General features: G+C 73.5%; 174 protein-coding genes, 2 pseudogenes and 1 riboswitch (1 of these 177 cut by a window edge). Of the genes and pseudogenes, 77 read left to right on the top strand and 99 right to left on the bottom strand.

What is annotated here, in order from left to right; translation table 11 throughout:
* Window positions 1–271, top strand: a pseudogene (locus tag RY076_RS04385) (hypothetical protein); the annotation flags it as partial.
* Window positions 272–291: 20 nt separating this feature from the next.
* On the opposite strand, the gene RY076_RS04380 reads toward RY076_RS04385, so the two are convergent.
* Genes RY076_RS04380 through purD form a run of 4 tightly spaced genes read right to left on the bottom strand, consistent with a single transcriptional unit; the run spans window position 292 to window position 3695 of the window.
* On the bottom strand, window positions 292–768 hold the full coding sequence (locus RY076_RS04380; RefSeq protein ID WP_323096374.1) for a GNAT family N-acetyltransferase: 477 nt from the start codon (window positions 766–768) through the stop codon (window positions 292–294).
* Window positions 769–783: 15 nt separating this feature from the next.
* Window positions 784–1689: a phosphoribosylaminoimidazolesuccinocarboxamide synthase gene (locus tag RY076_RS04375; protein ID WP_323096393.1), complete on the bottom strand. Its 906-nt coding sequence runs from the start codon at window positions 1687–1689 to the stop codon at window positions 784–786.
* A 56-nt stretch (window positions 1690–1745) separates the two neighbouring features.
* Entirely contained in the window at window positions 1746–2381 is a 636-nt protein-coding gene (locus RY076_RS04370; RefSeq protein WP_323096373.1) for an RNA polymerase sigma factor, read from the bottom strand.
* A 36-nt stretch (window positions 2382–2417) separates the two neighbouring features.
* On the bottom strand, window positions 2418–3695 hold the full coding sequence (gene purD, locus RY076_RS04365; RefSeq protein WP_323096372.1) for a phosphoribosylamine--glycine ligase: 1278 nt from the start codon (window positions 3693–3695) through the stop codon (window positions 2418–2420).
* A gap of 47 nt (window positions 3696–3742) precedes the next feature.
* Between purD and RY076_RS04360 the strand changes: the two genes are divergently transcribed.
* A complete protein-coding gene (locus tag RY076_RS04360; protein ID WP_323096371.1) occupies window positions 3743–4342 on the top strand; it encodes a DinB family protein in 600 nt (199 codons plus the stop codon).
* A gap of 19 nt (window positions 4343–4361) precedes the next feature.
* Here RY076_RS04360 and RY076_RS04355 read toward each other — a convergent pair whose 3' ends face one another.
* Window positions 4362–4994 (bottom strand): GNAT family N-acetyltransferase, encoded by a 633-nt coding sequence (locus RY076_RS04355; protein WP_323096370.1) that lies wholly within the window; start codon window positions 4992–4994, stop codon window positions 4362–4364.
* Between the two features lie 58 nt (window positions 4995–5052).
* Between RY076_RS04355 and RY076_RS04350 the strand changes: the two genes are divergently transcribed.
* Both RY076_RS04350 and RY076_RS04345 read left to right on the top strand, forming a co-directional pair.
* On the top strand, window positions 5053–7377 hold the full coding sequence (locus RY076_RS04350) for a HelD family protein (RefSeq protein ID WP_323096369.1): 2325 nt from the start codon (window positions 5053–5055) through the stop codon (window positions 7375–7377).
* 439 nt (window positions 7378–7816) lie between these two features.
* Entirely contained in the window at window positions 7817–9376 is a 1560-nt protein-coding gene (locus RY076_RS04345; protein WP_323096368.1) for a M4 family metallopeptidase, read from the top strand.
* 82 nt (window positions 9377–9458) lie between these two features.
* On the opposite strand, the gene lysS is transcribed toward RY076_RS04345, so the two are convergent.
* The 7 genes from lysS to RY076_RS04310 form a co-directional block, all read right to left on the bottom strand.
* Window positions 9459–11246, bottom strand: a complete 1788-nt coding sequence (gene lysS, locus RY076_RS04340) for a lysine--tRNA ligase (protein ID WP_323096367.1) — start codon at window positions 11244–11246, stop codon at window positions 9459–9461.
* Window positions 11247–11284: 38 nt separating this feature from the next.
* Entirely contained in the window at window positions 11285–12595 is a 1311-nt protein-coding gene (locus tag RY076_RS04335) for an adenylosuccinate synthase (protein ID WP_323096366.1), read from the bottom strand.
* 209 nt (window positions 12596–12804) lie between these two features.
* Entirely contained in the window at window positions 12805–13635 is an 831-nt protein-coding gene (locus RY076_RS04330; RefSeq protein WP_323096365.1) for a MerR family transcriptional regulator, read from the bottom strand.
* A gap of 73 nt (window positions 13636–13708) precedes the next feature.
* Window positions 13709–14512 (bottom strand): Cof-type HAD-IIB family hydrolase, encoded by an 804-nt coding sequence (locus RY076_RS04325; protein WP_323096364.1) that lies wholly within the window; start codon window positions 14510–14512, stop codon window positions 13709–13711.
* A gap of 20 nt (window positions 14513–14532) precedes the next feature.
* Window positions 14533–14940, bottom strand: a complete 408-nt coding sequence (locus RY076_RS04320; protein WP_323096363.1) for a DUF3151 domain-containing protein — start codon at window positions 14938–14940, stop codon at window positions 14533–14535.
* On the bottom strand, window positions 14937–15965 hold the full coding sequence (fbaA, locus tag RY076_RS04315) for a class II fructose-bisphosphate aldolase (RefSeq protein WP_323096362.1): 1029 nt from the start codon (window positions 15963–15965) through the stop codon (window positions 14937–14939). Before fbaA ends, RY076_RS04320 begins: the two co-directional genes overlap by 4 nt.
* A gap of 134 nt (window positions 15966–16099) precedes the next feature.
* Window positions 16100–16939 (bottom strand): GNAT family N-acetyltransferase, encoded by an 840-nt coding sequence (locus RY076_RS04310; protein WP_323096361.1) that lies wholly within the window; start codon window positions 16937–16939, stop codon window positions 16100–16102.
* Between the two features lie 33 nt (window positions 16940–16972).
* Here RY076_RS04310 and RY076_RS04305 point away from each other — a divergent pair, with 33 nt between their 5' ends.
* Window positions 16973–18424 carry an NAD(P)/FAD-dependent oxidoreductase gene (locus tag RY076_RS04305; protein WP_323096360.1) on the top strand — a complete coding sequence of 484 codons (1452 nt, stop codon included), beginning with the start codon at window positions 16973–16975 and terminating at the stop codon, window positions 18422–18424.
* Window positions 18425–18443: 19 nt separating this feature from the next.
* On the opposite strand, the gene RY076_RS04300 is transcribed toward RY076_RS04305, so the two are convergent.
* Window positions 18444–19571 (bottom strand): M24 family metallopeptidase, encoded by a 1128-nt coding sequence (locus RY076_RS04300; protein WP_323096359.1) that lies wholly within the window; start codon window positions 19569–19571, stop codon window positions 18444–18446.
* 91 nt (window positions 19572–19662) lie between these two features.
* Between RY076_RS04300 and RY076_RS04295 the strand changes: the two genes are divergently transcribed.
* From RY076_RS04295 to RY076_RS04280, 4 genes are read left to right on the top strand one after another with little or no spacing between them, the layout of a single operon-like run.
* Window positions 19663–21042, top strand: coding sequence for a sensor histidine kinase (locus RY076_RS04295; RefSeq protein ID WP_323096358.1), 1380 nt, complete (start codon window positions 19663–19665; stop codon window positions 21040–21042).
* Window positions 21039–21752, top strand: coding sequence for a response regulator transcription factor (locus RY076_RS04290; RefSeq protein WP_323096357.1), 714 nt, complete (start codon window positions 21039–21041; stop codon window positions 21750–21752). The genes RY076_RS04295 and RY076_RS04290 overlap by 4 nt, the downstream gene beginning before the upstream one ends.
* A 34-nt stretch (window positions 21753–21786) precedes the next feature.
* On the top strand, window positions 21787–22749 hold the full coding sequence (locus RY076_RS04285) for an ABC transporter ATP-binding protein (protein WP_323096356.1): 963 nt from the start codon (window positions 21787–21789) through the stop codon (window positions 22747–22749).
* Entirely contained in the window at window positions 22746–24014 is a 1269-nt protein-coding gene (locus RY076_RS04280; RefSeq protein ID WP_323096355.1) for an ABC transporter permease, read from the top strand. The genes RY076_RS04285 and RY076_RS04280 overlap by 4 nt, the downstream gene beginning before the upstream one ends.
* A gap of 351 nt (window positions 24015–24365) precedes the next feature.
* Here RY076_RS04280 and RY076_RS04275 read toward each other — a convergent pair whose 3' ends face one another.
* Window positions 24366–25655 carry an MFS transporter gene (locus RY076_RS04275; protein WP_323096354.1) on the bottom strand — a complete coding sequence of 430 codons (1290 nt, stop codon included), beginning with the start codon at window positions 25653–25655 and terminating at the stop codon, window positions 24366–24368.
* A gap of 85 nt (window positions 25656–25740) precedes the next feature.
* Window positions 25741–26946 (bottom strand): citrate/2-methylcitrate synthase, encoded by a 1206-nt coding sequence (locus tag RY076_RS04270; protein WP_323096353.1) that lies wholly within the window; start codon window positions 26944–26946, stop codon window positions 25741–25743.
* Window positions 26947–27067: 121 nt separating this feature from the next.
* Here RY076_RS04270 and RY076_RS04265 point away from each other — a divergent pair, with 121 nt between their 5' ends.
* Window positions 27068–28303 (top strand): citrate/2-methylcitrate synthase, encoded by a 1236-nt coding sequence (locus RY076_RS04265; protein WP_323096352.1) that lies wholly within the window; start codon window positions 27068–27070, stop codon window positions 28301–28303.
* Between the two features lie 4 nt (window positions 28304–28307).
* Here the strand turns inward: RY076_RS04265 and RY076_RS04260 are convergent, their stop codons facing one another.
* Window positions 28308–29003 (bottom strand): TrmH family RNA methyltransferase, encoded by a 696-nt coding sequence (locus RY076_RS04260; protein ID WP_323096351.1) that lies wholly within the window; start codon window positions 29001–29003, stop codon window positions 28308–28310.
* Window positions 29004–29155: 152 nt separating this feature from the next.
* Between RY076_RS04260 and RY076_RS04255 the strand changes: the two genes are divergently transcribed.
* Together RY076_RS04255 and RY076_RS04250 are read left to right on the top strand one after the other, a co-directional pair.
* Complete coding sequence (locus tag RY076_RS04255) at window positions 29156–29872, top strand: DedA family protein (protein ID WP_323096349.1); 717 nt, start codon at window positions 29156–29158, stop codon at window positions 29870–29872.
* Between the two features lie 146 nt (window positions 29873–30018).
* The gene (locus RY076_RS04250; protein ID WP_323096348.1) at window positions 30019–31041 is read left to right on the top strand and encodes a TIGR03086 family metal-binding protein; all 1023 of its coding nucleotides are present in this window, start codon (window positions 30019–30021) and stop codon (window positions 31039–31041) included.
* 51 nt (window positions 31042–31092) lie between these two features.
* Here the strand turns inward: RY076_RS04250 and RY076_RS04245 are convergent, their stop codons facing one another.
* Complete coding sequence (locus tag RY076_RS04245) at window positions 31093–31833, bottom strand: LemA family protein (RefSeq protein ID WP_323096347.1); 741 nt, start codon at window positions 31831–31833, stop codon at window positions 31093–31095.
* 209 nt (window positions 31834–32042) lie between these two features.
* On the opposite strand from RY076_RS04245, the gene RY076_RS04240 reads away from it, so the two are divergent.
* Together RY076_RS04240 and RY076_RS04235 are read left to right on the top strand one after the other, a co-directional pair.
* Window positions 32043–32348 carry a DUF1905 domain-containing protein gene (locus RY076_RS04240; RefSeq protein ID WP_323096346.1) on the top strand — a complete coding sequence of 102 codons (306 nt, stop codon included), beginning with the start codon at window positions 32043–32045 and terminating at the stop codon, window positions 32346–32348.
* A complete protein-coding gene (locus RY076_RS04235; RefSeq protein ID WP_323096345.1) occupies window positions 32345–33034 on the top strand; it encodes a hypothetical protein in 690 nt (229 codons plus the stop codon). Before RY076_RS04240 ends, RY076_RS04235 begins: the two co-directional genes overlap by 4 nt.
* A gap of 36 nt (window positions 33035–33070) precedes the next feature.
* Here RY076_RS04235 and RY076_RS04230 read toward each other — a convergent pair whose 3' ends face one another.
* From RY076_RS04230 to RY076_RS04220, 3 genes are read right to left on the bottom strand one after another with little or no spacing between them, the layout of a single operon-like run.
* Window positions 33071–33394, bottom strand: a complete 324-nt coding sequence (locus tag RY076_RS04230) for a putative quinol monooxygenase (RefSeq protein ID WP_323096344.1) — start codon at window positions 33392–33394, stop codon at window positions 33071–33073.
* 50 nt (window positions 33395–33444) lie between these two features.
* Window positions 33445–34011 (bottom strand): orotate phosphoribosyltransferase, encoded by a 567-nt coding sequence (gene pyrE / locus RY076_RS04225; protein WP_323096343.1) that lies wholly within the window; start codon window positions 34009–34011, stop codon window positions 33445–33447.
* Between the two features lie 43 nt (window positions 34012–34054).
* Window positions 34055–34918 (bottom strand): SDR family NAD(P)-dependent oxidoreductase, encoded by an 864-nt coding sequence (locus RY076_RS04220; protein WP_323096342.1) that lies wholly within the window; start codon window positions 34916–34918, stop codon window positions 34055–34057.
* 53 nt (window positions 34919–34971) lie between these two features.
* Here RY076_RS04220 and RY076_RS04215 point away from each other — a divergent pair, with 53 nt between their 5' ends.
* Window positions 34972–35772: an exodeoxyribonuclease III gene (locus tag RY076_RS04215; protein WP_323096341.1), complete on the top strand. Its 801-nt coding sequence runs from the start codon at window positions 34972–34974 to the stop codon at window positions 35770–35772.
* Complete coding sequence (locus RY076_RS04210) at window positions 35769–36659, top strand: alpha/beta fold hydrolase (protein ID WP_323096340.1); 891 nt, start codon at window positions 35769–35771, stop codon at window positions 36657–36659. Before RY076_RS04215 ends, RY076_RS04210 begins: the two co-directional genes overlap by 4 nt.
* A gap of 70 nt (window positions 36660–36729) precedes the next feature.
* Here RY076_RS04210 and RY076_RS04205 read toward each other — a convergent pair whose 3' ends face one another.
* A complete protein-coding gene (locus tag RY076_RS04205) occupies window positions 36730–37086 on the bottom strand; it encodes an HIT domain-containing protein (RefSeq protein ID WP_323096339.1) in 357 nt (118 codons plus the stop codon).
* Between the two features lie 62 nt (window positions 37087–37148).
* Between RY076_RS04205 and RY076_RS04200 the strand changes: the two genes are divergently transcribed.
* From RY076_RS04200 to RY076_RS04185, 4 genes are all read left to right on the top strand, one after another.
* Window positions 37149–37502, top strand: a complete 354-nt coding sequence (locus tag RY076_RS04200) for a VOC family protein (RefSeq protein WP_323096338.1) — start codon at window positions 37149–37151, stop codon at window positions 37500–37502.
* Window positions 37503–37590: 88 nt separating this feature from the next.
* A complete protein-coding gene (locus RY076_RS04195; protein ID WP_323096337.1) occupies window positions 37591–37908 on the top strand; it encodes an ArsR/SmtB family transcription factor in 318 nt (105 codons plus the stop codon).
* The gene (locus RY076_RS04190; protein ID WP_323096336.1) at window positions 37905–38396 is read left to right on the top strand and encodes an SRPBCC family protein; all 492 of its coding nucleotides are present in this window, start codon (window positions 37905–37907) and stop codon (window positions 38394–38396) included. The genes RY076_RS04195 and RY076_RS04190 overlap by 4 nt, the downstream gene beginning before the upstream one ends.
* 198 nt (window positions 38397–38594) lie before the next feature.
* Entirely contained in the window at window positions 38595–38987 is a 393-nt protein-coding gene (locus RY076_RS04185) for a hypothetical protein (RefSeq protein WP_323096335.1), read from the top strand.
* Between the two features lie 13 nt (window positions 38988–39000).
* On the opposite strand, the gene RY076_RS04180 is transcribed toward RY076_RS04185, so the two are convergent.
* Together RY076_RS04180 and RY076_RS04175 are read right to left on the bottom strand one after the other, a co-directional pair.
* Complete coding sequence (locus tag RY076_RS04180; protein ID WP_323096334.1) at window positions 39001–39978, bottom strand: GNAT family N-acetyltransferase; 978 nt, start codon at window positions 39976–39978, stop codon at window positions 39001–39003.
* Window positions 39979–40015: 37 nt separating this feature from the next.
* Window positions 40016–40669 carry a hypothetical protein gene (locus tag RY076_RS04175; RefSeq protein WP_323096333.1) on the bottom strand — a complete coding sequence of 218 codons (654 nt, stop codon included), beginning with the start codon at window positions 40667–40669 and terminating at the stop codon, window positions 40016–40018.
* 356 nt (window positions 40670–41025) lie between these two features.
* Here RY076_RS04175 and RY076_RS04170 point away from each other — a divergent pair, with 356 nt between their 5' ends.
* On the top strand, window positions 41026–43878 hold the full coding sequence (locus RY076_RS04170) for an AAA family ATPase (RefSeq protein WP_323096332.1): 2853 nt from the start codon (window positions 41026–41028) through the stop codon (window positions 43876–43878).
* Between the two features lie 28 nt (window positions 43879–43906).
* On the opposite strand, the gene RY076_RS04165 is transcribed toward RY076_RS04170, so the two are convergent.
* Both RY076_RS04165 and RY076_RS04160 read right to left on the bottom strand, forming a co-directional pair.
* On the bottom strand, window positions 43907–45631 hold the full coding sequence (locus RY076_RS04165; protein ID WP_323096331.1) for an MFS transporter: 1725 nt from the start codon (window positions 45629–45631) through the stop codon (window positions 43907–43909).
* 29 nt (window positions 45632–45660) lie between these two features.
* Complete coding sequence (locus RY076_RS04160; protein WP_323096330.1) at window positions 45661–46368, bottom strand: LppX_LprAFG lipoprotein; 708 nt, start codon at window positions 46366–46368, stop codon at window positions 45661–45663.
* Between the two features lie 151 nt (window positions 46369–46519).
* On the opposite strand from RY076_RS04160, the gene RY076_RS04155 reads away from it, so the two are divergent.
* Window positions 46520–47269, top strand: coding sequence for a hypothetical protein (locus tag RY076_RS04155; protein WP_323096329.1), 750 nt, complete (start codon window positions 46520–46522; stop codon window positions 47267–47269).
* Complete coding sequence (locus RY076_RS04150) at window positions 47266–47868, top strand: HAD family hydrolase (protein ID WP_323096328.1); 603 nt, start codon at window positions 47266–47268, stop codon at window positions 47866–47868. The genes RY076_RS04155 and RY076_RS04150 overlap by 4 nt, the downstream gene beginning before the upstream one ends.
* On the opposite strand, the gene RY076_RS04145 is transcribed toward RY076_RS04150, so the two are convergent.
* Window positions 47852–49309, bottom strand: a complete 1458-nt coding sequence (locus RY076_RS04145; RefSeq protein ID WP_323096327.1) for a sensor histidine kinase — start codon at window positions 49307–49309, stop codon at window positions 47852–47854. The two genes, RY076_RS04150 and RY076_RS04145, sit on opposite strands and share 17 nt — an antisense overlap.
* Window positions 49306–49956 carry a response regulator transcription factor gene (locus RY076_RS04140; RefSeq protein WP_323096326.1) on the bottom strand — a complete coding sequence of 217 codons (651 nt, stop codon included), beginning with the start codon at window positions 49954–49956 and terminating at the stop codon, window positions 49306–49308. Before RY076_RS04140 ends, RY076_RS04145 begins: the two co-directional genes overlap by 4 nt.
* A gap of 105 nt (window positions 49957–50061) precedes the next feature.
* Between RY076_RS04140 and RY076_RS04135 the strand changes: the two genes are divergently transcribed.
* The 3 genes from RY076_RS04135 to RY076_RS04125 are packed head-to-tail and all read left to right on the top strand — an operon-like array spanning window position 50062 to window position 53106.
* Window positions 50062–51261 (top strand): LolA family protein, encoded by a 1200-nt coding sequence (locus RY076_RS04135; protein WP_323096325.1) that lies wholly within the window; start codon window positions 50062–50064, stop codon window positions 51259–51261.
* Window positions 51258–52226: an ABC transporter ATP-binding protein gene (locus tag RY076_RS04130; protein WP_323096324.1), complete on the top strand. Its 969-nt coding sequence runs from the start codon at window positions 51258–51260 to the stop codon at window positions 52224–52226. The genes RY076_RS04135 and RY076_RS04130 overlap by 4 nt, the downstream gene beginning before the upstream one ends.
* Entirely contained in the window at window positions 52219–53106 is an 888-nt protein-coding gene (locus tag RY076_RS04125; RefSeq protein WP_323096323.1) for an ABC transporter permease, read from the top strand. Before RY076_RS04130 ends, RY076_RS04125 begins: the two co-directional genes overlap by 8 nt.
* A 195-nt stretch (window positions 53107–53301) precedes the next feature.
* Here the strand turns inward: RY076_RS04125 and RY076_RS04120 are convergent, their stop codons facing one another.
* Window positions 53302–53754, bottom strand: coding sequence for a hypothetical protein (locus RY076_RS04120; RefSeq protein ID WP_323096322.1), 453 nt, complete (start codon window positions 53752–53754; stop codon window positions 53302–53304).
* 168 nt (window positions 53755–53922) lie between these two features.
* Complete coding sequence (clpB, locus tag RY076_RS04115) at window positions 53923–56484, bottom strand: ATP-dependent chaperone ClpB (protein ID WP_323096321.1); 2562 nt, start codon at window positions 56482–56484, stop codon at window positions 53923–53925.
* Window positions 56485–56636: 152 nt separating this feature from the next.
* Here clpB and RY076_RS04110 point away from each other — a divergent pair, with 152 nt between their 5' ends.
* On the top strand, window positions 56637–57053 hold the full coding sequence (locus tag RY076_RS04110; RefSeq protein WP_323096320.1) for a DivIVA domain-containing protein: 417 nt from the start codon (window positions 56637–56639) through the stop codon (window positions 57051–57053).
* A 60-nt stretch (window positions 57054–57113) separates the two neighbouring features.
* On the opposite strand, the gene RY076_RS04105 is transcribed toward RY076_RS04110, so the two are convergent.
* From RY076_RS04105 to dnaK, 6 genes are all read right to left on the bottom strand, one after another.
* On the bottom strand, window positions 57114–57413 hold the full coding sequence (locus RY076_RS04105) for a ribonuclease E inhibitor RraB (RefSeq protein ID WP_323096319.1): 300 nt from the start codon (window positions 57411–57413) through the stop codon (window positions 57114–57116).
* A gap of 47 nt (window positions 57414–57460) precedes the next feature.
* Window positions 57461–60616, bottom strand: a complete 3156-nt coding sequence (locus RY076_RS04100; protein ID WP_323096318.1) for an ATP-binding protein — start codon at window positions 60614–60616, stop codon at window positions 57461–57463.
* Window positions 60617–60719: 103 nt separating this feature from the next.
* Window positions 60720–61172 carry a heat shock protein transcriptional repressor HspR gene (locus RY076_RS04095; RefSeq protein WP_323096317.1) on the bottom strand — a complete coding sequence of 151 codons (453 nt, stop codon included), beginning with the start codon at window positions 61170–61172 and terminating at the stop codon, window positions 60720–60722.
* 47 nt (window positions 61173–61219) lie between these two features.
* Window positions 61220–62251, bottom strand: coding sequence for a DnaJ C-terminal domain-containing protein (locus tag RY076_RS04090; RefSeq protein ID WP_323096316.1), 1032 nt, complete (start codon window positions 62249–62251; stop codon window positions 61220–61222).
* 101 nt (window positions 62252–62352) lie between these two features.
* Entirely contained in the window at window positions 62353–63015 is a 663-nt protein-coding gene (locus tag RY076_RS04085; RefSeq protein ID WP_323096315.1) for a nucleotide exchange factor GrpE, read from the bottom strand.
* The gene (dnaK, locus tag RY076_RS04080; RefSeq protein WP_323096314.1) at window positions 63012–64928 is read right to left on the bottom strand and encodes a molecular chaperone DnaK; all 1917 of its coding nucleotides are present in this window, start codon (window positions 64926–64928) and stop codon (window positions 63012–63014) included. Before dnaK ends, RY076_RS04085 begins: the two co-directional genes overlap by 4 nt.
* Window positions 64929–65149: 221 nt before the next feature.
* Here dnaK and RY076_RS04075 point away from each other — a divergent pair, with 221 nt between their 5' ends.
* Complete coding sequence (locus RY076_RS04075; RefSeq protein WP_323096313.1) at window positions 65150–66442, top strand: PQQ-dependent sugar dehydrogenase; 1293 nt, start codon at window positions 65150–65152, stop codon at window positions 66440–66442.
* On the opposite strand, the gene RY076_RS04070 is transcribed toward RY076_RS04075, so the two are convergent.
* From RY076_RS04070 to RY076_RS04040, 7 genes are all read right to left on the bottom strand, one after another.
* Window positions 66435–67562: a glycerate kinase gene (locus RY076_RS04070; RefSeq protein WP_323096312.1), complete on the bottom strand. Its 1128-nt coding sequence runs from the start codon at window positions 67560–67562 to the stop codon at window positions 66435–66437. The genes RY076_RS04075 and RY076_RS04070 overlap by 8 nt on opposite strands.
* 4 nt (window positions 67563–67566) lie before the next feature.
* Window positions 67567–68373, bottom strand: a complete 807-nt coding sequence (locus tag RY076_RS04065) for a sugar phosphate isomerase/epimerase family protein (RefSeq protein WP_323096392.1) — start codon at window positions 68371–68373, stop codon at window positions 67567–67569.
* Between the two features lie 71 nt (window positions 68374–68444).
* On the bottom strand, window positions 68445–69626 hold the full coding sequence (locus tag RY076_RS04060; RefSeq protein ID WP_323096311.1) for a dihydrodipicolinate synthase family protein: 1182 nt from the start codon (window positions 69624–69626) through the stop codon (window positions 68445–68447).
* Window positions 69623–70780: a Gfo/Idh/MocA family protein gene (locus tag RY076_RS04055; RefSeq protein WP_323096310.1), complete on the bottom strand. Its 1158-nt coding sequence runs from the start codon at window positions 70778–70780 to the stop codon at window positions 69623–69625. The genes RY076_RS04060 and RY076_RS04055 overlap by 4 nt, the downstream gene beginning before the upstream one ends.
* A 72-nt stretch (window positions 70781–70852) precedes the next feature.
* Window positions 70853–71671, bottom strand: coding sequence for an ABC transporter ATP-binding protein (locus RY076_RS04050; RefSeq protein WP_323096309.1), 819 nt, complete (start codon window positions 71669–71671; stop codon window positions 70853–70855).
* Between the two features lie 5 nt (window positions 71672–71676).
* Window positions 71677–72705 carry an ABC transporter substrate-binding protein gene (locus tag RY076_RS04045; RefSeq protein WP_323096308.1) on the bottom strand — a complete coding sequence of 343 codons (1029 nt, stop codon included), beginning with the start codon at window positions 72703–72705 and terminating at the stop codon, window positions 71677–71679.
* Window positions 72706–72782: 77 nt separating this feature from the next.
* Complete coding sequence (locus RY076_RS04040; RefSeq protein WP_323096307.1) at window positions 72783–73655, bottom strand: ABC transporter permease; 873 nt, start codon at window positions 73653–73655, stop codon at window positions 72783–72785.
* 153 nt (window positions 73656–73808) lie between these two features.
* On the opposite strand from RY076_RS04040, the gene RY076_RS04035 reads away from it, so the two are divergent.
* Window positions 73809–74876, top strand: a complete 1068-nt coding sequence (locus tag RY076_RS04035; RefSeq protein WP_323096306.1) for a LacI family DNA-binding transcriptional regulator — start codon at window positions 73809–73811, stop codon at window positions 74874–74876.
* A 12-nt stretch (window positions 74877–74888) separates the two neighbouring features.
* Here the strand turns inward: RY076_RS04035 and RY076_RS04030 are convergent, their stop codons facing one another.
* From RY076_RS04030 to RY076_RS04015, 4 genes are all read right to left on the bottom strand, one after another.
* Window positions 74889–75725 (bottom strand): DUF4037 domain-containing protein, encoded by an 837-nt coding sequence (locus RY076_RS04030; protein ID WP_323096305.1) that lies wholly within the window; start codon window positions 75723–75725, stop codon window positions 74889–74891.
* A gap of 10 nt (window positions 75726–75735) precedes the next feature.
* Window positions 75736–77478 carry an alkaline phosphatase D family protein gene (locus tag RY076_RS04025; protein WP_323096304.1) on the bottom strand — a complete coding sequence of 581 codons (1743 nt, stop codon included), beginning with the start codon at window positions 77476–77478 and terminating at the stop codon, window positions 75736–75738.
* Window positions 77479–77560: 82 nt separating this feature from the next.
* Window positions 77561–78301 (bottom strand): dienelactone hydrolase family protein, encoded by a 741-nt coding sequence (locus tag RY076_RS04020; protein ID WP_323096303.1) that lies wholly within the window; start codon window positions 78299–78301, stop codon window positions 77561–77563.
* 78 nt (window positions 78302–78379) lie between these two features.
* A complete protein-coding gene (locus tag RY076_RS04015) occupies window positions 78380–79684 on the bottom strand; it encodes a cation:proton antiporter (protein WP_413785735.1) in 1305 nt (434 codons plus the stop codon).
* A 34-nt stretch (window positions 79685–79718) separates the two neighbouring features.
* On the opposite strand from RY076_RS04015, the pseudogene RY076_RS04005 reads away from it, so the two are divergent.
* Window positions 79719–80635, top strand: a pseudogene (locus RY076_RS04005) (DUF3626 domain-containing protein).
* A gap of 52 nt (window positions 80636–80687) precedes the next feature.
* Here the strand turns inward: RY076_RS04005 and RY076_RS04000 are convergent.
* On the bottom strand, window positions 80688–82382 hold the full coding sequence (locus RY076_RS04000; protein WP_323096300.1) for an alpha/beta hydrolase: 1695 nt from the start codon (window positions 82380–82382) through the stop codon (window positions 80688–80690).
* 118 nt (window positions 82383–82500) lie between these two features.
* Here RY076_RS04000 and RY076_RS03995 point away from each other — a divergent pair, with 118 nt between their 5' ends.
* The 6 genes from RY076_RS03995 to RY076_RS03970 all read left to right on the top strand — a co-directional run bounded on the left by RY076_RS03995 (window position 82501) and on the right by RY076_RS03970 (window position 86259).
* Window positions 82501–83346: an alpha/beta fold hydrolase gene (locus RY076_RS03995; RefSeq protein WP_323096299.1), complete on the top strand. Its 846-nt coding sequence runs from the start codon at window positions 82501–82503 to the stop codon at window positions 83344–83346.
* A 66-nt stretch (window positions 83347–83412) separates the two neighbouring features.
* Complete coding sequence (locus tag RY076_RS03990; protein WP_323096298.1) at window positions 83413–84132, top strand: DsbA family oxidoreductase; 720 nt, start codon at window positions 83413–83415, stop codon at window positions 84130–84132.
* A 20-nt stretch (window positions 84133–84152) separates the two neighbouring features.
* Complete coding sequence (locus tag RY076_RS03985) at window positions 84153–84560, top strand: MmcQ/YjbR family DNA-binding protein (protein ID WP_323096297.1); 408 nt, start codon at window positions 84153–84155, stop codon at window positions 84558–84560.
* A gap of 100 nt (window positions 84561–84660) precedes the next feature.
* The gene (locus RY076_RS03980; RefSeq protein ID WP_323096296.1) at window positions 84661–85146 is read left to right on the top strand and encodes a CAP domain-containing protein; all 486 of its coding nucleotides are present in this window, start codon (window positions 84661–84663) and stop codon (window positions 85144–85146) included.
* A gap of 92 nt (window positions 85147–85238) precedes the next feature.
* Window positions 85239–85427 (top strand): hypothetical protein, encoded by a 189-nt coding sequence (locus tag RY076_RS03975; protein WP_323096295.1) that lies wholly within the window; start codon window positions 85239–85241, stop codon window positions 85425–85427.
* A gap of 10 nt (window positions 85428–85437) precedes the next feature.
* Complete coding sequence (locus tag RY076_RS03970) at window positions 85438–86259, top strand: 2-phosphosulfolactate phosphatase (RefSeq protein ID WP_323096294.1); 822 nt, start codon at window positions 85438–85440, stop codon at window positions 86257–86259.
* 43 nt (window positions 86260–86302) lie between these two features.
* On the opposite strand, the gene RY076_RS03965 is transcribed toward RY076_RS03970, so the two are convergent.
* Together RY076_RS03965 and RY076_RS03960 are read right to left on the bottom strand one after the other, a co-directional pair.
* Complete coding sequence (locus RY076_RS03965) at window positions 86303–86998, bottom strand: Type 1 glutamine amidotransferase-like domain-containing protein (protein ID WP_323096293.1); 696 nt, start codon at window positions 86996–86998, stop codon at window positions 86303–86305.
* A gap of 170 nt (window positions 86999–87168) precedes the next feature.
* The gene (locus RY076_RS03960; RefSeq protein ID WP_323096292.1) at window positions 87169–88554 is read right to left on the bottom strand and encodes an NAD(P)/FAD-dependent oxidoreductase; all 1386 of its coding nucleotides are present in this window, start codon (window positions 88552–88554) and stop codon (window positions 87169–87171) included.
* A 149-nt stretch (window positions 88555–88703) separates the two neighbouring features.
* Between RY076_RS03960 and RY076_RS03955 the strand changes: the two genes are divergently transcribed.
* The gene (locus RY076_RS03955) at window positions 88704–90059 is read left to right on the top strand and encodes a transaminase (protein ID WP_323096291.1); all 1356 of its coding nucleotides are present in this window, start codon (window positions 88704–88706) and stop codon (window positions 90057–90059) included.
* A 34-nt stretch (window positions 90060–90093) separates the two neighbouring features.
* Here the strand turns inward: RY076_RS03955 and RY076_RS03950 are convergent, their stop codons facing one another.
* Window positions 90094–90855, bottom strand: a complete 762-nt coding sequence (locus RY076_RS03950; protein WP_323096290.1) for an NAD-dependent deacylase — start codon at window positions 90853–90855, stop codon at window positions 90094–90096.
* 227 nt (window positions 90856–91082) lie between these two features.
* Here RY076_RS03950 and RY076_RS03945 point away from each other — a divergent pair, with 227 nt between their 5' ends.
* The 6 genes from RY076_RS03945 to RY076_RS03920 all read left to right on the top strand — a co-directional run bounded on the left by RY076_RS03945 (window position 91083) and on the right by RY076_RS03920 (window position 97461).
* Window positions 91083–92015, top strand: coding sequence for an L-lactate dehydrogenase (locus RY076_RS03945; protein WP_323096391.1), 933 nt, complete (start codon window positions 91083–91085; stop codon window positions 92013–92015).
* A gap of 134 nt (window positions 92016–92149) precedes the next feature.
* On the top strand, window positions 92150–93256 hold the full coding sequence (locus tag RY076_RS03940; RefSeq protein ID WP_323096289.1) for a glycerophosphodiester phosphodiesterase family protein: 1107 nt from the start codon (window positions 92150–92152) through the stop codon (window positions 93254–93256).
* A 156-nt stretch (window positions 93257–93412) separates the two neighbouring features.
* A complete protein-coding gene (locus RY076_RS03935; RefSeq protein WP_323096288.1) occupies window positions 93413–94084 on the top strand; it encodes a TetR/AcrR family transcriptional regulator in 672 nt (223 codons plus the stop codon).
* Window positions 94085–94093: 9 nt separating this feature from the next.
* Window positions 94094–94936: a thioesterase family protein gene (locus RY076_RS03930; RefSeq protein WP_323096287.1), complete on the top strand. Its 843-nt coding sequence runs from the start codon at window positions 94094–94096 to the stop codon at window positions 94934–94936.
* A gap of 167 nt (window positions 94937–95103) precedes the next feature.
* Window positions 95104–96486 (top strand): L,D-transpeptidase family protein, encoded by a 1383-nt coding sequence (locus RY076_RS03925; protein WP_323096286.1) that lies wholly within the window; start codon window positions 95104–95106, stop codon window positions 96484–96486.
* A 48-nt stretch (window positions 96487–96534) separates the two neighbouring features.
* Window positions 96535–97461: a helix-turn-helix transcriptional regulator gene (locus tag RY076_RS03920; RefSeq protein ID WP_323096285.1), complete on the top strand. Its 927-nt coding sequence runs from the start codon at window positions 96535–96537 to the stop codon at window positions 97459–97461.
* A 27-nt stretch (window positions 97462–97488) separates the two neighbouring features.
* Here RY076_RS03920 and RY076_RS03915 read toward each other — a convergent pair whose 3' ends face one another.
* The 4 genes from RY076_RS03915 to RY076_RS03900 all read right to left on the bottom strand — a co-directional run bounded on the left by RY076_RS03915 (window position 97489) and on the right by RY076_RS03900 (window position 100036).
* Entirely contained in the window at window positions 97489–97929 is a 441-nt protein-coding gene (locus RY076_RS03915) for an OsmC family protein (protein WP_323096284.1), read from the bottom strand.
* Between the two features lie 83 nt (window positions 97930–98012).
* Window positions 98013–99035, bottom strand: a complete 1023-nt coding sequence (locus tag RY076_RS03910) for an LLM class flavin-dependent oxidoreductase (RefSeq protein ID WP_323096283.1) — start codon at window positions 99033–99035, stop codon at window positions 98013–98015.
* A gap of 101 nt (window positions 99036–99136) precedes the next feature.
* A complete protein-coding gene (locus tag RY076_RS03905; protein WP_323096282.1) occupies window positions 99137–99511 on the bottom strand; it encodes a YciI family protein in 375 nt (124 codons plus the stop codon).
* A gap of 90 nt (window positions 99512–99601) precedes the next feature.
* The gene (locus tag RY076_RS03900; protein ID WP_323096281.1) at window positions 99602–100036 is read right to left on the bottom strand and encodes a hypothetical protein; all 435 of its coding nucleotides are present in this window, start codon (window positions 100034–100036) and stop codon (window positions 99602–99604) included.
* 15 nt (window positions 100037–100051) lie between these two features.
* Here RY076_RS03900 and RY076_RS03895 point away from each other — a divergent pair, with 15 nt between their 5' ends.
* On the top strand, window positions 100052–100357 hold the full coding sequence (locus RY076_RS03895; RefSeq protein WP_323096280.1) for a hypothetical protein: 306 nt from the start codon (window positions 100052–100054) through the stop codon (window positions 100355–100357).
* Window positions 100358–100385: 28 nt separating this feature from the next.
* Here the strand turns inward: RY076_RS03895 and RY076_RS03890 are convergent, their stop codons facing one another.
* The 7 genes from RY076_RS03890 to RY076_RS03860 form a co-directional block, all read right to left on the bottom strand.
* On the bottom strand, window positions 100386–101600 hold the full coding sequence (locus RY076_RS03890) for a pyridoxal phosphate-dependent aminotransferase (RefSeq protein ID WP_323096279.1): 1215 nt from the start codon (window positions 101598–101600) through the stop codon (window positions 100386–100388).
* 133 nt (window positions 101601–101733) lie between these two features.
* On the bottom strand, window positions 101734–102306 hold the full coding sequence (locus RY076_RS03885) for a hypothetical protein (protein WP_323096278.1): 573 nt from the start codon (window positions 102304–102306) through the stop codon (window positions 101734–101736).
* Window positions 102307–102379: 73 nt separating this feature from the next.
* Window positions 102380–104095, bottom strand: coding sequence for a polyprenol phosphomannose-dependent alpha 1,6 mannosyltransferase MptB (gene mptB / locus RY076_RS03880; protein ID WP_323096277.1), 1716 nt, complete (start codon window positions 104093–104095; stop codon window positions 102380–102382).
* Window positions 104088–104684 carry a histidine phosphatase family protein gene (locus tag RY076_RS03875; protein ID WP_323096276.1) on the bottom strand — a complete coding sequence of 199 codons (597 nt, stop codon included), beginning with the start codon at window positions 104682–104684 and terminating at the stop codon, window positions 104088–104090. Before RY076_RS03875 ends, mptB begins: the two co-directional genes overlap by 8 nt.
* 1 nt (window position 104685) lies before the next feature.
* Complete coding sequence (locus RY076_RS03870; protein ID WP_323096275.1) at window positions 104686–105147, bottom strand: hypothetical protein; 462 nt, start codon at window positions 105145–105147, stop codon at window positions 104686–104688.
* 136 nt (window positions 105148–105283) lie between these two features.
* The gene (locus RY076_RS03865; protein ID WP_323096274.1) at window positions 105284–107533 is read right to left on the bottom strand and encodes an ATP-binding cassette domain-containing protein; all 2250 of its coding nucleotides are present in this window, start codon (window positions 107531–107533) and stop codon (window positions 105284–105286) included.
* A 107-nt stretch (window positions 107534–107640) separates the two neighbouring features.
* Complete coding sequence (locus RY076_RS03860; protein ID WP_323096273.1) at window positions 107641–108255, bottom strand: ECF transporter S component; 615 nt, start codon at window positions 108253–108255, stop codon at window positions 107641–107643.
* A gap of 69 nt (window positions 108256–108324) precedes the next feature.
* Window positions 108325–108440: riboswitch (TPP riboswitch) on the bottom strand.
* Between the two features lie 64 nt (window positions 108441–108504).
* Here RY076_RS03860 and RY076_RS03855 point away from each other — a divergent pair.
* Complete coding sequence (locus RY076_RS03855; RefSeq protein ID WP_323096272.1) at window positions 108505–108981, top strand: DUF4235 domain-containing protein; 477 nt, start codon at window positions 108505–108507, stop codon at window positions 108979–108981.
* A gap of 29 nt (window positions 108982–109010) precedes the next feature.
* Here RY076_RS03855 and RY076_RS03850 read toward each other — a convergent pair whose 3' ends face one another.
* Window positions 109011–109733, bottom strand: coding sequence for a response regulator transcription factor (locus RY076_RS03850; RefSeq protein WP_323096271.1), 723 nt, complete (start codon window positions 109731–109733; stop codon window positions 109011–109013).
* A complete protein-coding gene (locus tag RY076_RS03845) occupies window positions 109730–111028 on the bottom strand; it encodes a sensor histidine kinase (protein WP_323096270.1) in 1299 nt (432 codons plus the stop codon). Before RY076_RS03845 ends, RY076_RS03850 begins: the two co-directional genes overlap by 4 nt.
* A gap of 204 nt (window positions 111029–111232) precedes the next feature.
* Here RY076_RS03845 and RY076_RS03840 point away from each other — a divergent pair, with 204 nt between their 5' ends.
* Together RY076_RS03840 and RY076_RS03835 are read left to right on the top strand one after the other, a co-directional pair.
* Complete coding sequence (locus RY076_RS03840) at window positions 111233–112663, top strand: MBL fold metallo-hydrolase (protein ID WP_323096269.1); 1431 nt, start codon at window positions 111233–111235, stop codon at window positions 112661–112663.
* A 230-nt stretch (window positions 112664–112893) separates the two neighbouring features.
* On the top strand, window positions 112894–113097 hold the full coding sequence (locus RY076_RS03835) for a DUF1918 domain-containing protein (RefSeq protein WP_323096268.1): 204 nt from the start codon (window positions 112894–112896) through the stop codon (window positions 113095–113097).
* Between the two features lie 15 nt (window positions 113098–113112).
* On the opposite strand, the gene hutI is transcribed toward RY076_RS03835, so the two are convergent.
* From hutI to RY076_RS03820, 3 genes are read right to left on the bottom strand one after another with little or no spacing between them, the layout of a single operon-like run.
* On the bottom strand, window positions 113113–114318 hold the full coding sequence (gene hutI / locus RY076_RS03830; RefSeq protein WP_323096267.1) for an imidazolonepropionase: 1206 nt from the start codon (window positions 114316–114318) through the stop codon (window positions 113113–113115).
* A complete protein-coding gene (locus RY076_RS03825; RefSeq protein WP_323096266.1) occupies window positions 114315–115673 on the bottom strand; it encodes a formimidoylglutamate deiminase in 1359 nt (452 codons plus the stop codon). The genes hutI and RY076_RS03825 overlap by 4 nt, the downstream gene beginning before the upstream one ends.
* The gene (locus RY076_RS03820; RefSeq protein WP_278247779.1) at window positions 115670–116911 is read right to left on the bottom strand and encodes an allantoate amidohydrolase; all 1242 of its coding nucleotides are present in this window, start codon (window positions 116909–116911) and stop codon (window positions 115670–115672) included. Before RY076_RS03820 ends, RY076_RS03825 begins: the two co-directional genes overlap by 4 nt.
* A 77-nt stretch (window positions 116912–116988) precedes the next feature.
* Here RY076_RS03820 and RY076_RS03815 point away from each other — a divergent pair, with 77 nt between their 5' ends.
* Both RY076_RS03815 and RY076_RS03810 read left to right on the top strand, forming a co-directional pair.
* Window positions 116989–117534 (top strand): aminoacyl-tRNA deacylase, encoded by a 546-nt coding sequence (locus RY076_RS03815; RefSeq protein WP_323096265.1) that lies wholly within the window; start codon window positions 116989–116991, stop codon window positions 117532–117534.
* Window positions 117535–117568: 34 nt separating this feature from the next.
* Window positions 117569–117742, top strand: coding sequence for a hypothetical protein (locus RY076_RS03810; RefSeq protein ID WP_323096264.1), 174 nt, complete (start codon window positions 117569–117571; stop codon window positions 117740–117742).
* On the opposite strand, the gene hutU is transcribed toward RY076_RS03810, so the two are convergent.
* Both hutU and hutH read right to left on the bottom strand, forming a co-directional pair.
* The gene (gene hutU, locus RY076_RS03805) at window positions 117679–119334 is read right to left on the bottom strand and encodes a urocanate hydratase (RefSeq protein WP_323096263.1); all 1656 of its coding nucleotides are present in this window, start codon (window positions 119332–119334) and stop codon (window positions 117679–117681) included. The two genes, RY076_RS03810 and hutU, sit on opposite strands and share 64 nt — an antisense overlap.
* Before the next feature lie 157 nt (window positions 119335–119491).
* Window positions 119492–121087, bottom strand: coding sequence for a histidine ammonia-lyase (gene hutH / locus RY076_RS03800; RefSeq protein ID WP_323096262.1), 1596 nt, complete (start codon window positions 121085–121087; stop codon window positions 119492–119494).
* Window positions 121088–121199: 112 nt separating this feature from the next.
* Between hutH and RY076_RS03795 the strand changes: the two genes are divergently transcribed.
* The 7 genes from RY076_RS03795 to RY076_RS03765 all read left to right on the top strand — a co-directional run bounded on the left by RY076_RS03795 (window position 121200) and on the right by RY076_RS03765 (window position 128794).
* The gene (locus tag RY076_RS03795; RefSeq protein ID WP_323096261.1) at window positions 121200–121961 is read left to right on the top strand and encodes an IclR family transcriptional regulator; all 762 of its coding nucleotides are present in this window, start codon (window positions 121200–121202) and stop codon (window positions 121959–121961) included.
* Window positions 121962–121991: 30 nt separating this feature from the next.
* Window positions 121992–122969: an NAD(P)H-quinone oxidoreductase gene (locus tag RY076_RS03790; RefSeq protein ID WP_323096260.1), complete on the top strand. Its 978-nt coding sequence runs from the start codon at window positions 121992–121994 to the stop codon at window positions 122967–122969.
* A 148-nt stretch (window positions 122970–123117) separates the two neighbouring features.
* Window positions 123118–123729 carry a hypothetical protein gene (locus tag RY076_RS03785; protein WP_323096259.1) on the top strand — a complete coding sequence of 204 codons (612 nt, stop codon included), beginning with the start codon at window positions 123118–123120 and terminating at the stop codon, window positions 123727–123729.
* Between the two features lie 91 nt (window positions 123730–123820).
* Window positions 123821–124441, top strand: a complete 621-nt coding sequence (locus tag RY076_RS03780; RefSeq protein WP_323096258.1) for a PadR family transcriptional regulator — start codon at window positions 123821–123823, stop codon at window positions 124439–124441.
* Complete coding sequence (locus RY076_RS03775) at window positions 124438–125166, top strand: ABC transporter ATP-binding protein (protein ID WP_413785726.1); 729 nt, start codon at window positions 124438–124440, stop codon at window positions 125164–125166. The genes RY076_RS03780 and RY076_RS03775 overlap by 4 nt, the downstream gene beginning before the upstream one ends.
* Before the next feature lies 1 nt (window position 125167).
* The gene (locus RY076_RS03770) at window positions 125168–128056 is read left to right on the top strand and encodes an FtsX-like permease family protein (protein ID WP_323096257.1); all 2889 of its coding nucleotides are present in this window, start codon (window positions 125168–125170) and stop codon (window positions 128054–128056) included.
* A gap of 87 nt (window positions 128057–128143) precedes the next feature.
* Window positions 128144–128794: a bacterial proteasome activator family protein gene (locus RY076_RS03765; protein ID WP_323096256.1), complete on the top strand. Its 651-nt coding sequence runs from the start codon at window positions 128144–128146 to the stop codon at window positions 128792–128794.
* 18 nt (window positions 128795–128812) lie between these two features.
* Here the strand turns inward: RY076_RS03765 and RY076_RS03760 are convergent, their stop codons facing one another.
* From RY076_RS03760 to RY076_RS03750, 3 genes are read right to left on the bottom strand one after another with little or no spacing between them, the layout of a single operon-like run.
* Complete coding sequence (locus tag RY076_RS03760; protein WP_323096254.1) at window positions 128813–129292, bottom strand: GNAT family N-acetyltransferase; 480 nt, start codon at window positions 129290–129292, stop codon at window positions 128813–128815.
* A 26-nt stretch (window positions 129293–129318) separates the two neighbouring features.
* On the bottom strand, window positions 129319–130002 hold the full coding sequence (locus RY076_RS03755) for a histidine phosphatase family protein (protein ID WP_323096252.1): 684 nt from the start codon (window positions 130000–130002) through the stop codon (window positions 129319–129321).
* A 32-nt stretch (window positions 130003–130034) separates the two neighbouring features.
* The gene (locus tag RY076_RS03750) at window positions 130035–130259 is read right to left on the bottom strand and encodes a hypothetical protein (RefSeq protein ID WP_323096250.1); all 225 of its coding nucleotides are present in this window, start codon (window positions 130257–130259) and stop codon (window positions 130035–130037) included.
* 164 nt (window positions 130260–130423) lie between these two features.
* On the opposite strand from RY076_RS03750, the gene RY076_RS03745 reads away from it, so the two are divergent.
* A complete protein-coding gene (locus tag RY076_RS03745) occupies window positions 130424–132139 on the top strand; it encodes a metallophosphoesterase family protein (RefSeq protein WP_323096249.1) in 1716 nt (571 codons plus the stop codon).
* A gap of 17 nt (window positions 132140–132156) precedes the next feature.
* Here the strand turns inward: RY076_RS03745 and RY076_RS03740 are convergent, their stop codons facing one another.
* Entirely contained in the window at window positions 132157–133899 is a 1743-nt protein-coding gene (locus tag RY076_RS03740) for an AMP-binding protein (protein ID WP_323096247.1), read from the bottom strand.
* A 60-nt stretch (window positions 133900–133959) separates the two neighbouring features.
* Window positions 133960–134652: a PH domain-containing protein gene (locus RY076_RS03735; RefSeq protein WP_323096245.1), complete on the bottom strand. Its 693-nt coding sequence runs from the start codon at window positions 134650–134652 to the stop codon at window positions 133960–133962.
* A 232-nt stretch (window positions 134653–134884) separates the two neighbouring features.
* Here RY076_RS03735 and RY076_RS03730 point away from each other — a divergent pair, with 232 nt between their 5' ends.
* Both RY076_RS03730 and RY076_RS03725 read left to right on the top strand, forming a co-directional pair.
* Window positions 134885–135979 carry an SGNH/GDSL hydrolase family protein gene (locus RY076_RS03730; RefSeq protein WP_323096243.1) on the top strand — a complete coding sequence of 365 codons (1095 nt, stop codon included), beginning with the start codon at window positions 134885–134887 and terminating at the stop codon, window positions 135977–135979.
* A gap of 150 nt (window positions 135980–136129) precedes the next feature.
* On the top strand, window positions 136130–137704 hold the full coding sequence (locus tag RY076_RS03725; protein ID WP_323096242.1) for a phytoene desaturase family protein: 1575 nt from the start codon (window positions 136130–136132) through the stop codon (window positions 137702–137704).
* Window positions 137705–137713: 9 nt separating this feature from the next.
* Here the strand turns inward: RY076_RS03725 and RY076_RS03720 are convergent, their stop codons facing one another.
* Both RY076_RS03720 and RY076_RS03715 read right to left on the bottom strand, forming a co-directional pair.
* Window positions 137714–138301: a DNA-3-methyladenine glycosylase I gene (locus tag RY076_RS03720; RefSeq protein WP_323096240.1), complete on the bottom strand. Its 588-nt coding sequence runs from the start codon at window positions 138299–138301 to the stop codon at window positions 137714–137716.
* 66 nt (window positions 138302–138367) lie between these two features.
* Window positions 138368–138946, bottom strand: coding sequence for a GNAT family N-acetyltransferase (locus RY076_RS03715; RefSeq protein WP_323096238.1), 579 nt, complete (start codon window positions 138944–138946; stop codon window positions 138368–138370).
* 58 nt (window positions 138947–139004) lie between these two features.
* Here RY076_RS03715 and RY076_RS03710 point away from each other — a divergent pair, with 58 nt between their 5' ends.
* A complete protein-coding gene (locus RY076_RS03710; RefSeq protein WP_323096236.1) occupies window positions 139005–139274 on the top strand; it encodes a hypothetical protein in 270 nt (89 codons plus the stop codon).
* On the opposite strand, the gene RY076_RS03705 is transcribed toward RY076_RS03710, so the two are convergent.
* From RY076_RS03705 to RY076_RS03685, 5 genes are all read right to left on the bottom strand, one after another.
* Window positions 139252–139632: a VOC family protein gene (locus RY076_RS03705; protein WP_323096234.1), complete on the bottom strand. Its 381-nt coding sequence runs from the start codon at window positions 139630–139632 to the stop codon at window positions 139252–139254. The two genes, RY076_RS03710 and RY076_RS03705, sit on opposite strands and share 23 nt — an antisense overlap.
* A gap of 27 nt (window positions 139633–139659) precedes the next feature.
* Window positions 139660–140568, bottom strand: coding sequence for a carbohydrate ABC transporter permease (locus tag RY076_RS03700; protein WP_323096232.1), 909 nt, complete (start codon window positions 140566–140568; stop codon window positions 139660–139662).
* Window positions 140565–141683, bottom strand: a complete 1119-nt coding sequence (locus tag RY076_RS03695; protein ID WP_323096230.1) for a carbohydrate ABC transporter permease — start codon at window positions 141681–141683, stop codon at window positions 140565–140567. The genes RY076_RS03700 and RY076_RS03695 overlap by 4 nt, the downstream gene beginning before the upstream one ends.
* Window positions 141684–141920: 237 nt before the next feature.
* Complete coding sequence (locus RY076_RS03690) at window positions 141921–143180, bottom strand: sugar ABC transporter substrate-binding protein (RefSeq protein ID WP_323096228.1); 1260 nt, start codon at window positions 143178–143180, stop codon at window positions 141921–141923.
* A 136-nt stretch (window positions 143181–143316) separates the two neighbouring features.
* A complete protein-coding gene (locus tag RY076_RS03685; protein WP_323096227.1) occupies window positions 143317–144342 on the bottom strand; it encodes a LacI family DNA-binding transcriptional regulator in 1026 nt (341 codons plus the stop codon).
* Window positions 144343–144559: 217 nt separating this feature from the next.
* Here RY076_RS03685 and RY076_RS03680 point away from each other — a divergent pair, with 217 nt between their 5' ends.
* From RY076_RS03680 to RY076_RS03670, 3 genes are read left to right on the top strand one after another with little or no spacing between them, the layout of a single operon-like run.
* On the top strand, window positions 144560–146671 hold the full coding sequence (locus RY076_RS03680; protein WP_323096226.1) for an amylo-alpha-1,6-glucosidase: 2112 nt from the start codon (window positions 144560–144562) through the stop codon (window positions 146669–146671).
* Between the two features lie 9 nt (window positions 146672–146680).
* Window positions 146681–147550, top strand: coding sequence for a phosphatase PAP2 family protein (locus RY076_RS03675; RefSeq protein WP_323096225.1), 870 nt, complete (start codon window positions 146681–146683; stop codon window positions 147548–147550).
* A gap of 10 nt (window positions 147551–147560) precedes the next feature.
* Entirely contained in the window at window positions 147561–149279 is a 1719-nt protein-coding gene (locus RY076_RS03670) for an NAD(P)/FAD-dependent oxidoreductase (RefSeq protein WP_323096223.1), read from the top strand.
* Here RY076_RS03670 and RY076_RS03665 read toward each other — a convergent pair.
* From RY076_RS03665 to RY076_RS03645, 5 genes are all read right to left on the bottom strand, one after another.
* The gene (locus RY076_RS03665) at window positions 149266–149592 is read right to left on the bottom strand and encodes a hypothetical protein (RefSeq protein WP_323096221.1); all 327 of its coding nucleotides are present in this window, start codon (window positions 149590–149592) and stop codon (window positions 149266–149268) included. The genes RY076_RS03670 and RY076_RS03665 overlap by 14 nt on opposite strands.
* A 118-nt stretch (window positions 149593–149710) precedes the next feature.
* Window positions 149711–150355 (bottom strand): FMN-binding negative transcriptional regulator, encoded by a 645-nt coding sequence (locus tag RY076_RS03660; RefSeq protein WP_323096220.1) that lies wholly within the window; start codon window positions 150353–150355, stop codon window positions 149711–149713.
* A gap of 107 nt (window positions 150356–150462) precedes the next feature.
* The gene (locus RY076_RS03655) at window positions 150463–150729 is read right to left on the bottom strand and encodes a hypothetical protein (protein ID WP_323096218.1); all 267 of its coding nucleotides are present in this window, start codon (window positions 150727–150729) and stop codon (window positions 150463–150465) included.
* The gene (locus tag RY076_RS03650; protein WP_323096217.1) at window positions 150726–151592 is read right to left on the bottom strand and encodes a DUF4097 family beta strand repeat-containing protein; all 867 of its coding nucleotides are present in this window, start codon (window positions 151590–151592) and stop codon (window positions 150726–150728) included. Before RY076_RS03650 ends, RY076_RS03655 begins: the two co-directional genes overlap by 4 nt.
* Before the next feature lie 56 nt (window positions 151593–151648).
* Entirely contained in the window at window positions 151649–152200 is a 552-nt protein-coding gene (locus RY076_RS03645) for a toxin-antitoxin system HicB family antitoxin (protein WP_323096215.1), read from the bottom strand.
* A 196-nt stretch (window positions 152201–152396) separates the two neighbouring features.
* Between RY076_RS03645 and RY076_RS03640 the strand changes: the two genes are divergently transcribed.
* Together RY076_RS03640 and RY076_RS03635 are read left to right on the top strand one after the other, a co-directional pair.
* A complete protein-coding gene (locus RY076_RS03640) occupies window positions 152397–153713 on the top strand; it encodes an MBL fold metallo-hydrolase (RefSeq protein ID WP_323096213.1) in 1317 nt (438 codons plus the stop codon).
* A 49-nt stretch (window positions 153714–153762) separates the two neighbouring features.
* Complete coding sequence (locus RY076_RS03635; protein WP_323096211.1) at window positions 153763–154860, top strand: MBL fold metallo-hydrolase; 1098 nt, start codon at window positions 153763–153765, stop codon at window positions 154858–154860.
* Between the two features lie 155 nt (window positions 154861–155015).
* Here RY076_RS03635 and RY076_RS03630 read toward each other — a convergent pair whose 3' ends face one another.
* The 4 genes from RY076_RS03630 to RY076_RS03615 form a co-directional block, all read right to left on the bottom strand.
* Window positions 155016–155528 (bottom strand): GtrA family protein, encoded by a 513-nt coding sequence (locus tag RY076_RS03630; protein ID WP_323096209.1) that lies wholly within the window; start codon window positions 155526–155528, stop codon window positions 155016–155018.
* A gap of 43 nt (window positions 155529–155571) precedes the next feature.
* Complete coding sequence (locus tag RY076_RS03625; protein ID WP_323096207.1) at window positions 155572–157707, bottom strand: glycosyltransferase family 39 protein; 2136 nt, start codon at window positions 157705–157707, stop codon at window positions 155572–155574.
* Window positions 157708–157930: 223 nt separating this feature from the next.
* On the bottom strand, window positions 157931–159757 hold the full coding sequence (locus RY076_RS03620; RefSeq protein ID WP_323096205.1) for a sensor histidine kinase: 1827 nt from the start codon (window positions 159755–159757) through the stop codon (window positions 157931–157933).
* The gene (locus RY076_RS03615) at window positions 159735–160472 is read right to left on the bottom strand and encodes a response regulator transcription factor (RefSeq protein ID WP_076262811.1); all 738 of its coding nucleotides are present in this window, start codon (window positions 160470–160472) and stop codon (window positions 159735–159737) included. Before RY076_RS03615 ends, RY076_RS03620 begins: the two co-directional genes overlap by 23 nt.
* Window positions 160473–160632: 160 nt before the next feature.
* Here RY076_RS03615 and RY076_RS03610 point away from each other — a divergent pair, with 160 nt between their 5' ends.
* Window positions 160633–161370 carry a hypothetical protein gene (locus RY076_RS03610; RefSeq protein WP_323096204.1) on the top strand — a complete coding sequence of 246 codons (738 nt, stop codon included), beginning with the start codon at window positions 160633–160635 and terminating at the stop codon, window positions 161368–161370.
* Window positions 161371–161431: 61 nt separating this feature from the next.
* Here RY076_RS03610 and RY076_RS03605 read toward each other — a convergent pair whose 3' ends face one another.
* Window positions 161432–164671 carry a response regulator gene (locus RY076_RS03605; protein ID WP_323096202.1) on the bottom strand — a complete coding sequence of 1080 codons (3240 nt, stop codon included), beginning with the start codon at window positions 164669–164671 and terminating at the stop codon, window positions 161432–161434.
* A 150-nt stretch (window positions 164672–164821) separates the two neighbouring features.
* On the opposite strand from RY076_RS03605, the gene RY076_RS03600 reads away from it, so the two are divergent.
* Together RY076_RS03600 and RY076_RS03595 are read left to right on the top strand one after the other, a co-directional pair.
* Entirely contained in the window at window positions 164822–165556 is a 735-nt protein-coding gene (locus tag RY076_RS03600) for a VIT1/CCC1 transporter family protein (protein ID WP_323096201.1), read from the top strand.
* A gap of 286 nt (window positions 165557–165842) precedes the next feature.
* Window positions 165843–168062: a DEAD/DEAH box helicase gene (locus RY076_RS03595; RefSeq protein WP_323096200.1), complete on the top strand. Its 2220-nt coding sequence runs from the start codon at window positions 165843–165845 to the stop codon at window positions 168060–168062.
* Here RY076_RS03595 and RY076_RS03590 read toward each other — a convergent pair.
* The 5 genes from RY076_RS03590 to acsA form a co-directional block, all read right to left on the bottom strand.
* On the bottom strand, window positions 168043–168312 hold the full coding sequence (locus RY076_RS03590) for an acyl carrier protein (protein ID WP_323096199.1): 270 nt from the start codon (window positions 168310–168312) through the stop codon (window positions 168043–168045). The two genes, RY076_RS03595 and RY076_RS03590, sit on opposite strands and share 20 nt — an antisense overlap.
* 5 nt (window positions 168313–168317) lie before the next feature.
* Window positions 168318–169634, bottom strand: coding sequence for a dihydrolipoamide acetyltransferase family protein (locus RY076_RS03585; protein WP_461782304.1), 1317 nt, complete (start codon window positions 169632–169634; stop codon window positions 168318–168320).
* A 7-nt stretch (window positions 169635–169641) separates the two neighbouring features.
* Entirely contained in the window at window positions 169642–170622 is a 981-nt protein-coding gene (locus tag RY076_RS03580) for an alpha-ketoacid dehydrogenase subunit beta (protein WP_413785734.1), read from the bottom strand.
* An 80-nt stretch (window positions 170623–170702) separates the two neighbouring features.
* Window positions 170703–171710 (bottom strand): pyruvate dehydrogenase (acetyl-transferring) E1 component subunit alpha, encoded by a 1008-nt coding sequence (pdhA, locus tag RY076_RS03575; RefSeq protein WP_323096195.1) that lies wholly within the window; start codon window positions 171708–171710, stop codon window positions 170703–170705.
* The gene (gene acsA, locus RY076_RS03570) at window positions 171707–173542 is read right to left on the bottom strand and encodes an acetate--CoA ligase (RefSeq protein WP_323096193.1); all 1836 of its coding nucleotides are present in this window, start codon (window positions 173540–173542) and stop codon (window positions 171707–171709) included. Before acsA ends, pdhA begins: the two co-directional genes overlap by 4 nt.
* 123 nt (window positions 173543–173665) lie before the next feature.
* On the opposite strand from acsA, the gene RY076_RS03565 reads away from it, so the two are divergent.
* On the top strand, window positions 173666–174133 hold the full coding sequence (locus tag RY076_RS03565; protein ID WP_323096192.1) for an Hsp20/alpha crystallin family protein: 468 nt from the start codon (window positions 173666–173668) through the stop codon (window positions 174131–174133).
* Between the two features lie 5 nt (window positions 174134–174138).
* Complete coding sequence (locus RY076_RS03560; protein ID WP_413785725.1) at window positions 174139–175200, top strand: zinc-binding dehydrogenase; 1062 nt, start codon at window positions 174139–174141, stop codon at window positions 175198–175200.
* Window positions 175201–175240: 40 nt separating this feature from the next.
* On the opposite strand, the gene RY076_RS03555 is transcribed toward RY076_RS03560, so the two are convergent.
* Both RY076_RS03555 and RY076_RS03550 read right to left on the bottom strand, forming a co-directional pair.
* Window positions 175241–175753: a GNAT family N-acetyltransferase gene (locus tag RY076_RS03555; protein ID WP_323096191.1), complete on the bottom strand. Its 513-nt coding sequence runs from the start codon at window positions 175751–175753 to the stop codon at window positions 175241–175243.
* A 10-nt stretch (window positions 175754–175763) separates the two neighbouring features.
* On the bottom strand, window positions 175764–177818 hold the full coding sequence (locus RY076_RS03550; RefSeq protein WP_323096190.1) for an NAD(+) synthase: 2055 nt from the start codon (window positions 177816–177818) through the stop codon (window positions 175764–175766).
* Window positions 177819–177955: 137 nt separating this feature from the next.
* Between RY076_RS03550 and RY076_RS03545 the strand changes: the two genes are divergently transcribed.
* The 3 genes from RY076_RS03545 (at window position 177956) to RY076_RS03535 (ending at window position 180649) form a co-directional block, all read left to right on the top strand.
* Window positions 177956–178387, top strand: coding sequence for a pyridoxamine 5'-phosphate oxidase family protein (locus RY076_RS03545; protein ID WP_323096189.1), 432 nt, complete (start codon window positions 177956–177958; stop codon window positions 178385–178387).
* Between the two features lie 42 nt (window positions 178388–178429).
* Complete coding sequence (locus tag RY076_RS03540; RefSeq protein WP_323096187.1) at window positions 178430–179104, top strand: hypothetical protein; 675 nt, start codon at window positions 178430–178432, stop codon at window positions 179102–179104.
* A 63-nt stretch (window positions 179105–179167) separates the two neighbouring features.
* On the top strand, window positions 179168–180649 hold the full coding sequence (locus RY076_RS03535) for a PepSY-associated TM helix domain-containing protein (RefSeq protein ID WP_323096186.1): 1482 nt from the start codon (window positions 179168–179170) through the stop codon (window positions 180647–180649).
* A 198-nt stretch (window positions 180650–180847) separates the two neighbouring features.
* On the opposite strand, the gene RY076_RS03530 is transcribed toward RY076_RS03535, so the two are convergent.
* Window positions 180848–182041 (bottom strand): glycine C-acetyltransferase, encoded by a 1194-nt coding sequence (locus tag RY076_RS03530; protein WP_323096184.1) that lies wholly within the window; start codon window positions 182039–182041, stop codon window positions 180848–180850.
* 75 nt (window positions 182042–182116) lie between these two features.
* Between RY076_RS03530 and RY076_RS03525 the strand changes: the two genes are divergently transcribed.
* Window positions 182117–182557, top strand: a complete 441-nt coding sequence (locus RY076_RS03525) for a TIGR03668 family PPOX class F420-dependent oxidoreductase (protein ID WP_323096183.1) — start codon at window positions 182117–182119, stop codon at window positions 182555–182557.
* A 10-nt stretch (window positions 182558–182567) separates the two neighbouring features.
* Here the strand turns inward: RY076_RS03525 and RY076_RS03520 are convergent, their stop codons facing one another.
* On the bottom strand, window positions 182568–183125 hold the full coding sequence (locus RY076_RS03520; RefSeq protein ID WP_323096182.1) for a dihydrofolate reductase family protein: 558 nt from the start codon (window positions 183123–183125) through the stop codon (window positions 182568–182570).
* A gap of 163 nt (window positions 183126–183288) precedes the next feature.
* On the opposite strand from RY076_RS03520, the gene RY076_RS03515 reads away from it, so the two are divergent.
* The 3 genes from RY076_RS03515 to RY076_RS03505 all read left to right on the top strand — a co-directional run.
* A complete protein-coding gene (locus RY076_RS03515; protein WP_323096181.1) occupies window positions 183289–183672 on the top strand; it encodes a hypothetical protein in 384 nt (127 codons plus the stop codon).
* Between the two features lie 119 nt (window positions 183673–183791).
* A complete protein-coding gene (locus tag RY076_RS03510) occupies window positions 183792–184616 on the top strand; it encodes a caspase family protein (protein ID WP_323096180.1) in 825 nt (274 codons plus the stop codon).
* A gap of 139 nt (window positions 184617–184755) precedes the next feature.
* On the top strand, window positions 184756–185822 hold the 5' end (the start) of the coding sequence (locus tag RY076_RS03505; RefSeq protein ID WP_323096178.1) for a CHAT domain-containing protein. It continues 1822 nt past the right edge of the window; 1067 of the gene's 2889 nt are visible here — the first part of the coding sequence; it begins with the start codon at window positions 184756–184758; the stop codon falls past the right edge of the window.

The following is a 185822-nucleotide window of genomic DNA, read 5'->3' as shown; positions in this document are numbered from 1 at the left end:
CCAAGGCCTGTGCGTGCGCTGCAACCTCACCAAGGAACAACCCGGCTGGCACACCCACCTCACCGAACCCGGCCCAATTCACGCCGACGACCCTCCCCACACGGTCGAGATCACCACCCCGACCGGACACCGCTACACCTCGACCTCACCACCCGTCCTACCGGGAACCGACGAGTCCCCGCGTGGTGCGCCCGCGATCGACAGTCCGGGCCGGCCCGTGGCCCTGGAGCTCTACCGAACCGGGCCGATCGAGCTCGAGCTGGCGAGCTGACCGAGAGCATCGCTCGGCCCTCAGAGCACGAGCTTCATCCGCGGCGCGGTCGTCAGCTCGAAACCGAGCCGCTCGTAGAGGCGCCGCCCGTCGGGCGTGGCACTGAGGTCGACGCGGTCGGCGTCGATCGACCGCGCCCACGCCACGACGTCGCGCACGAGGAGCGTGCCGTGTCCTCGGCCCCGCTGGTCTGGCACCGTCACGACGTTGGCGAGCCGAACCGTTCGCCCACGCGGGCAGTACGGGTTCGGCACGCCGAGCTCGAGCGTCCCGATCGCGGTGGCGACGATCTCACCGCTCGCCTCCACCACCGGAAGACGGGCCGTCGCCGGATCGTCGACGACGTGCGCGAACCACTCCCGGGCCCGGGGCCGCCAGGGCGCCTCGACGTCGTCGACGCCCTCGTCGAAGACCATCGCCCAGAGCCGGAGGAGCCGGTCGACGTCCGACGGTCTGGCCCGGCGGAGCACACCCGCGCCCGGAGCGCCCGTCACCACCGCGCCACCGTCACGTCAGAAGGTCTCGCCCGTGAGCCGCTCGTAGGCCTCGACGTACTTGGCGCGGGTCTGCTCCACGACGCGGGCGGGCAGCTCGGGCGGAGGGCCGCCGGCCTTGCGGTCCCAGCCCGACTCGGAGGAGGTGAGCCAGTCGCGGACGAACTGCTTGTCGTAGGAGGGCTGCGGGTGGCCGGGCTCCCACAGCTCGGCCGGCCAGAACCGCGACGAGTCGGGGGTCAGCACCTCGTCGGCGAGCACGAGCCCGCCGGAGCCGTCGGGAGCGACGCCGAACTCGACCTTGGTGTCGGCGATGAGGATGCCGCGCTCGGCGGCGATCTCGTTGCCTCGCGCCAGGATCGCGCGGGTCAGGCGCGACACCTCGGCGGCGACGTCGGCACCGAGCTCGGCCTCGACCTCGGCCGGCGTCATCGGCAGGTCGTGCTCGCCGACGGGCGCCTTGGTCGTCGGCGTGAACACCGGTTCGGGCAGCTTCGAGCCGTCGACGAGCCCCTCGGGCAGTGCCACCCCCGACACCGACCCCTTCTCGCGGTACTCCTCGAGACCGCCGCCCGTGAGGTAGGCGCGCGCGATCGCCTCGACCTTGAGCATGTCGAGCCGGCGCACGACCACGCCGCGACCGGCCACGGCGTCGGGCACGTCGGTGGACACGACGTGGTTGGGCACGAGGTCGGCCAGCTGGTCGAACCACCACAGCGACAGACGCGTCAGGACCGCGCCCTTGTCGGGGATCTCGGGCGACATCATCCAGTCGTAGGCCGAGAGCCGGTTCGAGGCGACGAGGAGCAGCCGGTCGGGCACGACCTCGCCCGCGGCGTCGAGCGGCGCGTAGAGGTCGCGCACCTTGCCGGAGTAGACGTGCTCGTAGCCGGGGAGGTCCAGGGGTAGGTCGGTCACGCGCACAGCCTGCCACCTGCTGAGGCGGTCGGGCACGGCGCGTTCGGGGGGAAGGGGCAGGTTCACGACAGGGCCTCCTTGAGGGCGTCGACGTCGAGGACGGTGGACAGGCTGCGACGCGCGCGGTGCAGGCGGGACTTCACGGTGCCCTCGGCGACGTCGAGGGCGGCGGCGGCCTCGGCGACCGAGCAGTGCGACCAGACGACGAGCTCGACCACCTCGCGCTGCACGGACGGGATGCGTGCCAGGGCCCGACGCACCTCGCTCATCCGCTGCTCGTCGTCGACGCGGGCCGCAGTCGATGCCGCGTGGTCCGCCGCGACCACGCCGCCGGCGTCGGCCTCGAGGCGCCCGTGCAGGAGTCGCTGCCGCCTCGCCGTACGCACGACGTTGGCGCACTCCTGACCGGCCATGACGAGCAGCACGGCCCGGGCGGTCGGCGCACGGAGCGGGTCCACGGCACCGTCGAGGGCCCGGCGCCACACGGCGGTGAAGGTCGCCTGCACGACGTCCTCCGCGGCAACCCAGGACGCCGTCCGCCGGAAGGCGAAGTTGTACACCGCGTCGCAGTGCCGGCGGTACAGCTCCGTCAGGGCGCTGCCGTCGGCGCCGGCCAGCCGGCACCACAGCGCCCGGTCATCGGGCGGTGCGCCGGCCCCGGGCGACGGCCCGCCCCTGGTCGAGGTGAAGACGCTCATGTCGGGAAGAGTCCGGCTCGAGCCGTCGGGTTCGCCTCAGCCGACGGTGATCAGGCCTCGTTCGGCACCGAGGGCAATGTCGGTGCGGTGGTGCGAGCCGGGCAGGTCGATGACGGCGACGGCGTCGTAGGCCGCCTTCCGGGCCTTCGCGAGCGTCGACCCGACGGCCACGACGTCGAGCACGCGCCCACCGGCGGACACCAGCTGCCCCGACGCGTCGAGCGCCGTGCCGGCGTGGAGGACGACGACTCCGGGCACCTCGGCCGCCGCGTCGAGGCCGGTGATCGGGTCGCCGGTGCGTGGCGACGCCGGGTAGCCCTCCGAGGCGATGACGACGACGACCGCGCGGTCGTCGGACCAGCGCAGCCGGCCGAACTCGCCGAGCGAACCGGTGGCCGCGGCGAAGAGCAGCTGCGCGAACGGCGTCTCGAGGCGGGCGAGCGAGGCCTGGCCGTCGGGGTCGCCGAGGCGCGCGTTGAACTCGACGACCCTGGGCCCGCGCGAGGTCAGCGCGAGACCGACGTAGAGGATGCCGACGAAGGGCGTGCCGCGTCGTCGCATCTCGTCGATCGTCGGCTGGGCGACGCGAGCCACGATGTCGTCGGCGAGGCCCTCGGGAGCCCACTCGAGCGGCGAGTACGCCCCCATGCCACCGGTGTTCGGGCCGGCGTCGTCGTCGGCGACGCGCTTGAAGTCCTGAGCCGGCGAGAGGGCGACGACGCTCCTGCCGTCGCTGATGCAGAACACCGACACCTCGGGACCGTCGAGGAACTCCTCGACGACGACGCGTCCGCCGTCCTTGGCCAGGCACGCGCGGGCGTGCTCGACGGCCGCGTCGCGCGACTCGGTGACGACGACCCCCTTGCCGGCAGCGAGCCCGTCGTCCTTGACGACGTACGGCGCGCCGAGGGCGTCGAGGGCGGCCTCGACCTCCTCGACGGTCTCGCACACGTGCGCCAGCGCGGTCGGCACGTCGGCGGCGGCCATGACCTCCTTGGCGAAGGACTTGCTGCCCTCGAGCCGCGCGGCCTCGGCGGACGGGCCGAACACGGCCAGCCCGGCGGCGCGGCACGCGTCGGCCACCCCGGCGACGAGCGGCGCCTCGGGCCCGACGACGACGAGGTCGGCCTCGTGCTCGCGGGCGAGTGCCGCGACGGCGTCACCGTCGAGCACGTCGACCGGGACGCAGAGGGCCGTGGCGTCGATGCCCGGGTTGCCCGGGGCCGCGATGACGGCCTCGACCTCCGGGTCGGCGGCGACGGCCTTGACGAGGGCGTGCTCACGGGCACCGGAACCGAGGACGAGGACCTTCACGGCGTCAGCCTATTGGCACCGTCGGTCTCCGCTGCGAGTCTGTCCCGATGCCGAGCACCGACGTCTCCGACGCTCCCGACCACCTCGCATGGCTGGTCTCGACGCTCCAGTCCCACCGCGACGCCGTGCTCTGGAAGCTCGAGGGCGTGCCTGAACACGACGCGCGTCGCCCGCTGACCCCGACCGGCACCAACCTGCTCGGCCTCGTCAAGCACCTCGCGTACGTCGAGTTCGGGTACTGGGGCCCGACGTTCGGCCGCGAGGTGACGGCGTCGCTGCCCGCCTGGGACGACGATGCATCGCCCAACGACGACATGTACGCCTTCGCCGACGAGTCCCGCGAGGACGTCGTCGCGCTCTACCGCGCGGCATGGACCTTCGGCGACGAGACGGTCGCACGCGGCCTCGGCCACCTCGGCCGGGTGCCGTGGTGGCCCGAGGAGCGGGCCCGCGTCGACGTGCGTCTCGTCCTCGGCCACCTCATCGCCGAGACGGCCCGGCACGCGGGGCACGCGGACATCCTGCGCGAGCAGCTCGACGGGAGCGTCGGGCGCTTCCTCGGCCGGGAGAACCTGCCGAAGGAGGACGCGACGTGGTGGCGCGACTACCTCGGACGTGTCGAGGCCGCCGCCGACGCGCACCGCTGAGGGACGCGTCACGTGCGGCTCAGGAGACGGTGGCCAGGCGCTCGAGCAGGCGGTGCCGGACGTCCGGCCACTCGTCGACGAGGATCGAGTGGACCGCGGTGTCGCGCCACGAGCCGTCGGCGCGGCGCACGTCGCGACGCGTCACGCCCTCGAAGACCGCCCCCAGCTTGAGGATCGCCGCCCGCGAGCGGTTGTTGAGCACGTCGGTCTGGATGCGGACCCGGCCGAAGCCGCACGTCTCGAAGGCGTGGGCGAGCAGGAGGAGCTTGCACTCGGGGTTGACGGCCGTGCCCCACCACGACGAGCCGTACATCGTCCAACCGAGGTGCACGTGCTGGCGGGTGAGGTCGACGTCGCCGAGCGAGCTCGACCCGACGATCGTGCCCGCCGCACCGAGCGGAGAGTCCTCGACGAGGCGCACCGTGTAGGCCGTCCGACCGTGCTCTCGGGCCGCCACCGACGCCGCCACGACCGCCTCGGTCTCGGCCAGGCTCTCGTGCGGCCGCGACATGAGGAAGCCCTGCTCGTAGCAGCGCGGGTCGGCGTACACGGCGAACAGTCCCTCGACGTCCTCCGGGTCGGTGACGTCGAGGCGGACGACGCGCCCGACGAGCGGCGCGCCGGTCGGTGGGATGCAGTCCGATTCGCGCATGCCCTGACAGTAGACTTGATGGTTCCCGCGCCGCCCAGGGCGCCCCTTACGTCCATGGATGTCAGTGAGCACTTCGAACGCATCTCCCCAGCGCGCCTCGGCCGCGGTCCCCGACGAGGTGGCCCGCGAGATCGCCGTCGAGCAGGCGCACGTCGACCGGGTCCACGAGGAGCTGGTCAAGGCCGGCGTCCGCGCCGAGTCGGTGCAGGCCGAGGGCCTCTCACGCGGCCAGATCACGAAGTCGGCCGAGGTCGCCTACGAGGAGGCGGCCGGCCTCTTCGAGCGCGACGCCCTGATGTTCCACGCGGCCCGCCGGCGCACCGCCCTCGACACCCAGTACGAGGGCCTCGTCTTCGGCCGTCTCGACATCGACCACGCGATGCTCCGCGCCGAGACCACCCGGGCCAACGGCGCCGGTGCCGGCGCAGCGTCGAACGGCCATGGATCGGCGACCTCGGCGTCCTCGGCGGCCACGGCGTCCGACCCCACCGACCGGGAGGTTCGCTACATCGGCCGGCTCGGCGTCCGCGACGACGACTACGAGCCGCTCGTCATCGACTGGCGCGCGCCCGCCGCGTCCGCCTTCTACCGGGCGACGCCGACCCAGCCGATGGGCGTCCTACGACGCCGGGTGCTGCGCAGCCGCGGCACCACCGTCATCGGCGTCGAGGACGACCTCATGGTGCCCGAGGCGCCGGACGACCTCGTCATCGTCGGCGACGGCGCCCTCATGGCCGCCCTGACCCGCACCCGCGGCGCCCGGATGCGCGACATCGTCGCCACGATCCAGGCCCACCAGGACGAGGCGATCCGCGCGAGCGCCCGCGGCGTCACCGAGATCACCGGCGGCCCCGGCACCGGCAAGACCGTCGTCGCCCTGCACCGCGCGGCCTTCCTCCTCTACTCCGACCGGCGTCGCTTCGAGTCCGGCGGCATCCTCGTCGTCGGCCCGTCGGGCGCCTACACCGCCTACATCGAGCGCGTGCTGCCCTCGCTCGGCGAGGAGAGCGTCACGCTGCGGGCGCTCGGCGACGTCCTCGACGTCGTCAGCACCGAGCGCCTCGACGCTCCCCCGGTCGCCCGGATCAAGGGCTCGGTCCGCATCCGCACCCTCCTCGGCGCAGCCGCGCGCGGGCGCGTCCCCGAGGCGCCCACCGAGTTCCGGGCCATCGTCGCCGGCCGCGCCGTGCGGCTCGAGGCCCGCGACCTCGACCGCGTCCGCTCGCAGGTGCTGCGCCAGCACCAGCGCAACGCGGCCACGGGCGCGGCCCAGGCGGCGCTCGGCGAGGCGGCGTGGACCTCCCTCGGCATCACCGGCGACCGCGACGCCAAGGCCGAGTTCATCGACAAGTGGGAGGACCACCTCGACGTCGAGTCGTTCATGCAGGCCTGGTGGCCGCAGGTCGACCCGCGCCAGGTGCTGCTCTGGCTCGCCGACGAGTCGCTCGTGCGGCGGCACGCCCGCGGCACCCTGCGCGACGACGAGGCGGGCCTGCTCGCCGCGTCGTTCCGCACCGCCCTCGAGACCGGCACGTGGTCGGTGGCCGACGTCGCCCTCGTCGACGACGTCGCCGCCCGGCTCGGCCCGGTTCAGGAGGCCCCGCAGGAGGAGCGCGGCTTCTACGAGATCGAGGAGCTCGACGACCTCAGCCAGTACGGCGTCACCGAGGTGCAGCCGGTGTCGGTGCGCGACGAGAGGCGCGCCGAGGTCGTCGGCGGCGACCCCACCGACCGCCTCCTCGCCGGCCGCATCGGCAAGCCCGACGAGTATGCCCACGTGCTCGTCGACGAGGCCCAGGACCTCTCCCCCATGCAGTGGCGGATGATCGGGCGCCGCGGGCGGCACGCGTCGTGGACCGTCGTCGGCGACGCCGCCCAGGCGTCGTGGCCGGAGGCGGCCGAGGCCGCGGCCGCGCGCGAGGAGGCCTTCGGCAGCCAGCAACGCCAGCACTTCCACATGGACACCAACTACCGCAACGCGCGCGAGATCTTCGACTACGCCGCCGAGATCGTGCGCCGCGAGGTGCCGGACGCCGACATCCCGCAGGCGGTCCGCGAGACCGGCGTCGAGCCGCTCGAGCAGCCGCTCGGCCCCGACGCGTCCGCCTCTGTCGCCTCGGCCGTCGAGGCGCTGCTCGTCGAGGTCGACGGCGCCATCGCCGTCGTGACACCCTCCCGGCACGCGGACGCCCTCGCGTCGGTGCACGGCGCCGGTGACGGACGCGTCCAGGTCGTCGACCCGATGTCGACCAAGGGCCTCGAGTACGACGCCACGGTCGTCGTCGACCCCGACGAGATCGTCCGGGAGTCACCGGGCGGTGTCCGGGTGCTCTACGTGGCCCTGACCCGCGCCGCGCACCGCATGACCGTCCTGTCCCGATAGCTGCGGGAATGCCCGGTCGCGCGGAGCCTGACGCCTTCAGGTAAAGGTTTGTTCAAGTAATCGTCGAACCATCGACTCCTCCTGCGCGGCGCGGGATGATGGTCAGGACGTCGAGGGCGCGCGAACACCCTCCCCGCCGGTCTCCTCCCCCCATCGAGACCCCCTTGACGTCCGGCGCAGTCCCGCCCCCCAATGAGGACTCGCACCGGGCGAGGAGCGAGATGCATCCCCCCTGCATCCCGCCCCTCGCCCGGACCCATGTCCGGGCCTCTTCCGCGTGCGTTCTCCGCGACGGCCGCCCGCCCGCCGACGGTCAAAATTCCGTCAAGCGCTGGCAAACCTTGCGTCGGATCTCTGGCGTCGACCGATCCCGGCCGCCAGATTTGCCGGGCGGTCACCCGGCCGCGCCTCGGGGCCCAACTCACGCAGGAGAGAACTCTTGAAGAAGAGCCTCATCACCACGGCGACCGCCACGGTCGCCATCGCCGCCACGGCACTCGCCATGACCACGACGGGCACCGCCCAGGCCGGCACCAGCGGTGTCGACCGCGCGATCAGCGCGGCCCGCGCGCACGGCGCCGCCTTCGGACTCGACGCGGACCAGGGCCTGACGACCAGGAACGTCAGCACCGACGCCGACGGTGCCACGCACGTCCGGTTCGACCGCACGTTCAAGGGCCTGCCGGTCGTCGGCGGCGACCTCGTCGTCCACACCGACAAGGCCGGCGGCTGGAAGGGCGTCAACGCCGCGGCGTCCGCCGTCCGTGTCGGATCGACGACGCCGACGGTGTCGGCCCAGCGCGCCGCCGACACCGCGGCACGCGACGCCGGCTTCACGGTCCGCACGGCGACGCCGAGCCTCGCCGTCTACGCGCTCCAGGGCCCGGCCCGCCTCGTCTGGAAGACCCAGGTCGACGGCATCGGGGCCCACCAGGAGCCCGCCGGCAAGGTCGTCTTCGTCGACGCCCGCACCGGCTCGGTCGTCGACCAGTGGGCCACCGAGATCAACGACGCCGGCACCGGCAACAGCCTCTACCTGGGCACGGTCACCGTCCAGACGACGCCGTCGGGCGGTCAGTGGCAGATGATCGACGGCACGCGCGGCGGCGCCCGCACCGAGGACGGCAACAACGGCTCGACGTCCTCCACGACCGGCACGCTGTTCACCGACGCCGACAACACGTGGGGTACCGGCTCGAACAGCAACCGCCAGAGCGCGGCCGTCGACGCCGACTTCGGCGTCGGCGCGACGTGGGACTTCTACAAGAACACCTTCGGGCGCAACGGCATCAAGAACGACGGCAAGGGCGCTCGCAGCCTCGTGCACGTCGGCACCAACTGGGTCAACGCGTCGTGGAGCGACACCTGCTTCTGCATGCGCTACGGCGACGGTGACGGCGTCAGCTACGGCCCGCTCGTCTCGCTCGACGTCGCCGGCCACGAGATGACGCACGGCGTGACCTCCGCGACCGCCGGCCTGACCTACGCCCGTGAGTCCGGTGGGCTCAACGAGTCGACCTCCGACGTCATGGGCACCATGGTCGAGTTCACCGCGAACACCGCCGGCGACCCCGGCGACTACCTCATCGGTGAGCGCTTCGCCCTCGGCTCGGCCAAGCCACTGCGCTACATGGACCAGCCGAGCAAGGACGGCGCCTCGGCCAATTGCTGGAGCAAGCGCGTCGGGACGCTCGACGTCCACTACTCCTCGGGCGTCGGCAACCACGCCTTCTACCTGCTCTCCGAGGGCAGCGGCGCCAAGACGATCAACGGTGTCGCCTACAACAGCCCGACGTGCAACGGCTCGACCGTGACCGGTATCGGCCGCGACGCCGCCGCACGCATCTGGTACCGCGCGCTGACGACGTACTGGACCTCGTCCACGAACTACGCGGGCGCCCGGGCCGGGATGCTCTCGGCCGCGGTCGACCTCTACGGCGCCGGCAGCGCGCAGTACGCCGCGACCGCCGCCTCGTGGAGCGCCGTCAGCGTCGGCTGACCGCACCCATCGACCGAAAGAGCAGTCCGTCCTCCGGGACGGACTGCTCTTTCGACTGCGGGGTTGCGGACGTCAGGCCGCGTCAGTGACCGAGGAGCGTGCGGACGCGGTCGGCCCCGACGGCCAGCAGCAACGTCGGCAGGCGCGGGCCGGTGTCCGTGGACACGAGCAGGCGGTAGACGAGGACGAAGAACGCGCGCTGCGCCGCGGACAGCTCGGGGTCCTTGACCTTGGCCTCGGGGTCGATGCCGCGCTGGATCTTCGGCACGGCGTAGACGAGGTGGGTCAGGCCGTCGACCGACCAGTGCTCGTCGAGGCCCTCGACGAGCAGGCGAAGCGACTCGCGCTGCTCGTCGTCGAGGCCGGCGAGCAGGTCGGCGTCGGGGGTCTCGCGCACGATCGTGCGGTCCTCGGCGGGCACGTAGCCGAGCATCCAGCGCTCGGCGCAGTCGAGCCGCGGGCGCAGGTCGTCGGTGGAGCCGACCGGGTTGTCGGGGTCGAGCTCGGACAGGATGCGCACGGCCTGCGCCTCGTCGCCCTGCGTAATGTCGATGACCGAGGCGATGGTGCGGAACGGCATCGGCCGGGGCGTTGCGGGCAGCGCGCCGGACGCGGTCGACGTGGCGCGCAGGTGCGCGGCGAGGTCGCCGGGCTGGGCGTCGCCGCCGGCGACCTTGCGGTTCAAGGCGTCCCACTCGTCGTAGAGGCGCTGCAGCTCGGGGCCGAAGGCGACGTCGAAGCTCTGGTTCGGGCGACGCCGGGCGTAGAGCCAGCGCAGCACCGGCGGCTCCATGACCTCGAGCGCGTCGTTCGGGATCGGCACGCCGCCCTTGGACGAGCTCATCTTGGCCATGCCGGCGATGCCGACGAAGGCGTACATCGGGCCGATCGGACGCTCCCAGCCGAAGACCGGCGCAAGGTCCTTGCCGACGACGAAGCTGCTGCCCGGGCTCTGGTGGTCGACGCCTGACGGCTCGAAGAGCACACCCTCGTAGCCCCAGCGCATCGGCCAGTCGACCTTCCAGACGAGCTTGCCGTCGGTGAACGTGTCGAGGTTGACCGTCTCCGTGTGGCCGCACTTCGTGCAGGTGTAGGCCAGCTCGTGCGAGTCGTCGTCGTAGGCAGTGACGGTGGTGAAGTCGGTGTGGCAGACGCTGCAGTACGGCTTGAACGGGAAGTAGCCCGCGGTGCCCTCGCTGCCGTCGTCCTCGCCCGCCGCACCGGAGCCGCGCTCGGCCTCGGTGGCGGCGGCCGCCTGCTCCTCGGTGAGCTTCGCGGCCTTGGGGTCCTGGCGCTTGCCCTTGCCCGACGCCTTCTGGCGCGCGTCGGCCTCGGCCTCGAGGGTGCGGTACTGGTCGAGCACCTTGTCGATGGCGGCACGCTCGCGCATCGCGAGGAGCACCTGGTCGCGGTAGGCGCCGGCCCGGTACTGCTCGGTCTGGCTGATCTCGCGTACCTCGATGCCCGTGGCGGCCATGGCCTCGAGCAGCGGTGCCTTGAAGTGGTCGGCCCACGTGGCGTGCGGCGAACCGGCCGGCGCGGGCACCGACGTCAGCGGCCTGCCGATGTACTGCTCCCACGACTCGTCGACGCCCTCGAGCCGCTTGGGCACGCGGCGGAACCGGTCGAAGTCGTCCCAGGACAGGATGTGCTCGCACGGGAGGCCGCGCCGCTTGATCTCGTCGGCGACGAGGTGCGGCGTGATCAGCTCGCGGAAGTTGCCGAGGTGGATCGGGCCCGACGGGCTGATGCCCGAGGCGCAGACGATCTTCTCGATGCCGCGGTGCTTCGCCTCGGCGATGACGTCGTCGGCCAGGCGCGTCACCCAGTCGAGCGGCTCGGGAACGGCGGTCGTAGCCGTGTCACTCATGGAAGTCCTTCGGGTTCAAGCAGGTTCGTGGGATGCCGTCAGCTCGCGACGCTGGGCTTGAGCGGGAAGCGCTCGATGATCTCGGAGCGGCCCGGGCCGACGCCGATCGCGGAGACCCGTGCACCGATGAGCTCCTCGACGCGCAGCACGTACTTCTGCGCGTTCTGCGGCAGCTCCTCGAAGGTGCGGCAGTGGGTGATGTCCTCCCACCAGCCGGGCATCTCCTCGTAGATCGGGGTCGCGTGGTGGAAGTCGCTCTGGCTGACCGGCATCTCGTCGTGACGGACGCCGTCGACGTCGTAGGCGACGCAGATCGGGACCGTGTCGAGGCCGGTGAGCACGTCGAGCTTGGTGACGACGAAGTCGGTGACGCCGTTGATCCGCTGGGCGTACCGGCCGATGACGACGTCGAGCCAGCCGCAGCGCCGCGGACGCCCGGTGGTGACGCCGAACTCTGCGCCGGTCTTGCGGAGGAACTCGCCCATGTCGTCGTTGAGCTCGGTGGGGAACGGGCCCTCCCCGACGCGCGTCGTGTAGGCCTTGAGGATCGCGATGACCGAGTCGATGCGCGTCGGGGGCACGCCCGAGCCGGTGCACGCGCCGCCGGAGGTGGCGTTGCTCGACGTCACGTACGGGTAGGTGCCGTGGTCGACGTCGAGGAGCGTGGCCTGGCCGGCCTCGAAGAGGACGGTCTCTCCCCGGTCGAGGGCCTGGACGAGCTCGAGAGCGGTGTCGGTGACCATCGGCGCCAGGCGCTCGGCGTAGGAACGCAGCTCGGTGACGACCTCGTCGACGTCGGCGGCGCGCGTGTTGTAGATCTTGGCGAGCACCTGGTTCTTGAAGGCGAGCGCCGCTTCGACCTTCTGGCGCAGGATGCCCTCGTCGTAGAGGTCTTGGACGCGGATGCCGATGCGGCTCATCTTGTCGGCGTACGTCGGGCCGATGCCGCGGCCGGTGGTGCCGATGCGTCGGCTGCCGAGGAAGCGCTCGGTGACCTTGTCGAGGGTCCGGTTGTACGGCGGGATGACGTGCGCGTTGGCACTGACCTTGAGCTTGCTCGTGTCGACGCCGCGCGCGTCGAGGCCGTCGAGCTCCTCGAAGAGGACGCCGAGGTCGACGACGACGCCGTTGCCGATGACCGGTGTGCAGTTCGGCGACAGGATGCCGGAGGGCAGCAGGTGCAGCGCGTACTTCTCGCGCTTGCCGTCCTTCTCGATGACGACGGTGTGGCCGGCGTTGTTACCGCCGTTGAACTTGACGACGTAGTCGACGCTGCTGCCGAGCAGGTCGGTCGCCTTGCCCTTGCCCTCGTCGCCCCACTGCGCTCCCACGAGCACGATCGCCGGCATCGGTCTGCCTTCCCTTGGTGGTCCGAACCAACGGCAAGGTTATCGGTTCGTGACGCCTGCCCCGGACGCCGTCCGCTCGGGAGCAGCCGACAGGGTCCCGCCGCGTGGTCCCCGGGACTCCGCGTGCGCTCTGCGTTGCTCCACGTGGTGAGCCATCCGCCTGGTGGCTCGTCCTGCGGAGCAACGCAGAGGGCAGACGCGGTGACCGCTCAGGCGACGGGTTGCTGCAGCTCGATCACCCAGTTCTCGGGGTCGTCCATCCCGGACACGTGGTAGATCTCGCGGCACGGCCCGGCGAAGGACAGCCCCCGGGCCTCGACCTCGCGCGAGAGCGTCTGCCACGCCTCGCCGATGCCGCTCAGCGGGCCGCGCAGCGTCGTGACGAGTGCCCGCGGCTCGGCCGGCAGGTCGGCCAGCTCGAGACCAGCGCCCTCGGCCTCGACGGGCCCGACGTCGGGCCCGACGGGGTAGGCAGCGGCGGCGACCATCGCGTCGCCGTCCATCGTGTAGTGGCCGATCGACGGGCCCGCGGGGGTCAGGTGCGCGGCGTGGACGGCGTGGTCGACCTGCCCGAACAGGGGGCCGACGACCTCGCCGACCTGCTGGCCGTCGGACACGCGTCCGGACAGCTGGACGACACGGACCGCGGGCAGCGCCTGCTCGGTGTAGGGGTCGAGCGCGACTGACGGTGACATGGTGTTCTCCTTCTCGATCATCCGGAGACGGTGCTCGACCTGCTCGAGGCGGCCGCGGTCGGCGTCGATCTGCGCGGCGAGCTCGGCCCGACGCAGCCGCAGCATGCCGCGCAGCTGTTCGACGGGCACCTCGTCGCCGAGCAGGCGCCCGCAGTCCTCGAGGGTGAACCCGAGGTCCTTGAGCGCGACGAGCCGGTTGGCCCGGTCCAGCTGCGCGGCCGAGTACGAGCGGTAGCCGGACGCCGGGTCGACGCGGGCGGGCCGGAGCAGGCCGAGGGCGTCGTAGTGGCGCAGCATGCGCACCGACACCCCGGCGAGCCGGGCGAAGTCTCCGATACTCAACATGGTCCCTCCAGCCCATCGCCTGACACCGTGTCAGGGTCAAGCGCCTTCGGGGTCAAGCATTCCGGACGGACCGTCAGACGCGTGCGAGCCAGCCCTCGAGGTACTCCGCGACGCCGTCCTCGCGGTGGTGCCCCGTGACGACCGACGCGGCGTCGAGCGCCGGGTCGACGGCGTTGGCGACCGCAACCGCGGTGCCCGCGACGGCGAACGCCGAGACGTCGTTGTGGTTGTCACCGAAGAAGACGGTGTCGGTGACGTCGACGCCGAGCTCGCCCGCCAGGGCCCGCAGCCCGTCGCCCTTGGAGCAGGCCGCGTTGGCGATCTCGAGGTAGGTGTCCTTGGAGCGGTAGGTCACGAGGCCGGCCCGATCGGCCAGGGCGTCCTCCAGCTGGTCGACGAGGGACGGGTCGCCCATCGCCATCACCTTGTGCGGCGGGCGGGTGTCGACGCGTCCGCTCGCGACGTAGTCGTGCGCCGACGCCTCGCTCGGGTCGACGGCGGTGATGGTCGCCTCGCGCTCGGTCCACTCGTCGGATCCCCAGGCGTACCAGTCGTCCCCGGCGAAGAAGCTGGCGTGGAGGCCTAGTCGCTCGCACACCGCGTAGGCGGCCCTGGCGTCGTCGGGTGCGATGGCGACGTCGGTGACGACGGACCGGTCGGCCCGCAGGACGAGGCCACCGTTGTAGGCGACGAGCGGAGTTGGCTCGACGCCGCAGAGCCGCTCGAGCCCCTCGAGCGAGGCGGGCATGCGCGAGCTGCACAGCACGAACGTGTGCCCCGCCGACCGCACCGCCCGGATGGCGGCGACGGTGCGGTCGGACAGGGTGCGTCGGTGGTCGAGCAGGGTGCCGTCGACGTCGGAGCAGAAGAGCGTCATGAGGTGGGCGGGCGAACCGCTCAGAGGCCGAGCTCGCGAGCACCCTCGGCCGAGGAGTCGCGGAGGAACTGCGCGCACCGCTGCTCCTCGTCGCTCTCGCCGATGGCGCGGGCGGCGCGCGACAGCGCCGCGAGCGCCCGGAGGAAGCCACGGTTCGGCTCGTGCGACCACGGCACCGGGCCCTGGCCGCGCCAGCCCGACTTGCGGAGCGCGTCGAGGGCGCGGTGGTAGCCGGTGCGGGCGTACGCGTACGCCTCGACGTCGCGGTCGCCGTCGGCGAGGGCGTCCTCGGCGAGGGTCGCCCAGGCGAGCGAGCTCGCGGGGAAGGCGGCCGCCACCTGGATGGGGTCGACCCCGGCGTCGAGCTTCTCGGCGGCCGGGTCGACGGCGAGGCGCGTCTCGGGGATGCCGAGCAGGTTGTCGCTCACTGGTGCGTGCCCGCCGAACGCAGCGCGGTGCAGGCCTCGACGATGCGCACCGCCATGGCCTCCTCGGCCGCCTTGCCCCAGGCGCGCGGGTCGTACTGCTTCTTGTTGCCGACCTCGCCGTCGACCTTGAGCACGCCGGCGTAGCCGGAGATCATCCAGTCGGCGATCTTGCGGGTGAAGGCGTACTGCGTGTCGGTGTCGACGTTCATCTTGACGACGCCGTTGTCGACGGCCGCCGAGATCTCCTCGGGCAGCGAGCCCGAGCCGCCGTGGAAGACGAGGTCGAAGGGGCGCGCGTCGTCGGACAGGCCGAGCTCCTTGGCGGCGGCCTGCTGGGCCTGCAGGAGGATCTCGGGACGCAGCTTGACGTTGCCCGGCTTGTAGACGCCGTGGACGTTGCCGAAGGTGAGGGCCGTCAGGTAACGGCCGTGCTCACCGGCGCCGAGTGCCTTGACGGTGGCGATGGCGTCCTCGGGGGTGGAGTAGAGCTTCTCGTCGATGGCTCCCTCGACGCCGTCCTCCTCGCCGCCGACCACGCCGACCTCGATCTCGAGGATGACGTTGGCGGCCTTGGCGAGGGCGAGCAGCTCCTGCGCGATCTGGAGGTTCTCGTCGAGCGGCACGGCCGAGCCGTCCCACATGTGCGACTGGAACCACGGGGTGCCGCCGGCCTTGACCCGCTCGGTAGACGCGGCGAGCAGGGGGCGCACGAAGCCGTCGAGCTTGTCCTTGGGGCAGTGGTCGGTGTGCAGCGCGATGTTGACGGGGTAGTTCTTGGCCACCTCGTGCGCGTAGGCCGCGAAGGCGAGCGAGCCGCTCACCATGTTCTTGATGCTCGGGCCGGAGAGGTAGTCGGCACCGCCGGTGGAGACCTGGATGATGCCGTCGGAGCCGGCGTCGGCGAAGCCCTTGAGCGCGGCGTTCAGCGTCTGCGAGCTCGAGACGTTGATGGCGGGGTACGCGAAGGAGCCGGCCTTCGCGCGGTCGAGCATGTCGGCGTACACCTCGGGGGTGGCGATGGGCATGGCGTCTCCTGCTGTCTCGTGCGGGTGGGGCGCTGTTTGAGGATGGTGGGCCCCACGGCGATCCGGTCCGCCGACGATCCTGCCACGCCGACCTGCCTCCGGTCAGCGGTGCCCACCCCTCGGTGAGCGCCCGCTCAGCCCGCCGCAGGGTCGAAGACGTACGGCGTCGTCGTCGCGACCCGGTGCAGCCCGAGGCGGCGCAGGATCGGCTCGGAGTCGGGCGAGGCGTCGACCCGGACGAAGTCGTTGCCGCGGGCGAGGCCGAGGCGCGCCCGGTGCAGCAGCGTGGCCCGGTAGAGGCCGCGGCCGCGCCACTCCGGCAGCGTCGAGCCGCCCCAGAGACCGGTGAAGCGGCTCGTGTCGTACTCCGAGCGGGCCGCGCAGAGCACCGGACCCTCGCGCGTCTCCTCGACGACGACGACGTCCATCGACCCCGGCTCGGTGGTCCAGCGCGGCAGCAGCGAGTCGACGACCCAGGGCTGTGGCTCGCCCCAGACCTCCTCGAGCATCGCGGCCATCCGCTCGAAGTCGGCGTCGGAGTCGGCGGCGCGCACGACGACGCCCTCGGGCAGCTCGATCTCCTGGGCGGCGAGCGGTGCGGCCTCGCCGAGGATGAGCGCCTCGTCGTCCTCCTTGACGAAGCCGGCGCGGACGAGGCGCTCGCCGAGGTCGGCGGGCTCGTCGTAGTCGTAGGTCTTCCACTCGACGCGCAGGCCGAGCCCGGCGAAGAACTCGCGCTGGCGCTCGATGACGGCGTCCCACGCGTCGGGGTCCGGGCCCAGGCCGTCGGGGCTCTCGATCATGTTCCAGCGGCCGCCGTCGACCTCGTACTCGCGCCGCACGAGGCCGTCGACCTCGAGGGGCCGCTGCGGGGTGCCGACGCGGATCGGCGCGCGGGTCTCGTCGTGGAAGACGCGGAGCAGCTCGGAGGTGTCGGCAGGAGGGGCATCGCTCTGGAACGAAGAGGGGTTCACACGCCCAGCCAAGCATGGTCGAATCCGTTCGTCATGCCTCTTTTCCACGCGCGCAGCGCAGCTCGCACCCACGGACCCGACGGATCGCTGAGCGACCGGGCCACGCGGGCGCTGGCCGACGCCCGGCCGCTCCCGTTCTGGACGGATCGCCTCGAGCGGCCCGATCCACGCCCGGCCCTCACCGGAGCCGCACCGCGCACCGACCTGCTCGTCGTCGGCGGCGGGTTCACCGGCCTGTGGGCTGCCTTGCAGGCCAAGGAGGCCGACCCGTCGCGCGACGTCGTCGTCGTGGAGGCCGGACGAATCGCCGACGGCGCGTCGGGGCGCAACGGCGGCTTCATGGCACCCTCGCTGACCCACGGGCTCGCGCAGGGCATGGCGTGCTGGCCCGACGAGATGGGCACTCTCGACCGCCTCGCCGCCGAGAACTTCGACGCCATCGTCGCAACCCTCGAGCGGCACGGCATCGACGCCGACCTGCACCGCCCGGGCGAACTGACCCTCGCGCTGACCGAGCACCAGGTGCCGTCGGTGCGTGAGTCCTACGAGCTGCACCGGGCACACGGCGTGCCCGCCCTGCTGCTCGACGTCGCGGAGGTCCGGGCCCGCGTCGACTCACCCCGCTACCTCGGGGGCATGTACGACCCCGAGGTGGCGCTCGTCGACCCGGCCCGCCTCGTGTGGGGACTGGCCCGCGCCGCGGAGGCGCTCGGGGTGCGGATCCACGAGCACACGCGCGCCACGGCTTTCGACGCCGAGGGCTCGGGCGTGCGGGTGCGTCTGGACGGCGGGTCGATCCACGCCGGACGCGTCGTTATCGGCACCAACGCCTCGCAGGGCGTGCTCAAGCGGTTCAGCGCGTGGGTGCTGCCGGTGTACGACCACGTGCTCATGACCGAGCCCCTGACGCCCGCGCAGCTGGCCGCCATCGGCTGGGAGGGCCGCGAGGGTCTCACCGATGCTGGCAACCAGTTCCACTACTACAGAAGGACGCTCGATGACCGGGTGCTCTTCGGCGGGTACGACGCGAACTACCACTTCCCCGGGCGCATCGACCCGGCGCTCGAGCAGAACGACGCCTCGCACGGGCTCCTCGCCGACCACTTCCTCGACCTCTTCCCGCAGCTCGAGGGCATCCGCTTCACGCACCGGTGGGCCGGCGTCATCGACACGACCTCGCGGTTCACGCCGGTGTTCGGCACGGCGCTCGGCGGCCGGATGGCCTACGCCGTCGGCTACACCGGCCTCGGCGTGGCCTCGACGCGTTTCGGTGCGGCCGTGGCCCTCGACCTCGTCGACGGCCGTGACACCGAGCTGACCCGGCTCGGGATGGTGCGCCGCAAGCCGGTGCCGTTCCCGCCCGAGCCGGTGCGCTATGCGGCGGTGGCCGCCACGCGTGCCTCGCTCGCCGCCGAGGACCGCACCGGCCGCAGAAACCTGTGGCTGCGCGCGCTCGACCGGATGGGCGTCGGCTTCGACTCGTGACCTCCGGCGGCCGGGGACGTCAGAGCACGGTGAGCTCGGTGGGGCGGGTGTTGAACCGCTCGACGCCGGTGTCGGTGACGGCGACGATGTCCTCGATGCGCGCGCCCCAGCGGCCGGTGAGGTAGACGCCCGGCTCGATGCTGAAGGTCATGCCGGCCTCGAGGGGCAGGTCGTTGCCCTCGACGACGTACGGCTCCTCGTGGACGTCCAGCCCGATGCCGTGGCCGGTGCGGTGGATGAAGTGCTCGGCGAGGCCGGCCTCGGCGAGCACGGCCCGGCCGGCACGGTCGACGTCCTGGCACGTGACGCCGGGTCGGACGACGTCGACCGACGCCTGCTGCGCGGCCTGCAGCGCCGCGTAGACCTCGGCGACGTCGGGCTCGGTGGGCGAGCCGACGGCGTAGGTGCGGGTGCTGTCGGAGTTGTAGCCCGAGGGCAGCGGACCGCCGATGTCGACGACGACGACGTCGCCCTGCTGCACGACGCGGTCGCTGACCTCGTGGTGCGGGCTGGCGCCGTTCGGGCCCGACCCGACAATGACGAAATCGGCCACGGCGTGGCCCTCCTCGACGATCGCGGCGGCGATGTCCGCAGCCACCTCCGCCTCGGTGCGACCTGCCCGCAGCCACTCCCCCACGCGCGCGTGCACCCGGTCGATGGCCGCGCCCGCGAGGCGCAGCTGCTCGAGCTCGGCGGCGTCCTTGCGCATCCGGAGCTCGCGCAGGACCGGCCCCGCCAGCTGCTGCTCGGAGGCACCGGCGTCGCGCAGCCGCAGGGCGTGCAGCGCCGGGGTCATGTCGGACACCGCCACCGGCCCACGGGGCACGCCGGCGAGAGCCAGCGCGTACGCGTCCTCGCCGTCGACCCACGTGCGCACCTCGACGCCGAGGTCGCCGAACGGCACGTGCCCGAGCCCGGCGAACTCCAGCCGAGGCGAGACGAACACCGGCGCCACGGACGCGTCGGTCGGCACGACGAGGGCGGTCAGCCGCTCGAACGACGACCCGGCCACGCCGACGAGGTAGCGCAGGTCCGAGCCCGGCGACACGACGACCGACGCGAGGCCGGCGTCGGCCGCGTGACCCCGCAACCGGTCGAGGCGTGAGCGCATCGTCGTGACGTCGAGGACCGAGGTGTGGGTGCCCATGCGCCGACCGTACTCCGGGCGCCCGGGGCGCCCGCACAGCCTCCGCCCTCAGAGGGAGGCCCCGACGGCGTGCGCTGCCTACGCTGGCGACATGGCGACCCGACACCGCGCGTCCGGCGCCCCGTGGCGCACCCGCCTGCTGGCGTGGTTCGGCGTCGACGAGGCCTGGGAGCGCGTCCCCGACGACCCGGCGCGGGCCCGCCGGACCGATGCAGTGCTCGCGGCGGCGTTCCTCGTGGCGGGCTCGCTCGGCGTCGAGCTGCTGCGGAGCATCGACGCCCTCGGCAGCTTCTCCGGCTCCTACGTCTGGCCCCACGTCGCAGTCGCGGCCGGGACCCTGCCCCTCGCCTGGCGCCGGCAGCGGCCGCTGCTCGTCGCGGTGTGGCTCTCGCTGCACTTCTTCGTCGTCGGCATCACGCTGCCGCCCGTCGTGAGCTCGATGCCGATGCAGGTCGTCTACTTCCTCGCGATCTTCACCGGGGTGGCGTGGGCCCGCGACCGTCGGGCCATGCTCGCCGTCGTCACCGGGATCGTCCTGCTCATGTTCGGCTGGCTCACCTGGCAGCTCGCGGTGGGCAGCGGCGTCGAGGAGGCCCTCGGGCATGCGGGGAAGCCGCTGCCTCGCCAGGGGCTCTTCTCCCCCTCCACCGCGTACGTCGTGTACACGCTGCTCGTCAACGTCCTCTACTTCGGCGGCGCGATCATCGGTGGGCAGGCGGCCTGGCGTGCGGCGCTGCACCGCGAACGGCTCGCCTCCCAGGCCCACACGATCGAGGAGCAGGCCGCCGAGCTGCAGCGCCGCGCCGTGGTCGAGGAGCGCCTTCGCATCGCGCGCGAGCTGCACGACGTCGTGGCCCACCACGTGTCGGTCATCGGCATCCAGGCGGCGGCCGCCCGCCGGACGCTCCGGCGGGACGTCGACGTCGCCGAGGCGTCGCTGCGCGCGGTCGAGGGCTCCTCCCGCGACGCCGTGACCCAGATGCGGGCGCTGCTCGGTACGCTGCGGTCGGCCGACGAGGACGCCGGGCCGACGCCGCGGGCGCCCGAGCCGCGCCTTGCCGACGTGCCCGCGCTCGTGCAGCAGACGCGTGAGTCCGGACTCGACGCGCACTGTCGCGTCGTGGAGGACACCCCGGGTGCGCTCGACGGCGTGCCCGGGCCGCTCGGGCTCTCGCTCTACCGGACCGCCCAGGAGGCGCTGTCGAACGTGCGCCGCCACTCGACCGCACGGGCGGCCCAGGTGTTCGTCCGGGTCGACCGACGCCCCGAGCCCGGGTTCGCCCACGGGTACGCCGAGGTCGAGGTGCTCGACGACGGCCGCCCGCGCACGGGCACGTCGGGAACCGGCTTGGGACTGTTGGGGATCCGCGAGCGCCTCGCGACACACGGTGGCGTCGGCGAGATCGGCCCGCGGGTCACCGGCGGCTACCGTGTGCGCGTCCGCATGCCGCTGCCCGAGGAGACCCCGTGACGACCGTCCTGCTCGTCGACGACCAGCAGCTCGTCCGCTCCGGCTTCTCCCTCATCCTGTCGGTGGAGGACGACCTCGAGGTGGTCGGCGAGGCCGCCGACGGCGCCGAGGCCGTACGGCGCACCGCCGAGCTGCGGCCCGATGTCGTCCTCATGGACGTGCAGATGCCGGTGCTCGACGGCATCGAGGCCACCCGACGCATCGTCGAGGCCGACCTGTCGAAGGTCGTCATCCTCACGACCTTCGACCGCGACGACTACGTCTTCGCGGGACTCGCGGCCGGGGCGAGCGGGTTCCTGCTCAAGAACGCCGAGCCCGAGCAGCTCGTCGACGCCGTCCGCGCCGTCGCGGGTGGGCACGCCCTGCTCGCACCCCAGGTGACGCGTCGGGTCATCGAACGCATGACGAGCGGCGAGGCGTCGGGCGGGAAACGCACGGGTGCAGGCGGATCCGCGCACCCTGGCGACACGCGCGACGCGCAGCTCGACCGGCTCACCCCGCGAGAGACGGAGGTGCTCGGCCTCGTCGGGCGGGGCCTGTCGAACGCCGAGATCGCCGCCCACCTGGTGCTCGGCGAGGCGACCGTCAAGACCCACGTGTCGAACGTCCTGTCGAAGCTGCACCTGCGCGACCGTGTCCAGGCCGTCGTCCTCGCCTACGAGGCCGGGCTCATCCGCGCGGGGGACACCGACGTTCCTCCTCCGGGCTGATCCGCCGGGCGCCGGCCCGGCCTAGCGTGGAGACATGACGACTTTCGGGGACACCGACCACCGGCCGGACCACCGGGACGCCGACGCGGCGCACCCGCCGGACGCGTCCGCAGGAGGCGTCGAGGTGCGCGGCCTGACCCGGACGTTCGGGCAGGTGCGGGCCGTCGACGGCGTGTCGTTCACCGTGCCGCCGGGGCTGCTCACCGGCTTCGTCGGGGGGAACGGCGCCGGCAAGACGACGACGATGCGCATGATCATGGGCGTGCTGGCGCCGACGAGCGGCGAGGTGCTCTGGGGCGGCCGGCCGATCAGCGCGGGCGACCGGCGCACGTTCGGCTACATGCCGGAGGAGCGCGGCCTCTACCCCAAGCAGCCGGTGCTTGACCAGCTCGTCTACCTCGGGCGGCTCCGTGGCCTGTCGACGGCCGCGGCGCGGGCCTCGGTCACCGAGCACCTCGAGCGGCTCGGGCTCACCGACCGGGCCAAGGACCACGTCGAGAAGCTGTCGCTCGGCAACCAGCAGCGGGTGCAGATCATCGCCGCGCTCATGGGCCAGCCGCAGGCCCTCGTCCTCGACGAGCCGTTCAGCGGCCTCGACCCGGTGGCCGTCGACAACATGGCCGACCTCCTGCGTGAGCACACGGCCCGCGGCGTGCCGGTGCTCTTCTCCAGCCACCAGCTCGACCTCGTCGAGCGGCTCTGCGAGCGGCTCGTCGTGCTCTCCCGCGGTCGCGTCGTCGCGAACGGTAGCCCCGACGAGCTGCGCTCGCGCTCGGTGGTGCGTCACCGCATCGTCCTGTCGGGCGACGCCGGCTGGGTGCGCGGCGTCCCCGGAGTCCACGCCGTCGACGTGGAGGGGTCGAGCGCGCTCGTCGAGGTCGTCGAGCCCGGCGCCGAGCGGGCCCTGCTCGCCGAGGCGGTCCGGCGCGGCGACGTCCACGAGTTCGCGCCCCAGCGTCCGTCGCTGGCCCAGATCTACCGCGAGGTGACGGCATGACGACGACCCGCAACCAGCCCGACGGGCTCGACCACCCGACGCACGAACGCGTCGGCGACTCCGAACCGGGCCACCTGTCCCACGAGGGCGTCGGCCGCGCCTGGACGGTCGTCGCGATGCGCGAGGTCGTCGTGCGGCTCACCAACCGCGCCTTCCTCGTCTCCACGGCGCTGACCCTGGTCTTCCTCGCCGGCTACGGCGCCTTCGCCGCCTGGCAGTCCGGCCGCACGACGACGTGGACCGTCGCCGTCAGCACGACCGACGCGTCGGCCGCGGGCCCGCTCGTGGCCGCCACGGGCCGGGCCGCGCACGCCACCGACGACACGGCCGTCGTCACGACGAAGCCGGTGACCAGCGCGTCGGCGGCCCGGGCGGCCGTGACCGACGGTGACGCCGACGTGTGGCTGCACCGCACCGACACCGGCTGGACCGTGACGTCCGCCGACGACGTCCCGACGGGGCTGCGCACCGCGCTCGAGCAGGCCGTGCGCACCGACGCCCTCGAGCGCAACGCCGCCGCGGCCGGCACGACCCTGACGGCGCTGCAGCAGGGTTCGACCCTCGCGCTCGACCGGTTCTCCGGCGGCGGCATCGACACGGGCTTCGTCAAGGCCGTCACGTTCGCCTTCGCGCTGCTCTTCTTCATGTCGGCGATGATGTTCGGCCAGCAGATCGCGGCCAGCGTCGTCGAGGAGAAGCAGTCGCGCCTCGTCGAGATCATCGCCACGGCGATCCCGGTGCGCCAGCTGCTCGCCGGCAAGGTCGTCGGCAACGCCGCCATCGCCCTCGGTCAGGTCGTGCTCATCGCCGGGGTGGGGCTCGTCATGGTGTCGTTCACCGACTTCTCGGCCCTGCTGCCGACGCTGTCGACGGCGGTCGTGTGGTTCGTCCTCTTCTTCGCCGTCGGGTTCTTCGCCCTGGCCTGCCTGTTCGCCGTGGCCGGGGCGCTGGCCTCGCGCACCGAGGACCTGCAGAGCACGACCGCCCCGATGACGACGATCCTCATGCTCGTCTACGTCGTCAGCTTCGGCCTGAGCGGCACGGCCCTCACCGTCGCCTCGTACGTGCCGGTGGCCTCGGTCGTGACGATGCCGGCGCGGATCCTGTCCGGCGACGCGTCATGGTGGGAGGCGGTCCTGTCGCTGCTCGTCATGGTCGTGTTCTCGGCCGTCACCGTCGTCGTCGGCGAGCGCATCTACCGTCGGTCGCTGCTGCAGACGCGAGGCCGCGTGTCGTGGCGGCAGGCGCTGCGCACGGCCGACTGACGCCACGGCCCGGACGCGTCCGGGTGGAGGTATCCGGTCGCGCTCGAGCGCGATGCGACACGTCGACTCCCGGGGATGGCGGACGGGCCGAGGTGCTTCGTCGCGGGTCGCCGCGACGCGATACCTCTACTCCCGGAGGAGCGGCCGACCGACGCGGCCGTGCGACGCGCGTCCTTACTTGCAGCCGACCTGCACCTGCGAAGTCCTTGCCGAGTGCAGACCGACTGCGGGTGCCGGCCGCGGCCGCCGGCGCCTACCGTGGAGGGGACGCCGGATGCGTGGTGCGTGGCTCGGATCGCTCCCCTGGGCCGCGCCGAACGGGCCTCGACCGCGATTGGTCGGGGCCCGTTGTCATGCCCGGACGCCTGCGGGCCGTTCCCCCTCGACCGTGACGTGCCGGTAGGGCGAGCACCAGAGCCACAGCGCCGACGCCGCGAGGCCCACGACGCCGACCCCGATCGCGACGCGGTTGCCGAACGACGCTGCGAGCCAGCCACCGAGCGGGGCCGCGACGGCGATGGTGCCCCAGTTGAACGAGCGGATCGTCGCGTTCATCCGGCCGCGGAGCCGGTCGGGCGTCACGAGGTTGCGGTAGCTCATCTCGAGCGGGCCCTTGACCCCCATGGCGAGCCCGAAGAGGGCGTTGGCCACGAGCGGCCAGACGATGGCGGCCGGGCCGGGCCGCGCCAGCAGGAGCAGGGCGTACGCGACGGGGTTGGCCCACTCCGTCGCCTGGACGACCCGGCCGGTGCCGAAGCGAACGCCGAGCCGGGGCGCGAGCCCCGCCCCGACGACGCCCGTGACGCCGGTCGCGGCGAGGACCAGCCCGATGCCGAGCGCGTCGAGGTGCAGCTCGGTCGTGGCGAAGTACACGAGGACCGTGGTGACGATGCCGTTGGCGAAGAACCAGAGGTGCAGCGACACGGCGTAGGGCCCGAGCGTCGCGTGCCGGTAGACCCAGGCCGCCCCCTCGCGCAGCTCGGTCCACAGGTGTCGCGGTCGCTCGTCCGCGGCCGGCTCCGGGCGTCGCTCCTCGACGCGCAGCGTGGCGAGGACGACCGCCGATACGGCGTAGGAGGCCGCGTCGACGAGCACGGCGACCGGCGCCGACAGCAGCCGCACCAGCGCCCCGCCGACGAGCGGGCCCAGGGACTGCGTCGCCGAGTAGGTCTGGGCGAGGCGGGCGTTCGCCGTGGGCAGCCACGCCGGCTCGACGATCGTCGGCAGCAGCGACAGGTGCGCCGCGCTGAAGAACATCGACGCGGAGCCGACGACGAAGACGAGCACCGCGAGGACCGGCACGGTCAGGTGCCCGGTGAGCGCGAGGAACCCGACGGCGCCGAGCACCGCCGCGCACAGCACGTCGGCACCGATGAGCAGCGGGCGGCGGCGCACCCGGTCCACGACGACACCGGCGAGGAGGCCGAAGAGCAGGTAGGGCAGCCACTGCGCCGACCGCACGACGCCGAGGGCCACCTGGTCGGCATGGAGCGTCTCGATGAGGAGCAGCTGCAGGGCGAGCGCCGAGACGAACGTGCCGAGGTTGGACACCGCGTCGGCGAACCAGTAGCGGGCGAACGTCGCGTGGCGCCGGGTCGCACCGGCAGCACTGCCGTGCCCGAGCGGTTCGCCGACCTCCACGACGGCCCCTTCCCCTGGTGCCCGGCCCGGCGTCGTCCGACACCGCGGCCGGGCACCAACCTAGGGGGCGCACCGTCGCGTCGCGTCAGGCGGTGGCCGGTGTGCGCGCCGGCACCGGCTGCGGCGCCGGCGGGCCGACGTAGCGGGCCGCGGGCCGGATGATCTTCGGGTCGCGGGCCTGCTCGAGGACGTTCGCGGTCCAGCCGACGGCGCGGGCCACGCAGAAGGTCGGCGTGAACATGCTCGGCTCGAGCCCGGCCAGGCGCATGACGACGCCGGCGTAGTACTCGACGTTGGCGTAGAGCGGGCGGTCCGGCTTGAGCTCGGCCAGGACCCGCTCGATCGTCGCCTCGACGCCGATCGCGAAGTCCACGAGCGGGTCGTCCCACCGGCGAGCGACGCCCTTGAGCATCTCCGACCGGGGGTCGTGCGTGCGGTAGACGGCGTGGCCGAAGCCCATGATGCGGGCGCCGCTGCCGACCTGCTCGCGCACCCACGGCTCGGCGCGGTCGGGCGTGCCGATCTCCTCGAGGGCCTCGAGCGCACGGCTCGGGGCGCCGCCGTGCCGGGGCCCCGCGAAGGAGCCGATGGCCCCGACGAGGCAGGCCGCGAGGTCCGAGCCGGTGCTCGCGATGACCCGGGCGGTGAAGGTCGAGGCGTTGAAGCCGTGGTCCATCGTCGCCACGAGGTACTGCTCGACGGCGCGGGCGTCGCGCTCGGTGGGCAGTGAGCCGGTCACCATCCGCAGGTAGTCGGTGGCATGGTCGAGGTCGGGGTCGGCAGGCACCGGGTCGAGCCCGTGCCGGAGGCGGTGCGACGCCGCGAGGATCGTCGGGGTGACCGCCACGGCGGCCATGGCCGAGGCGAGCCGCTCGTCCTCGCCGGCGTCGTAGAGCAGGCGCTGGCCGGTGATGCCGCCCCACGCCGACAGCGCGGTGCGCAGCACCTGGAGCGAGTCAGTGGTCGTGGCGCAGATCGCGGGCAGCAGGTCGGCGAGTGCCGGCGGCAGGACGCGCAGGCGGCCGGCCTCGGAGCGCAGGGCGTCGAGCTCGGCGGCGGAGGGCAGGTGGCCGTGGAAGAGCAGGTGCCAGGCCTCCTCGAAGCCGACGGCCTCGGCCAGCTCGACGGCCGAGTACTGCCGGTAGTGGAAGAAGCCTTCGTCGCCGCGGACGTCGCCGATCTCGGTGTCGGTGACGACGACCTTGGACAGGCCGGGCGGCACGATGACGAAACCGGCGGGGGTCGGCGCAGGCGACGCGGCGGGTATCGGGGCTGAGGCGTGGGTGGACATGGCGTGCTCCTCTCGGGTTCACTCGTCACCCTCAGCCATGTTGATCAACATCGTCAATGTTGATCTGGTCAACGTTGATCGGGTCAACACCGACCGAGCCAGCCACCCCCGAGGAGGAGCCGTGACGGCATCGCGCAGCCCGTGGATCACGACGACCGAGGCCGCCCAGCGCCTCGGCGTCAAGCGCGCGACGCTCTACGCCTACGTCAGCCGCGGGCTGCTGCGCAGCGAGCGGCGGCCCGGCCAGCAGGAGAGCCTCTTCGACCGCGCGCAGGTGGAGGCCATGGCCTCGGCCACGCGCGCCGTCGGCACGCCCCATTCGGTGCTGAGGTTCCGCACCGTGGCCACCGCCGTGAGCAGCCAGGTCGAGGGTGAGCTGCGCTACCGGGGCGTGCCGCTCGACGACGCCGTCGACGTCGGGTCGGTAGAGCGCGTCACCGGCCTGATCCTGGGTTCCCTTGCACCCCAGCACTTCTCGGACGCTGACGTAACGCTGCCGCGGATGCCACGACTCATCGAGGCGACGCGGCCGGCAGCGCGCGCGCTCGTCCACCTCCCGCTCGAGCGCCGCGTGCCGGTCGCCGTGCAGCTGCTCGCGGCGTCCGACCCGTTCGCCGGCGACACCGACCCCGAGCGGGTCCGCGCGGCTGCACCCGGGGTCGTTGCGGGTGCCGTCGCGCTCGCCGGCGGTACCCGTGTCCGGGCCGGCTCGACGCTCGACCCCCTAGCCGACCTCACGCTCGCCGCGCTCGGCGGCGGCCCGGCGCCCCACGCGTCCGAGGTCGTCGGCGTCCTGCTCGTCACGCTCCTCGACCACGGCCTCACCGCCTCTACCGTGGCGGCCCGGGTGGCCGCCTCGACCCGAGCCGGCCTGCACGACTGCCTCGTCGCCGCCTACGCAGCGATGGCGGGCCCGTTGCACGGGGCCGCTCCCGTCGCCGCACACGCCCTCCTCGCCGACGCGTCCGGCACGTCCGGCGCGTCGGGCACGCCCGACGCGTCCGATGCCGTGGCGCGGGCGCTGCGCACCCACGGCGTCGTGCCCGGGTTCGGGCACTTCCTCTACCCCGACGGTGACCCGAGGGCCGAGGTCGTGCTCGAGCGCGTCCGCCGGCTGCCGGGCGCGGAGCCCGTCGTCGAGCGGGTCGAGGCGCTGGCGGCGGTCGTCGTCGAGCGCACCGGTGCCCTGCCGAACATCGACCTCGCGAGTGCCGCGGCCCTGCACGCCCTCGGGCTGCCGGCCGCCGCGGGCGAGGTGCTCTTCCAGGTGGCCCGCTCGTTCGGCGTCGCGGCGCACGTCGTCGAGGAGTACGCGGAGGAGCCCCTGCGCTGGCGCGGCCGCGACCCCTCCGCCTGAGAGGTCAGGGTCGTTGGTCGAAGACGTGGCGGCGGACCCACGCGTGCATCGCCACGGCTGCGGCGGCCCCGGCGTTGATCGAGCGCGTCGAGCCGAACTGCTCGATGTGCAGCACCACCTCGCACGCCGCCCGCATCGGCTCGCTGAGGCCGGGCCCCTCCTGGCCGAAGACGAGGACGCAGCCTCGGGGCAGGTCGTAGGTCTCGAGCGGCAGCGAGCCGGGCAGGTTGTCGACCCCGACGAGCACGAGGCCGGCCTCGCGCGCCCACGTGGCGAGCGCCTCGGCGTCGGCGTGGTGGTGCTCGTGCTGGTAGCGGTCGGTGACCATCGCGCCGCGCCGGTTCCAGCGCCGGCGGCCGACGATGTGGAACGCCCGGGCGCCCATGGCGTTGGCGGTGCGGATGACGGAGCCGATGTTGAAGTCGTGGCCCCAGTTCTCGACGGCGACGTGGAAGTCGTGCCGACGGGTGTCGAGGTCGGCGACGATCGCGTCGTGGCGCCAGTACCGGTAGGCGTCGACGACGTTGCGGCGGTCACCGTGCGCGAGCAGCTCGGGGTCCCAGTGCGCCCCCTCGGGCCAGGCGCCCTCCCACGGGCCGACACCGACCTCGACACCGACCTCGACACCGCCCTCGGCACCGACCTCGGCACCGACGGCGGCAGCCGGCGAGGCGGTGGGTTCGCGGGGGTCGTGGGGCACCGGCCGAGTCTACGAGCGGGCGCATCGGAGCACCGACCCGCACCGACCCGCACCGACCCGCACCGAGCCGCATCGGCCCGCGCCTGCACGCGCACAGGACGGGCACAGCGCGGATTGAGGAGATCCGGATCGCACCGCCTACCCTTGGGCGCATGCACGCACTCGCCGCCGCCTCCGCCCTCGGCCCGAAGTGGATGGACCCGACGTACCTGCTCCAGCAGTACGGGAGCGCGTTCTTCGTCATCGCGCTCGTCATCGTCTTCGTCGAGTGCGGGCTGCTCTTCCCGATCCTGCCCGGCGACTCGCTCCTCTTCGCGGTCGGCCTCTTCATCGCCACCGGCCAGGTCGACATCAACCTGTTCGTCGCGATCGCGGCCCTCACCGGCGCGGCCTTCCTCGGCAACGTCGTCGGCTACGAGATCGGACGCGGCGTCGGCCGGCCGCTCTACAAACGACAGGGCCGCTTCATCAACACCGCGAACTTCGACAAGACCAACGTGTTCTTCGACAAGTACGGCAACCGCGCCCTCGTCCTGGGCCGGTTCGTGCCGATCGTGCGCACCTTCATCACCGTCGTCGCGGGCGTCGGCCGGATGCACCGCCGGCGCTTCTTCGGCTGGAGCGCCATCGGCGCCGTCGCCTGGGTCGTCAGCCTGACCCTCCTCGGCTACTTCCTCGGCCAGGTCTTCCCGGGCCTGACGAAGAACATCGAGTACGCGGTCCTGCTCATCGTGCTCGTGTCGGTCATCCCGATGGCCATCGAGATCGTCAAGCACCGCCGCGAGGCCCGTGAGGTCGTCACGGAGATCGGCGACGCCGCGAACGAGTCGGGCGCCTCCCCCAGCGAGTCCCGCGACCGCCTCCGCTGACCCGTCCGCGGACCCGTCCGGTGGCCGGGCCCGGCCGCCGCTGACTCGTCGACGCCCTCGGCCGTCGGCCGCGGTTGCGTCGAACCCGGCACACCACCGCGCCCTCCGGAGCAGACTGGTCGGTACAGGGGTGGACGGAGGCCGACATGGACACCGACGACACCGACGACGCCGACACGACGCGCGGGGCCGCTCCCGCAGGGGCCGATGGGGTGGACGCGGGGCTGGACGCCCTCGGCGGGACCGGCGAGACCGACCTGTCGAGCCTCTACCGGGCCAGCGTCCGCGGCTGGGTCGACCGAGTCGCCGTGCTCGGCCCCGACGACTGGGACCGCCCGACGCCGTGCTCGGCCTGGACGGTCCGGGACCTCGTCAACCACGTGACGGGCGAGGACCTCTGGACGGTCCCGCTCATGGAGGGCGCGACGATCGAGGAGGTCGGCAGCCGCTATGACGGTGACGTCCTCGGCGCCGACCCCGTCGCCGCCGCCACGCACGCCGCGTCGGAGGCCCAGGACGTCGTGGGCGCGACGCTGCCGAGCGCCGGGACGGTGCACCTGTCCTACGGCACCGAGTCGATGGACGAGTACGTGCGTCAGCTGCTCGCCGACCACGTCGTGCACGGCTGGGACCTCGCCGCGGCGACGGGTGGCGACACCACTCTCGACGTGTGGCTCGTGACCGCCGTCGCCACGTGGTTCGACGAGCGCGAGGAGCTCTACCGGTCGGTCGGCGCGGTGGGCGCGCGCCGGACGATGTCCGGCGTCCCGGGTGCCGACCTGCTCGCGCGCTTCGGGCGCGACGCCGCGTGGGGGCCGGTGCACGCCGCCTTCGCCGCGTTCGTCGCGGCGTTCGGTCGCGGCGACGTCGACGCGATCATGGCGCTCATGACGCCGGACTGCGTCTTCGAGGCCACCGGCCCGGCCCCCGACGGGACGCGCCACGAGGGGGCCGACGCCGTGCGGACCGTGTGGGAGGACCTGTTCAGCGGCACGCGCGACCCCCGTTTCACCGAGGAGGAGTCCTTCGTCGCCGGCGACCGCGGGGTGCTGCGCTGGCGCTTCGACTGGGTCGAGGAGGACGGCTCCCCCGGGCACGTGCGGGGGGTCGACGTCGTGCGGCTGCGCGACGGGAAGGTCAGCGAGAAGCTGTCCTACGTCAAGGGCTGACGCGCGCGGTCAGGACCCCGGAGCGTCGGTCGGGCGTCGCGACGCGTCCGCTCAGGCGTCGGGGCGCGTCCGGTCGACGCTCGGGTCGGGCGCCGTGACGTCGGCGGGGGCGTCGGCCTGCGGGAGGCCACCGGGCTGGGTCGAGGGCCCGGCGACGGCGCCGGGCTGCGTGGACCCGCCGACGGCCGGCGCGCCCGGGCCACCGGGGGCCGAGCCGAAGGTGCCGGGGGCCTGGTCGCCGAAGGAGACGTTCGGAACCGCGGCCTCGGCGGCCGGGGTCTCGAAGTACTCGGCACGCTTGACCCCGGCCAGGTTCGCGACGATGTTCGAGGGCACCGACTCGACCTTGGTGTTGAGGTCGCGGACCAGGGCGTTGTAGTAGCGGCGCGAGGAGGCGATGCGATCCTCGGTGCTCGACAGCTCCTGCTGGAGCGAGAGGAAGTTCTGGTTCGCCTTGAGGTCGGGGTAGGCCTCGGCGACGGCGATGAGGCGCCCGAGCGCCTGGCTCAGCGCACCCTCGGCCTGCGCGGCCTCGGCCGGCGACGGCGAGCCGGACATCGCGGCCGACCGGGCCCGCATGACCTCCTCGAGGGTGCCGCGCTCGTGGGCGGCGTAGCCCTTGACCGTCTCCACGAGGTTGGGGATGAGGTCGTGCCGACGCTTGAGCTCGACGTCGATCTGGCGCCAGCCCTCCTCGACGCGGTTGCGCAGGCGGATCAGGCCGTTGTAGCTGACGACGCCCCAGATGCCGAGGAGCACGACGAGCGCGAGCAGGATCCAGACGATGATCATGAGGTTCTCCACTGAGCGTGAGGCGTGAGGGCGTCAGGGCGTGACGGTCCGTGGCACCGATCCTAGACCGGTGGGTCCCGCCGGTCGGCGCGTCGGGAGAGGTCCGGCCGGGCGGCACCGGTGCTGCGACGCGGTGCGCGCCGGACGCGTTCCACCGGCCCGACGCGTCCCACCGCGCTGGTGTCGGCGGGCGTCCGTACGCTGCCGTCATGGACGACGCTCGCCTCGCCCTCGACTTCACCGCCGAGCTGTGGCGGTGGGAGGCGCAGACGGGCTGGTTCTTCGTCACGGTGCCGCCCGAGGCCTCCGAGCTCGTCCGCGAGCGGCCGCGGCCACCGCGCGGGTTCGGGTCGGTGCGGGTGCGCGTCACCGTCGGCGGGTCGAGCTGGTCGACGTCGATCTTCCCCGACGCGTCCCGCGGCGCCTACGTGCTGCCGATGAAGCAGGCGGTGCGCCGGGCCGAGGGCCTCGGTGAGGGCGACCCGGCCGACGTGCACCTCGAGGTGCTCGAGTGAGCCCGGACGCCGGTCGCGTCGGCGCCGCCGCCGGGCAGGCTCGGGCGCCCGCGGCCAACCGGGTGACGCCGCTCGGCGAGGTCGTCGCGGCGCCCGGGCGCGGGTCGTGGACGGGCAACCGGGGCCGGCTGCACGACGGCGCCGGCACGCGTCAGGTGCGCCGCCACCACGTCGGCCGCGCGTGGATCACGTGCGTGCTCGAGTTCCGCGACCGCCGCGTCGACCAGTGGCATCCCGGCCACTACACGCCGCTCTTCTTCCTCGACGAGGCCGTGGCGCTCGCCGCCGGGCACCGGCCGTGCGCCGAGTGCCGACGGGCCGACTACGTGCGGTTCCGCGACCTCGTCGCGGCCGGGCTCGGGGCCGAGCGTCTCGCGGCGCCCGAGCTCGACCGGCTCCTGCACGAGGAGCGTTGGGACTCCCGGCACCGCACCCGGCGGTTGCACGCCGCGGCCTGGGCGGACCTGCCCGACGGCGCGTTCGTCCTGCTCGACGCGGGCCCGGCGCGCGTCGCCGGTGACGCCCTCGTGCCGTGGCGCGCCGACAACTCCTACGCGTCGGCCGAGTCGTTCGTGACGCGCCCGTCGCGCGGTACGGCGACCGTCCTCACCCCGCCCTCGAGCCTCGATGCGCTGCGGCGCGGGTACCCCGTGCAGGTGGGGGCGCCCGCGCCGCCGGGTGCGTGACGCGTCAGTCGCGGCGGGTCGGGTCCGTCGGGACCGTCAGTCGACGGCCATCTCGCCGAGGGCCGACCACTCGGTGCCCGGCACCGAGACGTTGACGATGTCGGGCGTGCGGGCGAGGTAGCCCCGCAGCGTCGCGGTGGCCGTGCGGAAGTGCGCGCTCTGAACGTGGGCCGCGCCGGCGTCGTCGTCGCGGAAGGCCTCGACGAGCACGTAGACGGTCGGGTCGTCGAGGCTGCGCGACCAGTCGAACCACAGGCAGCCGTCCTCGGCCCGGGTGGCCTCGGTGAACTCCCGCGACAGGTCGGGCCAGGCGTCGGCGTGCTCGGGCTTCACGGGGAACTTCGCGGTGATGAAGATCAACGTCTCTCCTCGGTCGGTGGCGCGACGCCAGACGTGGGATGTGCTGCGGCTCAGGCGAGCCCGAGGTCCTCGAGGGTGTAGACGAACCGGTACTCGACGCCGGCCTCGTCGGTGATGCGCTCGCCGGCGCCGGTGGCGCGGTCGGCGATCGTCGCGACGGCCACGGGGTTGCCGCCGTCCTCACGCACCGCCTTGACGGCCTCGAGCGGCGAGGCGCCGGTGGTCGTGGTGTCCTCGACGACGAGCACGTCGCGGCCCTTCACCGAGGGGCCCTCGATGCGCTGCTGGAGGCCGTGGGCCTTGCCCGCCTTGCGCACGACGAACGCGTCGAGCCGCTCGCCCGCGGCGGACGCGGCGTGCAGCATCGAGGTGGCGACCGGGTCGGCGCCGAGCGTCAGGCCGCCGACCGCGTCGAAGGAGAGGTCCTTGACGAGGTCGCGCATGACGACGCCGACGAGCGGGGCGGCCTCGCCGTCGAGGGAGATGCGGCGCAGGTCGACGTAGTAGTCGGCCTCCTTGCCCGAGGACAGCGTGACGCGTCCGTGGACGATGGCCTTGTCCTTGATGATCTCGAGGAGTCGGGCGCGGGCGGTGGCGATGTCGGGCGTCTCGGTCACGCCCTCGATGGTAGGGCCCGCCGCAGGAGGCCGGCGCCGGGGCTCAGTCGCCGCGGCGGCTCGGCAGCTTGGTGCTGCGCAGCTGGCCACGCACCAGCGGTCGCGGCAGCACGCGCAGCAGCGTCGACACAGCCTTGTACTGCAGGCCGGGCACCGACACGACGCGGCCCCGGGCGACGTCGTCGAGGCAGTCGGCGACGAGCCGGTGCGCGTCGAGCCACATGAACTTCGGCCCGGGGCTGGAGATGCCGGCGCGCTGCTGGAACTCGGTCGAGGTGAAGCCGGGGCACAGCGCCGTGGCCGTCACTCCGGTGCCGGCGAGGTCGCCCGCAAGCCCCTCGGTGAAGACGGTGACCCACGACTTGGCCGCCGAGTACGTGCCCGAGGCGAGCCAGCCGGCCACCGACGACACGTTGACGACGGCGCCGTGGCGGCGCTCGACCATGGCCCGCGCGCCCGCGTGCGACAGCACGAGCACGGCCCGCGTCAGCACGTCGAACATCCGCTCCTCGTCGGCGAGGTCGTTGCGCAGGAACCGGCCGCGCAGGCCGTAGCCGGCGTTGTTGACGAGCAGGTCGACCGGCCGGTCCGGGTCGGACAGGCGGTCGGCGACGCGCTGGAGAGCCTCGCGGTCGGACAGGTCGGCGGTGAGCACCTCGACGTCCGCTCCCCCGCGCCGCAGCACGCCCGCGAGCTCCTCGAGCCGGGCCGTGTCCCGGGCCACGAGGACGAGGTCGTGACCGCGTCCGGCGAGCTGGACCGCGAACTCCCGCCCGATGCCGGCACTCGCACCTGTGACGAGGGCAGTGGGACGCGTCGGACGCGTCGAAGGCGTCGAAGGCGTCGAGGGCCTCGAGGGCCTCGAGGGCGTCGGGCTGGACGCGTCGGCGGCTGTGGGCTCCGTCATGCGGCACACCCTAGGCACCACGCGACTGCCTTGTCCCTCTAGGGTGTCCGACCATGCGAGTCGCCACGTGGAACGTCAACTCCATCCGCTCCCGCATCGACCGGGTGGAGGCGTGGCTGGAGCGCACCGGCGTCGACGTGCTCGCGATCCAGGAGACGAAGGCCCGCGAGGACCAGTTCCCGTTCGAGCGGTTCGCGGCCCTGGGGTACGAGGTAGCCCACCACGGCCTCAACCAGTGGAACGGCGTCGCCATCGTCTCCCGCGTCGGCCTCGACGACGTCACGGTCGGCTTCGACGGCATGCCCGGCTGGGGTGAACCGGTGGCTCCGGAGGCCCGCGCCATCGGCGCCACGTGCGGCGGCGTGCGCATCTGGTCGCTCTACATCCCCAACGGCCGCTCGCTCGACGACCCGCACCTGACGTACAAGCTCGACTGGCTCGGCGCGCTCGCGCAGGCCGGACGCGGGTGGCTCGCGACCGACCCCGAGGCGCAGATCGCCCTGCTCGGCGACTGGAACATCGCCCCGACGGACGCCGACGTGTGGAGCGTCGAGTACTACGCCGACAAGACCCACACCTCCCCCGGCGAGCGCGCTGCCTTCCAGGGGGTCGTCGACGCCGGGTTCGCCGACGTCGTGCGCCCGCACACGTCCGAGCCGGGGACCTTCACGTACTGGGACTACACGCAGCTGCGCTTCCCCAAGCGCCAGGGCATGCGGATCGACTTCGCGCTGTGCTCGCCGGCCCTGGCCCGACGCGTCGTCGGCGCCGCCATCGACCGCGAGGAGCGCAAGGGCAAGGGCGCCTCCGACCACGCCCCGGTCGTCTTCGAGGTCGAGGGGGTGGACGCGTGAGGCGCCACGACCGCCGGGGCATCGTCACGCCCGACGGCGCCGTGCTGTCGGTGCACACCCACGCCCACCCGGACCTGGCCCCCGACGCCCCGACGCTCGTGCTCGCCCACGGCTGGGCCGTCAACCACGAGAGCTGGCTGCCGGTCGTCGAGGAGCTCGCCGACGAGCCGGTCCGCGTCGTGCTGTGGGACCAGCGCGGGCACGGCCGCTCGACGATCGGGCTGCGCCGCGCGGAGATGGGCTCCCTGTCGGTCGAGCACACCGGCCGCGACCTCGACACCGTGCTGCGCACCGTCGTGCCGGCGGCCTCGCCCGTCGTGCTGGCCGGGCACTCGATGGGCGGCATGACGGTCATGGCCCTGGCCGAGCAGCGCCCCGACCTCTTCGGCACCCGGGTCCGTGCGGCCCTGCTCGTCGCGACGGCATCCTCCGGCGTCGCGCTCGGCGAGCGGACCGGCGAGGCAGCCGTCATGCGGATGGCGGCGCGGGGTCTTCCCCTCCCGCCCGGCGGCAACGGACGCATCCGCGCGCTCGTCGGTGGCCTCTTCGGCGAGAACCCTGACCCTGCTGCGGTCGAGACCGCCCGGGCCCAGGTCGCGGCGACGAAGCTCGCGACGTTCGGGGCCTTCTACGGCGCGCTGCTCACAGCCGACCAGAGCGCCGGTTTCCTCGGCCTCGAGCGCGTCCGCGTCGGCATCGTCGCCGGCCGCCTCGACCCGCTCATGCCCGTGGCGCGGGCGCACGCCCTGCGCGTCGCCCTGCCGCACGCCACCTTCACCGAGCTGCCGCACGCCGGCCACATGCTGCCCTGGGAGGCGACCGACGTCGTCGCCGACGAGGTCCGCGACCTGCTCGCGGAGATGCGCGCGCGTCGCGCGTCCGCCTGACCCACCCGCCGTCGCGTCGGCGCGGCCCGACGCGTCAGCGCGGCCCGTCGCGTCGGCGCGGCCCGACGCGTCAGGCGGAGGCGCGTCGGGGCCCGGAGTGGATGTGCACGTGCAGGTGCCTGGAGTCCTGGTAGTCGCCGACGTTGGTCAGCACCGCGGCCGCCCCGTGCGCGTCCGTGACGTCGCGGGCCGCCGACTGCACGGCCTGCAGCAGGGCACGCAGGTCGGCTTCGTCGGCGGCCGAGGCGGTGACGAGGGAGCCGATGTGACGCTTCGGCACCGCCACGAGGTGCACCTGCCAGAACGGACGCGTGTGGTGGAAGACGAGGACCCGGTCGTCCTCGTGGACGACGTCGAGGCGGCTCGGGTCGGCGATCGCGACGTCGCAGTAGAAGTCGGTTCCGGAGTACTCGATGGCGCTGCTCACGCCGCCGATCCTGCCGCCTTCCCGGGGTTAGTGGGACGCACCGGCGTGGGAGGCTGTCGGCCATGGAACGCGTCTCCGGCATCGGCGGGATCTTCCTGAGGGCGTCCGACCCGGAGGCCCTGACCGCCTGGTACCGCGACGGACTCGGGCTCGAGCTCGACGAGCACGGCGTCTGGTTGCAGGAGCCCGGCCCCACCGTCTTCGCGACGTTCGAGCGCGAGAGCGACTACTTCGGCTCCTCGCAGCAGCGGGTCATGCTCAACTTCCGGGTGGCCGACCTCGACGCGATGCTCGCCCAGCTGCGCTCGCAGGGAGCCGACGTCGCCGAGGAGACCGAGGAGATGGACGGCGTCGGCCGGTTCGGGTGGGTGACCGACCCCGAGGGCAACCGTGTCGAGCTCTGGCAGCCCTCCTGACCCTGCGTCCGCACCGCCCATGGCCGCCCGCGTCGCCGGCGCCCTGCATGGCCTTGTGGTTATTTAACTGACTGGCTAAATTGCTGGCATGGATGCGGTGCTGCACGCGCTGGCCGACGGTAACCGCCGCACGGTCCTCGGGATCCTGCGCGACCACCCGGCCACGGCCGGCGAGCTGGCCCAGGCCCTGCCCATCAGCCAACCGGGCGTCTCGCGTCACCTGCGGGTGCTGCGCGAGGCGGGCCTCGTCGACGTCCGCCAGGACGCACAGCGTCGGATCTACAGCCTCCGACCGCAGGCGCTCGTCGAGGTCGACGAGTGGCTCGAGGGCTATCGGGCGCTGTGGCAGAACCGCATCGACGCACTGCACACGGAGATCGCCAGGGGAAAGAGGGCACGACGTTGAGGATCATCGGGGCGCTGCAGCAGACGGGGGTCGACCAGGGCTCGGTGCGGGTCGAGGACGTCTTCGACACCGCGATCGAGGACCTGTGGGAGGCCTGCACCGACCCTGAGCGCCTCGCCCGGTGGATCGCCGACGTGTCGGGCGACCTCCGCGTCGGCGGCGCGTTCCGCGCGCGGTTCACGAGCGGGTGGGAGGGCACCGGACGCGTCGAGGTGTGCGAGCCCCCGCGGCGTCTCGTCGTGTGGACGACCGAGGAGGGAGAGTCGCAGGAGCACGCCATCGAGGCGACCCTGAGACCCGACGGCGACCGGACAAGGCTCGTCGTCGAGGAGCGTGGTCTGCCCGCCGGCGAGCTCGCCGCGTACGGGGCCGGCTGGCAGGTGCATCTCGAGGACCTCGCCGCCTCGTTGGCCGGGAACGACCGCTGCGACATGAGCGCACGCTGGCGCGAGCTCTTCCCGACCTACGAGCAGCTGGCGGCCGGCTGACGCCCACGCGCACGGACGGCGTACGGGCGGCGTTCGGGCGGCATGCGGACGACGTACGGATGACGCGCGGTCGACGCCCAGCAGGTTCACAGGATCCGCGGACACGACGGCTGACGGCGAGGAGACTGGAGAGGCCGCGACGAGGGGGTGGCGCGGCCGGCTCGGGGACCAACCAGTGAACCAGGAAGGTGGTTCCTCATGAAGCGAACACGGATCGCGATCACCCTCGGTGCGGCGCTCGCGCTGCTGACGCCGGCCGCGGCATCGGCGGCCAGCGGGCCGTTGGCCGGCACGTGGGCCTCGGTGGACACCGACGGCAGCAGCCAGACCCTCTCCATCACGGGCACGGGCAACCGCGTCTACGCGATGGTCTACGCCGACGACGTCGCCACCAGTGCGTGCGGCGGCGCACCCGCCAAGGTCACCGGGCCCGGCTTCACGACCGGCGACGGTGTCGTCCTGGTCGGCGCCCTGACCTGCATGCCGGGCGGCAACCACATCACCGGACGGATCGCCATCTCCTACGTGTACGACGGCGCGTCCGACACCCTCACCGACGACTTCGGGATCCTGTGGCACCGGACGAGCTGACGCCCGGCGGGCCCTAGGGCCGCAGACGCTTCTGCAGGACCACCTCCGACTCGACCGGGACGAAGCCGAGCTCGCGGTTGATGGCGTGCATCCAGACGTTCTGGTTGTCGCTGCTCGTGCGCACCCGTAGCCCGGCCCGACGCTCGCGAGCAGCGCGCAACGAGGCCACCTTGACGGCACGGCCGAGTCCGTGGCCGCGGTGCGACCCGAGCACGAGCGTGCCCACGACCTGCGCCGCGCGGGGCGAGTCTGCCGCCGGCAGCAGCAGACAGGTCCAGGCCGCCACGGTGCCGTCACCGTCGAGGGCCACCGCCTCGACGGCCGTGCGGCCCTGCACCGTCCACAGCGCGATCTCCTCCGCGTACTCCTCCTCCGACACCGGCGTCGGCTCCCAGGCGAGGTCGCCGTTCGGGGCCTCGGCGTCGACGAGACCCTTGACGACGCCGACCTCACGGCGCAACGACTCGGGGACGCCGTCGACGTGCGTCGAGACCGTGTAGCCCTGCAGTGCAACGGATTCGGACATATGGGCCGAGTCGAGGTCGAGCTCAACGACCGTCTCGTCGGTGGCCCGGGCGTACCCGAGCCCTGCGGCGAAGCCCTCCACGAGGCTGTCCACGGCGGCCGGCGTCGGGAGGTAGGCGCTCGCGACGAAGCGCTCCACGGCATCAGGGCTCGCGACCTCCGCAGCCCGTGCGAGCTGCGACCCGAGGCCGCGACGCTGGTGGTCCGGGTGGACGTACACGTCGACCCACGTCGTGTCGGGGGTGTCGTCGGCCGTGGCGGAACTCGCGAAGCCGAGCAGCGCGTCACCGTCGAAGGCGCCGACGAGGGACGTGCGCCAGCCGCCGGGCGTCTGCCACGCCGCGATCCGCGCCTTCGCGCCGAGCGGCACCCAGCCGCGGCGAACGGCCTGCAGTGCCGCGCACTCGACGTCGTACGCCTGCGTGAGCGCGGCGTCGTCGGTCAGGTCCAGGGGTCGAAGGTCCACCCGGCGAACCTAGCCGAGTCGACCCCGCCCGGGTCCGTCAGGCCGGGCGGCAGTGCGGCAGCTGGAGGCCGCGAGCCTGCCGGTCGAGCTCGGTGACCGAGCGACCCAGCTGGTCGAGCTGTCGAGCGAAGCTCGCCATGGCGCCGGCGTTCAGCTGCGCGTCGGCGTCGGTGAGGATGCGATCCGTCCGGCGGACGGCCGTGACGAGCCGGTGGTGCCGGTTCAGGAGGCGCGGCGGGGGGTCGACGCCGTCGAGCACGTCGGCCAGGTCCTCGAACGAGGCGGCGCTGGCGCGGAGCGCCGAGTGGATGCTCGTCCGGGACGCGTCCGCGGGCGTCATCAGCACCACGCCGATCCCGGCGCAGTACGCGTCGACCAGCCGCCGGTACGCCCCGGCGGGAGAGGTGTCGAACGGCGTCGGGATCGGCGTGGGCTGCCGCCCACGCGAGTGGGCGGGCGCCGGGGCGGACCGGACGGCCATCGGCCCGGTGTCGGGAGCGACGACGACACCGACGCCGAGGACGAGGAAGGCCACACCGGCGACGGCAAGCACCCCGTGCAGGGCACCAGGACGCGGGCGCGCCCCGGGGACCGGCGCCGAGGTCCCGCGGGCGGACACGGATCGGACCACGGCGGCCAGGATGCCGGCGGCGCCTAGGAGGATCGCGAGGAGGGCGAGGACGTCTCTCATCGTCGCGCCTCGCCACTCGGGGCACGGACTCTCACTGGTTCTGCCACAGGACCCACCCCCTGCCGGCGACCCGTCAGCGGATCGTGTCGCGCCCGCCGCCCGGCCCCTCGGGCCGGCCCCCTCCCACACCGGCGTGACGCACCGGGCGCTACGGGCACTCTTCGACGGTAGGAGGATTCGCGCGGCGCGACATCCGTGGAACCACGGGGTTGCCCGACGCCGCCCACCGTTGCGGACCCCCGGGGGCAGGTGATCTCCACCCGAACGTCCGGGATGCCCGGGACGCGCCGTCGACCCGGCCGCCGACTTGCGCAACTCCGGGTACCCCCGAGCGCCGCGGGTGCCATGATCCGAGCGTGGAAGTAGGCCGAGACTTCCAGGGTCGAACCGAGCAGCTGGCGGCTCTCGACCTCGCCCTCCGGTCGGCCGATCAGGGTCGCTCGCAGGTCGTGCTCGTCACCGGCGAGGCGGGTGTCGGCAAGTCACGCCTCGTCGAGCACTGGCTCGGCCGGGCCCGCCCGCGGTCGCTCCTGCGGGTCAGGGTCGACCCGGACGACCGGCGTGTCGACCTCGCCACCGTCGAGCAGCTGCTCGACGACTCGTCGCCCAGCCCCTCAACCCATTCGTCGACCCGTTCCTCGGCCCGTTCGTCGACCCGTTCCTCGACGCCTTCCTCGACGCCTTCCTCGACGCCTTCCTCGACGCCTTCCTCGACGCCTTCCTCGAGCGAGGACGGTGGCCGACGGGGACTGTTCGACGTCGGGCTCGCCCTCCTCGCGGCCTTCGAGAACACGCAGGGCGTGAGCCGGGCGGGCGTCGTCTTCCTCGACGACCTGCACTGGGCCGACGCGGCCTCGCTCACCGCCATCGGCTTCGCGGCCCGCCGCCTCCGGCACGACCGGGTCCTCGTCGTGTGCACGGCGCGCGACCACGAGCTACCGGCCTCGGCGGCCGGCGTGACCCGGCTGGCCACCGACCCGACCGGCGCCCACCTCGAGGTGGACGGGCTGACGGTCGAGCAGACCGGCGACCTCGCCCTGGCGGTCACGGGCCGAAGGCTGGACCCCGTGAGCCTCCGCGCCCTGCACGAGGCGACCCGGGGCAACCCGCTGTGGATCCGGTCGGTGGCCGAGCAGGTGTCGGCGCACGGCATCTCGCCCGGGACCGGTCTGCCGACCTCACCGACGCTCGCCGCGGCGCTCGACGAGCAGGTGCAGCGCTGCCCGGTCCCCGCTCGCCGACTCCTCGAGGGCCTCGCGGTGCTCGCCGGTGAGCAGCCGGTCGCCAGGGTCGCCGCGCTCACCGGCGTCGAGGACGTCTGGGGCGCGCTCGACGGTGCGGTGTCCTCGGGGCTCGTCGCGTGCACCGGGGCGCCGCCGCTCGTGACCGTGGCCTACACCCACCCCGTCATGGCTCCCGCCATCGAGGAGTCGCTCCCCTTCGGACGCCGGCACGAGCTGCACCGCGCGGCGGCGGCCACCGCGACCTCACCCGGCGAGGAGCTGCGCCACCTCGTCGCCTGCGCGGCCGGGCCCGACCCCGACCTGGCCGGGCGCGTCCGCGACCACGGCCGCACGCTCGCCGCCGGCGGTGCCCTGCTCGAGGCGTCGGGCTGGATCCACCACGCCGCTGCCCTGACGCAGGAGCCGTCCGAGCGCGACGCGCTGCTGCTCGAGGCGTCCCACACCGCGCTGGCCGGCGGCTTCCAGGGACCCGCCCTCGCCCTGCTCGAGGAGGGGGCGCGCCCGTCCAGCGGCTACCGCGCCCTCCTGACGGCCTCGCTCGCCTGGCTGCGCGGCGACCTCGAGCAGGCCCGGGAGGGGGCTCGTGTCGCCGTCGAGAGCGAGGACGCGCGGGCCCGGGCCGGGGCCGCCCTGCTCATGGCGCAGCTCGAGCTCGTCGGCGAGAACGCCGTCGAGGCCGCGCGATGGGCGGCGCTCGCCACCCGGCGCGGCGGGCTCCTCGATCGGGAGGCGGCCCGGGCCGCGTGGGGCGCGGGCCTGCTGCTGCAGGGTGATGCGGAGGCCACGCTCCGGCTGTTCGGCCCCCCGACCGGCCCACCCGAGCCGCACCGGATCACCCAGGAGGCGATCCGCGGCCTGGCCCTGACCCACCTGGACCGCCCGGCCGAGGCGCGCACCGCCCTGGCGGCCGCCGCCGCCGCGGCCCGCCGACACAACCTCTACTACCTCTCGACCGTCACCCTGGCCAACTTCGGCATGCTCGAGAACCGGTGCGGCAACTGGGCCGACGCCACGCTGCACCTGGACCGGGCCCTCGCCAACGCCGAGATGCTCGAGGAGAACTGGGCCCTGGCGGTGATCCACGCGCTGGCCTCGTTCGCGCCGGCGATGCGGGGAGAGATCGACGCGGCCCGGGACCGGCTGGAGCGCGCTGTGGCGGCGGGGCCCCACGGCGGGAGGTCGGGAGAAGTCTACGCCCACGTCGCCGCGGTCCAGGTGCACCACGCCGCCGGCGACGACGCGTCGGTCCTCGACGCGGGCGCCTGGCTCGCACGACGACCGCCGACGTCCGGGACCTGGTTGCCCGGGGCGTTCCAGTGGGTCGCCCGCTACGTCGAGGCGTTGACGCGAGCGGGTGACCTCGGGCGCGCCGGTGACCTGTGCGACACGCTGGAGGCGATCGCGATGCGGACGGGCCGCCGCTCGAGCCTGGCGGAGGCGCGGCACGCCCGCGGGGTCGTCGCCGCGGCCGCCGGACGTGGCGACGAGGCCGCGGCCGACCTCGCCCTCGCCGCCGAGGTCTACGCGGAGTGCGGCATGCGACTCGACGCCGCGATCGCGTCGCTCCGGGCGGGCACCCTGCACCGGGCGCGAGTTGACTCGGCACAGGCGGCCCCGAGGCTCACGCGGGCGGTGGCCGCCCTCGAGCAGCTCGGCGCGGACGCCTACCTGCCCGAGGCGAGGGCCGAGCTCGACGCGTGCACCCCGGCCCACGTCGAACGTCGGGCTCGTCCCGGCGCGGGTTCCGGCCGGCCCCACGGACCTCGCGAGTCCCTGACGTCGCAGGAGTCGGTCGTCGCGCGGCTCGTCGCCGCCGGGCTGAGCAACCGCGAGGTGGCGGCCGAGATGCTCCTGTCCGTGCGCACCGTCGAGTTCCACCTCGCGAGCATCTACCGCAAGCTGGGACTCCGCTCCCGCACCCAGCTCGTCGCCCACCAGCTCAGGGCGAGGCAGCCCGAGGGCTGAGGTCGGGAGGCGAGGCGGAGGACCGCGCTCAGAGACCCACGGGACGCGGGTCGGCCGCGGTCGCCGACCTGGTGCTGGTGTGCGTCGTGCCGAGGGTCGCCGCGACGAGGGCCGCGATGCCGGCGGCGATCGCTCCCCCGAGGAACACCGTCTGCACCTGCACGACCCCCGCCGCGAGGAGGGCCTGGGTGTCGAGCGGGTCGGGCAGGCGGCGCACCGCCTCGTAGTACCGCGCCAGGCCGATCGAGGTGAGCAGGGCGAGCCCGACGACCATGCCGACCATCCGGGCCACGACGACGAGCGAGCTCGCGACGCCGTGGGCGTCGGACGGCGCGTCGGCGAGAGCGGCGTCGTTGACGGGCGCCAGCGCCAGACCGACACCGAGGCCGACGACGACGAGCACGAGCGTCGTCGGCACCGGGTCGACGACCGACGCGAGCGTCCACCGCGACATGAGCGCGAGACCTGCGGCCGCGAGCGCCAGCCCGACGGCCGCGACGGCGCCGTCGCCGAGCCGGCGCAGCGACCACCCGCCGAGGAGCGCCCCGACCGGCACGGCGAGGAGGAAGCGGACGAGCACGAGGGCGGCGCCGGTCTCGTCGTACTCGTCGGTGAGGCGTGCGAGGAGCGGCACGTCGACGACGACCGCGACGAGTGCCGCCCCGACGAGCAGGCTGACGAGGTAGGCCCGCAGCCCGCGCGAGCCGACGACGCCGCGGGGCACGAGCGGGTTGCGCGCGACGCGGTGCCACACCGCGAGCAGCGCGAGGGCCAGGGCGCCGACCGGCAGGAGGCGGTAGCCGAGCGGACCGACGACCTCCTTCTCGGGGTCGGACGAGGCGAAGGTCAGCACAAGGCTGCCGAGGGCGACGGCGACGAGCACGGCCCCGACGAGGTCGGCGCGGCGCAGCACTGGCCACCACCGCGGCGCCGTGAGGACCCCCGTCACGAGGAGGAGCCCGAGCCCGGTGACCCCGATCGGCGTCAGCACCTTCGACGTGCCGGCGAACGACACGAACGGCAGCCCGAGCTGCACGTCGGTGACGAGTGACTCGGGGGCCGCGAGCGCCAGCCCGAGCGTCGCGAGGCCGAGCGCCGCGGCGATCGCGGCCACGACGGTGACGACGCGTCCGCCGGCCCCCCGACGCGTGTGGCTGGCGGGCGGCGCAGACGTCGGGCTGCCCCGCCCCAGCAGGCGGAGCACGACCCACAGCACCAGCCCAGCGGCGACGTTGGCCCAGAAGATCGCCCGCCACCCCTGCCACGTCAGGATCACGGCGCCGAGCACCGGCCCGAGCACCGAGCCGAGCTCCTGCACCGCGCCGACGACGCCGAGCGGGGTGCCGCGCCGGTCTGCGGGCCAGAGGTCGGCGACGAGGGCGAGGGTGGCCGGCACGAGGCCGCCACCACCGATGCCCTGCAGGACGCGGCCGGTGACGAGCACCGGCATCTCGGTGGCGAGGGCCGTGACGGCCGAGCCGACGACGAAGACGACGAGGCAGGCCAGCAGGATGCGGCGCCGGTCGAGCAGGTCGGACAGGCGCCCGATGAGGGGCAGCACCGCGACGTAGCCGAGCAGGAACCCCGAGATGATCGGGGTGGCCCGCTGCAGCGCGTCGATGCCGATGCCGACGCCCGCCATCATGTCGGTCAGCGCGAGGACGACGACGTAGGTGTCGGCGGCCGCGAGCGCGACCGCGGTCGACGCGACGGCCAGCAGCGCGAGCCGGTGGCGGGGCGGCGAGGCTGGCACGGGCACCTCTCCGGGAGCGATGGGAGCGGTCAGGGCTTGGTGATGGTGACGGGCTGGCCGTACTTGTCGAGCGCGAGCGTGTACGTCGAGCTCGTGCCCGCGCCGAAGAACGGCCCGGTGAGCGTGACGGCGCGCAGCTCCTGGGCGTCGGTGAGCCCGTAGGACACCTGGTAGCTGCCGGTGCGGTCGCCGATCTGGAAGAGGTCGACCACGGCCGCGCCGGGCAGCGTGCCGCTGACGGTCGTCAGCACGTCGGCGCCCTGGCGCACCTGCTTGCCGACGGTCGGGTTCTGGGTCTTGGTCAGCAGCGTCGTCAGGCCCTGGTCGGTGGAGAAGAGCGTGGCCGGGTCCGGCAGGCCGAACGCCTTGGGGTCGATCTTGTTCGTGCCCGGCACGAGCGGCAGCTTGGCGTACACCTCGCCGTCGACCGAGGTGATCTCGGCGTCGGCCTGGATCCCCTTGAGCGCCACCTTGAAGGTGCCCTTGAACGCCGGCGGGTGGGCGCCCCAGCCGTCGGCCGACACGATGCCGCTCGCCCCGTCGGGCAGTCCCGAGCTGGTGAGCGCCAGGTGCACCGACTTCGCGGCGTCGACCTTGGTCTTCGCCGCGGCGAGCCGCTGGGCCGGGGACAGCGACGTCTCGGCGGGGCCGGGGCTGTCGCCGCTCGAGCACGACGCGGCGGTGACGACGCAGAGGGCCGACAGCACAGCGGCGGCGATCCTTCGGGTGGCGAGCATGCGCGTCAGGCTAACGGGTCGAGATCACGGGACTCGGCACATCTCGGCGCATCTCGGCGCAACTCGGCGCCACGACGCGGAAGCGGGTATGGCTAGGGTCGATGGACCCCGACGGCGGGACCTGCCCGTCGTCCAGACGAAGGAGCACACCATGGCCCTCCTGGGAGTCGTCCTCCTGCTGCTCGGGATCGGCGCCGGCGCCACCGCGTTCGTCGCCGCCCGGTCGACCGCCGCGACCCTCACCGTCACCGCCTTCGGCTTCTCGCGCAACGCCTCGGCCCTCGAGCTCGTCGCGTACGGCGCGATCGCCCTCCTGCTCTTCGCCCTCGGGTGGGCGCTGCTGGCCAGGTCGGCCCGCCGTCGCTCGCGCGCGAAGCGCGAGGAGCGTGACGCCGCGCGTCTCGCCGAGGTGCAGGACCAGGCCGAGTCGGACCGCCGGGAGCACGAGCGTCGCTTCGAGGAGGCCGGCCTGCGCGACGACGACCTCCGCCGCCGTGAGGACCAGCTGGCCGCCCGGCACGAGGGCCTCGACACGCGCGAGTCCGAGCTCGAGCGTCGCGAGGCCGAGTGGCGCGAGCGCGAGGGTCCCTCGCGCGCCGACGTCGTGACCGGTCGCGCCGAGGGCAACGTCGCCGACGGCACGGCCCGTTGGGCCGACGAGTCCGGTTCCGGCGCCTCGGCCGGCTCGGTGCCGCGCCCGCCGGAGACCCGCACCGGCCGACGCGTCCCGACCCGGGGCGAAGGCACGGGTGAGTACCCGGACGAGACCGGCGAGCCCACCGGCGAGTCCACCGGCGAGCACACCCGCGAGCACACCGGCGAGAAGGTCGCGGACCCGTACGACGCTCCCGGCGAGCCGACGACCGAGATGCCGGCGACCGAGCGAGGCACCCGCGCGTGAGGGAGCACGCCGCCTACGTCTTCGACCTCGACGGCGTCGTCCGCGACTTCACCGCGGGCGACGCCGACCCGATGATCGAGGCGGCGCTCGGGCTGCCCGGCGGCGCGGTGGCGGCAACGGCGTTCCGGCCCGACCTGATCATCCCCACGATCACCGGGCAGCGGTCCTTCGACGAGTGGTACGGCTCGATCTGCGTGGCCCTCGAGGAGGTCGTGCCCGAGCCGGACCGCGTCCGCGAGCACATGCAGGCCTGGCGCGCCCACCGCGGGTCGCCGGTGCCCGAGTCGGTCGAGCGGCTCGAGACCCTCCGCGCCGGCGGGCACCGCACCTACCTGTTCACCAACGGCACCGACCTCGTGCCACGCGAGCTGGAGATGCTGGGCCTCGCCCACCTCTTCGACGGCGTCGTCAACAGCGCCGAGCTCGGGGTGGCCAAGCCCGACCCCGACGCGTTCGCCGCCGCCCACGCCGTGCTGGAGCGCGACCTCGGCCGGCAGCTGCCGCCCGGCGACGTGTGGTTCACCGACGACCGGAGCGACAACGTCGACGCGGCCCGCGAGTTCGGTTGGGAGGCCGAGCTGTTCACGCTCCAGCACTAGCCGCGGCCGGCGCGGTGGGCGTGGCCCCCGCCGGAAGGCTGATGACGGCGCGCACCCCCGGCCCGGCGTCCTCGAGCCGCACGTCGCCACCCCACCGCCGCACGAGGGCCCGGGTGATGGCCAGGCCGAGGCCCGTGCCACCGCTGTCGCGGTCACGGGCCTCGTCGAGCCGGGTGAAGCGGTCGAAGACGCGCTCACGGTCGGCGTCGGGGATGCCGTGGCCGTCGTCGGTGACGGCGACCTCGACCCGGTGGCCGACGACCGACGCGTCGAGGGTCACCGTGGTCCGGGCGTGGCGTACCGCGTTGTCGACGAGGTTGGTCAGCGCCCGCGTCAGGTCGCCCATGGCGACCCGGGCCTCGACGGGACGGCCGCCGAGCCCCGCCCGGGCCCGCACGGGCACGCGCGCGGACCCGTAGCGCGCCGCGACGTCACGCACCAGGGCGGTGACGTCGACCGTCGACACCGGCCGCGCGGAGGCGGTCGACGGGGTCGCGCCGTCGTCGGCGCGGGCGAGCAGGAGCAGGTCGTCGACGAGCACGGCGAGCCGCTCGACGTCGGGCAGCACGTCGGCCGGAAGGTCTCCGCCCTCCCCCAACCGCTGCGCCACCTCGAGCTGCGTGCGCATGCTCGCGAGGGGGCTGCGCAGCTCGTGGGCGGCGTCGGCGACGAACGCCCGCTGCCTGCGCCGGGCCGTCGCGATGCGGTCGAGCATCGCGTTGAGCGTCGTCGCGAGCGCGCTGACCTCGTCGTCGCTCGGCGGCACGGGCAGCCGCTCCCCCTCCGACGACGCGTCGTCGATGCGTTCGGCCCCGCGACGCAGCGCCTCGACCGGCGCAAGCGCAGCGCCGATGACGCGCCAGGCGATGACGGCGAGCGCCGCGAGCAGGAGCGGGAAGATCGCGAGGAGCAGCAGCCGCACGGTCCGCGCGCTCTGCTCGATGTCGGCCGTCGGGGCCGCGGCGACGACGGTGTAGGCGTGTCCCTGGGCGGTCGCCGGTCCCGCTGCCACGGCGGCGACCTGCAGCTGACCGGCGAGTCCCGAGCGGCTGCCCGGCACGACGACCGACTCGCCGGCCAGGGCTCGCCGCCGCTCGTCATCGGTGACGAGCGCAGTGAGCCGGTCGGCGGTCACCGAGCCGCTGACGACCCGACCCTGCGCGTCGAGCACCTGCAGCACCTGCGCGCCCGACACCGGCACGGGGTCGGGCACGCGTCCGGCGTCGACGAGCAGGGCGACCTGCTCGGCGCTCGCCCGCGCCGCCGACTCGACCGACCGCGACAGCGACCCGGCGAGCACGACGTAGAGCACGACCCCACCGATGACGAGCGCACCGGCCACGCCGACGAGCCCGACGAGCATGAGGCGCCCGCGCAGCCCGAGCCGGGCGAACCGTCCCTTCAACCGGTGCGGCCCGGGGTCGGGGCGGGCCTCGCTCACCGGGCCATCCGGTACCCGGCGCCGCGCACGGTCTCGATGCGTTCCCGGCCGAGCTTGCGCCGCAGGTAGCCGACGTAGACCTCGACGACGTTGGGGTCCTCGATCCCGCCCCAGACGCGGTCGAGCAGCTCCTCCTTGGGCACGACGGCGGCGTCGGCCCGCATGAGGTGCTCGAGCAGGAGGAACTCCCTCGGTGCCAGGGCCACCTCGGCGCCCTCGACCTCGACGCGTCGGGTGGCGGGGTCGAGGGTCACCCCGGCGCGGCGCAGCAGCACCGGTCGTGGGGCGGGGTCACGCCGCAGCAGCGCGCGCAGCCGGGCGACGAGGACGACGAAGGAGAACGGCTTGGTCAGGTAGTCGTCGGCGCCGTAGTCGAGGCCGTCCGCCTCGTCGTACTCGCCGTCCTTGGCGGTGAGGAGCAGGACGGGCACCCAGTTCTCCTCCTCGCGCAGGGTTCGCACCACGGTGTAGCCCGACATCCCGGGCAGCATGATGTCGAGGACGACGACGTCGTAGCCGCCGAACCGGGCCGCCTCGAGCCCCGCGACGCCGTCGGCGACGTGGTCGACGACGAACCCCTCCGCGCCGAGGCCGCGCACGAGCGCCGACGCCATCCGCGCCTCGTCCTCGACCAGCAGCACCCGCACACGGCCACCCTGCCACGCCCGACGCGTCGGGCACGGCCGAGCGGGCGACCCCACGCCGGAAGGGTTCTCAGCCGGTTCTCAGCCCGGGCGTCGCACGATGGCTCCATGAGCATCTTCACCGAACACCCTGCCGCGCGCTGGGGTCTGCCCGCGGCGGCCGTCGGCGTCATCGGCGTCGCGGCCCTGACGATCAACCAGACGGCCTCCGCCGACGCCGGACTGCCGCCCCGCACGGCGATGCAGCTGCTCGCCGACGTGCGGTCCTCCGACGTGTCGAGCCTGTCCGGCACGGTCGTGCAGACCTCCGACCTCGGCATCCCGTCGCTGCCCGGCCTCACAGGAGGCGGCCCGGCCGGTGGGGGCGCGGCCGGTGCCGGCGGGGCGGCGGGCAGCTCGCTCGCCTCGCTCGTCTCGGGCACGCACACGTGGCGCATCTGGGTCGACGGCCCGACGCGTCAGCGCCTGGCCCTCGTCGGCACGAGCGGCGAGTCCGACGTCATCCGCAACGGGTCCGACCTCTGGCTCTGGTCGAGCGCCGACAAGACGGCCGTCCACCACACCCTCGGCTCGAGTGACGCCAAGCGCGCCCTGCCACACCCCAGCGCGAGCCTGCCGGCCGGCGTCCCGAGGACCCCGGACGAGGCGGCCACCACGGCCCTCGCCGTCATGGGCAAGGACACGACGGTGACGACCTCCGGCACGGCGTCGGTGGCGGGACGCTCGGCCTACGAGCTCGTCCTGACCCCCAAGGACAAGGCCACCCGCATCGCGTCGGTGCGCATCGCCATCGACGCGGAGAAGCACGTGCCGCTGCGCGTGCAGGTCTACTCCACGAAGCTGTCCAACCCCGCGTTCGAGGTGGGCTTCACGGCCGTCGACTTCTCGAAGCCCGAGGCCCGGCAGTTCACCTTCACCCCGCCCGCCGGCACCACGGTGACCCAGTCCGACGCGCTCGCCACCAAGGGCGCGTCCGGCACCAACCCGGCGCCGTCCAAGGAGCAGATGGCCGCTGCGGCGAAGGCCGCCGGTGCGACGCGGGTCGTCGGCTCCGGGTGGAGCACCGTCGTCGTCGCGACGATGCCCACCGGCTCGGGTTCGGGCACGAGTTCGGGCCCCGGTGCCGCGTCGAGCACCGCGAAGCAGCTCGAGACGGTCCTCAAGGCGCTGCCGGCGGTGTCTGGGACGTGGGGCTCGGGCCACGTCCTCGAGGGCACGCTGTTCTCGGCCGTCGTCACCGACGACGGACGCGTGGCGGTCGGTGCCGTCGGGCCCGACGCCCTGTTCGCTGCCCTGGCGGCGAAGTGACCGACGCCCTGACGACGGCCCTCCCGGCTCGCGACCGCGACCTCGCGATCGCGAGCCGGGGGCTGACCAAGCGGTTCAAGGGCCGGGCGGCCGTCGACGGCATCGACGTCCAGGTGCCGCGCGGCTCGGTGTACGGCTTCCTCGGGCCCAACGGCTCCGGCAAGACAACGACGATCCGGATGCTGCTCGGGCTCATCCGTCCGACGTCCGGCACGAGCAGCCTGCTGGGACAGCCGGTTCCGGGGTCTGCCCAGCTCGTGCTGCCTCGAGTCGGCGCGCTCGTCGAGGGGCCGGCGTTCCACCCGTACCTGTCCGGCCGGGCCAACCTGCGTCGGCTCGACGCCGCGGACCTGACCGCCGACCCGCGGACCACGCGCTCCCGCGTCGATGCCGCGCTCGACCGGGTGGGGCTGCTCGCCGCGGCCGACAAGCGCTACCGCGCCTACTCGCTCGGCATGCGCCAGCGCCTCGCCATCGCCGCGGCCCTGCTCGTCCCGCGCGAGCTGCTCGTGCTCGACGAGCCGACCAACGGCCTCGACCCGCAGGGCACCCGGGAGGTGCGCCACCTCGTGTCCTCCCTCGCGTCCGACGGCACGACCGTCTTCGTCTCGAGCCACCTGCTCTCGGAGGTGGAGCAGATGTGCACGCACCTCGGCGTCATGAGCGAGGGTCGCCTCGTCGCCCAGGGCTCGTCCTCCCAGGTGCGCGGCGGCGCGGCCCCGGTGGCCCGCGTCGTCACCGAGCAGCCCGAGGAGGCCGCGCGGATCATGACCGAGCTCGGCGTGCGGTCGGTCGAGCCGGCGGCCGGTGGCGTGCGAGGCACCCCCGACGGCGTCGCGCCCGAGAAGATCGTCGCCGCGCTCGTGCAGGGCGGCGTCGGTGTCAAGGAGTTCACCGTGACGAGCCCGAGCCTCGAGGACCTCTTCGTCGCACTCACCGGGGAGGGTTTCGATGTCAGTGGCTGAGTCCGTCACCCCGCCGTCGCCGTCGGCAGCGCCTTCACCGACGCGTCGTGCGGCGTCGCTGTCGACGCTCCTGTCGACCCGGCTGCTGTGGTCCGAGCTGGGGCTCATCGGCGGCCGGCGCCGCAACCAGATGGGCCTGCTCGTCCTCGCCGCCGTGCCGGTGCTCATGGCCGTGGCCGTGCGGATCTCCACGCCGCGGGCCGGCCGGGGCCCGGACTTCCTGTCCTCGATCACCTCGAACGGGCTCTTCGTGCCGCTCGCGGCTCTCGGCGTCGAGATGGGCCTGTTCCTGCCGCTCGCCATCGCGATGCTCGCCGGCGACTCGGTGGCCGGCGAGGCCAACCTCGGCACACTGCGCTACCTGCTCACCGTGCCGGTCGGGCGCACGCGGCTGCTCGCCGTCAAGTACGCCTCGCTCGTCATCGGTGCGCTCTGGGGCGTCGCCGTCGTCACGGTGGCCGGGGCACTCGTCGGGATCGCCCTCTTCGGCACCGGGCCGATGACGACCCTGTCGGGCACCCAGATCGGCTTCGGCGAGGCGCTCTGGCGCGTCGTCCTCGTGGGGCTCTACGTCGCGGCGGGGCTCGCGGCCCTCGGCGCGGTCGGCCTGTTCATCTCGACCCTGACCGAGCAGCCGCTCGCCGCGACCGTCGCGCTCATGATCTTCACGATCCTGTCGTGGATCGCCGACTCGGTGCCGCAGATCTCGTGGCTGCACCCGTGGCTGCTCGTCGACCAGTGGGGCGCGTTCGGCGACCTGCTGCGCGACCCGCCCTTCTGGGACAACGTCGCCCGCGGTCTCTGGGTCGACCTCGCCTACGCCGTCGTCTTCTGGCTCCTCGCCTGGTCCCGGTTCTCCGGCAAGGACGTCACGAGCTGACGCAACCGCGTCCCACCCACCCCACCGCTCCCCCTTCCCCATCGAGTGAGCACGCCGTCCCATCAGCCCCACCCACCCCTCCACTCCCCATCGAGTGAGCACTGCGCCTCACGCGTCACACCAGACGTGTGACGCGTGAGGTTGCCTGCTCACTCAACAGGGGAGAGGGATGGGCGCCTCGGGTGGTGCTCGGCGTCAGTAGACGCGTCCGGTGAACGTGTCGACGATGCAGTCCTCGCAGCCCCGGCCTTCGCCGACGACCGTGCCGGCACCGCCGACGAGGTCGGGCTTCGTCGACGACACGACCGACCACGTGCCCGAGGTCCGGGGCGCGCCGTGGAAGTTCGTGACGGCGTCGTAGTGGATGACGACGTCACCGTTGGCGCAGTGCACGGCCTTCTCGCCGCTGAACTGCACCTTCGAGGGCGACACCTGGTTGGCGACGTTGGACAGGTTCGAGACCGTCGTGCAGTCCGACCACGGTCCGTCCGCGGCGACGATCGGGCTCGGGTCGGTCACGAACGAGGTGACCACCGTGAACGACGTCTTCGGCGGGAGGGCGGCACCCGTGGCGGGCGACGCGGCGACGAGGCCGGAGGCGGTGAGCAGCAGCGCCACCCCTGTCCCGGTTGCGAACTTCGTGTGCATCTGTGCACCTCTTGCTTTCCGAGGGTTTCGGCGATTCGCCCTCGTAGCAAGAGTTTCCGCGCCATGGCCCGTGCGTATCGGGGTTTTCCCCGGACTCGCGGGACAGAACGTACGGGCCCGCCGACGCGGCGGCGTCGGCGGGCCCGGATCGGGTAGAGCGGTGACGGGTCAGGACAGGACGAGCTGGTCCCCGGAGGCGTCGAGGTCGACGGTCACGGTCTGGCCGTCGTGCACCTCGCCGGCGAGGATGCGCCGGGCCAGCCGGTCGCCGATCTCCCGCTGGACGAGCCGACGCAGCGGCCGGGCGCCATAGGCCGGGTCGTAGCCTCGCTCGGACAGCCAGCGCCGCGCGGCGTCGGTGACCTCGAGCGCGATGCGCCGGTCGCCGAGGCGTGCCGCGAAGGCCCGCACCTGCAGGTCGACGATGTGGGCGAGGTCGTCCTGGCTCAGCGCGTCGAAGACGACGACCTCGTCGAGCCGGTTGAGGAACTCGGGCTTGAACGCCGTGCGCACGACCGCCATGACCTCGTCGCGCTTCTGCTCCGGGGAGAGCATCGGGTCGACGAGGTACTGCGAGCCGAGGTTGCTCGTCAGCACGAGGATGACGTTGCGGAAGTCGACGGTGCGGCCCTGGCCGTCGGTGAGGCGGCCGTCGTCGAGCACCTGGAGCAGGATGTCGAAGGTCTCGGGGTGGGCCTTCTCGACCTCGTCGAGCAGGACGACGGAGTACGGCCGGCGCCGCACGGCCTCGGTCAGCTGGCCGCCCTCCTCGTAGCCGACGTAGCCGGGCGGCGCGCCGATGAGGCGGGCCACCGCGTGCCGCTCGGAGTACTCCGACATGTCGATGCGCACCATGGCGCGCTCGTCGTCGAAGAGGAAGTCGGCGAGGCTCTTGGCCAGCTCGGTCTTGCCGACGCCGGTGGGGCCGAGGAAGAGGAAGCTGCCGGTGGGCCGGTCGGGGTCGGACACGCCGGCGCGGGTGCGGCGGACGGCGTCGGACACGGCGCGCACGGCCTCGGCCTGGCCGATGAGGCGTGCCCCGAGGTGCTGCTCCATGTGCAGGAGCTTCTCCGACTCACCCTCGAGCAGGCGCCCGGCGGGGATACCCGTCCAGGCCGAGATGACGTCGGCGATGTCGTCGGCGCCGACCTCCTCCTTGACCATCGGCGCCTCGTCCGACGCCGTGGCCGTGGCCTCGCGCTCCTGCGCCTCGGCGAGCTGCTTCTCGAGCGTCGGGATGTCGCCGTAGAGGATCTTCGACGCCGCGCCGAGGTCGCCCTCGCGCTGGAGCCGGTCGGCCTGGGTGCGCAGGTCCTCGACGCGGGCCTTGAGGTCGCCGACGGCGTTGAGGCCGGACTTCTCGGCCTCCCACCGGGCGTTGAGCGCGGCGAGCTCCTCGGTGCGGTCGGCGAGGTCCTGGCGCAGCCGCGCGAGGCGGTCGCGGGACGCGGCGTCGGTCTCCTGCTCGAGGGCGAACTCCTCCATCTTGAGGCGGTCGACGGCACGGCGCAGCTCGTCGATCTCGACGGGGCTGCTGTCGATCTCCATGCGCAGCCGCGAGGCAGCCTCGTCGATGAGGTCGATCGCCTTGTCGGGCAGCTGGCGGCCGCTGATGTAGCGGTCGGACAGCGATGCGGCCGCGACGAGCGCGGAGTCGGCGATCGTCACCTTGTGGTGGGCCTCGTAGCGCTCCTTGAGGCCGCGGAGGATCGCGATGGTGTCCTCGACCGACGGCTCGCCGACGAAGACCTGCTGGAAGCGTCGCTCGAGCGCGGCGTCCTTCTCGATGTGCTGGCGGTACTCGTCGAGCGTCGTCGCGCCGACGAGGCGCAGCTCGCCGCGGGCCAGCATCGGCTTGAGCATGTTGCCGGCGTCCATGGCGCCCTCACCGCCGGCGCCCGCCCCGACGACGGTGTGGATCTCGTCGATGAACGTGACGATCTGGCCGTCGCTGCCCTGGATCTCCTCGAGGACGGCCTTGAGCCGCTCCTCGAACTCGCCGCGGTACTTCGCGCCGGCGAGCATGGCGCCGAGGTCGAGGCTGTAGAGCGTCTTGTCGCGCAGGCTCTCGGGCACGTCGCCCTCGACGATGCGCTGGGCCAGGCCCTCGACGACGGCGGTCTTGCCGACGCCCGGCTCGCCGATGAGGACGGGGTTGTTCTTCGTACGGCGGCTCAGCACCTGCACGACGCGGCGGATCTCGGCGTCGCGGCCGATGACCGGGTCGAGCTTTCCCTCGCGGGCCCGGGCCGTGAGGTCGGTTCCGTACTTCGCGAGGGCCTCGAAGGTGCCCTCGGGGTTGTCGGAGGTGACCGGGCGGCCGCCGCGCAGCTCGGGGATCGCCTTCTCGATCGCGTCCGCGTCGAGTCCGAACTGCCCGGTGCGCGCGATGGCGAGCAGGAGGTGGTCGGTGGAGACGAAGGTGTCGCCCATGGCGGTCATGTACTGCTGGGCCTGGCTCAGCAGCCGCCCCATGGCCGGGGCGAGCGGCGGCTGCTGGGTACCGCCGGTGACCTGCGGCATGGCGGCCATGGCCTTCTCGGCGGCGGTGGTGGCGGCGGCCACGGACGAGCCCCCGGCCGTGAGCAGCGCGGGGGTCGTGGTGCCGGACTGGGCTGCCAACGCGAGCAGCAGGTGTGCCGGCTCGATGTTCGGGTGGTGCTTGCCGGTCGCGGTGGTCGCGGCCTGGGCGAAGGCCTCCTGAGCCTTGTTGGTCAGCTGTAGGTCCATGCGTTCTCCTGTGACGTGCGGGGATGAAGCGGTCGGTTCACTGGGGACAACTGCGACACAGTTGAGTGTATTCCGCTCAAGTTCGTGCGCGCGTGGACCAGCCGGACGACACTCGGGTCTCCGCCTGCCGCCTCCGACCCTACGCTCGGGGCATGGACCGCGGGACCCTTGCCGACGAGCTGCGCCGAGCGCGCTTCCGAACCACCCAGATGCGACCCGGCTACGACGAGCGCGAGGTCGACGACTTCCTCGAGCGCGTCGTGGCGCGACTGCGCTCCGACGAGCCCGCCGGGGCCGTGGCGGCGTCGGTCGACGGTGCCCGCTTCACGACGACGTCGTTCCGCCGCGGCTACGACATGGTCGACGTCGACGACGCCCTCCTGCACGTCGTCGAGTCGCTGGGCGCCGCGAGCGGCGTCGCCGGGAGCGTGCCGGCTGCGGCCTCCTCGGACGCGTGGGACGGCTCCGACGCGTCGCACACGTCGGAGTCGGGCGACCTCCCGTCGGCGTTGATCGAGCCCAAGCCCGGGCTCCTCGGGCGCCTCGCCCGCGCCGTGCGCGGCGACTGAGGCGCGTCTCAGGCGTCGGGTCAGGCGCCGTCTCCGAGGTCGGGTCAGACGGGGCCGAGGTCAGGCGTCCGGGTCGGGGTCGTACCAGCCGTCGTGGGCCTGCGCGAGCTGCGTGAGCCGCTCGACCCAGACCGGGTCGTCGGGCGTGCGCACGTGGACCGCCCACTCGTGGTCCTCGGAGTCGTCCTCGCCGGCCAGCGCCTCGCGCACGACGCGCACCTGCGTCAGGCCCTCGGCCGCGAGCTGCTCGGCGACCTCCTCGGCGGCGTCGCGCTCGGGCAGCACGACGAGGTGCTCGAGCCCGTCGTGCTCGTCGTGCTCGTCGGACACATCGGACGCGTAGGGATCCACGTGCTCCACGGCGCGAGTGTACGGACGAGCCGGCGCGCGGCGTCACGCGTCAGGCGTCAGGCGTCGACGGGGTCGAGGCCCGTCTCGACGACGCGCTGGGCCAGCTCGCGCAGCTTGATGTTGCGGTTGAGCGAGGACTGGCGCAGCATCTCGAAGCCCTGGACCGAGGTGATCCGGTGCCGCTCGATGAGCACGCCGACGGCGTGGCCGATGAGGCGGTGGCTCTCGATGGCCTGGCGCAGCTGGGCCTCCTTGGTGTCGCGGTCCTGCCGCGCCGCGACCCGGTCGACGGCCTGGGCGAGCAGCTGGGCGATGAGGTCGCCGGCGATCCGCTCGTCGGCCGACACCGCGCGCGGCGCCCGGAAGCGCACCCAGACCCGCACCGGCGAGTCGGGCCCGGCCGGCTCGAAGAGGATGCCCGGCGCCGCCTCGTCGCGCGCGTCCTGCCCGCCCGGCAGTGCCCCGGTCGTGAGCACCGCCTTGGTCAGCGGGTGCAGCTCGGCGGCGGGCGTCGGCCCCTGTGGCTTGAAGTAGAGCCGCTCGGTGTCGGAGCGACCCGGAAGCTGGAGCGTCGCGATGCCGTCGAAGAGGACGCTGAAGCCCGTGACGACCGCGGACACGACCGTCTCGAGGTCCTCGGCCGAGCGCAGCTCGGAGACGAGGGCGGCGGCGCGGGCCCGGCGCTGCTCGGCCTCGTGCTGCAGGGTCGTGTCGCGCACGACGCTGACGACGAGGGCCGGGTGCGTGCCGCTCGCCGGGATGACCGACGACGTGATCGACACCTGGGCACGGCTGCCGTCGCTGCGGGCGATCGACAGCGACTCCTCGACGGTCCCGCTCGAGGCGAGGATGCGCTCGACGCGACCGGCGGCCGCCGTCGCGCCCTCGACGCTCCACGGGTGGGGCAGCTCGATGGGGCCGTTCTCGAGGCTCCAGCCGTAGGTGCGGGTGAAGGCCTCGTTGAGCGAGACGACCCGCCCACCGGGCTCGAACACGGCCAGCGGCTCGTGCAGCGAGGCGACGACGGCGCGGCGCCACGCGGCGTCGCGGGCGCGCTCTCGGGACCGGGCGAGGTTGGCGGACAGGCGAGCCCGCAGGTGACGCATCTCGAACGGCTTGGCGACGTAGTCGTCCGCGCCGCGGACGAGGCCGGTGACGCTGGCCTCGTCGCCGGCCCGCGCGGTCAGCATGACCACGGGGAGGTCGGCGAGCACGTCGTCGTCGCGCAGCGCCTGCAGCAGGCCGAGGCCGTCGAGCCGCGGCATCATGACGTCGGCGAGGACGAGGTCGGGCCGGCGTGACCGCGCCGCCTTCAGGGCCTCGACGCCGTCGCGGGCGGTGACCACCTCGTACCGGTCGGCGAGGGCCTCCGCGAGGTAGGCGCGCATGTCGCCGTTGTCCTCGGCGAGCAGCAGCAGGGGACGCTCGTCGGGCTGCGCCTCGGCGCCGTCCACCGGCGCGACGCCGGGCTCGGCCGGCAGGGCGGCCAGGATGGCGTCGTCGAGGGGCGCGTCGGCCCCGGCGTCCCAACCGTGGGCTTCGACGAGGAAGGACTCGACGGCGCGCGGCGTGATCGACGGGCTCGCCGGCTCGACACCCACGGCGGGCCGGCCCCACGGGAGGCGGACGCCGAACGTGCTGCCCATGCCCTCGACCGAGTCGACCCAGGCGTGGCCGCCCTGCAGCTCGGCGAGCTGGCGCACGAGGAAGAGGCCGATGCCGGCGCCCTCCCGGGAGCGCGCGCCGTCGGTGCGCGGCAGCTGGCGGAACCGCTCGAACACCGACGCGAGGTCGGCCGCCGGGATGCCGATCCCGGAGTCGGTGACGAGTACCTCGAAGCCGTCCTCCATCGCGTGGAGGGTCACCTCGACCCCGCCGGCGGGCGTGTACTTCAGGGCGTTGGACAGCAGGTTGAGCACGATCCGCTCGACCATGTCGCGGTCGACCCAGGCGGGACGGCCGAGGTCGGGCACGTCGGTGGCGAAGGTGAGCCCGACGCGGTGCACCGCGGGGCGGAAGCTGGCGGCGAGGCCGCGCACGAGCTCGGCGACGTCGGTCTCGACGACGTGCGGCTCGACACGTCCGGCGTCGATGCGGGTGAGGTCGAGCAGCTGGTCGACGAGGACCCTCAGCCGCTCGGCGTTGCGGCCGACGAGCTCGAGGTGGCGCCGCACGGCCGGGTCGAGGTCCGGTACGTCGAGGGCGTCCTCGACGGGACCGGCGATGAGCGTCAGCGGGGTGCGCAGCTCGTGGCTGATGTTGGTGAAGAAGGCGCTCTTGGCGGCGTCGAGCTCGGCGAGGGCCTCGACCCGTTGCCGCTCGTCGTCGAGGCGGCGCACCCCGGCGAGGGCGGCGGCCACGTGCGACGCGCACAGCTCGACGTAGGCCTGCAGCTGCTCGTCCCACGGGCGTCGCAGGTTGGCGGTGACGACGAGCGACGCGCTGGCCTCGTCGCGCCCGGGCTCGACGACCGGCACGACGTGCACGTGGTGGCTCGGGCCGCTCGCCGCGTCGGCCTCACCGCGGGCGCCCACGACGAGGTCGACCGACGCGTGGTCGTTGACGTTCTCGCGCATGATCCCGAGCGCCAGCCGCTCGACGTCCTCGAGCGTGGCGGCGCCGCCGAGGGCGGCGCCGAGCCGCGACACGATCGAGGCGCGGCGCTCGGCCAGCACCTTGCTCGTCGTCTCGGTCGAGATGTCGAGGATCCCGGCGACCTCACCCTCGGCGCCGGTGACGACGCTGTAGGACCACGTGAAGTAGGCCTCCTCGAGGAAGCCGTTGCGATCGACGACGAGCAGCTGGTCCTCGTCCCACGACGGCTGGCGCGTCGTCGTCACCTCGGTGAATCGCGGCTCGATGACGTCCCACACCTCGGGCCACACGTCGCGCACCGGCAGGCCCAGGGCCGCCGGGTGCTTCTCCTCGCCGAGCAGGACCCGGTAGGCGTCGTTGTAGAGCATGAGCAGCTCCGGACCCCAGCACACGAGGATGGGGAACCGCTGCCAGAGCGCCGCGTTGACCACGCTGACGAGCTCGGCCGGCCACGTGTCCACGGGGCCGAGCCCGGTCGCCGCCCAGTCAACGGTGGCGAACAGACGCCCGAGATCAGTCTCGGGCAGCACGAGCCTCGGCATCTGCTCCCACGTCTCGCCGGCTCCGGCAGGGTCGGGAACACCGTACGACGTCGTCGGGTCGAGCGGGTGGGACAAGAGAAGATCCTCCACCTGGGCATGGCACAGCCAGTGCCCGCGTGGCTGGAGGCCCGGCAATCCTTGCACCTCACCGGGGGCTTGCCAAACGGTGCGGTACGCGTCAGTGCTCGGGACGCCAGACGACGAGCGCCTGCGAGGCGGCCGTGCGCGGCGGGCGCTGCCCGGGCCGCATCGGGACCGCCTCGCCGCGCGGGCCGACCGCGAAGAACCGCGTGCTCGCGTGCAGGGCCGCCTGGGTGCGCTCGAGGTCGGCCGCGAGCTCCTCGACCCTGGACTGCAGCGCGGTCACGTGGTTCTCGAGGTCGAGGATGCGCTGGATGCCGACGAGCGACACACCCTCGTGCGAGAGGCGCTGCACCTCGCGGAGCAGCTCGACGTCGCGGGTGCTGTAGCGACGCCCGCCGCCCCGGGTCCGCGACGGCGTCACGAGCCCGAGGCGGTCGTACTGGCGCAGCGTCTGCGCGTGCATCCCGGCCAGCTCGGCAGCTACGGAGATGACGAAGACGGGCGCGTCGTCGTCGTGCCCTGCGGGGCGTGCGCTCCTGCGTGCCATCCTCACCACTCCTTCCCTCGTCCTGACTCTGGGTGGGCCGCCCGGCGTCAGGCCCGGGCCCGGCGGAAGAGGTCGGCCCGGGGGTCCTGGTCGTCCTCGGCCGCGGCCATCGTCTCGATCGCGGCGCGGGCCTCGTCGGTGAGTCGCTGCGGCACGACGACCTGCACCTTGGCGAGGAGGTCGCCGGTGTGCTCGCCGCGGTGGACGCCACGGCCCTTGACGCGCAGGACGCGTCCGCTCGGTGTGCCGGCCGCGATGCGCACCTTGACCTGCCCGCCGTCGAGGGTCGGCACCGCGACGGTGGCCCCGAGTGCGGCCTCGGCGAAGGTGACGGGGAGGTCGACGGTGAGGTTGTCGCCGTCGCGCCCGAAGACCGGGTGCTTCTCGACGGTCACGGTGAGGATGAGGTCGCCGGCGGGGCCGCCGGCCTCGCCCTGGCGGCCCTTGCCGCGGAGGCGGATCTTCTGGCCGTCCTTGACACCGGCGGGGATCCGCGCGTTGATGCGGCCGAGGTCGGGCGAGCCGAGCGTCACCGTCGAGCCCTCGACGGCGTCGCGGAAGCCGATGCTCGTCGAGGCCTGAACGTCGGCGCCGGGCCGCGGGCCGGCCGTCGAGCCGTAGCCGCCGTACTGCTGGCCGAAGCCGCCGGCACCGCCCGGGCCACCCCCGCCGAACATCTGCCCGAGGATGTCCTCGAGGTTCGGCTGGCCGGCACCGGCACCGCCCCCGCCGAAGCGGACGCGGGTGCCGCCGGGACCGGCTGCACCGCCGAACGCCGAGAAGATGTCCTCGAACCCGGCGCCACCGCCGCCGGGGCCGCCCGCGGTGAAGCGGGCGCCCCCGTGCGACATGGCGCGGATCGCGTCGTACTCGCGGCGCTGCTCGGGGTCGGACAGGACCGCATAGGCCTCGCCGATCTCCTTGAAGCGCTCCTCGGCCCCGGTGTCGCCGACGTTGTGGTCGGGGTGCAGGTCGCGGGCGAGCTTGCGGTAGGCCTTCTTGATCGCGGCCGCGTCGGCATCCTGGGCGACGCCGAGGGTCGCGTAGAAGTCCTTCTCGAACCAGTCCTGGCTAGCCATGGCGCACCTGCCTCTCCTGCTGCGGCCGCACGGGGTCCCCGCCGGTCCTCACATCATCATCGATGCCGGCCGACGCGTGGGGCGTCGGCGCGGCGTGGCGCTCACGCGGGGTCGGCAACCGACACCCGGGCGGCACGGACGAGCCGGTCGCCGATGCGGTACCCCGGCTGGAGCACCTGCACCACCGTCGTGCCCGTGGCACCCTCCGGCAGCTGCGCCTCGACGTGCATGAGGGCCTCGTGCACGTTGGGGTCGAACTCCTCGCCCGCCTCGCCGAGGCGCTCGACGCCGAAGCGGCCGAGCGTCGCCTCGAGCTTGTCGGCGATGGCCGCGAACGGACCACCGGCGAGGTCGCCGGCCTGACGGGCCATGTGGATGTCGTCGAGGACCGGCAGCAGCGACTCGACGACGCTGCCCACCGCGGTGTGGCGGATGACCTCGCGGTCGCGGTCGACGCGCTTCTTGTAGTTGACGTACTCGGCCTGCAGCCGCTGGAGGTCGGCGAGGTAGGAGGCAGCGAGCGCGTCCTCCTGCGCGAGGGCCTCCCGCTCGGTGGCGGCCTCGGCGCGGTGGTCGTACTCGTCGTCGCCACCGGGCTCGGACGAGGCGCCGGGGCCGCCCTCGTAGTACGTGTGGTGGCCCCGGGCGCCCGCGCCGGGGGTGCCGGCGGACTCGCCGCCGGCACCCTTCGCGTCGGTCACCTCGGGCCCGCCGGCGCCGGGCTGGGCGCCCTCGGCCTCGGGGTTCGGGGTGGACTCGGTCACTTGGCGTCCTTGGCCTCGTCCTCGTCGACGACCTCGGCGTCGACGACGTCGTCGTCGGACGCGTCCGCGTGGGCCGAGCCCGACGGGGTGCCGTCGGGACCCGTGCCGTCGGCGCCCGGGGCGCCGGCGGAGGCGGCGCTCGCCTGATCCGAGGCGTAGACCGCCTGGCCCATGGCCTGCGACTTGGTGTTGAGGTCCTCGATCTTGGCCTTGACGTCCTCGGCCGTGGCCTCGGAACCCTCGGCGATCGCGGCCTTGAGGTCGGCGAGCGACTCCTCGACCGGCGTCTTGACGTCGGCCGGGATCTTGTCGCCCGACTCCTTGAGGAAGTTCTCGGTCGAGAAGACGAGCTGCTCGGCCTGGTTGCGCACCTCGGCCTGCTCGCGACGCTTGTGGTCCTCCTCGGCGTGCGCCTCGGCGTCCTTGACCATCCGGTCGATCTCGTCCTTGGACAGGGCCGAGCCGCCCGTGATCGTCATCTTCTGCTCCTTGCCGGTGCCCTGGTCCTTGGCACTGACGTTGACGATGCCGTTGGCGTCGATGTCGAAGGTGACCTCGATCTTCGGCACGCCGCGGGGGGCCGGCGCGATGCCGGTCAGCTCGAAGGTGCCGAGCGACTTGTTGTGCTGGGCGATCTCGCGCTCACCCTGGAAGACCTGGATGAGGACCGAGGGCTGGTTGTCGTCGGCCGTGCTGAAGATCTCCGAGCGCTTCGTCGGGATCGCGGTGTTGCGCTCGATGAGCTTGGTGAACAGGCCACCCTTGGTCTCGATGCCGAGCGACAGCGGCGTGACGTCGATGAGCAGGACGTCCTTGCGCTCGCCCTTGAGGACGCCGGCCTGCAGGCTCGCGCCCATGGCGACGACCTCGTCGGGGTTGACGCCCTTGTTGGGCTCCTTGCCGCCGGTCATCTCCTTGACGAGGGAGGCGACCGCGGGCATGCGGGTCGAGCCGCCGACGAGGACGACGTGGTCGATGTCGGACACCTTGATGCCGGCGTCCTCGATGACCTTGTGGAACGGGGCCTTGGTGCGGTCGAGGAGCGCCTTGGTCATCTGCTCGAACTGGGCACGGGTGAGGTTCTCGTCGAGGTGGATCGGGCCCTCGGGCGTCATCGAGATGTACTGCGCCGAGATGTTGGTGCTCGTCGCGGTGGACAGCTCCTTCTTGGCGCGCTCGGCCTCGTCGCGGAGGCGCTGCATCGCGATCTTGTCCTTGGACAGGTCCTGGCCCGTCTTGTTCTTCACCTGGGTGATGAGGTGCTGGACGATGACGTCGTCCCAGTCGTCGCCACCGAGGTGGTTGTCGCCGTTGGTGGCGCGCACCTGGATCGTGGCGAAGCCGTCCTCGGCGTCCTTGCCGACCTCGAGGAGGGACACGTCGAACGTGCCACCACCGAGGTCGAAGACGAGGATGAGCTCGTCCTCCTTGCCCTTGTCGAGACCGTAGGCGAGCGCGGCCGCGGTGGGCTCGTTGACGATGCGCAGGACGTTGAGGCCCGCGATCTCACCGGCCTCCTTGGTGGCCTGGCGCTCGGCGTCGTCGAAGTACGCGGGGACGGTGATGACGGCGTCGGTCACGGTCTCGCCGAGGTAGGACTCGGCGTCGCGCTTGAGCTTCTGGAGGATGCGGGCGCTGATCTCCTGCGCCGTGTAGGTCTTGCCGTCGATCTCCGGCGAGCGCCAGTCGGTGCCCATGTGGCGCTTGACGGAGCGGATCGTCCGGTCGACGTTGGTGACGGCCTGGCGCTTGGCGACCTCGCCGACGAGCACCTCACCGTTCTTGCTGAAGGCGACGACCGACGGCGTCGTACGACCGCCCTCGGCGTTCGCGATGATCGTCGGCTCGCCGCCCTCGAGGACGGAGACGGCCGAGTTGGTGGTGCCGAGGTCGATTCCGACCGCACGTGCCATGGTGACTCCTTGATGCTGTGGGTGATGCTCTGGTCCGGTTGACAGGTCCTCGCTCAATCTGCGCCAGCGGGCCCGTCGTTGTCAAAGCCGCGCTCGCAAATCTTGCGTCTGGTTGGCTCAACTCCGTGGTCGGGCGGATTGTTCCCGCGTGCGGATCCACAGGTGCCGTGGGTACCGTCGGGAGCACGAGCGGGGCAGCCGAGCGGCGAGGTGGACGTGCGATGACCCTGACGAGGACGATCGGCCCCCGGCACCGTGCGGGGCGCCGTGCCGGACGAGCAGCCGGACGGGCGCTGGGCACGCTCGCGATCGTGGGCCTCCTCGGCACCGCCGCGTGTTCGTCCGGCAGCCCGACCGGGACGACGTCCTCGTCCGGGTCCGCCACGGCCTCCACGCCCTCCGTCCCGACGAGCACGGCGTCCTCGACGTCGGCGACCACGACGACGCCGACCACGACCAGCGCCGCACAGACCCCCACGGCGTCGGTGACCTCGCGTGCGGGCCGGCCGACCGGATCGGTGACGGTGCTGCGCACCCTCGCCACCGGCCTCGACGTGCCCTGGGGACTGGCGCTGATGCCCGACCGGTCGGCCGTGCTGGTCACGACCCGCGACGACGGACGCGTCCGGCGCATCGACCTGTCCACCGGACGCGTCACGAGCGTCGGGCGCGTGCCCGGCGTGGTGTCGAACGTCGCCCAGCAGGGCGAGGCGGGGCTGCTGGGCATCGCCGTGAGCCCCCGGTTCGCCTCGGACAGAACGCTCTTCGTGTACTTCTCCACCGCGAACGACAACCGCATCGCCACGATGACCTACGACCCGACCGCACCGGCCGGGCAGCAGCTCGGGACACCGCGCGTCATCGTCCGGGGCATCCCGCACGGGGTGCACCACAACGGCGGCCACCTCTCCTTCGGCCCCGACGGCTACCTCTACGCCACGACCGGCGAGTCCGGCAACCCCTCTCTGTCACAGGACCGTTCGTCGCTCGGCGGCAAGATCCTGCGGATGACGACGTCCGGGCAGCCGGCGCCCGGCAACCCGTTCGGCACCCTGGTGTGGAGCTACGGGCACCGCAACGTCGAGGGCATCGCGTGGGACGCCGCCGGGCGGCTCTGGTCCTCGGAGTTCGGCGACCACCTCCACGACGAGCTCAACCTCATCCGCAGGGGCGGCAACTACGGCTGGCCCCAGACCGAGGGCAAGACGTCCGAGCCGGGCATCGTCTCGCCCGTCGAGCAGTGGAGCCCTGACGTGAACTCACCGAGCGGGATCGCCATCGCCGCCGGGTCGGCCTGGCTCGGGGGCCTCAGGGGCGAGCGGCTGTGGCGGGTGCCGCTCGACGGTGCGAAGCCGGCCGGTGACCCGCAGGCGTTCCTGAACGGCAGGTACGGGCGCCTGCGCAGCGTCCTCGCGATCGACGACCGGACGCTGCTCGTGACGACGAGCAACCGCGACGGCCGCACCGCGCCGAACGCCGGGGACGACCGCATCCTCGTCCTGCGCGTCAGCTGAACGGGCCGGTGGCGCTCGTCGCGATGGCTCGGGCCGCCTGCTCGCCGGCGGCCTCGAGCCACCGGATCGCCTCGGCACGGGCAGCGTCGAGGCCACCTGCCGCGTCGACGAGAGACCAGCCGTCGACACCCGCGGGCAGCGGGGCCGCGAGGTCGCCGGCGACGACGACGCCCCGCGCACCGGCGGCCGCCGCGAGCTCCAGCACGTGCCCGGCCACCTTGCCGGTGAGCGACTGCGTGTCCCAGCGGCCCTCCCCGGTGACGACGACGTCGGCACCTGCGGCGGCGTCGGGGAGCCCGACGAGGGAGGCGACGGCGGCGGCGCCGGGCCGCAGCACCGCACCCCAGAGCGTCGCGAACCCGTAGGCCGTACCCCCGGCAGCGCCGGCGCCCGGCTGGTCCGCGTCACCGTCGAGGACGGCGTGCCACCGGGCCAGGGCCGCGTCGAGCGCGACGACCTGCGCGGGCGAGGCGCCCTTCTGCGGCCCGAACACGTGGGCCGCCCCTGATGGCCCGAGCAGGGGCGCCGTGACGTCGCAGAGGATCGTGACGCCGCGGGAAGGGGCAGGGCGCAGGGCGCCCGTGTCGACGCGCGTCGCCGCAGCCAGCCCGAGGCCACCACTGGCTACGTCCGCGCCCGAGGCGTCGAGGACGCGCAGGCCGAGGGCGCGCAGCGCGCCGCTGCCGCCGTCGCTGGACGCCGAGCCACCGACGGCGAGCGTCACCTCCGCCACCCCGGCGTCGAGGGAAGCGGCGAGCACCCGCCCGAGCGCGTCGGTGTCGGCCCCGCCCGGGTCGCCGGTGCCGACGAGCGGGAGCCCGCAGCACTCGGCGAGCTCGACGACGGCACGGTCGCCGACCGCGGCCCAACGGGCGCGATGTTCGAGGCCGCCCGGCAGGCGCACCGTCTCGACGTGCACGACCGCGCGCTCGGAGGCGAGGACCGCATCGAGCGTGCCCTCGCCGCCGTCGGCCATCGGCACCTCGACGACGACGTCGGCCGGGCGCGCCCGCCGCCAGCCGCGGGCCAGCGCGGCCGCGACCTCGGGCGCGGTCGCGCTGCCCTTGAAGGAGTCGGGCGCGACGACGACGCGCAGCGGCCGGTCGCTCGTCACTGGCACGGCGTCAGAGCCACGGCGCCACGAGCGCGTCGTACCGCTCCCGCATCTGGGTGAGCACCTCGGCCGGGTCGCGCGACCAGATGTCGGCGTTGAAGATCTCGACCTCGACGTCGCCGGCGTAGCCGGCCCGCGTCACGGCACGGGTCCACCGCTCGAAGTCGATGTGGCCGTCGCCCATCATCCCGCGCGAGAGCAGCGCCCCCTCGGGGATCGGGAGGTTGAAGTCGCACACCTGGTACGAGCTGATCCGGCCCTCGCGGCCGGCGCGCTCGACCATCGCCTCGGCGGCCGGGTCCCAGAACACGTGGAAGGTGTCGACGACGACGCCGACGGCGGCCGGGCCGTGGTCGGCGGCGAGGTCGAGGGCCTGCTCGAGCGTCGAGATGACGGCCCGGTCGGCGACGAACATCGGGTGCAGCGGCTCGAGCGCGAGACGGACGCCGCGCTCGGTCGCGTACGGCGCGAGGTCGCCGATGCGGTCGGCCACGCGCTGCCGGGCGGCCAGGAGGTCGAGGTCGCCCTCGGGCAGGCCACCGGCAACGACGACGAGCTCTGGAGCCCCCAGCGCGGCCGCCTCGTCGATCGCCCGGCGGTTGTCGGCGATCGCGGCCGCGACGGCGTCCGGTTCCGCTGCCGTGAAGAAGCCGCCTCGGCACAGCGACGAGGCGCGCAGGCCGGCGTCGCGCAGCCGACGGGCGGCCGCCCCGAGCCCCGCCGCCTCGACCTTGTCGCGCCACAGGCCGAGCGCGGGCACGTCGAACCGGAGCGCGAGGTCGACGGCCTCGTCGAAGGACAGCCGCTGCGTCGTCATGGTGTTGAGCGAGAGCCGTTGTGCCGCAGAGCGTCTCGCGTCGACGGCCCGGGCCGTGTCGATGGCCTGGCTCACGATGCCTCCCACCCGTTGGCGGCGAGCCACGCCGTGACGCGTCGGGCCGCGAGGTCCGGGTCGGCCACGAGCCCGGCCTCCTCGGCCAGCTCGAGGGCCCGCACGAGGTGCAGCACCGACCGGCCGGTCGACAGGCCGCCGACCATCTGGAAGCCGGGCTGCCGGCCGTTGACCCAGGCGAGGAAGGCGATGCCCGTCTTGTAGAAGGGCGTCGGGGCGGCGAACACGTGCCGCCCGAGGTCGCGGGTGGACTCGAGCACCTGGCGGGCCGTGGCGTCGTCACCGCGGTCGAGGGCCTGCAGGGCGGTGGACGCCGCGGGCGCGATGGCCGCGAAGATGCCGAGGAGCGCGTCCGAGTGCGCGCCGCCCTCGTCGTCGCAGACGAGCTCGGGGTAGTTGAAGTCGTCGCCGGTGTAGAGCCGGACACCGTCGGGCAGCGAGCGTCGCAGGCGTCGCTCGTGGTCGGCATCCAGGAGCGACACCTTGACGCCGTCGACGCGGGCGGCGTTGCGGGACAACAGGTTCAGGAACGTGTCGGTGGCGGCGTCGAGGTCGCGGCTGCCCCAGTACCCGGAGAGCTCGGGGTCGAACATCTCGCCGAGCCAGTGCAGGATCACGGGCCCGGACGCGGCGTCGAGCACCTCCTCGTAGACGCGCACGTAGTCCTCGGGCGAGGTGGCCGCGCGGGCCAGGGCGCGCGAGGCCATGAGGATGACGCCGCTGCCGGCGGCCTCGACGACCTTGACCTGCTCGGTGTAGGCCGCGACGACGGCGTCGAGCCCGTCACAGTCGGCCGTGGCGCTGGCCGGGTCGAGGTGGTCGGTGCCGGCGCCGGAGGCGATCCGGCCCCCGACGCGCTGCGCCTCGGCGGCCGATCGCTCGACGAGCTCGCGGGTGGCCGCCCAGTCCAGGCCCATGCCGCGCTGGGCGGTGTCCATCGCCTCGGCGACGCCGAGCCCCCACGACCACAGGTCGCGGCGCAGCTCGAGCGTCGCGTCCCAGTCGACGTCCGCCGGCGCGCCGGGCGTGCTCTCGGCGAGGACCCGCGGCACGACGTGCGCCGCGGCATAGGCGACGCGTGAGCTGATCGGAGCCTCGGGGCGCACCCAGTCGCGGGGTCCGGCGAGCTCGAGCACCCGGCTGCGGCCCGACTCGGTCGGGACGACGAGGCGCGTCACGGCGCGAGCTCCGGCACCTCGAGGCGGCGCCCCGTGGCCGACGACTCGAGTCCCAGCGCGGCGAGCTGCACGCCGCGGGCGCCCGAGAGGAAGTCGTAGCGGTGCGGCCGGTTCGTGATGACGTCGCGGAGGTACTCCTCCCACTGCGCGCGGAAGCCGTTGACCGGTACCGCGTTGTCGGGGATGTCGATCCACTGCTCCCGGAACGACTGGGTCTCGGGCAGGTCGGGGTTCCACACCGGCTTCGGCGTCGCGCTGCGCGGCTGGGCGACGCACCGGTGAAGGCCGGCGACGGCCGACCCGTGCGTGCCGTCGACCTGGAACTCGACGAGCTCGTCGCGGTACACGCGGACGGCCCACGAGGAGTTGATCTGGGCAATGATCCCCTCGCCGATCTCGAAGATGCCGTAGGCGGCGTCGTCGGCGGTGGCGGCGTAAAAGTTGCCCTGCTCGTCCCAGCGCTCGGGGATGTGCGTCGCCGTGCGGGCCGTGACGGCACGGACCGGGCCGAGGATGCCCTCGAGCACGTAGTTCCAGTGGCAGAACATGTCGACGGCGATGCCGCCGCCGTCCTCCGCGCGGTAGTTCCAGCTCGGCCGCTGGGCCGGCTGGAGGTCGCCCTCGAACACCCAGTACCCGAACTCCCCACGCAGGGAGAGGATCCGGCCGAAGAAGCCCTCGTCGACGAGGCGTCGCAGCTTGACGAGGCCCGGCAGGTACAGCTTGTCGTGCACGACGCCGGCTACGACGCCCGACTCGCGGGCCACCGTGGCGAGGCCGAGCGCCTCCTCGACCGTCTCGGCGGTCGGCTTCTCGGTGTACACGTGCTTGCCGGCGCGCATGGCACGGGTCAGGGCGTCGACGCGTCGGGAGGTGACCTGCGCGTCGAAGTAGATGTCGACGCTGTCGTCGGCGAGCACGGCGTCGACGTCGGTCGACCACTCGTCGACGCCGTGGCGGGCCGCGAGCTCGGCGAGCTTCTCGGCGTTGCGGCCCAGCAGGATCGGCTCGACGCCGACGCGGGAGCCGTCGGGCAGCTCGAGGCCGCCCTCGTCGCGGATGGCGAGGATCGAGCGGACGAGGTGCTGGCGGTAGCCCATGCGGCCGGTGACGCCGTTGAGGGCGATCCGCAGGGTCTTGGGGCTTTCGGGCATGGTGGGTCCTTCGGTCGTGGCGGGGAGGCGTGAGAGGCGACGGGCGGGCGCGTCGCGGAGGTGCGGAGCGGGTCAGTCGACCTCGCCCGACGTGCCGAGCAGCGCACGCACCGTCGTCGTGAGGTCCTGGAACACGGGGTCGGCCATCGTCTCGGCGTACACGCGGTGGCGCGGCAGGGCGACGTCGAGCTCGCGGAGCACGCGCCCGGGTCGCGGGCTCATGACGACGACGCGGTTCGCGAGGTACACGGCCTCGGGCACGGAGTGCGTCACGAGGAGCACCGTCGTGCCGGTCTCGGCCCAGATGCGGTGCAGCTCGACGTTCATCCGCTCGCGGGTCAGGGCGTCGAGGGCGCCGAACGGCTCGTCCATGAGGAGCACCTCGGGCTCGTGCAGCAGAGCCCGGCACAGCGAGACCCGCTGCTGCATGCCGCCGGACAGCTCGTGCGGCAGCGCCCCCTCGAAGCCCTCGAGACCGGTCATCGCGATGAGGTCGCGGGCCCGGGACCGGGCCTTGTCGCGAGCCATGCCACGCATCTCGGCCTGGAGCAGGATGTTGCCCTCGACGGTGCGCCACTCGAGCAGCGCCGCCCGCTGGAAGACGTAGCCGATGTCGGGCCGGGGCCCGGAGACCCGGGTGCCGTTGAGCACGACCTCGCCGCGCGAGGGGCGGGTCAGGCCGGCGACCGCCTTGAGGAGCGTCGACTTGCCGCAGCCGGAGGGCCCGGCGATGCTGACGAACTCGCCGCGCTCGACGGTGAGGTCGATGCCCTCGAGGGCCGTGACCTCGCCGCGCTTGGACGCGAAGCGGATGTGGAGGTCGTGGACCTCGAGGGCGTGCGCAGCGGCCGGCGGCCCGGTGCGGGCGGGGTCGGTGATCGTCGCGGACACGGTGGTCACTCCCCTGCCGGCTGGAAGGCGTTGTCGTAGTAGGAGCTGCGCTCCTTGGCGGCACCGAGCAGACCGGCCGAGGACAGCACCTGGATCGTCGAGTCCCAGTCGGCGTCGGCGTCGACACCGGGCGCCTGGCCCTGGGTGCTCTTCGTGTGGAGCAGGGTGATCGTCTGCTTCCACTGCTCGAGCAGGACGTCCTTCTTCGGCATCTGCGGGTCCTTGCCCGCCATCGCGGCGACGGCACCCTCGGGGTCCTTCTCCGCGGCGGCGAACGCCTCGCTCGTGGCGGCGACCATCTTCTTGGCGAGGTCGGCCTTGGAGCCGATCGTCGCATCGGAGGCGATGAGGCCGTTGCTGTAGAAGTTGAGGCCGACGTCGGAGTAGCGCAGGTAGCGCATCTCCTTGCCGCTCTTGGCCGCGATGGTCGGCCCCTGGTCGTGGGCGAAGCCGATGAGCCCGTCGACGCGTCCGCTGATGACGGCAGCGATCTTGCCGGCGGCGTCGAGGTTCTGCTGCTTGACGTCGCCCTCCTGCAGGCCGGCCTTCTGCAGGAAGATCGGGAAGGTCGTCGTCGGGGCGTCGCCGGCCGAGACGGCGATGGTGCGGCCCTTGAGGTCGGCCGGGGTGTTGATGCCACTGTCGGCGAAGACCTGCACGGCCGAGGGCGTCGTCTGCAGGAACACCCCGAGGCTCTTGATCTTGACGCCCTTGTCGATGTTCGACAGGACGGCCGGGGTGTCGGCCCAGCCGAAGTCGACCTGGTCGGCGCCGACGGCCTGGGCCGTCTTCGTCGAGCCCTGGCCGGCCTTGATCGTCAGGTTGATGCCGTGCTTGGCGAAGATGCCCTTGTCGACGCCGTAGTAGAACGGCGCGTGCTCGCCGTACGGGTACCAGTTGAGCATCAGGGTCACGTCGGTGCCGCCACCGGATCCGCCGGAGGCACCGTCGTTCGCGCCGCCACAGGCGCCGAGGGCGAGGGCGGCGGCGGCCGCGGTGACGAAGGCCACCGCACGTCGTCGGGTGAGCTGCATGGGAACCACTCCTGTTCGCGGGTCTTTCGCTGACTTCGTTGTCGGGTGCGGGCCCTGTCGGGCGCCGGGTGTCGGGCCTAGAGCCGGACGGTGTTGCTGCCGAGGCCGCGCTGCGAGGCGTGCCACGGGATGACGAGCCGCTCGATGAGCTGGATCGCGGCGAACATCAGCACACCCACGATCGACATGATGATGAGAGCGACGAAGAGGCTTGCGGTGTCGACGTTTCCGTTGGCCTGGAGGATGACGTAGCCGAGACCGGAGTTGGCGCCCACGAACTCGCCGACGACGGCACCGGTGACCGCGAGGGTCGCCGCGACCTTGAGCCCGGAGAAGAGCTGCGGCAGCGAGGCCGGGAACTGGATCTTGCGGAAGATCTTGAAGCGGCCTGCCCCCATGGTCGAGGTCAGCTCGAGCACCTCGGGGTCGACGTCGCGCAGGCCGGCGAGGCCGGAGATGACGATCGGGAAGAAGGCCATGAGCACGGCGACGATGATCTTCGGGCCGACGCCGAAGCCGAGCCACACGACGAACAGCGGCGCGATGGCGATCTTCGGGATGACCTGCGCAAAGAGGACGACGGGGTAGATCGTGCGCTCGAGGTTCGGCGAGTAGACCATCGCGATGGCGACCGCCTCGCCGACGACGACTGCGATGGCGAAGCCGATGAGCGTCTCGAGGAGGGTGACCCACGTGTTCGACGCGAAGTAGCCGAGGTTGTCGGCGCAGGCCGCCCACGTCTCGGCCGGCGAGGGCACGAGGTAGGGCGGCAGCAGCCCGGTCGCCGTCGTGACCCACCAGAGGGCGAACGCGACGACCGCGAACACGATCGGGCGCCACGAGCGGGCGAGGCTGCGGGCGACGGGGTTCTCGTCGCGGGGTGGCGCGGGCGCCCGGGTCGCGGTCGTCGCGGTTCCGGGCCGCTCGTCGAGTGCGGCGTGCGGAGACATCCTTGTCCTTCCTGGTCGCTGCGCCTGCCGCCGGAGATGCTGCGGAAAGCGCTTTCCGGTACTGTAGGACCGGGCCCGGGAGGTGTCAACGGTCCGTCACCAGCTGGTCCCGATGCCCTAGATTCCCCACACGACGCCAAGGAGGTCGAGGACGTGGCAGTGACGCTTCAGCAGGTGGCGACCCTCGCGGGGGTGTCGCTCGCGACCGCGTCGCGCGTGCTCAACCGGTCATCCCGGCACCCGCGCGAGGACATCACCGAGCGCGTGCGCGCCGCCGCCGAACAGCTCGGCTACGTGCCGAACGCCCAGGCCCAGGCCCTCGCCCGGTCCTCCACCGCGCTCGTCGGGCTCGTCGTGCACGACATCGACGACCCGTACTTCGCCACGATCGCCGCCGGCGTCCAGGCCACGGCGCAGGCGGAGGGCAAGCAGACCCTCCTCGCGTGCACCAACCGCGACCCCGACCTCGAGTGCGCGGCGATCGAGTCGTTCGCGGCGCACCGCACCGAGGCGATCGTCCTCGCGGGCTCCCGCCGAAGCGCCCCCACGTCGGCGACCGAGCGCCTCCTCGCGCTCTGCACCGCGTACGAGCAGAACGGCGGACGCGTCGCCCTCGTCGGCCAGCCCCTGCCCGGGTTCTCCGCCGTCGTTCCCGAGAACCGAACCGGCGCAAGGCAGCTCGTCCGTGAGCTCGTCGACGCCGGACACCGCCGCTTCGTCGTCCTCGCCGGTCCTCGCTGGCTGCGCACGTCGGCCGACCGCGCCGACGCCTTCGAGGCCGAGGTGCGCAAGCACGCCAAGGCCCTCGCCGCCGACGGAGCGCCGGACGGCGTCGAGCTGCTCCCCCGCGTCGACACCGACTTCACCCGGGACGGTGCCTACACCGGCGCCGCCGACCTCCTCGCCCGTGTCGACCTCGAGGACCCCCGCCCGCTGTGCATCCTCGCCGTGTCCGACGTCATGGCTCTCGGGGTGCTCGCGGCCTGCCGCGACCGCGGCGTGCCCGTGCCCGGGGCCGTCGGCGTCGCCGGCTTCGACGACATCAAGACCCTGCGCGACACGACGCCGTCGCTCACCACCGTCCACCTCGACCTGCACGGCATGGGCACGGCGGCCGCCCGCCTGGCCCTCGCCGCCCCCGGCGAGACGGCGGCGGTCGTCCCGTTCGAGGCGACCGTCGTGCTGCGGGAGAGCACCCGCCTGCCCGACGCGTCGCGCTGACGCGCCGCGGCGTCAGTCGGTGACGCGACGCAGCTCGAAGGCCGCCCGCAGCGGCGCGAGGTCGGCGGCCGGGACGTGCTGTGCCGCAAGGCGGTACGTGTCGTCGACGAGGCTGGCCACGAGCTCGACGGCCTCGTGCGGCGGTGCGACGAGCAGGGCCCGGATGCGCTCGGCGAGGCGCTCGGGCCGGTGTGCGAGCAGGCTCTCCTCCCAGTCGAGCCACTTGTGGAACGGGTGCGGCATCCAGACCCGGTTGAGGCCGAACAGCGCGTCGAGCACGCCCTGCACGTCGTCGACCAGGTCGCGGTGCAGCAGGAAGACGTCGTCGCGCTCGGCGAGCATCTCGAGCCGCTCGCGCGAGCGGAGGTCGAGGCCCTGCTCGACGAGGGCCACGGCGAGGGCCTCGGGGTAGGCGGCGAGACGGGCCCGCCACGCGTCGATGACGTCGTGGCCGTGCAGCGGGATGCCGTCGAGCACCGCGGTGGTCCGCACCTGCAGCTCGGCCTCGGTGTCGCCGGCGAGCGCCCGGTCGAGGTAGGCGTCGATCGTCGTCGTCAGGAAGCCGCTGACGTCGATCTTGACGCCGTCGACCATGACGCCGTCGGCCCACTCGTGCTCGTCCTCCTCGGCGTAGACGCGGGTGAACCCCGCGTCCTCGACGCCCGCACGCCGGTCGGCGGCGGTCGGGGGTCGCCGCCAGTACACGTCGAGCTCGATGTCGGACAGAGCGTCTGCCCGGCCGCGCGCCACCGACCCGGCAACGAGCGCGGCGGCGACGTCCGGGTTCGCGGTCCACGCCCGAACGGCTCGCTGCGCGATGGCGACGCGCCGGGCCACCTCGTCGACCACGCCCGACCCCTCAGGTGCGGGCCGGCAGGCGGACGCTGCCCACCGTCGTGATCTGCGGGTGCGCGTCGTCGCCCTCGCGCACGACCCCGCCGCGCCAGACGATCGCGAGGTCGCGGCCCTGGACGGTCACCTCGGCGAGGCAGTTGTCGAACCACGGACCGTCGGTGACCCGCCACGGGTACTTCGGGTCGGGCACGCGCTTGGAGCGGTCGGCGAGGAACCGCATCGGTCGCACCAGCCCGCGCGCGAACAGCGACATCATGACGCGGATGCCCCGCGGCATCGGGTTGCGGATCGGCGAGCACACGGCCTGCACGATGCGCGACCGTGCGCCGTACTGCCCGGCGTCGACCACCTCGGCGACGTAGGAGTTGTGCACGTCGCCGGACAGGAAGGTGATCGAGCCGGGCGCCCGGCCGCGGTTGCCGCGCGCGACGTCCATGACCATGTCGAACACCTCGACGAACCCGTCGTTGAAGGCCGCCCAGTGCTCGAGGTCGATCGTCTGGCGGCTCTTCTCGGCGAGCCCGGCCACGACGCGGTTGTGCGCGCCGCTGCTCGCGAGGACCTCGTCGATGGCCTCGAAGTCGTGCAGGCCCGGCGGTAGGAGGAAGGGCAGCGACGTGCCGATGAGCAGGTGGTCGACGTCGCCGGTCAGCTGCTCGTCGAGCCAGCTCTCCTCGTCGGCGTCGAGCATCGAGCGGCGCTCCGGCTCGAGGACGCGTGCCGCCCGGGAGTCGACGACGACGAGGCGCGAGTCGCCGAGGTCGCGCCGGTAGCTCCAGCGGTACACCTCGGGGTGCCGGTCGACGCGTCGGACGAGGTCGAAGAGCGGCTCGGTGACGTCGAGCTCCTCCCCGCCGAACGCGTCGGCCGCGAGGACGGCCGCGTAGATCTCGTCCTCGGCGAGCTGGGCCGGCGAGAGGTTGCCGATGTGCTGGTACACCCAGTACGACGCGAGGCCGCCCATGAGCCGCTCGTGCCACCACGGCGTGCGGTTGATCTCCTCGTGCCAGGACCAGGAGGTGTTCCAGTCGTCGCGGATGTCGTGGTCGTCGAAGATCATGCAGCTGGACACGGTGGAGAAGAACCAGCGGTTCGCCTCGTCCGACCAGGCGAGGCGGTAGAGGTGGCAGTACTCCTCGTAGTCCTTGATCTCCTCTCCCGGAGGCTCCTCCAGCGAGCGCCGCGAGGAGATGAACTCCTGCATCGCCTCCGACGTCTCGTCGGCGTACACCTGGTCGCCGAGGAAGGCGACGAGGTCGGGCCACTCCTCGGTGCCCTCTGCGAGCGCGAGCGCGAGCGTGCGGAGCGCGTCGACGCCGTTGGACGCGTTGCCCTCGGCGTCGTGGGGCACGCTCGTGCGGCACGACCCGAAGAGCAGGCGCGTCGGGCGGGAGCGGTCGATGGTCCGGATCCGCGGCGCGGGGAACCGGCCGTCGTCCGGCGGCCACACCCGGGCATCGTCGACGTCGACGGTGTACGTCCACGAGCCACCCGCCTCGAGGCCGTCGACGATGACGAGGGCGTAGTGGTGCCCCTTGACGACGAAGGTCGGCGCCGACCACTCGCGGTCGGCCGCCCGCACCGTGACGGTCGCGCGCCCGGCGGTCTCGACCCACACCGTCGCCTCGGTCTCGCCGGCGAAGCGCAGCATCGGCCCGAGCACGAGCGGGGACGCGGGGTCGAGGGTGCCCGACTCCGTCGGGGCGCTCGGTGCGGGTTCGATCTTCTCGCTCGAGGAGGGGCTCATGCAGACAGGCTTACCCGCTGCCGGACTCCGACGGGCCGGAAGAGCCTAGGAGATCCCTGTGCGTCCCGGCGGCCGGCGAGGCTCAGCGGCCCACGTGCTCGGCGAGGAAGGCCAGGGTGCGCTGCCAGGCGTCGGCGGCGACGTCGGCGTTGTAGCGCGACGGCGCGTCGTCGTTGAAGAACGCGTGACCCACGCCGTGGTAGACGCGCGCCGTGAAGTCGACGCCCGCCTCGTCCATGCGCGCCTCGAGGTCGGGCACCCCGTCGGTGATCCGGTGGTCGTCCTCGCCGTACAGGGCGAGCACCGGGCAGGCAATCGTCGCCGGGTCGGCCTGCTCGGGGAAGGTGCCGTAGAAGGGGACGGCCGCCCGGACGCGCTCGTCGGCGGCCGCGAGCGCGAAGGCGTACGTGCCGCCGAAGCAGAACCCGACGACGCCGACGCGTCCGTCGATGCCCGGCTCGCCCGCGAGGGCGTCGACGACGGCGCGCAGCGCCGGCACGGCCCACGCCGCGAACTCCGGCTGCCGGGCCGGCGTCGTGGCCTCCCGCAGCTGCGGCTGGGCGGCGAGGCGCTCCTGCTCGCTCGCGCTGTTGTTGAGCGCGAAGATGCGGCTGCCGATCTCGGCCGTCAGGCCGACGTGCGCCAGCAGGTCGGGGGCCACGGCGACGTACCCCTCGGCGGCGAACCGGTCGGCGACGCCGGTGATGTGGTCGGTCAGGCCCCAGATCTCCTGGACGACGACGACCGCGCCGCGCGGGTCACCCTCGGGGTCGGCGCGGTAGGCGGACAGCTCGTGCTCGGGGAACTCGGTCATCGTGCCCATGGGCCCGTCCTATCAGGCGCGGCTGGGCGCTGGGGAGGTCCGATCGTGCGAGTGGACACGACGACCTGGCCCGACGCGTCAGCTCCGCGCCTCCCGACGCGCCTCGAGGCGGCGCAGCACGGGCGTCGCGAGGACGCCGTGGACGAGGACCGACAGGGCGATCGTCGCCGCGACGGTGGCCCAGAGCCAGCGCTCCTCGGGGAAGGCGTGCTCGCCGGCCGCCCACGCGAGGTAGTAGAGGGTGCCGATACCGCGGACCCCGAAGAAGGCGGCCGCCCGCCGCTCGGCCGGTTCGAGGCCGCCCGGCTCGTCGACGCGTCGGGGCCGCACCGACAGGGCGAGCCAGCCCGCGACCGGGCGGACGACGAGGACGATCGCGACGGCGACGACGGCGCCCCGCCAGTCGAGGGCCGACAGCATCCCGTTCGTCATCCCCATGCCGAGGAGCATGAGGACGACGAGCGTGAGCAGCCGTTCGAGGCGGGAGACGACCTCGTGCATCGCCCGGTGGTACTCGTGACCGCGCTCGGCCGCCCTGATCGTCATGCCGCAGGCGAAGACCGCGACGAACCCGTAGCCCCCAACCACCTCGCTCAGCCCGTAGGTCGCGACGAGGGCCGCGATGGCGAGCAGCGGCTCGCCCTGCTCGGCCAGGCGCAGCGAGCGCCGCGGCGAGCGGAACGCCACCTTCGCGAGCAGCCAGCCGACGCCCATGCCGATCGCGACGCCGATCGCCAGCTTGCCGAGCAGGTCCCACGCCACCCAGCCGCCGATCCAGCCACCGACCGGACCGAGGGCGGCGAGGAAGACCGCGGCGTGCACGAACGGGAACGCCAGGCCGTCGTTGAGACCGGCCTCCGACGTCAGCGCGAAGCGCACCTCGTCGGCCTCGTCGACCTCCTCGAGCCCCTCGGCGTCGGCGTCGACGTGCGGTCCGCCGACCTGCACGTCGCCGGCGAGCACCGGGTCGGTCGGCGACAGGGCCGCGCCCAGCAGGAGCGCGGCCGGCGCCGCGACGCCGAGCCCCCACCCGAGCAGCGCCACCGCCGCGATCGTCACCGGCATCGCGACGACGAGCAGCCGCCACGTCGGCGACCAGCGGCGCCACGTGGCGCGGTCGCGCAGGCTGAGCGGCCGGTCGAGCGCGAGGCCCACGCCCATGAGGGCGACGAGGACGGTCAGCTCGGTGACGTGCTCGACCTGGGCGCGGATGTGGACGGGGTCGAGGACGAGGCCCTGGGGCAGCGGCAGCAGCCCGATGACGGCCCCGAGCGCCAGCAGGACCATGGGCGCCGACACGGCGTACCGCTCGAGGGCCGTGGGCAGCACCGCAGCGAGCAGCAGGGCGAGCCCGAGGATGAGGTAGACCGCGCTCGCCGACACACGACGCATCGTCGCACCTCGTGGCACCTCGGTCGTGACACAGTGGCCCCAGCCCAGCTCGACGCGCCCGAGGAGGCAGCACCGCGTGGACCGTCCTGCCCTGCCGGACGCCGTGCGCCGGGCGGTCGCCCACGTCGGCGCCCGGGCAGCCGGCGCCCCGCTCGACCCGACGCTGCGCGTCACCCTCAACTTCCACCCGGAGCGGCTCGAGGGCGTCACCCACGGTCGCACCGTGCTGGCCCGGCTCGCCGACGACGGCGTGTACCGGTCGCAGTTCGAGACGCGCACGAGCAACGGCGGCCTGACGGCGCACCCGGGCGGGACCGGTGGCGCTGGGAGAGCCGGATGTTCGGCGGCGCGTACGACGCGGCGCACCACGCGCTCCGGCCCCGGTATGGGGCCCTCGACCTGCACCGTCGCCCGAACGGCGCCGCCCCGCGTTTCGGCTCGAGCCACCTGCGGCTGGCCCCGCACACCCTCGACCGCACGACGTTCTGCTTCCCCGACAGCGTCTTCGAGCCCACGCTGTTCGGCACGGCCGACGCGTTCGCGCTCGCCGAGGCCGCGGCGTCGGGCGGCTACGACCTGCTCGACGACTACGTCGAGGCCCACGTCCACGGCGTCCTCGACGTGCGCGACGATGTCGAGGCCCTGGTGCTCGACCCGTCGTTCCGCGGCACCCTCGTCGAGGACGACGCGGGCCGGCTCGGCGTGCCCGTCGAGTGGCACGTCGGCTACCGGCTGCCGGTCGAGGTGCTGCGGGCCCACCCGGACTACCGCGGGCCCGACGTGGTCGCGCTCGGCGAGCGCGTCGCCGTCGACGGCGTCCTGACGCCGCGCGTCGTGGGCGAAGCCGCCGCGACGGGCGAGCACGACCCGCAGACGCTCAAGCGCGTCTGGCACCACCTCGCGCGCTTCGGCCTCGGCAGCCCGGGCCACCCCGCCCCGTGAGCCCTCGCGCACTGCTCCCGTGGTGGGAGCAGTGCGTGAGGATGACGCCAGGTCAGGCCACGCGGTTGACGGTCTTCTGGATGCCCGCGATGAGGCGGGAGTAGTCGTCGGTCGGCGACCCGCCGAGCACCGACCCCCAGGCCGGCACGAGCTCGGCGCCGTAGCGGTGCCCGAACCCGTCGGGCGGGTCGTGGCCGACCGCCATGTCGGTGGTCAGCTGCCAGAAGGTGGCGAACGGTATCCACGTGACGTCCGGGTTGACGTCACGCCCGCGCGGCTCGCGCAGCCAGTCGGGCTGCTCGCCGAGCAGGGCGGGGTTCCACCACACGACGGGGTCGGACGGGTGCTGGGCGTAGACGAACCGCGGGAAGTCCCACGCGCCGTACGGACGCCCGTAGTAGTCGTGGGTCAGCTGGTCGCCGCTCGCCGCGAAGCGCACGTGCAGGCCGTCGTCGACGACGGGGACGATCTCGGGCGAGCCCTCGTTGCGCCGGGCCGTGAGGCTCGCGGCGATGCCGGTGAAGCTCGGCGTGCCGACCCACACCCCGCCCTGGGCCCGCGCGAGCATGTCGGCCTCGTCGCGGAAGGCCCCCTGGCCGCCGTAGGACCCGAGCGACTCGCCGCCCACGACGAGCTGCGGCCGGTGCCCCTCGGGGAGGGTCTTCCACACCGCGTAGACCTTGTCGAACAGGGCCGTGCCGGCCGCCCGGGGAGTGTCGCGGTCGGTGAGGATGGCGAGCGCGCTCGGCAGGAACGAGTACTGCATCGCGGCGATGGCGGAGTCGCCGTTGCTCAGGTACTCGATGGACTGGGCCGACCAGTCATCGACCCACCCGGTGCCGGTGGTCGTGATGACGGCCAGGACCTTGCGGTCGAAGGCCCCGGTGCGCCGCAGCTCGCGCACCACGGCGTCGGCGACGTCGTCGATGGTGCGGTCGCCGGTGCGCCCGGCGTAGACGCGGATCGGCTCGACGGCGTCGCGTCCCGTCGCCGCCGAGATCTCCTGTGGCGTGGGTGCGCTCGTGACGAACATCTGCCCCTGGTAGCCGAGGCTGGCGTACGACTCGTACGACCCCGGGCCTCCGGACATCAGCGTCGAGCGCGGCGCGGGGCGGTTCGAGGGCGCCTCCGCGTTGACCTTGGCGGCCACGGCGGCGAACGCGTCGAGGCCGCGGTGGAACAGGACGCTGTCGGTGACCCACGCGGTGGCCGTGGCCACGACGACGACGGCGATCATCGACGCCACGGCCTTGGGCAGCACGTGCCCGGCGGCCTCGGCCAGGCCGCGCGTCATGCCGCGCAGGCCGCGGGCGACGAGCAGGAACAGCACCGCGATGGCGGCCGCGAGCGCGAGGGCGAGCGCCCAGTCGAGGGGGTCGAGCGGCTCGAGGCGCACGACGGCCGCGGTGCGGGCCTGCGAGCGCACGTTGGCCACGGTGATGCCGATGACGGCGACGGCCCCGAACACCGGGGCCGCGACGCGGATCCAGTGCCGGGCCTCGCCGCTGACGTGCACGCGCAGGTCGATGAGCCGCGCGAGGGAGCGCACGACCCACGCGACGAGGACACCGAGCGCGTAGCCGACCGACGCGCAGAGCCCGCTGATGAGCCCCTGGTAGTACCAGGTGCGCGGCAGCAGGCTCGGCGACATCGAGATGAGGAAGTACGCGGCGCCGAAGAGCAGGCCGGTGCGGGACAGGTGCCACCACCGGCGGCCCAGTCGCAGGTCACGGGTGGCGTCGGGCACGGTTCCAGCGTATTTCGCGGGTGGGCCGCCCCGCCTCGGGTTTGTCCCTGACCCGTCCCTGAGTCGGGATGCGCGGGGGCACACGAGGCACACGAGGCACACGGGGCAGGATGGGCGGGTGAGCCGCGACGACCAGCGCATCAGCACCTTCGCCCGCGACGGCCTGCGGTTCGACGTCGACGACACCGGGCCGCTCGGTGGCGAGGTCGTCGTCCTCCTGCACGGCTTCCCGACCGACCGCACGAGCTGGCGGGCGGTTGCGCCCCTGCTGCACCAGGCCGGCCTGCGCACCCTCGCCCCGGACCAGCGCGGGTACTCCCCCGGCGCGCGCCCCACGGGTGTCGACGCCTACCGCCTCGAGGAGCTCGTCGCCGACGTGCTCGCGCTCGTCGACGCGTCGGGCCGCGAGCGCGTCCACGTCGTCGGGCACGACTGGGGCGGCGCCATCGCGTGGCTGCTCGCCGCCAACCACGCCGGGCGCGTCGCCTCGCTGACGGCCCTGTCGACCCCTCACCCGGCCGCGCTCGGGCGCGCCTGGCGCGGTGGCTGGGACCAGCGGCGCCGCTCCTGGTACATGGCCGCCTTCCAGCTGCCGAGGCTGCCCGAGCAGGTCATGGCCCGACGCTTCGAGGCGCTGATGCGCCGCAGCGGGCTGCCCGAGGAGGACTGCCAGCGCTACGCCCGGCTGCTCGGCACGCCGGCCGCCATCGCCGGCCCCATCGACTGGTACCGGGCCGCGCGTCGCTCGACCGTGCCCGCCCACCGGGTCCGGGTGCCGACGACCTACGTCTGGGGCCGCGAGGACCCGTTCCTCGGCCCCGACGCCGCGCGCCTCACCGTCGAGCACGTCGAGGCCCCGTACGAGCTCGTCGAGCTCGAGGCCGGCCACTGGCTGCCCGAGACGCGCGCGGCCGAGTGCGCCGCCGCGGTCGTGCGCAGCGTCGCCCGGGCGTCCGGCGCCTGACGTGCCCGCCGGCGACCACGCGCGCGATGCGGGGAAGAGACCGTCGCCGGGGTAGGTTGCACGACCGTGGAGATCGACATCTGGCAGGACATCGTGTGCCCGTTCTGCTACGTCGGCAAGCGCCGGCTCGAGGAGGCGCTCGCCGGTTTCGAGCACGCCGACGAGGTGACGGTGCGCTGGCACAGCTTCGAGCTGGACCGCGGCGCCGAGCCGGTGTCCGACGCGCCGCTCGTCGACCTCGTCGCCGCCAAGTACGGCATCTCCCGCGAGCAGGCCGTCGAGCAGCACCGTTCGCTCGCCGCGGCCGCCGCCGGCGTCGGGCTCGAGTTCAACTGGGAGCAGGCCCGGTACGGCAACACCTTCGACGCCCACCGGGTCGTGCACCTCGCCGCAGAGCATGGCCTCGCCGATGCCGCGCACGAGCGGCTCATGCGGGCCTACTTCACCGACGGCCTCGCCGTCGGTGACCGCGACACCCTGGTGCGCCTCGCGGCCGAGATCGGCCTGGACCCCGACGCGGTCCGCACCATGCTCGACTCCGACGACTACGGCAACCACGTGCGCAGCGACGAGGCCACGGCCAAGATGCTCGGCATCGAGTCGGTCCCCTTCTTCGTCCTCGACCGCCGCTACGGGGTCTCCGGGGCGCAGCCGGTCGAGGTCTTCGCCGAGGCCCTGCGCACGGCGTGGGAGCACCGCGACGACACCCGGGAACCGGTCACTGCCGGCGCCGGCTGCGGGGGTGGCTGCGGAGCCGGCGGCTGCGGAGGCGTCTGCGGGCGCTGACCGGCGCCTACGGTGGGTCCATGGCCCACCCGACGATGTACGAGGACGCCGACCCGTACCTGACCCGGCTGCGCACCATCTGCCTCGCGCTGCCCGGTGCCGACGAGAAGGTCTCGCACGGCCGTCCCAACTTCTTCACCCGCAAGGTCTTCGCCGTCTACGGCGGGGTGGTCAAGGGCGACCACGACCCTGAGCCCTTCCGCCAGGCCCTCCTGGTCCTGCCCGAGGAGACCGACCGGCTCGCGCTGCTCGAGGACGAGCGGTTCGTCGTGCCCGGCTACTACGGTCCGTACGGCTGGCTCATGCTCGACCTGCGCCACCGAGACGGCGTCGAGGGCGTCGACTGGGACGAGGTCGGCGAGCTCGTCGACGCCTCCTACCGGCGCACCGCGCCGGCGCGGCTCGTCGCCCGGCTCGACGCGTCCTGACCGCTCCGCACCCGCGCGTTCCGCCGATTCGGGCCCGCGGTCGCTCCGCGCGGTCTACCGTGAGGTCAGAAAACGGACAAAAGCCAGAAAAGGTGCACCGATGCGTCCTCGCCCCTTCACCGCCCGGATCGCCACCGCCGCAGCAGCCCTCGCGCTCGCCGCGTCGGGAGTCGTCGGCACCGCCGCGGCATCGGGCGCCGCCACCCCGACGCCCGCCCAGCAGGTCCTGACGCTCGTGAACGCCCAGCGCGCCAAGGCCGGCTGCCGCGCCCTCCGCGTCGACCTGCGCCTGCAGCGCGCGGCGCTCGGGCACTCGGTCGACATGGCCAAGCGAGGGTACTTCTCGCACACGAGCCTCGACGGCCGCACGTTCGTCACCCGGATCCGCGCCCAGGGCTACACCGGCCGGCGCCTCGGGGAGAACATCGCCGCCGGCTACCGCACGCCGAGCGCCGTCATGACCGCGTGGATGAAGAGCCCGGGCCACCGCGCCAACATCCTCGACTGCCGCTACACCGCCATCGGCATCGGCGTCGCCACCGGCGGACCCTACGGCGTCTACTGGACGCAGGACTTCGGCGGCTGACCCATCCGACCCCCACCGGGCCTCGCGCGGCCGTAGGGTGTGGCTCCGTCCGCCACGCGCCGTGGGCGGCACATGCGTCGAAAGGTCTGCGGGTGGCTGATGACACCGGCCAGGAGCCGTCACGTCGGCGGGCCGTCGTCGTGACCCTCGTGGCCTCCGTGCTGCTCGTCACCGGTGGTCTGCTCGCGCTCAAACGCTCGATCGACGAGGACCTGCCGCGCTTCCCACCTCCCACGCCGACGACCACGTCCGCACCCGCCGCGCCCGCCGCGTCCGGCTAGCGTGGCCGCCATGGACGCATGGCACAGCCAGGACCGTCACCTCGTGCGCCTCGAATGGGGCCCCGACGCGTCGGTCGCCCTGGCGCGGCACGCGCGCGACGCCGGCTCGCAGGTCGTGGCGGTCGTGGCCGACGTGCTCAGCTTCACGACGTGCGTGTCGGTCGGCGTCGACCGAGGGGTGCGCGTGCGGCCCTACCGCTGGAGGGACGCGTCGGCCGCGGCGTTCGCGGAGGCGCACGGTGCCGTGCTCGCGCAGCCGCGCGGACCGGTGGAGCCGGACGGAGACGCGTCGGGCCGGGTGAGCCTGTCCCCCAGGTCGATCCGCACCGCGGAGGGCCTGACCGATCTCGTCCTTCCCTCCCCCAACGGCTCGACGGTCTGTGCCGGGCTCGCCGAGGCCGGGGCGGAGGTCGTCGCCGCATGCCTGCGCAACCGCACCGCGGTGGCCCGCCACCTCGCGGGCCGGTTCACGGCGAGCCCGAACCGGCCGCCCGTCGTGCTCCTCGTGCCGGCCGGTGAGCGGTGGCCCGACGACTCGCTGCGCCCGGCGGTCGAGGACCTCTGGGGCGTCGGCGCGGTGGCCGACGCGTTCGCGCGCCTCCTCGAGCACCGCGCCGGTCCCCTGCTGCTCAGCCCCGAGGCGCGGGTCGCGGTCGCCGCGTGGGACGCGGTGGCGGGGTCGGTCGAGTCGGTCGCCGCCGACCTGCACGCCTGCTCGAGCGGGCGAGAGCTCGAGGCGAAGGGCTATGCCGACGACGTCGTCGTGGCCGCCGAGCTCGACGCGTCGGAGGTCGTACCGGTGCTGCGCGACGGCGTCTTCGTCGCCGCCTGATCCGGGGCGACGAGCGCCCTCCTGGCAGGCCGATGCCTGCCGCTCACCGCCCACCGCCGGCGGCACCGTCACGGGTCATCAGCCGCCACGACCCTTCGGAGACGACCTCGACCTCGCCCTCGACGACGGCGATGGCCGTCTGCCCGTCGGTGACGTATGCGGGTCCGGAGATGCCCTGGATCCAGCTCTCCGCCTCGGCCATGGTGTTGCCCGGCATCCCCTCGGGAGCGACGTGCGGGAAGATCGAGAAGTCGACGAGCCCCAGGGTGCTGACATCGCCGGTCGGTGGCCTCCACTGGATGAAGTCCTCGCCCACCTCGGGGGTCATCACCATGCTTCCAGCACTCAGCCCCACCCACACCGACCGGTCCAGCGACGGCAGCAGGTCGGTCAGCCCCGACTCCCGCATCCAGTGGGCCAGGTAGAGCACGTCCCCGCCCGCGACCAGCAGCACGTCCGCCTCTTCGACGACGGGCACCCAGCGGTCGGCGCCGATGCTGGGCAGCGCAGTGAGCTCCAGCACCCCGACGGACTTCCATCCCAGGCCGACCATGGGGTTCTCGGACGTCCCGCTGATGAACTGCCAGGCCTTGGTGCCCGGCCCTCCCATGGGGTGCCCGTACATGGCCGTGGGGATGCACAGGGCCCGCGACTCGGCGATGGGCTGGTCCAGCATGCCGACGAGGGCCGCGTGGATGCTCGGGTTGGTGACTCCACTGTCGGTCAGCAGCAGCTTCATGTGTCTGGCCTCCGGGTCTCGGTGTGTGCGGTCACTGGGACCACGAACGACAGGGGGCGACTGCGACAGGGTCCCGACCAAGGATGGGGCATCGGGTCGCGCCGTGGGGCGGGCGGCGCCCCCGAGGACGGTCGACACCACACGCGCCATCAGCGCTCGGACACGGGCCCCTACTGGCCCAGAGCGGTCCAGAAGACCGACGCGGCCCGCGACGGGCGCCCGGTGCGACGCTCGGACCAGTCGGCGGAGGTCATGAGGGCCGTGACCGCGTTGACACCGAGCCACCGGAGCGGCTCCGGCTCCCAGTTGCGAGAGGTGCGCCCGGCCCACGGCAGGCTCGTGAGGTCCTCGGGGTCCTCGCCGCGGATCATCGCGGCGAGCGTGCGGCCGGCGAGAGCCGAGGTGGCGACGCCGTCGCCGACGTAGCCGCCGGCGAACGCGAGCCCGGTGTGCCGGTCGTGGCGCACCGACGGGAACCAGTCGCGCGGCACCCCGAGGTTGCCGCCCCAGGAGTGGGTGAACGCGACGCCGGCCAGCGCCGGGAACAGCTCGGTGAGGATGGTCCGCAGGCGGGCGTGCACGCGGTCGTCGCGGTCGTACAGCGGCGACACCTTCGACGCGTAGTGGTAGGGAGCACCCCTGCCGCCGAAGGCGATCCGGCCGTCACGGGTGCGCTGGCCGTAGATCGTCAGGTGCCGGTTGTCGGCGAAGGTGACGCGCCGCTCGAGCCCGATGTGGTCCCAGACGTCGTCGGGCAGCGGCTCGGTGGCGGTCATGAGCGAGTAGACCGGGGCGATGGCGCGGCGACGCCCGGCGACGGTCGGGGTGTACCCCTCGGTGGCGAGCACCACGTGCTCGGCGCGCACCGTCCCGTGCGGCGTGACGACGCGGTGGGCGCCGACCGCGGTGGCCGGCGTCTGCTCGTGCACGACAGCGCCGCGTCGTTCGACGGCCCGGGCGAGCCCGCGCACGAGCCGGGCCGGGTGCAGCGCCGCGCAGTGCGGGGTCCAGGCACCGCCGAGCGCGTCGCCGACGCGGACGTGGTCGGACACCTCGTGCACGTCGAGCAGGCGCAGGTCGTCGTCGCCGAAGCCCCACTCGCGGCTCTCGGCCACCTCGGCCCGCACGCGTTCGAGCTGGGCAGGGTTGCGGGCCACCGACACGTAGCCGCCCTGCTCGAAGTGGCAGTCGATGTCCTCCTCGGCGGCGATCCGGCCCACATCGGCGACCGTGTCGTACATCCGGCGCTGCATCCGCACCGCGGCGTCGCGGCCGCGCTCGGTGGCCATCCGGTGCAGCGAGGCCGGGAAGAGGGCCGAGCACCAGCCGCCGTTGCGGCCCGACGCCCCGAAGCCGGCCACCTCCTTCTCGAGCACGGCGACGCGCAGCGACGGGTCGGCACGCACGAGGTGGTAGGCGGTCCACAGCCCCGTGTAGCCCGCCCCGACGACGGCGACGTCGACGTCGACGTCGCCGGGCAGGGACGGGCGCGGCGTGAAGTCGTCGTCGCACGTGTCGTGCCACAGGCTCAGGCCCCGGTAACCGCTCGGTAGCATGCCGGGATCATGCCACGGCGACCTGTTCGCGCAACCTCTCCCGAGGGCCCATCTCATTGGAATCAGGTTCCAACACCTACGGATTCCGTAGGTATGCCTGATCCTGACCACCCCTTCCGTAGAATCGCCCGACACGGCATCATGCCGACATGAGCACCGTCGACCGCGCCCGCCTCGCCGACCTCCACGCGCGCGAGCGCGAGTCGTTCACCGCAGCCCGCCCCCGGTCCCGCGAGCTGGCCGAGCGGGCCCGGGCGCACATGCCCGGCGGCGTCCCGATGAGCTGGATGGTCAAGTGGCCCGGCGACCACCCCGTGTTCGTCGACCACGCGGCGGGCGCCCACTTCACGTGCGTCGACGGCATCGACCACGTCGACCTCTGCCTCGGCGACACCGGCGCGATGATGGGCCACTCGCCGGCCCCCACCGTCGAGGCCGTGACCCGACAGCTCGCGCGCGGCATCACGACGATGCTGCCGACCGAGGACGCCATCGCCGTCTCGGGCAACCTGGCCGACCGCTTCGGGCTGACGTACTGGCAGTTCACCCTGACGGCCACCGACGCCAACCGGCACGCCATCCGCTATGCGCGCCACCTGACCGGCCGGTCGAAGGTCGTGGTGCACAACTTCTGCTACCACGGGTCGGTCGACGAGGCCTTCGCGACGATCGGCGAGGGCGGCACGACTGTCGACCGCCGGCACAACATCGGCGCCCCGGTCGACACCGCAGAGACGACGCGCGTCGTCGAGTTCAACGACCTCGACGCCCTCGAGAAGGCGCTCTCGCACGGTGACGTCGCGGCGATCCTCGTCGAGCCGGCGCTGACGAACATCGGCATCGTGCTGCCCGACGACGGCTACAACGCCGGCGTGCGCGAGCTCGCGACGAAGTACGGGGCGCTGCTCATCAACGACGAGACGCACACGATCTGCGCGGGTCCCGGCGGCTACACCGGGGCGCACGGCCTCCAGCCCGACCTGCTCGTCATCGGCAAGTCGATCGGGGGCGGGATCCCCTGTGGCACCTTCGGATTCACGCAGGACATCGCCGACCGCATCGCCCGGTCCGTCGACCTCGAGGACATCGACGTGGGCGGCATCGGCGGCACGCTCGCCGGCAACGGGCTGTCGATGGCCGCGATGAAGGCGACGCTCGAGCAGGTCATGACGCCGGCGGCTTTCGAGCACATGGTGCCGCTCGCCGACGCGTGGGCCGACGGCGTACAGGCCGGCATCGACGCGGTCGGCGCCGACTGGCACGTGACGCGCCTCGGCGCCCGGGCCGAGTACAACTTCTCGGGGCAGCCGTCGCGCAACGGCCAGGAGGCGCACGACTCCGACGACTTCGAGCTGCAGCAGTACCTGCACCTCTACGCGCTCAACCGCGGCATCCTGCTGACCCCGTTCCACAACATGGCCCTCATGTGCCCCGACACGACGGCGGCCGACGTCGAGGCGCACACGACGATGTTCCGGGCCTGCCTCGAGGAGCTCTTCGCCTGAGCCGCAAGGACGTCCGCGACCGAAAGGCGTCGGGCTAGCCGCGCAGCAGCGCCTCCACGAGGGCCGGCAGCGCGACGGCCGCGGTCTCGCGGACACGGTGGTGCGCGACGTCCGACACGTCGGTGTCGCGCGGGTTGACCTCGACGACGACCGCGCCGGCGCCGCGGGCCACGACCGGCAGGCCCGCGGCCGGGTGCACGATGCCCGACGTGCCCACGACGAGCACGACGTCGGCCGCCTCGACGGCCGCCAGCCCGCGCTCCCAGGCGTCCTGCGGCAACATCTCGCCGAACCACACGACGCCGGGGCGAACGAGCCCGCCGCACGCATCGCACCTCGGCGGGTCGATGCGCTCGGTCTCGCTGTGCGGCAAGGCAACCGGCGCGTCGTACGGTGCGCCGCACGACGCGCAGCGGAAGCTCGACAGCGCCCCGTGCAGGTGTACGACGTCGACGCTGCCACCGCGCTCGTGCAGGTCGTCGACGTTCTGCGTCACGACCGTGACGGCCTCGACGCCGGGCACCCCAGTGAGCGCCGCGACGGCCAGATGACCGGCGTTCGGCTCGACGTGCCGCACTCGCTCGAAGCGCCACAGGTACCAGGCCCAGACGAACGCCGGGTCGCGCTCCCACGCCTCGACGGTGGCGAGGTCCTCGGCCTCGTACTGCTCCCACAGGCCGGTCTGGGCGTCGCGGAAGGTCGGCACGCCGCTCTCGGCCGACATGCCCGCGCCGGTGACGACCGCGAGGCGATGGGCCCCTCGGACAGCGTCGACGACCTCGGGTGCAACCACCATGCGGACAGCGTCGCACAGTCCGCGCGCACCGCCTGACGGCCCGGGCTGCCGTGGCTAGCCTTGCGAGGGACGCCCCACCCACGCATCGCCGACCAGCCGCCGATCAGCCGCCGATCCATGGAGTCCCGTTGAGCACGACGCCGCCGTCCCCCACCCCGACCACCCCGTCCGCTCCCGCGCCTGCCTCGGCATCGGCCCCGGCACCCGCCGCGCGCCGCACGACGCGTCTGGGCATCGTCGGCGCCGGCGCCGTGGGCGCCACGCTCGCCTACGCGGCCCTGATGCGCGGCACCGCGCACACCGTCGCGCTCTTCGACATCGACGCCAAGAAGGTGCAGGCCGAGGCGCTCGACCTCAGCCACGGCATCCAGTTCGTGCCGATGGCGCACGTCGTCGGCTCCGACGACGTCGCCGTGCTCGCCGACTGCGACGTCGTCGTGTTCACGGCAGGGGCGAAGCAGAAGCCGGGCCAGTCGCGGCTCGACCTCGCGGAGTCGACGATCGGCATCGTCCGCTCGCTGCTGCCCCGGCTCGTCGAGGTCGCCCCGGATGCCGTGCACGTCATGGTGACCAACCCCGTCGACGTCGTCACGTGGGCGGCCCTGCAGGTGTCCGGGCTGCCCGACACGCAGCTCTTCGGCTCGGGCACGGTGCTCGACTCGTCGCGGCTGCGGTTCCTCCTCGCCGAGCACCTCGGCGTCGCGGCCCAGAGCGTGCACGCGTACGTCGTCGGCGAGCACGGGGACTCCGAGCTGCCGCTGTGGTCCTCGGCGAGCGTCGGCTCGGTGCCGTTGCTGTCGTGGCCCGGGCCCGACGGCCGACCGGCCCTCGACGAGACGGCTCGCGACCGCATCGCCGAGGACGTCGTGCAGTCGGCGTACCGGATCATCGAGGGCAAGGGGGCCACGAACTACGCCATCGGGCTGGCCGCGACCCGCGTCGTCGAGGCCCTCCTCAACGACGAGCGACGCATCCTGCCGGTGTCGAGCCGCCTCACCGACTACCTCGGCATCAGCGACGTGTGCCTGTCCGTGCCGGCGATCGTCCACGCCGGCGGCGTCGGCGACCGCGTCGAGGTGCCGATGACCGACGCCGAGCTGGCCGGGCTGCGCCGCTCCGCCGAGGCGGTCCGGGCGACGGCCCGACGCTTCGGCTTCTGAGGGGTTCGGTCCCCGGGGCCCGGCGGTCGCCGAGCGTTCAACGCATCGTCACGCTCCCGACGCGCGATGACGTCGGAGCGCTCCTAGCGTCGTGGGGTCGGACCGCCCGGCATCCCCCACCCCCAGGAGCCCCGATGCGACCCACCACCCGGACGACCACGCTGCGCGCCCTGGCAGCGGCGTGCCTCACGACCGCCACCGCACTCGCGCCCGTCGCCGCCATCTCCGCCTCCGCCGACACCGGCGGCGCGGCGAAGCCCGGTCCGGTGCCGCCCCAGAAGACGCAGTTCGACCTGCAGGCGCACCGCGGCGGCATCGGCCTCACCACCGAGGAGACGCCGCAGGCCTTCGCCAAGGCGCTCGAGCTCGGCGTCAGCACCCTCGAGCTCGACACCCAGGTGACCAAGGACCTCAAGGTGGTCGTCACCCACGACCGCCAGGTCAACCGCACCAAGTGCGCCGACACGGGCCCGGTGACGCCCGGTGACCCGCTCTACCCGTACGCCGGAAAGTACGTCAAGGACCTCACCCTCGCCCAGATCAAGACGCTCGACTGCGGCTACCAGCAGCTGCCCGGCTTCCCCGAGCAGGAGGTCGTGCACGGCGTGAAGATGGCCGAGCTCAAGGACGTCTTCGCCGTCGTCAAGACCCACCACGCCGGCCAGGTCATGATGAACATCGAGACGAAGGTCGAGGCCGGTGCGCCCGAGCAGACCGCCCCGCGGGACGTCTTCGTGCGCCGGGTCTGGGAGGAGATCCACGCCTCCGGTCTCGAGCGGCAGGTGACGATCCAGTCGTTCGACTGGGGCTCGCTCATGGCCATGCACCGGCTCGCACCTCGCCTGCCGCTCGTCGCGCTGACGAACTACGACTTCCTCGAGGTCGGCAAGCCGGGGGCCTCCCCGTGGCTCGGCGGCATCGACGCGGACGACTTCGGCGGTGACCTCGTCGCGGCGGCGGCCTCGATCGACGGCGTCACGGCGGTGTCGCCGAACTACGGCTTCCCCCAGAACGGCAAGGTCGGCGACCCCGGCTTCCGGTTCTACCCCGACGCGACGATGATCCGCGACGCGCACGCCCGCGGCATCAAGGTCATCCCGTGGACGTGCGACGACCCGGCGACGATGGCGGCGCTGCTCGACCTCGGCGTCGACGGCCTCATCACCGACTACCCGAACCGGCTGCGTGACCTCATGGCCGAGCGCGGCATGCGTCTGCCCAAGGCCTACCCCGCCGCCTGACCCGCCGCCTGACGGGACGCCGCGTCCCCGCCGGCGTGTCGCGGCGTCCGCACGGCGTGTCGGCGACCTGCGTGCGCCAACGGTCGTCGGTGGGGGCCTCGCGCGGCTGCGTGGATGCTCGCCGCACCGTCGACCGGATCGGGCCATGATGGGGCGGTGAGCACCGCGCGGGCGACCTACCACCACGGGGACCTGCGCCGCGCCCTCCTCGACGCCGGTCTCGAGCTCGCGCAGGAGGGTGGGCCCGACGCCGTCGTGCTCCGTGAGGCGACGCGTCGGGTGGGCGTCTCGGCGAACGCCGCCTATCGCCACTTCGCCGACCGCGACGCGCTCCTTGGGCACGTCGTGTCCCTCGCCCAGGCCCGTGCCGCGGACGTCATCAGCGACACGATGGACGCGGCCGACCTTGGCCCCGACGCCGGGGCCCGGGCACGGGCCCGGTTCCGCGCCGTCGGCGTCGGCTACCTCCGCTTCGCCATGGACGAGCCCGGGCTGTTCCGCACGGCCTTCGCCGTGCCCGTCGACCTGTCCCGGGCCGCCTCGCCCGAGGCCGCCGGACGCGCCGGGCGCACCCCCTTCCAGCTGCTCGCCGAGTCGCTCGACGCCATGGTCGACACCGGCGTCCTGTCGCAGGCGCAGCGCCCCGGAGCCGAGCTGCTCGCGTGGTCGGCCGTGCACGGCATGGCCATGCTCGCCCTCGAAGGGCCGCTGCGCGACCTGCCCGCGAGCGCCATCGCCGAGCTGGCGCCCCGCCTCGTGACGATGGTCGACCTCGGTCTCGGGCTCACGACCGACCCGACGACCGAGCCCGCCGACGCGTCTTCCTAGGGTGGGGGCTTGACGAGCGAGACCGCCCAGCAGACCGAGCAGACCGACGACCGGCCCTTCGTCCTCGACCGCACGACACCGGCGTTCTACACGCGTCTCGGACCCGACCTCTACGCGCCGACGATCCACACCCAGGGCGCCTGGCGCGAGGACGAGCAGCACATGGCGCCGGTCAGCGGGATCATCGCGCACGCCATCGACCGGCACGAGCCTCGCGAGGGCATGCAGCTGGCCCGCGTCTCCTACGACATCCTCGGGATGATCCCGGCGCGGCCGAGCCGCGTCGAGGTCCGCACCACACGGCCGGGGCGCACCATCGAGCTCGTGGAGGCGGTGCTCAGCGTCGACGACCGGCCGGTGGTCCGCGCCGAGGCCTGGCGCCTGGCCCGGCACGACTCCACCGACGTGGCCGGCGTCGAGCTCGACCCGATCCCCGGGCCCGACGAGCTCGAGCCGTGGGAGGGCATCGACACGTGGGAGGGTGGCTACATCCGCGGCCTCGAGTTCCGCACCGACCCGGCCCGTCGCCCCGGCCGCACGCGCACGTGGATCCGCACCGACAACGCGCTGGTCGACGGCGAGTCCTGCTCCCCCACAACGGATCTCATCCGCCTCGTCGACACCGCCAACGGCATCGCGGTGCGCGTGTCGCCGCGTGAGTGGATGTTCCCCAACGTCGACCTCACGATCCACCTGTTCCGCGAGCCGGTGCACGGCTGGGTCGGGTTCGACACCCGCGTCAGCATGGGCACGACCGGCCTCGGCCTCACCGCGACGACGCTGCACGATGCCGCCGGACCGGTCGGGCGGGCCGAGCAGGTGCTGACGGTGCGCCGTCTGCCGGCACGCTGAAACCAGCTCCGCCACAGGACTTCCGACGTCGCGACAACCTTCTGCCCGCTCGACGCGTCAGGGTGGGTGGTTGCGCGCGCCGAGAACGGTGCGCGCTGCCACAATGAAGGGCGCGCTCGCGCCGATCCAGCCGCCGCGATGCCGCGGGGCACCAGACAGGGGACACCATGAGGCAGCTCGACCTCGGCAGGACTCGGATCGCGGGGGCCACGGCCGCCCTCGCCGTCGTCACGGCAATCGTCGTGTCGGCTCCGGTCGCCCGCGCCGACGACGCCACCGGCACACCGACGCCGCCTGCGACGTCGACGAGCGCGTCGGGCACCTCGGGGGCGGGCTCGACCGACCCGACGACGACCGACACCAGCACCGGCACGACCACAGCCCCGCCGACGACGTCCACCACCACACCACCGCCGACCACGCCTCCCCCGACCACCACACCGCCGACCACGCCTCCTCCGCCCGTCGCGGTCGTGTCGGCGGCCAGCGGCGTCTGGAAGGTCAAGGACCTGCAGGTGCGGCTGCGGCTCGTGCGCTCGACGTACTGGCCCTACGCCGTCTCCGGCACGTACGGCTCGACGCTCGGGCAGAAGGTCCTCGCCTTCCAGCGCGACCAGAGGCTGGCGGCCAACGGCGTCGTCGACCGGGCCACGTGGACCCGGCTCGTCGCCCTGACCCGCACCGCCACGGCGGTCTCCGCCGGCAGCGGCGTCTGGAAGGTCAAGGACCTGCAGGTGCGGTTGCACCTCGCCGGCTCCGCGTACTGGCCGTACGCGATCTCCGGCGTCTACGGCTGGACGCTCGGCCAGAAGGTCCTCGCCTTCCAGCGGCTGCAGAACCTGCCGCAGTCCGGGGTCGTCGACCAGCGTACGTGGGCCCGGCTCGTCGCCCTGACCCGCACGGTCACGGTGCTCGGCCCGGGCTCACCGGCCGCCAACGTCCGCGAGCTGCAGCGTCGGCTCGGCACGAAGGGCCTCTGGCCGTACGCCGCGTCGGGGGTCTACGGGTGGACGCTCGGCCAGAAGGTCCTCGCCTTCCAGCGCGTGCAGATGCTGGCGGAGTCCGGGGTCGTCGACCAGCGCACGTGGGCCCGGCTCCTCGCCGTCACCTACGTGCCCGGCACCTTCGACAAGCACCGGTTCGCGGCCGGGCTGCGCCCGATCCTGCCGAAGGTCGGCTCGCTCGACCCGCGCTGCCGCGTCGGACGCGTCATGTGCGTCAGCAAGGACACCCGCACGCTGACGTGGGTCGTCGACGGCAAGCCGCTCATGGTCATGTGGGCCCGCTTCGGCGGCCCGGGGCGGGAGACCCGGGAGGGCACCTTCCGCGTCTCGCGCAAGTACGAGTACGTGATCTCGAACCTCTACTTCACGCCGATGCCGTACTCGATGTTCTTCTCCGGCGGCCAGGCCGTGCACTACTCGTCGAACTTCGCGCGCCTCGGCTACGCCAGCTCGAGCCACGGGTGCGTCAACATCGCCGACCACGCGCAGGTCAAGAGCCTCTTCTTCAAGGTGCGCGTCGGTGACAAGGTCGTCGTCTACAACTGAGCAATCGCGGTCAGGCGGCGTGGGTGCGGTCTGGGTGAGGATCACGTCGTGAGCAGCGCCACCGACACCTTCGCCGCCTGGCTCGACGTGCTCGTCGACACCCTCGACGAGCCCGGCCTGACGGGCGAGGAGTTCGCGGCGCGGCTGCACCTGTCGCGGTTCCACCTCGACCGGGTCGTCAGTGCGGCGGCGGGCGAGGCGCCGAGGACCCTGCGCCGCCGGGTGCTCCTCGAGCGCGCCGCCTTCCGCCTCGCGGCGAGCCGACGCTCCGTCCTCGACGTCGCCGTCGAGGCGGGCTACGGCTCGCACGAGGCCTTCACCCGGGCGTTCCGACGCGCGTACGGCGAGGCGCCGTCGGCGTGGCGCGAGCGCCCGGGAGCGATCCGCGTCGAGGCGGGCAACGGCATCCACTTCCACCCGCCGGCGGGAATCCGCCTGCCGGCCCGGCGAAGGGTCACCGCCATGGACCTCCTGCAGCAGATGGTCGAGCACCACGTGTGGCTCGTCGGCGAGATCGTCGAGTGCGCCGGACAGCTGACCGACGAGCAGCTCGACGAGCCGATCGTCCTGTCGGTCGAGGACGACCCCGACCCGTCGACGCTGCGCCGCATCATCAGCCGCCTCGTCGGCCAGATGGCGATGTGGAACGCGACGATGGCCAGCCAGGAGTACGACTTCTCCGTCGAGATCGACGAGTCGCTGACGTCGGCGCGGCGCCGGCTCGCCGAGGCGGCCCCGGTCTTCGTCACCCACGTGCGCGAGGCCGTCGAGAAGGGCCAGCTCGACGACGTCTTCGTCGACGCCGCGAGCGACCCGCCGTACGTGTGCAGCTACGGCGCGATGGTCGCGCACGTCCTGACGTTCGCCGCGCACCGGCGAACCCTGGCCGTGCTCGCGCTCGACAAGCACGGCGTCGGGCGGCTCGGGTGGGGCGACCCCATCGAGTGGATCGACGCCGAGGTCAGGTCACGCTGAGCCCGCGCGACCCCGCGCCGGGCGGCATCACTCGACGGTCGTCGTGACCTCGCTGCCGAGCTCGACGGTGCGACTGACGGTGCACCACTCGTCGTGCGAGCGCTTGACGAGCTTGGGCAGCATCTCGCGGGCGGCGTCGCCGCCGTCGCCCTCGGGGAAGCGGACGCGGAAGCGCACCTCGATGTCCTGCAGGTGGTTGCCGTTCTCGTCCTTGACCTTGTCGGCGGTCACCTCGACCTCGAACTGCTCGGGCTCGGCCCGTCGCGTCGTCACGGTGTCGACGTCGACGGCGGTGCAGCCGGCGATGCCCGCGAGGAGCAGCTCGACCGGCGAGAGCTCGTCGGTGCCCGAGCTGACGGTGATCGAGCCGCCGCGCTGGTTGCGGACCGTGTAGCGGCCGACGCTGTCGCGGGTCAGGGTGACGCGACGCAGGTCGTCGGGGTTTCTCTCGGTGTTGCTCTCGCTCATGGGATGCAGCCTCTCAGAGGTCGTGGGGTGGCAGGCGACCGCGTCCGGGGCCGCGTCTGTCGTGGAGCTGGGCGAGGCGACGGTCAGAGCCAGGCGTCGGCGAGCAGCTCGTAGGTGCGCAGCCGGTCTTCCGGGTCGTAGGCGCCGCACGTGACGACCACCTCGTCGACGCCGGTGGCCTCGACGAAGCCGGACAGGCCCTCGCGCACGGAGTCGGGCGTGCCGACGAGCGACACGCGCGTCATGTCCAGGACAGCCTGCCGCTCGGCCGGGCTCCACCGCGACAGAAGGGTGTCGATGTCGCCGGTCGGCTTGGTCACGCCGCCGCGACGGCCGGTGACGATGCTGTGGAAGCGGGCGAGGACGCTGGTGTAGAGCCGCTCGGCCTCGGCCTGGGTGTCGGCGACCATGACGTTCATCCCGGCCATGGTGCGGGGCGCGTCCAGCCCGCCCGGCAGTACCGACGGCGTGAAGCGCGAGCGGTACACCTCGAGCGCGCTCATGAGCGCGGCGGGCGCGAAGTGCGAGGCGAAGGAGTACGGCAGGCCGAGCGCGGCCGCCACCTGGGCGCCGCCGTGGCTCGAGCCGAGGATCCACACCGGCACCTGGGTGCCCTCGCCGGGCACCGCCCGCACCTTGGCGTCGGGGTCGGGCTCGCCGAGGTAGCCGAGCAGCTCCTCGACCTCGCCGGCGAAGTTCATCGCGGCGGCCTCGTTGCGGCGCAGGGCGCGGGTCGTGAACGGGTCGGTGCCGGGGGCGCGCCCGAGCCCGAGGTCGATGCGCCCGGGGTGCATCGTCGCGAGCGTGCCGAACTGCTCGGCGACGACGTACGGCGCGTGGTTGGGCAGCATGATGCCGCCGGCCCCGACGCGGATGGTCTCGGTGTGGTCGGCGACGTGGCCGATGAGCACCGCCGTCGAGCTCGACGCGACGCCGCGCATGTTGTGGTGCTCGGCCATCCAGTACCGCCCGTAGCCCCACTTCTCGGCGTGGCGTGCGATGTCGACGGTCGCGGCGATCGCCTCGCCGGCGGTGCCGCCGTCGGCGACGGGCACGAGGTCGAGGATGTTCAGCTGGGCGGTCGGCTTGGTGCTGGAGGAGCTCACGAGGGTGCCAACCGACGCTCCGGGTCGAGGTATTCCGCCGCGCCGCAGCGCGCGCGTCCACCTCGACCCGGCCGACGTCGGCACGACACGCGTGCCGTGGGTCAGTCGGCGGGCGCCTCCGGGCCGTCGGAGATCTGGCGCAGCGTGGCGACCACCGTGACCTCGGGCCAGTGCCTGGCGTGCAGCTCGGCGAACTCCCGCTGGTCCGCGACGGCCTCCTCGAGGCTCTCGTACTGCATGATCGCCCAGCCGCCGACGACCTCCTTGGACTCGGCGTACGGCCCGTCCACGCGGCTCACCTCACCGCGGCGGACGACGAAGTTCACGGCGTCCTCCGTCCCGTACAGCCCGCCGCCGTCGAGGAACACGCCCTTGGCGGCCCGCTCCCCGATGTGGACGTCCATCGCGTCGAACAGCGCCTTGGGCGGCGTGCCGACGCCCTCTTCCATCCTGACGAATCCCATGAATCGGGGCATCTCGGTCTCTCCTCGTGCTCTTCGGGTCGTTGCCTGTCATGCCTGCGTCGAACGGCCACCGGGCTGTTCGACACCGATCCTCGACTTTTCTCACGGGAGGGCGAGCTGCACGATCTGGTCGCCGTTGTCGGGGCAGAACGCGTTGACGCCCGCCGCCATGAGCTGCTTGGTGCGCAGCGCGTCGCCGGTGTTGCCGAGCGGCTTGCCCGCGTCGTCGACGGCGATCTGCTTGAGGGTCACCCCACCGTTCTTCAGCGCCCAGCACGTCGTGGTGCCGGTCTCGAGGTCGTCGCTGAGCGTCGCGGCCGTGACGTCGACGCCGCGGTTGCGGGCGTCGAGGACGAAGCGCGCCTCCGGCTCGCTGATGCTCGGACGTGCAGTCGCGATGTCGGAGGGCAGGTCCTGCAGCGTCGGCGCGTCGCTGCCGCACGCCGCGAGCGTCGCCGCTGTCGCGACGGCCGCCACGGCGAGGACGGTCGGGCGCAGGGGGTGGGCGCGGCGTCGCAGGCGGGTCACGGTGTCCATCGTTACCCTGAACGCGTGAGCGACGCGGATCGTCCCGACGACATCGGCGGCAGCACGCGTGCCGGTGCTCCGCAGGTCGGCCGGTTCTCCGACACCCCCCTCGCGGCCGGGTCGGTGGCGGCCGGGCTGGCCGGTGTCGTCGTCGGGTTCCTGTTCGTGCCGCAGCTGCTCGCGCTCGCCCTCGGCGGGCTGAGCCTGGCCCGGCGCGAGGCGAACGGCCGCGGCCGCGCCCTCCTCGGCATCGGGCTCGGGCTGCTGACGACACTCCTGTGGGGCGTCGTCCTCGCGCTCCTGCTCAAGTGGTGGGTCACCTCGCCCTGAGCAGTGCCGGAGGACGGCACCGGACGCGTCACTGCGAGTACGTCGAGAGGAACTTGCCGAGCCGGCCGACGGCGTCCTCGAGGTCCTCGACCCGGGGCAGGAAGACGAGCCGGAAGTGGTCGGGCGTGCCCCAGTTGAAGCCGGTGCCGTGCACGACGAGCAGGTGCTGCTCGCGGAGCAGGTCGAGGGCGAACCGCTCGTCGTCGCGGATGTCGTGGACCTTGGGGTCGAGGCGCGGGAAGAGGTAGAGCGCGCCCTCGGGCTTGGTGCACGAGACGCCGTTGATCTGGTTGAGCATCTCCCACGCGACGTTGCGCTGCTCGAGGAGGCGGCCCCCGGGCAGGATCAGCTCGTTGATCGACTGGTAGCCGCCGAGCGCCACCTGGATCGCGTGCTGCGCCGGCACGTTGGCGCACAGGCGCATGTTGGCGAGGATGTCGAGGCCCTCGAGGTAGCTGCGGGCGTGCTCCTTGGGGCCGGTGATGGCCAGCCACCCGGAGCGGAACCCGGCGACGCGGTAGGCCTTGGACAGCCCGTTGAACGTCAGGCACAGCAGGTCGGGCGCGAGGCCGGCGATCGAGGTGTGGGTGGCGCCGTCGTAGAGGATCTTGTCGTAGATCTCGTCGGCCATGACGATGAGCTCGCGCTCGCGCGCCACCTGCACGATGGCCTCGAGCACCTCGCGCGGGTACACGGCGCCGGTGGGGTTGTTCGGGTTGATGACGACGATCGCCTTGGTGCGGTCGGTGACCTTGCTGCGGATGTCGTCGAGGTCGGGCGCCCAGCCGGCCTGCTCGTCACAGACGTAGTGCACGGGCTTGCCGCCGGCGAGGCTCGTGGCCGCGGTCCACAGCGGGTAGTCGGGCGCCGGGAGCAGCACCTCGTCGCCGTTGTCGAGCAGGCCCTGCATCGCCATGACGATGAGCTCGCTGACGCCGTTGCCGAGGTAGATGTCCTCGACGCCGAGGTGCGGGAACTCGCGCACCTCGTAGTGCTGCACGATGGCCCGCCGCGCCGAAAGGATCCCCTTGCTGTCGCTGTAGCCCTGGGCGCGCGGCAGCTCCTGGATGACGTCGACGAGGATGTCCTCGGGCGCCTCGAACCCGAACGGGGCGGGGTTGCCGATGTTGAGCTTGAGGATGCGGTGGCCCTCCTCCTCGAGGCGCTTGGCCTCGGCGAGCACGGGACCGCGGATCTCGTAGCAGACGTCCTGCAGCTTCTTGCTCTGGCTCACCGCGCGCATGCGACCAAGGGTGGCACCGCCGCAGCCGCGTTCCCGGGAGATTCCCACCATGTGGCCCGTCGCGTCCGTCACGTCTCCGACCGTCCCGAGGCGTGGACGCCCCCGTCCGCCCCGTGGACTCACGCCCGACGCGTCAGCGACCGAGGCAGCCGAACGCCGACGCAGGGCTGCGGGCGGTCAGGGTCGTCACGAGCTGGTCGAGGCTCGGGGCGACGAGGTCGATCGTCTGCACGTGGCCCTCGACGGTGCGGGTCAGGTGCGCGACGGCCGGCTGCGTCGGCGCCGAGGACGACCAGCCGGACTGCTGGAGGTAGCCGACCATCTGCGAGGCGGCTGGACCGGTCGATGGCGGGTAGGTGCGCGTCACGACGCCGTCGTCGGAGTCGCGGCAGGGCGGTGCCTCGCCGTGGCCCTGGGGCGTCAGGAGGCGGTCCATCTCGGTGATGTCCTGGTCGAGGGCGGTGAACGCGGCGACGTCGTCGGCGTGCACGCGCGAGGTCCAGGCCCAGCCGGCGAGGCCGACGAAGACGAGCAGGAGCACGACGAAGACGGTGGCCGCCGGGCCCGGCCGACGCGTTCCGCGCGAGCCGTTCGTCTCCGGCGAGCGGGGCGGCTGGGGTGCTGCGGGGCCACCGCCGGGCGCCGGGGCGCCACGCCGCCGCCGCGCCCGTTTCGGGGCCTCGTCGACGAAGCCGGAGTCGCTCACCGGCACAGTGTGGGACAGCTCCGGCCCGCGCGTCAGGACCGGACCCGAACCGTCTCCATTCCGTAACCGGAGGTCAGCCGTTCACCGGTTTGGCGCCCTGGCGGTCGGCTCGTTCCGGCGCCGACCGGCGGCGCAGGAGCGGGCGGGAGAGGTCGAGCAGGCGCGGGTCCACGCGTCGGCCGGTGCGCCATGCGAGCGTCAGGAGCACACCGAGCGCGACGAGGTCGAGCGGCACCCCCACAGCAGTCGTCGACAGGCCGAGGCTGTAGCCCTCCGGCAGCGTCATGAAGCACACGACGCTCGCGAGGACGGCGAGCGGCTTCTCGGCGCGCTCCCACGACGGGGCGAGCGACACGGCGAGCACCGGCAGCACCCAGAGGAAGTACCAGGGCAGGAAGACCGGCGCGAGCACGACGACGGCGAGCAGGCCCCACCCGAGGGCCCGCACCGTGCGCGCCGTGTCGTCGGACGCGGCTCGCCGCCCGGGCCCGCGACGGCCCGACGCGCGGCGTCCGGTGGGTCCGGCCGGCGCGGCGGGCTTGGCGGCCCCGAGCCACACGAGCACGAGCAGCACCGCGAGGACGACGAGGCCGACCGTGCGCGCGAGGTCCACGGCCGGCTCGCGCCAGCCGTCCTGCCCGAGCACCGTGCCGACCGCCTGCACCGCGATCCCGACGCCGGTGGGCAGCGAGGTCCACTGCTCGTTGCGACCCGGCGTCGCGCCGGGGTTGAGCCAGGCGAACCCGAGCCGGGTGAGCAACCCACCGGCCGCCATGACGACACCGGCGGCGAGCAGCGTCAGGGCCCCGGCGCGCACGACGCCGGGCCAGCGCAACGGGCCGCTGCGCCCGGAGCGTCGCAGGGCGTGCCGGGCCCAGAGCAGCGCGAGGAACGGCAGCGCGACGACGGCGGTCACCTTGACCATCGCCCCGAGGGCGACGACGACGGCAGCCGTGACGAACCGCCCCCGCAGGGCAAGGGCGAGGCCGCCGAGCACCGCCGCGACCATGAGCGCGTCGTTGTGGGCGCCGCTGACGAAGTGCACGCCGACGAGGGGGCATGCGACGGCGAGCCACGTCGCGCGCGCCGGGTCGGTGCCGAGGCGTCGGGCGACGTCGGGGACGGCCCACGCGATGACGACGACCCCGACGACGGCGAGCAGCCGCAGCAGGAGCAGCGCCACCCAGAGGTGACCGCCCGACATCGACGCGACGCCGCGGGCCAGCAGCAGCCACACCGGCCCGTACGGCGTCGGGGTGTCGAGCCACGTCGGGGCGGTGGAGAGGCGCCAGTCGGAGTCCAGCTCGCGGACCGTGTGGTCGTAGGGGCTGAGGCCCTCGGACCACAGCAGGCCCTGCGCCGCGTAGGAGTAGAGGTCGCGGCTGTAGAGCGGCACCGATGCCACGAGCGGCGCGAACCACAGCGCCGCCGTCGTCTGCCACCAGCCGACCGTGACCCGGGCCCACCGCAACCGCCACCACGCGACGACGAACCCGACCATCGCCAGCAGCGCCACGGTCGCGAGCAGGGGCGAGCCGCCCGTGTCGCGCCACCAGGCCACCCCCGGCCAGAGCACGTGCTGGTTCAGCTCGGGGCGGGCGCCAGCACCCCACGACGCGGCGGCCAGGGCGAGCGACGCGGCGACGCCGGCCCATCGCCAGCGCGCCGGTTTCGACCGGCGGGCCGCCGAGGTCAGGGCGGCGACGCGGTCGGGGTCGTCGCGCACGAGCCGGCCCCACGCGTCGGACACGCGGGCCGACCAGCCGCGCGGCGGCACAGCCTCAGCCATGTGTGACCGGCTCGTCACCCCAGGCGAGGAGCCGCCAGCCCGCCTCGGGGTCGCCCTCGAGCGTGACGACGTGGGTGTTGTCGACGCGCCGGTCGTCGAAGAACGAGCCCGGCAGCCCGAGCGAGGCCGCGCACCAGACGCGCATGGCGGCGCCGTGGCTGACGGCGAGCGCCGACTCGTGGCCGCCCGCGACGATCTGCGCGATGGCGGCGTCGTAGCGGGCGAGGAACTCGGCGCCGCTCTCGCCGCCGGGAATGGGGTGGAAGGGGTCGTCACGCCACTTCACGAGGGCGTCGATGTAGGGCTGCCACTCGGTCGACATCTCCCAGTCGCCGGCCTGGATCTCGCGCAGGCCGGCGAGGACGACCATCTCGAGGCCGAGCGCGGCGGCGAGCGGCGCGGCCGTCTGCTGGGTGCGCACGAGGTCGGAGGTGTAGATGGCGCCGAGGTCCTCGCCGCGGAGGCGCTCGGCGAGGGCGTGGGCCTGGGCGCGCCCCTCGTCGGTGAGGTCGAGACCGGGCACGGCGGTGTCGAGCTGGCGGGCGACGTTGGCGTGGGTCTGGCCGTGGCGCACGAGGAAGAGCCGCACGTCACTGGTCCTTCACGGTGACGCCGGTGAGGCACTCGACGCCGGTCTTGCTCCCGGTCCAGAACTTCTCGACCGACACCGGGGCCGTCGCGCCCGCAGCGAGGGGCACGTCGACCTCCTTGCTCACGACCTCCGAGCCGTCGGAGGACTTGACGATGAAGACGCCGACGGTGAACGTGTGCTGCTGCGTGTCGGGGTTCTTCAGCGTGCCGGTCAGGCTCCAGACGTCGCCGGCTCCGGGCGCGCACTCGACGCCGGTCAGGCTCGCGCTGGCGTCGAAGAGGCCGCCGTCGCCCGCGGCCGACGGCGTGGCGTCGTCGGGGGCGGTGGTGCCGGTGTCGGGCAGGATCGTCGGCTGCACCGGCACGCTCACCGTGGCGCCGTCGTCGGGGGTCGAGGGCGTCGGCTGGCCGCACGCCCCGAGGGCGAGGGCGGCGACGGCGGCGAGAGCGAGCGGCCTCACGGCCAGACGTCGGGGACGCGGCACGGGTCCACCTCTTCCTGCTGGGGTGCGTCGACGGCGGCACCACGAGCGGCTCGCCGAGGCGTCGACGCGGCGCCCGGGCGCGGTTCGCGCCCATTGTGCCCCGCGTCCCTGTTCAGGGCAGGAGCAGGCGCGCGGCCACGCCGGTCGCGATGACGAGCAGGCCTGCGGCCACGGCCACGGTGTCGGGTCTGTGCCACGGCGCGGGACCGGCCCACGTGCGACGGCGGGCCTCGGCGAACCCGCGCGCGTCCATGGCGAGGGCGAGCGCGGCCGCCTGCCCGAGCGCCCCGAGCAGCAGGCCACCGGTGACGACGACCGCCTCACGGCCACGGTCCAGCAGGCCGGCGCCGGCGATGCCGCGCACCCGGCGGGTCGTCATGAGCTCGCCCCACAGGGCGTCGAAGGACTGGAGCCGCTGCAGGGCCGCGGTGGCCGCGACGACCGGCCGGGCCGGCAGCCGGAGCCGTTGGGCCAGGTGGTCGCCGAGGGCGTCGGGGTCGATGGCGCCGACCACGACTGCCGAGGGCAGCAGCAGGCACAGGACGCGGAGCGCCGCCCCGGCGGCGACCTCGAGGTCACGCCCGCCGAGCAGCCACGCCGACCACGCGACGCCGACGACGGCGAGCGCCGCCGGGGCGAGCCGGGCGAGCACGCCCCGGACCCGCCCGACCGGGCGCCGCCCCTCGCCCGGCGCGAGCAGGGCGAGGGCCGCGAGGAGCACTTCGACGCCGAGCACGGCCAGGCCCTGGCGCCACGTGTCGAGCAGGGCCGGCAGGGGCAGCACGCAGAGCGCGGCGGCGACGAGCGAGAGGGGCCCGGCCCGCGAGACGAGCGTGCGCCGCTCGGGCACCGGGTCGGGCGACGGCTGCTCGGGACGCGTCACCTGACGGACGCCGTCGGCGCGGGCCACGACGCCGGGGTCGTGGGTCGTGACGACGACCGCCGAGCCCTCGCCGCGGGCGGCCTCGAGGACGCCTGTGACGGACGCCCACGTCAGGCGGTCCTGCCCGACGGTCGGCTCGTCGGCGAGCAGCAGCGCGGGTCCGTGGGCGACGGCCGAGGCCATGGCGAGCCGGCGCTGCTCACCCCCGGAGAGCTGGCGCGGGTCGGCACCGGCGAGGTGGGCCAGGCCGAGGGCGGCCAGCAGTGCGTCGGCGCGGGCATCGGCGGCGGTGGGGTCGGCGTCGAGCGCGTGCAGGGTGGTGAGCACGTCGTCGCGGACGGTGCGGCCGACCACGGCGGTGGCGGCACGCTGCGGCACCCACGCGACGGCGCGGGCGAGGTCGCGGGAGGCCCAGTCGTGCGGCGGGTCGACGCGGGCGCGCGAGGCGTCGTCACCGGGCACGAGGGGCAGGGCGAGCTCGACGCGTCCGGCGGCCGGCTCGACCAGACCGCCGAGGGCGCTCATGAGCGACGACTTGCCGGCGCCGCTCGGGCCGACGAGCGCGAGGGTGTGGCCGGCGCGTGCCTCGAGGTCGGCGTCGACGACCGCGGTGGTGGTGCGGGCCGGCTCGCCGAGGCGGCGCGTGCGGTGCTCGACCCCGATCCCGACCGCGGACGCGACGACACCACCGGTCGGAACGAGCCCGGAGGACGCGTCGGGCAGGGGTGGGAGGTCGAGGTGCTGCGGGGCGGGGTCTGGCACACCGGGGACCCAGATGCCCTGTGAGGCAAGGATTTCCGCGTCGCGATCGAGCACCGCCCGCGGCGGACCGTCGGTGACGACCGAGCCGTTCGCGTCGAGGACGACGAGTCGGTCGACGAGGTCGACCCAGCCGTCGAGTCGGTGCTCGACGACGACGAGCGTCAGGCCCCGACGCGTCACGACGTCGGCCACGACGCGTCGGACCTCGGCCGCGGTGGCGGCGTCGAGCATCGCGGTCGGCTCGTCGAGCAGGAGCACCGACGGCTCCATGACGAGCGCGCCGGCGAGGGCCAGGCGCTGGGACTCGCCACCGCTCAGCGTCGCCGGCGGGCTCGACGGCGGCATCGTCAGGCCGACCTCGGCGAGGGCGGCCACGACCCGCTCCGGCATCCGGTCCCGCGGGACCAGCACGTTCTCGAGCCCGAACGCGACGTCGCGCCCCACGGTGGATGCGACGACGCCGGCGCCCGGGTCCTGCAGCACGAGGCCCACCGAGCCCGGAACCGTCTGCGGCGCAGCGCCGCCCACGGTGACCTCACCGGACAGGTCACCCGCGTCGGCCGTGAGCAGCAGCCCCGCGACGGCGCGCAGCAGCGTCGACTTGCCCGACCCGCTCGGCCCGGCGAGCAGCACGCGCTCGCCGGGCTCGACGGTGAGGTCGAGGTGGTCGAGGACCGGTCGCGAGCGGCCGTACGGCCGCCAGGTCAGGTCGCGCACCTCGATGCGCGTTCCCGACGCGTCTGCACCGGGTCGAGGCGTTCGGCGACCGGATGTGGTCGCCGAAGACCTCGAACCGGCGTCAGAGAGCTCGTGCACGACCGACCTCAGGACGCGGTCCGCTCCCGGGCCTCCTGACCGGGCGGGAACGCGGCCAGGGCGCCGGCCTTCGCGAGAAGCCGCGTCAGGCCGAGCGCGAGCGCCGAGCCGAAGACGGCCACCGAGCCGCCGAGGAGGAACAGGTAGGCCACCTTGTAGCCCCAGCCCCAGTCGGTCCAGTAGGAGTACCACTCGTACACGGCCTCGAACGCGCCGCCGAGGAAACCGCCGAGCAGCAGCGGACCCCATCGGTAGACGGTGTAGCCGAAGAGGGCGAAGCCGAGCTCGACGCCGAGACCCTGCGCGAGGCCGGACACGACGGTCGTGATGCCCCACTGCGTCCCGATGAGCGCGGAGACGATCGCGGCGAGCAGCTCGGTGAACACGGCCGCGCCCGGACGCCGGATGACGAGCATCCCGACGAGGCCCGCGACGAGCCACGGCCAGTTGAAGAGGGCGCCGAGCGGCGGGAAGCCGGCCGACACCGCGTTGGACGGGATGGCGTAGACGAGCCCCCAGGCCCAGTAGGCGACGCCGAAGGCGACACCGAGGAAGGCGCAGGTGAGCAGGTCGATGGTGCGCCAGCGGGTCAGCGGCCCGCTCGCGGTGATGGTGCTGGACATGGTGTGACTCCCGGGTCTCCGATGGATACCTCGGGGAGGACACGCCGCGGCGTCCGTGACGCCGGCGGGTGGCCTGAGATACCGACTTCCTTCGCCGGTGCTAACCGGAGCAGGTTCGAGGGTCTGCGGCTCTGCCCTCCGGGCTGCCGCACTCTCAGCGCGTTCGCGCTCCCCTGTCGTATGGGTGTGGTGGTGCTGTTCAGTTGTCGGGGGTGACTCTACCCCCGACGCCGTGGGTACAGTCACGCCATGGCACGTAGTGGAAAGCAGAGCGCGAAGAAGGCCAAGGGAGCGGCCTCCCGGGCCGTGGCGAAGGCGGACGACGCGACCACCCAGCACACCGCTGCGGGCAACGCGATGTGGAAGCTGCTGAGCGTCGGCACCACCCTCGTGGCGACCAAGCTCGCCACCGACGCCGCCCAGAAGGGGTGGAAGCTGGCGACCGGCCGCAACGTGCCGGTCAAGGGCGACTACGAGCGCGAGAAGACCCGCGACGTCATCCTCTTCACGGCGATCTCCTCGATGGCCGTGGCGGCCGCGCGGGTCGCCGCCGAGCGGGGCGCGGCCACGTACTACCGCCGCTCCTCCGGCCACCTGCCCAAGGCCCTCGAGGACGACCAGGTCGCGCCCGAGGACAAGAAGGTCGCCAAGAAGCTCGCCAAGGCCAAGCACAAGGCGGAGAAGGCGACCCAGAAGGCCATCGACAAGGCCACCGGCAACGGCTGAGAGGAGGGGCGGCTCAGGGGCGCTCCGCCCTACGCGTCGCCCACGCGGACGAGCCCGGTCTCGTAGGCCAGCACGACCATCTGGACCCGGTCACGCAGGCCGAGCTTGGCCAGGATCCGCCCGATGTGCGTCTTGACGGTCGCCTCGGCGAGGAAGAACGACGCGGCGATCTCGGTGTTGTTCAGGCCCCGACCGACGGCGACGAGCACCTCCCGCTCGCGCTCGGTCAGCACGTCGAGCCGCTCGATCCCCTCGGGGCGACCGGGGTCGTCGAGGACCGGAAGGAAGCGGTCGAGCAGGCGGCGCGTCGGGCCGGGCGCGACGACGGCGTCACCGGTGCGCACGGCCCGGATCGCCGAGAGCAGCTCGGCCGGGCCGGCGTCCTTGAGGAGGAAGCCGGCCGCCCCGGCCCGGAGGGCGGCGAGCACGTACTCGTCGAGGTCGAACGTCGTGAGCACGAGCACCCGCGGGCCGGACGCGCCTGCGGCAGAGGCGCTCTCGACGATCCGCCGGGTGGCCTCGATGCCGTCGAGCCGTGGCATCCGGATGTCCATGAGCACGACGTCGACGTCGCGACCGGGCAGCAGGTCGAGCGCGGCCTGACCGTCGCCGGCCTCGGCCACGACCTCGACGTCCGGCTCGGCGTCGAGGACCATCCGGAACCCGGCCCGCACGAGGGCCTGGTCGTCGACGATCATGACCCGAGCGGGACCGGCGGGAGCCGTCGGCTCGAGGGCGGTGGGGGTCGTCATCGGGTCCTCTCGTCGACGCGTTCCGGGCCGTCCGTCGGCACGGCGCGGGTGGGGGTCGTCGTCACGGGCACGGTGGGGTCCACGGTGCGGTCCACGGCTGGGTCCACGGCTGGGCGAGCCGGCAGCGGCATCGTCGCGAGCACCTCGAACCCGCGGACTCCGCGCGGTCCGGCGGTCAGCGTGCCGTCGTGCACGGCGACCCGCTCGCGCATCCCCGCGAGCCCATGACCGCGGCCGTCGTCGGGACTGCCGGCGCCGACGCCGTCATCGCTGACGCACACCCGCAGCCGCCCGTCCTGCTGGACGACGTCGACGACGGCCTGCGCCCCGGGGCCGGCGTGCTTGATGACGTTGGTCAGTCCCTCCTGCACGACGCGGTAGGCGGCGAGGTCGAGCGCGACCGGGCGGGACGCGTCGGTGCCCCGCACGCTGAGCGTCACGGGGACCCCGGCCGCGCGGACGCCGGCCACGAGGTCGTCGAGCTGGTCGAGGCCACCGGTCGGTGCGAGCTCGGCGCCGGACTCCGGGTCGCGGAGCACGCCGACGAGGCGTCGGGTCTCGCCGAGGGCGTCGCGGGCCGTCGCGGCGACGGTCTCGAGCGTGCGGACGGCCTGTTCGAGGGCGCCGTCGGGGCGACGCGTCGCGGCGTACGCGGCGCCGTCGGCCTGCACGACGATGACCGACAGGGCGTGCGCGACGACGTCGTGCATCTCCCGGGCGATGGCGGCCCGCTCCTGCTGGGCAGCGAGCCGCAGCTCCTGCTCGCGCTCGCGCTCGACGCGCTCGGCGCGGTCCTGCAGGTCGGCGAGCCGCTGGAGCCGGGCGCGCTTGAGGTCGCCCAGCGTGTACGCGGACAGGGCGGCCGTCGCGCAGGCGACGAAGGTGAAGACCACGGCCACGAGGTCGGGCGACCGGTCGACCTCGCCGGTGAAGCGCAGCGCCGCGATGGCAGCGCCGAGGGCCGCGACGCCGAGGCCGGCCCAGCGCACCCGCCGGCGCCGCTCGTACGCGGCCAGCGAGTAGAGGGCGACGAGGAAGGCGAGGTCGCCAAACAGGATGTTGGACTCGGGGATGGTGCGCAGGGCCAGCCCCACGCTGACGACGCCGAAGGCGAGGGGCGGGCGGCGGCGGCGCACGACGAGGGCGAGGTTCGGCAGCCCGAGCAGCGCCCAGGCCGCCGACGAGCTGCTCGAGCCGAGCACGATGGTGCCCACCCCGCCGAAGAAGAGGGCGAGCGGCACGTCGAGCAGGAGGGGACGCCGCTGCAGCCAGTCGTACACGGACCCCTCCCTCATGCGTCGGAGCCTAGGCGAGCCGAGGACCCCGGCGCGTCCCACCGCGGTCGCACCGGCGTCGGGGCCGGGTGCGACCACGGGCGGACGGGCGGACGCGGCGGACCGCGACCCCGCGGGGTGCGTCGAGCGTCACGTCACCGGTGCGCCGGGAGTCACTGACGCCGCGTGCCCGGCGGCGGACGATGGAGGTGGGAAGGAGCCGTCATGGGCGCTCGAAGCAACGGGCACCGGACACCGACGTTGACGTTCCTCGGAGCCGCGGGCACGGTGACCGGAAGCATGTTCCTCGTCGACGCGGCCGGCGAGGCCCGGGCCGGCTGGGGCGCGGGGTGCCGCGTCCTCGTCGAGTGCGGGCTGTACCAGGGGGAGCGCCGCTGGCGCGAGCTCAACTGGCGCCCGGCGCCGGTCGACCCGGCGAGCCTCGACGCCGTGGCGCTGACGCACGCGCACCTCGACCACTGCGGCTACCTTCCGGCGCTCGTGCGCGAGGGCTATCGCGGCCCCGTGCTCGCGACGTCGGGCACCGCCGAGCTCGCGGCGGTCGTGCTGCGGGACAGCGCCCACCTGCAGGAGGAGGAGGCCGAGTGGGCCCGGAGCAGCGGGTGGTCCAAGCACGACCCCCCGCTCCCCCTCTACACCGGGGAGGACGCCGAGCGGGCCGTCGAGCTGCTGCACCCGACCGACTACGACACCACGGTTCCGGTCTCGACCGACGGCACGACCCGGCTGCGCTTCGTCCCCGCCGGGCACATCCTCGGCTCCTCGAGCATCCTGCTCGAGAGCGGTGCGTCGAGCGTGCTCTTCTCCGGCGACCTCGGGCGCCCGACTCACCCGGTGCTGCAGCCACGGGCCCGGCCGCCGGCGGCGCGCACCGTCGTCGTCGAGTCGACCTACGGCGACCGCGCCCACCCGCCGGTCGACCCGGGGCACACCGTCATGGCCGAGGCGATCCGCCGGACCATCGCGCGGGGCGGGTCGGTCGTCATCCCGGCCTTCGCCGTCGACCGCACCGAGGTGGTGCTCCACGCGCTCGCCGAGCTCGTCGCGTCCGGGGCCGTGCCCGACGTGCCGATCTGGGTCGACAGCCCGATGGCTCTGGCAGCGCTGCGGATCTACCGCGAGGCCTCGCACACCGGCGAGGTGCGCCCCGAGGCGCTCGAGGAGCTGCGCGGGCTACGGCAGCTGCGCGAGGCCCGCACCGCCGAGGAGTCGATCCGGCTCAACACCCCGGGCACCCCGTCGGTCATCGTGTCGGCCTCGGGCATGGCGACCGGTGGACGCGTCGTGCACCACCTCGCCTCGCTGCTGCCCTATGCGCGCAACACCGTGCTGCTCACCGGCTACCAGGCCATCGGCACGCGCGGGCGGTCGCTGCTCGAGGGGGCGCGCGAGCTCAAGATCGGCGGGCGGTACGTGCGGGTGCGGGCCGAGGTCGTGGCCCTCGACGACCTGTCGGTGCATGCTGACGCCGACGAGCTGCTCGCGTGGCTGCACGAGCTGCCCGAGGCGCCCCGGACCGTCCACGTGGTGCACGGCGAGCCCGAGGCCGCCCGGTCCCTGGCTCGGCGCGTCCGGGACGAGCTGGACTGCGCCGTGTCGGTCCCCCGCCTCGGCGAGCGCGTCCTCCTCGACTGAGCGTCGGTGTACGGGATGACGACCACCTTCGGCGTGCGCAGGGACGCTCGTGCTCGGGCCTCCCGGCCCGCCGCGGTTCGTGGTCGTCATCGTGAACGGCTCGGACGCACAGACGCGAGTGATCGCGGTCGAACCCTTCCCGCGCGGGGTCCGGTGGTGGTGTGCTGGATCCGGACCCCACGACGGGCTCCGGTCACGAGCACGCAGGCACTGCACGAGGAGGTGGACCCATGGACGCCAAGGTGGGCGACCGCATCACGATGGCGGCCGAGCACGTCGGCCAGACGACGCGGACCGGCGTGATCCGCGAGGTCAAGGGCGAGGGCGGCGGCCCGCCGTACGTCGTCGAGTGGTCCGACGGCCACACCGGCCTCATCCACCCCGGCCCGGGGTCCGTCCTCAAGTGCGAGCACCCCGAGGACGCCGCAGGCTGACCCCTGCTCGACGCGTCAGAGGTCGAGGGCTCGGACGATGGGGACACCGGCGCGGTAGGACAGGTGCAGGTGGCTCGGGCCGTCGATGACGGCGAGCTCGGCGGGCTGCCCGGGCGCGACGCGTCGGTCGAGGCCGAGCGAGCGCGCCGACACCGCCGTCGCGGCGTGCAACGCCTCGGCCGGGGTCATCCCCATCTCGCGCACCGCGAGCGCGATCGCGAACGGCATCGACGAGGAGTAGCACGTGCCCGGGTTGCAGTCCGAGGCGAGCGCGACGTCGACCCCGGCGTCGATGAGCCGGCGGGCGTCCGGGTAGGGCGAGCGGGTCGAGAACTCGACGCCGGGCAGGAGGGTCGCGACCGTCGCGCCGCGAGCGCCGACGAGGGCGTCGACGTCGGCGTCGTCGAGGTAGGTGCAGTGGTCGACGCTCGCCGCTCCGAGCTCGCAGGCGAGCCGGACGCCGGGGCCGTGGCCAAGCTGGTTGCCGTGGACCCGGAGCCGCAGGCCCCGGTCGCGCCCGGCGGTCAGGACCGCACGCGACTCGTCGCCGTCGAAGGCGTGCGCCGAGTTCGGCTCGCAGAACACGTCGATGCTCTCAGCCAGGGCCGGACCGCCTTGCGGCGCAACAGCATCGAGCATCGGACCGGTGACCAGGTCGACGTAGGCCGACCGGTCGGACGCGAACTCCGGGGGCACGACGTGGGCGCCGAGGAACGTCGTGTGAGCCGTCACCTCGCCCGCGATGCGCAGCGCCCGCACCTCGTCCTCGAGGGTCAGGCCGTAGCCGCTCTTGATCTCGACGGTCGTCGTGCCCTGGGCCCGCATCTCGGCGACGCGGCCGCGCACGAGGGCGAGCAGCTCCGCGTCGGAGGCGGCCCGCGTCGCCTCGACGGACACCCGGATGCCGCCGCCGTCGTAGGGCGTGCCCGTCATCCGCGCCGCGAACTCCGCCGAACGGTCGCCGGCGAAGACGAGGTGGGTGTGCGAGTCGACGAAACCCGGGATCACGGCCCGACCGCCGAGGTCGCGCGACGCGTCGGCGGGAGGCGCGTCGGCCGAGCGTCCCACCCACTCGAGCACGCCGTCGACGGACACGACCACCGCGGCGTCGCGGATGACGCCGAGCAGCCGGTCGCCCGGGTCGGCCTGTGCCGGAAGCGAGTCCGAGACCGCAGCGTCGTTCGTCGTCAGCTCGGCGATCCCGGTGAGGAGCAGGCTCACGCGCGCACCCCGCCGTGGACACCGCCCGGCACCCCGGCGCTGAGGCGCTCGATGGCGCCGCCGAGGAGCCGGCCGACGTCGCCCATGCGGTGGTGCCCGTCGCTGACGACGACCTCGCCGCCGACGACGACCGTCGACACGTCGGAGGCCACGCACGAGTAGATGATCTGGTCGTGGTTGGACCCCGCGGTGTTGACCGTGTCGGTGCGCACCGTGACGAAGTCGGCGAGGGCGCCCTTGCTCAGGTGCCCGCCGTCGGCCCAGCCGAGGGCCCGGTAGCCGTTGAACGAGGCGGCGAGGAGCAGGTCGTTGGCCGAGAACCGGTCGCGCTCGTTGGTGAGGAGCCGCTCGTGCATCTCGATGCCGCGCAGCTCGACGAAGGGGTCGATGATGACGTTCTGGTCCGAGCCGAGCGAGATCGGGCTGCCGGCGTCGTGCAGGGCCCGCGAGAGCCCGAGGCCGTCGGCGAGGTCCCGCTCGGTCGTCGGGCAGATGCACGCGCCGGTGCCGGTACCGCCGAGCAGCTCGACGTCATGATCGGTCAGGTGCGTCGCGTGGATGCTCGTGAGGTCGGGCCCGAGCGCGCCGGCCCCGTCGAGCAGCTCGGTGGGCGTGCAGCCGTAGTACATCTGGCAGGCGAGGTTCTCCCCCGGCTGCTCGGACAGGTGCACGTGCAGCGGGAGGTCGCCGGCGGCCTCGACGACCTTGGGCAGGTCCTCGCGGCGCACGGCGCGCACCGAGTGGATCGCGGCACCGAGCCGCACGCGGTCGGTCGGGCCGGGTCGCGAGGCCATCCGCTCGGCCCACGCGTCGACGGTGCCGTCGCTGAACCGCAGCTGCCCGGGGTGCAGCTCCACGTGACCACCGCCGTTGAGGCCGCCCTCGAGGTAGCACGTGTCGAGGAGCGTGAGGCGGATGCCGGCCTCCTCGGCGGCCTGGCGCACGGCCAGGCCCATGGCGTTCGGGTCGCGGTAGGCGTGGCCACCCGGCCGGTGGTGCACGTAGTGGAACTCGCCGACGACGGTGAAGCCGGCCTGCACCATCTCGGCGAAGACCGCGCGCGCGAGCGTGAAGTACGTGTCGGGGTTCAGCTTCTCGGCGGCGGCGTACATCTGCTCGCGCCAGCTCCAGAAGTTGCCGCCGCCCCCGTTGACGCGCCCGCGGAGCGCCCGGTGGAACGCATGGCTGTGCGTGTTGGCCATGCCGGGCAGCGTGACGCCGGGGAGGCGGACGTCGCCCGGCTCCGGGTCGGCGTCGACGAGCACCTCCTTGAAGTAGCCGTCGGCGGTGACCAGCCGGACACGGTGGGCGAAACCACCTGTCAGCCAAGCACTCTCGCACCAGAACGAAGTCATCGAGGGGTGTCCTTCCGGGTGGTGAGGGCAGAGACCACAGCGGTGAGGGCGCTGACGCCGTGGTGGCAGTCGTCGAGGTAGGCCGACTCCTTCGGCGAATGCGACACCCCGGTCGGGTTGCGCACGAACAGCATGGCCGACGGGACGCCGTGGGTGGCGAGAATGCCCGCGTCGTGGCCTGCCCCGGTACCGAGCAACGGCGCGTCGGGCAGGACGGCCCGCAGCTCGTCGACGAGGCCGGCGTCGAAGGTCGTCGGCGGCGTCCATGACTCGATGGTCGTCTCCCCGCCGGTGCGCATGGCGTCGGCGCCCACGGCCTCGACGACGGCCCGCACGGCGTGCTCGGACCGGCCTCGGGCGTCGAGCCAGGCCGTGACGTGGCTCGGCACGGCGTTGACGCCGCCCGGCTCGACGACGAGCTTGCCGACCGTGGCGACGCAGCCGAGCGCCGTCGCGTACGACCGGGCGGCGTGCACCACGTCAGCGAGGGCGATCATCGCGTCGCGGCGGTCCTCGAGGCGGGTCGTGCCGGCGTGGTTGGCCTCGCCGGGCAGGTCGATGCGCCAGCGGCCGTGCGGCCAGATGTCGGTGCCGATGGCCACGGCGCGCGCGTCGTCGGAGAGGTCGTCGGTGCCGTCGGGGGCGAGCGCGAGTGCCTTGCCCTGCTCGATGTGCAGCTCGACGAACCGGCCGACGCGGCGGACGGCCTCGGGGTCGGGACCCATCGCGGCCGGGTCGCGGCCGGCCTTCTGCCAGGCCTCGGCCATCGTGACGCCGTCGCCGTCGGCGAGCCCGCGGGCCCGGTCGGCGTCGAGCTCGCCGGTGATGAGGCGCGAGCCGGCGCAGGCGACGCCGAAGCGGGCGCCCTCCTCGTCGACGAAGTTGACGACGCCGAGGGGCACGTCGGGCTTCTCGACGCCGGCCGCCCGCAGGTCGTCGACCACGGCGAGGGCGCTGACGACCCCGAGCGGGCCGTCGAACGCACCGCCGTCGGGCACCGAGTCGAGGTGCGAGCCGATGACGACGCCCGGCGTCGTGTCGGGGTCGCCCCACCAGGCCCACTGGTTGCCGGCGCGGTCCTCGACGACCGCGAGCCCACGGGCCCGGCACTCGGCCGCGAACCACTCGCGGAGGTCGTCGTCGGTGCGGGTCCACGCGTAGCGCCGGTACCCGCCCGTGCCGTCGTGTCGGCCCACCGGCTGGAGGTCGGCCCACATCCGGTCGAAGCTCGTCGTCACCTCGTCACCTCGTCATTCCTGCCTCGGTCCTGCATCGCCGGTGCCGTGCACCGACCCGCGAACCTAGGCTGTCGAACATGTCCCCCGACGCCGCACCAGACACCCCTGACCGTGATGACACCGCCGAGCGTAGTGAGTCCGGGGAGATCCGCACGCCAGCGGTCGACGCCGCGCGCGCCGCGGGCATCGAGTTCACGGCCACGCGGCACGGCCGGGTACGCAGCCTCGAGGAGGCCGCGGCCGCCCGGGGCATCGAGCCGCGCGACCTCATCAAGACGCTCGTCGTGCGCCGGGCCGAGGACGACCACGTCTTCGTCCTGGTGCCCGGTGACCGCACGTTCTCGTGGGCCAAGGTGCGCGCCCTGCTGGGCACCAACCGCATCTCGATGCCCGATGCCGACGCCGCGATGGCCGTCACCGGCTACGAGCGCGGCACCATCACCCCGTTCGGCTCCGCGACGGCCCTGCCCGTCATCGCCGACACCCACCTCGTCGGGCGCCGCATCTCGATCGGCGGCGGCGAGCACGGCGTCGGCCTGACGGTCGCGGGCGACGACGTCATCCGAGTGTTCGACGCGACCGTGGCCGACATCTCCGACGAGGAGGTCCGCAAGGACCGCTGAGGCAGCCCACGACGCGTCGGGGGGCCCGAGCGAGGTGGCCCGGGCCGTCGTCGGCGGAGGGAGCGCCACCGACGACGGCCCGGAGTCGTGGCGCGAGCCGATGGAGCCGGCACGGATGGCCGCGCGGCGCCTCGTCACGGCGCGTCAGCCCTCCTGCATGGGGATGCGCACGCCGCGCTCGCGGGCGACCTGGTCGGCGATCTCGTAGCCGGCGTCGACGTGCCGGATGACGCCCATGCCGGGGTCGTTGGTCAGGACGCGGGCCAGCTTCTGCGCGGCGAGGTCGGTACCGTCGGCGAGGCTCACCTGGCCGGCGTGGAGGCTGCGGCCGATGCCGACGCCGCCGCCGTGGTGGATCGAGACCCAGCTCGCGCCGGAGCTCGTGTTGACGAGGGCGTTGAGCAGCGGCCAGTCGGCGATGGCGTCGGAGCCGTCGGCCATGGACTCGGTCTCGCGGTAGGGGCTGGCCACCGAGCCGGAGTCGAGGTGGTCGCGGCCGATGACGATCGGGGCGCTGACCTCGCCGGTTCGGACGAGCTCGTTGAAGGCGAGGCCGGCCTTGTCGCGCTCGCCGTAGCCGAGCCAGCAGATGCGGGCGGGCAGGCCCTGGAAGGCGATCCGCTCCTGTGCGCCGCGGATCCACTTGTGCAGGCGGTCGTTGTCGGGGAAGAGGTCGAGCACCGCCTTGTCGGTGGCGGCGATGTCCTTCGGGTCGCCCGAGAGCGCCGCCCAGCGGAACGGGCCCTTGCCCTCGCAGAACAGCGGGCGGATGTAGGCCGGCACGAAGCCGGGGAACTCGAAGGCGCGGTCGTAGCCGCCCTGGCGGGCCTCGTCGCGGATCGAGTTGCCGTAGTCGAAGACCTCGGCGCCGGCGTCCTGGAACTCGACCATGGCCTTGACGTGCTTGGCCATCGAGGCGCGGGCCCGGTCGGTGAAGTCCTCGGGCTTCTTCTCGGCGTACTCGGCCCAGTCCTCGAGGGCGACGCCCTCGGGCAGGTAGGACAGCGGGTCGTGGGCGGAGGTCTGGTCGGTGACGATGTCGATCTCGACGCCGCGGCGCAGCAGCTCGGGGAAGACCTCGGCGGCGTTGCCGACGACGCCGACCGACCAGCCGCGACGCTCGCGCTTGGCGGCGAGGGCCTTCTCGATCGCGTCGTCGAGGTCCTTGGCGACCTCGTCGAGATAGCGGTGCTCGACGCGTCGGTGCAGGCGTGCGGGGTCGACGTCGACGATGAGGCAGGCGCCGTCGTTGAGGGTGACGGCGAGCGGCTGCGCGCCGCCCATGCCACCGCAGCCACCGGTCAGGGTGAGCGTGCCCGCGAGGGTGCCGCCGAAACGCTTCTCGGCGACCGCGGCGAAGGTCTCGTACGTGCCCTGGACGATGCCCTGGGTGCCGATGTAGATCCACGAGCCGGCCGTCATCTGGCCGTACATCGTCAGGCCGAGGTGCTCGAGGCGGCGGAACTCGGGCCACGTGGCCCAGTCGCCGACGAGGTTGGAGTTGGCGATGAGCACGCGCGGCGCCCACTCGTGGGTCTGCATGACGCCGACCGGCCGGCCGCTCTGGACGAGCATCGTCTCGTCCTGCTTGAGGGTCGTCAGCGTGCGGACCATGGCGTCGAAGGACTTCCAGTCGCGCGCGGCGCGGCCGGTGCCGCCGTAGACGACGAGGTCGTCGGGGCGCTCTGCCACCTCGGGGTCGAGGTTGTTCATGAGCATCCGCAGCGGGGCCTCGGTGGCCCACGACTGAGCGGTCAGCTGTGTGCCGCGCGCGGCGCGGACGGGGCGTGCACCTTCCATGGCGGGTTCCCTTCTCGTTTCTCTTCCACCGTCGAGTGGCCACGTTTGGTTGCCTCTTGGCGGTCGAGTGGCCACCTCTGGTGGCCTTTCGACCTCATCGAGACCACCGAACGTGGCCTCTCGACGGTTGGGGGGTTTGGGGTCGGCGGGGTGAGGGTCAGCTGAGGGGGCCGGTGACGGCCTCGACGGCGGCGAGGACCGAGCGGTCGACCACCGCGGTGTGGGCGCCCTCGATGTCGGGCGCGAGGAAACGGTCGGGGCCCGGGGCCGTCGTGGCGACCGCGTCGAGCGCGGCGATGGCGGCGGCCGACGCGGGGGCCGGGGTCAGCGGGGCGCGCAGCTGGATGCCACGGGCGGCCGTGAGCAGCTCGACGGCGAGGACGCGGCCGAGCGCGTCGACCGACCGGCGCAGCTTGCGCGCGGCCGACCAGCCCATCGACACGTGGTCCTCCTGCATGGCCGAGCTCGGGATGGAGTCGACGGACGCCGGGACGGCGAGGCGCTTCATCTCCGAGACCATGGCGGCCTGCGTGTACTGGGCGATCATGAGGCCGGAGTCGACGCCGGGGTCGTCGGCCAGGAACGGCGGCAGCCCGTGGTTGCGGGCGGCGTCGAGGAAGCGGTCCGTGCGCCGCTCGGCCATCGAGGCGACGTCGGCGGCGACGATCGCGAGGAAGTCGAGGACGTAGGCGACCGGGGCGCCGTGGAAGTTGCCGTTGGACTCGACGCGTCCGTCCGGCGTCACGACGGGGTTGTCGACGGCGGAGGCGAGCTCGGCCGACGCGACGCGGACGGCGTGCTCGACGGTGTCCCGGGCGCCGCCGTGCACCTGGGGCGCGCAGCGCAGCGAGTACGCGTCCTGCACGCGGGTGCACTCCTCGGTGCGGTGCGACTCGCGGATCGGCGAGCTCGCCATGACCGCAAGGATGTTCGCGGCGGCGGCAGCCTGGCCCGGGTGCGGGCGCAGCGCGTGGAGGTCCGCGGCGAAGACGTCGTCGGTGCCGAGCAGGCCCTCGACGCTCATGGCTGCGGACACGTCGGCCACCTTCAGCAGGTGGCGCAGGTCGTCGATGGCGAGACAGAGCATGCCGAGCATGCCGTCGGTGCCGTTGATGAGAGCCAGGCCCTCCTTCTCGGCGAGGACGATCGGCTCGATCCCGTTGTCGCGCAGGGCAGCCGCGGCGTCGGTCAGGGTGCCGTCGGCGAGGCGGACCGGGCCCTCACCCATGACGGCGAGCGCGCAGTGCGACAGCGGGGCGAGGTCGCCCGAGCACCCGAGCGAGCCGTACTCGTGCACGACGGGCGTGATGCCGGCGGACAGCACCCCTGCGTAGGCACGCGCTGTCTCGAGGCGGACGCCCGTTCGGCCCGTGGCGAGGGTCGACAGGCGCAGCAGCATGAGGGCGCGCACGACCTCCCGCTCGACCTCGTCGCCGGTTCCGGCGGCGTGCGAGCGCACGAGGGAGCGCTGCAGCTGGGCGCGCAGGTCGGTGGGGATGTGCCGCGTCGCGAGGGCGCCGAAGCCGGTGGACACGCCGTAGTGCGGGATCGGGTCGTCGGCCAGCGCCTCGACGACGGAGCGGCTGCGCGCGATCTCGGCCTGCGCCTCCTCCGAGAGCTCGACGCGCGCCCCGTGGCGGGCCACGGCGACGACCTCGTCGATGGTGAGCGGTCCGGTGCCGACGGTGACGGTGAGGTCGGCGGACACCGGGGCGGGGGCGAGCGAGGGGGTGCCGGGCAGCGCTGCGTTCATGGCTCCATGGAACCGCGTCCCGACTGGTGCGAACGCGTTCCGGGGAGCACAATCGTCTCGGATGCGAGACGTTCGCCGACTTCGCACCCGGGCCGAAGGAGGTGGTGGACGCGTGTCGAACGCCCCGGCCGCCGCCAACGCGCTCGACGTGCTCGAGCACCTGTCGCGCCACGCCGAGCCGGTGCCCGCGGCCTCGATCGCCCGCGACCTCGGCCTGCCCCGCAGCTCGGTCTACCACCTGCTCAAGGTGCTCCTCGAGCGCGGCTACGTGACGCACTACGTCGAGGAGCGTCGCTACGGGCTGGGCCAGGCCGCGTACGAGCTCGGGTCGGCCTACCAGCGCCAGGCGCCGCTCGCCCGCGTCGCCCGAGGCCCGATGCGACGCCTCGTCGACCGGTCCGGGCGCAACGCCCACTTCGCGACGCTCGACGGCCGCGACGTCATCTACCTGCTGGAGGAGCGCGCGCCCGGCCAGCCGATGCTCGTCACCGATGTCGGGGTGCGCCTGCCGGCCCACCTCACGGCCTCGGGCCTCGCGATGCTCGCCGCGCTGCCCGGCACCCAGGTGCGGGCCCTCTACCCCGACCGCGCGGCCTTCGCGCAGCGGCACGGCACCGGGCCCCGCTCGCTCGCGGAGCTGAGGAGTGTTCTCACGCGTGCGCGCGCCGACGGCCACGCCCGGGAGGAGGGCACGGTGACACCCGACCTGTCCTCGGTCGCCGTGCCGGTCCTCGGCCGCGGGGGGCGCCCCCTGGCGGCCATCGCCGTCACCTTCCGCACCGCCGAGGGCTCGCCCGAGCACGTCGCCGACCTCGTCGCGCGCGCCAGGTCGGCGGCCGACGACGTCGCCCGGCGCCTCAGCCCGGCCCGCTGACGCCGCCGCCGCGTCGCTAGGCTCGACACCATGCGCGCCATCACGCTCCCCGAGTTCGGAGACGCCGACGCCCTCGTCCCCGCCAACATGCCCGCCCCGGTGGCCGGGCCCGGCCAGGTGCTCGTCGACGTCGTCGCCGCCGGCGTCAACCGCGCCGACGTCATGCAGCGGATGGGCCACTACCCGCCGCCCAAGGGCGCGAGCGAGCTGCCCGGTCTCGAGGTCAGCGGACGCGTCGCCGCGCTCGGCGAGGGCGTCACCGGCTGGTCGGTCGGCGACGAGGTCTGCGCGCTGCTCGAGGGCGGCGGCTACGCCGAGCAGGTCGTCGTCGCTGCGGGGCAGCTGCTCCCGGTGCCGCGCGGCGTCGACCTCGTCGACGCGGCGGGCCTGCCCGAGGTCGCGTGCACCGTGTGGTCCAACGTCTTCCTCACCGCGAACATCCAGCCCGGCCAGTGGCTCCTCGTCCACGGGGGCAGCTCGGGCATCGGCACCATGGCGATCCAGCTGGCCAAGGCCGTCGGCGCCCACGTCGCCGTCACCGCCGGGTCGCAGGCCAAGCTCGACGCGTGCCGCGAGCTCGGTGCCGAGGTGCTCGTCAACTACAAGGAGCAGGACTTCGTCGAGGAGGTCAGGGCCGGCTCGAACGGCCACGGCGCCGACGTCATCCTCGACAACATGGGCGCGAAGTACCTGGCCCGCAACGTCGACGTGCTCGCCGTCAACGGGCGGCTCGTCACCATCGGACTGCAGGGCGGCCGCACGGGCGAGCTCGACCTCGGCCAGCTGCTCGCCAAGCGCGGCGCCGTCATCGCGACGAGCCTGCGCGCCCGACCGGCCACGGAGAAGGCGGCCATCGTCGCCGCCGTCCGCGAGCACGTCTGGCCGCTCGTCGAGTCCGGCGTCGTGCGTCCCGTCATCCACGGCCGGTTCCCGCTCGAGCAGGCCGCCGACGCGCACCGCGAGCTCGAGGCGTCGGGGCACATCGGCAAGGTGCTGCTCACCACCTGAGCGACCGCCCGCCGCAGGCCTGCCGGGGGCCGCGGGACGATCCAGCCGAGTCCGACTCGTCCCAGTGACGCCCGCGCCGCCCCGGCGTACCGTCGACAGGTGGACCACTTCGCCAGGAAGCGGCCCCCGACCGACGGGAGGTCACCAGGTGTTCATCCAGGTCATCCAGGGCAGGTGCTCCGACGCCGACGCCCTCCACCGGCAGATGGACCGGTGGCGTGAGGAGATCGAGCCGGGCGCGTCCGGCTGGCTCGGCGGCACGTACGGCGTCACCGACGACGGCGAGTTCGTCGGCGTCGTCCGCTTCGACTCCAAGGAGGCGGCCGAGCAGAACTCGAACCGCGCGGAGCAGGGCGCGTGGTGGCAGGAGACGTCGAAGCTGTTCGACGGCGACGTCACCTTCCACGACTGCGACGACGTGACGATGATGCTCGACGGCGGCCGTGACGACGCCGGCTTCGTCCAGGTGATCCAGGGCCAGCTCAGCGACGCCGACCGGTTCCGGCACATGATGGAGCAGCCGATGGACCGGCTGCACGAGATGCGGCCCGAGATCATCGGCGGCACCATCGCCATCGACGGCAACGGCTTCTTCACCCAGACCATCGCGTTCACGACCGAGGGCGCGGCGCGCGAGGGTGAGGCCCAGGCGCCCCCGCCCGACGGGCAGCAGATGATGGACGAGATGTCCTCGCTCATGACCGACGTCAGCTACCACGACCTCCACCACCCGTGGTTCGCCACGGCCGGAGCCCGCTGACCGCGCCTCCTGCGCCTCCTTGCGCACCCCTGATACTCGGTATACATTCGCTCCCACCACAGGGGATACCGAGTATTCAGGGGAGGCGGAGATGTCCGTCAAGCAGGGACTGCTCGCACTGCTCGCCGAGGAGCCGATGTACGGCGCCCGGCTGCGCAGCGAGTTCGAGGCACGCACCGGCGGCACGTGGCCGCTCAACGTCGGGCAGGTCTACACGACCCTCGCGCGGCTCGAGCGCGACGGTCTCGTCGAGGCCGTCGGGGGTGCCGACGACGAGGGCCGCATCGCCTACCGGCTCACCGACGCCGGCCGCGAGGCCACCGCGTCGTGGTGGCTGACCCCGGTCGACCGCGACTCGACGCCGCGCGACGAGCTCGTCATCAAGCTCGCGCTCGCCGTCACCTCCCCCGGCGTCGACGTCCCACGCGTCGTGCAGACGCAGCGCACCGCGACGCTGCGGCACCTGCGCGACCTCACCCGCCTCAAGAGCCGCGCGAGCGACGAGCCCGACGCGAACGACCTCGCCTGGCTGCTCGTCCTCGAGAACCTCCTCTTCGCCGCAGAGTCCGAGGTGCGCTGGCTCGACCACGTCGAGGCCACGATCACCCGGATGCCCCCGGCCTCGCTCCGACGCCGGGAGGACGCAGGTACCGACGTCGCCGCGTCCGGCACGCCCGACGCCGCTCCCGCCGGGAAGGGGGCCCGGTCGTGACCACCGACGCTCCCGTCCTCGTCCTCGACGACGTCTCCCGGGTGCACGGCTCCGGCGAGACCGAGGTCGTCGCCCTGAGCCACGCCTCGCTCACGGTGGCCCGCGGCGAGCTCGTCGCCGTCATGGGCCCGTCCGGCTCCGGCAAGTCGAGCCTGCTCAACCTGTCCGGCGGCCTCGACCGCGCGACCTCCGGACGCGTCGTCGTGCAGGGCGTCGACGTCGCCTCGCTCGACGCGTCGGGCCTCGCGGCGCTGCGCCGCCGGTCCATCGGCTTCGTCTTCCAGGACCTCAACCTCATCCCGAGCCTCACGGCCGCCGAGAACATCGGCCTGCCGCTGGAGCTCGACGGTTGGTCGGTGCGGCGCGCCCGCACGCAGGCCCTCGACGCGCTCGACCAGCTGAAGCTGCGCGAGCTGGCCGACCGCTACCCCGACCAGATGTCCGGTGGCCAGCAGCAGCGCGTCGCGATCGCCCGTGCCCTCGTCGGCGAGCGGACGCTCGTGCTCGCCGACGAACCCACCGGAGCCCTCGACTCGCACACCGGCGAGGGCGTCCTCAAGCTGCTGCGGCAGCGCTGCGACGCCGGTGCTGCGGGCCTGCTCGTCACCCACGAGGCCCGGCACGCCGCCTGGGCCGACCGCGTCGTGTTCCTGCGCGACGGCGTCATCGTCGACGAGACCGGGTCCGCCGACAGCGCGGAGTCCCTTCTCGCAGAGGCCCGCTGAGGTGGGCACGACAGGGGTGGGCGGCCGCGACGCGAGCCGCCTCGACCGCTGGCGCTCGAGCTGGCGCGTGTCGCTGCGGATGGCGCGCCGCGACGTCCGCCGCCACCGTGGTCGCAGCCTCCTCGTCGTCATCATGGTCGGCCTGCCCGTCCTGCTCCTCACCGCCTCGACCACGCTGTGGTTCAGCGACGACCTTGACGCGTCGGAGCGGCTGCCGTTCCAGCTCGGGTCGAGCCAGGGCTACGTCATGGCGCCCCAACCGGTGCAGCTGCGCCAGCTCCTGGACCCGATGTCGCAGGTCAACTGGGACACCCCGGAGCCGCCGCGGTCCCGGCCGGTCCCGGGCCTCGTCGACCGGGCGGAGGGACCCGCGATGGCGGCCCTGCTCGGTGCTCGGGCCATCGCGGTGTCGTCCGCCCCGACGACGTTCCGGGTCGACCGCCATTTCATCTCCGGACTCGCGATCGGTGCTGACGTCTCGGACCCGGGCGTCCTGGCGCCGCGGGCGTCCCTCGCGTCCGGGCGGTGGCCGACCGGCCCGGACGAGGCGATCGTCACCCCCGACGGGATCGAGAAAGGGCTGCCGGCGTCAGGCACGGTCGGGGTGCGCGCCCTCGGCTCCGCCGGCGAGCTGCCCGAACGCGTCGTGACGATCGTCGGCGTCGGCCGGGGCTTCGATGCGCAGGGCGCCGGCTCGATCCAGGCCGGCGACCTCGTCACGACCGCCGTGGCGTCCGACTACGCCTCGCGCGGCTGGCTCGTCGACCGTGACCGACCGATCACCTGGGGCGAGGTCGAGCGGCTCAACACCTACGGCATCGGAGTGTTCAGCCGCTACGTCGCCGAGCACCCCGAGACGATGACGCGCGCCAACCCCGACGCGTCCACCAGTGGACCGAGCACCACGACGCTCGTCATCGTGCTGGCAGCGTTGGGGCTGGTCGTCCTGACGACGCTGCTGGCCGGCCCGGCCTTCGCCGTCGGCGCGGCCCGGCAGCGGCGCACGCTCGCCCTCGCCGCGTCGAACGGCGCCACCACCCGCCAGCTGCGCCGCACCGTGCTCGCGCAGGCGCTCGTGCTCGGCGTCCTGTCCGCCGCCGTCGGCGCGGCCGTCGGCGTCGGCGGCGGGGTCGGCACGGTCCTCGCGACGCGTCTCGTGCGGCCCGACCTGTTCTTCGGCCCGCTCGAGGTGCCGTGGCCGGCTGTGGCGCTCGTCGCGTTGGCCGCAGTCGTCAGCTCGGTCGTGGCCGCGGTGCTGCCGAGCCGGGGGCTCGGACGCCTCGACATCGTGTCGGTCCTGCGCGGGCAGAGCGTGTCGCCGCGTCTGCGCCGGCGGGTGCCCGTCGCGGGGGCGCTCCTCGTGGTCGCCGGAGCCGCCACGGTCACCTGGGCCTCCTACGTGCGGCCGCAGCTGGAGTTCCTCGTCTTCGGCGGCGGTTCGCTCGCCATCGTGGTCGGTTCCCTGCTCATCGTCCCGCTCGTCCTGTCGCTCGTCGCCCGCGTGGCGCACCTTCTACCGCTCCCGGTCCGGATGGCGGCGCGCGAGGCCGGCCGGCAGCGTGGACGGGCCACCCCGACCGTCGCGGCCATCATGGCCGGGGCGTCGGCCCTCACCGTGGTCTGCATCGGGATGCAGGCCGACACGATCCGCGCCGCCCGTGACTACACGGCGATGCAGCCGGAGGGCCTGGCGCGCGTGCAGAGCGGCCTGGCGGACACCCGGGTCGACGAGCTCGCCGGGGCTGTCCGGCAGACCGCCCCCGAGCTGCACACCTTGGTGCTGCGCGACCTCACCGCGTGGGACCTGCACGACGGCAGCACCGTCGTCGCCGCCCAGCGTCCGGGCTGCTCTCTTGCGCAGACGCTGCCGCAGCCGGTGGGCGGTAACGTGGCCACCCCGCCCCCGGACACGCGGTGCCAGACGATCGCCTCCTTCAGCCGGGACATGGTCGGCGGCGCGTCGCTCCAGACGGCATCGCTGGAGCAGCTCGACGCCTTCGTCGACCTCACGCCGTCCCAGCACGACGCGCTCGCAGCCGGAGCCGTGGCCGTCGTCGACCCGGCAGCGGTGGCTGGGCTGACGTCGCCCGCGCCATACACCACGGCGCCCGACATCGACCACGCGCGCCCCGTCCTGCTCGACGAGAGCGACGGCAGCGCGACGTTGGCCCGGTGGCGCGTCCGGCTGGAGCCGTCCGGGGCCTGGCGCACCCCGAGTGCGGCCGAGGTCGCGACCGTTCGGCTGCCGGTGGTGCACCTGACGCGGGAGCAGTGGCGACGCACGACGCTGCTCTACAGCACGGGTGCCGTGATCCTCACCCCCGCCACCGCAGAGCGGATGGGCCTGGCCCCCGTATCGTCGACGCTCCTGGTCCGCGCAGACGGTGGCATCAGCCCCGACGTGGAGTCGCGCGTCAACGACGCGATCCGCGCCGTGCAGAACGATGCGCACCTCGTCGTGGAACGGGGCTACCAGCGTGACGACACGGTGGCTCTCCTCGTGGTCTTCGGCGTCATCGGGCTCATCATCCTCGCGGCCACCCTGATCGCGACCGCCCTGAGCCAGGCCGAGAACGCGCCTCTGCTCGGCACGCTCGCGGCAGTCGGTGCGACGCGCCGGACCCGACGGGCCCTGGCGGGCTCGCAGGCGCTCTACCTCGGCCTGCTCGGCGCGGTGCTCGGGCTGCTCGTCGGGCTCGCTCCCGGGCTCGGGCTCGCCCGCGTCGTCCTGACCCGGATCACCGAGGACGCCCGGCCGATACTGCCCGGCTCCCTCGACGTGCCGTGGCTCCAGGTGCTGCTACCGGTCGTCCTCGTGCCTGTCGTGGCCGGGGCGCTCGCGTGGGTGTCGATCCGTCGTGCGCCCACCGTCGTGCGCCGCACGACCTGAGCGGCCCGCCCCCATGGACCGGGGCCCGCGCGAACCGACGGGGGACGCGCGGGCCCCACCCCGTGGCCGTGAGGCAGGATGGTCGGCATGAGTGACGACGCGGCGACCACGAGCTCGAGCCCGGACCCGGGCAGCGACTCGGTCGCGGCGGTCGACGAGCAGCGCGTCGTCGTCGTGACCCCCGACGGCATGGGCGTCTCCGCCACGCCGGTCGACGACGCGTCGGACGGTTCCGGCGAGCGTCGCGGCCACGACCGCGAGGACCGCGAGCCGACGAACCCGGCCGACCTCGTCGAGGAGCCGGCCAAGGTCATGCGCATCGGCTCGATGATCAAGCAGCTGCTCGAGGAGGTGCGGAACGCACCGCTCGACGCCGCCGGCCGCCGTCGGCTCGCCGACATCCACCACCGCTCGATCGAGGAGCTCAAGGACGGCCTCGCCCCCGAGCTCGTCGCCGAGCTCGACCGGATCGCCCTGCCGTTCCGTGACGGCGAGCCGAGCGACGCCGAGCTGCGGATCGCCCAGGCGCAGCTCGTCGGCTGGCTCGAGGGCCTCTTCCACGGGATCCAGACGGCGCTCGTGGCCCAGCAGATGGCCGCGCAGCAGCAGCTGCAGCAGATGCGCGCCCTGCCGCCCGGCCCCGGCGCGTCCTACGGCACGCCGCCCGGCCTGCACCCGCAGGACGGCCCGCACCCGTCCGAGGCCGGCGACCCCGGTCCCACCGGCCAGTACCTCTGACGCCCTGACGCGCGGCGTTCAGGCGTCGTCGAGCCGACGCTCGAGGCGTCGGAGCACCGGGAACGGGGCGAACGACGAGCGCGACGTGACGTCGGTGGCGACCCACCCGCGTCGGGCGTAGAACCGCACGGCCCGCGCGTTCTCGTCGAAGACGCGCAGCGACGCCTCGGCATGGCCGGCCGCCCGGAGCCGGTCGAGCAGCTCGTCGTGGGCCCGCCCGGCCAGGCCCGTCCCCCACGTGTCCACGGCGGTGCCGAAGTGGAGCAGCTCGGCGCCGCGCAGGGCCGCGAACCCGCGGAGCCGACCGTCCTCCACGACGGCGAAGCACTCGACGTCGGGGCCCTCGACCTCACGCGCCCACCGCTCGCGGATGCGCTCGGTCGGGAACGGGTAGGTCTCCTGCGGGAAGAAATGGCCCATCCCGGCCACCGCCCCCTCGCGCTGCACGACGAGCAGGTCGTCGAGGTCGCCAAGGGTCAGGTCTCGCAGCACCGGCACCCCGCCGACCCTAGGGCACCGACGCGTCAGAGCCAGGAGGAGCGCTCGCGCTCGGTCGGGTTGACCGACGCGTCCCACTGGCGGAACGGGCGCTCGAGCCGGTACCGGAAGTCGGGCTGCCGGGACAGCACGACGGCCTCGGCGTTGCCCGGGTTCTCGAGCGACTCGAAGTACTCGACGCTCCAGTGGAACCAGCGCATGCAGAACAGGCGCACCGTCAGGCCGTGCGTCACGATGACGACCTCGCCCGGCGCGTGCTGGGTCTCGAAGTTGCGGAACATCGACTCGAGGAAGGTCGAGACGCGGTCGTAGACGTCCGACCCTGACTCGCCGTGGGTGAACCGGTAGTAGAAGTGGCCGTAGCGGTCGCGCAGCGCCTTCTGCTCGGCGATGTCGGCGGGGTCCTGGAAGTTGGCCCAGTCCTGCTCTCGCAGACGGGGTTCCACGCGGACGTCCCGGTCGGCGACTGGGAGGGCCATCGCCTCGAGCGTCTGGCGGGTGCGCAGGTACGGCGAGACGTAGACGTCGACGCGGTCGCCGTCGAGGATCGTGCGGACGGCGGCGCCGGTGGCCTGCGCCTGCTCGATCCCCTTGGCGGTCAGGCCGATCCGGTGGTCGGGCACCGTCTCGTAGATCGTGTCGTCGACGTTGGCGAGGGACTCGCCGTGACGCACGAGGATGATCCGGTTCGGCCGGTGCTCGACACCCACGCCCCCCACCCTAGGGCCGCGAAGGCGGCTGATCAGGGACGCGGGCGGGCGCCCCTGACACCGGCCTGCGGGCGCGGTCGCCCACGGGCGGCCCACGGCGCAACGAGGAGGAGCAGCCAGGCGAACCCGACGACGAAGCTGCCGACGAGCACGGCGACCCCGGCACCACTGCCGAGCACCCGTTGGCCGAAGAGGAGCAGCAGGACGTACGCGACGAGCAGGACCACGACGACGTGGCGGCGAGCAGCTGGACCCATGGCTCCTCCCTTCCGCCCCGATGGCAGCAGGCGCAGGTGAACGCGCGGTGCCGCCGCGGTGTCGGCGCGTCGGAGTTCAGCCGGACACTTCGCCGCACCAGCGCCGTTCGCCCGAAAGAGGGCACGTCACAGGGCCGGACGCGTCGGGCAGTTAGGGTGAAACGGTGCGACACGTGCGGGACCTCGTGCGGAACCTCAGGTCCGGCGACAACCCCTGGTTGCGCCGGGGCTCGCACGTGCTCAAGTGGGTCGCCGTCCTCGCGGCCTGCTACCTCGGCGGGGTCGCCGCGACGAACCTCGCGCCCACCGTCGTCGAGACGTCTCAGTACCGGGCGGTCCTGCGCCTCGACCCGATCCCGCGGCACACGCCGGTCCTGCACTCCCCCACGATCATCGGCGACGTCGACGTCGCGTTCGCCTCGCCGATCATCGCGCCCGGGCTCGACGTGCAGGTCGCCGTCCGCGAGGAGATCACCAACCTCTTCACCCGGCCCAACGTCGACATCCGGTCGCTGCAGCCCTCGGGCGAGGAGATCTCCTCGGCCATCACCCAGGCCGCCGTCGGCGTCGGCATCCGCTTCCTCCTCGGCGCGCTCGCCATCGCCGTCCTGCTGTCGCTCGCGTCGCACTACATGCGCCAGCGCACCACCCGCCGCCACCACGTCGCGTTCGTCGCGTCGGCGATGGCCGTCGCGCTCGTCACCACGTTCGGCGGCATCGCCCTGACCTACCAGCCGACGCGGTTCGCCGAGTACCGCACCACCGGCGTGCTCGGCGTCGTGCAGCGCAACGCGGGCCTCCTCGCCGACGTCGAGGCGCGGGCCGCGCAGGTCACGCCGTACTTCCGCAACCTGCTCGCCGTAACGCAGGCGCTGCAGCAGAAGTACGTGCAGGGCAGCGTCAACGAGCCGGTGTCGGCCCGCATCCTGCTCGTGTCCGACATCCACGGCGCCAACCAGTACGCGCTGATGAAGACGATCGTCGAGGAGGAGGGCATCGACGCCGTCATCGACAGCGGCGACCTCATCAACTTCGGCCGGGTGCAGGAGGCCGAGGCGGCCGGGATCTTCCGGTCGATCCAGGGCCTCGGTGTGCCGTACGTGTTCGTCAGCGGCAACCACGACCAGTCCTCGCCGACCGACCGCGCCCTCGTGGCACGGCTGGGCCGCATCCCCAACGTCGTGCTGCTCGAGGACGCCGAGGGCGCGCTGCGCGAGCTGTCGTTCCACGGCCTGCGCATCACCGGCTTCAACGACCCGCGCTACTTCGGCGACGACAACCAGGACCCCGTCGGCAAGGAGAAGCCTTCCGTCGACCGCTACAACGCGACGATGGCCGACCAGCCCGAGCCCGACGTCGTCGTCGCGCACGAGCCGTACGCGACGCAGGGCATCGACAAGGGCCGCATCCTCGTCAACGGGCACATGCACACCCCGAAGCTCGACGGCAACCGGATCCAGGTGGGCACCTTCACCGGCGGCGGCGTCGTCGCCCACTACGCGGAGGGTCAGGGCCAGGAGCTCAACGGCCAGCCGTACGCCTTCGACATCCTCGCGTTCGGCAACGCGTGCGAGCTCAACTCGCTGACCCGCTACACCTTCCGCAACCTGCTCGAGGGCCGTCCGGCCTACGACAGCGTCGAGGTCATCAGCGGCAGTCGGGTCGACTCCTACGAGCCCGACAAGACGACGCCGCAGCCGGGCGAGACGACGCCGGCCAAGCGCACGTGCGGACGCATCGACGACACGACGCTGCGGACGCTGCCGGCGCCGGCTCCCGAGGGCGCCGGCGCGACGACCGCCCCGGGTGGGGCGACGACGCCGGCCACACCGGCGCCGACGACCTCGACGGTGACGCTCCCGCCCCAGCTCATCCCCTGAGGCTCAGCCGCTGAGGCTCAGCCCTTGAGGTCGGGGAACTGGTCGTCGCGCCACTCGTTCTCGGGCTGGGCCGCGCCCGACGCGTCGAGGTCGTTCTCGCGCCCGCGCAGCTCGACGCGTCGGATCTTGCCCGAGATCGTCTTGGGCAGCTCGTAGAACTCGATGCGGCGCACGCGCTGCCATGGCGCCAGCTTCGCGCGGGCGTGGGCGAGGATCGAGCGCGCCGTCTCGGCATCCGGCTCGTGCCCGGGGGCGAGCGCGACGTAGGCTTTGGGCACGGCGAGGCGCACCGGGTCGGGCGAGGGCACCACGGCGGCCTCGGCGACGGCGGGGTGCTCGATGAGGACCGACTCGACCTCGAACGGGCTGATCTTGTAGTCGCTGGCCTTGAACACGTCGTCGGTGCGCCCGACGAAGGAGATGTAGCCCTCGGCGTCGACCGACGCGACGTCGCCCGTGTGGTAGAAACCGCCGGCCATCGCCTCGGCGTTGCGCACCTCGTCGCCCTGGTAGCCGGTCATGAGCGGGACGGGCCGCTGCGACAGGTCGAGGCAGATCTCGCCCTCGCGGTTGCCGTCCGGATCCGGTTCGGTGACAGGCTCGTTCGTGACCGGGTCGACGACGACGACCGGGTAGCCGGGCAGTGGCCGCCCCATCGAGCCGGGCTTGACCACCGACCCCGGGGTGTTGCCCACCGAGAGGGTCATCTCGGTCTGGCCGTAGCCGTCGCGGATCGTCAGGCCCCACGCCTTCTCGACCTGCGCGATGACCTCCGGGTTGAGCGGCTCGCCCGCGCCGATGACCTCGCGCAGCGCGCCGGAGCCGCCGCTCAGGTCGCTCTTGATGAGCATCCGCCACACGGTCGGCGGCGCGCACATCGAGGTGACATCGTGCTCGCGCAGCACGCGGAGCAGGGCGGCGGCGTCGAAGCGGGCGTAGTTGTACACGAAGATCGTCGCCTCGGCGATCCACGGCGCGAAGAACGAGGACCACGCGTGCTTGGCCCACCCCGGGCTGCTGATGTTGAGGTGCACGTCGCCGGGCCGCAGGCCGATCCAGTAGGTCGTCGTCAGGTGACCGACCGGGTAGGAGCGCTGGGTGTGCTCGACGAGCTTGGGCCGGCTCGTCGTGCCCGACGTGAAGTAGAGCAGCAGCCGGTCCTCAGGGCCGGTGCCCGGGTGCGGCGCGGGCCCGGCGTCGGACGCGTGCGCGTCCGCGTACGCGTGCCAGCCCTCCAGCGTGCCGCCGGCCGGGTCGGCGCCGACGGCCACCCGCACGTAGTCCCCGGGCAGGTCGTCGAGCTTGTGCACTTCCGACGCGTTCGTCACGACGGCACGGGCCTGCACCCGCTCGATGCGGTCGGCGAGGTCGCCGGGCCCGACCGCCGTGGTCGTCGGCACGATGACGGCGCCGAGCTTCATGACGGCGAGCATCGTCTCCCACAGCTCCACCTGGTTGCCGAGCATGAGCACGACCGAGTCGCCCCGGCCGACACCGAGCGAGCCGAGCCACGCTGCGACCCGGTCGGACCTCCTGGCCATCTCGTCGAAGCTCACCGTGGCGGACGACTCGTCCTCCTCGACGATCGTCAGCGCCGGCTTGTCGTTGCCGCGGGCGATGGCGTCGAACCAGTCGACGGCCCAGCTGAACCGGTCGCCGAGCTCGGGCCAGACGAACTCGGAGACGGCGCGGGCGTGGTCACCGCGCAGGTCGAGCAGCTGGTCGCGGGAGGCGCGGTAGGCGTCGGTGGCGTCGGTCATGGGTCCGACTGTGCCACGCGCGCGCCCGCTCCAGAAGGGGGCGGACGCGTGTGAGATGCGTCAGTACGCGTCGTCGTCGGTGGTCGCCGGGCGGCGGCGCTCCTCGGCGAGCGGGGGCCGGTCGCGCGGGTCGCGCCGGTCGCGCCGGCCCTCGCGGATCACCTGCGTGTCGTCGACGGAGGTCGCGCCGCGCTCGTAGGCCGCGTCGTCGTACCCGGCGTCGTAGGCGTCCTCGACCTCACCGCGACCGTGGGCGCGGCGACGGAGGTCGTCCTCGTCGATGAGGCGGTTGATGAGCTGCTGCACCTCGTTGCTGCGCGGGATGTAGCGGAGGTTCTCGTCGGGGCTGTCGCCCGCTGACTCGATGTGCAGCGAGCCGGAGCGGATGAGCCGGTCGAGGAGGGTCTGCTCGAAGCTGACGTCGGTGATCTTCGAGAGCGTGATGTCCTTGCCGGTCTTCGTCAGGATGCCGCGGCGCACCATGACCCGGTGCGAGGTGATGACGTAGTGCGTCGTGCGCCAGCGCAGGTACGGCACGACGACGGCGACGACCGCGACGAGGACGAGCACACCGACCGCGACCCACTGGATCGTGTTGCCCGTGCCGTCGTTCGGCGTCGCAGCGACGGCGAGGACGCACAGGGCGGCGAGGACGAGCCCGACGAGCGTCGGGCCGACGACGGTCAGCCAGTGCGGGTGCAGGTCGCGCTCGACCTGCTCGCCCCGGGCGAGGACGTTCTCGGGGAAGCCCATCGGTTCTCCTGTGGTCACGGTCGCTGTCACGGTCGCTGGCACGGGCGCGCAGCGAGTCCTGCCGTCAGCGTAGGCGCTCGGCGCCGGGCGAGCCCGCGACACTTCGGCTCGCGGGGCCGACCCCGTGGCCCTACCGTCCGATGTGGACGTGTGATCAGGGGCACACGAGGTGCCGGAGGACCAGGTCGACGCCCGCGCTCTGCCCAGTGATCGATCCACGAAGGAGTGTGTCGTGAGTAGCAGGTCTTCCCTCGGTCGCCGCCTCGCCGGTGCCGGAGTCATCGCCCTGACCGCGGCAGCCACCGCCCTGGCGCTCGGGGCGCCCGCGTCCGCCGCCGGAGCGGGCTACGTCGCCCTCGGCGACTCGTACTCCTCGGGCACCGGCACCCGCACGTACATCAGCGACGGCACCTCGTGCCAGCGCTCGGTGTACGCCTACCCCTCGCTCGACGCGTCGAGCCTGGGGCTCGCCCTGACCTTCCGCGCCTGCTCGGGCGCCACGGTCGCCGACGTGACGAACACCCAGCTCTCGTCGCTGTCGAGCAGCACCGCCTACGTGACCATCTCGGTCGGCGGCAACGACGCCGGGTTCGCCGACGTGCTCACCGAGTGCGCGCAGCCCGGCTGGATGAGCAACTGCAACGGCGCCATCGACGGCGCGCAGAACATCATCAACAACACCCTGCCCGGGCGCCTCACGACGCTCTACGGCTCGATCCGCTCGAAGGCCCCGAACGCCAAGGTCATCGTCGTCGGCTACCCGCGCATCTTCAACGGCGAGGACTGCAACGCCTTCACGTGGTTCAGCCCCGCCGAGGAGACCCGCCTCAACGCCACGGCCGACCTGCTCAACAGCAAGACGTCCTCCATCGCGGGCTCGAAGGGCTTCACCTTCGTCAACCCGACCTCGAGGTTCGTCGGGCACGCGGTCTGCGACAGCCCCGAGTGGCTCAACGGCCTGTCCAACCCCGTCACCGAGAGCTACCACCCGAACGTCGCCGGCCACCGTGACGGCTACGCCGTCGTCACCAAGCCCGCCTTCGGCCTCGCCGTGCGCCTGTCGTCGGCGGCGGCGCTCGCCCGGGCCGAGGCGTCGGGGCCGGCCCTGGCCCGCGACGCCGCGCGGTACGCGTCGGTCGACCGCACCATCACGCCCGAGCGGTTCAGCGCGCCCGACCTGACGACCGCGAAGGCGAAGGCCGCTGCGCGCCGGGCCGGGGTCGACCTGTCGAGCCGGGCCAGCATCGACGCCGCCGACCGCCTCTGGAGCGCCCGCCAGGCCGCTGCGCACGCCCGGACGACGTCGGGTTCCACCACGACACGCTGACCCCAGGCCACCCGCAACACACCGAGTAGTTGCCAACCCCTGCTGGTTATTCCAGTGGGGGTTGGCGATTTCTCGGTGTGTTGCGGGTCGGGTGCCTGACCCGTCGCGGGACCTGTTGCCCGACCGGGCGCGGTGGCTAGGGTGGCGCGCGTGCACTACGACGACATCGTCATCGGGGCCGGCCACAACGGCCTGACCGCCGCCGCCTACCTCGCCCGCGCCGGCCGACGGGTGCTCGTGCTCGAGAAGGGCGAGAACGTCGGCGGCGCCGCGGTGTCGGCCCGCGCCTTCCCCGGCGTCGACGCCCGCCTGTCGCGCTACTCCTACCTCGTGTCGCTGCTGCCCCGGCAGGTGCTCACCGACCTCGACCTCGACCTGCGCCTCATCCGCCGCCGGTACTCCTCGTACACACCGGTCCCCGCCGACCCCGACCGCGGCCTGCTCGTCGACCACGGCGACGCCGACGCCACCCGGGCCGCCTTCGCCACCCTCACCGGCGGCGACTCCGCGTACGCCGGCTGGACCGACTTCTACGGCCGGATGGGCTCGCTCGCCGAGAAGGTGTTCCCGACCGTGCTCGACCCGCTGCGGTCGCGTGACGACGTGCGCACCCTCTCCGGCGACCCCGAGCTGTTCGACGCGCTGACGACCCGGCCGGTCGGCGAGCTCGTCGAAGCGGTCACCGACGACGACACCCTCCGCGGCATCATCGCCACCGACGCCCTCATCGGCACGTTCGCCTCGGTGCGCGGGCAGGACCTGCGCCAGAACGTCTGCTTCCTCTACCACCTCATCGGCGGCGGCACCGGCGACTGGGACGTGCCGGTGGGCGGCATGGGCGCCCTCACCGACGCGCTGGCGAAGGCCGCGGTCGAGGCCGGCGCGACGATCATCACCGGCGCCGACGTCACGTCCGTCGACCCCTCCACCGGGGAGGTCACGTGGGCCGGCGGCAGCGGCATCGACGCCGGCAGCGCGGGTGGCAGCGCCCGGGCCACGACGCTGCTCGCCGCGTGCGCACCCACCGTCCTCAACCGGCTGCTCGCGGCCGCGGGCGCCGACCCGGTGCCCACCGAGGACGATGTCGAGGGCGCGCAGCTCAAGGTCAACATGCTCCTGACGCGCCTGCCGCGGCTGCGCGAGCCCGGCGTGGACCCGCGTGCCGCGTTCGCCGGCACCTTCCACATCAACGAGGGCTACCGCCAGCTCGAGGACGCGTGGGGCGCGGCCGCCGGGGGCCGGGTGCCCGAGCTGCCGCCGTGCGAGATCTACTGCCACACCCTGAGCGACCGCTCGATCCTCGGGCCCGAGCTCGCGGCGACCGACGCGCAGACCCTGACCCTCTTCGGCCTGCACCTGCCGGCACGGCTCTTCCGCGAGGACAACGCGGGCGCGACGAGGGCGGCCCTCGAGGCGACGCTGCGCTCCCTCGACTCGGTCCTCGCCGAGCCGATCGAGGACGTGCTCATGCGCGACGGCGACGGCAACCCGTGCCTCGAGGTCAAGAGCCCCGTCGACCTCGAGCAGTCGGTCGGCCTGCCGGGCGGCAACATCTTCCACCGCTCGCTGCAGTGGCCGTGGGCCGAGCGCGAGGCCGAGGTGGGCACGTGGGGCGTCGAGACGCCGCATGCGTCGCTGCTGCTCGCGGGCGCCGGCGCCCGACGCGGCGGCGGCGTCAGCGGCATCCCGGGCCACAACGCGGCCCGCGCGGTGCTCGGCGCCTGACCCGACGCGTCAGGCGGGCCAGATGCCGCTGCTGGCGCGCCGGTGGCTGTTGACCAGGTGCGTGTCGACGATGCCGACGGCCTCCATCAGTGCGTACATCGTGGTCGGCCCGACGAACGCGAAACCCTTCTTGCGCAAGGCTTTCGACAGGGCCTTGCTCTCGTCGGACACGGTCGGCACCTCGGAGTGGTCGCTGGGGCGTGGCGTGTCGGTGGGCTGGAACGACCACACGAAGTCGACGAGACCACCCTCCTCGCGCAGCGCCACGGTGGCCCGCGCGTTGCTGATCGCGGCCTGGATCTTGCCGCGGTGGCGGATGATGCCGGCGTCGCCGAGGAGGCGCTCGACGTCGGCCTCGGTGTAGCCGGCGACGACGTCGGGGTCGAAGCCGGCGAAGACCTCTCGGAAGCGGGGCCGCTTGCGCAGGATGGTGGCCCACGACAACCCGGACTGGAAGCCCTCGAGGCAGATGCGCTCGTAGAGCCCGGCCTCGTCGCGGACCGGCATGCCCCACTCGGTGTCGTAGTACTCCATGAGCAGGGGGTCCGACGAGGCCCACACCGGGCGCGCCAGACCGTCAGTTCCGACGACCGTCATGGCGCCGACCCTACGACGCGGCGGTGACAGCCCGAGGACAGCCCGAAGCGGCGGCCGGGCGCCCGCTCACGTGAGGTCGCGCCGCATGACGACGCGCGGGAACCCACCCGAGATGCTGTCGGTGTCGGCCGCCTTGGTGAACCCGGCACGCTCGAAGAGGCCGCGGGTGCCGACGTAGGCCATCGTGAGGTCGACCTTCTCGCCGCGGTTGTCGACCGGGTACCCCTCGACGGCCGGGGCTCCGTGCTCGCGGGCGTACGCCACGGCACCCTCGAGCAGCGGCAACGAGATGCCGCGCCGCCGGTGGCCGGGCCGCACCCGGATGCACCAGGCCGACCACACGGGCAGGTCGTCGACGTGCGGGATGAGGCGCGAGCGCGCGAACGGCAGCTCCGACCGTGGTGCCACGGCCGCCCAGCCGACGACCTCGTCACCGTCGTAGGCCAGGACGCCGGGAGCGACGTCGCGGGCGCAGAGTTCGCGCACGTACTCCCCGCGGGCCGCCCCGAGGAGCGCCCGGCTCTCCTTCGACGGGAGGCGGTGGCTCAGGCACCAGCAGACGGTCGAGGCCGGGTTGGTCGCGCCGAGCATCGTCGCGACGTCGTCGAACCGCTCGGCGCTCGCGGGCCGCACCTCGAAGGTCATGCTGCGAACCTAGCCCGCAGCACCGACGCCGGGCCGGTACGCGGGCTACGGTGCAGACATGTCCGTCCGTCTGCGCGTCGCCGTCGTGGCCGCCATCGCCCTCGCGCTCCTCGTGGCTGCAGCCGTGGTGTGGGCGCAGTCGGGCCCCGCCGTGTACGGCTGGTTCGCCTACGCCCCGCTGTCGGACGACGCCATGGTGCCGGACGTCTCGATGCTCACGCCGAGGATGCAGGTGGCCCTCGGCCTCGCGGCCGGCGGCCTGGTGCTCCTGGCCGGGCTCGCCGGCTTCTGGATCGGGCGGCGGGTCAGTCGGGGCGCACCGCGCTGAGGCAGAACGGGTGCCCGACCGGGTCGAGCATGACCCGCCACTGGTCGGGCGCCGGCTGGTGCTCGGCCTCGCGAGCCCCGATCTCGAGCGCGGCCGCGACGCACGCGTCGAGGTCGTCGGCCGCGAGGTCGAGGTGCAGCTGCTGGCGCTGCGGGCCGTGCGGCCACGTGGGCGCCTCGTACTCCTCGACGCGCATCAGCGTCAGCATCGGCCCGGCGCCCGACAGGCACACGACGCCGCGGTCGGGCGTCGCGAACGCCTCCTCGAGGCCGAGCAGCGCGCGGTAGAACGGCGCGAGGGCGTCGGGGTCGGGGCAGTCGACCGAGATGGACGCGAGCGGGGCGACACGGGCAGTCATGGTCCCCGACCCTAGGCCGCCCCGCCGTCACTCCTTGACGGCACCCTCGAGCGAGCCGGAGATGATCCGCTTCTGGAAGACGAAGAACATCGCGGCCACCGGGATCGTCATGAGCACCGCCGCCGCCAGCTTGAGCGGGTAGCGGTTGCCCGACCCGAGGGCCCCCGTCAGCAGCCCGGCGACGCCGGTCGTCAGGGTGTTGGTCTCCGGCGACTGCCGCGACACGAGGAAGTGCGGCAGCTCGTTCCACGAGGACTGGAACGCGATGATCGTGATGGTGATGAGGGCGGGGCGCGCGATCGGCAGCACGACCGACCAGAAGGTGCGGAACACCCCGGCGCCGTCGAGCTTCGCGGCCTCCTCGAGGCTCACCGGGACCGACTCGAAGAAGTTCTTCATGATGAACACGCCCGCCGCGTCGGCGAGGAGCGGCACGACCATGCCGGCGTACGTGTCGTAGATGCCGAGCTGCTTGATGATGAGGAACTTCGGGATGAGCAGGACGACGCCGGGCACCGCCATCGTCGCCACGACCGCGAGGGTCACGGCCCCGCGGCCGCGGAACCGCAGCCGCGCCAGGGCGTAGCCGGCGAGCGAGTCGAAGAAGACGCGTCCGAGCGTCACGAGGACGGCGACGACGACGGAGTTGCCGAACCACAGGGGGAAGTCCTGCTGGAACAGCGACTGGTAGGCCGCGGTCGTGAACTGCGAGGGAATCGGGTTGAGCGGGTTGGCCGTGGCGTCGGGGTCGGTCTTGAAGCTCGTGCCGACCTGGATGACGAACGGGAAGAGGTAGAGCAGGGCGAAGACCGTCAGCGCCGAGTAGCCGAGCGCCTTGAGGATCGTCCGGCGGGTCGCGTGCGGACGGGGTGCGGCCGGGGTGGGTGACGCGGTGTTCTCGGTCGTGCGCTTCGTCGTCATGGTCGCCTGGCTCATGAGACCCCCGTCCCCTTGGTCGAGTTCTGTGTCGCGAAGTGGAAGGCCCGCATGCGGCTGAACAGGCCACGGGCCGCGCGGTCCTTGTCGCGCAGCACGAAGGTCTGGATCGCGGTGAAGACGATGATGATCGCGAAGAGGATGAACGACATCGCCGCGCCGGTCCCCCACTCGCCGTTGTTGATCGACTGGTCGTAGGACAGGAAGGCCGGGGTCAGGGTCGTCTTGCCCGGGTTGCCCTTGCTCATGACGTACACCTGGTCGAACACCTGCCAGGTGCCGATCAGCCCCAGCGTCAGCACGGTGAAGAGCGTCGGACGCAGCAGCGGGATCGTGATCGAGCGCATCGTGCGCCACGTCGTCGCGCCGTCGATCGAGGCGGCCTCGTAGACGTCGGACGAGATGTTCTGCAGACCGGCGAGGAACAGCAGCATGTAGCCGCCGGCCGACACCCAGATGACGAGGGCGATGATCGTCAGCATCGCCACGGACGGGCCGGACACCCAGTCCCACCAGGTGAGCCCGAGGAAGTCGTGCGAGGTCATGAACGCAGGCCCGGCAGCGTCGGGGCCGTTGCCGATGCCGACCCAGCCGAGCGCGATGTGGAGCACGCCGCGGGGGTCGGCGAACCAGTTCGGGCCGTCGATGCCGAAGATCCCGAGGAGGGCGTTGATGCTGCCGCCGCCGGCGAAGAGGAAGAGGAACACCGACGCGATGGCCACCGAGCTCGTCACCGACGGGAAGTAGTACGCGGTGCGGAAGAAGCTGAGCCCCTTGAGGCGTCGCTGGTTGAGCAGCAGCGCCAGCGCGAGCGCGAGCACCGTCTGGATCGGCACGACGAGCAGCACGTAGTACATGTTGTTGCGCAGCGAGGTGGCGAAGTCGCTGCGGGTCAGCGAGTCCTGCGTCAGCAGCTGCTGGTAGTTCTCGCCGCCGACGAAGTTGACGCCGGGGCTCAGCGGCGAGCCGCGTCCCTGCCAGTCGCTGAGGCTGACCCAGAAGGCCAGCAGGATCGGCAGCACGAGGAACAGCCCGAGGATGATGATGACGGGCGACACGAACAGCCAGCCGGATCGGGTCTCTGCTGCGCGGGCGCTGTTGCGTCCCAGCTTCATTCGACTCTCCTCGATGACGGGGCGGTGAGGTCGTGAGGGGTGGGGCAGTGAGGGGTGGGGAGCGTGCGGGGGGCCGGGGGGGGGGGGGGGATGTGGGGGGGGGGGAGCGTGCGGGGGGCCGGGGGGGGGCGGGGGGTGTGGGGCCCCGCCCCCCCCCCCGGGGGGGGGGGGGGGGGGGGGGGGGGGGGGGGGGGGGGGGGGCCCCCCCCCCCCCGGGGGGGGGGGGGGCTCAGCGCGTCACTTGAGGACGGCCTCGCCGTTCTTCTGGAGCCGCTCGAGCATCGCCTTGGGGTCGCCGCCCGGAAGGCTCGCCAGCTGGGCGTCGAAGTCCTTGAGGACCGGGTCCATGCCCGCGACGGTCACCGGGCCCTGGGCGTAGTCCGCACCGGCCAGGAAGGCGGCGTCGTTGGGGAAGGCGCCCTTGTAGGCGGTGGCCGCGGACTTGATCGAGGGCATGACGCCGAGCCCCGTCGCGAGCGCCATGGCCGGCTTCTCGGTCGAGAGGTACTTGACGAGGTCGATCGCGGCGGCCTGGTTCTTGCTCGCCGAGGCGATGCCGTAGCACTGCGTGAACGACAGCGTCCCCTTCGCGGCGGGACCGGCGGGCAGCTCGACGGCCTGCCACTTGAGGTTGGGGTAGTCGTTCTTGATGGCGCCCTTGATCCAGTTGCCCTCGATCGTCATGGCCGCCTTGCCCGTGCCCAGGGCCTCTCCGCCCCAGCCGGCGTCGACGGTCTTGGGCCACGCGGTGGAGCCGCTGGCGAGCAGCTTCTTGACCTCGGCGAGGCCGGCGAGGTTGCTCGCGGTGTCGGCCGTCATCTTCGTCTGGTCGGGGCTGACGATCCAGCCACCGGCCTGCTTCATGAAGGCGCCGACGCGGTCACGCGTGTCGCCGATGACGAGGCCCTTGACCTTGCCCTTGGTCAGCTTCTGCGCGACCGACTCGAGCGCCGACCAGTCCTTGGGAACGTCCGCGGTGGTGAGCCCGGCCTGCTGCCAGAGGTCGGTGTTGATGATGAGGGCGAGGGTGGAGAAGTCCTTCGGCGCACAGTAGAACTTGCCGTCGTAGGTGAACGTCTGCACGAGGTTGGGGTAGAAGTCGCTCTTCATGTCGAGCTGGTCACCGTAGGCGACCATGTTCCCCGCCTTGGCGTACGTCGGGAAGACGTTGGCGTCGGTGAAGAAGAGGTCGGGCGGGGAGCCGGCGGCGAAGCCCTGGGTCAGCTGCTGGTTCATGTCGGAGGCCGCGATGACCTCGACCTTGTTGCCGGTCTTGTCCTCCCACGGCTTGACCGTGTCCTGCTGGAGCTTGACGTCGGCGGGGCCGTTCGAGGTGATCATGAACTTCAGCGTCACCGGGCCGCTCTTGGCCGTCTGGGTGGCGCCGCTGCCGGATCCGTTGTCGAACCCGCTGCCGCCGCCGCATGCGGCGAGGGCGAGGGCTCCGGTGAGGCCTGCTGCGAGCGCCGCGGTGGCGCGCCTGGTCCTGCGTGACATCGTTCTTCTCCTGACTGCGCTGTCGGCATCTCTGGTCGGTGCTGGTGCTGCGTGGTGCCGGAGTGGTGCCGGGACTGGCTGGATGGGCTGGGTCGTGCTGTCCGGGCGGGATCCCGGGGGTCTCGGGGCGGGGTCGCTAGCCCCCGCGAAGGCTCGAGGAGCGGATGGTCAGCGTCGGCTCGAGCAGGACGGGGCCGGGGTGGCGCGCGGGGTCGACGAGCATGTCCCACGCGATGCGGGCGGCGTCGGCGACGGGCTGGTGGACGCTCGTCAGGCTCATCGCTGCAGCGACGTCGGTGTCGTCGAAGCCGACGACACCGATGTCGGCACCGGGGCGCAGGCCGCGGTTGCGTACCGCGCGCAGCGCCCCGAGGGCGAGCAGGTCGGACGCACAGACGATCGCGGCGTCGGGCCCGAGCCGGCCGAGCAGCTCCTCGGCGGCGTCGGTGGCCTCGTCGATGTCCTGCACCGACGCTGCGGCGGGGGCCGACTCGTCGAGGCCGAGCTCCATGAGCGCGTCGTTCCAGCCGCGCCAGCGGTCGTCACCCACGGGCGAACCGGCGGGCCAGCCGAGGAAGCCGACCTGGCGGTACCCGGCGTCGACGAGGTGGTGCACGGCGCCGCGGACCCCGGCGGCACCGTCGACGTCGACCCAGCGGGTCAGCTCGGGCTGGTCCCACACGCGGCCGAACGACACGAAGGGCACGGCGTGCTCGATGAGCCACGGCGGTCGCGGGTCGGACGGCCGGGTGTCGGCGAGGACGAAGCCGTCGACGAGGCCGCTCGCGAGGGTCTGGCGGTAGCCGGCCACGACGTCGTCCGGGTCGGGCGCGAAGGCGACGAGGTGGCTCGTGTGGCTCGGAGCCGAAACGGTGAGCTCGACGAGGAACTCGTCGAGGATGTGGCCCATGCGACGGTGACCGGACGGGTTGACCTCGAAGCCGTACGCCCAAGCCCGCTTGCGGCGCAGCTGCTGGGCGCTGACGTGCGGCGTGAAGCCGAGCCGGTCGATCTCGCGCTGCACCCGCTCGAGGGTGTCGGGGGCGACGCGGTCGGGCCGGTTGAGGACGTTGCTCACGGTCTGGCGGGACACGCCGGCGGCGCTGGCGACATCGACGATCGTCGGGCGGGCGCCCGGCACCGTCGTCGTCCCCTCGCCCATGCCCGCTCCTTCGCGTTCGGTGATTTTGATCGTTCAAAACTCGCGACGGACGCGGACTTGAACGTTCATACGAGACGGAGCATGCTCTGTCCTGCCGACGAGGTCAAGCGCCCGACACCGGATCGTGACAGGTTGGGAGCCGGACGACGTCGACGGTCCCGCCCGAGACCTCGGGCCGGCCACCCCGCCCCACCCCGCCCGACGGAAGGCTCACGACGTGCCCCAGCCAGACGCGTCCACCCCCGCTCGCCAGCCCTGGCTGCACGAGCTGTCGATCCTCGTCGACGGCAACGCCACGGTGCTCGCCGACCGCTCGGGCGACGTCCTGCCGGGCACCGCCCAGGGCCTCTACGTCGACGACCGCCGCGTGCTGCACACCCTGCGCCTCGAGGTGTCCGGCGAACAGCCCTCCCCCGTCGCCGAGCGGGCCTCGGGCGCGGTCGGCCACTACGCGAGCGCCGCTCGGGCACTGGGCAATCCGGGCCCCGACCCCACCGTCGAGGTGGTCCGCACCCGCACGCTCTCCTCGTCCGGGGGGCGGTGCCTCACCGAGGTCATCGCGGTCACGTCGCGGGCCGACGCGCCCGTCACCGCCACCCTGCGGCTCGTCGTCGCGGGTGACGGTCGCGACATCGCCGCGGTCAAGTCCGGCCACCTCGCCGGGATCGACACCGCGCCCGAGATCGACGGCGCCACAGTCGTGCTCGCCGACGAGTGGCACCGCACGACGGTGTCCTTCGACAGCGCGACGTCCGCGGCGGTCGAGGCGCTGCCCGGCGGCACGGCGGCCCTGACGGCCGAGGTCACGGTCGCCCCGGGCGCCACCGAGTCGGTCGCCCTGACGGTGCGCACCGAGCGCATCGCGGCCTCCGCGTTCGATGCCGACGCCGGCGCTGACGCCGTTCCGTGGTCCGAGGTCGTCGTCACGGCCGGGGACCACCGCCTCGGCACCACTGTGCGCGCGGGCCTCGACGACCTCCAGCACCTGCTCCTGCGCGATCCCGAGCACCCGTCCGACGTCTTCACCGCCGCCGGATCGCCTTGGTACCTGACGCTTTTCGGCCGCGACTCGCTGTGGGCTGCGCGACTGCTGCTGCCCTTCGGCACCGAGGTCGCCGCAGGCACGCTCCGCACCCTCGCCCGCCGCCAGGGCCGCACCACCGACCCCCTCACCGGCGAGGCGCCCGGCAAGATCCCGCACGAGCTGCGCCGACACGTCCTGCGCGACGCGAACACCGGCATGACGCTGCCGCAGGTCTACTACGGCACCGTCGACGCCACGGCCCTGTGGGTCTGCCTCCTCGCCGAGGCGCGCGCCTGGGGCCTGCCCGACGCCGAGGTGGCCGACCTCCTGCCGCCCCTGCGCGCAGCCGTCGCGTGGCTCACCGGCGACGGACAGCCCGACGGCGACGGCGTGCTCAAGTACGTCGACGAGTCGGGCACGGGCCTGGCCAACCAGGGCTGGAAGGACTCCGGCGACTCGATCCGCGGGCGCGACGGCGTCGTCGCCACGGCCCCGATCGCCCTCGTCGAGGCCCAGGCCTACGCCGTCGAGGCGCTCCGCGCGGCGGCCGGCCTGCTCCGCGCCCTCGGCCAGCCCGACGCCGAGGCGGCCGAGGCGAATGCGGCAGCCGATAGGCTGGAATCCACACTGCGAGAGCGGTTCTGGGTCGACACCGATGCCGGCCACCACCTCGCGATCGCCCTCGACGCTGCCGGTCGCCCGGTCGACGGCCTCGCCTCCAACATGGGCCACGTGCTCGGCACGGGCGCCCTCACCGGCGACGAGGCGCGCCGGGTCGCCGCCACCCTCACCGGCCCCGAGCTGCTCGACACGTTCGGCGTGCGCACCTTCGGCACGGGCAACGGCGGCTTCAACCCCATCGGCTACCACACCGGCTCCATCTGGACCCACGACACCGCGATCGCCGCCACCGGCCTGGCCCGCGAGGGACTCACCGACGAGGCCGTCGCCGTCGGGCGCACCCTGCTCGCCTCGGCCGAGGCCTTCGGCTACCGCTGGCCCGAGCTGTACTCGGGCGTGCCGTTCGCCGGCGCCCCGACGCCCTACCCGGCCTCGTGCCGGCCGCAGGCGTGGTCGGCGGCCTCCGCGGCCGCCCTCGTCACCGTCGCGCTCGGCCTGCGGGCCGACGCGTCGACGCGCACGCTGCACCTGACCCCGGCCCGCCCGGCACCGTTCGGGCCGATGCGGGTCGAAGGTCTGCGCTTCCTCGGCGGGCGCGTCGACGTCGAGGTCGACGCGTCGGGCGAGGTCACCGTGCTCGCCGCCCCGGAGGGCGTCACGGTCGAGGTGCACCGAGCCGGGTAAGAAGAAGGCATGGCAGACCCCCGGCGTCCGCGCACGCCCGACGACACGATCGGCGCGCGCGACCTCACCTCGTGGCACACCCGCGCGGGGCGGTGGCTCGTCGGCATCTTCGCGGGGCTGGCCCGGGCCTCGCGGCCGGCCGCCCGACGCGTGGCCTCGTGGTCGTCGGCGCACGTGGCCTTCGTCGTGTTCGCCGTGGTCGCGGTGGTCGTCATGATGGCGCTCGTCGAGGGCGTGGAGACGGTGTACGAGGCGGTCGTCGGACGCGACGGGATCACCGTCGTCGACCAGCCGGTGCTCGACGCCGCCGTCTCGCTGCGCTCCCCCGGGCTCGACTCCGCCGTCACCGCCTTCACCGACGTCGGCGGCCCGGTCGGCATGCCGATCCTGGCCCTCGTGGCCGTCGCCGTCATCACGTGGCGCCGCCGACGGTGGACGCCGCTCGTACTCATGGTCGTCGCGGCGGCCGGCTCGTTGGCCATGACCATCGTCGGCAAGGGCTTCGTCGACCGGGCCCGGCCGCCGGCCTCGCTCGCCGTGCCACCGCTCGAGGCGTCGGCGTCGTTCCCGAGCGGTCACACCCTCAACGCGACGGTCCTGACGACGGTCGTCGTCTACCTCGTCCTCATCGAGACCACGGCGGCCTGGCAGCGCGTCGTCGCCGTCACCGTCGGCGCGCTCTTCGTCGGGTCGATGGGCCTGTCCCGGGTATTCCTCGGCCACCACTGGCTCACCGACGTGCTGGCGGGATGGCTCATCGGCTTGGCCTGGGCTCTCGCCGTCATCACGGCCCACCGCCTCTGGCTCACCCTGCGCGAGCGCCCGGAGGCCGCCGCCCGCGAGCCCGAGGCCATACCGCAGGTGCCGCGCGGCTCCTAGGATCGACAGGGTGAAGCCGGCGATCATCCTCGTGTCCGAGACCCGCTGCGAGCAGCTGCGCGACGAGTTCAGCCGCTACGAGCGCGACTACGAGCTGCCCACGGCCACCTCTGCGCACGAGGCCAAGCTCCAGGCCAGGCGCGTCGTGGCCGAGGGCGGCCAGGTGGCGATGTTCGTCACCGAGTCGCGCCTGCCCGACGGGGACGTGCACCAGGCGTTCCACTGGTGGCGCCAGACCGTCCCGACCGCCCGACGCGTCATCGCCGCCCACGTGTCGACGTTCCGCGACGACGCCGAGCGCCTGCGCGGTGGCATGGCCAAGGGCAAGTACGACGCCTACCTGCTCATGCCGCGCGGTGCCCGCGACGAGGAGTTCCACACGGCCATCTGCGAGCTGCTCTCCGACTGGGGCTCGACCGTCGCCGAGCCGGAGGTCGTGGCCGTCGCGATCATCTCGCCCGTCGAGGACGCCCTGACGCTCAGCATCCGCGACTACCTCGACCGGATGGGCATGCCCAACCGGGTGTACCCGCCCGAGAGCGAGAAGGGTCAGTACGTCCTGCAGCTCGTCGCGGCCGAGGGCGGCGAGCCCGAGTTCCCGCTCGTCATGGACCTCAACAAGCGGGTCGGCAGCGCACGCAGCGTCCGCGACGTCGCCTCGCGCATCTACGGCCGCCCTGCCGACGTCACGGTCGACCGCGTCGTCGACGTCGCGATCGTCGGCGCCGGCCCGGCGGGTCTCGCGGCCGCCGTGTACGCCTCGTCCGAGGGCCTGACGACCGTGGTGCTCGAGGCCGAAGCCGTTGGCGGACAGGCCGGCACGTCCTCGATGATCCGCAACTACCTCGGCTTCCCCCGGGGCATCTCGGGCATGCGGCTCGCCCAGCGGGCCCGCAACCAGGCCATCCGCTTCGGCACCCAGTTCTTCACCGGCTGGCCCGTCACGACCTTCGTGCCCGGAGAGGTCGGCGACGACGGCATCCCGACGCCGCACCGGCTCTGCACCGAGGGCGGCGACGTGCTGGCCCGCGCCGTCGTCGTGTCGGCCGGGGTCAAGTACCGACGCCTCGACGCCCCCGGCATCGAGAAGCTCGTCGGCCTCGGCGTCCACTACGGCAGCGCCATGACGGCCGCCCGGGAGATGGAGGGCTACGACGTCATCGTCGTCGGCGGCGGCAACTCCGCCGGCCAGGCCGCGATCCACCTGGCCCGCTTCGCCGGTTCCGTCACGATCCTCGTGCGACGCGAGACCCTCGCCGAGACGATGTCGGACTACCTCGTCGGCGAGATCGCCTTCAACCCGCGCATCACGGTGCAGGGCTGCTCCGAGGTCGTCGAGGGCGGCGCCGGCGACGACGGCCGCCTCGGCTGGGTCACCGTTCGCGACACCCGCGACGGCACCGAGACGCGTCGCGACTGCCGGGGGCTCTTCCTGCTCATCGGCGCAGCGCCCTACTGCGACTGGCTCCCCGACGCCGTGGCCCGCGACGAGCGCGGTTTCGTCCTCACCGGCCGCGACGTGCCACAGGACCGCTGGGCGGGCGACCTGCCGCCCGAGAGCCTCGAGACGACGGTGCCCGGCGTCTTCGCCGCCGGCGACATCCGGGCGGGCTCGATGAAGCGTGTGGCTGCGGCGAGCGGCGAGGGAGCCTCGGTCGTGCCGCTCGTGCACGCGTGGCTCGACCCGACGCGGTGGGCGCCGTCGCCGGAGCGCGTCACAGCTCGATGAGCCGGCCCGCGTCGAAGGTGTAGCGCACCGCCGTCGTCGTGGCCGGCGGCAGGGTGGTCGGGTGCGCGGCGTGCCGCGGCGGGTGCGGACGGTGCGAGGTGTCGGCGGCGTAGGTCAGCCCGCGTTCGACGCCGGCCGCCTGCGCCTGCGCCGCGCCGATGCCGGCCGTACCGACGAAGGCCACGGCCACCGCGGCCCCGGCAGCCCCGAGCCCCCGACGCAGCGAGGACCGCACGGAGCGACGCCTCGGGCGGCGCGCGTCCGTCGGCAGGTGGGGGAGGTCGGTGGGCCGGGGTCCGCGTGTCGTGTCCATGACTCGACCCTCGGGCCGGTGGCTGTGCACCGTCTGTGGCCACCCACTGAGCGCACGATGCGTCGGCGCCCTTGTGCCGCAGAGCCGTCCGACCGCTACCAGCAGCGAGGTCCCCGGGTCAGCGGTCGAGGGCGTCGGCCATGTCGTCGGCGACGACGTGAGCCGATTCGCCTGCCTCGTCGCGAAGCCCGGCCACCACGCCCTCACGATCGGCGTCGGACCGGTTCTGCGACAGCTTCGCCTTGCCCTCGACCTTCTCGACGACGAGCTCGATGCCGACGATGGCCCGCAGCTGCCCTCGCACGTAGGACGCCGGGGCGTCGGTGACGGCCCACGGCTGCACCCGCCCCGCCTCGTGCCGCTGCGTCAGCCGGGTGACGACGTCGAGGACCCAGTCGGGGTCGTCGTGCACGGTGACGGCGCCCGAGAGGTGCACCTCGCTGTAGTTCCACGTCGGCACGACACGGCCGTGCTCGCGCTTGCTCGCGTACCAGCCCGGCGACACGTACGCGTCGGCCCCGGTGACGACCACGAGACCCGGCGAGCCGGCGGCGATCCGTGCGCACTGCTCGTTGAAACGGGCCAGGTGGCCGACGAGCCGCAGCCCGGCCGGCGCATCGGGGGCGTCGTCGACGAGCACCGGCAGCAGCGTCGCGTCGGGACGCCCGTCGGGTCCGACGGTGACGAGGTGGCCGGACGGGTGGGCGTCGAGGAAGCGTCGGACGTCCGCGTCGGCCATGGCGTTGGCGCGGGGCACGTACATGGCTCGATCGTCGCACGCCCCCGGCCGGGTGCCCCCGACCCACCAACGGACACACGACCGCCCGCCCGACGGGGTGTCGGGCGGGCGGCGCGGGGAGGGAGGAGAGGTCAGGAGTGGCGGTGCGGTGCCCGGCGGGGCTCGGCGGCCCACGGCCGGGGCGCGGTGCGGTCGGCGTGGAGGGGCCGTACCGACTCGGCGTCGTGCCGGGCGGCCGGGTCGAGCCGCTCGGCGAGGCGTCGCAGCAGGAGCGCGGCGCGCACGTGGCGGGTGACGCGTCGGGGCGCGTGGTGCCGCGCGGCCGAGCGCTGGACGATGAGGTCGCGGGCGAGCGCCTCCTGCGGGCTCAGGGTCATGGCCCCGTTCACGGTGCTCATGCGAGGCTCACCGAGGCGCGCTTGACGTGGATGTCGCCGCTGCCCGAGTGGACGGAGAGGCTGGCCCGCGCCTCGGAGTCGCCGGGGGCGTCGGTCGACTCGAGGTCGACGTCGACGTCGCCGGTGACGCTGTTGAGGTCGAGGTAGGTGGCGACGCCGTGGGCGATGCCGATGGTGACGTCGCCGGTGCCCGTGCGGGCCTGGATCTGTCCGCCGTGGACCGCGCCGAGGACGACGTCACCGGTGCCGGTCATGAGCTCGAGGTCGCCGGTGCTCGCGTCGACGTGGAGGTCGCCGGAGCCGGTCTTGGCCTTGACCGGGGCGTCGGAGCGGCGCAGCGCGATGTCGCCACTGCCGGAGACGAGGTCGAGCCGGCCGCCGGCCGTGCCGATCGAGACGTCGCCCGAGCCGGTCTTGGCGTTGACGTCGCCGCGGGACGACTGGAGGGTGAGGTCGCCGGACCCGGACTTGAGGTGGGCCGATGCCACCTCGTGGAAGGTGAGGTCGCCGGCGCCGGTGCTGGCGCGCACGTCGCCGAGCAGACCGGACGCGGTGACGTCGCCGGCGCCGGTCTTGGCCTCGACCGTGCTGTCGGACGGCAGCTCGATCTCGACGTCGACCGAGCCCTTGCTGCCGAGGCCGAAGAAGCCCTCCTTCTTCGGGGCGATGACGACGACGTCGTTGCCGCGGGCCTCGACGGTGAACTTCTCGGCCATCTCGGCGCCGCTGCGGCCGCGCGGGATCAGCCGCACGACGGTGGTCGTGCCCGGCGTGACGGTGAGCGTCGCGTCGCCGACGAGCAGCTCGACCTTGAGGTTGATGGGACCCGTCGTGTCGAAGCGGGTCTCGAGGGTGTCGCTCATGGTGGTTCCCCTTGCTGGTGTCGTGTGAGAGCTGGTGAGGAGTGGGAGCGGGCGGGTCAGCGGACCCAGCCCTGGACGCGCTTGTTCGAGGAGCGGTTGCGGCCGGGGGCACCCGGGCCGAACTGGACGCCGGTCGGGCCGACGTTGACGCTGAAGCCGGGGTTCGTCGCGGCGCGGACGGCGTTGACGATCCACGTGTTGAGGGACTGGCCGCGCTGGCCGGCGAGCTCCTCGGCCCGGCCCTTGAGGGCCTCGGGCAGCCGCAGCGTGATGCGGGAGGTCTCGGCGCCCTCGTCGTCGGCCGACAGCGTCGTCGTGTCGTCGGTGCGGACCACCTGGGTGTCGTCGGGGGCCACGGCCGCCGGGCCCCCGCCGACGACGACGAAGACGGGCTCGCGGCCCTGCAGCCGCACCTCGACCGACGTGCCGTCGAGCTCGTTGGTGATCTCGGCGGCGGCGTGCGAGAGGGCGTCCATGAGGGCGAGCCGCGCGGAGGAGTCGATGGCGTACCCGAGGCGTTCGGCGGCCTGCTCGAGCTCCGGACCCATCGCCCTGGCCGCCTGGGCGAGATCCCGACGCAGTGCGTCGACGTGCTCCGTGATGTCCATACGCATCACTATGACACCACTGTGGTGTCACGTCAACACCATGACACCATCACATTGCGTCACGCACGCCCGCCGGGCACGGAACACGCACGGAACACGCACGGGAAACGGGTACGTCGGTGGCGTCGACGGGCCGCAGAATGGTTCCCGACCGCGGCCCTCCCTCGGGCCGTGGACCCCTCACGAAAGGGTGCCGATGCGCAGCCTCGCCACCTCCGAACACCCCACCGTCCGGAAGCTGTCCTCCGCGATCGGCACCGTCTCCTCCCGCGCCCGCGCCCGGCAGTTCTCCAGGGTCATGCGGCGCATGGGCGCGGCCCCCGCGTCGATCGTGCCGCGGGTGCAGGACTCCCCGAACTTCCGCGACGGACGCTTCCAGTCGGCCGAGCCGTCGCTGCGCCCCCGCGTCAAGGCCCAGACGAGCGCACTGCTCGCTGCCGTGCGCGTGCACAAGCGCGGGCAGCCCGTCGGCACGGTGCCGATCGTGCCGGCCGAGCACCCCGAGCAGCCGGGCGACCTCGCCGTCACGTGGTACGGCCACGCCACGAGCGTCCTCGAGGTCGACGGCGTCCGGTTCCTCATCGACCCCGTCTTCGGCGAGCGCGTCTCCCCCGTCCTGCGCACCGGCCCCAAGCGGATGCACCCGGTGCCCGGGCAGATCGAGGACCTCCCGCCGATCGACGCCGTCCTGCTCAGCCACGACCACTACGACCACCTCGACGAGCCGTCCATCGCCCGGCTCGAGCGCAGCCACCGCCCGCGGTACGTCGTGCCCCTCGGCGTCGACGCCCACCTGCGGGCCTGGGGCGTCGACGAGGACCGCGTCACCGCCCTCGACTGGCGGCAGTCCACCGACGTCGGCGCCGTCCACGTCACGTGCACCGAGGCCCGGCACAACTCCGGCCGTGGGTTCATCGACTCCCAGACGCTGTGGGCCGGGTGGGCCCTGCGCGGCCCACACCACTCGGCGTACTTCCCCGGCGACTCGGGCACCTCGAAGCGGTTCGCCGCCATCGGCGCCGACCTCGGCCCCTTCGACCTGACGCTCATGCCCGTCGGCGCCTACGACCCCTACTGGCCCGACATCCACATGGACCCCGAGCAGGCGGTCGCCGCGCACCGCGACGTCAACCGCATCGGCTCGGACCCCGAGGGTGTCACCGCCGACGCCGCCGGGGAGGCTGACGGCTTCCTGCCCGAGGAGCACCGGGTCGACACCCCGGGCGGCGCGCACGAGGAGGGCGAGCCGTCGGCCGACGGGCACCGCGTCCCGACCGCCGCGCGTCGCTCCGTCCTCGTGCCGGTGCACTGGGCCACCTTCAACCTCGCCATGCACTGGTGGTCCGAGCCCGTGCGCCGCACCCGGGCCGCGGCCGCCGCGGCGGGCGTGCCCGTCGCCTGCCCACGCGTCGGGGAGCGGGTCGACCTGACGATCGGGGAACCGGACGAGGTGGCCCGGAAGTTCAACGAACAGTGGTGGGAGGAGTGCGCGGCCCCCGAGGACCGCGACTGACCCCCGCCGACCGACCAGCCGGTCCCCTGCGGACCCGAGAGGACACCCGGTGCAGCTGCCGATCCTGCGACGCATGGGCGCCACGACGACCACCGTCCGCGCCCGCGTCACCGCCTCCCCGAACTACCGCGACGGCAAGTTCCGGGCGCACGAGCCCGCCCACGTCGTCGCGACGCCGGAGGCCGAGGGGCCGGGCGGACTGCTCGGCACGATGTGGCGCGAGCGGGGGCGTGGCCGGCCGGCCGGGCCCGTCCCCCTCGTGCGGCCGCAGCACCCCGCCCAGCCCGCCGAGCTGGCGGTGACCTGGTACGGCCACGCGACGTCGGTCGTCGAGGTCGACGGCGCGCGCTTCCTGCTCGACCCGGTGTTCGGCCAGCGGGCCTCGCCGTCCGGGCTCGTCGGACCCAAGCGGCTGCACCCGACGCCCGGCACCATCGCCGAGCTGCCGCCCCTCGACGCCGTCGTCATCAGCCACGACCACTACGACCACCTCGACGAGCCGTCGATCGTGACGCTCGAGCGCACCCACCGCCCGCACTACGTCGTGCCGCTCGGCGTCGACGAGCACCTGCGCGCCTGGGGCGTTCCGGCCGGGCGCATCACCTGCCTCGACTGGCGCGAGTCGACCGTCGTCGCCGGCGTCACGCTGACGTGCACCGAGGCCCGGCACTTCTCCGGGCGCGGCTTCGTCCGAGACCAGACGCTGTGGGCGGCGTGGTCGCTGCGCGGCCCCCGGCACGCCGTGTTCTTCGGTGGCGACTCCGGACCGACGCACCGCTACGCCGACATCGGCACCGACCTCGGCCCGTTCGACCTGACGATCATCCCGGTCGGTGCGTACAGCGTGCACTGGCCCGACATCCACCTCGACCCCGAGCAGGCGATCTCGGCCCACCTCGACGTCAACCGGGGCGGCACCGAGGCCGTCATGCTGCCGATCCACTGGGCCACCTTCAACCTGGCCCACCACTGGTGGAGCGAGCCGATCCGGTGGGCCCGACGCGTCGCGGCCGACAAGGGCGTGCGCCTCGTGGCCCCGGTCGTCGGCGCCCGCGTCGACCTGTCGGGCGCCGACGTCGACGCCGTCGTGGCCGAGCACCAGGACCCCTGGTGGGAGCCGGCGGCCGGGCCCGAGGACCACGACTGACGACACCTGACACGGAGGGGCCGGCGCGATCGCGTCGGCCCCTCCGTCCGTCCCTGCCCTGCCCTGCCGACGACCGTTGCTGCACGGATCGCCCTCCGGGCGGCGTGTCACGCCGCGTGTCGGGCGGTGGCGCGGACCAACGGTCGTCCGGGGGGTCAGCCGGCCAGGCGTTCCGACGCGCCTGCGGCCGGCGCGAGGGGCGCCCCGGTCAGCGGTGCGTCCTCGGGTGAGGCCACGGTACGTTTCGGGGCGAAGATCCAGCGGCGCATGGCGACGAAGCGAGCGGCCGTGGACAGGACGTTGGCGACGGCGACGACGAGCGTCTGCACCGCGGTGCCGGCGTCGGGGGCCACCGCCCCGAGCACGGCCAGGGCCGCCGTCGTCGCGGCGTAGGTGATGCCGAAGACGACGAGGGCCTGGCCGTGGTGGGTGACGAGCCCTCGGCGGCCGGTGACGCCGAACGTCCAGGCCCGGTTGAGCGCCGTGTTGAACACCGTCGCGACGACGAGCGCCAGGCCGTTGGCGAGGATCGACCCGACGCCGCCCCGCACCAGGGCCGCGAAGAGGCCGAGGTGCAGGGCGGTGGAGACGACGCCGACGCCCGCGAAGCGGATCACCTGCTGCGAGAGGCGGACTCGCGTGCTCTTCGTGGGCGTCGTGGACGTCATGGCCAGTCCTCCTCGTGCAGTCGTCGGGGTCGGTGGGTCGGTGTCACTGGACGGTGGTCGTGCCCGAGCCGAAGGCGGAGCCGGCCACCGGCTGGGTGAGGTCGTAGAACGTCGAGCCACCGATGGTGACGCTCGTGAAGTTCTGCTCGACCCACGACGCGATCTGGGAGGACGCGTTGCTGCCGCCGTTCTGGCCACCGAACCCGCCGCCCGAGGCGAAGTAGTGGATCTTGCCGTCGGCCACGTACTGCTGGAACTGCGCGAGCGTCGGGCTCGGGTCGGACCCGTTGAACCCGCCGATCGCCATGACCGGCAGCTGCGTGCCGAGCTGGAGGCCGGCCGCGGTCTGCGAGCCGACCGCTGCGGCGACCCACGTGTACTTGTCCGCGTCGGCCGACAGCGCCGAGACCACGGCCGTGCTCGGCGTCGACGCGTCGAGCAGTCCGCCCATGCCGCCGCCACCGCCCGGGCCACCCTGCGCGCCACCCTGCTGCGTCGTGCCGTTGCCCGTGCCGTTGTTGCCCTGCGTCGTGCCGCCGGGCAGCTGCTGGCCGCCGAACTGGCCCGGGCCGCCGAAGCCGCCACCACCACCCGGGCCGCCACGGCTCGAGCCCGCGGGTCCGGCCGTGACGATCGAGCCGGTGTGGCCCTGGGCCGTCGTCGAGAGGGTGTAGGCCGCCGGGCCGGCGAGGCCGGCGACGAGCGCCCCGGCGAGGACGAGGGGCACCGCCTTGACGTGCAGCCACTGCGTGGCGAGCAGGAGCAGGGCCGAGGCCATGCCGACAGCGAGGACCGCGATGCGCAGCCAGTCGCCGTAGGCCGTCGTGCCGGACAGGAGGATGAAGCTCCACACCGACGCCGCGGCGACCGCCACTGCGAGGGCGACGGTGCCGACGGCGCGTCGGCGGTGCTCCCACGCCTCGACGGCACCCATGCCGACGAGCGCGCCGATCGCCGGGGCGAGGGCCACGGTGTAGTACTCGTGGAAGATGCCGGCCATGAAGCTGAAGACGAGCATCGTCACGACGAGCCAGCCGCCCCAGACCAGGTAGGCCGCGCGGCGCAGGTCGGTGCGCGGGCGGCGCCCACGGAGGTAGAGCCCGACGCCGAGCAGGACGAGCGCGCTCGGGATGAGCCAGGAGACCTGGTCGCCGACGCTGCTGGAGAACATCCGGAAGAGGCCGGTCGAGCCCCACATGCCACCGCCGGTCGCGCCACCGCCGCCGCCGCCGACCGAGCCGGTCTCGTTGCCGCTCAGGCGGCCCAGGCCGTTGTAACCGAAGGTCAGCTCGAGGAAGGAGTTGTTCTGGCTGCCGCCGATGTAGGGGCGGGCCGACGCCGGGATGAGCTCGACGATCGCGACCCACCAGCCGGCTGACAACACCATCGCACCGACTGCCATGAGGGAGTGGACGATCCGCTTGCGCAGGGTGGTCGGGGCCGCGATGAGATAGGCGAGGCCGAAGAACGGCACGACGAGCAGCACCTGGAGCGTCTTGGTGAGGAAGCCGAGGCCGATGAAGACGCCGACGATCATCATCCACTTCGGCGAGGCCTGGGCGATGGCCTTCATCGTGGCCCACGCGCCGAGCGCCATGAGCAGCGTCAGGAGCGCGTCCGGGTTGTTGAACGTGAACATCAGCGCGGCGACCGGCGTCAGGGCGACCACGGCGCCGGCGATGAGGCCGGCGGCCGCACCGAACTGCTTCTTGACGGTCGTGTGCACGACGCCGACGGTCGCGACGCCCATGAGCGCCTGCGGAATGAGGATGGCGAATGAGCTGAGCCCGAGCACCCGTACCGACAGCGCCATGATCCACAGCGAGGCCGGGGGCTTGTCGACGGTGATCGAGCTGGCGGCGTCGGAGCTGCCGAAGAAGAACGCCTTCCAGCTCGCGCTGCCGGCCTGGACCGCGGCGGAGTAGAAGGAGTTGGCGTAGCCGCTCGAGGTGAGGTTCCACGTGTAGAGCACAAGGGTCACGAGGAGCAGGCCGAACAGGGCAGGGCGCGCCCAGCTCGGGTCGGAGTCGGCGCCGCGCCAGAGGCGGTGCAGCCGGCTCGTGCCACGGCCCGCACCGGCGGGCGGCGGGGCGTCGGTGGGCCGGCGCCCCGGCTGCCCGGTGGTCTCCGGGGCCGCGGGGGCCGAGGAGCCCGGGGAGGTGAGGGTCATGGTGTCCATGGCTCAACGGTCGGGCCGGTCGCTGTGCCGTTCCTATGACATGACTTTGGCGTGCTGATGAGTGGTTTGCCCACCAGCCCGGCCCTGCTCCCCCTCCATCGAGTGAGCACGAAAACCCTCGAGCCCCACCCGTCGTGTGACGGGTGGGGCTGAGTGCTCACTCGATGAGGAGGGGGCGGGACGCGTCAGGTGGCGGAACGCGTCAGGTGGCCGGCGCGTGTCCTCAGGTGGCGGGGAGCATGAGGGAGAAGGTCGTGTCGCCCGGGCGGCTGTCCATCTCGACGCGCCCGCCGTGGGCCTTGCTCACGGCCGCGACGATCGACAGGCCGAGCCCGGTGCTGCCGCCCGCCCGGTTGCGGGCGTCGTCGCCGCGGGCGAAGCGCTCGAACACGTTGGGCTGCAAGGCCTCCGGGACTCCTGGCCCGTCGTCGTGCACGGCGAGGCGGACCCAGTCGCCCTCGGGGCGCACCGACGTCGTGACGCGGGTCCCCTCCGGGGTGTGGGTGCGGGCGTTGGCGAGGAGGTTGGCGACGACCTGGTGCAGCCGCGCGGCATCGCCCCGCACCTCGACGGGCTCAGGCGGAAGGTCGAGGTCCCACCGGTGCTCGGGCGCGGCCGCGTGGGCGTCGCTGACGGCGTTGATGACGAGCATCGACATGTCGACCGGCTTGTCGTCGAGCGGTCGCCCGGCGTCGAGCCGGGCGAGCAGGAGCAGGTCCTCGACGAGCGAGCTCATCCGGTTGGCCTCGGACTCGATGCGGCCCATCGCGTGGGTCACCGACTGGGGCACCGGGTTCGGCTCGCGCCGCGAGATCTCGGCGTAGCCCTTGATCGAGGCCAGCGGCGTGCGCAGCTCGTGCGAGGCGTCGGCGACGAACTGGCGCACCCGCTGCTCGCTCTGGTGGCGCGCGTTGAGGGCCTCGTCGACGTGGTCGAGCATCTCGTTGAAGGCCGCACCGACCTGGCCGACCTCGGTGCGGGTGTCGGTGTCGGCGGGGTCGACGCGTTCGGCGAGCGCCACCTTGCCGGTGTCGAGCGGCATGCGCGACACCTTGGTGGCGGTGGCGGCGAGCCGGCTCAGCGGCTCGAGGTTGCGACGCACGAGCCACGTGCCGAGCACGGCCACGAGGATGATGCCGGCGCCGACGGTCATCGTCGCGACCAGCGCCATCTGCTGGATCGTCCGCTGCTGCTGCGACGTGGGCAGGCCGACCACGAGCGTGCCCTGGGTGCGGGTCCCCGTCTGCCGGTTGGCGAGCGTGGTCTGGGTGGCGACGAGCCGGTACGGGCCGAGCCCGTCGATCACGACGCTCGTCGGCTGCGGGCCCAGGCCGGCCGAGCTCAGCCGCGTGAGCTGGCCGGTCGTCAGTGGCTCGCGCTGCTGGTGGTCGCCCGAGGACGCGGCGCCCCCGGGCGCCGGGATGTCGCTCGTCGGTGTGGTCGGGAAGAAGGCGAGCAGGCCCTCGTCGCCCGGTCCCCGAGGCCCCCCGTTGTCATCGCCGCCGAGGCCGTCGCCGAGGGGCCGGCCGTTGGTGTACTGCCCGAGCGCCGTGCGCAGCTGGTCGTCGACCTGGCCGGTCAGCTGGCGGTTGAGGGCGACGACGGTGAAGGCGCCCGTCAGCAGGCTGATGACGGTGAAGAGGACGAGCATCGAGGCCACGAGCTTGGCGCGCAGCGTCCACGTCGACAGCGGCCGGACGCGTCCGCGCGCCTCGGCGAGGCGCTCGCGCAGCGTCGGGTCCGGCTCGCCGGACGCCTCGGCCGCTCGACTTTCCGCCGGGCGCGCCGGCGCGGGCACCCCGTCGCGCAGCACGACGCGCGGGTCGCCGAACGGCGCGCGCACGTCACGCACGGCGTCCGGGTCGTCCGGGTCGTCCGAGAAGTCGACGCCCGACGCGTGGGAGCCCGACGCGTCGAGGCCCGGCATCGGGGCCGGGACCGACTCGGGCAGGTCGGCGCGCGTGGCCGGCACCTCGACCGGCACCTCGATGGGCAGGTCGACCGTGGTGTCGCCGATCGGCGCGGCCTCAGGCCGCCGGCTTGAGGACATACCCGGCACCCCGCATCGTGTGGATCATCGGCTCGCGGCCGGCGTCGATCTTCTTGCGCAGGTAGGAGATGTAGAGCTCGACGACGTTGGCCTGGCCGCCGAAGTCGTAGTTCCACACCCGATCGAGGATCTGCGCCTTGGACAGCACGCGGCGCGGGTTGCGCATGAGGTAGCGCAGCAGCTCGAACTCGGTGGCGGTCAGGTGGATCTCCTCGCCGCCGCGGGTCACCTCGTGGCTGTCCTCGTCGAGGGTGAGGTCGCCGACGACGAGCACCGAGTCGGATGCCGAGACGGCCACGGTGGTGCGCCGCATGAGGGCGCGGACGCGGGCCACGACCTCCTCGAGCGAGAAGGGCTTGGTGACGTAGTCGTCGCCGCCGGCGGTCAGGCCCGAGACGCGGTCCTCGACGGCGTCCTTGGCGGTGAGGAAGAGGACCGGCACGTTCGGGTTGTCACCGCGCATCCGGCGCAGCACCTCGAGGCCGTCGAAGTCGGGCAGCATCATGTCGAGGACGACGGCGTCGGGGTCGAACTCGCGAGCGGCGCGGACCGCCTCCATGCCGGTGCCGGCCGAGCGCACCTCCCACCCCTCGTAGCGCAGCGCCATGCCGAGCAGCTCGGTGAGGTTGGCCTCGTCGTCGACGACGAGGACGCGCACCGGCGACCCGTCGAGTCGCTGGAGTCGGGCTGCAGCCGGCTTGGTCTTCTCGCTCATGTCATCCAGTGAAACCCCGGGGACTGTGCGACCGCCAGTACCTTCCTGTGCGATTCCTGTGGAGTCCCGGTGCGCGCGTCGGCACCGTTCCGGCCAAGTCACGGCACGCCGACGGCTCTGACACAGCACCCGCACAGCCTGTGGCCCGACCGTTCTCGCCATGAGCACCGATGCCACGACGCCGGTCCCGGTCGCCCCGGGGCGTTCGGCGCTGCCCCAGTTCGACGCGACCCGAGAGGTCCCGACCGCCGACGTGACGCGGGAGATCCCCACGGCCGACACGGCCGGCACCGCCGACACGGCGGCGCTGCCCGTGGCGTCCGCGGCCCCGTCCCCCATCGCCCCACCGCAGGTGCCGTACACCTATGCGACGCCGGACCCGGCGCCCGACGACCGGACCGGTGCGGCGGCACACGTTCCCGTCGGCCCGGAGGGAACGCCGGTGGCCCCCGTGGCGACGCCCGGCGGCGGACCGCGCTGGAGCGCGAAGAAGACCGCGGTCACCGCGGGCCTGGCCATCGTGCTCGCCTCGGTCGGTGCCATCGGCGCGGCCGCAGCGATGCCGGCCGGCGGGGCCGGCGGCGACACCGGCCGCTTCGGGCGCGGCTTCGGGCCCGGCGGCCAGAACGGCCAGAACGGGTTCAACCCGTTCGGTCGCGGCAACCAGGGCTTCGGCAACCAGAACGGGCAGGGCAACCTGCAGAACCAGCTGCCAGGCCTGGGCAACCAGAACGGCCAGCAGGGCGGGCAGGGCCTGAACAACCAGGGCAGCCAGCTGCCGAACCTCGGTGGCATCGACCCCAACCAGCTGAGCCAGCTGGACCCGCAGGACCTCCTGCAGCAGCTGAACCAGCTGACCGGCGGCAGCGACGACGGCTCGTCCGGCAGCACGACCTGAGCCGAGCCGGCTCTCCCCTGAGCCCGATCGGCCCCGTCGGCCGGTCGGGCTCAGCCGGTGCTCAGCCGGCGCGGAGCCGGTCGGCGTACCGCTCGAGCGCGCTCGTGGCCCGCTCGACGTCGTCCTCGAGCCGCGTGACGAGGTCGGCCCCTGCGACCTGTCCCTCACGCCCGAGGTCCTCGATGGTGCGGCACGTGTCGGCCAAGGCCGCCGCGCCGAGGTTCGACGCGGTCCCCTTGAGCCCGTGGGCGATCCGCTGCTGCTCGTCGGCGTCGCCCTGGTGCGCGGCACCGCGCAGCTCGGCCACCTTCTCGCGCGCTCCCTCGCCGAAACGGGCGATGAAGCGCAGCAGGAGGGCGGTGTCCTCGGGGTCGATGCCGCCGAGCTCCTCGAGGCGTCGGTGGTCGATGACGTCGAGGACCGCGGGCACACCGGACGACGTCGAGGCCGGCGTCGTGACCGGCACCGCCGCCCGGGCGTGGTTCGGCCGGCGTCGGGCCACCCGAGAGCCGGTCCACCGCTGCAGCGTGGTGCCGAGCAGGGCGACGTCGATCGGCTTGGTGAGGAAGTCGTCCATGCCCGCCTGCAGGCAGCGCTCGCGCTCGCCGGCGATGGCGGCCGCGGTCATGGCGATGACCGGCAGGCGCGTGCCGGGCGGCTCCTGTCCGCGGATGCGGCGGGTGGCCTCGTAGCCGTCCATCTGCGGCATCTGGCAGTCCATGAGGACGGCGACGAAGTCGCGGGCGCGCCGGTGGTGCAGGTCGACGGCCTCGACGCCGTTGACGGCGAGCACGACGTCGTAGCCGAGGCTCTCGAGGACACCCTGGGCCACGAGCTGGTTGATCTCGTTGTCCTCGACGACGAGGACGGTGCCGTTGTTCGTCGCCGGGGTGGCGGCGTCGCGCTGGCGCGGGTCGGGGCGTGGGTCGTCGGACAGGTGGGCGCCCGCCACGTTGACCATGGCATCGAAGAGCGCGGACGGCATGACCGGTGAGGTGAGCCCCGCCTCGATGCCGGCGGCGCGCAGGGTGTCGGGGTCCGGGGGCGTCGGGGTGTCGGTGACGAGCAGGATCCGGCCGTCGGTGAAGTTGCGGTCCGAGCGGATCATCGAGGCGATCTGCAGTCCGCCGGTGCCCGGCCCGGGGTCGTCGCAGACGACGACGTCGAACGGCGCGCCCGACCGGTCGGCGCGGTGCATCTCGACGATGCCCTCGACGCCGGAGGACGCCGACCGGACGTCGACCTGCCACGCTCCGAGCTGGTCCTCGATGCGCTGGCGGTGCCCGGCGTCGCGGCCGATGACGAGGACGCGCAGCGACGACACGGCCGCCACCTGCGCCTCGGGCCGGCCCACCGAGCGTGACGACGCCCCGGCGAAGCAGGCGGTGAACCAGAAGGTGCTGCCCTGGCCCGGCACGCTCTCGACGCCGATGTCGCCGCCGAAGGCCGCGACGATCTGGCGCGAGATGGCCAGGCCCAGCCCGGTGCCGCCGTACTGGCGCGTCGTCGAGGAGTCACCCTGGGTGAAGGACTCGAAGAGCCGGTCGCGCACCTCGGGGGTGATGCCGGCGCCGGTGTCGCGCACCTCGACGCGCAGGACGGGGCCACCGACCTCGACGCGCTCGAGCGACATCCGCACGTCGACGCGTCCGTTGTCGGTGAACTTCACGGCGTTGGTCGTGAGGTTGGCGACGACCTGGCCGAAGCGGACCGGGTCGCCCGACACCATGAACGGCACCTCGCCGCCGTGTGCGACGGTCAGCTCGAGGCCCTTGGCGCGGGCCCGCTCGGCGACGAGCATCGCGCTGCGGTCGAGCACCGCGGCCGGGTCGAAGTCGACCGACTCGAGCTCGAGGCGGCCGGCCTCGATCTTGGACAGGTCGAGGATGTCGTTGACGAGCTCGAGGAGCACGTGACCGGCCTGGTCGATGCCGTCGGAGAGGCGACGCTGGTGGGGCGTGAGGTCGGAGCGGGCGAGCAGCTCGGACAGGCCGATGACGCCGTTGAGCGGGGTGCGGATCTCGTGGCTCATCGTCGCGAGGAACTCCGACTTGGCCCGGGAGGCCTTCATCGCCTCGTCGCGGGCCTGGGCGAGACGCTCGGCAGTCCACTCGCGCTCGGCGACCCGGGCGAAGAGCGCCGTGATCTGCCGGATCGTCGTGGCGTCGTCGGCGACGGGCGGCGTCGGGGCCCGTGTGTCGAGCACGACGACGCAGGCGACGCGGTTCTCGGCGAGGACCGGGATGCCGGCCACGTACGTGCCGGTGCGGGCCAGCTCGAGGCGGGTCTCGCGCGCGTTGACGGCGCGGTTGGCCAGCTCGAGGCCCTCGTGCTGCGGCACGGCGCTCGGCTCGACGCCGCGGGGTGGCGGGACGACGCCGCCGACGTGGCCGTCGGCGTCGACGACCGCGGCGAGCACGGGGCGCCAGGTCGTGTGCGCGGCCACCTCGGCGAGGATGGCGGGCAGCGCCTCGGTGAGAGTGGCCGACTCGTTGGCGGCCGTGGCCATCGCCGTGATGAGCGCGAGCGCCTGCTCGGCGTCCTTCTTCTCGGTGATGTCCTGGGTCGTGCCGCTCATGCGTACGACGGCGCCGTCGGCGTCGCGGCTGACGATGCCACGTCCGCGCACCCAGACGTTGCCGCCGTGGCGGCGCACGACGCGGGCGTCGAACTCCCACGTGTCCCCCTCGGCGAGGGCCCGCTGGATGGTGCTCCCGACGTGCGCGCGGTCGTCGGGGTGGATGAGGGCGAGGAAGTCGTCGTAGCTCGGGGCCGGACCGGCGGGGTCCATGTCGTAGATGTGGAACATCTCCTGCGACCAGGTGACGGCGGCGGAGCCGACCTCCCACTCCCAGCTGCCGAGCCCGGCGATGGACTGGGCCTCGGCGAGCAGGTCGACGAGCTCGCGCTGGTGGCTGTGCTCGCTGACGCGGTGCAGCCAGCCGCGGCACACGCCGTCGTCGTCGAGCAGCGGGGTGTGCGACACGAGGGCCCAGAACCGGTTGCCCTGCTTGTCGAGGAGGCTGCACTCGATGTTGTCGCCGTGACCGCTGGTCGCGCCGGACCGGAGCTCGGCGAGGTGCGCGCGGAACTGGTCCTGGCCGACGGCGTCGACCGCGTCGAGGACGCTGAAGCCGACCATCTCCTCGACGGTGCGACCGAGCATGGCCGCCATCCGCGGGTTCGCGTAGGTGGTGCGCCCCTCGCCGTCGAACAGCCAGAGGCCGTCCGGCGACGCAGCGGTGATCCACCTGGCGAGGTCGCCGGCGGCGGCGTCTCCCAGGCCCGGAATGTCCGACATGGTGCGAATCCTCCCCCATCGCCCGGTGTCGTACCGGGCAGTTCGCGAATTCCGTCCCAGTCTGCCCCGGTCTCCGGGCTGACGGAAGTGGAGGGAAGGCGAGCCTCGCCTACGGTGACAGGTACGCGCCGCGGTGCGACGATCGGGCCCATGACCCAGCCCGAACCCGTCACCGACAACGGGCACGACCGCGAGGAGCCGCACGACGACAGCGTCGGGGCCCGCCTCAACTGGCTGCGGGCCGGCGTCCTCGGCGCCAACGACGGCATCGTCTCCACCGCCGGCGTCGTCGTCGGGGTCGCGGGCGCGACGACGAGCCGCACCGCGATCATCGTCGCCGGCATCGCCGCCCTGTCGGCCGGCGCGCTGTCGATGGCGGCCGGCGAGTACGTGTCGGTCAGCACCCAGCGCGACACCGAGCGGGCGCTCATCGCCCTCGAGCGGCGCGAGCTGCACGAGGACCCCCACGGCGAGCTCGAGGAGCTGACCCAGCTCTACGAGGCCAAGGGCATCAGCCGCCCCCTCGCCGAGCAGGTGGCCCGCGAGCTGACCGACCACGACGCCCTCACGGCGCACGCCGAGGCCGAGCTCGGCATCGACCCGTCCGCCCTGACCAACCCGTGGCACGCCGCTGGCGCCTCGATGCTGGCCTTCTTCGTCGGCGCCCTCCTGCCTTTGCTGACGATCTCGTTCAGCCCGGAGGCGGCCCGCCTCTGGGTCACGGTCGCGAGCGTCGCGGCCGCCCTCGCCGTCACCGGCTGGGTCAGCGCCCGCATGGGCGGCGCCGACGTCGGACGTGCCGTCGCCCGCAACGTCGCCGGCGGCCTCGTGGCGATGGGCGTCACCTACGCGATCGGGGCCCTGGTCGGCGTCAAGGTCGGCTGACGCGTCCGTCTTGTCCCGTCGGCGACACGTCACGTCCCGTGGCGATGTACAGTCGAGGGGTCCCCGCGCCGCGAGGCGCGGCCCGACCTGCTGACTCCCGCCTTCGACGGGCTCCGGCTCGGGCCCACCGGGACGTCACCGGGGCCGCGTGAGCGCGCGTCCCGCACTCGAGTCGAGGCCGTCACGGCCGGCGGGGTCCCCCCGTTCGGGACGTTGCGGCATCGCCTGCATCGTCAGGACATGGTCAGGACGTCGTCACGACGCCCGACGCGTCACCAGGAGGAACATGCCCACGCGCGTGCGCACCCGGGCCGGCAACGGCTCGACCGCTTCGAAGGGCTCGACCGCTTCGAAGGGCTCGGCCGCTTCGAAGGGCTCGAACGGCTCGGGCTCGAACGGCTCCCGCCGTGACGAGCCGGCCCCGCTGATCCCCGTCCTCGCCCGGCGCGTCCGCGAGGTCGAGTCGCGCGTGGCGGGCAAGGGCAAGGCGAGCCCGACGAACCGGACCAAGTTCCTCGTCGTCGCCCTGCTCATGCGCTCCGAGCGGGCCCGGGTCCGTGACGATGCGACGCTGCCGACCGGCACCCGCGCCGACCTGCTCAAGCGGCTCGACGGCATCGCCGGCATCCTCGCGCAGATCGCCGCGCGCGACACCAGCCTCATCTCCCTGCTCGACGCCGGCGTCAAGCCCGGCCCGGCCGCACAGCAGATGCGCCGCGAGTGGCTGCTCGAGTCGGGCGCCGAGGTGGCCGACGAGCCCGCCGAGCCCGCGCCCGAGCCCGACCGCCCGGTCGTCCCGCCGCAGATCGCCGCCCGCCAGGTGCTGCCGCGATCGGTGCCGGCCCGCGCCCGCGCCAACCCCTTCCTCGTGCCCGACGTCGAGGCGGCGACCCGCCGCCAGTACCTGCCGACGCGGCTGGCCGGGTGGGAGCTGCTCTCGCCGCTCTACCGCGCCTTCGAGCAGGGTGCGGGCGGCGAGGCCGCGTCTATGGACCTGCCGCCCAAGCCGCGCATCGACCGGTTCTCCCCTGCCGGTCAGCAGCTCATGGTGCACCAGTCGCAGTTCCTCCAGGCCGTGCAGGAGGGCCACCGCACCTTCCTGCTCGCCGACGAGCCGGGCCTCGGCAAGACGGCGCAGTCGGTGCTCGCCGCGTCGGTCGCGAACGCCTACCCGATGCTCGCCGTCGTGCCGAACGTCGTGAAGATCAACTGGGCCCGTGAGGTCGAGCGGTGGACGCCGCAGCGCCGGGTCACCGTCATCCACGGCGACGGCGACGACGTCGACGCCTTCGCCGACGTCTTCGTCGTCAACTACGAGATCCTCGACCGGCACTTCGGCTGGCTGTCCTCGTTCGGCTTCCGCTCGATGGTCGTCGACGAGGCGCACTTCATCAAGAACCTCTCCTCGCAGCGCTCCCAGCAGGTGCTCGCGCTCGGCGACCGGCTCCGCGCCACGACGCCGGGCGCCGACCCGCTGCTCCTCGCGCTCACCGGCACGCCGCTCATCAACGACGTCAAGGACTTCGACGCCATCTGGCGCTTCCTCGGCTGGATCAAGGACGGCAAGCCCGCCTCGCCGATCCTGCGCGAGCTCGACGGCATCGGCCTGACCCCGGCCGACCGCGGCTTCTACCCCGAGGCGCGCAAGGTCGTCATCGAGCAGGGCATCGTGCGCCGCCGCAAGGTCGACGTCGCCAAGGACCTGCCCGACAAGCGGATCGCCGACATCACCGTCGAGCTCGACGACGACCTCGGCCGCTCGATCCGCGAGGCCGAGCAGGCCCTGGGCCGCCGCCTCGCGCAGCGCTACCGGGCGCTGCTCGCCGACGGCGAGGGCCACGAGTACGACGGCGAGCCCGACGAGGCGCTGCTGCGCCGGGTCGCCGCGGCCGAGCTGCGGCACGCGTCCGAGGGCGGCGAGAAGGGCGAGAACGTCTTCAGCCTCGTGCGGCGCATCGGCCAGGCCAAGTCGACGCTCGCCGCCGACTACGCCCTCCAGCTGTCGCACTCGGTGGGCAAGGTCGTCTTCTTCGCCAAGCACATCGACGTCATGGACGCCGCCGAGGCCGTGTTCGCCTCGGCGGGGCTCAAGACGGTGTCGGTGCGCGGCGACCAGACCGGCAAGCAGCGCCAGGAGGCCATCGACGGGTTCCAGAAGGACCCCGAGGTGTCGGTGGCCGTCTGCTCCCTCACCGCGGCCGGCGTCGGGCTCAACCTGCACGCCGCCTCCAACGTCGTGCTCGCCGAGCTGTCGTGGACGGCGGCCGAGCAGCAGCAGGCCATCGACCGCGTGCACCGCATCGGCCAGGACGAGCCGGTCACCGCGTGGCGCATCCTCGCCGCCGGCACCATCGACTCCAAGATCGCCGAGCTCATCGACGCCAAGCAGGGCCTGGCCGCCCGGGCCCTCGACGGCAGCGACGAGGAGGTCACCTCCGGCGACACGCTCCAGAGCGACGCCCTCGTGGCGCTGCTGCGAGAGGCGCTCACGCAGACGTGGGCCTGACGCGTCGGTCGAGGTAGGCCGTCGCTGAGTCGATGGTGAGCAGCTCGTGGGCGTCGTCGTCCTCGATGCGGATGCCGGCCCGCTTGCCGAGCCTTTCGATGAGCTCGACGACGTCGAGCGAGTCCAGCTCGAAGGCCTCGCGCAGGTCGGTGCCGCCGGCGACCCCGTCGAGGCCGGCGTCGGGCACGATCTCGCGGAGCACGCTCTCGAGCATGCTGCGTGCACTGTCGGTCGGTGCGTTGTCGGTCATGGGCCTCAGAGCTCCTCGGGTGTCTGCAGGAGGCGGTCGATCGTCCGGAGCAGCCGCGAGCCGGTCGCACCGTCGGTGGCCCGGTGGTCGCCGGCCAGCGTGACGGTGACCAGCGGGCGCACCCCGATCAGGCCGTCGACCGCCCACGGACGGTCGAGCACCGCGCCGAAGCCGACGAGGGCCACCTGCGGCGGGTAGATGACGCCGAGCACGCTCTCGACGCCCTGCTCGCCGAGGTTGGAGACCGTGATGCTCGGCTGCGCGAGGTCCGACCCGTGCAGCCGGCCGGACCGGGCCCGGCGCGTCAGCTCCTTGGTCCGGGCCATCGTCTCCTCGACGCCCAGGCGGTCCGCCCGGGCGATGACCGGCACGAGCAGGCCGCCTGACCGCAGCGACAGGATGAGCCCCAGGTCGACGTCGGCGGCCGGGCGGAACGCGTCGTCGACCCAGTGGCCGTTGAGCTCCGGCACGGCCGCGGCCGCACGGGCCGTCGCGGCCAGCAGCAGCGCGGCCGTCACGAGCCGCTCCGACATCTCGAGCTCGCGGTTGCGCTCCTTCATCCACCGCAGGCTGCGGGAGAGGTCGACGTTGTGCGTCAGGTGGTAGTGCGGCACCTCGCGGTTGGACCGGCTCATCAGCCGCGCGATGCTGGCGCGCATGTCGGCAGCGGGCCGNAGGTGGTAGTGCGGCACCTCGCGGTTGGACCGGCTCATCAGCCGCGCGATGCTGGCGCGCATGTCGGCAGCGGGCCGGGTCTCGGGCTTGGTCTCGGGCTTGGTCTCGGGCTTGGTCTCGGGCTTGGTCTCGGGCTTGGTCTCGGGCTTGGTCTCGGGCTCGGTCTCTCGCCGGGTGATCCCCTCTTCCTGCGGCGCCGGCCCCGGGCCGGCGGCGCGACGCACATCCTCGACGCGAACGGCACCGCCGAAGCCGGTCCCGGTGACGGCCGCGAGGTCGACCCCCAGCTCGACGGCGACGCGTCGCGCGAGCGGTGACACCCGGACGCGGGTGCCGGGAGCAGGCACGGGCGCTCGACCGGGTGTCACCGGCTCGGGGGGTGGCGCGACAGGCGGTGGGGGCACCGCCACCGGAGCCGCGGGGGCCGTGCCGTCGCCGAGCCGCGCCAGCGCCGTGCCCACCGGCACGGTGCGGCCCGCCTCGACGAGCAGCTCCTCGACGGTCCCGGTCTCGAAGCACTCGACCTCGACGGTCGACTTCGGCGTCTCGACGACGGCCACGATGTCGCCGCGGCGCACCGGGTCACCGACCTTGACGAGCCACTCGAGCAGGATGCCCTGCTCCATGTCGGCGCCGAGCGACGGCATCCGGAACTCACCCATGGCCCCCGACCACCCGTCTGACTGCTGCCGCGACGTCGGAGGCCTGGGGCAGCGCGGCCTCCTCGAGGTGGTGGGGGTAGGGCACGGGAACCTCTGCGCCGCAGACGCGCTCGACCGGGGCGTCGAGATCGTAGAAGGCCTGTTCGGCGATGCGGGCCGACACCTCGGCCGCGAGGCTGCCGGTGCGCCACGCCTCGTCGACGACGACGACCCGGTGCGTACGGGCGACCGAGCCGAGCACCGTCGCGTCGTCGAGGGGGCGCAGCACCCGCAGGTCGACGACCTCCGCCGAGATGCCCTCCGCCGCAAGGAGCTCGGCCGCGGCGAGCGCCTTGCCGAGGCCGCCGCCGTACGCGATGACGGTGGCGTCGGTGCCGGGCCGCCGCACCGCGGCCGAGGCGATGTCCACCGTCACCGGTCCGGCGGGCAGGGTGCCCGAGAGGTTGTAGAGCGAGCCGTGCTCGAAGATGACGACGGTGTCGGGGTCGGCCAGGGCCGGCGCGAGCATTCCCCGGGCGTCCTCGACCGTCGCCGGTGCCAGCACGCGGATCCCGGGGATCGAGGCGTACCAGCCCTCGAGGCTGTGCGAGTGCTGGGCGGCCAGCTGGCGTCCCGCACCCGTCGTCATCCGGATGACGAGCGGGATCGAGAGCTGGCCACCGGACATGTGCCGCAAGGTCGCCGCGTTGTTGAGGATCTGGTCGAGCGCCAGCAGGCTGAAGTTGACGGTCATGATCTCGACGATGGGGCGCAGCCCCCGCAGGGCGGCCCCGATGCCGGCGCCGGTGAACGCGGCCTCGGACAGGGGCGTGTCGCGGATGCGCTCCTCGCCGAACTCCTCGAGGAGCCCGAGGCTCACGGCGAAGGACCCGCCGTACCGCCCGACGTCCTCGCCGAGCAGGAACACCCGCGGGTCGCTCGCGAGCGCCTCGCGGTGGGCCTCCCGTAGCGCCTCGCGGTAGGTGGTCGTCACCGTGTCGGCCGGCTCCGGGGACGCCTGGGACGCCGGTGCGACCGAAGGCGTCCGGCTCGCCGTGGCGGCCGCGCGCCGGCTCATGGCGCGCCCACCGGTTCGGTCGTGACGTACCTGGCCAGGTCCTCGACGGGTTCGAGCGGCGCGGCCTCCGCCGACTCGACGGCCGCCGCGATCTCCGCGTCGACCTCGGCCTCGGCCCGCGCCTGCCACTGCTCCACCTCGACCGCGGTCAGGAGTCCGTCTGACACGAGCCGGCCCGCGAGCGCCGGGATCGGGTCGCGCCCGCGCCACTGGTCGATCTCGGCCTTGGCGCGGTAGCGGTCCGGGTCGTACATCGAGTGGGCCCGGAACCGGTACGTGCGCAGCTCGAGGAAGCAGGGCCTGCCGCTGTCGCGGACGTAGGCCAGGGCCCGATCGCTCGCCTCCCGCACGGCGAGGACGTCCATGCCGTCCACTGCCCACGACACCATGCCGTAGCCGGCCGCGCGCAGGGCGAGGTCAGTGGCGGCGTGCTCGCGGGCCAGCGCCGTGCCCATCGCGTAGCGGTTGTTCTCGCAGCAGAAGAGGACCGGCAGGTGCCAGAGGGCGGCGAGGTTGGCGCTCTCGTGGAACTCGCCCTCGGCGAACGCCCCGTCGCCGAAGAGGCAGGCCGTGACCGCGGGGTCGCCCGTCAGGTGGTCGGCGAGGGCGAGACCGACGGCGAGGGGCAGCCCGCCCGCGACGATCGCGTTGCCGCCGAAGAACCGTCGGGACGCGTCGAAGAGGTGCATCGATCCCCCGCGCCCGCCGCTGCACCCCGTCACGCGTCCGAACATCTCGGCCATCACCGACTCCATCGGCACGCCGCGCGCCAGCGCGTGGCCGTGCTCGCGGTAGGTCGACACGACGGCGTCCGCCTCCGAGAGCGCGCCGACGACGCCGACGGCCACGGCCTCCTCGCCGATGCACAGGTGCAGGAAGCCGCGGATCCTCGTGGCGCTGTAGAGCTCGGCGCACTTCTCCTCGAACCGGCGGATCAGGATCATCTGCCGGAGCAGCCCGGTCCGGTGGTCGAGGAGCACGTCGAGGCGCGCGTCGGGAGTCATGACGGCGTCTCCACGGTCGACAGGTCGCCCTCGGGGAGGCCGAGCTCGCGCGCCCGCAGGAGGCGGCGCATCACCTTGCCGCTGCGGGTGTGCGGCAGCGCCGGGTCGAAGGCGATCTCGCGCGGGGCGACCGACCCGAGGCGGTGGCGCCCGAACGCGATGAGCTCTCGGGCGAGGGCCGGCGTCGGCTCGTGCCCGACCTTGAGGGTGACGAACGCCTTGACGACCTCGCCGGCGAGCGGGTCCGGCTTGCCGATGACGCCGACCTCGGCGACGGCGGGGTGCTCCATGAGCGCGCTCTCGACCTCGAAGGGACCGATGAGGTGGCCGGCCGACTTGATGACGTCGTCGGCGCGTCCGACGAACCACACGTAGCCGTCGGCGTCCGTCCGGGCGAGGTCGCCGCTGAGGTACCACCCGTCGACGAACGCGCGGGCGTAGCGGTCCGGGTCGTCGAGGTAGGCCCGGAACATCGAGGGCCAGCCGGGGCGCAGGGCCAGCTCGCCGACCTCACCGACCTCACCGGCGCCGAGCACCCGGACGCGACCGTCGACGACCTCCGCGCGGCCGTCCACGCCCTGCCGCAGGACCGCCATCTCGACGCCGGGGACCGGCCGCCCCATGGAGCCCGGCCGCACCGGCATCCCCGGGAAGTTGCTCACCATGATGGCGCCGGTCTCGGTCTGCCACCACGTGTCGTGCACGGGCAGGCCGAAGGCCTCCATCCCCCACAGGACGGCCTCGGGGTTGAGCGGCTCCCCGACGCTGACGACGTGGCGCAGCGCCGGGAAGTGGTGCTCGTGCGCGAGCCCGACACCGGCGCGCATGAGCATGCGCAGCGCGGTCGGGGCGGTGTAGAAGACGCTGACGCCTTCGTCCTGCAGGACCCGGTACCAGCGCCTGGCGTCGAAGTCGGCGGCGTCGGTGACCACCGTGACCCCGCAGCTGAGGGGGCCGAGGATGCCGTACGAGGTGCCGGTGACCCACCCGGGGTCGGCGGTGCACCAGTAGGTGTCGCCGGGCCGCAGGTCGAGCACGTACTCGGAGGTGACGTGGTGGGCCAGCACCGCCTCGTGCACGTGCACCGCGCCCTTCGGCGTGCCGGTGGTGCCGCTCGTGAAGTGCAGCAGCGCCGGGTCCTCAGGGCGGGTCGGTGCGACGGTGAAGGTCGCCGCGTCGTCGCGCGCGGCGTCGACGGCCTCCGCCCACGTGATCGTCCCCTCGGGCACGGCCCCGGGGCCGGCTCCGTCGCCGACGCCGGGGCCGGCGTCGGTGACGACGACGTGCCGCAGGTCGGGCAGCGACGCGCGTTGCGGGGCGACCTTGCGGGTGTAGGAGAGCGAGTCCGTGACGAGGACCCGGATGTGCCCGAGGCGAAGCCGCTCGACGACGGGCACCGGACCGAACGCCGGGAAGAGCGGGCAGTACACGCCGCCGGCCTTCAGCGTTCCGAGGACCGTGAGGTAGAGCTCGGGCGAGCGGGGCAGCAGCGTGCAGACGCCGTCGCCGAGCCCGATGCCGAGGCGGCGCAGGGCGGCCGCGACGACGGCGCTGCGTTCGCTCAGCTCGGCGTACGTGAGCTCGGTCGCGGGGCCGCTGCGGTCGAGGAAGCGGAGCGCGACGCGGCCTGCGAGGGGGCCCGACGCGTGTCGGTCCACCGCCTCGCTCGCCATGTTCAGGTGGCCCGAGCCGTCACCGCGGAGCCAGGCCCTCGCCTGCTCCCAGTCGAAGGTGCGCCGCCGGGTGTCGTAGTCGCCGACGAGCGGCTCCAGCGCCGGCACGTGCTCGATCGGGCGCCCACGCGCCTCGCCCTGCACCGCCGGCTCGGCCATGAGATCACCGTCGCGGCACGGCGCCGTCACGGGTAGGGACCAACGGTCCTGTTTCACTCCGGCCCGGCGGCATCCACTGGTTGAGGAGCCGCAGATCCGTTGCGGCGGTAGCGAGGAGGAATGATGAGCACGAACTCGGGAGCCAAGGCCCCGGAGCGTCGTCCGACGCAGACGCGTGGAGACCTGCTGCCGTGGAGTGAGCTCGGACCGTGGGCAGGTCGCATGCAGGACCTCATCGAGCAGATGTGGTCACCGACCCTGGGCGGCAGCGACTTCTCGCCCGGTGGCGAGCTGCGCGAGACGGACGACGCCTTCAGCCTGGAGCTCGACCTGCCCGGCGTCGACAAGAAGGACGTCACCATCGAGTTCTCCGGCCGCCGGCTCAGCGTGCGCGGCACGAAGACCACCGAGACGGAGGGAAAGGGCACGCTGCGGCACACGACGCGGACCTCCGGCAGCTTCGTCTACGAGGCGATCCTGCCCGTACCGGTCGACGACAAAGCGGTCACCGCGACGCTGTCCGACGGCGTCCTGCTCTTGACGATGCCCAAGGCGGGCGAGGCCAAGACCACGCACATCGAGATCAGCTGACGACCATGTCCACCGCCACCGACACCATGCGCGCCATCGTCTACCACGGTCCCGGCCGGAAGGCCTGGGAGGAGGTGCCGAAGCCGACCCTCCGAGAGGACACCGACGCCGTGGTCAAGGTCGACACCGTCACCATCTGCGGCACCGACCTGCACATCCTCAAGGGCGACGTCGCCGCCGTCACCGACGGGCGGATCCTCGGCCACGAAGCGGTCGGCACCGTGGAGCAGGTCGGGCCGGGCGTCAAGAACGTCCACCCCGGCGACCGCGTGCTCGTCTCGTGCATCACCGCCTGCGGGTCGTGCCGCTACTGCCGCGACGGCAGCTACGGCCAGTGCGTCGGCGGCGGTGGCTGGATCCTCGGCCACAAGATCGACGGCACCCAGGCGGAGTACGTCCGGGTGCCCTTCGCTGACACCTCGACCTACGCCGTCCCCGACGGCGTGACTGACGAGGAGGTGCTCATGCTCGCCGACATCGGGCCCACGGGCTACGAGGTCGGTGTGCTGAACGGCCGGGTCTCACCCGGTGACGTCGTAGCGGTGGTGGGCGCCGGCCCGGTCGGGCTCTCCGCCATCATGGGTGCCAAGCTCTTCAGTCCTTCCCATGTCGTGGCCATCGACCTGGCCGATGCCCGACTCGATGCGGCCAAGCAGTTCGGGGCCGACATCACCGTCAACCCTGCTCGTGAGGACGCGGTCGAGGTGCTGCGCGGCCTGACGGGCGGCCTCGGCGCCGACGTCGCCGTCGAGGCCGTGGGCGTGGCGGCGACCTTCGAGCAGTGCGCGGCCCTCGTGCGACCCGGCGGCCGGGTGGCGAACGTCGGCGTGCACGGCGGCCCGGCCACCCTGCACCTGGAGGAGCTCTGGATCAGGAACGTCACCATCACCACCGGGCTCGTCGACACGTACTCGACGCCGACGCTGCTCAAGCTGCTCTCGACGCGTCAGGTCGACCTGGCGAGGTTCGTGACCCATCGCTTCGCGATGGGTGAGTTCCTCGACGCGTACGACACCTTCGCGCGCGCGGCCGACACCGGCGCCCTCAAGGTCGCCATCTCCGGCTGAGCAGGCTGAGCAGGCTGAGCAGGCCAGCGGCGGCGGCCCGTCAGAGCTCGACGTGCATGACGTGCGCGCCGACGCGGGTCCCGTCGGGCATCTCGTGGGCGCGGGGCACCGTGCCGACGATCGTGAAGCCGAGGCTCTCGTAGAGGCGGACCGCGCCGCGGTTCGTCTCCACGACGGCGTTGAACTGCATCGCGGCGAAGCCGGCCCGGCGCGCCCAGGCGAGCGAGTCCTCGACGAGGGCCCGCCCGACGCCACGCCCGCGGGCCGCGTCGGTCACCATGTAGCTCGCCGTCGCCACGTGCGAGCCGGGCCCCGGTCGGTTGCGCCCCATCTTCGCCGTACCGAGCAGCTCGTCGCCGGCGACGGCTACGGTGGCGCGCCCGCCCGGGCCGTTGTCGAGCCAGATCGACCGGGCCGTGGCCTCGTCGAGGTCGACCGGGTAGGGAAAGGTGTCGCCGGCGCGGACCACGTGCTCGACGACCGCCCAGACGGCGGGCCAGTCGGCATCGGCGTAGTCGCGGACGGTCACGGCGGCTCGGGAACGCTCGGTCACGGGCACGGCCTCACGCGTCAGGCACGTTGGCGTCGAGCTCGTCCAGCCACGCCGCGCCTGAGGCGTCGGACGGCATCCGCCAGTCGCCGCGCGGCGACAGCGAACCGCCCGCGAGGACCTTCGGGCCGTTCGGCAGCGCCGAGCGCTTGAACTGGTTGGCGAAGTACCGGGTCACGAAGACCTCGAGCCAGCGGCGGATCGTCGGCAGGTCGTAGGCGACGCGGTCGGCGTCGGGGAACCCCGGCGGCCACTCGCCGGCCTCGGGGTCGTGCCAGGCGTTCCAGGCGAGGTAGGCGATCTTCGAGGGCCGGTAGCCGCGGCGCAGCACGTGGAAGAGCGTGAAGTCCTGCAGCGAGTAGGGCCCGATCTTCGCCTGGGTGCTCTGCGGCGCCTCGCCCTCCTTGGCCGGCACCAGCTCGGGGCTGATCTCGGTGTCGAGGATCGACAGGAGCGTCTCGTCGACGTGGTCCTCGAACTGGCCCGACGACACGACCCACCGCACGAGGTGCTGGATGAGGGTCTTGGGCACGCCGGTGTTGACGGCGTAGTGGCTCATCTGGTCGCCGACGCCGTACGTGCACCAGCCGAGGGCCAGCTCGGACAGGTCGCCGGTGCCGAGGACGATGCCGCCGCGCTGGTTGGCGATGCGGAAGAGGAAGTCGGTGCGCAGGCCGGCCTGGACGTTCTCGAAGGTGACGTCGTAGACCTCCTCGCCGCGCCCGAACGGGTGGCCCATGGTTTCGAGCATCTGGGTGGCCGCCGGGCGGATGTCGAGCTCCTCCCACGTGACGTCGAGCGCCTCCATGAGGGCGATGGCGTTGCGCTTGGTGTGCTCGCTCGTGGCGAAGCCGGGCATCGTGAAGGCGAGGATGTCGCTGCGCGGCCGGTCGAGGCGGTCCATCGCCTTGGCGGCCACGATGAGCGCGTGGGTCGAGTCGAGGCCGCCGCTGACGCCGATGACGACCTTGGGCCGCCAGCCGTCCGTCGACATCGCGCGCAGCCGTTGCTCGAGGCCGGACACCTGGATGTTGTAGGCCTCGTAGCAGTCGAGGGCGAGGCGCTCGGGGTCGTCGGGCACGAACGGGAACCGGTCGACCTTGCGGAGCAGGCCGAGGTCGCCGGTCGGGGGTGCGAGCTCGACCTCGACGGTGCGGAACTCGCCGGTGCGGGCGGCGTGCGTGCGGCGGTTGTCGTCGAAGGTGCCCTGGCGCTGACGCTCCTGGCGCAGCAGGTCGAGGTCGATGTCGGCGACGGACCGGCGCGGGCCCTCGGGGAAGCGGTCGGACTCGGCCAGCAGGGCGCCGTTCTCGTATACGAGCGTCTGGCCGTCCCACGACAGGTCGGTCGACGACTCCCCCTCGCCGGCAGCGGCGTAGAGGTAGGCAGCGAGACAGCGGGCAGATGCGCTGCGGCACAACAGCTTCCGGTCGTCGGCACGTGACACGGTGATCGGCGAGCCGGAGATGTTGGCGAGCACCGTCGCCCCCGCGAGCGCCGCCTCGTGGCTCGGCGGGATGGGCACCCACATGTCCTCGCACACCTCGACGTGCACGACGAGGCCGGGCACGTCGGTGGCGCGGAACAGCAGGTCGGGGCCGAACGGCACGCGGTCGCCGGCCACCTCGATGGTGCCGCCGCGCTGGTCGTCGCCGGCGCCGAAGTGGCGCCGCTCGTAGAACTCCCGGTAGTTCGGCAGGTACGACTTGGGGGCGACTCCGACGACGCGCCCGGCGTGGATGACGACGGCGCAGTTGTACAGGCGGCCGTCGCGGTCGAGCGGTGCGCCGACGACGACGAGCGGGCGCAGGTCGGCCGTGGCCTCGGCGATGCGCGCGATGGCGTCGTCGACGGCGTCGAGGAGGGGGTCCTGCAGCAGGAGGTCGTCGATGGCGTAGCCGGACAGGCACAGCTCGGGGAACACCGCGAGCGCGACGCCCTCGTCGTGCAGGTCACGCACCTGCTCGAGGACGGCGTCGGCGTTGCGGGCGGGGTCGGCGACGGTGATCGGGAGGGTGCAGGCGGCCACGCGCGCGAAGCCCTGGGCGTACGCACTCCAGAAGTCCATGGCCACAGTCAATCGCACCGCGGCTGTGACGCGAGCCTCGCCACGATGCGGGTCCGCCGGCGGCAGTCCTTACTACAATCAGTAGTAGTCCGAGGCGGGACCCGACCGACCCGGGAACCCCGAGAGAGGTGACGACGATGAACACGCCCGACAGCCCCGTGCACGAGCTGCACCCCGAGGAGAGCTGGGAGTTCCTCCACGGCCGCGAGTTCGGCCGCCTCGCCTACCACCTCGCCGACGAGGTCCACCTCGTCCCCATCAACTACGCCGTCGTCGACCACCGGCTCCTCTTCCTCACGGCCGAGGGCAGCAAGCTGCTCGGCGTCGCGATGAACTGCGACGTCGCCTTCGAGGTCGACGAGCTCGAGGGCGAGCACGCGACGAGCGTCATCTGCCGCGGCCGCGCCCACGAGCTGACCGGCGACACGACGTGGGCCACCGAGTCGCTGCCGCTGCGCCCATGGGTCAACACCCCGAAGACGGTCGTCGTCGAGATCGTCGTCGACGAGATCACCGGCCGCCGCTTCGACCTGCACCGCCCCTGGCTGCACGCCCGCGTCGACGTCTGAGCGGCCGCTCCCCGGTCGACCGCGCCCGGCTAGCCTTGGCGCGTGCCGACCGGGGAGACGAGCCAGCGCGTGCAGCTGCTGCGCGCCGTGGTGCTCGCCTCGGTCGCGTCGGTCACGGCCACGGTCGCGCACGCCGCGGCCGGTGGCCACGTCGCCTCGGGGCCGGCCGTCCTCGTGGCCGTCGCGCTCCTCACCGGCGCCGCGCTGCCGCTCGTGCGGACGCGTCCCGGCCGGGCCCGCACGGCCGCCCTGCTCGCCGGGCTCCAGGTGAGCGCGCACGTCGTCCACGGCGTCTCCGGACTGCTCGCCGGTAGCGCGAGCGGGCGCGTGCCGGGTGGTCACGCGCACCACGGCCACGGCGCCCTCGACGCGTCGGTCGTCGGTGCCGCGACCGCCTCCCTGCCGCTCGCCGACCTGCTGCCCTCACCGGGCATGGTGCTCGCGCACCTCGTCGCGGCCGTCGTCGTCGGTGCCGTGCTGGCCCGAGGCGAGGCATCCTGGTGGTCGGCCGCCGCGCTCGCGGACCTCCTCGCCCGACGCGTGGGCCGGGTGCTCGCCCGGCTCCTCGCGACCGTCGCGGTCCCCGTCACCCACGTGCCCCGACGCGTCACGCACGTCGGGCGCGACGCCCACCGCTCCCCGGCGCGCTCGCTGCGCGACGTCTGGCGCTCCGGCGTCCCGGGCCACCGCGGTCCACCCCTGCTCCTCGGCACCTGACACCCCTTCCCGGCTACCGCGTCGCGCGGTGGCTGCGCCCTTTCGTCATGCCCGAGGAGACCCATGTCCGTCGTCGACGGCCCCGCTCGTCCTGCCCACCCGCCCGCCACGCCCCACCCCGGCGGGACGGCCCGATCGGGCCGCCCCGCCGGCGCGTCGGGCCTGTTCCGCGCCTTCTGGCGCTGGCACTTCTACGCCTCCGCCGTCGTCGTGCCCGTCCTGCTCGTCCTGGCCGCCACCGGCCTCGTCTACCTCTTCCGGTTCCAGGTCGAGCCGCTCCTGCACCCCGACCTCATGCGCGTCGGCCACGCGCCGGGACAGCTGACCCAGCCGTGGCAGACCCAGCTCGGAGCCGTCACCGACGCCACCACCGACTCCGGTGCCGTCGCTCGCGTCGTGTCGTTCACCGAGCCCGCCTCCCCCGAGGCGTCGGCCCGGTTCACCGTCGAGACGACGACCGGTGCGACGCGAGACGTGTTCGTCGACCCGTACACGGTGACGGTGCTCGGCTCGCTCGACCCCGACACGACGCTGAGCGGCACCGCGGTCCGCCTGCACGCCGACCTCATGGCCGGCCGGCTCGGCGACACCGTCATCGAGCTCGGCGCCTGCTGGGCGGTGGTCATGGCGCTCACCGGCTACTACCTGCTCGTCCGTGGTCGCCGGGCCCGACGCCGCCAACGGGCCGCTCGCGTCTCGGGCGCGCGGTGGCGCACGTGGCACGCCCGCACCGGCGCGTTCGTCGGTGGTGGGCTGCTGCTCCTCGTCGTGTCGGGGCTGCCGTGGACCGGGTTCTGGGGCGAGCAGGTGCAGCGGCTCGTCACCGACCGCAGCACGTCGATGTGGGCCGAGGACCCGGGTGCTCTCTCGAACCCGACGTCGACCCTCGACGAGTCGCTGCCGCACAGCCACCACTCGGTGCCGTGGGCGCAGGGGAAGTCGACTGTGCCGCAGTCGAACCCGAAGGTCGGTTCAGAGGGTGAGGGCGCCGAGGTGAGCGTCGCCGACCTCGACACCGCGGTCGAGGTCGCCGACCGGGCCGGTCTGACCCACCCGTTCACCGTCGCCCTGCCGTCGGAGGAGCGTGGCGTCTACTCCGTCATCGGCTACGCCTTCGACGACCCAGGTCGCGAGCGCACCGTGCACGTCGACCGGTTCGGCGGCCAGGTCGTCAGCACGTACGGCTACGACGACTACCCGGCGCTGGCCAAGGTCGTCGCCCAGGGCATCGCGGTCCACGAGGGGCGACGGTTCGGCACGGTGAACTTCTGGCTGTCGGCGCTGCTCTGCGTGGCGGTCGTGGTGTCCTGCGTGACCGGACCGCTCATGTGGTGGCGGCGCCGGCCGCGCGGCTCGGGCTCGGTGGGCGCACCCCGGGGTCGGGGGCCGCTCGCCGCGTCACCGGGGCTGGCCGTCGTGGTCGTCGCGCTCGGGGTGTTCCTGCCGTACTTCGGGGCCTCGCTGCTGCTGGCTCTGCTGTTCGACCGTTTCGTCGTCCGACGCAACCCGTCCCTGGCCCGCCGCCTGGACACCGTGGGCGCCTAGCGAGGCGCGTCTCCTCCAGGAGTGCGGGCTTCCCGCATCGGTGCGCCGTGCATCGCGCATCCCCAGCGGAAGCCCGCACTCCTGCGGCAACCGCCCGCCCGACGGGGTGCGGTCGCGGCGGCTCACCCCGGGATGGTGGCAGGCACAGCGGCGCCCCCGCGACGGGTTATCGACGCGGGGACACCCGTGGCAGTGCGCTCAGCCGACGGCGTCGCGGCCCTTGACGAAGGCGTCGACGCAGGCGCGGACGTCGTCCTCGGAGTGCGCGGCAGAGAGCTGGACGCGGATGCGCGCCTTGCCCTTGGGCACGACCGGGTAGGAGAACGCGATGACGTAGACGCCGTTGCCGAGCATGTGGTCGGCAACCTGCGCGGCGCGGCGAGCACCGTCCTCGCCCGGGAACATGACCGGGCGGATCGGGTGCGTGCCGGGCAGCAGCTCGAAGCCGGCCTCGGTCATGAGCGAGTGGAACAGGTCGGTGTTGCGGCGCAGCTGCTCACGCTTCTCGGCCGAGCTCGCGACGAGCTCGATGGCGGCCTTGGAGCCGGCCGCGACGGCCGGGGCCACCGAGTTGGAGAACAGGTACGGGCGCGAGCGCTGGCGCAGCAGGTCGACGATCTCGCGGTGGCTGGCCACGTAGCCGCCGGACGCTCCGCCCAGGGCCTTGCCGAGCGTGCCGGTGATGATGTCGACGCGGTCCTGGACGCCGAACAGCTCGGGCGTGCCGCGGCCGCCGTCGCCGACGAAGCCGACGGCGTGCGAGTCGTCGACGAACACGAGCGCGCCGAACTCGTCTGCGAGGTCGCAGATCTCGTCGAGCGGGGCGTACGAGCCGTCCATCGAGAAGACGCCGTCGGTGACGACGACCTTGCGCCTGGCGCCGGCCGCGACGGCGGCCTCGAGCTGGGCGCGGAGGTCGGTCATGTCGGCGTTCTTGTAGCGGTAGCGCATCGCCTTGGACAGGCGCACGCCGTCGATGATCGAGGCGTGGTTGAGCTCGTCGCTGATGATGGCGTCCTCGGCGCCGAAGAGCACCTCGAAGACGCCGCCGTTCGCGTCGAAGCACGAGGAGTAGAGGATCGTCGCCTCGGTGCCGAGGAACTCGCTGATGGTGCGCTCGAGGTCGGTGTGCAGCGTCTGCGTGCCGCAGATGAAGCGGACCGACGCCATGCCGAAGCCCCAGTCGTCGAGCGCGGTCTTGGCGGCGGCGATGATCGCGGGGTCATCGGCCAGGCCCAGGTAGTTGTTGGCGCAGAAGTTGAGCGCCTCGGCCTTGAGGGTGGTGACGTGGGCTGACTGGGGTGAGGTCAGCTCGCGTTCGTTCTTGTAGAGGCCGGCGTCCTCGATCTCCTGCAGGGTCGCTGCGATCTCGTCCTTGACCGATCCGTACATGGTCGTCCTTCGCGCGTGGTCGGGCGTGTGGCGTCCCCCAGCGTATTGCCGCGGGGGCGGACTAGCGTGGGCCGGGTGGACGCGGACGAGGCGAGGGCGCGCTTCGCCGCAGCGCGGGTCGCCCGGCTCGCGACCGTCGGTTCCGACGGCGCACCGCACCTCGTGCCCGTCGCGTTCGCCCTCGTCGGCGACGTCGTGTGGTCGGCGGTCGACGACAAACCGAAGTCGACCCGGGCGCTGCGACGGCTGGCCAACATCGCTGCGCACCCCCGCGTCAGCCTCCTCGTCGACCACTACGACGACGACTGGACGCGGCTGTGGTGGGTCCGCGCCGACGGCACCGCCCGCGTCCTCGACGCCACCGACGCCACCGACGCCACCGACGCCACCGACGCTGCGACGCGTGCCGGCCGGGACGCGCTCGCCGCCCGCTACCCGCAGTACCGCGAGCGCCCACCCGCGGGTCCGTTCGTCGCCGTCACCGTCGACGTGTGGCGCGGCTGGTCGGCGCGCTGACCGGCCGTCGTCACAGCACGTCGTAGCGGGCGTACGTCGTTCCGTTGGCGAACGTCCGGGAGTCGCGCAGGCGCAGCTCCATCCGCACGTCGGTCGGCAGGATCGGCGTGCCTCCCCCGACGACGTGCGGCACCCGGAACACGCTCACCTCGTCGACGACACCGGCCCGCAGCGCCTGGGCGGCGAGCGACGGCCCGCCGATGCTGACGTCGTGCGGCTGGTCCCGCACCCACGCCTTCGCCGCCTCGGGGTCGAAGAACCGCTCGAGGCGCGTCCGCGGGGCACTGACTGCCTCGAGCGTCGTCGAGTACACGACCTTGTCGGTGGCGAGCCACACCCGGGCGTAGTCGTCCGCGACCGACCCCTCGGGGTCTTCGCTGGGCGCGGTGTCCCAGTACCGCATCACCTCGTAGAGCCGCCTGCCGCACAACATGGTGCCGACACCGCGCTCGAGGTCGTTGACGAAGCCGTGCACCTCCGCGTCGGGGGCGGCCCACTCGAAGCTCCCCGACGCGTCGGCCACGTAGCCGTCGAGGGAGCAGATGGTCGTGTAGACGAGGCGTCCCATGTGTCGACTGTGTCACGCCGGCACGCTCAGCGGGCCCGTCCGACACCCGTCGCGCGCCCGCTCGAGTCGGTGCGAAGCGCCTTGCGCCACTACAGTGGCGGGGTTTGCGCGGCCCACGAGGCCCCGCCGGACCAGCCCTCCCACCAGGACGCCAGGACCTCCCGTGCACCGACGACTCGCCCTCAGCTGCGCCACCGCGGCCACCGTTCTCGCCCTCGCCGCCTGCGGCGACGGCGGCCCGAGCGCGACGAAGGAGGTCGCGGGCGCGCACCCGGCATGGATCACCGTGGCCCAGGTCGTCTGCCCGCCCGACTCCGACGCCAAGGGATCCGTCGACGACCACAAGGTGACGTGCACCGGCCCCAAGGGCCAGCAGGTCGAGGCGTCCTTCTACGACAAGGCCGTCGACCTCGACCGCACCGTCAGCACCTTCCAGTGCAAGACCGGCGTCAAGTCAATCTCTGGCGACGACTGGCTCGTGCCCCTCGTGCCGGACGACGCCGTGGCCGGCAAGCTCCTCGACGCCGGCGGCATCAACCTCTGCTGAGCGACCCAGACGTCCGAGGCGCCCAAGACGCCCGAACCGGGTGTATCACCGCCTGCGCAGGAGGACTCTGAGAGGTGGGGCCCCACCCTGCCCCGTGCGCTCGGCGGAAGGAGCTCCTCATGGCCCGGCGCGCCCTGCTCATCGGCATCAACCAGTACGCGATCCCGGGGGCTGACCTCCGCGGCTGCGTCAACGACGTCGAGCTCGCCGCCGGCGTCCTGCGCGACCTCTACGGCTTCCCGGACGACGCCGTCACGCTCCTCACCGACGCGGCGGCCACGAAGGCGGCGATGCAGGAGGCGATCTCCGGCCTCGTCGAGGGCGCCGCCCCCGGCGACGTCCTCTACCTGCACTACTCCGGCCACGGCTCGAACGTGCCCGACACCAACGGCGACGAGGCCGACGGCCGCGACGAGATCCTCTGCCCGCACGACCTCGACTGGGACGACCCGCTCACCGACGACTGGCTGCGCACGACCTTCGACCGGCTCGACCCGGCCGCGAGCCTCACTGTCGTCATGGACTGCTGCCACTCCGGCACGAACACCCGCGAGCCGCTCCCGCCGCCGGGCATGCCGCAGCCGGAGGTGGTCGACCGGTTCCTGCCCAACCCGGACGACGAGGAGCGCGGCGGCGCCCACACCGGCACGCCGCGTCCGTCCCGTCGGCGTCGGGACGGCGACGTGCACGACGTCGACATCATCGAGACGCTCGTCAGCGGCTGCCGCGACTCGCAGACCTCGGCCGACGCGCACATCGACGGCTCGTACAACGGTGCCCTGACGTACTACCTCGTCAAGGCGATGCGCGAGGACCCGACCGCGTCCTACCGCGACGTGCACCGTCGCACCCTGCTCGGGCTGCGCGGCGCGTACCCGCAGGTGCCGCAGCTCGAGGGCCGCGGCGTCCGCCTCGACGCCCCGTTCCTGTCGCCCGCGGGGTGAGGTCGTGTCCCCGCTCGACGGGCCCGTCCCGACGCCGCAGGGGACCGCCCCGGCGCCGCCGACGCCGTCCGCCCCCTCCACGACGCCCGCCCCACCATCGACGCCGTCCCGTGCACCCGACGCCTCCGAAGCGTCCGGCGTGTCCGACGCGCCGGACGCGCCCGACCCGCGACCCCGGCCGACCGTGCACGTCGCCCACGGCGACCTGCGCTTCGCCCGCAACCACCTCATCATCGGCCACTACGCCGGCAGCACCCTCGTCGGCGGCGAGGCCGCCCTCGACCAGCTGCTCGACGGGCGGCTCTCCCGCGCAGCGATGCTCGGCATCTACCCGGGCGCGCTCGAGACGTGCCAGGTGTTCACCGACCCCGACAAGTGGTCGACGCCGCCCGGTGCGGTCGTCGCGGGCCTGGGCCCCATCGGCCAGCTGAGCGCGGCGTCCCTGGCCCGGGCGGTCGCGCACGCGGCCCTGACCGCCGCCCTCGGGAACCTGTCGATCGCCCGGCCGCGCAAGGCATCCCGCCGCACCGGCGGCGTCCTGCAGATGCGGCTCTCGAGCCTGCTCATCGCCACCGGCGCCGGCGGCCTGCCGGTGCGCGACAGCGTCCAGGCGCTACTCACCGGCATCCAACGGGCCAACGACCGCCTCGCCGACACCGGCATGGGCGTGCACATCTGCGACCTCGAGGTCATCGAGCTGTGGCAGGACCGCGCCCTCCAGGCCCTCGATGCGGTCAGCGCGTCGATGTCGACGGGCGAGCTGGCCGAGTGCTTCGTCCTCGACCCGCGCCTGCGGGAGATGCCGGGGCGCCAGCGCCGGCTCGTGTTCACCGAGCGCGACGGCTGGTGGCAGCAGGTGCGGGTGCGCAGCGAGTCCGACGGCTCCCTGACCTTCGAGGCGTCCGTGGGTCGGGCCGGCACGCCGACGCGCACGGTGGGCACCCAGCGCGCCCTCGTCGACCGGCTCGTCGAGTCGCTCGTCGACACGCCCTCGCCCGACGTGGTGTCGGCCCACACGCTCTTCGAGCTGCTCTTCCCGAACGACCTCAAGGCCCAGGCACCCGACACCGACAACATCGTGCTCGTCGTGGACCGCGGCTCGGCGCACTTCCCGTGGGAGCTGCTCGACGACCACGGCGCCGACCGGTTGGGCTCCGGGGACGGCGAGCGCCGGACACCGCTCGGGGTGCGGCGCGGTCTCGTGCG

This window comes from Intrasporangium zincisolvens, from assembly GCF_034724055.1.
Taxonomy (GTDB): domain Bacteria; phylum Actinomycetota; class Actinomycetes; order Actinomycetales; family Dermatophilaceae; genus Monashia; species Monashia zincisolvens.
Note: the sequence above shows the minus strand (reverse complement) of the source record. Positions and strands in the feature narration are given on the sequence as shown.

Coding starts and splice junctions, on each gene's coding strand:
- RY076_RS04370 (WP_323096373.1), bottom strand. CDS start 2,381: ATGAGCGTCTTCACCTCGACCAGGGGCGGGCCGTCGCCCGGGGCCGGC.
- RY076_RS04360 (WP_323096371.1), top strand. CDS start 3,743: ATGCCGAGCACCGACGTCTCCGACGCTCCCGACCACCTCGCATGGCTG.
- RY076_RS04355 (WP_323096370.1), bottom strand. CDS start 4,994: ATGCGCGAATCGGACTGCATCCCACCGACCGGCGCGCCGCTCGTCGGG.
- RY076_RS04350 (WP_323096369.1), top strand. CDS start 5,053: ATGTCAGTGAGCACTTCGAACGCATCTCCCCAGCGCGCCTCGGCCGCG.
- lysS (WP_323096367.1), bottom strand. CDS start 11,246: ATGAGTGACACGGCTACGACCGCCGTTCCCGAGCCGCTCGACTGGGTG.
- RY076_RS04335 (WP_323096366.1), bottom strand. CDS start 12,595: ATGCCGGCGATCGTGCTCGTGGGAGCGCAGTGGGGCGACGAGGGCAAG.
- RY076_RS04330 (WP_323096365.1), bottom strand. CDS start 13,635: ATGTTGAGTATCGGAGACTTCGCCCGGCTCGCCGGGGTGTCGGTGCGC.
- RY076_RS04325 (WP_323096364.1), bottom strand. CDS start 14,512: ATGACGCTCTTCTGCTCCGACGTCGACGGCACCCTGCTCGACCACCGA.
- fbaA (WP_323096362.1), bottom strand. CDS start 15,965: ATGCCCATCGCCACCCCCGAGGTGTACGCCGACATGCTCGACCGCGCG.
- RY076_RS04305 (WP_323096360.1), top strand. CDS start 16,973: ATGCCTCTTTTCCACGCGCGCAGCGCAGCTCGCACCCACGGACCCGAC.
- RY076_RS04300 (WP_323096359.1), bottom strand. CDS start 19,571: ATGGGCACCCACACCTCGGTCCTCGACGTCACGACGATGCGCTCACGC.
- RY076_RS04295 (WP_323096358.1), top strand. CDS start 19,663: ATGGCGACCCGACACCGCGCGTCCGGCGCCCCGTGGCGCACCCGCCTG.
- RY076_RS04285 (WP_323096356.1), top strand. CDS start 21,787: ATGACGACTTTCGGGGACACCGACCACCGGCCGGACCACCGGGACGCC.
- RY076_RS04280 (WP_323096355.1), top strand. CDS start 22,746: ATGACGACGACCCGCAACCAGCCCGACGGGCTCGACCACCCGACGCAC.
- RY076_RS04270 (WP_323096353.1), bottom strand. CDS start 26,946: ATGTCCACCCACGCCTCAGCCCCGATACCCGCCGCGTCGCCTGCGCCG.
- RY076_RS04255 (WP_323096349.1), top strand. CDS start 29,156: ATGCACGCACTCGCCGCCGCCTCCGCCCTCGGCCCGAAGTGGATGGAC.
- RY076_RS04250 (WP_323096348.1), top strand. CDS start 30,019: ATGGACACCGACGACACCGACGACGCCGACACGACGCGCGGGGCCGCT.
- RY076_RS04245 (WP_323096347.1), bottom strand. CDS start 31,833: ATGATCATCGTCTGGATCCTGCTCGCGCTCGTCGTGCTCCTCGGCATC.
- RY076_RS04240 (WP_323096346.1), top strand. CDS start 32,043: ATGGACGACGCTCGCCTCGCCCTCGACTTCACCGCCGAGCTGTGGCGG.
- RY076_RS04220 (WP_323096342.1), bottom strand. CDS start 34,918: ATGACGGAGCCCACAGCCGCCGACGCGTCCAGCCCGACGCCCTCGAGG.
- RY076_RS04215 (WP_323096341.1), top strand. CDS start 34,972: ATGCGAGTCGCCACGTGGAACGTCAACTCCATCCGCTCCCGCATCGAC.
- RY076_RS04200 (WP_323096338.1), top strand. CDS start 37,149: ATGGAACGCGTCTCCGGCATCGGCGGGATCTTCCTGAGGGCGTCCGAC.
- RY076_RS04195 (WP_323096337.1), top strand. CDS start 37,591: ATGGATGCGGTGCTGCACGCGCTGGCCGACGGTAACCGCCGCACGGTC.
- RY076_RS04185 (WP_323096335.1), top strand. CDS start 38,595: ATGAAGCGAACACGGATCGCGATCACCCTCGGTGCGGCGCTCGCGCTG.
- RY076_RS04175 (WP_323096333.1), bottom strand. CDS start 40,669: ATGAGAGACGTCCTCGCCCTCCTCGCGATCCTCCTAGGCGCCGCCGGC.
- RY076_RS04160 (WP_323096330.1), bottom strand. CDS start 46,368: ATGCTCGCCACCCGAAGGATCGCCGCCGCTGTGCTGTCGGCCCTCTGC.
- RY076_RS04155 (WP_323096329.1), top strand. CDS start 46,520: ATGGCCCTCCTGGGAGTCGTCCTCCTGCTGCTCGGGATCGGCGCCGGC.
- RY076_RS04135 (WP_323096325.1), top strand. CDS start 50,062: ATGAGCATCTTCACCGAACACCCTGCCGCGCGCTGGGGTCTGCCCGCG.
- RY076_RS04120 (WP_323096322.1), bottom strand. CDS start 53,754: ATGCACACGAAGTTCGCAACCGGGACAGGGGTGGCGCTGCTGCTCACC.
- clpB (WP_323096321.1), bottom strand. CDS start 56,484: ATGGACCTACAGCTGACCAACAAGGCTCAGGAGGCCTTCGCCCAGGCC.
- RY076_RS04110 (WP_323096320.1), top strand. CDS start 56,637: ATGGACCGCGGGACCCTTGCCGACGAGCTGCGCCGAGCGCGCTTCCGA.
- RY076_RS04095 (WP_323096317.1), bottom strand. CDS start 61,172: ATGGCACGCAGGAGCGCACGCCCCGCAGGGCACGACGACGACGCGCCC.
- RY076_RS04090 (WP_323096316.1), bottom strand. CDS start 62,251: ATGGCTAGCCAGGACTGGTTCGAGAAGGACTTCTACGCGACCCTCGGC.
- dnaK (WP_323096314.1), bottom strand. CDS start 64,928: ATGGCACGTGCGGTCGGAATCGACCTCGGCACCACCAACTCGGCCGTC.
- RY076_RS04075 (WP_323096313.1), top strand. CDS start 65,150: ATGACCCTGACGAGGACGATCGGCCCCCGGCACCGTGCGGGGCGCCGT.
- RY076_RS04065 (WP_323096392.1), bottom strand. CDS start 68,373: ATGACGACGCAGCGGCTGTCCTTCGACGAGGCCGTCGACCTCGCGCTC.
- RY076_RS04055 (WP_323096310.1), bottom strand. CDS start 70,780: ATGCCCGAAAGCCCCAAGACCCTGCGGATCGCCCTCAACGGCGTCACC.
- RY076_RS04045 (WP_323096308.1), bottom strand. CDS start 72,705: ATGCAGCTCACCCGACGACGTGCGGTGGCCTTCGTCACCGCGGCCGCC.
- RY076_RS04040 (WP_323096307.1), bottom strand. CDS start 73,655: ATGTCTCCGCACGCCGCACTCGACGAGCGGCCCGGAACCGCGACGACC.
- RY076_RS04025 (WP_323096304.1), bottom strand. CDS start 77,478: ATGAGCCCCTCCTCGAGCGAGAAGATCGAACCCGCACCGAGCGCCCCG.
- RY076_RS04020 (WP_323096303.1), bottom strand. CDS start 78,301: ATGGGCACGATGACCGAGTTCCCCGAGCACGAGCTGTCCGCCTACCGC.
- RY076_RS03985 (WP_323096297.1), top strand. CDS start 84,153: ATGGCCCACCCGACGATGTACGAGGACGCCGACCCGTACCTGACCCGG.
- RY076_RS03980 (WP_323096296.1), top strand. CDS start 84,661: ATGCGTCCTCGCCCCTTCACCGCCCGGATCGCCACCGCCGCAGCAGCC.
- RY076_RS03970 (WP_323096294.1), top strand. CDS start 85,438: ATGGACGCATGGCACAGCCAGGACCGTCACCTCGTGCGCCTCGAATGG.
- RY076_RS03965 (WP_323096293.1), bottom strand. CDS start 86,998: ATGAAGCTGCTGCTGACCGACAGTGGAGTCACCAACCCGAGCATCCAC.
- RY076_RS03960 (WP_323096292.1), bottom strand. CDS start 88,554: ATGCTACCGAGCGGTTACCGGGGCCTGAGCCTGTGGCACGACACGTGC.
- RY076_RS03955 (WP_323096291.1), top strand. CDS start 88,704: ATGAGCACCGTCGACCGCGCCCGCCTCGCCGACCTCCACGCGCGCGAG.
- RY076_RS03950 (WP_323096290.1), bottom strand. CDS start 90,855: ATGGTGGTTGCACCCGAGGTCGTCGACGCTGTCCGAGGGGCCCATCGC.
- RY076_RS03940 (WP_323096289.1), top strand. CDS start 92,150: ATGCGACCCACCACCCGGACGACCACGCTGCGCGCCCTGGCAGCGGCG.
- RY076_RS03925 (WP_323096286.1), top strand. CDS start 95,104: ATGAGGCAGCTCGACCTCGGCAGGACTCGGATCGCGGGGGCCACGGCC.
- RY076_RS03915 (WP_323096284.1), bottom strand. CDS start 97,929: ATGAGCGAGAGCAACACCGAGAGAAACCCCGACGACCTGCGTCGCGTC.
- RY076_RS03905 (WP_323096282.1), bottom strand. CDS start 99,511: ATGCCCCGATTCATGGGATTCGTCAGGATGGAAGAGGGCGTCGGCACG.
- RY076_RS03900 (WP_323096281.1), bottom strand. CDS start 100,036: ATGGACACCGTGACCCGCCTGCGACGCCGCGCCCACCCCCTGCGCCCG.
- RY076_RS03890 (WP_323096279.1), bottom strand. CDS start 101,600: ATGCGCGCGGTGAGCCAGAGCAAGAAGCTGCAGGACGTCTGCTACGAG.
- mptB (WP_323096277.1), bottom strand. CDS start 104,095: ATGGCTGAGGCTGTGCCGCCGCGCGGCTGGTCGGCCCGCGTGTCCGAC.
- RY076_RS03860 (WP_323096273.1), bottom strand. CDS start 108,255: ATGTCCAGCACCATCACCGCGAGCGGGCCGCTGACCCGCTGGCGCACC.
- RY076_RS03855 (WP_323096272.1), top strand. CDS start 108,505: ATGGCACGTAGTGGAAAGCAGAGCGCGAAGAAGGCCAAGGGAGCGGCC.
- RY076_RS03850 (WP_323096271.1), bottom strand. CDS start 109,733: ATGACGACCCCCACCGCCCTCGAGCCGACGGCTCCCGCCGGTCCCGCT.
- RY076_RS03845 (WP_323096270.1), bottom strand. CDS start 111,028: ATGAGGGAGGGGTCCGTGTACGACTGGCTGCAGCGGCGTCCCCTCCTG.
- RY076_RS03840 (WP_323096269.1), top strand. CDS start 111,233: ATGGGCGCTCGAAGCAACGGGCACCGGACACCGACGTTGACGTTCCTC.
- RY076_RS03835 (WP_323096268.1), top strand. CDS start 112,894: ATGGACGCCAAGGTGGGCGACCGCATCACGATGGCGGCCGAGCACGTC.
- RY076_RS03825 (WP_323096266.1), bottom strand. CDS start 115,673: ATGACTTCGTTCTGGTGCGAGAGTGCTTGGCTGACAGGTGGTTTCGCC.
- RY076_RS03815 (WP_323096265.1), top strand. CDS start 116,989: ATGTCCCCCGACGCCGCACCAGACACCCCTGACCGTGATGACACCGCC.
- hutU (WP_323096263.1), bottom strand. CDS start 119,334: ATGGAAGGTGCACGCCCCGTCCGCGCCGCGCGCGGCACACAGCTGACC.
- hutH (WP_323096262.1), bottom strand. CDS start 121,087: ATGAACGCAGCGCTGCCCGGCACCCCCTCGCTCGCCCCCGCCCCGGTG.
- RY076_RS03790 (WP_323096260.1), top strand. CDS start 121,992: ATGCGCGCCATCACGCTCCCCGAGTTCGGAGACGCCGACGCCCTCGTC.
- RY076_RS03780 (WP_323096258.1), top strand. CDS start 123,821: ATGTCCGTCAAGCAGGGACTGCTCGCACTGCTCGCCGAGGAGCCGATG.
- RY076_RS03765 (WP_323096256.1), top strand. CDS start 128,144: ATGAGTGACGACGCGGCGACCACGAGCTCGAGCCCGGACCCGGGCAGC.
- RY076_RS03750 (WP_323096250.1), bottom strand. CDS start 130,259: ATGGGTCCAGCTGCTCGCCGCCACGTCGTCGTGGTCCTGCTCGTCGCG.
- RY076_RS03740 (WP_323096247.1), bottom strand. CDS start 133,899: ATGACCGACGCCACCGACGCCTACCGCGCCTCCCGCGACCAGCTGCTC.
- RY076_RS03735 (WP_323096245.1), bottom strand. CDS start 134,652: ATGGGCTTCCCCGAGAACGTCCTCGCCCGGGGCGAGCAGGTCGAGCGC.
- RY076_RS03720 (WP_323096240.1), bottom strand. CDS start 138,301: ATGACGGTCGTCGGAACTGACGGTCTGGCGCGCCCGGTGTGGGCCTCG.
- RY076_RS03715 (WP_323096238.1), bottom strand. CDS start 138,946: ATGACCTTCGAGGTGCGGCCCGCGAGCGCCGAGCGGTTCGACGACGTC.
- RY076_RS03710 (WP_323096236.1), top strand. CDS start 139,005: ATGTCCGTCCGTCTGCGCGTCGCCGTCGTGGCCGCCATCGCCCTCGCG.
- RY076_RS03705 (WP_323096234.1), bottom strand. CDS start 139,632: ATGACTGCCCGTGTCGCCCCGCTCGCGTCCATCTCGGTCGACTGCCCC.
- RY076_RS03700 (WP_323096232.1), bottom strand. CDS start 140,568: ATGAGCCAGGCGACCATGACGACGAAGCGCACGACCGAGAACACCGCG.
- RY076_RS03695 (WP_323096230.1), bottom strand. CDS start 141,683: ATGAAGCTGGGACGCAACAGCGCCCGCGCAGCAGAGACCCGATCCGGC.
- RY076_RS03690 (WP_323096228.1), bottom strand. CDS start 143,180: ATGTCACGCAGGACCAGGCGCGCCACCGCGGCGCTCGCAGCAGGCCTC.
- RY076_RS03685 (WP_323096227.1), bottom strand. CDS start 144,342: ATGGGCGAGGGGACGACGACGGTGCCGGGCGCCCGCCCGACGATCGTC.
- RY076_RS03675 (WP_323096225.1), top strand. CDS start 146,681: ATGGCAGACCCCCGGCGTCCGCGCACGCCCGACGACACGATCGGCGCG.
- RY076_RS03665 (WP_323096221.1), bottom strand. CDS start 149,592: ATGGACACGACACGCGGACCCCGGCCCACCGACCTCCCCCACCTGCCG.
- RY076_RS03660 (WP_323096220.1), bottom strand. CDS start 150,355: ATGTACGTGCCCCGCGCCAACGCCATGGCCGACGCGGACGTCCGACGC.
- RY076_RS03655 (WP_323096218.1), bottom strand. CDS start 150,729: ATGAGCACCGTGAACGGGGCCATGACCCTGAGCCCGCAGGAGGCGCTC.
- RY076_RS03650 (WP_323096217.1), bottom strand. CDS start 151,592: ATGAGCGACACCCTCGAGACCCGCTTCGACACGACGGGTCCCATCAAC.
- RY076_RS03645 (WP_323096215.1), bottom strand. CDS start 152,200: ATGGACATCACGGAGCACGTCGACGCACTGCGTCGGGATCTCGCCCAG.
- RY076_RS03640 (WP_323096213.1), top strand. CDS start 152,397: ATGCGCAGCCTCGCCACCTCCGAACACCCCACCGTCCGGAAGCTGTCC.
- RY076_RS03630 (WP_323096209.1), bottom strand. CDS start 155,528: ATGACGTCCACGACGCCCACGAAGAGCACGCGAGTCCGCCTCTCGCAG.
- RY076_RS03625 (WP_323096207.1), bottom strand. CDS start 157,707: ATGGACACCATGACCCTCACCTCCCCGGGCTCCTCGGCCCCCGCGGCC.
- RY076_RS03620 (WP_323096205.1), bottom strand. CDS start 159,757: ATGTCCTCAAGCCGGCGGCCTGAGGCCGCGCCGATCGGCGACACCACG.
- RY076_RS03615 (WP_076262811.1), bottom strand. CDS start 160,472: ATGAGCGAGAAGACCAAGCCGGCTGCAGCCCGACTCCAGCGACTCGAC.
- RY076_RS03610 (WP_323096204.1), top strand. CDS start 160,633: ATGAGCACCGATGCCACGACGCCGGTCCCGGTCGCCCCGGGGCGTTCG.
- RY076_RS03605 (WP_323096202.1), bottom strand. CDS start 164,671: ATGTCGGACATTCCGGGCCTGGGAGACGCCGCCGCCGGCGACCTCGCC.
- RY076_RS03600 (WP_323096201.1), top strand. CDS start 164,822: ATGACCCAGCCCGAACCCGTCACCGACAACGGGCACGACCGCGAGGAG.
- RY076_RS03595 (WP_323096200.1), top strand. CDS start 165,843: ATGCCCACGCGCGTGCGCACCCGGGCCGGCAACGGCTCGACCGCTTCG.
- RY076_RS03590 (WP_323096199.1), bottom strand. CDS start 168,312: ATGACCGACAACGCACCGACCGACAGTGCACGCAGCATGCTCGAGAGC.
- pdhA (WP_323096195.1), bottom strand. CDS start 171,710: ATGACTCCCGACGCGCGCCTCGACGTGCTCCTCGACCACCGGACCGGG.
- acsA (WP_323096193.1), bottom strand. CDS start 173,542: ATGGCCGAGCCGGCGGTGCAGGGCGAGGCGCGTGGGCGCCCGATCGAG.
- RY076_RS03565 (WP_323096192.1), top strand. CDS start 173,666: ATGAGCACGAACTCGGGAGCCAAGGCCCCGGAGCGTCGTCCGACGCAG.
- RY076_RS03560 (WP_413785725.1), top strand. CDS start 174,139: ATGTCCACCGCCACCGACACCATGCGCGCCATCGTCTACCACGGTCCC.
- RY076_RS03550 (WP_323096190.1), bottom strand. CDS start 177,818: ATGGACTTCTGGAGTGCGTACGCCCAGGGCTTCGCGCGCGTGGCCGCC.
- RY076_RS03545 (WP_323096189.1), top strand. CDS start 177,956: ATGAACACGCCCGACAGCCCCGTGCACGAGCTGCACCCCGAGGAGAGC.
- RY076_RS03535 (WP_323096186.1), top strand. CDS start 179,168: ATGTCCGTCGTCGACGGCCCCGCTCGTCCTGCCCACCCGCCCGCCACG.
- RY076_RS03530 (WP_323096184.1), bottom strand. CDS start 182,041: ATGTACGGATCGGTCAAGGACGAGATCGCAGCGACCCTGCAGGAGATC.
- RY076_RS03520 (WP_323096182.1), bottom strand. CDS start 183,125: ATGGGACGCCTCGTCTACACGACCATCTGCTCCCTCGACGGCTACGTG.
- RY076_RS03510 (WP_323096180.1), top strand. CDS start 183,792: ATGGCCCGGCGCGCCCTGCTCATCGGCATCAACCAGTACGCGATCCCG.